Origin of the sequence: Curtobacterium sp. MCPF17_046 (assembly GCF_003224295.1) — a bacterium.
GTDB lineage: Bacteria > Actinomycetota > Actinomycetes > Actinomycetales > Microbacteriaceae > Curtobacterium.
In genome coordinates, this window is record NZ_QKLB01000001.1 from 1 (window position 1) to 230,686 (window position 230,686).

200 protein-coding genes, 3 tRNA genes, 1 other RNA gene, 2 pseudogenes and 1 riboswitch (1 of these 207 cut by a window edge) are annotated in these 230,686 nt (G+C 72.2%); of the genes and pseudogenes, 142 read left to right on the forward strand and 64 right to left on the reverse strand.

All coding sequences use genetic code 11. The annotated features are described in order from the left end of the window. Nucleotides 1–197: 197 nt before the first annotated feature. Nucleotides 198–845: an NADPH-dependent F420 reductase gene (locus tag DEJ32_RS00005; RefSeq protein ID WP_110899926.1), complete on the reverse strand. Its 648-nt coding sequence runs from the start codon at nt 843–845 to the stop codon at nt 198–200. Nucleotides 846–980: 135 nt separating this feature from the next. Between DEJ32_RS00005 and DEJ32_RS00010 the strand changes: the two genes are divergently transcribed. From DEJ32_RS00010 to DEJ32_RS00025, 4 genes are all read left to right on the forward strand, one after another. Next, nucleotides 981–1,277, forward strand: a complete 297-nt coding sequence (locus tag DEJ32_RS00010; protein ID WP_110825500.1) for a GNAT family N-acetyltransferase — start codon at nt 981–983, stop codon at nt 1,275–1,277. Between the two features lie 21 nt (nt 1,278–1,298). Further along, complete coding sequence (locus tag DEJ32_RS00015; RefSeq protein ID WP_110899927.1) at nt 1,299–1,757, forward strand: VOC family protein; 459 nt, start codon at nt 1,299–1,301, stop codon at nt 1,755–1,757. A 213-nt stretch (nt 1,758–1,970) separates the two neighbouring features. After that, nucleotides 1,971–2,447: a MarR family winged helix-turn-helix transcriptional regulator gene (locus DEJ32_RS00020; RefSeq protein WP_110825243.1), complete on the forward strand. Its 477-nt coding sequence runs from the start codon at nt 1,971–1,973 to the stop codon at nt 2,445–2,447. Continuing rightward, entirely contained in the window at nt 2,444–2,980 is a 537-nt protein-coding gene (locus DEJ32_RS00025; RefSeq protein ID WP_110899928.1) for a metallophosphoesterase, read from the forward strand. Before DEJ32_RS00020 ends, DEJ32_RS00025 begins: the two co-directional genes overlap by 4 nt. On the opposite strand, the gene thiD is transcribed toward DEJ32_RS00025, so the two are convergent. From thiD to thiM, 3 genes are all read right to left on the reverse strand, one after another. After that, nucleotides 2,966–4,531 carry a bifunctional hydroxymethylpyrimidine kinase/phosphomethylpyrimidine kinase gene (gene thiD, locus DEJ32_RS00030; protein ID WP_110900108.1) on the reverse strand — a complete coding sequence of 522 codons (1,566 nt, stop codon included), beginning with the start codon at nt 4,529–4,531 and terminating at the stop codon, nt 2,966–2,968. The two genes, DEJ32_RS00025 and thiD, sit on opposite strands and share 15 nt — an antisense overlap. After that, a complete protein-coding gene (thiE, locus tag DEJ32_RS00035; RefSeq protein WP_110899929.1) occupies nt 4,528–5,241 on the reverse strand; it encodes a thiamine phosphate synthase in 714 nt (237 codons plus the stop codon). Before thiE ends, thiD begins: the two co-directional genes overlap by 4 nt. Next, entirely contained in the window at nt 5,238–6,107 is an 870-nt protein-coding gene (gene thiM / locus DEJ32_RS00040; RefSeq protein WP_110899930.1) for a hydroxyethylthiazole kinase, read from the reverse strand. The genes thiE and thiM overlap by 4 nt, the downstream gene beginning before the upstream one ends. Then, nucleotides 6,096–6,192, reverse strand: a riboswitch (TPP riboswitch). (Overlaps the previous gene by 12 nt.) Before the next feature lie 67 nt (nt 6,193–6,259). On the opposite strand from thiM, the gene DEJ32_RS00045 reads away from it, so the two are divergent. From DEJ32_RS00045 to DEJ32_RS00055, 3 genes are all read left to right on the forward strand, one after another. Then, on the forward strand, nt 6,260–7,207 hold the full coding sequence (locus DEJ32_RS00045; protein ID WP_110899931.1) for an NUDIX domain-containing protein: 948 nt from the start codon (nt 6,260–6,262) through the stop codon (nt 7,205–7,207). A 169-nt stretch (nt 7,208–7,376) separates the two neighbouring features. Further along, nucleotides 7,377–8,123 carry a phosphotransferase enzyme family protein gene (locus DEJ32_RS00050; RefSeq protein WP_181420536.1) on the forward strand — a complete coding sequence of 249 codons (747 nt, stop codon included), beginning with the start codon at nt 7,377–7,379 and terminating at the stop codon, nt 8,121–8,123. A 95-nt stretch (nt 8,124–8,218) separates the two neighbouring features. Continuing rightward, nucleotides 8,219–9,160, forward strand: coding sequence for a DnaJ domain-containing protein (locus DEJ32_RS00055; RefSeq protein WP_110825248.1), 942 nt, complete (start codon nt 8,219–8,221; stop codon nt 9,158–9,160). Between the two features lie 88 nt (nt 9,161–9,248). On the opposite strand, the gene DEJ32_RS00060 is transcribed toward DEJ32_RS00055, so the two are convergent. Next, a complete protein-coding gene (locus DEJ32_RS00060; RefSeq protein ID WP_110825249.1) occupies nt 9,249–9,611 on the reverse strand; it encodes an RNA-binding S4 domain-containing protein in 363 nt (120 codons plus the stop codon). Nucleotides 9,612–9,712: 101 nt separating this feature from the next. Between DEJ32_RS00060 and DEJ32_RS00065 the strand changes: the two genes are divergently transcribed. Beyond that, entirely contained in the window at nt 9,713–10,018 is a 306-nt protein-coding gene (locus tag DEJ32_RS00065) for a hypothetical protein (protein WP_258368250.1), read from the forward strand. A 68-nt stretch (nt 10,019–10,086) separates the two neighbouring features. Next, the gene (locus DEJ32_RS00070) at nt 10,087–11,259 is read left to right on the forward strand and encodes a hypothetical protein (RefSeq protein WP_110899933.1); all 1,173 of its coding nucleotides are present in this window, start codon (nt 10,087–10,089) and stop codon (nt 11,257–11,259) included. 139 nt (nt 11,260–11,398) lie between these two features. Here DEJ32_RS00070 and DEJ32_RS00075 read toward each other — a convergent pair whose 3' ends face one another. Then, nucleotides 11,399–12,886 (reverse strand): trypsin-like peptidase domain-containing protein, encoded by a 1,488-nt coding sequence (locus DEJ32_RS00075; RefSeq protein WP_110899934.1) that lies wholly within the window; start codon nt 12,884–12,886, stop codon nt 11,399–11,401. Between the two features lie 174 nt (nt 12,887–13,060). Between DEJ32_RS00075 and DEJ32_RS00080 the strand changes: the two genes are divergently transcribed. The 7 genes from DEJ32_RS00080 (at nt 13,061) to DEJ32_RS00110 (ending at nt 21,445) form a co-directional block, all read left to right on the forward strand. Beyond that, nucleotides 13,061–14,095 carry an iron ABC transporter permease gene (locus DEJ32_RS00080; protein ID WP_110825252.1) on the forward strand — a complete coding sequence of 345 codons (1,035 nt, stop codon included), beginning with the start codon at nt 13,061–13,063 and terminating at the stop codon, nt 14,093–14,095. Then, nucleotides 14,092–15,129 carry an iron chelate uptake ABC transporter family permease subunit gene (locus DEJ32_RS00085; RefSeq protein ID WP_110899935.1) on the forward strand — a complete coding sequence of 346 codons (1,038 nt, stop codon included), beginning with the start codon at nt 14,092–14,094 and terminating at the stop codon, nt 15,127–15,129. Before DEJ32_RS00080 ends, DEJ32_RS00085 begins: the two co-directional genes overlap by 4 nt. 294 nt (nt 15,130–15,423) lie before the next feature. Further along, nucleotides 15,424–17,796: a glycosyltransferase family 2 protein gene (locus DEJ32_RS00090; RefSeq protein WP_110899936.1), complete on the forward strand. Its 2,373-nt coding sequence runs from the start codon at nt 15,424–15,426 to the stop codon at nt 17,794–17,796. A gap of 2 nt (nt 17,797–17,798) precedes the next feature. Beyond that, nucleotides 17,799–19,382: a chitinase gene (locus DEJ32_RS00095; RefSeq protein WP_220032802.1), complete on the forward strand. Its 1,584-nt coding sequence runs from the start codon at nt 17,799–17,801 to the stop codon at nt 19,380–19,382. A gap of 137 nt (nt 19,383–19,519) precedes the next feature. Further along, nucleotides 19,520–19,996 carry an FHA domain-containing protein gene (locus DEJ32_RS00100; RefSeq protein WP_110825255.1) on the forward strand — a complete coding sequence of 159 codons (477 nt, stop codon included), beginning with the start codon at nt 19,520–19,522 and terminating at the stop codon, nt 19,994–19,996. Continuing rightward, nucleotides 19,996–20,700, forward strand: a complete 705-nt coding sequence (locus DEJ32_RS00105) for a MerR family transcriptional regulator (RefSeq protein ID WP_110825256.1) — start codon at nt 19,996–19,998, stop codon at nt 20,698–20,700. Before DEJ32_RS00100 ends, DEJ32_RS00105 begins: the two co-directional genes overlap by 1 nt. 184 nt (nt 20,701–20,884) lie before the next feature. Then, nucleotides 20,885–21,445: a MerR family transcriptional regulator gene (locus DEJ32_RS00110; RefSeq protein WP_110825505.1), complete on the forward strand. Its 561-nt coding sequence runs from the start codon at nt 20,885–20,887 to the stop codon at nt 21,443–21,445. Between the two features lie 385 nt (nt 21,446–21,830). Here the strand turns inward: DEJ32_RS00110 and DEJ32_RS00120 are convergent, their stop codons facing one another. After that, the gene (locus DEJ32_RS00120) at nt 21,831–22,652 is read right to left on the reverse strand and encodes a ParA family protein (RefSeq protein ID WP_110825506.1); all 822 of its coding nucleotides are present in this window, start codon (nt 22,650–22,652) and stop codon (nt 21,831–21,833) included. A 60-nt stretch (nt 22,653–22,712) separates the two neighbouring features. Here DEJ32_RS00120 and DEJ32_RS00125 point away from each other — a divergent pair, with 60 nt between their 5' ends. The 4 genes from DEJ32_RS00125 to DEJ32_RS16435 all read left to right on the forward strand — a co-directional run bounded on the left by DEJ32_RS00125 (nt 22,713) and on the right by DEJ32_RS16435 (nt 28,528). Beyond that, nucleotides 22,713–26,123, forward strand: a complete 3,411-nt coding sequence (locus DEJ32_RS00125) for a pyruvate carboxylase (RefSeq protein ID WP_110899938.1) — start codon at nt 22,713–22,715, stop codon at nt 26,121–26,123. A 1-nt stretch (nt 26,124) separates the two neighbouring features. Continuing rightward, complete coding sequence (locus tag DEJ32_RS00130) at nt 26,125–26,619, forward strand: peptide deformylase (protein ID WP_110899939.1); 495 nt, start codon at nt 26,125–26,127, stop codon at nt 26,617–26,619. 133 nt (nt 26,620–26,752) lie between these two features. Next, nucleotides 26,753–28,261, forward strand: a complete 1,509-nt coding sequence (locus DEJ32_RS00135; RefSeq protein WP_110889601.1) for a hypothetical protein — start codon at nt 26,753–26,755, stop codon at nt 28,259–28,261. A 135-nt stretch (nt 28,262–28,396) separates the two neighbouring features. After that, nucleotides 28,397–28,528 carry a hypothetical protein gene (locus DEJ32_RS16435; RefSeq protein WP_258368247.1) on the forward strand — a complete coding sequence of 44 codons (132 nt, stop codon included), beginning with the start codon at nt 28,397–28,399 and terminating at the stop codon, nt 28,526–28,528. 132 nt (nt 28,529–28,660) lie between these two features. Here the strand turns inward: DEJ32_RS16435 and DEJ32_RS00140 are convergent, their stop codons facing one another. Further along, the gene (locus tag DEJ32_RS00140; RefSeq protein WP_375342304.1) at nt 28,661–30,475 is read right to left on the reverse strand and encodes an AMP-dependent synthetase/ligase; all 1,815 of its coding nucleotides are present in this window, start codon (nt 30,473–30,475) and stop codon (nt 28,661–28,663) included. Between the two features lie 213 nt (nt 30,476–30,688). On the opposite strand from DEJ32_RS00140, the gene DEJ32_RS00145 reads away from it, so the two are divergent. The 3 genes from DEJ32_RS00145 (at nt 30,689) to DEJ32_RS00155 (ending at nt 33,855) form a co-directional block, all read left to right on the forward strand. Further along, a complete protein-coding gene (locus DEJ32_RS00145) occupies nt 30,689–31,642 on the forward strand; it encodes an ROK family protein (RefSeq protein WP_110825507.1) in 954 nt (317 codons plus the stop codon). Between the two features lie 26 nt (nt 31,643–31,668). Further along, nucleotides 31,669–32,394: a 1-acyl-sn-glycerol-3-phosphate acyltransferase gene (locus tag DEJ32_RS00150; protein WP_110889603.1), complete on the forward strand. Its 726-nt coding sequence runs from the start codon at nt 31,669–31,671 to the stop codon at nt 32,392–32,394. A gap of 117 nt (nt 32,395–32,511) precedes the next feature. Beyond that, nucleotides 32,512–33,855 carry a class II 3-deoxy-7-phosphoheptulonate synthase gene (locus DEJ32_RS00155; protein WP_110900110.1) on the forward strand — a complete coding sequence of 448 codons (1,344 nt, stop codon included), beginning with the start codon at nt 32,512–32,514 and terminating at the stop codon, nt 33,853–33,855. Nucleotides 33,856–33,967: 112 nt separating this feature from the next. Here DEJ32_RS00155 and pknB read toward each other — a convergent pair whose 3' ends face one another. Then, nucleotides 33,968–36,007, reverse strand: coding sequence for a Stk1 family PASTA domain-containing Ser/Thr kinase (gene pknB / locus DEJ32_RS00160; protein WP_110900111.1), 2,040 nt, complete (start codon nt 36,005–36,007; stop codon nt 33,968–33,970). 112 nt (nt 36,008–36,119) lie between these two features. Further along, complete coding sequence (locus DEJ32_RS00165; protein WP_258365979.1) at nt 36,120–37,376, reverse strand: LysM peptidoglycan-binding domain-containing protein; 1,257 nt, start codon at nt 37,374–37,376, stop codon at nt 36,120–36,122. Nucleotides 37,377–37,600: 224 nt separating this feature from the next. Here DEJ32_RS00165 and DEJ32_RS00170 point away from each other — a divergent pair, with 224 nt between their 5' ends. Then, nucleotides 37,601–37,963 (forward strand): Rv2175c family DNA-binding protein, encoded by a 363-nt coding sequence (locus tag DEJ32_RS00170; RefSeq protein ID WP_110825263.1) that lies wholly within the window; start codon nt 37,601–37,603, stop codon nt 37,961–37,963. Nucleotides 37,964–38,046: 83 nt separating this feature from the next. On the opposite strand, the gene DEJ32_RS00175 is transcribed toward DEJ32_RS00170, so the two are convergent. Next, nucleotides 38,047–39,165 carry a polyprenyl synthetase family protein gene (locus tag DEJ32_RS00175; RefSeq protein ID WP_110889604.1) on the reverse strand — a complete coding sequence of 373 codons (1,119 nt, stop codon included), beginning with the start codon at nt 39,163–39,165 and terminating at the stop codon, nt 38,047–38,049. A gap of 84 nt (nt 39,166–39,249) precedes the next feature. On the opposite strand from DEJ32_RS00175, the gene DEJ32_RS00180 reads away from it, so the two are divergent. The 24 genes from DEJ32_RS00180 (at nt 39,250) to DEJ32_RS00295 (ending at nt 67,123) form a co-directional block, all read left to right on the forward strand. Beyond that, nucleotides 39,250–39,651 (forward strand): DUF3040 domain-containing protein, encoded by a 402-nt coding sequence (locus DEJ32_RS00180; RefSeq protein WP_110825265.1) that lies wholly within the window; start codon nt 39,250–39,252, stop codon nt 39,649–39,651. Between the two features lie 291 nt (nt 39,652–39,942). Then, on the forward strand, nt 39,943–40,374 hold the full coding sequence (gene mraZ, locus DEJ32_RS00185) for a division/cell wall cluster transcriptional repressor MraZ (protein ID WP_110825266.1): 432 nt from the start codon (nt 39,943–39,945) through the stop codon (nt 40,372–40,374). Between the two features lie 105 nt (nt 40,375–40,479). Continuing rightward, a complete protein-coding gene (rsmH, locus tag DEJ32_RS00190) occupies nt 40,480–41,433 on the forward strand; it encodes a 16S rRNA (cytosine(1402)-N(4))-methyltransferase RsmH (protein ID WP_110889605.1) in 954 nt (317 codons plus the stop codon). Nucleotide 41,434: 1 nt separating this feature from the next. Next, entirely contained in the window at nt 41,435–42,163 is a 729-nt protein-coding gene (locus tag DEJ32_RS00195; protein WP_110899941.1) for a hypothetical protein, read from the forward strand. 34 nt (nt 42,164–42,197) lie between these two features. After that, complete coding sequence (locus tag DEJ32_RS00200) at nt 42,198–43,967, forward strand: penicillin-binding protein 2 (RefSeq protein WP_110899942.1); 1,770 nt, start codon at nt 42,198–42,200, stop codon at nt 43,965–43,967. 34 nt (nt 43,968–44,001) lie between these two features. Beyond that, complete coding sequence (locus DEJ32_RS00205) at nt 44,002–45,624, forward strand: Mur ligase family protein (RefSeq protein WP_110825511.1); 1,623 nt, start codon at nt 44,002–44,004, stop codon at nt 45,622–45,624. Continuing rightward, the gene (gene murF, locus DEJ32_RS00210; protein ID WP_110899943.1) at nt 45,621–47,075 is read left to right on the forward strand and encodes a UDP-N-acetylmuramoyl-tripeptide--D-alanyl-D-alanine ligase; all 1,455 of its coding nucleotides are present in this window, start codon (nt 45,621–45,623) and stop codon (nt 47,073–47,075) included. The genes DEJ32_RS00205 and murF overlap by 4 nt, the downstream gene beginning before the upstream one ends. Next, complete coding sequence (gene mraY / locus DEJ32_RS00215; protein ID WP_110825271.1) at nt 47,072–48,175, forward strand: phospho-N-acetylmuramoyl-pentapeptide-transferase; 1,104 nt, start codon at nt 47,072–47,074, stop codon at nt 48,173–48,175. Before murF ends, mraY begins: the two co-directional genes overlap by 4 nt. Beyond that, entirely contained in the window at nt 48,172–49,701 is a 1,530-nt protein-coding gene (gene murD, locus DEJ32_RS00220; protein ID WP_110899944.1) for a UDP-N-acetylmuramoyl-L-alanine--D-glutamate ligase, read from the forward strand. Before mraY ends, murD begins: the two co-directional genes overlap by 4 nt. Beyond that, nucleotides 49,664–51,004, forward strand: a complete 1,341-nt coding sequence (gene ftsW / locus DEJ32_RS00225; protein ID WP_110899945.1) for a putative lipid II flippase FtsW — start codon at nt 49,664–49,666, stop codon at nt 51,002–51,004. Before murD ends, ftsW begins: the two co-directional genes overlap by 38 nt. Continuing rightward, entirely contained in the window at nt 51,001–52,137 is a 1,137-nt protein-coding gene (gene murG, locus DEJ32_RS00230) for an undecaprenyldiphospho-muramoylpentapeptide beta-N-acetylglucosaminyltransferase (protein WP_110825274.1), read from the forward strand. The genes ftsW and murG overlap by 4 nt, the downstream gene beginning before the upstream one ends. Continuing rightward, complete coding sequence (gene murC / locus DEJ32_RS00235) at nt 52,134–53,558, forward strand: UDP-N-acetylmuramate--L-alanine ligase (RefSeq protein ID WP_110899946.1); 1,425 nt, start codon at nt 52,134–52,136, stop codon at nt 53,556–53,558. The genes murG and murC overlap by 4 nt, the downstream gene beginning before the upstream one ends. Further along, the gene (locus DEJ32_RS00240) at nt 53,555–54,904 is read left to right on the forward strand and encodes an FtsQ-type POTRA domain-containing protein (protein WP_110899947.1); all 1,350 of its coding nucleotides are present in this window, start codon (nt 53,555–53,557) and stop codon (nt 54,902–54,904) included. Before murC ends, DEJ32_RS00240 begins: the two co-directional genes overlap by 4 nt. A gap of 159 nt (nt 54,905–55,063) precedes the next feature. Next, a complete protein-coding gene (ftsZ, locus tag DEJ32_RS00245; RefSeq protein ID WP_110825277.1) occupies nt 55,064–56,230 on the forward strand; it encodes a cell division protein FtsZ in 1,167 nt (388 codons plus the stop codon). Nucleotides 56,231–56,258: 28 nt separating this feature from the next. Then, nucleotides 56,259–56,984: a YggS family pyridoxal phosphate-dependent enzyme gene (locus DEJ32_RS00250; protein WP_110899948.1), complete on the forward strand. Its 726-nt coding sequence runs from the start codon at nt 56,259–56,261 to the stop codon at nt 56,982–56,984. A 44-nt stretch (nt 56,985–57,028) separates the two neighbouring features. Next, nucleotides 57,029–57,610, forward strand: a complete 582-nt coding sequence (locus DEJ32_RS00255; protein WP_110889614.1) for a cell division protein SepF — start codon at nt 57,029–57,031, stop codon at nt 57,608–57,610. 117 nt (nt 57,611–57,727) lie between these two features. Continuing rightward, a complete protein-coding gene (locus DEJ32_RS00260) occupies nt 57,728–58,024 on the forward strand; it encodes a YggT family protein (RefSeq protein ID WP_110825280.1) in 297 nt (98 codons plus the stop codon). 190 nt (nt 58,025–58,214) lie between these two features. After that, entirely contained in the window at nt 58,215–58,895 is a 681-nt protein-coding gene (locus DEJ32_RS00265; RefSeq protein ID WP_110825281.1) for a DivIVA domain-containing protein, read from the forward strand. Between the two features lie 2 nt (nt 58,896–58,897). After that, complete coding sequence (gene lspA / locus DEJ32_RS00270) at nt 58,898–59,569, forward strand: signal peptidase II (RefSeq protein WP_258368848.1); 672 nt, start codon at nt 58,898–58,900, stop codon at nt 59,567–59,569. 10 nt (nt 59,570–59,579) lie between these two features. Beyond that, complete coding sequence (locus DEJ32_RS00275) at nt 59,580–60,503, forward strand: RluA family pseudouridine synthase (protein WP_110825283.1); 924 nt, start codon at nt 59,580–59,582, stop codon at nt 60,501–60,503. 173 nt (nt 60,504–60,676) lie between these two features. Then, nucleotides 60,677–64,159, forward strand: coding sequence for a DNA polymerase III subunit alpha (gene dnaE, locus DEJ32_RS00280; RefSeq protein WP_375342305.1), 3,483 nt, complete (start codon nt 60,677–60,679; stop codon nt 64,157–64,159). A gap of 76 nt (nt 64,160–64,235) precedes the next feature. Then, nucleotides 64,236–65,543 (forward strand): histidinol dehydrogenase, encoded by a 1,308-nt coding sequence (gene hisD, locus DEJ32_RS00285; RefSeq protein ID WP_110899949.1) that lies wholly within the window; start codon nt 64,236–64,238, stop codon nt 65,541–65,543. A 12-nt stretch (nt 65,544–65,555) separates the two neighbouring features. Further along, complete coding sequence (gene nrdR / locus DEJ32_RS00290) at nt 65,556–66,059, forward strand: transcriptional regulator NrdR (protein WP_110825286.1); 504 nt, start codon at nt 65,556–65,558, stop codon at nt 66,057–66,059. Between the two features lie 62 nt (nt 66,060–66,121). After that, nucleotides 66,122–67,123 carry a quinone-dependent dihydroorotate dehydrogenase gene (locus DEJ32_RS00295; RefSeq protein ID WP_284180721.1) on the forward strand — a complete coding sequence of 334 codons (1,002 nt, stop codon included), beginning with the start codon at nt 66,122–66,124 and terminating at the stop codon, nt 67,121–67,123. A gap of 358 nt (nt 67,124–67,481) precedes the next feature. Here DEJ32_RS00295 and DEJ32_RS00300 read toward each other — a convergent pair whose 3' ends face one another. Next, nucleotides 67,482–68,057, reverse strand: a complete 576-nt coding sequence (locus DEJ32_RS00300) for a DUF3043 domain-containing protein (RefSeq protein ID WP_110825288.1) — start codon at nt 68,055–68,057, stop codon at nt 67,482–67,484. A 51-nt stretch (nt 68,058–68,108) separates the two neighbouring features. On the opposite strand from DEJ32_RS00300, the gene DEJ32_RS00305 reads away from it, so the two are divergent. From DEJ32_RS00305 to DEJ32_RS00330, 6 genes are all read left to right on the forward strand, one after another. Beyond that, the gene (locus tag DEJ32_RS00305; RefSeq protein ID WP_110899950.1) at nt 68,109–69,572 is read left to right on the forward strand and encodes a dipeptidase; all 1,464 of its coding nucleotides are present in this window, start codon (nt 68,109–68,111) and stop codon (nt 69,570–69,572) included. Nucleotides 69,573–69,676: 104 nt separating this feature from the next. Next, nucleotides 69,677–70,045, forward strand: coding sequence for an iron-sulfur cluster assembly accessory protein (locus DEJ32_RS00310; RefSeq protein WP_110825290.1), 369 nt, complete (start codon nt 69,677–69,679; stop codon nt 70,043–70,045). 307 nt (nt 70,046–70,352) lie between these two features. After that, nucleotides 70,353–71,255 carry a cytochrome c oxidase subunit II gene (coxB, locus tag DEJ32_RS00315; RefSeq protein WP_110825512.1) on the forward strand — a complete coding sequence of 301 codons (903 nt, stop codon included), beginning with the start codon at nt 70,353–70,355 and terminating at the stop codon, nt 71,253–71,255. 12 nt (nt 71,256–71,267) lie between these two features. Then, nucleotides 71,268–73,007 carry a cytochrome c oxidase subunit I gene (ctaD, locus tag DEJ32_RS00320; RefSeq protein ID WP_181419595.1) on the forward strand — a complete coding sequence of 580 codons (1,740 nt, stop codon included), beginning with the start codon at nt 71,268–71,270 and terminating at the stop codon, nt 73,005–73,007. A 6-nt stretch (nt 73,008–73,013) separates the two neighbouring features. Further along, nucleotides 73,014–73,430 (forward strand): cytochrome c oxidase subunit 4, encoded by a 417-nt coding sequence (locus tag DEJ32_RS00325; protein WP_110825291.1) that lies wholly within the window; start codon nt 73,014–73,016, stop codon nt 73,428–73,430. A 226-nt stretch (nt 73,431–73,656) separates the two neighbouring features. After that, nucleotides 73,657–75,030 (forward strand): glucose-6-phosphate dehydrogenase, encoded by a 1,374-nt coding sequence (locus DEJ32_RS00330; RefSeq protein WP_110899951.1) that lies wholly within the window; start codon nt 73,657–73,659, stop codon nt 75,028–75,030. 332 nt (nt 75,031–75,362) lie between these two features. Here DEJ32_RS00330 and DEJ32_RS00335 read toward each other — a convergent pair whose 3' ends face one another. Both DEJ32_RS00335 and DEJ32_RS00340 read right to left on the reverse strand, forming a co-directional pair. Next, complete coding sequence (locus DEJ32_RS00335; RefSeq protein WP_110899952.1) at nt 75,363–77,234, reverse strand: glycoside hydrolase family 15 protein; 1,872 nt, start codon at nt 77,232–77,234, stop codon at nt 75,363–75,365. A gap of 117 nt (nt 77,235–77,351) precedes the next feature. Continuing rightward, nucleotides 77,352–78,509, reverse strand: coding sequence for an App1 family protein (locus tag DEJ32_RS00340; RefSeq protein ID WP_110825294.1), 1,158 nt, complete (start codon nt 78,507–78,509; stop codon nt 77,352–77,354). 258 nt (nt 78,510–78,767) lie between these two features. Between DEJ32_RS00340 and DEJ32_RS16080 the strand changes: the two genes are divergently transcribed. The 14 genes and pseudogenes from DEJ32_RS16080 to holA all read left to right on the forward strand — a co-directional run bounded on the left by DEJ32_RS16080 (nt 78,768) and on the right by holA (nt 96,551). Beyond that, nucleotides 78,768–79,298 (forward strand): TetR/AcrR family transcriptional regulator, encoded by a 531-nt coding sequence (locus DEJ32_RS16080; protein WP_181420537.1) that lies wholly within the window; start codon nt 78,768–78,770, stop codon nt 79,296–79,298. 200 nt (nt 79,299–79,498) lie between these two features. Continuing rightward, a complete protein-coding gene (locus tag DEJ32_RS00350) occupies nt 79,499–80,407 on the forward strand; it encodes an ABC transporter ATP-binding protein (RefSeq protein ID WP_110899953.1) in 909 nt (302 codons plus the stop codon). Beyond that, the gene (locus DEJ32_RS00355; protein WP_110899954.1) at nt 80,404–81,120 is read left to right on the forward strand and encodes an ABC transporter permease; all 717 of its coding nucleotides are present in this window, start codon (nt 80,404–80,406) and stop codon (nt 81,118–81,120) included. The genes DEJ32_RS00350 and DEJ32_RS00355 overlap by 4 nt, the downstream gene beginning before the upstream one ends. Beyond that, entirely contained in the window at nt 81,117–81,845 is a 729-nt protein-coding gene (locus tag DEJ32_RS00360) for an ABC transporter permease (protein ID WP_110900113.1), read from the forward strand. Before DEJ32_RS00355 ends, DEJ32_RS00360 begins: the two co-directional genes overlap by 4 nt. Beyond that, the gene (locus tag DEJ32_RS00365; protein WP_110899955.1) at nt 81,842–82,765 is read left to right on the forward strand and encodes an ABC transporter substrate-binding protein; all 924 of its coding nucleotides are present in this window, start codon (nt 81,842–81,844) and stop codon (nt 82,763–82,765) included. The genes DEJ32_RS00360 and DEJ32_RS00365 overlap by 4 nt, the downstream gene beginning before the upstream one ends. Before the next feature lie 315 nt (nt 82,766–83,080). Continuing rightward, a complete protein-coding gene (locus DEJ32_RS00370) occupies nt 83,081–84,493 on the forward strand; it encodes a cytochrome ubiquinol oxidase subunit I (RefSeq protein WP_110825299.1) in 1,413 nt (470 codons plus the stop codon). Between the two features lies 1 nt (nt 84,494). Then, complete coding sequence (cydB, locus tag DEJ32_RS00375) at nt 84,495–85,499, forward strand: cytochrome d ubiquinol oxidase subunit II (RefSeq protein ID WP_110899956.1); 1,005 nt, start codon at nt 84,495–84,497, stop codon at nt 85,497–85,499. Between the two features lie 13 nt (nt 85,500–85,512). After that, a complete protein-coding gene (gene cydD / locus DEJ32_RS00380) occupies nt 85,513–87,246 on the forward strand; it encodes a thiol reductant ABC exporter subunit CydD (RefSeq protein WP_110899957.1) in 1,734 nt (577 codons plus the stop codon). Next, nucleotides 87,243–88,958 (forward strand): thiol reductant ABC exporter subunit CydC, encoded by a 1,716-nt coding sequence (cydC, locus tag DEJ32_RS00385; RefSeq protein WP_110899958.1) that lies wholly within the window; start codon nt 87,243–87,245, stop codon nt 88,956–88,958. The genes cydD and cydC overlap by 4 nt, the downstream gene beginning before the upstream one ends. 50 nt (nt 88,959–89,008) lie before the next feature. Then, on the forward strand, nt 89,009–91,564 hold the full coding sequence (leuS, locus tag DEJ32_RS00390; protein ID WP_110899959.1) for a leucine--tRNA ligase: 2,556 nt from the start codon (nt 89,009–89,011) through the stop codon (nt 91,562–91,564). A gap of 120 nt (nt 91,565–91,684) precedes the next feature. Beyond that, nucleotides 91,685–91,879 (forward strand): hypothetical protein, encoded by a 195-nt coding sequence (locus DEJ32_RS00395; protein ID WP_146234044.1) that lies wholly within the window; start codon nt 91,685–91,687, stop codon nt 91,877–91,879. Nucleotides 91,880–92,011: 132 nt separating this feature from the next. Beyond that, nucleotides 92,012–92,755 carry a ComEA family DNA-binding protein gene (locus DEJ32_RS00400; RefSeq protein ID WP_110899961.1) on the forward strand — a complete coding sequence of 248 codons (744 nt, stop codon included), beginning with the start codon at nt 92,012–92,014 and terminating at the stop codon, nt 92,753–92,755. 722 nt (nt 92,756–93,477) lie between these two features. After that, nucleotides 93,478–94,740: pseudogene (locus tag DEJ32_RS16630) on the forward strand (ComEC/Rec2 family competence protein); the annotation flags it as partial. 791 nt (nt 94,741–95,531) lie between these two features. Next, a complete protein-coding gene (gene holA / locus DEJ32_RS00415; protein WP_110825304.1) occupies nt 95,532–96,551 on the forward strand; it encodes a DNA polymerase III subunit delta in 1,020 nt (339 codons plus the stop codon). Nucleotides 96,552–96,819: 268 nt separating this feature from the next. On the opposite strand, the gene rpsT is transcribed toward holA, so the two are convergent. Then, the gene (gene rpsT, locus DEJ32_RS00420) at nt 96,820–97,080 is read right to left on the reverse strand and encodes a 30S ribosomal protein S20 (RefSeq protein ID WP_110889633.1); all 261 of its coding nucleotides are present in this window, start codon (nt 97,078–97,080) and stop codon (nt 96,820–96,822) included. Between the two features lie 191 nt (nt 97,081–97,271). Between rpsT and DEJ32_RS00425 the strand changes: the two genes are divergently transcribed. The 3 genes from DEJ32_RS00425 (at nt 97,272) to DEJ32_RS00435 (ending at nt 100,985) form a co-directional block, all read left to right on the forward strand. Beyond that, nucleotides 97,272–98,411, forward strand: coding sequence for a pyridoxal phosphate-dependent aminotransferase (locus tag DEJ32_RS00425; RefSeq protein ID WP_110899962.1), 1,140 nt, complete (start codon nt 97,272–97,274; stop codon nt 98,409–98,411). A gap of 85 nt (nt 98,412–98,496) precedes the next feature. Beyond that, on the forward strand, nt 98,497–100,344 hold the full coding sequence (gene lepA, locus DEJ32_RS00430; protein WP_110889635.1) for a translation elongation factor 4: 1,848 nt from the start codon (nt 98,497–98,499) through the stop codon (nt 100,342–100,344). Continuing rightward, nucleotides 100,341–100,985: a DUF1990 family protein gene (locus DEJ32_RS00435; RefSeq protein ID WP_258367534.1), complete on the forward strand. Its 645-nt coding sequence runs from the start codon at nt 100,341–100,343 to the stop codon at nt 100,983–100,985. The genes lepA and DEJ32_RS00435 overlap by 4 nt, the downstream gene beginning before the upstream one ends. A 98-nt stretch (nt 100,986–101,083) precedes the next feature. Here DEJ32_RS00435 and DEJ32_RS00440 read toward each other — a convergent pair whose 3' ends face one another. Then, entirely contained in the window at nt 101,084–101,794 is a 711-nt protein-coding gene (locus DEJ32_RS00440; protein ID WP_181419592.1) for an HAD family hydrolase, read from the reverse strand. 29 nt (nt 101,795–101,823) lie between these two features. Here DEJ32_RS00440 and hemW point away from each other — a divergent pair, with 29 nt between their 5' ends. Continuing rightward, the gene (gene hemW, locus DEJ32_RS00445) at nt 101,824–103,041 is read left to right on the forward strand and encodes a radical SAM family heme chaperone HemW (protein WP_110899963.1); all 1,218 of its coding nucleotides are present in this window, start codon (nt 101,824–101,826) and stop codon (nt 103,039–103,041) included. 13 nt (nt 103,042–103,054) lie between these two features. On the opposite strand, the gene DEJ32_RS16440 is transcribed toward hemW, so the two are convergent. Further along, entirely contained in the window at nt 103,055–103,588 is a 534-nt protein-coding gene (locus tag DEJ32_RS16440) for a DUF4870 domain-containing protein (protein ID WP_258368850.1), read from the reverse strand. Between the two features lie 123 nt (nt 103,589–103,711). Here DEJ32_RS16440 and hrcA point away from each other — a divergent pair, with 123 nt between their 5' ends. From hrcA to DEJ32_RS00525, 15 genes are all read left to right on the forward strand, one after another. Beyond that, nucleotides 103,712–104,734: a heat-inducible transcriptional repressor HrcA gene (hrcA, locus tag DEJ32_RS00455; protein WP_110825310.1), complete on the forward strand. Its 1,023-nt coding sequence runs from the start codon at nt 103,712–103,714 to the stop codon at nt 104,732–104,734. 51 nt (nt 104,735–104,785) lie between these two features. Continuing rightward, nucleotides 104,786–105,898 (forward strand): molecular chaperone DnaJ, encoded by a 1,113-nt coding sequence (gene dnaJ / locus DEJ32_RS00460; RefSeq protein WP_110825311.1) that lies wholly within the window; start codon nt 104,786–104,788, stop codon nt 105,896–105,898. Continuing rightward, nucleotides 105,898–106,662, forward strand: a complete 765-nt coding sequence (locus tag DEJ32_RS00465; RefSeq protein WP_110899964.1) for a 16S rRNA (uracil(1498)-N(3))-methyltransferase — start codon at nt 105,898–105,900, stop codon at nt 106,660–106,662. Before dnaJ ends, DEJ32_RS00465 begins: the two co-directional genes overlap by 1 nt. 76 nt (nt 106,663–106,738) lie before the next feature. Beyond that, nucleotides 106,739–107,092 (forward strand): histidine triad nucleotide-binding protein, encoded by a 354-nt coding sequence (locus DEJ32_RS00470; protein WP_110899965.1) that lies wholly within the window; start codon nt 106,739–106,741, stop codon nt 107,090–107,092. Then, on the forward strand, nt 107,043–108,137 hold the full coding sequence (locus tag DEJ32_RS00475) for a PhoH family protein (protein ID WP_110899966.1): 1,095 nt from the start codon (nt 107,043–107,045) through the stop codon (nt 108,135–108,137). Before DEJ32_RS00470 ends, DEJ32_RS00475 begins: the two co-directional genes overlap by 50 nt. Beyond that, nucleotides 108,134–108,595 (forward strand): rRNA maturation RNase YbeY, encoded by a 462-nt coding sequence (ybeY, locus tag DEJ32_RS00480; protein ID WP_110825315.1) that lies wholly within the window; start codon nt 108,134–108,136, stop codon nt 108,593–108,595. Before DEJ32_RS00475 ends, ybeY begins: the two co-directional genes overlap by 4 nt. 5 nt (nt 108,596–108,600) lie before the next feature. Continuing rightward, nucleotides 108,601–109,923, forward strand: coding sequence for a hemolysin family protein (locus tag DEJ32_RS00485; RefSeq protein WP_110899967.1), 1,323 nt, complete (start codon nt 108,601–108,603; stop codon nt 109,921–109,923). Beyond that, on the forward strand, nt 109,920–110,858 hold the full coding sequence (era, locus tag DEJ32_RS00490) for a GTPase Era (RefSeq protein ID WP_110899968.1): 939 nt from the start codon (nt 109,920–109,922) through the stop codon (nt 110,856–110,858). The genes DEJ32_RS00485 and era overlap by 4 nt, the downstream gene beginning before the upstream one ends. Nucleotides 110,859–110,944: 86 nt before the next feature. After that, a complete protein-coding gene (locus DEJ32_RS00495; RefSeq protein WP_110900115.1) occupies nt 110,945–112,186 on the forward strand; it encodes a sensor histidine kinase in 1,242 nt (413 codons plus the stop codon). Then, nucleotides 112,183–112,878, forward strand: a complete 696-nt coding sequence (locus DEJ32_RS00500; protein WP_110889640.1) for a response regulator transcription factor — start codon at nt 112,183–112,185, stop codon at nt 112,876–112,878. Before DEJ32_RS00495 ends, DEJ32_RS00500 begins: the two co-directional genes overlap by 4 nt. A 108-nt stretch (nt 112,879–112,986) precedes the next feature. Further along, the gene (locus DEJ32_RS00505; RefSeq protein ID WP_110899969.1) at nt 112,987–113,736 is read left to right on the forward strand and encodes an ABC transporter ATP-binding protein; all 750 of its coding nucleotides are present in this window, start codon (nt 112,987–112,989) and stop codon (nt 113,734–113,736) included. Continuing rightward, nucleotides 113,733–115,127 carry an ABC transporter permease gene (locus DEJ32_RS00510; RefSeq protein WP_110825319.1) on the forward strand — a complete coding sequence of 465 codons (1,395 nt, stop codon included), beginning with the start codon at nt 113,733–113,735 and terminating at the stop codon, nt 115,125–115,127. Before DEJ32_RS00505 ends, DEJ32_RS00510 begins: the two co-directional genes overlap by 4 nt. Nucleotides 115,128–115,389: 262 nt before the next feature. After that, nucleotides 115,390–117,159, forward strand: a complete 1,770-nt coding sequence (gene leuA, locus DEJ32_RS00515) for a 2-isopropylmalate synthase (RefSeq protein ID WP_110899970.1) — start codon at nt 115,390–115,392, stop codon at nt 117,157–117,159. Nucleotides 117,160–117,369: 210 nt separating this feature from the next. Beyond that, entirely contained in the window at nt 117,370–118,236 is an 867-nt protein-coding gene (gene recO, locus DEJ32_RS00520) for a DNA repair protein RecO (RefSeq protein ID WP_181420538.1), read from the forward strand. Beyond that, nucleotides 118,233–119,033 carry an isoprenyl transferase gene (locus DEJ32_RS00525; protein WP_110825322.1) on the forward strand — a complete coding sequence of 267 codons (801 nt, stop codon included), beginning with the start codon at nt 118,233–118,235 and terminating at the stop codon, nt 119,031–119,033. The genes recO and DEJ32_RS00525 overlap by 4 nt, the downstream gene beginning before the upstream one ends. Before the next feature lie 40 nt (nt 119,034–119,073). Here DEJ32_RS00525 and DEJ32_RS00530 read toward each other — a convergent pair whose 3' ends face one another. Beyond that, entirely contained in the window at nt 119,074–120,015 is a 942-nt protein-coding gene (locus DEJ32_RS00530; protein ID WP_110899971.1) for a LysR family transcriptional regulator, read from the reverse strand. 71 nt (nt 120,016–120,086) lie between these two features. Here DEJ32_RS00530 and DEJ32_RS00535 point away from each other — a divergent pair, with 71 nt between their 5' ends. The 3 genes from DEJ32_RS00535 (at nt 120,087) to DEJ32_RS00545 (ending at nt 123,541) form a co-directional block, all read left to right on the forward strand. Next, complete coding sequence (locus DEJ32_RS00535) at nt 120,087–121,175, forward strand: aminotransferase class V-fold PLP-dependent enzyme (protein ID WP_110899972.1); 1,089 nt, start codon at nt 120,087–120,089, stop codon at nt 121,173–121,175. Between the two features lie 98 nt (nt 121,176–121,273). Further along, entirely contained in the window at nt 121,274–122,659 is a 1,386-nt protein-coding gene (locus DEJ32_RS00540; protein ID WP_110899973.1) for a glycine--tRNA ligase, read from the forward strand. A 162-nt stretch (nt 122,660–122,821) separates the two neighbouring features. Then, complete coding sequence (locus DEJ32_RS00545) at nt 122,822–123,541, forward strand: DsbA family protein (RefSeq protein ID WP_110899974.1); 720 nt, start codon at nt 122,822–122,824, stop codon at nt 123,539–123,541. 235 nt (nt 123,542–123,776) lie between these two features. On the opposite strand, the gene DEJ32_RS00550 is transcribed toward DEJ32_RS00545, so the two are convergent. Beyond that, nucleotides 123,777–124,265 (reverse strand): aminoacyl-tRNA deacylase, encoded by a 489-nt coding sequence (locus DEJ32_RS00550; protein ID WP_110899975.1) that lies wholly within the window; start codon nt 124,263–124,265, stop codon nt 123,777–123,779. 47 nt (nt 124,266–124,312) lie between these two features. Between DEJ32_RS00550 and dusB the strand changes: the two genes are divergently transcribed. The 11 genes from dusB to DEJ32_RS00605 all read left to right on the forward strand — a co-directional run bounded on the left by dusB (nt 124,313) and on the right by DEJ32_RS00605 (nt 137,469). Then, nucleotides 124,313–125,464, forward strand: a complete 1,152-nt coding sequence (gene dusB / locus DEJ32_RS00555; RefSeq protein ID WP_110899976.1) for a tRNA dihydrouridine synthase DusB — start codon at nt 124,313–124,315, stop codon at nt 125,462–125,464. Then, nucleotides 125,461–126,741: a deoxyguanosinetriphosphate triphosphohydrolase gene (locus tag DEJ32_RS00560; RefSeq protein WP_110899977.1), complete on the forward strand. Its 1,281-nt coding sequence runs from the start codon at nt 125,461–125,463 to the stop codon at nt 126,739–126,741. The genes dusB and DEJ32_RS00560 overlap by 4 nt, the downstream gene beginning before the upstream one ends. 90 nt (nt 126,742–126,831) lie before the next feature. Further along, nucleotides 126,832–128,766 carry a DNA primase gene (gene dnaG, locus DEJ32_RS00565; protein ID WP_110899978.1) on the forward strand — a complete coding sequence of 645 codons (1,935 nt, stop codon included), beginning with the start codon at nt 126,832–126,834 and terminating at the stop codon, nt 128,764–128,766. Nucleotides 128,767–129,069: 303 nt separating this feature from the next. Beyond that, entirely contained in the window at nt 129,070–130,689 is a 1,620-nt protein-coding gene (locus tag DEJ32_RS00570; RefSeq protein ID WP_110899979.1) for an ABC transporter substrate-binding protein, read from the forward strand. 70 nt (nt 130,690–130,759) lie between these two features. Next, entirely contained in the window at nt 130,760–131,854 is a 1,095-nt protein-coding gene (locus DEJ32_RS00575) for an ABC transporter permease (RefSeq protein ID WP_110825332.1), read from the forward strand. Between the two features lie 2 nt (nt 131,855–131,856). Then, complete coding sequence (locus tag DEJ32_RS00580; RefSeq protein ID WP_110825333.1) at nt 131,857–132,855, forward strand: ABC transporter permease; 999 nt, start codon at nt 131,857–131,859, stop codon at nt 132,853–132,855. Next, the gene (locus DEJ32_RS00585; protein ID WP_375342303.1) at nt 132,852–134,558 is read left to right on the forward strand and encodes an ABC transporter ATP-binding protein; all 1,707 of its coding nucleotides are present in this window, start codon (nt 132,852–132,854) and stop codon (nt 134,556–134,558) included. Before DEJ32_RS00580 ends, DEJ32_RS00585 begins: the two co-directional genes overlap by 4 nt. Nucleotides 134,559–134,696: 138 nt before the next feature. Then, on the forward strand, nt 134,697–135,572 hold the full coding sequence (locus tag DEJ32_RS00590) for an ATP-binding cassette domain-containing protein (protein WP_110825334.1): 876 nt from the start codon (nt 134,697–134,699) through the stop codon (nt 135,570–135,572). Continuing rightward, on the forward strand, nt 135,569–136,576 hold the full coding sequence (locus DEJ32_RS00595) for a D-isomer specific 2-hydroxyacid dehydrogenase family protein (RefSeq protein ID WP_110899980.1): 1,008 nt from the start codon (nt 135,569–135,571) through the stop codon (nt 136,574–136,576). The genes DEJ32_RS00590 and DEJ32_RS00595 overlap by 4 nt, the downstream gene beginning before the upstream one ends. 128 nt (nt 136,577–136,704) lie before the next feature. Continuing rightward, a tRNA-Asn gene (locus DEJ32_RS00600) sits at nt 136,705–136,777 on the forward strand. 179 nt (nt 136,778–136,956) lie between these two features. Continuing rightward, nucleotides 136,957–137,469 carry a hypothetical protein gene (locus DEJ32_RS00605; protein WP_110899981.1) on the forward strand — a complete coding sequence of 171 codons (513 nt, stop codon included), beginning with the start codon at nt 136,957–136,959 and terminating at the stop codon, nt 137,467–137,469. A 36-nt stretch (nt 137,470–137,505) separates the two neighbouring features. Here the strand turns inward: DEJ32_RS00605 and def are convergent, their stop codons facing one another. Further along, the gene (def, locus tag DEJ32_RS00610; RefSeq protein WP_110825337.1) at nt 137,506–138,081 is read right to left on the reverse strand and encodes a peptide deformylase; all 576 of its coding nucleotides are present in this window, start codon (nt 138,079–138,081) and stop codon (nt 137,506–137,508) included. 39 nt (nt 138,082–138,120) lie between these two features. Here def and DEJ32_RS00615 point away from each other — a divergent pair, with 39 nt between their 5' ends. The 5 genes from DEJ32_RS00615 to DEJ32_RS00635 all read left to right on the forward strand — a co-directional run bounded on the left by DEJ32_RS00615 (nt 138,121) and on the right by DEJ32_RS00635 (nt 142,303). Then, nucleotides 138,121–139,035, forward strand: a complete 915-nt coding sequence (locus tag DEJ32_RS00615) for a multidrug DMT transporter permease (protein ID WP_181419591.1) — start codon at nt 138,121–138,123, stop codon at nt 139,033–139,035. Nucleotides 139,036–139,205: 170 nt separating this feature from the next. Next, a complete protein-coding gene (locus tag DEJ32_RS00620) occupies nt 139,206–140,438 on the forward strand; it encodes a glycosyltransferase (protein WP_258368851.1) in 1,233 nt (410 codons plus the stop codon). Beyond that, a tRNA-Ile gene (locus DEJ32_RS00625) sits at nt 140,429–140,503 on the forward strand. Before DEJ32_RS00620 ends, DEJ32_RS00625 begins: the two co-directional genes overlap by 10 nt. Nucleotides 140,504–140,567: 64 nt before the next feature. Next, nucleotides 140,568–141,638: an AI-2E family transporter gene (locus tag DEJ32_RS00630; protein ID WP_258365971.1), complete on the forward strand. Its 1,071-nt coding sequence runs from the start codon at nt 140,568–140,570 to the stop codon at nt 141,636–141,638. 131 nt (nt 141,639–141,769) lie between these two features. Next, complete coding sequence (locus DEJ32_RS00635) at nt 141,770–142,303, forward strand: DUF3145 domain-containing protein (protein ID WP_110899982.1); 534 nt, start codon at nt 141,770–141,772, stop codon at nt 142,301–142,303. 598 nt (nt 142,304–142,901) lie between these two features. Here the strand turns inward: DEJ32_RS00635 and DEJ32_RS00640 are convergent. The 6 genes from DEJ32_RS00640 to aceE form a co-directional block, all read right to left on the reverse strand. Continuing rightward, a complete protein-coding gene (locus DEJ32_RS00640) occupies nt 142,902–144,146 on the reverse strand; it encodes a beta-ketoacyl synthase (protein ID WP_110825339.1) in 1,245 nt (414 codons plus the stop codon). An 88-nt stretch (nt 144,147–144,234) separates the two neighbouring features. Continuing rightward, a complete protein-coding gene (locus tag DEJ32_RS00645) occupies nt 144,235–144,483 on the reverse strand; it encodes an acyl carrier protein (protein WP_058741348.1) in 249 nt (82 codons plus the stop codon). An 84-nt stretch (nt 144,484–144,567) separates the two neighbouring features. Continuing rightward, entirely contained in the window at nt 144,568–145,644 is a 1,077-nt protein-coding gene (locus tag DEJ32_RS00650) for a beta-ketoacyl-ACP synthase III (protein WP_258368852.1), read from the reverse strand. Continuing rightward, the gene (locus DEJ32_RS00655) at nt 145,641–146,603 is read right to left on the reverse strand and encodes an ACP S-malonyltransferase (protein WP_110899983.1); all 963 of its coding nucleotides are present in this window, start codon (nt 146,601–146,603) and stop codon (nt 145,641–145,643) included. Before DEJ32_RS00655 ends, DEJ32_RS00650 begins: the two co-directional genes overlap by 4 nt. 94 nt (nt 146,604–146,697) lie before the next feature. Further along, the gene (locus DEJ32_RS00660) at nt 146,698–147,924 is read right to left on the reverse strand and encodes a CdaR family transcriptional regulator (RefSeq protein WP_110825341.1); all 1,227 of its coding nucleotides are present in this window, start codon (nt 147,922–147,924) and stop codon (nt 146,698–146,700) included. Between the two features lie 7 nt (nt 147,925–147,931). Beyond that, on the reverse strand, nt 147,932–150,676 hold the full coding sequence (aceE, locus tag DEJ32_RS00665; protein ID WP_110899984.1) for a pyruvate dehydrogenase (acetyl-transferring), homodimeric type: 2,745 nt from the start codon (nt 150,674–150,676) through the stop codon (nt 147,932–147,934). Nucleotides 150,677–150,919: 243 nt separating this feature from the next. Between aceE and DEJ32_RS00670 the strand changes: the two genes are divergently transcribed. Further along, a complete protein-coding gene (locus tag DEJ32_RS00670; protein WP_110825343.1) occupies nt 150,920–151,408 on the forward strand; it encodes a peroxiredoxin in 489 nt (162 codons plus the stop codon). 110 nt (nt 151,409–151,518) lie between these two features. Beyond that, nucleotides 151,519–152,448 (forward strand): alpha/beta fold hydrolase, encoded by a 930-nt coding sequence (locus DEJ32_RS00675; protein WP_181420539.1) that lies wholly within the window; start codon nt 151,519–151,521, stop codon nt 152,446–152,448. On the opposite strand, the gene DEJ32_RS00680 is transcribed toward DEJ32_RS00675, so the two are convergent. After that, nucleotides 152,441–153,328 carry a L,D-transpeptidase gene (locus DEJ32_RS00680; RefSeq protein WP_110899986.1) on the reverse strand — a complete coding sequence of 296 codons (888 nt, stop codon included), beginning with the start codon at nt 153,326–153,328 and terminating at the stop codon, nt 152,441–152,443. The two genes, DEJ32_RS00675 and DEJ32_RS00680, sit on opposite strands and share 8 nt — an antisense overlap. Before the next feature lie 172 nt (nt 153,329–153,500). After that, a complete protein-coding gene (locus tag DEJ32_RS00685) occupies nt 153,501–154,070 on the reverse strand; it encodes a hypothetical protein (RefSeq protein ID WP_110899987.1) in 570 nt (189 codons plus the stop codon). Between the two features lie 78 nt (nt 154,071–154,148). On the opposite strand from DEJ32_RS00685, the gene DEJ32_RS00690 reads away from it, so the two are divergent. Next, a tRNA-Val gene (locus DEJ32_RS00690) sits at nt 154,149–154,221 on the forward strand. A gap of 35 nt (nt 154,222–154,256) precedes the next feature. Here DEJ32_RS00690 and DEJ32_RS00695 read toward each other — a convergent pair. From DEJ32_RS00695 to DEJ32_RS00715, 5 genes are all read right to left on the reverse strand, one after another. Next, nucleotides 154,257–154,694, reverse strand: coding sequence for a hypothetical protein (locus DEJ32_RS00695; RefSeq protein ID WP_110899988.1), 438 nt, complete (start codon nt 154,692–154,694; stop codon nt 154,257–154,259). A 286-nt stretch (nt 154,695–154,980) separates the two neighbouring features. Then, nucleotides 154,981–155,832, reverse strand: a complete 852-nt coding sequence (locus DEJ32_RS00700) for a hypothetical protein (RefSeq protein ID WP_110899989.1) — start codon at nt 155,830–155,832, stop codon at nt 154,981–154,983. 23 nt (nt 155,833–155,855) lie between these two features. Next, nucleotides 155,856–157,508: a long-chain fatty acid--CoA ligase gene (locus DEJ32_RS00705; RefSeq protein WP_110899990.1), complete on the reverse strand. Its 1,653-nt coding sequence runs from the start codon at nt 157,506–157,508 to the stop codon at nt 155,856–155,858. 75 nt (nt 157,509–157,583) lie between these two features. Then, the gene (locus DEJ32_RS00710) at nt 157,584–158,693 is read right to left on the reverse strand and encodes an acyl-CoA desaturase (RefSeq protein WP_110889663.1); all 1,110 of its coding nucleotides are present in this window, start codon (nt 158,691–158,693) and stop codon (nt 157,584–157,586) included. A 133-nt stretch (nt 158,694–158,826) separates the two neighbouring features. Beyond that, nucleotides 158,827–159,846, reverse strand: coding sequence for a hypothetical protein (locus DEJ32_RS00715; protein ID WP_146234045.1), 1,020 nt, complete (start codon nt 159,844–159,846; stop codon nt 158,827–158,829). A 24-nt stretch (nt 159,847–159,870) separates the two neighbouring features. Between DEJ32_RS00715 and DEJ32_RS00720 the strand changes: the two genes are divergently transcribed. After that, nucleotides 159,871–160,470: a TetR/AcrR family transcriptional regulator gene (locus DEJ32_RS00720; protein WP_220032801.1), complete on the forward strand. Its 600-nt coding sequence runs from the start codon at nt 159,871–159,873 to the stop codon at nt 160,468–160,470. A gap of 50 nt (nt 160,471–160,520) precedes the next feature. Here DEJ32_RS00720 and DEJ32_RS16085 read toward each other — a convergent pair whose 3' ends face one another. From DEJ32_RS16085 to DEJ32_RS00775, 11 genes and pseudogenes are all read right to left on the reverse strand, one after another. After that, complete coding sequence (locus tag DEJ32_RS16085) at nt 160,521–161,663, reverse strand: glycosyltransferase (RefSeq protein ID WP_181420540.1); 1,143 nt, start codon at nt 161,661–161,663, stop codon at nt 160,521–160,523. A 50-nt stretch (nt 161,664–161,713) separates the two neighbouring features. Beyond that, the gene (locus DEJ32_RS00730; RefSeq protein ID WP_146234046.1) at nt 161,714–163,081 is read right to left on the reverse strand and encodes an FtsX-like permease family protein; all 1,368 of its coding nucleotides are present in this window, start codon (nt 163,079–163,081) and stop codon (nt 161,714–161,716) included. A gap of 2 nt (nt 163,082–163,083) precedes the next feature. After that, the gene (locus DEJ32_RS00735) at nt 163,084–163,818 is read right to left on the reverse strand and encodes an ABC transporter ATP-binding protein (protein ID WP_110899994.1); all 735 of its coding nucleotides are present in this window, start codon (nt 163,816–163,818) and stop codon (nt 163,084–163,086) included. A gap of 186 nt (nt 163,819–164,004) precedes the next feature. Further along, nucleotides 164,005–166,797: a LuxR family transcriptional regulator gene (locus DEJ32_RS00740; protein WP_110899995.1), complete on the reverse strand. Its 2,793-nt coding sequence runs from the start codon at nt 166,795–166,797 to the stop codon at nt 164,005–164,007. An 80-nt stretch (nt 166,798–166,877) separates the two neighbouring features. Continuing rightward, entirely contained in the window at nt 166,878–167,393 is a 516-nt protein-coding gene (locus DEJ32_RS00745) for a MarR family winged helix-turn-helix transcriptional regulator (RefSeq protein WP_110825387.1), read from the reverse strand. A 78-nt stretch (nt 167,394–167,471) separates the two neighbouring features. After that, complete coding sequence (locus DEJ32_RS00750; RefSeq protein WP_258365965.1) at nt 167,472–167,840, reverse strand: nuclear transport factor 2 family protein; 369 nt, start codon at nt 167,838–167,840, stop codon at nt 167,472–167,474. 33 nt (nt 167,841–167,873) lie between these two features. Further along, nucleotides 167,874–168,335, reverse strand: coding sequence for a nuclear transport factor 2 family protein (locus tag DEJ32_RS16090; protein ID WP_181420541.1), 462 nt, complete (start codon nt 168,333–168,335; stop codon nt 167,874–167,876). A gap of 110 nt (nt 168,336–168,445) precedes the next feature. Beyond that, nucleotides 168,446–169,405, reverse strand: a complete 960-nt coding sequence (locus DEJ32_RS00760) for an alpha/beta hydrolase (protein ID WP_110889671.1) — start codon at nt 169,403–169,405, stop codon at nt 168,446–168,448. 98 nt (nt 169,406–169,503) lie between these two features. After that, nucleotides 169,504–170,463 (reverse strand): SDR family NAD(P)-dependent oxidoreductase, encoded by a 960-nt coding sequence (locus DEJ32_RS00765; protein WP_110899997.1) that lies wholly within the window; start codon nt 170,461–170,463, stop codon nt 169,504–169,506. An 18-nt stretch (nt 170,464–170,481) separates the two neighbouring features. Further along, nucleotides 170,482–171,210 (reverse strand): annotated as a pseudogene (locus DEJ32_RS00770) (NADPH-dependent F420 reductase); the annotation flags it as partial. Between the two features lie 90 nt (nt 171,211–171,300). Further along, nucleotides 171,301–176,775 carry a discoidin domain-containing protein gene (locus DEJ32_RS00775; protein WP_110899998.1) on the reverse strand — a complete coding sequence of 1,825 codons (5,475 nt, stop codon included), beginning with the start codon at nt 176,773–176,775 and terminating at the stop codon, nt 171,301–171,303. A gap of 255 nt (nt 176,776–177,030) precedes the next feature. Here DEJ32_RS00775 and DEJ32_RS00780 point away from each other — a divergent pair, with 255 nt between their 5' ends. From DEJ32_RS00780 to DEJ32_RS00790, 3 genes are read left to right on the forward strand one after another with little or no spacing between them, the layout of a single operon-like run. Further along, nucleotides 177,031–178,362, forward strand: a complete 1,332-nt coding sequence (locus DEJ32_RS00780) for a sensor histidine kinase (RefSeq protein WP_110899999.1) — start codon at nt 177,031–177,033, stop codon at nt 178,360–178,362. Further along, nucleotides 178,359–179,021, forward strand: coding sequence for a response regulator transcription factor (locus DEJ32_RS00785; protein ID WP_220032800.1), 663 nt, complete (start codon nt 178,359–178,361; stop codon nt 179,019–179,021). The genes DEJ32_RS00780 and DEJ32_RS00785 overlap by 4 nt, the downstream gene beginning before the upstream one ends. Before the next feature lie 26 nt (nt 179,022–179,047). Further along, nucleotides 179,048–180,229, forward strand: a complete 1,182-nt coding sequence (locus tag DEJ32_RS00790) for a low temperature requirement protein A (protein WP_258368853.1) — start codon at nt 179,048–179,050, stop codon at nt 180,227–180,229. Nucleotides 180,230–180,304: 75 nt separating this feature from the next. On the opposite strand, the gene DEJ32_RS00795 is transcribed toward DEJ32_RS00790, so the two are convergent. Continuing rightward, nucleotides 180,305–181,489, reverse strand: coding sequence for an APC family permease (locus tag DEJ32_RS00795; RefSeq protein WP_375342306.1), 1,185 nt, complete (start codon nt 181,487–181,489; stop codon nt 180,305–180,307). Nucleotides 181,490–181,612: 123 nt separating this feature from the next. After that, nucleotides 181,613–182,074: a BLUF domain-containing protein gene (locus DEJ32_RS00800; protein ID WP_110889676.1), complete on the reverse strand. Its 462-nt coding sequence runs from the start codon at nt 182,072–182,074 to the stop codon at nt 181,613–181,615. A 293-nt stretch (nt 182,075–182,367) separates the two neighbouring features. Between DEJ32_RS00800 and DEJ32_RS00805 the strand changes: the two genes are divergently transcribed. The 5 genes from DEJ32_RS00805 to DEJ32_RS00825 all read left to right on the forward strand — a co-directional run bounded on the left by DEJ32_RS00805 (nt 182,368) and on the right by DEJ32_RS00825 (nt 185,398). Then, nucleotides 182,368–182,772 carry a hypothetical protein gene (locus DEJ32_RS00805; RefSeq protein ID WP_110900002.1) on the forward strand — a complete coding sequence of 135 codons (405 nt, stop codon included), beginning with the start codon at nt 182,368–182,370 and terminating at the stop codon, nt 182,770–182,772. A gap of 21 nt (nt 182,773–182,793) precedes the next feature. After that, on the forward strand, nt 182,794–183,093 hold the full coding sequence (locus DEJ32_RS00810; RefSeq protein WP_110900003.1) for a hypothetical protein: 300 nt from the start codon (nt 182,794–182,796) through the stop codon (nt 183,091–183,093). 10 nt (nt 183,094–183,103) lie between these two features. Continuing rightward, complete coding sequence (locus DEJ32_RS00815) at nt 183,104–184,066, forward strand: SDR family NAD(P)-dependent oxidoreductase (protein ID WP_110900004.1); 963 nt, start codon at nt 183,104–183,106, stop codon at nt 184,064–184,066. Between the two features lie 95 nt (nt 184,067–184,161). Continuing rightward, nucleotides 184,162–184,809 (forward strand): copper resistance CopC family protein, encoded by a 648-nt coding sequence (locus DEJ32_RS00820; protein WP_110900005.1) that lies wholly within the window; start codon nt 184,162–184,164, stop codon nt 184,807–184,809. Nucleotides 184,810–184,861: 52 nt separating this feature from the next. Further along, complete coding sequence (locus DEJ32_RS00825) at nt 184,862–185,398, forward strand: phosphoribosyltransferase family protein (RefSeq protein WP_110900006.1); 537 nt, start codon at nt 184,862–184,864, stop codon at nt 185,396–185,398. A 22-nt stretch (nt 185,399–185,420) separates the two neighbouring features. Here the strand turns inward: DEJ32_RS00825 and DEJ32_RS00830 are convergent, their stop codons facing one another. Both DEJ32_RS00830 and DEJ32_RS00835 read right to left on the reverse strand, forming a co-directional pair. Next, the gene (locus DEJ32_RS00830) at nt 185,421–185,855 is read right to left on the reverse strand and encodes an HIT family protein (protein WP_110900007.1); all 435 of its coding nucleotides are present in this window, start codon (nt 185,853–185,855) and stop codon (nt 185,421–185,423) included. Next, nucleotides 185,852–186,376 carry a heme-degrading domain-containing protein gene (locus DEJ32_RS00835; protein ID WP_110889681.1) on the reverse strand — a complete coding sequence of 175 codons (525 nt, stop codon included), beginning with the start codon at nt 186,374–186,376 and terminating at the stop codon, nt 185,852–185,854. The genes DEJ32_RS00830 and DEJ32_RS00835 overlap by 4 nt, the downstream gene beginning before the upstream one ends. A 236-nt stretch (nt 186,377–186,612) precedes the next feature. On the opposite strand from DEJ32_RS00835, the gene DEJ32_RS00840 reads away from it, so the two are divergent. From DEJ32_RS00840 to DEJ32_RS00855, 4 genes are all read left to right on the forward strand, one after another. Then, nucleotides 186,613–187,926, forward strand: a complete 1,314-nt coding sequence (locus tag DEJ32_RS00840; protein WP_220032983.1) for a reverse transcriptase family protein — start codon at nt 186,613–186,615, stop codon at nt 187,924–187,926. A 144-nt stretch (nt 187,927–188,070) separates the two neighbouring features. Further along, on the forward strand, nt 188,071–189,339 hold the full coding sequence (locus DEJ32_RS00845; protein WP_258368855.1) for an LLM class flavin-dependent oxidoreductase: 1,269 nt from the start codon (nt 188,071–188,073) through the stop codon (nt 189,337–189,339). Then, on the forward strand, nt 189,336–190,700 hold the full coding sequence (locus DEJ32_RS00850) for an NtaA/DmoA family FMN-dependent monooxygenase (RefSeq protein ID WP_110900009.1): 1,365 nt from the start codon (nt 189,336–189,338) through the stop codon (nt 190,698–190,700). The genes DEJ32_RS00845 and DEJ32_RS00850 overlap by 4 nt, the downstream gene beginning before the upstream one ends. Further along, a complete protein-coding gene (locus tag DEJ32_RS00855; protein ID WP_110900010.1) occupies nt 190,697–191,848 on the forward strand; it encodes an LLM class flavin-dependent oxidoreductase in 1,152 nt (383 codons plus the stop codon). The genes DEJ32_RS00850 and DEJ32_RS00855 overlap by 4 nt, the downstream gene beginning before the upstream one ends. 279 nt (nt 191,849–192,127) lie before the next feature. Here DEJ32_RS00855 and DEJ32_RS00860 read toward each other — a convergent pair whose 3' ends face one another. The 4 genes from DEJ32_RS00860 to DEJ32_RS00875 form a co-directional block, all read right to left on the reverse strand. After that, on the reverse strand, nt 192,128–193,147 hold the full coding sequence (locus tag DEJ32_RS00860; protein ID WP_110900011.1) for an ABC transporter substrate-binding protein: 1,020 nt from the start codon (nt 193,145–193,147) through the stop codon (nt 192,128–192,130). A gap of 52 nt (nt 193,148–193,199) precedes the next feature. Then, nucleotides 193,200–193,973, reverse strand: a complete 774-nt coding sequence (locus tag DEJ32_RS00865) for an amino acid ABC transporter ATP-binding protein (protein ID WP_110900012.1) — start codon at nt 193,971–193,973, stop codon at nt 193,200–193,202. Continuing rightward, nucleotides 193,970–195,505: a GNAT family N-acetyltransferase gene (locus DEJ32_RS00870; protein WP_110900013.1), complete on the reverse strand. Its 1,536-nt coding sequence runs from the start codon at nt 195,503–195,505 to the stop codon at nt 193,970–193,972. The genes DEJ32_RS00865 and DEJ32_RS00870 overlap by 4 nt, the downstream gene beginning before the upstream one ends. A gap of 210 nt (nt 195,506–195,715) precedes the next feature. Beyond that, on the reverse strand, nt 195,716–196,684 hold the full coding sequence (locus DEJ32_RS00875; RefSeq protein WP_258368856.1) for an acetylxylan esterase: 969 nt from the start codon (nt 196,682–196,684) through the stop codon (nt 195,716–195,718). A gap of 127 nt (nt 196,685–196,811) precedes the next feature. On the opposite strand from DEJ32_RS00875, the gene DEJ32_RS00880 reads away from it, so the two are divergent. From DEJ32_RS00880 to DEJ32_RS00895, 4 genes are all read left to right on the forward strand, one after another. Next, a complete protein-coding gene (locus DEJ32_RS00880; protein ID WP_110900015.1) occupies nt 196,812–197,006 on the forward strand; it encodes a zinc transporter permease in 195 nt (64 codons plus the stop codon). A 159-nt stretch (nt 197,007–197,165) separates the two neighbouring features. After that, nucleotides 197,166–197,768: a hypothetical protein gene (locus DEJ32_RS00885; protein WP_110900016.1), complete on the forward strand. Its 603-nt coding sequence runs from the start codon at nt 197,166–197,168 to the stop codon at nt 197,766–197,768. A gap of 10 nt (nt 197,769–197,778) precedes the next feature. Beyond that, a complete protein-coding gene (locus DEJ32_RS00890; RefSeq protein ID WP_110825414.1) occupies nt 197,779–198,456 on the forward strand; it encodes an RES family NAD+ phosphorylase in 678 nt (225 codons plus the stop codon). A 73-nt stretch (nt 198,457–198,529) separates the two neighbouring features. Further along, a complete protein-coding gene (locus DEJ32_RS00895) occupies nt 198,530–199,531 on the forward strand; it encodes a hypothetical protein (RefSeq protein WP_110900017.1) in 1,002 nt (333 codons plus the stop codon). A gap of 161 nt (nt 199,532–199,692) precedes the next feature. Here DEJ32_RS00895 and DEJ32_RS00900 read toward each other — a convergent pair whose 3' ends face one another. Further along, entirely contained in the window at nt 199,693–200,268 is a 576-nt protein-coding gene (locus tag DEJ32_RS00900; protein WP_110900018.1) for a GIY-YIG nuclease family protein, read from the reverse strand. A gap of 68 nt (nt 200,269–200,336) precedes the next feature. Next, a complete protein-coding gene (locus DEJ32_RS00905) occupies nt 200,337–201,197 on the reverse strand; it encodes a siderophore-interacting protein (RefSeq protein ID WP_110900019.1) in 861 nt (286 codons plus the stop codon). Between the two features lie 75 nt (nt 201,198–201,272). Here DEJ32_RS00905 and DEJ32_RS00910 point away from each other — a divergent pair, with 75 nt between their 5' ends. The 8 genes from DEJ32_RS00910 to DEJ32_RS00945 all read left to right on the forward strand — a co-directional run bounded on the left by DEJ32_RS00910 (nt 201,273) and on the right by DEJ32_RS00945 (nt 209,521). Next, nucleotides 201,273–201,941, forward strand: coding sequence for a heme oxygenase (biliverdin-producing) (locus DEJ32_RS00910; protein ID WP_110889693.1), 669 nt, complete (start codon nt 201,273–201,275; stop codon nt 201,939–201,941). 141 nt (nt 201,942–202,082) lie between these two features. Further along, entirely contained in the window at nt 202,083–204,740 is a 2,658-nt protein-coding gene (locus DEJ32_RS00915) for a phosphoenolpyruvate carboxylase (RefSeq protein WP_110889694.1), read from the forward strand. A gap of 110 nt (nt 204,741–204,850) precedes the next feature. After that, nucleotides 204,851–205,189, forward strand: coding sequence for an STAS domain-containing protein (locus DEJ32_RS00920; RefSeq protein WP_110825419.1), 339 nt, complete (start codon nt 204,851–204,853; stop codon nt 205,187–205,189). Further along, a complete protein-coding gene (locus tag DEJ32_RS00925) occupies nt 205,180–205,608 on the forward strand; it encodes an ATP-binding protein (protein WP_110825420.1) in 429 nt (142 codons plus the stop codon). Before DEJ32_RS00920 ends, DEJ32_RS00925 begins: the two co-directional genes overlap by 10 nt. Before the next feature lie 72 nt (nt 205,609–205,680). Continuing rightward, nucleotides 205,681–206,634, forward strand: coding sequence for an AraC family transcriptional regulator (locus DEJ32_RS00930; protein ID WP_181420542.1), 954 nt, complete (start codon nt 205,681–205,683; stop codon nt 206,632–206,634). Between the two features lie 120 nt (nt 206,635–206,754). Continuing rightward, complete coding sequence (locus tag DEJ32_RS00935; protein WP_110900021.1) at nt 206,755–207,912, forward strand: hypothetical protein; 1,158 nt, start codon at nt 206,755–206,757, stop codon at nt 207,910–207,912. Between the two features lie 38 nt (nt 207,913–207,950). Then, entirely contained in the window at nt 207,951–208,784 is an 834-nt protein-coding gene (locus DEJ32_RS00940; RefSeq protein WP_110900022.1) for a Nif3-like dinuclear metal center hexameric protein, read from the forward strand. A gap of 2 nt (nt 208,785–208,786) precedes the next feature. Continuing rightward, nucleotides 208,787–209,521 carry a zinc ribbon domain-containing protein gene (locus tag DEJ32_RS00945; protein ID WP_110900023.1) on the forward strand — a complete coding sequence of 245 codons (735 nt, stop codon included), beginning with the start codon at nt 208,787–208,789 and terminating at the stop codon, nt 209,519–209,521. Nucleotides 209,522–209,580: 59 nt separating this feature from the next. Here DEJ32_RS00945 and rnpB read toward each other — a convergent pair. From rnpB to map, 3 genes are all read right to left on the reverse strand, one after another. Next, nucleotides 209,581–209,943, reverse strand: an RNA gene (gene rnpB / locus DEJ32_RS00950) — RNase P RNA component class A. A gap of 135 nt (nt 209,944–210,078) precedes the next feature. Next, nucleotides 210,079–210,831: a polyphosphate--glucose phosphotransferase gene (ppgK, locus tag DEJ32_RS00955; protein WP_110825424.1), complete on the reverse strand. Its 753-nt coding sequence runs from the start codon at nt 210,829–210,831 to the stop codon at nt 210,079–210,081. Between the two features lie 43 nt (nt 210,832–210,874). Beyond that, nucleotides 210,875–211,738 (reverse strand): type I methionyl aminopeptidase, encoded by an 864-nt coding sequence (gene map, locus DEJ32_RS00960; protein WP_110900024.1) that lies wholly within the window; start codon nt 211,736–211,738, stop codon nt 210,875–210,877. A gap of 69 nt (nt 211,739–211,807) precedes the next feature. Between map and DEJ32_RS00965 the strand changes: the two genes are divergently transcribed. Further along, nucleotides 211,808–211,993, forward strand: a complete 186-nt coding sequence (locus DEJ32_RS00965; protein WP_110825426.1) for an SPOR domain-containing protein — start codon at nt 211,808–211,810, stop codon at nt 211,991–211,993. A gap of 4 nt (nt 211,994–211,997) precedes the next feature. Here the strand turns inward: DEJ32_RS00965 and DEJ32_RS00970 are convergent, their stop codons facing one another. Together DEJ32_RS00970 and DEJ32_RS00975 are read right to left on the reverse strand one after the other, a co-directional pair. Further along, a complete protein-coding gene (locus tag DEJ32_RS00970) occupies nt 211,998–212,252 on the reverse strand; it encodes a CDGSH iron-sulfur domain-containing protein (RefSeq protein WP_258368858.1) in 255 nt (84 codons plus the stop codon). Then, the gene (locus DEJ32_RS00975; RefSeq protein ID WP_258368860.1) at nt 212,233–213,324 is read right to left on the reverse strand and encodes an iron-containing redox enzyme family protein; all 1,092 of its coding nucleotides are present in this window, start codon (nt 213,322–213,324) and stop codon (nt 212,233–212,235) included. Before DEJ32_RS00975 ends, DEJ32_RS00970 begins: the two co-directional genes overlap by 20 nt. A gap of 187 nt (nt 213,325–213,511) precedes the next feature. On the opposite strand from DEJ32_RS00975, the gene glnA (DEJ32_RS00980) reads away from it, so the two are divergent. From glnA (DEJ32_RS00980) to DEJ32_RS01000, 5 genes are all read left to right on the forward strand, one after another. Then, entirely contained in the window at nt 213,512–214,849 is a 1,338-nt protein-coding gene (gene glnA, locus DEJ32_RS00980) for a type I glutamate--ammonia ligase (RefSeq protein WP_110889700.1), read from the forward strand. Between the two features lie 34 nt (nt 214,850–214,883). Beyond that, nucleotides 214,884–217,859, forward strand: a complete 2,976-nt coding sequence (locus DEJ32_RS00985) for a bifunctional [glutamine synthetase] adenylyltransferase/[glutamine synthetase]-adenylyl-L-tyrosine phosphorylase (RefSeq protein WP_110900026.1) — start codon at nt 214,884–214,886, stop codon at nt 217,857–217,859. A 514-nt stretch (nt 217,860–218,373) separates the two neighbouring features. Beyond that, the gene (locus DEJ32_RS00990; RefSeq protein WP_110825430.1) at nt 218,374–219,948 is read left to right on the forward strand and encodes a glycosyltransferase family 2 protein; all 1,575 of its coding nucleotides are present in this window, start codon (nt 218,374–218,376) and stop codon (nt 219,946–219,948) included. Beyond that, nucleotides 219,941–221,485, forward strand: a complete 1,545-nt coding sequence (locus DEJ32_RS00995) for a glycoside hydrolase family 26 protein (protein ID WP_146234047.1) — start codon at nt 219,941–219,943, stop codon at nt 221,483–221,485. The genes DEJ32_RS00990 and DEJ32_RS00995 overlap by 8 nt, the downstream gene beginning before the upstream one ends. Next, complete coding sequence (locus DEJ32_RS01000; RefSeq protein WP_110900028.1) at nt 221,482–222,900, forward strand: UDP-glucose/GDP-mannose dehydrogenase family protein; 1,419 nt, start codon at nt 221,482–221,484, stop codon at nt 222,898–222,900. Before DEJ32_RS00995 ends, DEJ32_RS01000 begins: the two co-directional genes overlap by 4 nt. A gap of 246 nt (nt 222,901–223,146) precedes the next feature. Here the strand turns inward: DEJ32_RS01000 and glnA (DEJ32_RS01005) are convergent, their stop codons facing one another. Next, nucleotides 223,147–224,571 carry a type I glutamate--ammonia ligase gene (glnA, locus tag DEJ32_RS01005; RefSeq protein WP_110825433.1) on the reverse strand — a complete coding sequence of 475 codons (1,425 nt, stop codon included), beginning with the start codon at nt 224,569–224,571 and terminating at the stop codon, nt 223,147–223,149. Nucleotides 224,572–224,713: 142 nt separating this feature from the next. On the opposite strand from glnA (DEJ32_RS01005), the gene DEJ32_RS01010 reads away from it, so the two are divergent. After that, nucleotides 224,714–225,151 carry an RDD family protein gene (locus DEJ32_RS01010; RefSeq protein WP_110900029.1) on the forward strand — a complete coding sequence of 146 codons (438 nt, stop codon included), beginning with the start codon at nt 224,714–224,716 and terminating at the stop codon, nt 225,149–225,151. A 162-nt stretch (nt 225,152–225,313) separates the two neighbouring features. On the opposite strand, the gene DEJ32_RS01015 is transcribed toward DEJ32_RS01010, so the two are convergent. Further along, complete coding sequence (locus DEJ32_RS01015; protein WP_110825435.1) at nt 225,314–226,027, reverse strand: DUF4191 domain-containing protein; 714 nt, start codon at nt 226,025–226,027, stop codon at nt 225,314–225,316. A gap of 128 nt (nt 226,028–226,155) precedes the next feature. Between DEJ32_RS01015 and DEJ32_RS01020 the strand changes: the two genes are divergently transcribed. Next, nucleotides 226,156–226,980, forward strand: a complete 825-nt coding sequence (locus DEJ32_RS01020) for a hypothetical protein (RefSeq protein ID WP_146234048.1) — start codon at nt 226,156–226,158, stop codon at nt 226,978–226,980. An 80-nt stretch (nt 226,981–227,060) separates the two neighbouring features. Here the strand turns inward: DEJ32_RS01020 and sucB are convergent, their stop codons facing one another. The 3 genes from sucB to DEJ32_RS01035 form a co-directional block, all read right to left on the reverse strand. Beyond that, a complete protein-coding gene (gene sucB / locus DEJ32_RS01025; protein ID WP_110900031.1) occupies nt 227,061–228,593 on the reverse strand; it encodes a 2-oxoglutarate dehydrogenase, E2 component, dihydrolipoamide succinyltransferase in 1,533 nt (510 codons plus the stop codon). A gap of 67 nt (nt 228,594–228,660) precedes the next feature. After that, a complete protein-coding gene (gene lpdA / locus DEJ32_RS01030) occupies nt 228,661–230,034 on the reverse strand; it encodes a dihydrolipoyl dehydrogenase (RefSeq protein ID WP_110825438.1) in 1,374 nt (457 codons plus the stop codon). 168 nt (nt 230,035–230,202) lie between these two features. Then, nucleotides 230,203–230,686, reverse strand: the 3' end of a protein-coding gene (locus DEJ32_RS01035; protein WP_110900032.1) for a leucyl aminopeptidase. It continues 1,022 nt past the right edge of the window; the window shows 484 of its 1,506 coding nt (coding positions 1,023–1,506); its start codon lies beyond the right edge, outside the window; the stop codon is at nt 230,203–230,205.

Consider the following 230,686-nt stretch of genomic DNA (forward strand, 5'->3'; position numbering starts at 1 on the left):
GAGATGTCTCGTGGGCTCGGAGATGTGTATAAGAGACAGTGCGGGCACCGCCCGACGGGGTCGCTCGGACTCGGGCATGCGATGAGACGCCACGGCCGCTGTTCCTCTCCCTGGATTGATCCAGAGTCCGTTCTACCGGGCGGGAACAGCGGCCGAACGCCCCAGTCAGAGGGGGTGGAACGGTCGGTGCAGGACCGTCACATGTCGCGGTACCGCTTCGCGGCGGCGAGGGCGTCGCGTAGTTCGTCCGCGGTCATGCGCGGGCCGTAGCCCGGGGTGTCGCGCTGGATGCGCCATCCCTCGGCGAGCGGTCCGGCGTCGACCACGTCGAAGCCGAACTCGTCGATGAGGTCGGCGACGGTGCGCTTCGCCGTCTCGTCGTCGCCCGCGACGACCAGGGCGCGGCGTCCCTCGGTGCCGCTGGGGGTGGCGTGTCCGGTCAGGTCCGCGGCGCCGATGTGGTTGAAGGCCTTGACCACGTGCGCGCCGACCAGGTGGTCCTGCAGCATCTCGGCCGTGGTGGTCGTCTCGTCGTCGAGGGCCGCGATGTGCCCGTCGCGCTCCGGGTAGTAGTTGTCCGTGTCGATGACGACCTTGCCGACGAGCGGCTCGACGGGGATCGTCTCGACGGCGCCGAGCGGCACGGTCACGACGACGATGTCGCCCCGGGTGGCCGCGTCCTCGCGTGTACCGGCGGTGGCGTGTTCGCCGAGCTCCGCGACGAGGTCCGTCAGCGTCTCCGGCCCGCGCGAGTTCGCGATCACGACCTGGTGGCCGTGCTGCACCGCGAGGCGTGCGAGCTGTGATCCGATGTTGCCTGCTCCGATGATCCCGATGGTCGTCATGTGGGGTGCAACAACCGTGGCCGGTGGTCATTCCGGCCCGACGACCGGGACAGACAGACCGCCCGTCGGGGGCGGGGCCACGCGTTCGCCGGAGGACGTGTGACCGTCGTCCGCCGTGCGGTGCAGGATGGCGCCATGACACACGAGTTCCGCAACGAGGCCGACCGCGACCGCTACGCCATGTACGTCGACGGAGCCCTCGTGAGCGTGCTCGACTACCGCGTCAACGGTGACGCGATCGCCTTCCCGCACACGTACACGGTCCCGGCGCACCGCGGGCACGGGTACGCCGGGGAACTCGTGGAGCACGCCGTGGCCGACGTCGAGACGACGTCGACGAAGCGCATCGTCCCGATGTGCTGGTTCGTCAGCCAGTGGTTCGACGAACACCCCGACAAGGCAGACCTGCTCAGCCGCGGCGTCGCGGACTGAGCACCACCGAGAGGCGCCACCGTGCCCCGCATCGTCCCCTTCCTCTGGTTCGACGACCAGGCCCAGTCCGCGGCTGAGCACTACGTCGGGCTCTTCCCGGACGCACGTGTCGACGGGGTCGGCCGTGCCCCGGACGGGTCCGTGCTCGTGGTCGAGTTCACCCTGATGGGCCAGCCGTACCGTGCCATGAACGGCGGTCCCGGTCATCCCTTCACCGACGCCGTCTCGCTGCAGGTGGACGTCGACACGCAGGAGGAGCTCGACCGGATCTGGGACGGGCTCCTCGCCGACGGCGGCCACCCGGTGGCGTGCGGGTGGCTCGTCGACCGCTGGGGTCTGTCGTGGCAGGTGACCCCGTCGATGATGGGCGAGCTCATGGCCGCCGGTGGTGACCCGGCAGCGGGCGCGCGGGTGTTCCGGGCGATGCGGGACATGGTCAAGCTCGACATCGGGGCCCTCCGCGCGGCGGCCTCCGACTGATCACCGACACCGGGCACGTCCGGCCACGTCGCCGGACGGTCGCACCGGTCCCGACCCCGGGGACCGCCGGTCCCCGTTCCGGGGGACCCGCGGTTATCGTGGGGCCACACCGAGCGGCGCAGGGGACCACGGACGTGGGCGGCCGCCGGACCCGACGTCCCGACCAGGGGCGACCGACCACCGGCGCCACGCCGGACGACAGACTGGAACAGCATGGCCGACCCGAGGGGCCCCGGGATCCGCGAAGCGGACATCGGACGGGCGTACACCGAGCTCTCCCGCATCACCCGCCGCGCGAGCGTCCGGGCGCGGGGGACCGCCGACGTGTTGAGCGTCGTCGACCAGTCCCTGGTCGACTTCGTCGTGCAGCACCCGGGGTGCATGGCGATCGACATCGCCCGGTACCTCCGGCTGAACCGGTCGACCATCTCGCGGCAGCTGTCCGGACTCCTCGCCGCGGGACTCGTCCGGACGGTCGACGGCGGCACCGGCAACGCGAAACCGCTCGAGGCGACCGAGGCCGGCCGGCGTGCCCTCGATCGCTCGGTGCAGCTGCACCGCGATGCCCTGGTCGAGCGGCTGGCCGACTGGTCCGACGACGACGTCGCGCTGCTCGCCGGGCTGCTCGAACGGCTCGGAGCCGCGGACGAGGCCGAGCTGCCGATGCCGAGCAGGACGACCGAGCCGTGACCACCTCGCTCGTCCTGCTGTCGGACACGCACCTGCCGAAACGGGCGAAGGACCTGCCGCCGGAGCTGTGGGCGGACATCGACACGGCCGACCTCGTCGTGCACGCGGGCGACTGGGTGGACCTGGCGACCGTGGACCTGCTGGAGGCCCGGTCCCGCGACCTCCTCGCCGTGCGCGGGAACAACGACCCGGGGTTCGAGGACCGGTTGCCGCTCGTCGCCTCACGCCGCGTCGAGGGACTGCGGTTCGCGGTCGTGCACGAGACCGGCGCGGCGACCGGGCGGGAGCGTCGGGCCGTCGCCGACCACCCGGACGTCGACGTGCTCGTGTTCGGGCACTCGCACATCCCGTGGGACTCGCTGGCGCCGAACGGCATGCGCCTGCTCAACCCCGGTTCACCGACGGACCGTCGTCGGCAGCCGGACCACACGTGGATGCGCTGCACGGTCGACGGCGCCGACCTGCAGGTCACCCTGGTGCGGCGCGCCCCCGGTGCGGACGGGGTCCGCACCGCGCCCTCACACCCGGCCTGACTCCGCACCCGCGGTCGGGCCCGCGTCGGGCCCACCGGCCGGGAGGCCCGCTGCGGCTCCGCCCCGCCGGGGACCGGGCAACTGCTCCGGCATCCGGAAGAACGCGAGCTCCTGCGCGACCGACTCCCGGAACGCGCGGGCCATCCGGCCCCGCAGCTCCGGGTCGGCGCGCACGGCGAGCTCCTCGACGAGGTCGGTCGCCCGCGCGCTCGACGCCGCGAAGCCCGGGTCCCCGTACGCCGCGATCCAGTCCGCGAACGGGTGCCCGACCGGCGCCGTGCCGAGCCGCTCCCCGACCCAGGCGTACACCCGGAAGCAGGGCAGGACGGCGGCGGCGAGCACCGAGACGTCCCCGGTGGCGGCGGCATCGTCGGCCGCCGCGGCCAGGTGCGCGAGGTAGCCGGCGCAGACCGGGTGCACGGGGTCGTCGGCGTGCGACCCGGCGAGTCTGCGGTGGTGCAGGTCGCGGGCCTCGGCGGCGCAGCCCTCGCTCGCGGTCGTCCAGAACGCCGCGGCGTCGCCGATCGAGCCGGCCGCGATCGCCCGGAGGTGCTGCTCGTACGCGCGGAGGTAGTGCACGTCCTGCGCGAGGTACCCGGCGAAGACCTCCGCGTCGAGGGTGCCGTCGGCGAGGCCCTGCAGGAACGCGCACGCGAGGGTCTCGTCGAGCACCGCGGCCGCGTCCGTCCACCAGAGGTCGGTCAGGCGGGGGACCGGCAGGGCGGCCCGCACGGCGGCGTTGTGGTCGACCGGGCCGTGTCCGTGCCCGACCTGGAGGGCGTCGGCACCGCGGAGGGCCGCGGTGAGCCACGTCTTCGCGGCACCGACGGCGAGCTCCCAGTCGCCGTGTCGGGCCACGAGCGTGGCGATCGCGCTCGAGAGCGAACAGCCCGTCCCGTGGGTGTTCGTCGTCGCGACCCGTGGGCCGGGGAACACCCGCACCGAGCCGTCCGGCGTCACGAGGGCGTCGTCCGAGGTCGGGCCGCCGTCGTGTCCGCCCTTCGCGAGCACGCGGACGTCGAAGCGTCGTGCCACCGCCAGGGCCGCGTCGAGGGGGTCCGTCGCGTCGGAGCCGGCGAGGTCGGCGAGCACCCGCAGTTCGTCGCGGTTCGGGGTGACGAGGTCGGCGAGGGCGAACAGGTCGGTCATCGCCGCCTCGGCATCGGCGTCGAGCAGTCGGTCACCGCTCGTGGCGACCATCACGGGGTCGACGACCAGCCACCGCGGCCGGTGTGCCCGCAACGACTCCACGACGACCCGGACGACCTCGGCGGTGCCGAGCATGCCGGTCTTCACCGAGTCCACCGTGACGTCGTCCCAGACCGCGTCGAGCTGCTCGCGGAGGAAGTCCGTGTCGGGCACGTGCACCGAGCGCACGCCCCGGGTGTTCTGCGCGACCAGGGCCGTGACCACCGCCATGCCGTACCCGTCCTGGGCGGCGATCGACTTCAGGTCGGCCTGGATCCCCGCACCCCCGGTCGGGTCGGTCCCCGCGATGCTGAGCACCCTGGGCACCCGGCCGCTCGCAGCCGGCCCCGTCGTCGCGGTCACCGGCCCGCCCCGTTCCACGCCGCGACGAACGCGGCGGCCGCGGCACCCGGGTCGGGGGCCGCGCAGATGCCCGACACCACGGCGACCCCCGCCGCCCCGGCAGCCCGCAGCGGCCCGACGTCCGCCAGTCCGACGCCGCCGATGCCCACGCACGGCACGGTGGTCGTCGCCGCGATCCGGGCGAAGCCCGCGACGCCGAGCGCCGGCGGGTGGTCGGGCTTCGTGCTCGTCGGGTGCACGACGCCGACGCCGAGCAGGTCGACCGTGCCGTGCGGCATCGCGGCGACCTCGACCAGGTGCCGCGTCGTGTTCGCGGTCAGTCCGACGTGGGCGTCCGGGCCGAGCAGTGCACGCGCGGCGCTCCCCGGGACGTCCGACTGTCCGAGGTGCACGCCCGCCACCGCGTGCCCCTCGTGCCGTGCGGCCAGCGCCACGTCGAGCCGGTCGTCCACGACGACGAGTGCCCGGTCGCCGACCGCGTCCGCGACCGCGACCGTCAACGCGACCAGGTCCCGGGCGGACGCCGTCTTGTCCCGGACCTGCACGATGCGGACCCCGGCGCTCACCGCCGCCCGGACGACGCCGAGGACCCCGTGCCCGTGCCGAGCGGCCAGGGCGGTGTCGGTGACGAGGTAGACGCCGAGCTCCTGCGCTCCCGGTACGCGTCCGGCGGTCCCGGTGACTGCAGCGGCAGCGCCGTCCGTGGTCACGATCCCGCTCCGATCGTCGTCGAGGCGGCCCGGGCACCCGGACCGTCGGCGGTGATCCGGGCCTCCCGGATCACGTCCTCCGGCGTCAGCGACGCGAGCCGGTCGAGGAACAGCGGCTGGAACGTGCCGGGCCCGCCGGCGTCCCGTGCGGCGAGCTCCGCCGCGATGGTGTGGACCGCGGTCGCGGCGACGGCCGCGTCGAGCGCACGCCCCGGCGCCACGGCCGCGAAGGCGGCGACGACGGCCCCGAGGGCACAGCCGCCACCCGTGATCCGGGTGAGCAGCTCGGTCCCGTTCGCGACGCGGACCAGCCCCTCGGGCGCCACGAGCAGGTCCACCGCACCCGAGACCGCCACCGCCTGCGCGGTCCCGGCGTCCGCGGCGGCGACCGCGGCGTCGCGGGCGTCCTCCGTCCCGACCGTGCTGTCCACACCCCGACCGCCGGCCGAGGCGCCGAGGACCGCGAGCACCTCGGACGCGTTCCCGCGCAGCACCGTCGGCCGCATCGCGAGCAGGTCCCGCGCCAGGGCCGTCCGGACCGGCAGCGACCCGACCGCGACCGGGTCGAGCACCCACGGTGTCCCGGCTTCCGCCGCTGCGGCCGCGGCCTCGCGGGACGCGGTCGACGGCTCAGCGTGCGGGGTGCCGGTGTTGACGAGCAACCCGTCCGCGACGCCGGCGAACGGCCCCGCCTCGGTCGGCACGTCGACCATCGCGGCCGACGCCCCCAGCGCGAGCAGCACGTTGGCGGTGACGTTCTGCACCACCGTGTTCGTGATGCACTGCACCAGGGGCGCCCGGGTCCGGACGGCCTCCAGCAGGTCGGCGGTGCGTTCGGCCCAGTGGGCGGGCGCAGCGTTCTCCATGGACGATCCCTTCGCGAGTACGAGCTCGAGCAGGTTCGACGGGTGTGATCTCAGCCGCTCGGATGCGGCACCCCGTGTCTCGGACGACACCGTACACGCATCGCCGCCGTCGTCCAGCGACACGTCCGGGACCGGTGTGGAAGGGTGGACCCGTGGACGACGAACGACGGACCGCGACCCCGGCGGGACCGCCACCCGGCCCCCCGGCAGGACCGCGCGACCCCGGCGATGCCTGGGCGGTCGGCCCGGACGGCACCAAGGCGTGGGGCCGCTTCGGCGCCGCGGGCCTGCTCGTCGACGACGGACGCGGACGGGTCCTCCTGCAGCACCGCGTCGAGTGGAGCCACCACGGCGGCACCTGGGGGATCCCCGGCGGGGCGCGCCACCAGCACGAGGACCCGGTGACCGCCGCCCTCCGCGAGTCCGCCGAGGAGGCCGGCGTCCCCGAGGACGGCATCGACCTCCGGCACACCGCCGTCCTCGACCTCGGGTTCTGGACCTACACGACCGTCGTGGGACGCGCCTCCCGCCCGTTCGACCCCGTCGTCGCCGACCGTGAGAGCCTGGCCCTGGCCTGGGTCCCCGTCGCCGACGTGCCGGACCTGCCGCTCCACCCCGGGTTCGGCGCCTCGTGGCCCGCGCTCCGGGCCACGCTCGACCGGACACCGCACGTCGTCGTCGACGCGGCGAACGTCGTCGGGAGCGTCCCGGACGGCTGGTGGAAGGACCGCGCGGGAGCGGCCTCCCGACTCGTCGCCCGGGTGAGCGCGCTCGCCGCGTCCGGCGTCGACGCCGCCGCGCTGGACCTGCCGTCCGCCACCTGGTGGCCGCGGTGGACCGTGGTGCTCGAGGGGGAGGCCCGGGGTGCGACCCCGGTCGACGTCGTCGCCGACACCCGTCCCGGTCTCCCCGTGGTGACCGTCGAGCAGGCACCGGCCGCCGGGGACGACGCGATCGTCGCCGCCGTGCAGACCGCCGTCGCGGCCGGGGACGGCCCGGTCGTCGTCGTGACCGCGGACCGCGGCCTCCGTGACCGCGTGACCGCGGTCGGGGCGGACGTCCGCGGGCCGTCGTGGCTGCGGGAGCTCCTGCCCGACTGACGACCGGCTGCCGCCGCTGTGGTCGCCCCGGCGTCGCGTAGGTCCGTGCAGCGCGCCCTCCGAGTCCGTGCAGCGCGCCCTCCGGATGGTGAGGCGCGAAGCCGGGCGTCGACGGGACGGGAGCACTACAGTTGCGGACACGTCGACGACGACGTTCAGGAGGTTCCCGATGGAACGGATCACCAAGAGCGACGACCGGGTGCACCGCCCCGCCGGGCCGTGGACACCGACGGTCCACCGGCTGCTCACGCACCTGCACGAGCAGGGCTTCGTGGCGGCCCCGGCTCCGATCTCGCTCGGGGACGCGCTCGAGACGGTGACGTTCGTCCCGGGAGTGGCCGGCGAGTACCCCTGGACCGAGGACGTCGCGAGCGAGGCCGCCCTCGTCACGAGTGCCCGGCTGCTCCGACAGCTGCACGACGCCGCGGCGAGCTTCCCCCTGGACGACTCCGTCGACGTGTGGTCCCAGGCCGCGCGGGTGCCGGTCGAGACCGTCGTGCACGGCGACTTCGCCCCGTACAACGTCGTTTACGACGGCATCGCGGCGGTCGGCGTGATCGACTTCGACACCGCGCACCCCGGGCCCCGCGTCTGGGACGTCGCCAGTGCGGTCTACCGGTTCGCGCCCTTCACGACCGGAGCCGACGAGGGCCGTCCCGTCCCGGCGCTCGAGGACCGGCTCACCCGTGCCGCCGAGTTCTGCCGCGCCTACGGTCTCGACGACCGCTCGCGTGCCGTGCTCGTCGAGACGATCACCGCCGGCCTGGTGGCCCTGGTGACGACCCTCGAGACCGAGGCGGCCGCGGGCAACCCGAAGTTCGTGAGCGACCTCGCGCACGGGCACGCCGACCTGTACCGGGCCGACGTCGCGTGGCTCGAGGAGCACGGGGACCGGATCACCGCCGCGCTCCGCTGAGGGGGCGCGCCGGGGACGAGGTCGCCGACCGCCCAGCGCGTGCCCAGCGCCCTCGCGGCGGACCTCGATCCTGCGTCCGGTAGCGTTCCAGGGCCATGACCGACAGCCCGGCGGACGCCACCCCGTACGAGGTCCTCGGCGTCCCCGCGACCGCCGACGACGACACCCTCCGACGCGCCTACCGTCGGGCCGCGCGTGAGAGCCACCCCGACCTCGGCGGGGACGCCCAGCGCTTCCGCCGGGTGCAGGTCGCCTGGGAGCGCATCGGGACGCCCTCGGCCCGTCGAGCCTACGACGCCGGGACCCTGCGCGCGGGGTCCTCGTCAGCGCCGTCCGGATCGGCCGCGTGGCGGTCGGACACCGGGCGTGACGCCTACGCACCCCCGTCCGCCCGACGTGACTCCCGCCCGCGGGCTCGGTCGTACGGGCACCCCGGCGGGCGCTCCCGCGAGGTCTTCCTCGCCGCCGAACGCGAGTGGGTGGGCCTCGGCGACCCGATCGAGGACCCGTACGACCCGGCACTCGTCCGGTCGGCACCCCGGCACGTCCGGCGTCTCCTGGGCGAGGCGCTGGCCGAGGAGGCGACGGCTGCGATCATCGCGGAGATGGGCATCGGCGTCACGGTGTGGCACGACCTCGACGCCGGTGCCGAGGGCAAGCTCGACCACGCGGTGCTGACGCCCACCGGACTCTGGGCACTCGAGTCGATCGACTGGGGCGGCCCGGTCGCGGTGGAGCACGGCGAGGTCGTCGGCGAGACGCTCGGCCCGGGGGAGCAGCCGGTGAAGGAGCTCGTCCGCGCGGCCCGTGCCGTGCAGAAGCAGACGCGGGTCCGGTTCACCGGCCGTGTCCTGGTGGTGCCGGACTCCGCGGTCGACGAGGACGTCCGACTCGTCGGGACCCCCCGTAAGCCGACCGCGTTCATCGTCCGTCGGAGTGCGCTCGGGCAGGTGCTCTCCGGCGTCTGGTCGCCCGAGGGGTCCGTCGACGTCTTCGCGGTCCGCGACCGCCTGCAGCAGACCGTCCGGTTCGTCTGATCCGACCAGCAGCGCCGCCGGACCAGCAGCGCCGCCCGACCAGCAGCACCGCCCGTCACGCGCCGCCGGCCGTTGCGCACCGTCGGGGTCAGTACCCGCGGAGCTTCTCGAGGTCCCGGCGCTCCCGCTTGCTCGGCCGTCCGGCCCCGCGCTCCCGGATCGGGACGAAGCCGGCTTCCTCGCGGGGCAGGCGCGGCGGTGTGCGGTCCTCGAGGTGCTTCGCGGCCTCGGTCGCACCGACGCGCTTGAGGATGATGCTCTTCACGACGACGATCCGGTCGAAGCCGGCCTGGCGCACGCGGACCTCGTCCCCGGGACCGACCGGCTGGGACGGCTTCGCCCGCTCGCCGTTGACGCGGACGTGGCCGGCCTTGCACGCGGTCGTCGCCGCGGACCGGGTCTTGGTGATCCGGACCGCCCAGATCCAGCTGTCCACCCGGGCCTTGTCCATCCGGCCACCCTAGCCGCGCCGGTCCTGCGTCCCCTCGACGTCCCCTCGACGTCCGGTCGACCGGGCCCGCACGTCCGGTGCGAGCCCGTAGCCTCGGAGCCATGACCGACCCCGACCCGCCGACCACGGTCCCGTCCCAGGCGGCGATCGCCCGCACCCGGGCCCTCGTCGTGCTCGACGGCGCGGCACTCGGTGACCGGCTCGTCGTACGGGCGCACGACGGAGCCGGCGCGCGGGACGCGCTCGGCGAGCTGACCGACCGGACCGCCGAGACGGTGACGATCGCCACCCGTCGCGGACCCGTCACCGTGCTCCGGTCCGACGTCGTGGCCGCGAAGCCGGTGCCGCCGCCCCCGCCGCCCCGGGCACCCCGACGGCGTCCCGGCACGGACGAGCCGGCCGGCTGACCGGAGGATCCACCCCGTCCCGGCGAGCCGCCGACGGCACTCCGGGACCGCGCACGTAGCCTCGCTCCATGGCCGTCCCCGACCCACCCGCCGCCGCAGCCGGGACCACCGAGGACCGCACCGCCCGTGTCCGGTTCACCCGCCCGACCGGCTGGCGTGTCGAGGACGCCCCCGGTGCCGACCTCCGCGTCCGCGGTGACGACGTCGTGCTCACGGTCCGGTCGCGTCCCGGCGACCGGGCGATCGGGGACGAGAACGCCTCGCTGCTGGAACGGCTGCCGGGGTCGGTCGACGGCCTGCTCCTGCTCGGCTGCGACGTGTGGACGACGGCCGGTGCCCCCGCACGGCTCGTCGAGTACGTCCGCCCCGACGAAGAGGGCGACGTCGTCGGTGCGCACCTGCTGCTCGTCACGGGTCGGCACCGCGTGGACGTCACCGTGGAGCGTCCGCTGGCCCGGATGACCGCCACCGACGACCCGGTGTTCGCCGTCCTCGACTCCGTCCGGACGCTCGACCGCGTCACCGCCACCGAGTCCCGGACGCTCGAGGCGCTCCCGGTCCTGCTCGCCGGCTCGACGCTGACCGGGCCGTCCCTCGGCGCCGAGGCCGTCGCCACGCTGCAGGACCTCGCCGGCAAGCGCTGGAACCCGGCGCTGCTCCGCTCGGACGGCGGCCGGGAGCTGGTCGCCGCCGACCTCGTCGGTCGCTTCGGGACGGTGCCGCCGGACACCGCCGAGGTGCTCGCGCCCTGGGCGGACGGGGTGCCGCCCACCACGCTGGACCAGCACGACGACGACGGGCGCGTCACGCGTCTCCGGGCCTGGGCCGGCACCGTCGTCGACACGGGGGCCGACGGTCGGTCGGTCATCGCATCCGTCCGGCCGGACCGGGTGGTCGGGCTGATGGCCGGGAGGCTCGGAGTGCGCCCGACGTGGACCTGGCCGTTCCGCACGCCGGTCCTGTCGAGCGACCTGCTCGACCGTCGTCTGGCGGGCGGCCCGTCCGCCCCGGCCCTGCCGGACGCCCTCGCCGAAGCCGACCCGACGCTCGCGGCGTTCTGGGCGGCGCCGTGGACCGTGTCCTCGCTGCTGGCGCCCGGTCGGACCCGTCCCGTCGTGGTCGTGTCCGCGGCGGGGGTCGGCTTCGCGCGGGTCGGCCGCGCCGAGGGCGGGGCGACGGCGTTCAGGGCCGAGGCGTCCGCCAACGTCTACCGGTCGCTCGTCCGCGCCGTGCTCGGCTGACCTCCGCCCGGTTCACACCGGACGGCGGACGACGGCACGACCCCGCGCGGACGGAGCGCGAGCGTCGTGCCATAGGTGCGGGGCCGTCGGTGCGGGCCGTCGTTGCGGGGCCGTTGGTAGCGTGCCGGTGTGCGCCCGATCAGGCGGCCGGGCCGGCGGTCAGGGTGACGGTCGCCGTGGCCGCGGTGCCGTCGGCCGTCGTGTAGCCGACCGTGACCCGGTCGCCGACCGCGTGCCGAGCGACCGCCTCCGTCAGCTCGGACGCGCTCGTGACCGCGGTGCCGTCGATGCTCGTGATCGTGTCGCCGGCGGCGAGCCCGGCGGCCGCTGCCCCCGATCCCTCGACCGTCCCGGCGACGGGCACACCGGAGGTGGTCCCGGTCGCCGCGCTGCTGACCTGCACGCCCAGGAACGCCGGCAGCCCGATCGTGATGGTGTCCGAGGCCTCGCCCGCCAGGATGTGCGCGGCGATCGACTTCGCGGTGCTGATCGGGATCGCGTAGCCGGTGACGTCCGCCGAACCCGAGGACGCGGCGGTCGCCATGCCGACGACCTCGCCCTCGCTGTCCAGGACGGGACCGCCGGAGTCACCGGAAACGATCTGCGCTGCGACCTCGATGAGCCCGGTCAGGGACTCGGTCCCGGTACCGGACTCGCTCTGCACCTGGATGTCCTGGTCGCTCGCGGTCACGGTGCCCTCGGCGGCGACCAGGTCACCCGTGCCCTCGGCGTTGCCGACGTCGGTCACGGTGTCGCCGGTCTGGACGCCGTCGTCGTCGAGCGCGACGGTGGACAGGCCGGACGCGTCCCGCAGCTGCAGCACCGCGACGTCGTTCGTCGCGTCGGTGCCCACGACGTCGGCGGAGTACTGCTCGCCGGTCGTCTCGTCGGTCACCGTGATCGAGGTCGCGCCCTGGACCACGTGGTTGTTCGTCAGGACCGTCCCGTCCGCGGTGAGGACCATGCCGGTCCCGGCGGCCTGCTGCGCGTCGTCGTAGCCGATCACGGTGTCGATCGTCACGACGCCCGCGGTCTGCGCGGCGGTCGCGGGTGTGGCTGCCGCCTGCGAGGTCCCACTGCCGCCGGCTCCCGTGCCGCCGGTGCCCGTGCCGCCGTCGGTACCCGTGTCGCCGTCCGACAGGCCGTCCGTCCCGCCCTGGTCCTGGCCGGGGACGGTGAAGCCGTCGATGCCGCTGCCCGCTGATCCGGGACCGGGGACGGTCGTCGTGCCCTGTGACCGGCTCGAGGTGGCCGTCGTGCCGTGCGACGACAGGCCGAGTGCCGTCCCGCCGGCGGCGCCCACGATCGCGAGTGCGGCGATGCCCGACCCGATCGCAAGCCCGACACGGCGACGACGACCCGTGGTCCCCGGAGCGGCGCCGGGGGCGCCCGTCCAGCCCTGCGGCGCGGAGGTGGCCCCGAGCGCTGCGCTCCCGACGCGATACGGACCGCGACCGTCGGGGGAGTAGGCGTACGGACCGGACCCGTCGGGGGCAAAGAGGTACGGACCCGAGCCGTCGAAGGCGTGCGCTGCGCGGAGCGTCGACGGGTCCGCGTGCGGCGGCTCCCACGCCGGTGCCTGCTGCTGTCCGGCGTCGTCCGCGGCTGGGGTCGGGGTCTCGTTCATGGTGCTCTCCGGTCGTCCGCACGGCCCGGTCGGCCGTCGATGGGGACCAGTACAGGCCCGCTCCCCATGACCGTCCTATGAACCACCCGAGGCCCGGCCGAGCACCCGCTCGGGAGTCGCCGGACGCCGGTCTCCGCGGCACGCCGGCGATCGGTTAGGCTCGCCGCACCTCCCATGCGTCCCCGATCCGTCGTGCCTCCCGCACCCGCGCCCGCGTCCCGGCTCGTGCTGGCCGTCGTCCTCGCGGTCGTCGCGCTGGCCGTCGCCTGCGCCCTGAGCATCGCCGTCGGGAGCCGACCGATCCCGCTCGGCGTCGTCCTCGACACCCTCGCGCACCCGGGCCGCGACGACGAGACCGGCCTGATCGTGCTCGGCAACCGGCTGCCGCGGACCGTCGTCGGGCTCCTCGCCGGCGCCGCACTCGGGGTCGCCGGCGCCGTCATGCAGGGAGTCACCCGCAACCCGCTCGCCGACCCGAGCATCCTCGGCATCAACGCGGGGGCCGCCCTGGCCGTCGTCGTGGGCATCGCCGTGTTCGGTGTCAGCGGGACCGCCACGTACCTGCCGTTCGCGTTCGCCGGAGCCGCCCTCGCCGCGCTGCTCGTCTACGGCATCGCCGCGGTCGCCCGCGGTGGCCTCACCCCGGTCGGCCTCGCGCTGTCCGGCGCCGTCACCGCCGCCGCCCTCTCCTCGATCACCACCGCGGTGCTCGTGACGAACGCGTCCCTGCTCGACCAGCTGCGCTTCTGGCAGGTCGGCGCGCTCGCGGGCGGGGACCTCGGCACAGCGGGTGTGGTCGTCGCGCCGGTGGTCCTCGGGCTCGTCGTCGCGGTCGGGCTCGGCCGTTCGCTGAACACCCTCGCGCTCGGCGACGAACTCGCGGCCTCCCTGGGCCAACGCGTGGTGCTCGTGCGCGCGGTCGGGGCCATCGTCACGGTGCTGCTCGCCGGGTCCGCGGTCGCCGCAGCCGGACCGATCGCCTTCGTCGGCCTCGCCGTCCCGCACGCCGTCCGGCGCCTGTCCGGACCCGACCACCGCTGGACGATCCTCCTGTCCGCGGTCGTCGCGCCGGCCCTCCTGCTCGTCGCCGACGTCATCGGCAGGGTCGTCGCCTACCCGGGGGAGCTGCAGGTCGGCATCGTCACGGCGCTCATCGGTGCGCCGGTGTTCATCGCGCTGGTCCGGTCGCGGGTGGTGCGGGGCCTGTGAGCACCACGCCGACCGAGAGCGCACCGGCCACCGGTGACGCCGTCCGCCGTCGGGGCGGGACCGCGCGGCGGGAGCTCCTCGTGCTCGTCGGCGCGCTCGTCGTGCTGCTCGGCCTCGTGCTCGTCGGCCTCGGGGTCGGCGAGATCCCGCTGTCGCCCGTGCAGGTCCTCGACGGTCTGCTCGGACGGGGTGACGCGGTCTCGGACTTCGTGCTCGGACAGCTACGCGGGCCGCGGGTCCTCGCCGCGCTGCTCGTCGGGGCGAGCCTCGGCACCGCCGGCGCGATCGTGCAGAGCGTCGTCCGCAACCCCATCGCGAGTCCGGACATCATCGGCATCACGTCCGGGGCGAGCGCCTCGGGTCTCGTCGCGATCGTGCTGTTCGGCGCCTCCGGTGTCGCCCTGTTCGGCGTCGTGCTCGTCGGCGCGGTCGCGGTCGCGGTGCTCATCGCCGTGCTCGCCTGGCGCCGAGGGATCACCGGGAACCGGGTGGTCCTCGTCGGGGTCGGTGTCGGCGCGGTCGCCCTGAGCATCACCGGGTGGCTCCTGACGAGCGGGAGCGTGCAGCAGGCAGGGACGGCACTCCTGTGGCTCTCCGGCAGCCTCAACGCGGTCGACCGCACCGTCGTCAGCGCGCTGCTCGTCGGCTTCGTCGTCCTGATGGTGCTCGCGCTCCTGCAGTCGCCCCGTCTCGGTGTCCTCTCCCTCGGCGACGACGTCGCGGCCTCGCTCGGCCTCCGACCCGACCGGGGCAAGGTGCTGCTGCTCCTCACCGCCGTCCTCCTCACCGCGGCGGCGGTCGCCACCGCCGGTCCGGTGTCGTTCGTCGCGCTCATGGCAGCGCCGATCGCCAGGAGGCTCGTCGGTGGCGGACGCCCCGCCCTCGGTCCGGCCGCAGCCGTCGGTGCGGTCGTGACCCTCGGCTCCGACCTGGTCGCGCAGTTCGCCCTGCCCGGGGTCACGCTGCCGGTCGGGGTCGTCACCGGGGTCGTCGGAGCGCCGTACCTGCTCTGGCTGCTCGCCCGCGGGCGCTGAGCCAGCGCACCCCGCACAGCTCACTGGACAGGGGCGACCGCGCACGCACCGGGGCGCTCCCGACGGACGTGCACCGGGCCTCCAGGCGGGGCGCAGGCGACGGTCGGACTCGCCGGGACCACCCCCGGATGCGGGTCCGCGCGCACGCTTGCGGTATCCCGCAGAAGGGGGTCAGAACCCCCCGTCCGGGGGTCCGCTCCGAGCGCATCGTCGCCGTACCGTCGTCCACGAACACCGGACTCCCGACAGCGGCCACACCCGACGGCCACTGGTCCGGTACGAACGAAGGACAGCATGCCCGAACAGCTGGACGACGCCCCGATGCGCCGTCGACAGTGGGGGGCCGAGCGGCGGACCCGGCCGCTCGACACCATCCACGCTCGCCCCTCCGACCGGAAGCTCGTCTCCGGCCGTGTCGCCATCATCCTGACGATCGCCTTCTGGCTCGCCTACCTCGTCTACACGGTGATCCGACAGTTCCTGGACTACGGCACCGAGAGCTTCCGGTTCACCACCGAGGCCGTCTCGTACCTGGTCGTCGTCACCTTCCTCACCTTCTCCGCCCTCATGCACCTGGTCGCCCGCCAGGGAGCCCTCGAGCGCTTCGCGACCCACGTCCGGGTCCCGCGTGCGGAACTCGACCGGCACTTCGCCGAGGGACACGGGTCGCCGCTGACCGTCCTCGTGCCGAGCTACGCCGAGGAACCGGACGTCGTCGCGACCACCCTCTGGTCCGCCGCCCTGCAGGAGTACCCGTCCCTCCGCGTCGTCCTGCTCGTCGACGACGACCCGTTCCCCACCGACCCGGAGACCGCCGCGAAGCTCGAGCGCACCCGCGGCGTGGCGGCGTCCATCCAGGCGCAGCTCGCGGCCCCGTCCCACCGCTTCCGCGAAGCCCTGTTCTTCGCCGAGATCGAGGCCGAGCAGGCGCCGATGGCCTCCGTGGCGGCCCTCCGCACCCTGGTCGCGCACCACCGCTGGGCCGACGCCTGGCTCCGCCGGCATGCACGCGAGCACGGCATCGCCGACCACGTGGACCACTTCTTCCACGACCAGGTCCTCGTGGGCCTGGCCGACGAGTTCCGCCTGACCGCCGAAGCACTCGACGCCGCCATCACCGACGCCGGCGACCGCGAAGTCACCGACGTGACCTCGGCCCGTGCGGTCGAACTGCAGCGCCGACTCACCTGGACGTTCACCGCCGAGATCACCACCTTCGAGCGGAAGCGCTACGCGAACCTCTCGCACGAGGCGAACAAGGCGATGAACCTGAACTCCTACCTCGGCCTGCTCGGCGGCGCCTACCGGTACGAGGAGACCGCATCGGGCACGGTCCTCCGCACCGTCGCGGACCCCGCCGAGGCCGACCTGGTCGTCCCCGCCTCCGACTACGTCCTGACGCTCGACGCCGACTCGGTGCTCCTGCGCGACTACTGCCTGCGCCTGGTCTACTTCCTCGAGCAGCCCGAGAACGCGAACGTCGCCGTCACCCAGACCCCGTACTCGTCGTTCCGCGGTGCGGCGACCCGCATCGAGCGCCTGGCCGGTGCCACGACCGACATCCAGCACATCCTGCACCAGGGCATGTCGAAGTACGGCGCCACCTTCTGGGTCGGCGCGAACGCGGTCATCCGCACCCGGGCCCTCCGCGACATCGAGGAGACCGAGACCGTCGGCGGCTTCGAGGTCAAGCGCTACGTGCAGGACCGCACGGTCATCGAGGACACCGAGTCGAGCGTCGACCTCGGCATGCACAGCTGGACGCTCGTGAACTACCCAGAGCGACTGTCCTACAGCGCCACCCCGCCGGACTTCGGCTCGCTCATCGTGCAGCGCCGCCGCTGGGCCAACGGCGGGCTGCTCATCCTGCCGAAGTACATCCGCCAGGTCCGCGAGCGCAAGGCACGCGGGGAGCGCGTCAGCGTCGTCGAGATGGCGCTCCGCGTGAACTACATGGCGTCGATCGCGTGGGGCTCGCTCGGGCTCATCTTCCTGCTGGCCTACCCGTACGACTCCCGGCTGCTCAGCCCGATGGTGCTCCTCGCCGCGCTGCCGTACTTCTGGCTCTTCGCGAGCGACCTCAAGTACTGCGGGTACAAGCGCACCGACATCCTCCGCATCTACGGGTTCAACCTCATCCTCATGCCGGTGAACGTCGCCGGGGTGCTCAAGAGCATCCAGCAGGCGCTCACCGCGAAGAAGATCCCGTTCGCCCGCACGCCGAAGGTCCGGGACCGCACCGCCTCGCCCGCGCTCTACGTCCTCGCGCCGTACGCGATCGTCGCCTTCTCGGTGTTCACCTTCGTCCGCGACTTCGGCGCCGAGAACTGGGGCAACGCCACGTTCGCCGCGTTCAACGCCCTGCTCGCCACGTACGCGATCGTCGCCTACATCGGTGTCTGGAACTCCGTGGTCGACGTCTTCCTGTGGGCGACCGGGTGGATGTTCTACGACCCGTCCGCCCGCGCCGCACGCCGTGCGGCCCGCAAGGAGGCCCGTCTCTCCGCGAAGGCGGCCCGGCGCGGCCTGGTCCCCGAGCCCGAGCCCGTGCCCGCGACCGAGGACTGGCGCTCGGTGCTGTACTTCGGCCAGCGCGGCACCACCATGCCGGAACACCTGGCGACCCGGCACGACACCGTGCACCACGACGAGAAGACGGCGGCCTGACCATGAGCACCACACGACGACTGTCCCCGATCCGCGTGACCGTGGCCGCCGCGGTGGCCCTCGCGGTCGCCGCCGGAGGCTACGCCGGGCTGGACCGCTGGCAGAGCGCCCAGGCCGCCGAGACGGTGAAGCCCTGGTTCGCCGCCTACACCGACGTCACCGTCACCCCGACGTTCCCGTTCGAGGACGTCAAGTCGACCGCGGGCCGCGACGTCATGCTGTCCTTCGTGGTCGCCGACCACGACGAGGCGTGCACGCCGACGTGGGGCGCGGCGTACGGGCTGCAGGAAGCGGGCGACCAGCTCGACCTCGACCGGCGCATCGCCCGACTCGAGCAGCAGAAGGGCGCGGTCGCGGTGTCGTTCGGCGGGCTCGCCAACGACGAGCTCGCGACGACCTGCACCGACCGGAGCAAGCTCGTCTCGGCGTACCAGAGCGTCGTGAAGCGGTACGACGTCTCGACCGTCGACTTCGACATCGAGAGCGACGACCTGACGAAGGCCGACGCCGGCAAGCGCCGTGCGGCAGCGGTCGCCGACCTGCAGGAGCAGCGCCGCGCCGCCGGGCACCCCCTCGCGGTGTGGCTGACGCTGCCGGCCGCACCCGGCGGGCTCACCACGGACGGCACCCGGGCGGTCGCGCAGTTCCTGCGTGCCGGGGTCGACCTGGCCGGCGTCAACGCGATGACGATGGACTACGGCGCGAGCAAGGGCTCGAGCCAGAGCATGTACTCGGCATCGGTCGAGACGCTGCAGCAGGTCAAGCGCCAACTCGGCATCCTCTACACGCGGGCCGGGACGCCGCTCGGCGACCGGACCCTGTGGCACAAGGTCGGCGCCACCCCGATGATCGGGCAGAACGACGTGCAGGACGAGGTCTTCTCGCTCACCGACGCCCGGAAGCTCAACGCCTGGGCGAAGCAGCAGGGCCTCGGACGCATGTCGATGTGGTCCCTGAACCGCGACACCACGTGCGGCTCGAACTACGTCAACCTCTCCACCGTGTCGAACTCCTGCTCGGGCGTGGACCAGGACGGTGTGCTCTTCGCCGACGTGCTCGGCAAGGGCTTCGGCGGCGGCATCGTCGCGGCCTCGGGCGACGTCACGAAGGCCGAGCCGTCCTCGACCGTGCAGCCCACCGACGACCCGTCGACGAGCCCGTACCCGGTCTGGGACGACGAGGCCTCCTACCTCGAGGGCACGAAGATCGTCTGGCACCGCAACGTCTACGAGGCGAAGTGGTGGACCTCGGGCGACCTGCCCGACGACGCCGTGCTCAGCGCGTACGAGACGCCGTGGCAGCTCGTCGGCCCGGTGCTCGCGGGGGAGAAGCCGGTCGCACCGCTCACGCTGCCCAAGGGCACCTACGCGGGGTGGTCCGGGACCGCGGCGTACGACACGGGCGACCGGGTCCTGTTCGACGGCACGCCCTACCAGGCCAAGTGGTGGAACACCGGCGAGAGCCCCGAGGCGTCCACGAGCGACCCGGACGGCTCGCCGTGGACCCGCCTGAAGGACGCCGAGGTGAAGGAGATCCTGCAGGACGTCCGCGCCGGGAAGGCAGCCCCGGAGGGCGCGACGCGCTGACCGGTCGCGGTCCGACAGCCACCGGACAGGAGGCTCCCCGCCGGTCGGCGGGGAGCCTCCTGTGTCCCCTGTGGACGGGGCTCTCGCCGACCGGCTGGTTTCCGATACGCTGGGCGACCAAGAGGAGGAGGTCCACGATGCCAGATCCAGTGGTCCCGCAGCCGGGACGACGAACCCCGGAGCAGCGGCTGGTCGACACCACGCTGACCTTCAGCATGGAGAACGCCGCGGCGCTCACGCCCGAGGCCGGAGTCTCCGCGGAAGAACGCGACGCGATCTCGGCGCTGCCGTCGGGGTCGGCGCTGCTCGTCGTCCGACGCGGTCCGAACGTCGGAGCACGGTTCCTCCTCGACTCCGACGTCACGACGGCCGGGCGGCACCCCGACGCCGACATCTTCCTCGACGACGTGACGGTGTCCCGCAAACACGCGGACTTCATCCGCCGCGGGACGTCCTTCAGCGTGCAGGACCTCGGTTCCCTCAACGGGACGTACTTCGACGGTGTGCGCATCGACGAAGCGCTCCTCGTCGACGGGTCGGAAGTCCAGGTCGGCAAGTTCCGCCTGACGTTCTACGCCTCCCGGGTCGACCTGGCGCGCCTGGCGAACGCGTAGTGGCACCCCGCTCCGCTGCGGCGCGGGCGGTGTCGCCGGCACCGGACCTGCTCACGATCGGACAGGTGCTGGCGCGGCTGAAGCCGGACTTCCCGGACCTGTCCAGCTCGAAGCTGCGGTTCCTCGAGGAACGCGAGCTGGTCACCCCGGTCCGGACGCAGAGCGGGTACCGGAAGTTCTCGCCGGCCGACGTCGACCGACTCCGGATCGTGCTCGGCCTGCAGCGGGACCACTACCTCCCGCTCAAGGTCATCAAGGAGTACCTCGCCGACCTCGACGCCGGCCGCGAGCCGACGCTGCCGGGCGGTGGGGACGTGCCCCGTCCGTCCATGCTCGGGCGGGAACGGCGGTACTCGCGCGACGAACTCCAGCGCGTGGCCGGAGCGTCCCCGATGCTCGTGGGGGACGCGGTCTCGTCGTCCCTGCTCCCCGCGGCGGACTCCTACGGGGAAGAGTCCGTCGGCGTCCTCAAGGCCCTCGTCGAGCTCCAGCGCTCCGGGATCGAGCCGCGACACCTGCGCACCTTCCGCGCGACCGCCGAGCGGGAGGTCGGGCTCATCGAGTCCGCACTCATGCCGGTGTCGCGGCGGGGTGACGCCACCTCGCGCGCGAAGGCGCTCGAACTCGCCCGGGAGATCGCCGGACACCTCGAGGTCATCCGCTCGTCACTCATCCGAGCGGCCATCGGTCGGCTCGACTCGTGAGCACCCCGGAGCGGGTCGACCCTCGACGGCCGTCGGTGCCCGGGCATATCCTCGACACGCCGGACGCGCCGGAGCGGATGTCCCGCCTCCACGCCGCCCGACTCGCTACCGTGGACCTCGGAACAACTCTCAACCCGCTGTTGAAGCTTCGGGTGGGAGCTCGATCGTCGTGGAAGGCAAGCTGATGAGTGGGAACGATGTCCCCGGTACCCCGTCTGACATGACGCGGTACGACCTCGGGCTGCTGTTCACCGACGGCCTGCCCGAGCACGACGAACAGAACGGGTACCGCGGCACCGTCGCCGCCAAGGCAGCCGGCATCAGCTACCGTCAGCTCGACTACTGGGCCCGCACCGAACTCGTCCAGCCCACGATCCGCGGTGCTGCCGGTTCCGGGTCGCAGCGCCTGTACGGCTTCCGCGACATCCTCGTGCTCAAGCTCGTCAAGCGCCTGCTCGACACCGGCATCTCCCTGCAGCAGATCCGCACCGCCGTGAACCAGCTCCGCGAAGCCGGTGTGAGCGACCTGGCGCAGACCACCCTGATGTCGGACGGTGCCTCGGTGTACCTGTGCACCTCCGACGACGAGGTCATCGACCTCGTGTCGCGCGGCCAGGGCGTCTTCGGCATCGCGGTCGGCAAGGTCCTGCGCGAGGTCGAGTCCTCGCTGGTCGAACTCGACGCCACCCCGGCCGAGGACCCGAGCGACGAGCTCGCCGCCCGCCGGGCGACGCGCGCCTCCTGACGCGCGGGGCGCTCGCGCCTTCGCCGCCTCGGGGCCGCGCGGCGGGATGCGCAGTCCGCCCCAGGTTCCGCAATTGTGGCATCCCGACGCTCCGGATGCCGGGATCCCGGAACCGCGACGAACGCAGGCGGCACGTCGTGGAACCTCGACACCACCGACCGCAGCCAGCGGGGGCGCAGACCGCGTCCCGCAGACTCGTCGGCGTCCCGCGGGCTCGCCGAGCGGTCGCGGTCGAGCGCTTCGGCACGCTCGACCCGACGATCCGAGGCCGCTCGGCGACCTGAGCAGGCTGTCGTGACCGCTCGGCGACCTGACCGAGCTGGCGTCCCGTCCCGGAACGACGAAGGGCCGCCCACCGGCGGCCCTCCACGATGTCCGACGCGGACTACTCGGCGCTGGCGCTCGCGCCGTCGGCGTACGGACCGATCTTGCCCGTGCGCATGATCCGCTCGAGCAGCTGGTCGAAGTTCCGCGCCATCTCCTGCGCGGACTCACCCGGCCACACGTGCAGGGGCTTCGCCGCACCCTGCGCCTGCTGGAGCGAGGTGCGCTCGGGCAGCTGCGGGGAGAGCACGAGCGGCCCGAACATGTCACGGAGTTCCTTGATGCGGAACTGGTGCTCGAGCGACTGCACGCGGGCGCGGTTGACGATGATGCCGAGGGGCTGGAGGCGCGGCGAGAGTCCGCGACGGATCTCCTCGATCGCGCGGAGGGCACGGTCGGCGGCGGCGACGGAGAACAGGCCGGGTTCGGTGACGACGGAGACGCGGTCCGACGCGGCCCAGGCGGTACGGGTCAGGGCGTTGAGCGACGGCGCGCAGTCGATGAGGACGAGGTCGTAGTCGGCCTCGACGTTCGCCAGGGCCTCCTCGAGCTTCCAGATGTCGCGGATCGACGGGTGCGGGCCGTCGAAGTTGATGGCCGAGGGCGATCCGACCATGACGTCGATCTTGCCCTGGGACCCCTTCGTCCAGCCGGAGGGGGCGATCGCCTGACGGACGATCTTCTCCTTGGGGTTCTCGAGGACGTCGGCCACGTTGAGGTGGCCCGTCAGGTCGATGTCGAGTCCCGTCGACACGTCCGACTGGGGATCGAGGTCCACCACGAGGGTGCGCAGACCCTTGGCGAACGCTGCCGAGGTCAGGCCGAGTGTCACGGTCGTCTTGCCGACACCGCCCTTGAGCGAGCTCACGCTGAGTACATGCACGATGAGCAACGTTACCGCCAGTAGGGTTGTGAGACCTCAACCCGGGCTGAAAGGGACCTCGTGTTCGACAAGATCCTGGTCGCGAACCGTGGCGAGATCGCCATCCGGGCCTTCCGCGCGGCGTACGAGCTCGGTGCCCGCACCGTGGCGGTCTACCCGTACGAGGACCGCAACTCCCTGCACCGGCTGAAGGCCGACGAGGCGTACCTCATCGGGGAGCGGGGTCACCCGGTCCGTGCCTACCTGGACGTCTCCGAGATCATCCGCGTCGCCCGCGAGTCCGGTGCCGACGCGATCTACCCGGGCTACGGCTTCCTGTCCGAGAACCCCGAGCTCGCCGCGGCGGCCGCCGCTGCGGGCATCACCTTCATCGGTCCGGGTGAGCACGTGCTGGAGATGGCCGGCAACAAGGTCACCGCGAAGGAGCACGCGATCGCCGCGGGGGTCCCGGTCCTCGCGAGCACGCCGGCCAGCCGCGACGTCGACGAACTCGTCGCCGGCGCCGAGGCGATCGGGTTCCCGGTGTTCGCGAAGGCGGTCGCCGGTGGTGGCGGACGCGGCATGCGGCGGGTCGAGACGCCCGCGGAGCTCCGTCCGGCGCTCGAGGAGGCGATGCGCGAAGCCGACAGCGCCTTCGGAGACCCGACGATGTTCCTCGAGCAGGCGGTCCTGCGTCCACGGCACATCGAGGTGCAGATCCTCGCCGACGCGACCGGCGACGATGCTGGCACCATCCACCTGTTCGAGCGGGACTGCTCGGTGCAGCGGCGGAACCAGAAGGTCGTCGAGATCGCACCGGCGCCGAACCTCGACCCGTCGATCGCGGCGGCACTGCACCGCGACGCCGTGGCCTTCGCGCGCTCGATCGGCTACGTGAACGCGGGGACGGTCGAGTTCCTCCTCGACACCGTGGGGGAGCGCGCCGGCCAGCACGTCTTCATCGAGATGAACCCGCGCATCCAGGTCGAGCACACCGTGACGGAAGAGGTCACCGACGTCGACCTCGTGCAGTCGCAGATGCGGATCGCCGCGGGGGAGACGCTCGCCGACCTCGGCCTGTCGCAGGACGGCGTCGCGGTCCACGGCGCCGCGCTGCAGACCCGCATCACGACCGAGGACCCGGCGCAGGGGTTCCGACCCGACACCGGCCGGATCACGACGTACCGCAGCCCGGGTGGCGCCGGCGTGCGGCTCGACGGCGGCACCGTCGCGACCGGCGCGCAGATCAGCCCGCACTTCGACTCGATGCTCGCGAAGATGACCTGCCGCGGTCGCGACTTCCCGGCGGCGGTCGCCCGCGCCCGTCGTGCCCTCGCCGAGTTCCGCATCCGCGGCGTCAGCACGAACATCCCCTTCCTGCAGGCCGTCCTCGAGGACCCGGACTTCGCCCGCGGGGACGTCTCGACCGCCTTCATCGGGGAACGCCCGCAGCTGTTCGACGGCCACGTGTCGAAGGACCGCGGCACGAAGGTGCTCAACTGGCTCGCGGACGTCACGGTCAACCGGCCGAACGGTTCGCCGGCCGCCCACGTGGTGGACCCGGCGCTGAAGCTCCCGGCCACGGACCTCGCTGCGCCGGTGCCGGCGGGGCAGCGCGACCTGCTGCTCCGGGTCGGCCCGGCCGCGTGGGCCGAGGCGCTGCGTGCGCAGACCGCCCTCGCCGTGACCGAGACGACGATGCGCGACGCGCACCAGTCGCTCCTCGCCACCCGCGTCCGCACGAAGGACCTCGTCGCGGTCGCCCCGCACGTCGCCAGGCTGACCCCGCAGCTGCTCAGCATGGAGGCGTGGGGCGGCGCGACCTACGACGTCGCGCTCCGGTTCCTCGGGGAGGACCCGTGGGAGCGCCTGACGGCGCTGCGCACGGCGATGCCGAACATCCCGATCCAGATGCTGCTGCGTGGTCGCAACACCGTCGGGTACACGCCGTACCCGACGGAAGTGACCGACGCGTTCGTCGCCGAGGCCGCCGCGACCGGCGTCGACGTCTTCCGCGTGTTCGACGCGCTGAACGACGTGAGCCAGCTCCGCCCCGCCCTGGAGGCCGTGCTCGCCACCGGCACGGCGGTCGCCGAGGCGGCGCTCTGCTACACCGGCGACCTCCTGGACCCGGCGGAGGACCTGTACACGCTCGACTACTACCTCCGGTTGGCCGAGCAGATGGTCGAGGCCGGCGCGCACGTCATCGGGATCAAGGACATGGCGGGCCTCCTCCGCGCCGGGGCGGCCGAGCGGCTCGTCACCGCCCTGCGTGCGCGCTTCGACCAGCCCGTGCACGTGCACACGCACGACACCGCGGGCGGGCAGCTCGCGACCCTGATGGCGGCGTCCCGGGCCGGAGCGGACGCGGTCGACGTGGCCGCGGCCCCGATGGCCGGCACGACGAGCCAGCCGAGCATGTCGGCCCTGGTGGCGGCGCTCGCGCACACCGAGCGGGACACGGGCATCGACCTCGGCGCCGTCGGCGACCTCGAGCCGTACTGGGAGGCGGTCCGTCGGGTGTACGCGCCCTTCGAGTCCGGGCTCGCCGGCCCCACCGGCCGGGTCTACAAGCACGAGATCCCGGGCGGACAGCTGTCGAACCTCCGCCAGCAGGCCATCGCCCTCGGGCTCGGCGACCGGTTCGAGCAGGTCGAGGACTGGTACGCCGAGGCGAACCGGATCCTCGGCCGTCCGACGAAGGTCACGCCGTCCTCGAAGGTGGTCGGTGACCTCGCGCTGCAGCTCGCCGCGGTCGACGCCGACCCCGCGGACTTCGAGCAGCACCCGGAGAAGTACGACGTGCCGGACTCCGTGATCGGCTTCATGGCGGGGGAGCTCGGTGACCTGCCCGGGGGGTGGCCCGAGCCGTTCCGGTCGAAGGTCCTGGCCGGACGCGACGTCCGGATCGCCGTCACCCCGGTGCCGGAGCACGAGCGCGCCGCACTGGACACCCCGGGCACCGTACGGCAGCAGGCCCTGAACCGCCTGCTGTTCGAGCAGCCGACGCGCCGGTTCCAGGAGGTGCGGGACGAGTACGGCGACCTCTCCGTCGTGCCCACCGTCGACTACCTCTACGGCCTGCGCCAGGGGGAGGAGCACGTGGTGCCGCTCGGCAAGGGCGTGAACCTGCTCGTCGGGCTCGAGGCGATCGGCGAGGTCGACGCCCAGGGCGTCCGGACCGTCATGGCGACCATGAACGGGCAGCTGCGGCCGGTGGCCGTGCGGGACCGCTCGGTCGTCGTCGAGACCAAGGCCGCCGAGCAGGCGGACCGGTCCGACCCGAAGCACGTCGCCGCCCCGTTCTCCGGGGTCGTGACGCTCAAGGTCGCCGTCGGTGACGTCGTCGAGGCCGGACAGGCCGTGGCGAGCATCGAGGCGATGAAGATGGAAGCGGCCATCACGGCCCCCGTCGCGGGGACCGTCGGCCGTCTCGCGATCCCGGTGACCCAGCAGGTGGACGCCGGCGACCTCTTGGTGGTGCTGCAGTAACGTGACCGTCCGTCCCATCCGCCTGTTCGGCGACCCCGTCCTCCGCTCACCGGCCGATCCCGTCCGGATCGGTTCCGAGGGGGTCCGCGAACTCGTCCAGGACCTCCTCGACACCGTCAAGGAGCCCGGTCGTGCCGGCGTCGCGGCGCCGCAGATCGGTGTCGGACTCCGTGCGTTCTCCTACAACGTCGACGGCGAGGTCGGGTACGTCCTCAACCCGGAGCTCGTCGAGACCGCGGGCGAGCCCGAGCTCATGGACGAGGGGTGCCTGTCGGTGCCGGGTCTGGCGTACCCGACGCGACGGTTCCCCTACGCCAAGGTGCGCGGCGTCGACGTCGACGGTGCCGAGGTCGTGCTCGAGGGCACCGGCCTGATGGCGGAGGCCCTGCAACACGAGTGCGACCACCTCGACGGCACGGTGTACGTGATGACGCTCGACCCGGAGACCCGGCGGCAGGCGCTGCGGGACATCCGCGCGCAGGACTGGTTCCACTGACCGCCGAACGCTGACCACCCCCCCCGAACTGGAGCGGGTTTGTCCGCTCAACGGCGGACAGACCCAGGCGCCGGCGTTGTGTACGGTCACCTGGTACCGCCGCCGTGGCGGTCCAGGTCAGGGGATCAGCAGCATGCAGCAGCGCCGCCCGGCGACACGTCGTCGTACCGCAGCAGTCATCGTCACCGCCGCCCTCGCGGCACTCGTGGGCACCACCGTCAGCGTCGTGCCCGATGCCGCACCCGCGGCCGCCGCCACGCGGGAGGTCGAGTCGCCGGACTTCGCCTCGGAGGTCTACGGCGACCCGTGGAACTACTCGAACACCGCCGACCAGAACACCGACTCGGTCGGGACCCCCACGTCCGTGAAGGCGGGGAAGCTCCAGGTCGCGCTCCGTTCGGGCGACGCGGTGTCGCTGGTCGACACCATCAGCGGGAGCCTGCCGTACGGCCGTGACGGTGCCGCGAAGCCCGTCGACGCTTCCCGGTACAAGCGGCTGTCGTTCAAGATGGACCAGCCGTTCGACCGCCAGATCGGCGCGGTGTGGTGGTGGACCTGCCGCGAGAAGACCTCCGAGTGCGGCGGCGGCATCACGTTCCCGGTCACTCCCGGCAACAAGGTCTACGACCTGTCCCTGGCCTCCTCGACCCTGCAGTCCAAGCGGGCCTGGTCCGGCAAGATCGTCGCGCTCCGTCTCGACCCGGTCGTCCTGCCCGCCGGCAAGACCGGGACCGCGCGCATCGACTGGACCCGCCTGCACGGCACCGGCGGGGCGCACGCCGCCTACCCGGCCGGCACCTACGGCACCACCACCGTCGTGCGCCGGCCGCGCCCGGTGGTCGACTCGCCCAACGTCCGCCAGGGCGTCGACCTGGCGACGCGACAGCGCGGGAAGCCCTGGGTCTTCACCACCGCCGACAACGCGAGCGGTGTCGGCGTCAAGTACGCCACCGTGCTCGGGTACGGCGGACGGGGCATGACCGCGCGGAACTCCGGTCAGTACCCCGGCGACTCGCAGTTGACCCTGCCGGTGTCGAAGTTCGCCGCGGACACGTACCACAACCTGTCGGTGGAGTACTCGTACGACGGGTCGTTCTCGCTCGCGGGCACACCGGGCGGCGGGAAGATGGCACGGCTCATCTGGTGGGACCAGTCGTCGACCGTGCCGCAGATCGGCAACGACATGCTCACCTGGTCGGGCGTGAACGCCAAGCGGATCGACATCGACCTCAGCGCGCAGAACGACCTGGACGAGGACGCCCTCGCCCCGGAACTCGGCTGGAACGGCAGGTCGATCACGCAGCTCCGCTACGACCCGAACGAGGACCCGGGAGCCCTCACCTGGCACCTCAAGGCGATCCACCTGCGGGCCGACCCCAGTTCGACCGGCCCGACGACCGTCACGTTCCACGACGCGGCCTGGGAACCGGGCGCGACGGCGGCCGTGTCGGTCGCACGGAAGGGCACCGGGGACTGGCACACGATCGCGAAGGACATCGCGGTGAAGGACGGCACGAACTCGGTCCGCTTCGCCCTGGGCTCCCTGCCCCAGGCCAAGTACCGGGTCCGTGTCGCGATCACCCACCCCGGTGTCTCGACCGTCCGGGCCGTGTCGTCCGCCGTGGTGATGATGCGCCGCTGAGCAGCCATGACCGGCGTCCCTCCGACGCCGGTCATGACACCCGGACGCGGGATTGTCAGGACAGCCAGATCACGCGGTAGCGTGTGCGGGTCGGTCTCCCGCCGACCTCACATCCCACGCACGAGGACGAGCACGATGGCACCTCAGAACGACGAGCTCAGCTCGCACCGCACCCGCACCAACCGACTCCCGGAGCCGACCTCGTCCGGCCCCGCCGCGACCGCGGTGCTCGATCCGATCGACTCCCCGGAGGTCCCGCAGGCCTGAGTCGTGTGGGGCCGGCCAGCAGCGCTTGCGGCGCCTCGGTCCCCCCACAGACGACGCACTGGAGGCCCGTCACCCGTCTCGCAGACGGGTGACGGGCCTCCAGGCGGTCGAGCCGCGGGACCGTCAGCGCTGTCAGGGCCGCCGACGCGACGGCACGACCGGCGTCGACGTCGTCTGCACGGCCGACCCCGAGTAGATGTGCTCGACGTCGGCTGAGAAGTCCCGGAGGACGACCGCCCGCTTGATCGTCAGCTTCGGTGTGAGGTGACCGGAGGCCTCGGTGAGGTCCGCGTCGACGACGGAGAAGGACCGGACCGACTCGGCGCGGGAGACCCGGCTGTTCGCGGCGTCCACCGCCTCCTGGACGGCCTGCTGCACCCGCTCGTCGTGAGCGGCCTGCTGCGGGCTCAGTGCCGGTGCGATCCCGCGCGCCTCGCACCAACCGGGGAGCATCTCGCGGTCGAGCGTGACGAGCGCCGCGACGAACGGCTTGCCCTCGCCGACCACGACGACCTGCCCGACGAGCGGGTGCTCGCGGATGGCGTCCTCGAGCGGCGCCGGCGCGACGTTCTTGCCGCTCGCGGTGACGATGAGCTCCTTCGCGCGCCCGGTCACGGTGAGGACCCCGTCGGCGTCCAGCCGGCCGAGGTCGCCGGTGCGGAACCAGCCGTCGCGGAACGCCGCCGCCGTCGCCTCCGGGTTCCGCCAGTAGCGGTCGAAGACGTCGACCCCGCGGATCAGGATCTCCTGGTCGTCCGCGATCCGGACCTCCACGCCCGGCAGGGCACGACCGACGGTGCCGATCCGCAGCTCCGTCGCACGGTTCACCGTCGCGGGCGCGGTCGTCTCCGTGAGGCCGTAGCCCTCGAGGATGACGACGCCGATCGAGCGGAAGAAGTGGGACAGGCGCGGGGAGAGCGGCGCGGACCCGCTGATCGCGTAGCGGACCCGACCGCCGAGTGCGTCCCGGAGCTTCGCGTACACGAGCTTGTCGAAGAGCCGGAAGCGCAGCGTGAGGCCGAGCGGCACCCGACCGGCCGCGACGGCCTCGGAGTGCGCCACGGCGGTCGCGGCTGCCGCGCGGAAGACCCTGCCCTTGCCCCCGAGGTCGGCCTTCTGCTCGGACGAGTTGTAGATCTTCTCGAACACCCGGGGGACCGCGAGCAGGAAGGTCGGCTTGAAGGTCGACACCGCCCTCAGCAGGTCCTTCGTGTCCGGTTCGTGGCCGACGAGCACGCCGGCGGAGACCGACATCGCGGCGATGAACCGGGCGAACACGTGGGCCATCGGGATGAAGAGCAGGGTGGAAGCATCCCCGGCCACCACCTCCGACATCGCCTCGGTGGCGTTCTCCACGGTGGCGGTGAAGTTGTCGTGTCGGAGCACGCAGCCCTTCGGCCGCCCGGTCGTCCCCGAGGTGTAGATGATCGTGGCGTCGTCGCGCCCGGACACCGTGGCCGTCCGGCCGTCGAGCTCCTCGTCGCTGACGTCCTCACCGAGGCGGGTCAGGTCGTCGAGACCGCCGCCGTCGATCGTCCAGTGCTGGCCGAGGTGCGGCAGGTCCGCGGCGATGCCGGCGACCCGTCGGGCGTGCTCCTCCTGCTCGACGACGATCGCGACGGACTCGGAGTCGGCCAGGACGTGCCGGATCTGGTCCGGCGCGCTCGTCTCGTACACCGGGACGGACACGAGACCCGCGGTCCACACCGCGAAGTCGACGAGTGTCCACTCCATCCGCGTGCGCGAGAGGATCGCCACGTGGGCGCCGGGCTGCAGCCCCGCTGCGACGAAGCCCTTCGCGATGCCGCGGACGCGCGCGAGGACGTCGGCGGCGCTGATGCCGGACCAGGTGTCGCCGGTGCGCTCGGCGAGGATCGGACGGTCGGGCGTGAGCGTCGCCCGGTCGGAGAGCAGGCGGGCCGCTGAACCGTGGTCCGGTGCGACCAGGCCGGCGCCGTGTTCGGCAGGGGACCCGCCCCTGCTGGTGGACGTGGTGCGGTCGGCACGCTGATCGGTCACGGCAACTCCCTCGTCGGCCGGTTCGATGTGAGTCCGCTCATCGTCGAGACGGCTCACACTCAGCATAGGACGACTCCTCCGGAGTTCGGTGAGCGTCCACCCGTTCGGTGCGCCGCCACCGAACCGGTAGGCTGCGTCTTCGTGCATGCCATCGGAATCGACATCGGGGGCACCAAGATCGCGGGAGCGGTCGTCACGGAGCTCGGCGAGATCCTCGCCGAGGACCGCGTCGCCACGAACGCTGCGGACCCGATCGCCATGCTCGACGACGTCGTGTCGATGGTCGAGCGCCTCAGCCTCCAGCACCAGGTCGGTGCGGTGGGGGTCGCGGCGCCGGGCTTCATCGACGCATCGCAGTCGATCGTCTACTACACGCCGAACATCCGCTGGCGGAACGAACCCCTGCGCCAGAAGCTGCAGGAGCGTCTCGGCGACCTGCACATCACCGTCGACAACGACGCGAACGCCGCCGGATGGGCCGAGTTCCGCTTCGGTGCCGGTCGCCTGGTGTCGGACATGACCATGCTGACGATCGGCACCGGTGTCGGGGGCGCGATCGTCACCGAGGACCGCCTGTTCCGTGGCGGGTTCGGCACCGGCGGCGAGATCGGGCACCTCCGCATCGTCCCGAACGGCCTGCCCTGTGGGTGCGGCGCGCGCGGGTGCATCGAGCAGTACGGCTCGGGCCGCGCCCTCCAGCGGATGGCGAACGACGTCGCGGACGCCGGTGGCATCGGCGTGGCACTGGCCGAGGCCCGTGACGCGAACGGCGGCCACCTGGACGGCGCGGTCGTCGGGGACCTCATCCTGGCCGACGACCCCGGCGCCCTCGCCGCGCTGCGTCGGCTCGGACGGCACCTGGGCGAGGCGTGCGCGTCGTTGTCCGCGGTGCTCGACCCGCAGCTGTTCGTGTTCGGCGGCGGGGTCGCCAGCGCCGGGGACCGGCTGCTCGAGCCGATCAAGCAGGCGTACCTCAACAACCTCCCGGCCCGCGGCTACCACCCGGAGCCGGACTTCGTGATCGCCGAGCTCGTCAACGACGCGGGGGTGGTCGGTGCCGCCGACCTCGCCCGCATCCACGCCCGCACGGCCTGACCACACCCCACCCGACGGAGTCGACGATGCTCTACTGGCTGCTGAAGAACTTCGTGCTCGGCCCGCTCATCCTGACGCTGTTCCGGCCGTGGGTGATCGGCCGCGAGAACGTCCCGCGGTCCGGGCCGGTCATCTTCGCGTCGAACCACGTGTCGTTCATCGACTCCGTGATCCTGCCCGCCGTGCTCGACCGGCGGATGTCGTTCCTCGCGAAGAGCGACTACTTCACCGGCCGCGGGCTGAAGGGCTGGGCGACGAAGACGTTCTTCAACGCGATCGGGCAGCTCCCCATCGACCGCTCCGGCGGCAAGGCATCGGAGGCCTCGCTCCGCACCGGGCTGCAGGTCCTGGCCCGCGGCGAGCAGCTCGGCATCTACCCGGAGGGCACGCGCAGCCCGGACGGCAAGCTCTACCGCGGCCGGACCGGCATCGCCCGGATGGTCCTGGAGGGCCGGGTCGTCGTCGTGCCCGTCGCGATGGTCGGCACCCGCGAGGTCCAGCAGATCGGCCAGAAGTTCCCGAAGTTCAAGCGCGTCGGCGTCGTCTTCGGCAAGCCGCTCGACTTCTCCCGCTTCGAGGGACTCGAGACCGACCGGTTCATCCTCCGCAGCGTGACGGACGAGATCATGCACGAGCTCCGCGGGCTGAGCCGGCAGGAGTACGAGGACGTCTACGCGACGAGCGTCAAGGAGCGCGCGACGACCGCCCGCGAGACCGTCATGCGGGAGCGTCGGGTCACACCCGGACGGTAGGCTCGGACAGTCCCGCAACCGTCGGGACGCCGTCCCGGCGACGGCCGCGTGCGACCAGAACACCGAGGTGCAGCCTTGTCCGAGTCGATCGACTCCCTCACCCTGCAGGACCCTGACGTGATCGCGGGGCTCGACCACTGGCGCACGCTCCCGATCAAGCAGCAGCCGAGCTGGCCGGACCCCGCCGCTGCCGAGGCCGCCTCCGCGGAGATCGCCACGCTGCCGCCGCTCGTCTTCGCGGGCGAGGTCGACCAGCTGCGCGACCGCCTTGCCGCCGCCGCCCAGGGCAAGGCGTTCCTGCTGCAGGGCGGCGACTGCGCCGAGACCTTCGCCGGCGCCACCGCGGACTCGATCCGCGACCGCGTGAAGACCATCCTGCAGATGGCCGTCGTGCTCACCTACGGTGCGTCGACCCCGGTCATCAAGATGGGCCGCATGGCCGGGCAGTTCGCGAAGCCCCGGTCGAGCGACCTCGAGACCCGGGGGGACGTCACCCTGCCGGCCTACCGCGGTGACATCGTGAACGGGTACGACTTCACCCCGGAGTCACGCCAGGCCGACCCGCGTCGGCTCGTGCAGGGCTACCACACGGCGGCGTCCACGCTGAACCTCGTCCGCGCCTTCACGCAGGGCGGGTTCGCCGACCTGCGCCAGGTGCACTCGTGGAACAAGGGCTTCGCGGCGAACCCGGCGAACGCCCGGTACGAGAACCTGGCGGCCGAGATCGACCGTGCGATCCAGTTCATGGCCGCGTGCGGCGCCGACTTCGAGGCGCTCAAGCACGTCGAGTTCTACGCCTCGCACGAGGGCCTGCTCATGGACTACGAGCGCCCGATGACCCGGATCGACTCCCGGTCGGGTCAGGCGTACGACACGTCCGGCCACTTCATCTGGATCGGGGAGCGCACCCGCGACCTCGACGGGGCGCACGTCGACTTCCTGTCCCGCGTGCGGAACCCGATCGGCGTCAAGCTCGGGCCGACCACGAGCGTCGACGACATGCGGGCCCTCATCGAGAAGCTCGACCCGGAGCGCGAGCCGGGCCGCCTGACCTTCATCACCCGGATGGGCGCCGGCAGGATCCGCGACGAGCTCCCGAAGCTGCTCGAAGCGGTCAAGGGCATGGACGCGAACCCGCTCTGGGTGACCGACCCGATGCACGGCAACGGGCTCACCACGCCGAACGGGTACAAGACCCGCCGGTTCGACGACGTCGTGGACGAGGTCCTCGGGTTCTTCGAGGTGCACCGCGCGGTCGGCACGTACCCGGGCGGCATGCACGTCGAGCTCACGGGCGACGACGTCACCGAGTGCCTGGGCGGCTCGGAGCACATCGACGAGGCGACCCTCGCCACCCGGTACGAGTCGCTGTGCGACCCGCGCCTCAACCACATGCAGTCGCTCGAGCTCGCCTTCCTGGTGGCCGAGGAGCTCCGCGCGCACCCGTCCGTGGCGCGCTGATCGACGCCGCCACCAGCGGCGGTCGCCCCGGCGCACCCCGCTGACGGACGGGAGGCCCGACACCGGACCGGTGTCGGGCCTCCCGTGCGTCCGGCCTCCGGTCCGACGGGGGCTACTGGTCGTAGGCCAGGGTGACGGTGTCGCCCTTGTGCACGGTGGTGCCCGGCGCCGGGTCGGTCGAGCGCACGGGGAGCTTGCTCTCCCAGTCGTAGAACCCGCAGAGGATGTTCGTGCAGTCGGGGTAGGTGACCTCGAGGCCGAGCGCCTCGAGCCTCGCGCGCGCCTCGTCGACGGTGTCGCCGGAGACGTCGGGGAGGGCGATCGGCGCCGGTCCCTGCGAGACGACGACGTCCACGGCCGAGCCCTTCTCCGCCGGGTCGTCGGTCACCGTCGCGGACATGACCTGACCGGTCGGGACGTCCTCGCTGTACTGCTGCGTCTGGGCACCGAGTTCGAGGCCGACGGCGGCGAGGGCGGCTCTGGCGTCGTCGACGGTCTTCCCGGTGACGTCCGGGACGGCTCCGAGTGAGACGGTCAGGGTCACGGGTCCGCGTTCGGGGTAGCGCTCGACCGTGGTCAGGTCGACGGCGCCGGAGCCGTCCCGGCCGGTCGCGGCGATCACGGTGTCGGCGGGCACGTCGGCGGAGAACTCGTACCGCGGGTCCTGCAGCCGGAAGTCGTCGTCCAGGGCGGCCTGCGCGGTGGAGACGGACTGACCGACGATCGCCGGGAGGGCGATCATGCGGGGGCCGCTCGAGACGACGATGCGGACCGCCGTGCCCTTCCGGACCTCGCGGTCCGTGGGCGGCTGGGTCGCGGTGACCAGGCCGGCCTCGACGGACAGGTCGGGACGGCTGGTCGTCGCGGCCGCGGCACGCAGGCCGGTCGACTCGAGGCTCTGGCGCACCTGCTGGACGGTCTTGCCGGCGACCGCAGGGATCCGGACGTTGCCGCCGGGGCCGGGGCCGTACCACGCGGCGATGCCCGCGCCGACGAGCGCGAGGACGACCACGACCACGAGGGCGATCCACCCGCGCTTCCGCCGCTTGACGGACTTGTCCGCGAGTCGCTGCCCGGCGGGGGAGAGCGCGGCGGTGACGGCGCCGGTCCGTCGCGGCCCGGGTGCCGATCGGCCGCCGGGCCGACGCGGCGGGGTTTCCTGCGTCCCGCGGCGGTCGAGCACCGTGGTGTCGTGTTCGCTCGCGTCCTCGACGTCGTCGCCGGAGGTCGCTGCGCCGGCGCTGCCACCCGACGGGAGGATCGCGGTCGCGTTCTCGGGGCGGAGGACGGCCGTCCGGTACTGACCGGTGGCGCGCTGCTGCCCGCCGGCCATGTGGTCGAGCATCTCGCGGGCGTCACGGGGTCGGTCGCGGGGGTCCCGCGCGGTGGCCCAGGCGACGAGGTCGTCGAGCTCCGCCGGGACGCCGGGCAGCGCGGCGCTCGGCGCCGGGACGGTGCCGTTGGCGTGCTGGTAGGCGATCTGCATCGGCTGCTCGCCCTTGTAGGGCTGCTCGCCGGTGAGCATCTCGTAGAGCATGATGCCGAGCGCGTAGATGTCGCTCCGCGAGTCAGCGGCGCCACGGGTGACGAGTTCGGGGGAGAGGTACGCGATGGTCCCGAGCAGGGCCGCACCCGTGGCCGTGTTCGCGGTGGTGGCGCGGGCGAGCCCGAAGTCACCGAGCTTGATCCGGCCGTCGTCGGCGAGCAGCACGTTCTCGGGCTTCAGGTCGCGGTGCACGATCCCGGCGCGGTGCGCGGACGCCAGCCCGGCCAGGACGGCCCGGAGGATGTCGGTCGCCTGCTCCGGCGTGAGGGCGCGGTGCTCCTGCAGGAGGTCGCGGAGCGTGATGCCCGGGATGTACTCCATGACGATGTAGACGCAGTCGTCCTCGGCACCCTGGTCGTAGACGCCGACGAGGTTGGGGTGGGAGAGGCGGGCGGCCGAACGGGCCTCCTGGATGAACCGCTCCCGGAACGCCTGGTCGTCCGCGAGGTGGCCGTGCATGATCTTGACGGCGACGCGGCGCTCGAGGCGGACGTCGGTGGCGAGGTACACGGTCGCCATGCCGCCCCGCGCGATGCGGGAGCGGACGCGGTACCGCTGATCGATCATGCGACCGATCATCGGGTCCGTGGCGGCGTTCGTGGTCATCTGCGGCATTCTACGAAGCGGTGCACCGGACGAGCACACCGGCGCACCGGTCGTTACACGATCTCGACCGGAGGGATGACCCGGGGATCGGAGTCAGGCCGGGACGACCGGCTCAGAGCGAGCGGAGCCAGGCGGCCGCCGACTGCTCCCACTGGGCGTAGGCCTTCGGGTACGCGGACAGCTGGACGGCCTGGGCGGCCTCGGTGACGCTCATCGACGACCAGCCGGGGACGTCGAGGAGCCCCCGGGTGACACCCGGGTTGGGGTTCCGCGAGCCGCCGAAGAACAGCTCCGAGGCGTACACGGTGTCCTGGAGCTGCGCGGGCGTCCCCCAGCCCTGGCTCGGCCGCTGCTGGAACAGCCCGACCGAGTCGCGGTCGCCGTGCGCGAGGTTGCGGAGGCTCGACTCCTGCATCGCCGTCGCCAGCGCGATGACGAGCCCGCGGTCGGGCACCCCGAGCGACCGGCCGACGCGGACGATGGTCGCCGCGTTCGCGCGCTGTTCGCTGGACAGGGACGCCCCGCTCGTCGGGAGGACCAGGGTGCCGCCGGCGTAGATCGTGCTCGTGTAGGTCAGACCGTTCGCGGCGAGCAGGGACGCGACGGACACGCCGTGGGTCGTCGCGACCGATGCGATGGTGTCGCCGTCACCGATCGTGACCGAGCCGCCGCGGACGACGGCCGACGACGTGGTCGGGCCGGCGGACGGTGCCACGGGCCCGGCGGTGGTCGCGGTCTTCGTCGCGCTCGCGGTGCCGGCGGGGACGCGGAGGGTCTGGCCCGGGTAGATGACGCTGCGCTGGGACAGCTCGTTCGCGGTGAGGAGCGCGGCGGTCGAGACGCCGACCTTGGCGGCGATCCCCGAGACGGTGTCGCCCTGCTTGACGTGGTAGCTCGCGGTGCCGGACGCCGTGGACTGCGCGGCGCCGACCGGGGTCGATGCGAGGCGGAGCGTCTGCCCGGCGTGGATGATCGTGTTCCAGCCGAGGCCGTTGCGGACGAGGATCTCCTGCGCGGAGAGGCCGTACCGGGCCGCGATGCCGGAGACGGTGTCGCCCTGCTGCACCGTGTACGTCGTCGGCGCGGCGGTGCGCGTCGCGGCGACGGTGGTGGCGACCGGCGTCGCGGGGCGCGCCACGGCCGTGGCGAACACCGGGCGTGACCCGAGGTCCCGGTCCACGTGGACGTCCCGGTCCGCGTCGACGTGACGCTTCCCGGTGTCGTCGTCGTGGCGCTGCTCGGCGTGCGCGATCGGTCCGGTCAGCCCGGCGGTCACGGCGATCGTGCCGGCCAGGACGATCGGCATGGTGGCGAAGCGGGCGGAGCGGATGCGGCGCGCTGCCTCGTCTGCGGTCGTGTCCCTGTCCACGGTCGTTCTCCTGTCTCCGCACGTCGTCGGCACGGGGTGGCTCTGGCGGCCGTGCGCGCACGTCACGCACAGGTGACCACACGCTGACACGCCGGTGATCCCAAGTCAACCAGAGAGTCGGGTGATGCGGGTGTGACTGCTGTGACTCAGCGAGGAATCGGCCGCCCGACACGACGCTGTTCACCGCCGTGGTGTGCTGCGCGAGCCCGCCCGGCTCTGGCACGATGGTCCCCGTGAGTGCCCTTCCCGGAGACGACGCCCTGTCCGAACGCTGGTTGACCGTGCCCGACCTGGTCGACCTGCTGGGGGTGAGCCCCGGCCGTGTCCACCGTCTGTTCGAGGAGCGCACGCTGCTCCCCGCCCGCGTCGACGGCGTGCTCCGCGTCCCCGTCGAGTTCCTCGACGGCACCGAGCCGCTGCCCGCGTTGCGCGGCACCCTCATCGTCCTCGGCGACAACGGGCTCACCGACGACGAGGCCGTGCGGTGGATGCTGACGCACGACGACGCGATGGGGACGACGCCCGTCGCCGCCCTGCGCGCCAACCGCAAGGCGGAAGTGCGCCGCGCGGCCCAGGCACTGCTCTAGACGCGACCGCCCGACGGACGGGAGGCCCGGGTACCAGCTGGTACCCGGGCCTCCCGTCGGTCTGTGGTGCCGCGCGCGCCCGGTCAGGCGGAGCGGTTGCTGACGGTGTCGGCGAGGGCCGCGAGCTGGTCGCGCGCCGAGGGGGTGAGCGGTGCGGCGTCGAGGGCGGCCTTGGCACGCTGGACGTGCCGGTCGATCGAGCGTTCGACCGCGCTGACCGCACCGGACTCGGTGAGCGTCGCGCGGAGCATCTGCACCTGGTCGTCGTCGAGGTCCGGGTCACCGAGGAGCTCGTCGAGCAGCTGCCGTGCACCGACCGGCAGGGCCTTGCGGGCGGTGGCGACGAGGACGGTGCGCTTGCCCTCGCGGAGGTCGTCGCCGGCGGGCTTGCCGGTCACCTCGGGGTCGCCGAAGACCCCGAGCATGTCGTCGCGCAGCTGGTAGGCCACGCCGAGGGGGAGACCGAAGGACCGCAGGCCGTCGAGCTGGTTCGCACTCGCGCCGGCGATGAGCGCTCCGATGAGCAGCGGTGCCTCCACCGAGTACTTGGCGGACTTGAAGACGATCACCCGCTGCGCGCGGACGAGCTGTTCGGCGTCGTCCACGGTCGGCCAGGCGGTCTCCTCGTGGATGTCGAGGTACTGCCCGGCGGTGACCTCGAGCCGCATCGCGTGGAACTCCTGCCGCACGATGCGCGCCCGGACGGGGTCGAGGAGGGCGAGGGCCTCGTCGAACACGGCGTCGCTCAGCGAGAGCAGCAGGTCCCCGAGCAGCAGGGCCGCGTTCGTGCCGTAGAGCGCGCGGTCTCCGACCCAGCCGGACTCGGCGTGGAGCGACTCGTACCGGCGGTGGGCGGCGGGACGACCGCGACGGGTGTCCGACCGGTCCATGATGTCGTCGTGCACGAGGGCCGCGGCGTGGAAGACCTCGAGCGCGGCGGCGGCGGTGACGACGGCCTCGGCGGTCGTCTGGCGGGAGCCCTCGGACAGCGGGTCGAACGAGCCGGAGCGTCCGGCGACGGACTGCCAGCCCCAGTAGCAGAACAGGGCGCGGAAGCGCTTGCCGCCGCCGAGTAGGTCACGCGCGAACGTGTCGAAGGGGAGCAGGTCCGGACTGATCGCCGCGAGGCGGTCGCGCTGCTCGTCGAGAGCCCGATCGATCCGCGCCGAGACGAGGTCCACTAATCGCGTACTCTCAGCCACGGTCCTTACCTTAGTGGGTGGCCCGGTCGTAAGATCGATCCACCCCTTCCACCGCGTCGATCCCAGGAACAAGAGGGAACCAAGATGCCGCTCTCGGAGCAAGAGCAACGACTCCTCGAAGAGATGGAGCGGAGCCTCTACCAGAACGACTCCGACTTCGTGGCGCGCGTCAGTCGCCGCCAGGGCCGTCCGACGTACACCGCGATCACGATCGGCGTCCTGATCGGCCTCGTCGGCGTCGGGGTGATCGTGCTGGGCCTGGTCATCAAGCAGCCCCTGATCGGCGTGCTGGGCTTCGTCGTCATGCTCGGCGGGGTCCTCTTCGCCCTGCGCCCCGGTGGTCGTACCCCGACCGCTCGCCCGACCCGGACCGCGTCGTCCGGACCAGGAGCCCGCGGTGGGGCCCGTCCCGCACGGGGTTCATCCGGCGGCTCCTTCATCGACCGGATGAACGAGCGCTGGGACAAGCGCAACCAGCAGGACTAGCTCCTCCACATCCCTCCACGGGGTCGGCCTTCCGAGGCCGGCCCCGTTTTTCTGTGCCCTCCGGGCGGTCTCGGCGCCCTCGGCCCGCGGATTCCCCTCCACTCCGCTCCACCGGCGGCCGTCACGCCACGATCCGCGCAGATCCGGGGTCGTGGGCGTGGTCGGCGCACGCTGGAGACCCCCAGTAGGGGTGCCGGGGCATCTCAGTGGGGCGTTTGCACAGCGGAGTGGAGGGAAGTGGAGTACCGTGGGGGATGACGACGACGAGTGGAGCTGAGGGGAGGCCCCGACGTGCTGCTCGGTACCCATGCCCCGAAGCTCGACGAGAAGGGTCGCGTGATCCTCCCCGCCAAGTTCCGGGACGAACTGTCCGGGGGACTCGTCATGACCCGCGGCCAGGAGCGGTGCGTGGTCGTCTTCAGTGCCAGGACCTTCGAGGAACTCCACGAACGGATCCGCCAGGCACCGATGACGTCGAAGCGCACCCGTGACTACATGCGCCTGTTCCTCTCCGGAGCGAGCGCGGAGCAGCCCGACAAGCAGAACCGCGTCACGATCCCGCAGAACCTCCGCGAGTACGCGGGGCTCGAGCGGGACCTGACGGTCATCGGCAGCGGTGACCGTGCCGAGATCTGGTCGACCAGCGCATGGGAGGCCTACTACGCCGAGGCCGAAGAGGCCTTCGCCGAGAACGACGAGGAGGTGATCCCGGGCATCTTCTGATCCGTGGATCGGGACTCCCAGCCGTGAAGCCCTGACACACCTTCCCCGGTGTCAGGTCGCATGGATGGGGATCCGGACCCGCGGCCCAGGAGGGCAGGGGCGCAGATGAGCACACCCGAACGGTTCCCGCACACCCCCGTCATGCTCGAGCGCATCGTCGACCTCTTCACCCCGACCCTCGAGGGTCCGGGCAAGGTCGTCGTCGACGCCACGCTCGGCATGGGCGGACACTCGGCGGGCCTCCTCGAGCGGTTCCCCGATCTGACCCTGGTCGGCCTCGACCGCGACACCGACGCACTCGGCATCGCGGGGGAGCGGTTGGCTCGCTTCGGCGACCGTGTGCACCTGGTGCACACCGTGTACGACGAACTCCCGGCCGCCCTCGACGGGCTCGGCATCGCGGAGGTCGACGGGGTCCTGTTCGACCTCGGCGTCTCGTCACTCCAGCTCGACCGGGCCGAGCGTGGCTTCGCCTACAGCCAGGACGCGCCGCTCGACATGCGGATGGACCGGACGCAGGGCATCACCGCGGCCGAGGTCCTCGCCGAGTACGACGAGCGCGAACTCCGGCGGATCTTCCAGCGCTACGGCGAGGAGAAGCTCGCCGGCCGCTACGCCAAGGCGATCGTCGAACGCCGGGCGACCACGCCCTTCACGATGTCCGGCGACCTCGTGCAGGTGCTCCACGACGCCACCCCCGTCGCGATCCAGCGCCAGGGGCACCCGGCCAAGCGCGTCTTCCAGGCGCTGCGGATCGAGGTCAACACCGAACTGAGCGTCCTCGAGCGCGCGATCCCCGCCGCGCTCGACCGCATCCGGGTCGGCGGCCGCCTGGTCGTCGAGTCCTACCAGTCCCTCGAGGACCGCATCGTGAAGCGGGCCCTCGTCGAGCGCACGACCTCGAGCGCACCGGCCGACCTGCCGGTGGAGCTCCCCGAGCACGCGCCGACCTTCACCCTCGTCGTCAAGGGCGCGGAACAGGCCGACGAGGCGGAACGCGCCGCCAACCCCCGAGCCACCCCCGTGCGCCTGCGCGCGGCCGAGCGGATCCGGAAGTGACATGAGCACGAACCTCGCACTCGTCGACCCTGTCGTCGCCCCGTCGCGTGCCCCGCGCCCGGACCGCGACCGCCGCCCGGAGCTCGTCGAGGTCGCCCCGACGAAGGCACAGCGGCGTGCCCGCCCCCGGGTGGCCTACGCCGTGGTGGCCATCGCGGCGCTCGGCGTCCTGCTCCTCGCGCAGCTCGGGATCAGCATGGCGCTCAGCCAGGGCGCCTACACGCTCAGCTCCCTGAAGAGCGAGCAGACCGGGCTGACGCGGACCCAGGCGTCCCTGTCCGAGGACCTCAAGGTGCTCGAGTCGCCGCAGAACCTGGCCCGGAACGCGCAGGCCCTCGGGATGATCGCGAACTCGACGCCGGTCTACCTCGACCCGAAGACGGGGACGGTGTACGGCACGCCGAAGCCCGCGACCCCGGAGGAAGCGACGGGGAACACCGCGAACCAGGTCCCGAACGCCCTGCTCGGTGACGTCCCCCTCGCAGCCCAGGCCGGGGACACCGCCACGAGCAAGGAGACCGGCGCCTCGGACACGGCACCGGCGGCCAGCAGCCAGGCCCCTGCCGCTCCGGCGCCTGCCGCTCCGGCCGCCGCCGCTCCGGCCCCCGCAGCTCCGGCACCGGCCGCCGACGCTGGGAACACCGGCGCGGCCAGCGCGTCGGACGAGGGTTCCGCGGGGTCCTCCGTAGAGTCCGACCCGAACCAGCTCCAGGCACCCACGACCCGGTGACCCGGGGCGCAGCTCCATCCCGGAAAGGCCGCTCGTGACGAAGACCCTCCGCTCCCGCCGCCTCCGCTACAGCGTCGTGATGCTCGCCGTCATCGCGCTCGTGGCGGTGTTCGTGGTCCGCCTCGTCGACATCCAGGTCGTGCAGGCCGCGGAACTCACGAAGGCCGCCGAGTCGAAGCGCAGCATCCCCGTGACCCTGTACGGCACGCGGGGCTCGATCGTCGACCGTGACGGCACCGCACTCGCCGAGAGCGTCGTCCGGTACAACATCACGACCTCGCCCCGGTTGGTCAAGGGGTTCGAGGGGAAGCTCGGCGGCAGCCGCGTCAAGGACGTCACCGTCGAGCAGGCACTCGCCGCCGTCGCGCAGGCGTCGGGCGGCGACGTCGCCGAGATGCAGGCGGCCATCGCGGCCGACCCGGGGTCGGACTTCGCCTACCTGGTCAAGGGCATCGACGTGAAGCACTACGAGGCGGTCACCGCGCTCGGCATCCCCTGGGTCTACAAGGAGCAGCAGGCTTCGCGCACGTACCCGACCGCCGCGGCGACGGGCAACATCGCCGGCTTCATGGGGACGGACGGCGCCCAGGCCGGCCTCGAGCTCGCGTACCAGAAGTGCCTCGCCGGCACGAACGGCTCCGAGACGTACGAGCGCGGCGAGGACGGGGTGCAGCTCCCAGGCAGCACCGTGACGAAGAAGCGCGCCAAGGACGGCGGCACGCTCGTCACCACCATCGACAGCGACCTGCAGTACATGGCGTCACAGGACATCGCCGACGCCGCGCAGCAGCTCAAGGCGGAGTCGGCGACCGCCACCGTCGTCAACGCGAAGACGGGCGAGGTGCTCGCCGTCGCGGACTACCCGACGGTCGACCCGAACGACGTCGACGCGACGACCGACCCCGGTGCGTACGGCTCGCGCGCCCTCACCGCGGCCTACGAGCCCGGCTCCACGATCAAGGCCGCGATCGCCGCCGCGCTCATCGACAAGGGGCTCGCGACCCCGACGACGCAGGCCGTGGTGCCGTACTCCAGGACGTTCCCGTGGGGTGGCACCATCCACGACTCCGAGTTCCACCCGACCGAGAACCTGACGCTCACCGGCATCCTCCGCGACTCCTCGAACGTCGGGATCACCGACCTCGGCGCGAAGCTGTCGACCCAGCAGCGGTACGACGTCATGCGCGACTTCGGCCTCTTCGAGCCTGAGCCCGCCATCGACTACCCGGGCCAGCCGACGATGGACTACGGCGCGAGCCCGCAGTGGGACCAGCAGACCGACATCAACTCCATGTTCGGACAGGGCATCGTCACGACCGCCATGCAGGTGTCGAGCGTCTACCAGACCCTCGCCAACGACGGCGTCCGGATCCCGCTCCACATGGTGAAGGGCTGCGAGACCGCGGACGGCAGGACGATCGACGCGCCCGACGTGCAGGAGAAGCGGGTCGTCTCCGAGCAGGCGGCGTCGCAGACGGTCGACATGCTGCAGAGCGTCGTCACCGGCGGCACACTCGTCGGCATGAAGCCGATCTCCGGCTACAACATCGCCGCGAAGACCGGCACGGCCGAGGTCGCGGACGGCGCGAAGGGCTACGGCGCGGAGCGTGTGATCTCGGTGGCCGGAATGGCACCCGCCGAGGACCCCCAGTATGTTGTCACGGTGACGTTCACGAAGCCGCAGACCACCAAGTGGTCGAGCGGAGCGGCTCCGGCGTTCCGCACACTCATGTCCCAGGTGCTCGAGAAGTACCGAGTCGCCCCCTCCACGACAGAGGCGCGGACCTACCCGTCCACCTGGTAGCCGCACTGTCCACGTGGTGAGGAAGAAGGAGCACTTGTCAGCACGGATCCCCCCGGTCCTCCGGCCCGAACACCCGACCCCGCGGCCGGTCGCCGAACTCGCGAACGCCTTCGGGCTCCGCGTCGTCGGATCGCTCGACGGCGTCGAGACGACCGGCGTCACCCTGAGCGCTGCCGAGGTGCAGCCCGGTGACCTGTTCGTCGGCGTGCACGGGGCGAACCGCCACGGTGCCGAGTTCGCCACGGACGCCGCCGAGCGCGGCGCCGTCGCCGTGCTCACCGACGCCGCCGGTGTCGCGATCGCCGAGGCCTCCGGGCTGCCGGTGCTCGAGGTCGAGGACCCCCGGGCCGCGCTCGGCGACGTGTCGGCGTGGGTCTACCGCACGAACCCCGACGAGGCCGAGTTGCCGCAGCTCTTCGCCGTCACCGGGACGAACGGCAAGACGAGCACGTCGTACATCCTCGAAGGCGTCCTCAAGCAGCTCGGTCTGGTCACCGGGCTGAGCTCCACCGCCGAGCGCCACATCGGGTCGCTCAGCGTGACGAGCCGGCTCACCACGCCGGAGGCCAGCGAGATGCACGCCCTCCTCGCCCGGATGCGGGAGAGCGAGGTGCGCGCGGTGGCCGTCGAGGTCAGTGCTCAGGCCCTCAGCCGCCACCGGGTGGACGGCATCGTGTTCGACGTCGTCGCCTTCACGAACCTCAGCCACGACCACCTCGACGACTACGCCGACATGGAGGAGTACTTCCAGGCGAAGCTGCCGCTGTTCCAGCCGGAGCACGGCCGTCGCGGTGTCGTCTCACTCGACACCGACTGGGGCCACCGGGTCGTGCAGGACTCCCGCATCCCCGTGACGACCATCACGGTGCACCCGGACGTCGAGGCCGAGTGGCACGTCGACATCGTCGAGGCGCACGCGGCCTACACCGAGTTCCGCCTGACCGGACCGGAGGGCCGCGAGCTCACCACGCGCGTGCCGCTCATCGGCTGGCACATGGCCGCGAACGCCGCACTGGCGATCGTCATGCTCGTGGAGGGCGGGTTCGAGCTCGGTGCGATCGCGCAGGCGCTCGAGACGAACCACCGCCGCTACCCGGACGAGACCGACGGCACCGTGGTGAGCGCCATCGAGTGCTACCTGCCCGGCCGGACCGAGCGCGTCTCGGGCGACACCGGTCCGAGCGTCTACGTCGACTTCGGGCACAGCCCGGACGCGTTCCTCAACACCCTGGCGGCGGTCCGGCAGTTCACCCCCGGCAAGGTCGTCATGCTCTTCGGCGCCGACGGGGACCGCGACACCACGAAGCGCGCCGACATGGCCCGCGTCGCGGCGGAGGGTTCCGACGTCCTCGTCGTCACCGACCACCACCCGCGCTTCGAGGACGCCGCGTCGATCCGGAAGACCCTGGTCGACGCCGCCCGTGCCGCCTACCCGGACCACGAGATCCACGAGGTCAGCCCGCCCGAGGCGGCGATCCGTGCCGCGGTCGCGCTCGTCGGCGAGGGCGACTCGATCCTCTGGGCCGGCCCCGGCCACCAGGACTACCGCGACATCCAGGGTGTCCGCACGCCGTACTCGGCCCGTGATGAAGCCCGCGCCGCGCTCCGCGAAGCCGGTTGGGAACCGAACGCCGGTCCGACGGAGGACGCTCGATGATCGCGCTGACCCTCGCCGAGATCGCCGCAGCGGTCGACGGCGAGCTCGTCCGCGGTGCCGCCGACACGACCGTCACCGGTTCCGTCGAGACGGACTCGCGTCTGGTCGCGTCCGGCAGCGTCTTCTTCGCCCTGCTCGGCGAGGAGACCGACGGGCACCGCTTCGTCCCGGCCGCCGCCGACGCCGGCGCAGCGCTCGTCGTCACCGAACGCGCCGTCGACCTGCCGGACGACGCCCCGACCGCGCAGATCGTCGTCGCCGACGGCTACGCCGCCCTGGCGGCCCTCGCCCACGAGGTCGTCGCCCGCGTCCGTGCCGCCGGTGCCCTGCGCGTCGTCGGCATCACGGGTTCGAACGGCAAGACGAGCACGAAGAACATGCTCCGCACGATCCTGTCGCGCGTCGGCGAGACGGTCGCGCCCGAGGGCTCGTTCAACAACCACGTCGGCGCACCGGTCTCGATGCTCCGCATCACCGCCGACACCCGGTTCCTCGTGGTGGAGATGGGCGCGAGCGGCATCGGCCACATCGCGAAGCTCGTCCGCATCGCGGAGCCGGACGTCGGTGTCGTCCTCAAGGTCGGCCTCGCGCACGCCGGCGAGTTCGGCGGGATCGACGCGACCGAGCGCGCCAAGTCGGAGATGGTCACCGACCTGCCCGCCACGGCCACGGCCCTCCTCAACGTCGACGACGACCGCGTCGCACGGATGCGCGGGCGCACCGCCGCCCGCGTCGTCGGCTTCGGCACCTCCGCCGGTGCCGACTACCGCATCGGTGGTGTCACGACGGACCGCGACGGCACCCGGTTCACACTCACCGCGCCTCCCGTCGAGTCGGCGGACGCCGTGCCGGGAGGCCCGTCCGGGGCCCCCGAGACCGTCGACGTCCGTCTCGCCATCCTCGGCGAGCACCACGCCATGAACGCCGCCGCGGCGCTGTCCGTCGCGCACCTGTGGGGCGTGCCGCTGGCCGAGGGCGCCGCCGCGCTCGCGTCGATGACGCGCGCCGAGCGGTGGCGCATGGAGCTCCTGCAGGGGCCGGACGGCGTCACCGTGATCAACGACGCCTACAACGCGTCGCCCGACTCCACGGCAGCCGCGCTCCGCACGCTCGCGCAGGTCGCCCGTCCGGGCGAGCGCACCGTCGCCGTCCTCGGCGAGATGGCCGAACTCGGCGAGTACTCCGTCGAGGAGCACGACCGGATCGGTCGTCTCGTGGTGCGGCTCGGCATCGGACAGCTCGTGGTCGTCGGCCGCGGCGCGATGGCCCTGCACCAGGCCGCCACCCTCGAGGGGTCGTGGGACGGCGAGTCCGTGTTCATCGAGGACGTCGACGACGCCGTCCGTGCCCTCCAGGAGATCGTGCGTCCGGGTGACGTCGTCCTGGTCAAGTCCTCGAAGTCGGCCGGGCTGCGGTTCGTCGGCGACCGCCTCGGAGGTGTCCCCGAATGATCGCGCTCCTCGTCGCCGGCGCCGTGTCGCTGGTGTTCACACTGCTGCTCACGCCGCTGTTCATCAAGCTGTTCCACCGGCTCGGGTGGGGGCAGTTCATCCGTGACGACGGTCCGCAGTCGCACCACACCAAGCGCGGCACCGCGACCATGGGCGGCATCGTCCTCATCCTGGGCGCCGTGATCGGGTACTTCGTCGGGCACCTCGCCGGGCGCGACCCGGTGACGCTGTCCGGGCTGCTCGTGCTGTTCCTCATGGTGGGGCTCGGCGTGGTCGGCTTCGTCGACGACTTCCTCAAGGTGCGCCGACAGCGCAGCCTGGGGCTCGGCGGCTGGGCCAAGGTCCTCGGCCAGGTCATCGTCGGGGTCGTCTTCGCGACGATCGCCCTCGTGGTCCCGACCGGCAACGGGAAGCCGCCGGCTTCGACGATGATCTCCGCGATCCGCGACGTCCCGTGGCTCGACTTCATGGCGCTCGGCACGGTCATCGGGACCGTCCTGTTCCTGGCCTGGATCGTGCTGCTCACCGTGTCGACCTCGAACGGCGTCAACGTCGCGGACGGGCTCGACGGGCTCGCGACCGGGTCGAGCATCCTCGCCATCGGCTCGTACGTCATCATCGGCTTCTGGCAGTCGAACCAGATCTGCGGCGGTGCCCGGATCGACGAGAGCACCCGGCACGCCTGCTACACGGTGACGGACCCGCTCGACCTCGCCGTCGTCGCGGCGGCGGTCTGCGGCGGCCTCATCGGCTTCCTCTGGTACAACACCTCGCCGGCGCAGATCTTCCTCGGTGACACCGGGTCGCTCGGCCTCGGCGGTGCCCTCGCCGGGCTCGCGATCCTCAGCCGCACCGAGCTCCTGCTCATCCTCATCGGCGGCCTGTTCTTCATCGTCACCGGGTCCGTCATCCTGCAGCGCGCGTACTTCAAGATCACGCACGGCAAGCGCATCTTCCGGATGAGCCCCCTGCACCACCACTTCGAGCTCAAGGGCTGGGCCGAGGTGACCGTCGTCGTCCGGTTCTGGATCATCGCGGGGCTCTGCGTCGCGGCCGGGGTCGGACTGTTCTACCTGGAATGGATCGCACGAGTCCAATGAGCGAACGCCTGAACGGTCTCGACAGCTGGTACGCCGGAGGCTGGAAGGGCCTGCGGGTGGCGGTGCTCGGCCTCGGCTCGACGGGGTTCTCGGTCGCCGACACGCTCGCGGAGCTCGGCAGCGAGGTCGTCGTCTACTCGACCGACGCTCCCGCCGACAGCGTCGAGCTGCTCGACGTCATCGGGGCGCGGTTCGTGCAGACGCCGCTCGACACCGTGCCCGCGGCGCTCGTCGAGCACGCCCCGGACCTGGTCGTCGTGTCGCCCGGGCTTCCGCCGCACAACCCCACCGTCGCCTGGGCTGTGGCGAACAGCACCGTGTGGGGCGACATCGAGCTCGCCTGGCGCGTGCGCGACAAGGTCGTGACGGGGCCGGTCGCCGCGCCCTGGGTGACGATCACCGGCACGAACGGCAAGACCACGACGACGCAGCTCGCGACGGCGATGTACGCCGCCGGGGGACTCCGTGCCGTCGCCTGCGGGAACATCGGGGTGCCGGTGCTCGACGTCGTGCGGGACCCGGAGGGCTTCGACGTGCTCGTCGTAGAGCTCTCCAGCCACCAGCTCCACTACATGCCGACCACCGGGCCCGGTGCCGTGGTCCCGCTCGCGTCGGCGTGCCTGAACATCGCCGACGACCACCTGGAGTGGCACGGGTCGGCGGAGGCCTACCGGGCCGCGAAGGCCAAGGTCTACGAGCGCACCGTGATGGCGTGCGTGTACAACACGGCGGACGAGGTCACCCGGCACATGGTCGAGGAGGCCGACGTGGTCGAGGGGTGCCGCGCCGTCGGGTTCTCGCTCGGCGTCCCCGCGCCCGGGGACGTCGGCGTCGTGGACGACGTGCTCTGCGACCGCGCCTTCACCGAGGACCGCCGCAACAGCGCGCTCGAGCTCGCGACCGTCGCGGACCTGGAGCTCGCCGGCCTGGACAGCCCGCACATGACCGCGAACGTGCTCGCGGCGGCCGCCCTGGCGCGTGCCGCGGCCGTGCAGCCGAGTGCCGTCCGTGCCGCCGTGCAGGCCTTCCGCGCCGACCACCACCGCACCGAGTCGGTCGCGACCGCGGACGGCATCGCCTGGGTCGACGACTCGAAGGCGACGAACCCGCACGCGGCGACGGCGTCCCTGTCCGCCTTCGACCCGGTCGTGTGGATCGTGGGCGGCCTGTTCAAGGGCGTGGACATCGACGGGCTCGTCGAGCGGTTCGGCCCCGGGGTGCGCGCCGTCGTCGTCATCGGGACCGACCGGGCTCCGGTGCTCGAGGCATTCGCACGACACGCGCCCACGGTCCCGGTGCTGCAGGTGGAAGCGACGGACACTGAGCAGGTCATGCCCGAGGCGGTCCGGCATGCCGCTTCGGTCGCGCGACCGGGCGACACGGTCCTCCTCGCCCCGGCGGCGGCGTCGTTCGACCAGTTCGGTTCCTACGCAGACCGGGGCGAGCGTTTCGCGGCTGCGGTCCACGAGCACCTGGGAGGCGACGCCGATGGCGACACCGACGGATCTTCCGACGAACGGCCGTAGCGCCCGAGCACGCGCCGGCGCGGCGGGCGCGGCCGCCTCCGCGCGCGTGGGTGCCGGGGTGGACGGTGCGCGTCGCCGGTCGAACGGGGCCGTCGTCGCGGTGAAGAACGTGTTCGTGGCCGAGTCCACGACGTTCTACACGATCCTCGGCGTCACGCTCTTCCTCGTCGTCTTCGGCGTGGTGATGGTGCTGTCGTCGTCGAGCGTCGAGGAGTACCGCTACAAGCACGGCTTCTTCGGCGCCTTCGCGAAGCAGGGCCTGTACGCGCTCATCGGCGTCCCGCTCATGCTCGTCGTGAGCCGGTTCCCCGGCGAGTTCTGGCGGCGGTGGGCGATGCGCATCCTCGGTGCCGGGCTCGTCCTGCAGCTCCTCGTGTTCACCCCGATGGGCATCGACATCCAGGGCAACCGGAACTGGATCGGCCTCGGTGCGTTCACCGCGCAGCCGTCCGAACTCCTCAAGCTCGCGCTCGTGCTCGGCATCGGCGCCGTGCTCTTCCGGAAGCGCGAGAAGCTGCACGACTGGCGCGAGGTCTTCATCCCGGTCGGGCTCGCGACCGCGGTGTCCATCGGCCTGGTGCTCCTCGGCGGGGACCAGGGGACCGCGATGATCATGATGATCCTGGTCTTCGGCAGTCTCTTCGTCGGTGGGGTGCGACTGCGACACCTCGCGGTCGGCGTCGTCGCGATCGCGGTGATGCTGCCGGTCGTCACGATGGCCTCGAGCTCACGCCAGACGCGTATCAGTGCGTGGCTGTCCGGCTGCACCGACTCGAACCAGGCCCAGGACCTGTGCTGGCAGCCCGTGCACGGCATGTGGGCGCTGGCGTCCGGCGGGGTGTTCGGCGTGGGACTCGGCAACTCGAAGCTGAAGTGGTCGTGGCTGCCCGAGGCGGACAACGACTACATCTTCGCGATCGTCGGCGAGGAGCTCGGCCTGATCGGCGCCGTCGTCGTCCTCGCGCTGTTCGTGGTGCTCGCGATCGGCATGATCCGGGTCATCCGGCTCTCGCCGGACCCGTTCGTGCGGACCGTCACCGGTGGTGTGCTGGCGTGGGTGATCGGGCAGGCGCTCGTGAACATCGCCGTCGTCCTGGGGCTGCTCCCGGTGCTCGGCGTCCCGCTCCCGCTCATCTCGGCCGGTGGATCGGCCCTCATCATGACCCTCGTCGCGATCGGCGTCGTGCTGTCCTTCGCCCGTGACCTGCCGGCCCGCACCGGGTCGGGCGGTCCCGGTCGGAGCGGTGCGCCCGGACGCACCACCGCCCCGGCACCCGGGACGCAGAACGGAGCCCTGCGGTGAGCCGCTTCCTCTTCGCCGGCGGCGGGACCGCCGGCCACGTCAACCCGCTGCTCGCGGTGGCCGACCGGCTGACCCAGCGGTCGCCGGAGGACGAGGTCCTGGTGCTCGGCACCGCCGAGGGCCTGGAGTCCCGGCTCGTGCCGATGCGCGGGTACGAGCTCGTCACGATCCCGCGGCTGCCCTTCCCGCGGAAGCCGAACGCCGCCGCACTCCGGTTCCCGGGCGCGTTCTGGTCCGCCGTCCGCCGGACCGAGCGCATCATCCGCGAGCGCGAGATCGCCGTGGTCCTCGGTGTCGGCGGGTACGCGGCCGCCCCGGCGTACGTGGCGGCGAAGCGCACCGGGACGCCCGTCGTCGTGCACGAGCAGAACGCCAAGCCCGGGCTCGCGAACCGGATGGCGGCGGTGCTGACCACGCACGTCGGCGTGACGTTCTCGAACACCCGGCTGCCACACTCGCAGGTCGTCGGCATGCCCCTGCGCCGGGAGATCGAGCGTCTGGACCGTCGTGCCGAGCGTGCCGCCGGGTTCGCGGAGTTCGGACTCGACCCGGACCGTCCCGTGCTGCTCGTCACCGGCGGGTCCTCGGGTGCCCGGAGCATCAACCGCACGGTGCACCGGGCCGCGGCGACGATCCTCGGCGCCGGCTGGCAGATCCTGCACGTGGTGGGCGCGGCGTCCGACATCGGGCCGAGCGACCTGGACGGCTACCACGTGCTGCCGTACTGCGACCGGATGGACCTGGCGTACGCCGCGGCCGACTTCGTGGTCTCGCGCTCCGGTGCCGGCATGGTCTGCGAGCTGACGGCGGTCGGCCTGCCGAGCGTGCTCGTGCCGTACCCGGTCGGCAACGGCGAGCAGCGGCACAACGCGCGAGACGTCGTCGCCGCCGGGGGAGCGCTGCTGGTCGACGACGCGGAATTCACGCCCGACTGGGTGACGTTGCAGCTCCTGACCGTCCTGGAGGACCGTGCCGGCATCGCCGACATGGCCGTCCGCGCCGGCAGCGTCGGACACCGCGACGGCGCGGACCGCATGACGGGACTCGTGCTCGCCGCCGCGGCCGGACGTCGCGGGAGCAGCACCGGCCGACCGACCGGCACCAGCACCACCAGCACCACGGAGGAACCATGACCATCAAGCCGGACCTCACCCAGCCGATCCCGGACGACCTCGGCACGGTGCACTTCGTCGGCATCGGCGGGTCCGGCATGAGCGGCATCGCCCGGATGTTCCTGGCCGCGGGCCACCGGGTCTCGGGGAGCGACTCCCGCGAGACCGCGACGACGGGCCGGATGCGCGAACTCGGCGCGGACGTCCGGATCGGGCACGACGCCGCCAACCTGGGCGACGCCGACACCGTGGTCGTCACGAGCGCGCTGTGGCCGGACAACCCGGAACTGCTCGAGGCGAAGCGCCGCGGGCTCCCGGTCCTGCACCGCTCGCAGGCCCTCGCCGCCCTGATCTCCTCGCACCGCCTCGTGGCGGTCGCCGGCGCGCACGGCAAGACGACCTCGACGGGCATGGTCGTGACGGCGCTCGTCGAACTCGGGCTCGACCCGAGCTTCGTGAACGGCGGTGTGATCCAGTCCCTCGGCACGAGTTCGGCGCCGGGCAGCAGCGACCTGTTCGTCGTCGAGGCGGACGAGTCCGACGGCTCCTTCCTGCTCTACGACGTCGCCGTCGCGCTCATCACGAACGTCGACCCCGACCACCTGGACCACTACGGCAGCGAGCAGGCCTTCATCGACGCGTTCGTCGAGTTCGCGGCGAAGGCGCGGGAGCGGGTCGTCGTGTCGAGCGACGACGCCGGAGCGGTGCGGGTCACGGCGGGCCTCCGGGAGCGCGAGGACGCTCCCGAGATCGTCACCTTCGGGGAGGCCGAGGACGCCGACGTCCGGATCGAGCGCGTCGACGAGGGTGCCGGTGTCGGCGTGGACCTCCGCTGGGGCGGCGCCTCGTACCACCTGGCACTCCGGGTCCCCGGTCGCCACAACGCGGTGAACGCGGTCGGCGCGTTCGCCGTGCTCGTCGGCCTCGGCGTCGACCCGGCGGACGCGGTGCGCGGCATCGAGGCGTTCGGCGGCACCGAGCGTCGCTTCGAGCTGCACGGCGTCGAGCGCGGCGTGTCCGTGTACGACGACTACGCGCACCACCCGACCGAGGTCGCCGCGGCGCTCCGCGCCGCGCGCGACGTCGTGGGCGACGGTCGGATCATCGCGATCCACCAGCCGCACCTGTACTCGCGCACCCGGATGATGGCCGGGGAGTTCGCCAGCGTGTACGAGGAGCTCGCCGACCACACCGTCGTCCTCGACGTGTACGGCGCCCGCGAGGACCCGGAGCCCGGTGTCACGGGCGCGCTGGTGCAGGAGCGCTTCGCGGACCAGAGCCGTGTGGACTACCTGCCGGACTGGGCCGAGGCGTCGGCACGGGCGGCCGCCGTGGCACGGGACGGCGACATCGTGATGACCCTGAGCTGCGGGGACGTCTACCGCATCATCCCGCAGGTGCTCACCGCACTGCAGACCGGACCCGGGGCCGCGGGCCGGTGAAGCGACCCGAGGGCTTCGACGAGCACGCCGGGCTCGACGACCGCCACGCCGGGTCCGCCGCTCCTGCCGACGGCGCGCGGGAAGCCCGGCGTCCGTCCCGGACAGCGGGTCTCCGAGCCGCGTTGGACGGCGCCCGGGAGGCCCGACGCGCGTCCCGCACGCCGGCTGCGGACGAGCGCGCCGAACGTGGTGTGGGTCGCGACGCGGGCGGCACCGCCGGACGCGTGACCGGCCTGCCGGACCTGCCGGAGGTCGACCTCACCGAGGACGAGCGGTCGACCGGGCCGGCCGATACGGGCACCACCCGACCGGGTCGGGCCTCCCGTCCGCGCGTCCGGGTGGCGACGGACGCCGACCGGGCCCCGTCCGCCGGCACGACCCCGGACAGTGGCACGACCCCGGACAGCGGCACGACCCCGGACAGCGGCACGGACCGGGCCGGCAGGTCGGCCGCGCTCGGCGGGACCGACGACGACCGTCACCTCGGACACGACGGCCCCGGCGCGCCGGACGTCGCGCCGCACGTCCCCTCGACGACCCCGATCGGCGCGCGCGTCCGTGCGGCGGAGACCGCACGGGAGGCCCGCGTCGCCCGCAAGCGCCGTCGGCTGCTCGAGCGGGCCGAGGTCCGGCGCTTCACGCGGCGGAGCCGACACCGACGTGCAGCGTGGCTCGCGGCGGGCGGTGTCGTCGTCGTCCTCGTCGCGTCCGTGCTCGTCGCCGTGTACTCGCCGCTCATGGCCCTCCGGACCATCGAGGTGAAGGGCACCGACCGCGTCGACGCCGCCGAGGTCCGGGCCGCGCTGTCGGGGCAGATCGGCACACCCCTGGCCCGGATCGACCTGGACGAGGTGCAGGAGCGGATCGCCGGCTTCCCGCTCATCGAGCGCTACGTGACCGAGGAGGAACCACCGCACACCCTCGTGGTCACGGTCACCGAGCGGACCCCGGTCGTCGCGGTGCAGTCCGGGAAGGGCTTCGACCTCGTCGACCCCGCCGGGATCGTCGTGCAGTCGTCGACGAAGCGGCCGGACGACATGCCACTGGCGGACATCGGTCGGGCGAAGCTCGGCTCGATGGTGTTCCGGACGATGACGGAGGTCGTCCTGGCGATGCCGACGGACGTCCGGAAGCAGGTCTCGGGCATCGCCGCCTCGACGTCGGACGACGTCACCCTGAGCATGCGGGACGGGTCCAGCGTGGTGTGGGGGAGCCCGGACGAGTCTGCGGCGAAGGCCGACCTGCTCGCGGCACTCGTGGCGGACCACGCGCAGCGGTCGCCGGACACCGAGGTCGAGTTCGACGTGTCGGCTCCCGACAACGGGATCATCCGACCGCGGTCCTGACGGCGGCGGACAATTGCCGGGCGGCATCGACGACACGCGGCGTGGCGGGTCGTCACCGAGCGGACGGCACCCGTAGCGTCGGGACCAGCACCATTCGTAGCAGCTAGAACTCTGAACTTCAAGCACAGGTTGAGGGTTTTGACCGGAGGCCGGACAGACGTGACCACGAACCACAACTACCTCGCCGTCATCAAGGTGGTCGGTGTCGGCGGCGGCGGTGTCAACGCCGTCAACCGCATGATCGAACTCGGCCTCCGCGGCGTCGAGTTCATCGCCATCAACACCGACGCGCAGGCCCTGCTCCTGAGCGACGCCGACGTCAAGCTCGACGTGGGTCGCGAGATCACCCGCGGTCTCGGCGCCGGCGCCGACCCCGAGGTGGGCCGACGTGCCGCCGAGGACCACGCCGAGGAGATCGAGGAAGCCCTCGCCGGTGCGGACATGGTCTTCGTCACCGCCGGTGAGGGTGGTGGCACCGGGACCGGTGGCGCCCCCGTCGTCGCCCGCATCGCGAAGTCCATCGGCGCCCTCACCATCGGTGTCGTCACGAAGCCGTTCGGCTTCGAGGGCAAGCGTCGCCAGTCCCAGGCCGAGAACGGCGTCGCGAGCCTCAAGGACGAGGTCGACACGCTCATCGTCGTGCCGAACGACCGTCTGCTCGAGATCTCCGACCGCGGCATCTCCATGGTCGAGGCGTTCGCCACGGCCGACCAGGTGCTCCTCGCCGGTGTCCAGGGCATCACGGACCTCATCACGACCCCGGGTCTCATCAACCTCGACTTCGCGGACGTCAAGAGCGTCATGCAGGGTGCCGGCTCGGCCCTGATGGGCATCGGGTCGTCCCGCGGGGCGGACCGGGCGATCAAGGCGGCCGAGCTCGCCGTCGCGTCGCCGCTGCTCGAGGCCTCGATCGACGGCGCACACGGTGTGCTGCTCTCGATCCAGGGTGGCTCGAACCTCGGCATCTTCGAGATCAACGACGCCGCCCGCCTGGTGCAGGAGGCCGTCCACCCCGAGGCGAACATCATCTTCGGTGCGGTCATCGACGACACCCTCGGCGACGAGGTCCGCGTGACCGTCATCGCCGCCGGCTTCGACGGCGGCGAGCCGTCGCAGCAGCAGCACCAGGAGCGCCGCTCGAGCTACGTCGACCCGGACGCCGGTGCCACCGTGCCCGTCGCCACCGGTTCGTCCAACCGCATCGAGGACTCCGGCCACACGACCCCGTCCTGGGCGTCGCAGGAGCACGAGCCGCCGGCGCAGCGCGCCGCCGACCCGGCCTTCGACGACGACGACGAACTCGACGTCCCCGACTTCCTGAAGTGAGTCGGCCCCGCGTGAGCACGAGCGCATCGTGACCGCTGGGCACCAGAGCGAGCCGAGCCTCCCACCCGACACCGGACTGGAGGCTCGGCTCGCGTCCGTCCGCGGCAGCATCGCCGAGGCGGCCCGGACCGCCGGGCGCTCGGACGACGAGCTGACGCTCGTCGTCGTCACGAAGTACCACCCGGCGTCCCTGGTGCGCGAGCTCGCCGCGCTCGGCGTCACCGACGTGGGGGAGAACCGGCACCAGGAGGCCCAGGCGAAGGCGGCCGAGCTCGCCGACCTCGGCCTGACCTGGCACTTCATCGGACAGCTGCAGTCGAAGAAGGCCCGGCAGGCGCGACGGTACGCCGACGTCGTGCAGTCGCTCGACCGGGCGAGCGTCGTCGACGCCTTCGCGCCGACGGACGCCGAACCGGACCCCCGCGTGCTCGACGGTTTCGTCCAGGTGAACCTGACCGACGATCCCGGACGCGGCGGTGTCGCACCCGAGGACGTCGACGCCCTGGCGGAACGGGTCCTGGCGACGGGGACCCTGCGGCTGCGCGGCGTGATGGCGGTCGCCCCGCTCGACGAGGAGCCCCGCGCCGCGTTCGCCCGGCTCCGGGCGGTCTCCGAGCGGGTCCGCGCGATCGAGCCCACCGCGACCGACATCTCGGCCGGCATGAGCGGCGACCACGCCGAGGCGATCGCCGAGGGCGCGACACACCTGCGGATCGGGACCGCAATCACCGGGAAACGGCCGGACGCGCCCTAGCCTCGACACAGGGCACCAACGAGCACGGACTTCCCGGAGGAACCATGGCCAACCCCCTGAAGAAGACGATGGTCTACCTCGGCCTCGCCGATGAGGAACTCGAGTACGAGGACGAGCAGCAGGCTGCGCCGACGCAGGCGCGCCAGCCGTCCTCCACCCCCGCGGCGCAGCAGGACGCCCCCGCTGCCGCTGCCCCCGCGGTCGCGACGGCCGCAGCCCCGGCCGCGTCGGCTCCGGCCGCCGTCGCCGTGAAGCCCACGCACACCTCCCAGCGCGGCGCGCAGGTCACCCCGCTCCGCCGCTCGCACACGACCGCACAGAAGGCGACCCCGGTCCAGGAAATGAACGAGATCCTCACCGTCCACCCGCGCGAGTACAAGGACGCCCAGTCCATCGCCGAGAGCTTCCGCGACGGCATCCCCGTGATCATCAACCTCTCGCAGATGACCGAGACGGACGCCCGTCGCATGATCGACTTCGCGAGCGGCCTGTCGCTCGGTCTCTACGGCAAGATCGAGCGCGTCACGAACAAGGTCTTCCTGCTGTCGCCCGCGCACATCGCAGTGAGCGGCGAGCCAGCTGAGGTAGAGTCCGACATCGAGGCGAACTTCTTCGCCCAGTCCTGAGCCGCCCGTGCGGTACCGGGGTCCGACGGGTCCCGGGACACCGCGCGGCACCCAGGCCCACCCGCCCCGTGACCGGCCCGTCCCGGTACCGGTCACACGAGACGAGCGAGCCGAAACGTGTTCATCTTCACGATCCTCTCCCTGGTCCTGACGCTCTACTTCTTCATCATGTGGGGGCGTTTCATCCTCGACCTGGTCCAGTCGTTCAACCGCGGCTGGCGGCCGCAGCGCGTGCTGCTCGTCATCGCGGAGTTCGTCTACACGGTGACCGATCCGCCGATCAAGGCCGTTCGCCGCGTGCTGCCGCCGCTCCGACTCGGTCCGGTGATGCTCGACTTCGGGTGGACGATCGTGATGCTCGTCGTCATCATCCTGCGCGTCGTGGTCCAGTCCCTGGCCTACCGATTCGTCTGATCCCGATCCGTCCGACACGCGCCACGCGGCGATCCGACACGGTTCGGCCCCGCCCTCGGTGTACGGTGGTCGGGATCGATGCCCCGCCCCGGCGGGACATCCGCACCGGGAGTCCCGCTGGTAGGTTCAGCACGGACGGCCAGCAGGGCCCCGGTTCCACACGTTCAGCAGTTCTATTGAGGTGACGGCAATGGCTTTGACGCCGGAAGACGTAGTCAACAAGCGGTTCCAGCCGACCAAGTTCCGCGAGGGCTACGACCAGGACGAGGTCGACGACTTCCTCGACGAGATCGTGGCCGAGCTGCGTCGCCTGAACCAGGAGAACGAGGAGCTGCGCCAGCGCCTCGAGTCCGCCGGCTCCGCGCCGTCGCTCGCCAAGGACGACGAGCCCGCGCCGGCACCGACGCCCGAGCCGGCCCCGGTCGCCGCTGCTCCGGAGCCCGCCCCGGTCGCCGCCGCCGCACCGAGCACCACGGTCAACCCGGACGAGGACACCGAGGGCACCACGAACCTCCTGACGCTCGCTCGTCGTCTGCACGAGGAGCACGTGCGTGAAGGTGTCGAGAAGCGTGACGCCCTCATCGCCGAGGGCCAGGCGCAGGCCGCCCGCCTCGTCTCCGAGGCCGAAGCGAAGCAGCGCCAGATCATCGCCGAGACCGAGAACCAGAACCGTCAGCGTGTCGCGGTCCTCGACCAGGAGCGCACGCAGCTCGAGGGCAAGATCGACGAGCTCCGCACGTTCGAGCGCGACTACCGTGCGCAGCTCAAGAGCTACATCCAGGGCCAGCTCGCCGAGCTCGACTCGTCGGCCAGCACCGAGCAGTCCGGCTTCGCGCCGGCCCCGGCCTCGGCGCAGGGCTTCGGCAACTGACGTTGGACCGACCCGTCCCACGAGCGAAGGTCAGTGCACGCGCGATCGCGGCACTGGCCTTCGCCGCTGTCGTGGTGCTGGCCGCCGACCAGGTCACGAAGGCGCTCGTCGTCGCGGAGCTGCCGGAAGGCGTCGTCGTCCCGGTGCTCGGGGACGCCCTGCAGTTCCTCTCGGTCCGCAACCCGGGTGCCGCGTTCTCCTTCGCGGTCAACATGACGTGGGTGTTCTCGCTCATCTCGGCCGCGGTGGTCGTCGCGATCGTCGTGTACGCGCGTCGGATCCGGTCGATGTGGTGGGCACTCGTCCTCGGCATGCTCCTGGGCGGCGCACTCGGCAACCTGACCGACCGGCTCTTCCGGGAGCCCGGCTTCGGACGCGGGCACGTCGTCGACTTCATCTCGACGCCGTGGATGATGCCCGCGATCTACAACGTCGCGGACTCGTTCATCTGCATCAGCATGGTGGTGTTCGTGCTGCTCGTGGTGTTCGGGGTGAACCTCGACGGGACGCGGTCGGTGTCGGACAAGCAGGCGCGCCGGACGGCCGCGGCACAGGCCGACGCCACCGACACGACGGACGCGGGGCACGCGCCGGACGCGGGTCGGGCCTCCCGGCCCGACGGCAGCCGGCACGACGGTCGCACGCACGACGCCCTCGGGCACGACGCGACGTGACGCGGACAGCATGAGCGAGTCCCGCAGTCTGCCCGTGCCCGACGGGCTCGCCGGTGAGCGTGTCGACACCGCCATCGCGAAGCTCCTCGGCTTCAGCCGGTCCTTCGCCGCGGACGTCGTCGCGGCCGGCGGTGTCCGGGTCGACGGCGTCGTCGTCGACAAGTCCGACCGGTTGCACGCCGACACGTGGCTCGAGGTGGAGTGGCACCCGAAGGAACCGCCGCGCATCGTCCCCGCCGTCGTCCCGGGCATGACCGTCGTGCACGACGACGAGGACATCGTCGTCGTCGACAAGCCGATCGGGGTGGCAGCACATCCGTCCCCGGGCTGGGACGGTCCGACGGTGCCCGGTGGGCTCGCCGCCGCGGGCTTCACGATCGCGACCTCCGGCGCCGCCGAACGTGCGGGCATCGTGCACCGCCTCGACGTCGGCACGTCGGGCCTGATGGTCGTCGCGAAGACCGAACTCGCCTACACGCACCTGAAGCGGGCGTTCAAGGAGCGGACCGTCGAGAAGGTGTACCACGCGCTCGCGCAGGGCCACCCGGACCCGACGTCCGGCACGATCGACGCCCCGATCGGTCGGCACCCGTCGAGCGACTGGAAGTTCGCCGTCACCGCCGACGGCAAGCCGAGCGTCACGCACTACGAGACGCTCGAGGCGTTCCGGTCCGCGACCCTGCTCGAGGTGCACCTGGAGACCGGGCGCACCCACCAGATCCGCGTGCACATGGCCGCGACACGCCACCCGCTGGTCGGCGACACCATGTACGGCGCCGACCCGGTGCTGGCGGGCGAGCTCGGCCTCACCCGGCAGTGGCTCGACGCCGTCCGGCTCGGCTTTGCGCACCCGCGGACCGGGGAGTGGGTGGAGTTCCAGGCGTCCTACCCGGACGACCTGCAGCAGGCGCTCGACCGGATCCGCGCGGCCTGACCGGGAACACGACCAGCAGAACCGGTCGACCGCACGGCGTCCTCCGCGACACGCTCGGGATCGTCACCGGTCGCGGTTAGGCTGTCCCCACCCCGCAGCAGACCGTACGAACCGGAGGTTCCGTGTCGGATTCCGACTCCTTCGTCCACCTGCACGTGCACAGCGAGTACTCGATGCTCGACGGTGCCGCCAGGCTCTCCGACCTCGTGGCGGAGACCGCCGCGCAGGGCATGCCGGCCGTGGCGGTGACCGACCACGGCAACATGTTCGGGGCGTTCGAGTTCTGGAAGACCGCGAAGGCGGGCGGCGTCAAGCCGATCATCGGGACCGAGGCCTACATCACGCCGCGCACCCACCGGTCGGACAAGACCCGTGTGCGCTGGGGCGACGGTGGCGGTGACGACGTCTCGGGTGCCGGCTCGTACACGCACATGACGATGTTCGCCGAGAACACCACGGGCATGCACAACCTGTTCCGGTTGTCGTCGAAGGCGTCGCTCGAGGGGTACTACTTCAAGCCCCGCATGGACATCGAGCTCCTGCAGGAACACCACGAGGGCATCATCGCGACGACGGGATGCCCATCGGGCGAGATCCAGACGCGTCTGCGGCTCGGGCAGTACGACGAGGCCGTCCAGGCCGCCGCGGACTACCGCGACATCTTCGGCAAGGAGAACTACTTCGCCGAGGTCATGGACCACGGACTCGAGATCGAGCGCCGGATCATGAGCGACCTCATCCGCCTGGCGAAGGACCTCGACATCCCGCTGGTCGGCACGAACGACCTGCACTACACGCACGCGCACGACGCCACCTCGCACGCGGCGCTGCTCTGCGTGCAGTCGGGGTCGACGCTCAACGACCCGAACCGCTTCAAGTTCGACGCCGACGAGTTCTACCTGAAGACGCCGGCGCAGATGCGGCACGTCTTCCGCGACAACCTCGAGGCGTGCGACAACACGCTCCTCATCGCCGAGCGCTGCGACGTCGAGTTCGACACCTCCGCCAACTACATGCCGAAGTTCCCCGTGCCGGAGGGGGAGACCGAGCACTCCTGGTTCGAGAAGGAGGTGGCGAAGGGGCTGCAGTACCGCTACCCCGGCGGCATCCCGGCCGACGTCCAGGAGCGTGCCGACTACGAGGTCGGCATCATCAACCAGATGGGCTTCCCGGGGTACTTCCTGGTGGTCGCCGACTTCATCAACTGGTCGAAGAACAACGGCATCCGGGTCGGCCCGGGTCGCGGGTCCGGCGCCGGCTCGATGGTCGCCTACGCGATGCGCATCACCGACCTCGACCCCATCCGGCACGGTCTCATCTTCGAGCGGTTCCTCAACCCGGACCGCGTCTCGATGCCCGACTTCGACGTCGACTTCGACGACCGGCGCCGCGGTGAGGCGATCAAGTACGTCACCGAGAAGTACGGGTCGGAGCGCGTCGCGCAGATCGTCACGTACGGCACGATCAAGGCGAAGCAGGCCCTCAAGGACTCTTCGCGCGTGCTCGGGTTCCCCTTCGGGATGGGCGAGAAGCTCACGAAGGCGATGCCGCCGCCCGTGATGGGCAAGGACATCCCGCTCACCGGCATCTTCGACAAGGACCACCCGCGGTACAAGGAAGCCGTGGACGTCCGGACCGTCGTCGAGACCGACCCGGAGGCCAAGACGGTGTTCGACACCGCGCTGGGGCTCGAGGGGCTGAAGCGGCAGTGGGGCGTGCACGCCGCCGGCGTCATCATGTCGAGCGACCCGCTGATCGACATCATCCCGATCATGAAGCGGGAGCAGGACGGCCAGATCGTCACGCAGTTCGACTACCCGGCAGCGGAGTCGCTCGGCCTGATCAAGATGGACTTCCTGGGCCTCCGGAACCTCACGATCATCAGCGACGCCCTCGACAACATCAAGAGCAACCGCGGGATCGACCTCGACCTCGAGACCATGGGCCTCGAGGACCCCGAGGCCTACGCGCTCCTGCAGCGCGGCGACACGCTCGGCGTGTTCCAGCTCGACGGCGGCCCGATGCGCGGGCTCCTCCGCCTCATGAAGCCGGACAACTTCGAGGACATCTCCGCGCTCATCGCCCTGTACCGACCGGGGCCGATGGGTGCGAACTCGCACACGAACTACGCGCTGCGCAAGAACGGTGAGCAGGCGATCACCCCGATCCACCCCGAGCTCGAGGAGCCCCTGGCGGAGATCCTCGGCGGGACCTACGGCCTGATCATCTACCAGGAGCAGGTCATGGCCATCGCGCAGAAGGTCGCCGGGTTCTCCCTCGGCCAGGCGGACATCCTCCGCCGCGCGATGGGCAAGAAGAAGAAGTCCGAGCTGGACAAGCAGTACGCCGGGTTCCAGCAGGGCATGAAGGACAACGGGTACTCCGACGCGGCGATCGGGACGTTGTGGGACATCCTGCTGCCGTTCTCCGACTACGCCTTCAACAAGGCGCACTCGGCCGCGTACGGCGTCGTGTCGTTCTGGACCGCGTACCTCAAGGCGCACTACCCGGCCGAGTACATGGCGGCGCTGCTGACGAGCGTCGGCGACGCCCGTGACAAGCTCGCGCTCTACCTGAACGAGTGCCGCCGGATGGGCATCCGGGTCATGCCGCCGGACGTGAACGAGTCGATCGGGTTCTTCGCCGCCGTCGGGGACGACATCCGTTTCGGCATGGGAGCCATCCGCAACGTCGGGTTCAACGTCGTCGACGACATCGTCGCGGCGCGCACCGAGAAGGGCGCCTTCGAGTCCTTCCACGACTTCCTCCGCAAGATCCCGATCTCGTCGGCGAACAAGCGGACGGTCGAGTCGCTCATCAAGGCGGGCGCGTTCGACGGGTTCGGCGACAGCCGCCGTGCCCTGGTCGAGATCCACGAGGGCGCGGTCGAGGCCGCGGTGAAGGTCAAGCGCGACGAGGCCAACGGCAACGTCGGGTTCGACTTCGACTCCCTGTTCGCCGAGGTCGCGGAAGAGCAGCCGGCATCGCTCACGGTGTCCCAGGTGCCGGAGCGGCCGGAGTGGTCCAAGCGCGACAAGCTGGCGTTCGAGCGGGACATGCTCGGGCTCTACGTGTCGGACCACCCGCTCGCCGGGCTCGAGATCGAACTCGCGAAGCACCAGTCGATCACCATCGCCGACCTGCTCGGAGCGGACGACTCGGTGGAGGGCGAGACCGTCACGGTCGCCGGGCTCCTGACGAGCGTGCAGCACCGCGTGGCGAAGACGAGCGGCAACCCGTACGGGATCGTCGACATCGAGGACTTCGGCGGCCAGATCGGCGTGATGTTCCTCGGCAAGACGTACCAGGAGTTCGGGCCGTCGCTCGTCCCGGACTCGATCGTGGTCCTGCGCGGCCGCGTCAACGTCCGCGACGACGGCAAGGCCCTGCACGCCGTGAGCATGTTCCAGCCGAACGTCGGCGACGCGATGGGGTCCGGGCCGCTCACGCTGTCCCTGCCGGAGCGCCAGGCCACCACACAGACGGTGACCGAACTGGCGGCCGTGCTCGGTCGGCACCAGGGCGACACCGAGGTGCGGTTGAAGCTCCTCAAGGACGACGTCGCCCGGACGTTCGAGCTGCCGTTCCCGGTCGCGCTGACACCGGACCTGTTCGGAGAGTTGAAGAGCCTGCTCGGACCGCGCTGCCTGGTCTGACGGCTCCGGTACCAACCGCGACCGAGCACCCCCGTCGTCCCCGGTCGACGGTGGTGCTCGGTACGCTGGGGGCCTCATGATGCAGCGAATCGACCTCCGCGGGGGGCTCCCGCCCCGCGCCGAACTCCTCCGTCTCATGCCGCGTGCCGCCGGTGACGTCAGCAGCGCCACGGCCGCGGCCCGGGACCTCGTGGACGCCGTCCGCGAGCACGGCGCGGCCGCGCTGCACGAGCAGGCGGAACGCTTCGACGGTGGAGCGCCGGAGCACGTGCGGGTCCCGGCCGCCGAGATCGACGCGGCCGTCGCGGGCCTCGCGCCCGAGCTCCGGGTCGCCCTCGACGAGGCGATCCGCCGGGTCCGGGCCGCCAGCGCGGCGCAGGTGCCCACCGGGTCCGTGACCACGCTCGCCGACGGAGCCGAGGTGCACCAGCGGTGGCAGCCCATGCGTCGCGTCGGCCTCTACGTGCCCGGCGGCAAGGCCGTCTACCCGTCGAGCGTCGTCATGAACGTCGTCCCCGCGCAGGTCGCCGGCGTCAACTCCATCGCCCTCGTCTCCCCGCCACAGCGCGACCACGGGGGACGCGTGCACCCGACGATCCTCGCCGCGGCCGGACTGCTCGGCGTGGACGAGGTCTACGCGATGGGTGGCGCCGGCGCGGTCGGCGCGCTGGCGTACGGCGTGCCCGAGATCGGTCTCGACCCGGTCGACCTGGTCACCGGCCCGGGGAACAACTACGTCGCCGCCGCGAAGCGCCTCGTCCGGGGCGTCGTCGGCATCGACTCCGAGGCCGGTGCCTCCGAGATCCTCGTGATCGCCGACGACACGGCGGACCCCGGGTACGTCGCCGCCGACCTCATCAGCCAGGCGGAGCACGACGAGCAGGCCGGCAGCGTGCTCGTGACGACCTCGGCCGCGTTCGCCGACGCGGTGGAGGCGGTGATCCCGGAGCGCACGGCGGTGCTCGGGACGGCCACGCGCCTCCAGGCCGCGCTCGACGGACCGCAGTCCGCGATCGTCCTGGTGGACTCGCTCACCGACGCCGCGACCGTGAGCAACGCGTACGGGCCGGAGCACCTCGAGATCCAGACCGCGGACGACGACGCCGTGCTCGCGGACATCGACGCCGCCGGCGCGGTGTTCGTCGGGCCGCACGCGCCCGTCAGCCTCGGTGACTACCTGGCCGGGTCGAACCACGTCCTGCCGACCGGCGGCCAGGCACGGTTCGGCTCCGGGCTGTCCGCGTCCACCTTCCTCCGGCCGCAGCAGGTGGTGCGGTACACCGCGCAGGCACTCGCCGAGGTGGTCCCGCACATCGTGGCGCTCTCGACCGAGGAACAGCTGCCGGCGCACGGTGCGGCCGTGTCGGAACGCACGAACCGCTAGCCTGGGGGCGCCATGTTCTGCCCCTTCTGCCGCCACCCGGACTCCCGCGTCGTCGACTCCCGGACGAGCGACGACGGAACCTCCATCCGACGCCGCCGCCAGTGTCCGAACTGCGGGCGGCGGTTCTCGACGACCGAGACCGCGTCGCTCAGCGTCGTCAAGCGCAACGGCGTCCTCGAACCATTCAGTCGCGAGAAGATCATCTCCGGCGTACGGAAGGCCTGCCAGGGGCGCCCGGTGACGGACTCCGACCTCGCGGTGCTCGCGCAGCGGGTGGAGGAGATCGTGCGGTCCTCCGGCGCGAGCCAGATCGAGGCGAACGACATCGGCCTGGCCATCCTCAGCCCGCTCCGCGAGCTCGACGAGGTCGCGTACCTCCGCTACGCGAGCGTGTACCAGGCGTTCGACTCGCTCGAGGACTTCGAGGACGCGATCGGGCAGCTGCGGATCGACCACCACGCCGGCCCCCGGGAGCTCCGCGCCCCCGACCGCAGCACGGACGGCGCCAGCGCGTGAGCGGCGTCGAGACGCTCGTCCGCGCCGGCTACGGCGTGGTGTTCCGCACGGTCTTCGCGAAGATGGACCCCGAACGGGCGCACCACCTCGCGTTCGCCGTCATCCGGTGGCTGCCGAAGGTGCCCGTCGTCGCCGGCGCCGTCGAGCGCTCGGCGCGGCCGTCCGCCGAGGACGGGATCACCACGATGGGCATCCACTTCCCGTCCCGGTTCGGGATGGCCGCCGGGTTCGACAAGGACGCCCGCGCGATCGCCGGACTCGGCGTGCTCGGGTTCGGGCACGTCGAGGTCGGCACCGTCACGGCGCGACCCCAGCCGGGCAACGAGCGTCCGCGGCTCTTCCGACTGATCGCCGACCGTGCGCTCATCAACCGGATGGGCTTCAACAACCACGGCGCCGTCAAGGCCGCCGGACGCCTCGAGCGTGCCCGCCGGAACCCGGGGCGCCCGGTCATCGGCGTGAACATCGGGAAGAGCCGGGTGGTCTCGGTCGAGGACGCCGTCGAGGACTACCTCGAGTCGACGCGCCTGCTGGCGCCCTTCGCCGACTACCTGGCCGTGAACGTCAGCTCGCCGAACACGCCGGGCCTCCGCGGACTGCAGGAACTCGACCACCTCCGCCCGCTGCTCGCCGCCGTACACGAGGCCGCCGGTCGCACCCCGGTCCTCGTCAAGATCGCGCCGGACCTGACGGACGAGCAGATCGACGCCATCGCCGGACTCGCGGTCGACCTGGGCCTGGCCGGGGTCATCGCGACGAACACCACCGTCGAGCGCGGCGGACTGACCACCCCGGACGCCGACGTCCGGGCGATGGGTGCGGGCGGGCTGTCCGGCGCACCGCTCGGGGAGCGCTCGCTCGCCGTGCTGCGACGCGTCCGTGCCGCCGTGCCCGCGGGGTTCTGCGTCATCGCGGTGGGCGGCGTCACGTCGGAGGCGGACGTCCAGGCGCGGATCGAGGCCGGTGCGACGCTCGTGCAGGGCTACACCGCGTTCCTCTACGAGGGGCCGACCTGGGCGATGCGGATCAACCGGCTCCGGCGGCGGCGACTGCGCCACAGCTGACGCGTCAACGGCTCCGCGGACGACGCAGTGCGTCGTGCTGCTCCGCTGACGACCCGTCCCGTGCCGGACCGCGACCTGCGTCCCGCGTTGCGCACCGTCGGCCGGGAGGCGCGCGCCGGGCTGGTACCGGGCCTCCCGTCAGCGGGAGGTGCGCGTCGGGCTGGAACCGAGCCGCCCGTCAGCGGGAGGTGCGCGTCGGGCTGGCGCCGCGCCTCCCGGCCGATCGCTCGACGCGATCGGCGCCCCCGGACGACGAGAGCGCCGCCGACCCGGAGGTCGACGGCGCTCTCGTCCGCCGGCTGCCGGCGGAAGGCCCTGTTTCAGAGCAATGGGTCTGTGCCAGAGCGTCGAATCTGTGTCAGAGCGTCGGGTACTGCCCGCGCTTGACCTGCGGCTTGGGCAGGCGGAGGAACCGCAGCTGCCACCCGCGCGTGAGGATGTAGAGGAAGTTCCCGCGCTGGAAGGTCCGGCCGGCGGCGGCGAAGCGTCGACGCAGCATGAACCAGATGACCGTGCAGTCGAGCACGAAGAGCAGCACGAACGCCCAGATGAACAGCAGCGAGTACGAGGCCGCGGGCGTCTGCGCGGCGACGAAGCCGACGATCAGGAAGAGCACGAGGACGGGCATCATGACCTCGCCGACGTTCCAGCGGGCGTCGATGAAGTCGCGGATGAAGCGACGCTCCTCGCCCCGGTCCTTCGCCGGGAGGTAGCGCTCCTCGCCGTTCGCCATGCCGACCCGCGCACGCTCGCGCTCGGTGTTCAGACGCGCCCGGGCGGCCTTCTTGTCCGCGGGGGAGTTGCCGACGATCGGACGCCGGTTCGCGGCTTCCCGCTCGCGTCGCGAGGGCGTCGGGCGACCCTTGCCGTGTGCGACGAGGTCGTCGTCACCGGGGTTCACGGTCACGTTGGTCTTGGGGGCTGCCTTCGCCACGGTGGTTCCTAACGGCGTTGTGCGGGCTGGACGTCCTCTAGATTACCGGCCATGACCGACTCCGAGAAGCACAGCCCCGACGCCGGATCCCAGGCACCCGCGACCGAACCCGCCCTGCTCGAGGCGCTGCGCGAGCACGTGCACGGTGCACTGCCCACGACGATCGCCGACCTGTCCGCCCTGGTCCGCATCCCGTCGGTGTCGTGGTCCGCGTTCGACCCCGCCCAGGTGCAGCGCAGCGCGGAGGCGGTGGCCGATCTGGTGCGGTCGACCGGTGTGTTCGACGAGGTCCGCATCGTCCGCTCCGCCGTCGAGGGCGACACCCCGACCGACACTGCCGACACGGACACCGAACTCGGCCAGCCGGCGGTGCTCGCGGTGCGCCCTGCCCGCAACGGCAAGCCGACCGTCATGCTGTACGCGCACCACGACGTGCAGCCGCAGGGCGACGACGCGCTCTGGGAGACCCCGCCGTTCGAGCCGACGCTCCGCGGTGACCGCCTGTACGGGCGCGGCGCCTCGGACGACAAGGCCGGCGTGATGACCCACGTCGCGGCGCTCCGTGCCGTGCACGCCCAGTTCGGCGACGACCTGGACGTCGGCATCGTGCTGTTCGTCGAGGGCGAGGAGGAGTTCGGCTCCCGCTCGTTCCGCACCTTCCTGCGGGAGCAGCGTGACCACCTCGCCGCCGACGTCATCGTCGTCGCGGACAGCGACAACTGGTCGACCGAGGTGCCGGCGATCACGGTGTCCCTGCGCGGCAACACCACCTTCAAGCTCACCGTGACGACCCTCGAACACGCGAGCCACAGCGGCATGTACGGGGGAGCGGCGCCGGACGCCATGATGCCGATGGTGCGTCTGCTCGCCTCGCTGCACGACGACGATGGAGCGGTCGCGGTCGCGGGGCTGACCGCGCACGACGCGCCCGTGCCGGAGCGCTCCGAGGCGGACTTCGCGGCCGAGGCCGCCCTGGTCGACGGTGCGCGTCCCGTGGGCAACGGTCCCGTGCTGTCCCGGATGTGGTTCCAGCCGTCGATCACCGTGACCGGTCTCGACGTCCCGAGCGTCGCGAACGCGTCGAACACGCTCCTGCCCACCGTCTCGGCGCGGGTGTCGGTGCGGGTCGCGCCCGGCCAGGCCGCCGCCGAGGCGTTCGCCGCCGTGGAGGCCCACCTCCGCGATCGCGTCCCCTTCGGCGCCCGGATGGAGATCACGGAGGTCGACACCGGTGACGGTTTCCTGGTGGACGCGTCCGGCTGGGCGGTCCGCGAGGCCCGCACCGCGATGTCCGAGGGCTGGGGCACCGACCCGGTGGAGCAGGGCATCGGCGGGTCCATCCCGTTCGTCTCGGACCTGGCCGCGGAGTTCCCGGAGGCGCAGATCCTCGTGACCGGCGTCGAGGACCCGGACACCCGGGCGCACAGCCCGAACGAGTCGCAGCACCTCGGCGTGCTGCACCGTGCCGTCCTGTCCGAGGCCGTCCTGCTCGCCCGCCTGCAGGGCCGCGCGTGAGGTGTCTCCTCCACAGGTGCTGGACCGGGGTCCCGGAGGTCGGTGCGCGTGCTTAGAATCGACGCGACGGCCGGTGAACGTCACCGCCAACGAGGGAGACGCCGATGAGCGACACCATCACGACCGAAGCAGCGACCGACGCCCCGTCGCACGGTGTGCTGCTGAGCGACGCGGCTTCGGCGAAGGTCGCCAGCCTGCTCGAGCAGGAAGGCCGCGACGACCTCCGCCTGCGCCTCGCCGTCCAGCCCGGCGGCTGCTCGGGCCTGATCTACCAGCTGTACTTCGACGAGCGGCTCCTCGACGGTGACGCCACCGCGGAGTTCGACGGGGTGGAGGTCGTCGTCGACAAGATGAGCGTGCCCTACCTCGACGGCGCCACGATCGACTTCGAGGACACCATCCAGAAGCAGGGCTTCACGATCGACAACCCGAACGCGCAGGGTAGCTGCGCGTGTGGCGACAGCTTCCACTGATCGTCCGACGATCCGACACGCGAACGGGGAGCGACCGACACGGTCGCTCCCCGTTCGCGTCCCCGGACCGGTTCCCCGACGTCGATGACCAGGGGAAACCGGCTTCCGCAGCCCTCGTTCCGTCCACAACGCGTGTCGGTTGTGCGCTCGGTGTCGACGGCTGCGAGTAAGCTAGGAGTGTTCCAACCAAGCTGGGAGCCACCCATGTGCCGGCCTCGTGCCGACCGCGGAGCTCGTCGACGGGATCCTCGTCGTCAGCCAGTCGACCACCGACTGGATCCGGCCCACGTCTTTCCGAGAGGTAACAGTGCGTTCGAATCGCCGTATACGTTGGGCGGCCGTCCCGGTGGCCGTCGGTCTGGTCATCGCACTGGCTGGTTGCTCGCAGCAGCAGCTGAACGGATGGCTCCCCGGCACGGAGGAGACGAAGGACGTCACCAACCACACGAGCCGCATCGTCGGCCTGTGGACGACGAGCTGGATCGTCCTGCTGGCGGTCGGTCTGATCGTGTGGGGCCTCGTCATCTGGGCCGCGATCGTCTACCGCCGCCGGAAGGGCCAGACCGGCCTGCCCGTGCAGATGCGGTACAACATGCCGCTCGAGATCTTCTACACGCTCGTGCCGCTCATCCTCGTGCTCGGCTTCTTCGCCTTCACCGCGAAGGACCAGGAAGCGATCGAGAAGCCCTTCGCGCAGCCGGACGCCACCGTGCACGTCTACGGCAAGCGCTGGGGCTGGGACTTCAACTACATCGACCAGAAGAACCCGAACGACAGCGTCTACTACCAGGGCATCCAGGCCCAGGAAGAAGAGAACGGCGGCGGGGCGGTCGACGAGTCGCTGCTCCCGACGCTGTACCTGCCGGTCGGCAAGAAGGTCGAGATCGAGCTCAGCTCGCGCGACGTCAACCACTCCTTCTGGGTCATCGACTTCCTCTACAAGAAGGACATGCTCCCGGGGAAGACGAACTACGAGTACTTCATCCCGGAGAAGGAAGGCACGTACCAGGGCAAGTGTGCCGAGCTCTGCGGTGAGTACCACTCGCTGATGCTCTTCCAGGTGAAGGTCGTGTCGCAGGCGGAGTACGACGACTACCTCCAGTCCCTCGCGGACGAGGGCAACGTCGGTCTGCTCGGCAACGAGTACGACACCAACACGAACCAGCCGAACAACGAGGCGCCTGCCGAGGCGTCGAGCGACAAGAAGTAAGGGCGCGTCTCAATGACAACGTCATTCGTCGGCCAGGCGACCACCAGGCCCTCGACGCCGGACTTCCAGGCATCGAAGGTCGGTCGCAAGGGCAACATCATCGTGCGGTGGGCGACGTCCACCGACCACAAGACGATCGGGTACATGTACCTGATCACCTCGTTCCTCTACTTCCTGCTCGCGGGCATCATGGCGCTCGTCATCCGCGCGCAGCTGTTCGAGCCGGGTCTCCAGGTCGTGCCGACCAAGGAGCAGTACAACCAGCTCTTCACGATGCACGGCACGATCATGCTGCTGATGTTCGCGACGCCGCTCTTCTCGGGCTTCGCGAACGCGATCATGCCGCTGCAGATCGGCGCGCCGGACGTGGCGTTCCCGCGTCTGAACGGCCTGGCCTTCTGGATGTACTTCTTCGGCAGCGCCATCGCCGTCGGCGGCTTCCTCACCCCGCAGGGTGCAGCTTCGTTCGGGTGGTTCGCCTATGCGCCACTGAGTGACACGACGTTCACACCAGGGTTGGGCGGCACGTTGTGGGTGTTCGGTCTCGGCATGACCGGCTTCTCCACGATCCTCGGTGCGGTCAACTTCATCACCACGATCATCACGATGCGTGCCCCGGGCATGACGATGTTCCGCATGTCGATCTTCACCTGGAACGTCCTCGTGACGAGCCTCCTCGTGCTGATGGCCTTCCCGGTCCTCGCGGCAGCGCTGTTCGGCCTCGGTCTCGACCGCGTGTTCGACGCCCAGATCTTCAACCCGGCCAACGGTGGGGCACTGCTCTGGCAGCACCTGTTCTGGTTCTTCGGACACCCCGAGGTGTACATCATCGCGCTGCCGTTCTTCGGCATCGTCTCCGAGGTCTTCCCGGTCTTCAGCCGCAAGCCGATCTTCGGGTACAAGACCCTCGTCTACGCGACCATCACCATCGCGGCCCTGTCGATCACGGTGTGGGCACACCACATGTACGTCACCGGCGGCGTGCTGCTGCCGTGGTTCTCGCTCATGACGATGCTCATCGCGGTCCCGACCGGCGTGAAGATCTTCAACTGGGTCGGCACCATGTGGCGCGGCTCGGTGACGTTCGAGACCCCGATCCTCTGGGCGATCGGCTTCCTCGTCACCTTCACGTTCGGTGGCCTGACCGGCGTGATCCTCGCCTCGCCGCCGCTCGACTTCCACGTGTCCGACTCGTACTTCGTCGTCGCGCACTTCCACTACGTGGTCTTCGGCACCGTCGTGTTCGCGATGTTCTCCGGCTTCTACTTCTGGTGGCCGAAGTTCACGGGCAAGATGCTCAACGAGCGTCTCGGCAAGATCCACTTCTGGCTGCTCTTCGTCGGGTTCCACACGACGTTCCTCATCCAGCACTGGCTCGGTGTCGTGGGCATGCCCCGTCGGTACGCGACCTACCTGCCGGACGACAACTTCACGTGGATGAACCAGGTCTCAACGGTCGGCTCGATGATCCTCGGCATCTCGTTCCTGCCGTTCATCTTCAACGTCTACGTAACGGCTCGGAACGCGCCGAAGGTGGCCGTGAACGACCCGTGGGGCTACGGCCGCTCGCTCGAGTGGGCGACCTCCTGCCCGCCGCCGCGGCACAACTTCACGTCGATCCCGCGGATCCGTTCGGAGTCCCCGGCGTTCGACCTGAACCACCCGGAGGCCGGCGTGCCGGTCGGTGTGGGACCCGCGAAGGACGCTCCCGACGCTCCGACCTACGACGCCGCGAAGGGCGAGGTGAAGTAACACGCCATGCGCGCCAACACCAATCTGTTCTGGATCCTGTTCATCTTCTTCGTGATCGCGGACGCCGCGTACACGATCTGGTCGGTCATCTACTACGGCAACATCGAGTGGGTCGGTACCCTCTCGATCGGCCTGACCGGGATCATGTCCGCGTTCATCGCCTTCTACCTGGGCCGCGTCATGTCGGCACAGGGCGGGGTGCTGCCGGAGGACCGCCAGGACGCGAACATCGAGGACGGCGACGCCGAGCTCGGGCACTTCAGCCCGTGGTCGTGGTGGCCGATCTTCCTGGCCGCGGCCATCGCGGTCTGCTTCCTCGGCGTCGCCGCCGGTCTGTGGATCGTGCCGATCGGTCTCGCGCTCGTCGCGATCACCCTGGTCGGCTGGGTCTACGAGTACTACCGCGGCAACTTCGGGCACTGACCTCCACTCCACGCGCTTCGGGCGGCACCATCTCGGTGCCGCCCGAACTGCGTCCGGGGTGATCCGGGCCTCCACAGAAGAGCTCGACGCCCCGGTCATCCACATCACCCACTTCTCGACAACGGCCCGGGAACAACCCGGGCACGATGGGCCTTGGGTCCTGAGGACCGCATGCTCGCGGCCTGAGGTCCAGCGGACCGTCCACAAGCGAAAGGAGTCACCTCAGGTGACCGACAAGCGCACCCTCATCATCTTCGGCGCGACGGGCGACCTCGCCTCCCGCCTCCTCCTGCCCGGTCTCGGCACGTTCCTCCAGAGCGGCCGGTCGGTCCCGGTGCAGCTCATCGGCACGGGTCGCAGCGCCCGCAGCGAGGAGCAGTGGAAGGACATCGTCACGAAGTCGTTCGCGTCGCAGGACGTGACGGGCCCGGAGGTCAACGCGACCATCGAGTCGACGCAGTTCATCCAGGGCGACCCGACCGACCCGGAGCACCTGAAGGCGCTGCTCGCCGCGGCCGATGCCGAGCCGATCCTGTACTTCGCCCTCCCGCCGCAGATCGCCTCGGACATCTGCGAGGCCCTGCAGGGCGTCGAGCTCCCCGAGGGCACGACCCTGGCGTTCGAGAAGCCGTTCGGCACCGACGTCGCGTCGGCCGAGGCACTCAACAAGACCGTGCTCGAGCTGGTGCCGGAGGAGCGGGTCCACCGCACCGACCACTTCCTCGGTCGCACGACGGTGCTCAACATCATCGGCCTGCGCTTCGCGAACCGCCTGTTCGAGCCGATCTGGAACGCCGAGAACATCGAGAAGGTCGACGTCTTCTACGACGAGACCCTCGGCCTCGAGAACCGCGCCCAGTACTACGACGAGGCAGGCGCCCTCGTCGACATGATCCAGTCGCACCTGCTGCAGATCCTGGCCCTCGTGACCATGGACGCACCGGCCGCGATCGACTCGGTCGAGTTCCGGTCCTCGTTGGCCCGTGTGCTCCGCTCCACCCGCCTCAAGGGCGACGACGCCACCATCGCCTCGCGCCGGGCGGTCTACACCGCCGGCACGATCGACGGCAAAGAGCTCCCCTCGTACCAGGAGGAGGACGGCGTCGACGCGTCGCGCGCGACCGAGACGCTCGCCGAGATCGAGGTCGAGGTCGACACCGCCCGCTGGGCCGGCGTCCCCTTCACCCTCCGCTCGGGCAAGGCGCTCGGCGCGAGCCGCAAGGAGGTGCTCATCACCTTCAAGCCGGTCACCCGCCTGCCGTCCGGCCTGACCGGTCGCGCGAAGGCCGACACGCTGCGCATCGTCCTCAACCCGGACGAGATCGAGCTGTCGGTCTCGGCGAACGGCGGCGGCAACCCGTTCGAGATGGGGCAGGTCACCCTGTCGTCGTCCTTCGACGACGGCGAGCTGACGCCCTACGGCGAGGTGCTCAACGGCATCTTCCACGACGACCCGCTGCTCTCCATCCGCGGTGACGTGGCGGAGCGCTGCTGGGAGATCGTCGAGCCGGTCGTCACGGCGTGGAAGTCCGGAGCGGTCCCGCTCGGAGAGTACCGCGCCGGTTCCCGTGGGCCGGCCGAGTGGGTCAGCTCGTCCTGACGCACGGCACGACGTCCTGACAGGAGGCCCGGTACCAGTTGGTACCGGGCCTCCCGTCCGTTCCAGGCACGAGCCGGGCGCTGGTTACGGAGCGGACCGCTGGTTGCCGAGCGGGCCGCTGTTGCCGGGCCGGTGGGCTGGGGGTGTGCTCGTCGAGGTTCCAGGACACGCCGTGTGCGCGCGGCGGGGTTCCGCAGTTCCGGAACCTGGCCGCGCGGGGTCCCGACATCGCGGAACCTCGCCGAGCGGGGTTCCGACGTTGTCGAACCTCGCGGAGCGGGTCCCGCAGTTCCCGAACCTCGAGGGCCGCCGCGGAGCAGCCCGCCCGCGGGTCAGGCGGTGTTCCCCGCTCGCGCGCCGGCGCCGGTGACGCTCGCCGTGCCGCCGCTGTGCTGCGCCGCGCGCGTCCGGTGACCCGCGGCCGCGCCCTGCGCCCGCGCGATCGCGTCGGCCGCCGTGACGAGGGTGAGGTGCGACAGCGCCTGCGGGGTGTTGCCGATGTGGTGCCCCGTGGCGACGTCGACCTCCTCGGAGAGCATGCCGACGTCGTTCGCGTAGCCGACGAGCACGTCCATGAGCCGCTCGGCGTCGGCCAGGCGCCCGGAACCGGCGTACTGCTCGACGAGCCAGAACGAGCAGGCGAGGAACGGGTGCTCCGTCCCGCTCAGTCCGTCGAAGCCGGAGGACGTCCGGTACCGCAGCACGAGGCCGTCGTCGCCGACGCGCAGGTCCTCCTCGATCGCCGCGACGGTCCCGAGCATCCGCGGGTCGTCCGGCCGGCAGTACCCGATCTGCGGCAGGACGAGCAGGCTGGCGTCGACCTCGTCGGTGTCGTAGTGCTGCCGGTAGGAGCCACGCTCGGCGTTCCAGCCGTGCTCCTCGATCTCGGCGCGCACCTGGTCGCGCAGGGACCGCCACCGTTCGACCGGTCCCTCGAGCCCGAACTCCTCGCAGGCGGCGACCCCGCGGTCGAAGGCGGCCCAGATCATCGCCCGCGAGTGTGTGAAGTGCCGCCTCGGCCCACGCATCTCCCAGATCCCGTTGTCCGCGTCCTGCCAGTGCTCCTCGACGTGCGCGAGCAGGGCGCGTTGCAGCGACCACGAGGCCCCGCTCTCCTCGACGCCGAGCTCGCGGGCGTCGTGCAGCGCCGACAGCACCTCACCGAACACGTCGCCCTGGTACTGCGTGTAGGCGCCGTTGCCGACGCGGACCGGCGTCGAGTCGGCGTAGCCGGTCAGGTGTTCCAGGGTCCGTTCCGGCAGCTCGCGTTCGCCGGCGATGCCGTACATGATCTGCACGTCGTCCGGGTCCCCGGCGATCGCACGGAGCAACCACCCGCGCCAGTCGGCGGCTTCGTCGCGGTACCCGTGGGCGATGAGGGACGCGAGCGCCATGGACGCGTCGCGGAGCCACACGAAGCGGTAGTCCCAGTTGCGTTCGCCGCCGGGGTCCTCCGGGAGGCTCGTGGTCGCGGCCGCCACGACGCCGCCGGTCTCGGCGTGGGTCATCGCCCGCAGGTACATGAGCGAACTCCGGACGGCGGGCGCGTACGTGCCCTCGGCCCGCGTCCGGGACGTCCAGTCGTGCCACCAGTCGCGGGTCCGGTGGAGTGCATCGTCGACGTCGAACGGCTCCGGGGGTTCGCGGTGCGACGGGAACCAGGTGAGCGTGGTGTCGAGGACGTCACCGTCGTGGATGGTCGTCGTCACGACGTGCCGGTGGTCGTCCGCGCGGAACCGGGGTCCGCGGACGACGACGGCGTCCGGGCCGGCCGTGGCGACGAGCACGGGCTCGTCGTCGTCCCCGACCTGGCGGATCCAGGGGAGGACGTCGCCGTAGCCGAACCGGATGCGGAGCACCTGTCGCACCTCGACGGAGCCGGTGAGGCCGCGCACCCGCCGGACGATCGAGGCGCGGTGCTCGTCGACCGGCATGAAGTCGGTGACCTCGACGACGCCGGTCGGGGTCGTCCACACCGTCGACAGCACGAGGGAGTCGCCGTCGTGTCGGCGGACGGGGGTCGCGGTGCCGTCGGTCGGGCGGAGCGACCACTGCCCGTCGTGCTCGTCGCCGAGCAGCGCGGCGAAGGTGGAGGCACTGTCGAACCGGGGTAGGCACGCCCAGTCGACGTCGCCGTCCCGCGTCACGAGAGCAGCGGTGTGGCAGTCCCCGATGAGGGCGTGGTCCTCGATGCGCTGAGCCATGTCCTCGATCGAACCACCCGGTCCCCGTGGGCACCTGCGCTGAGGGTGCGTTCAGATCACACCCGGCATGACCTCGGGCGAAGCGGCGCGGTCCGGACGAGCAGGGCGGGCGGTCGGTCAGTCGACGTCGGCGATCCCGACCCGGCCGAGCTCCGTCCAGAGCCCGGCACCGTCGGGTGCGTAGACCCAGGGCTTCGTCGAGTCCCTCGTCCGCTCCTGCGCCCGGGAACGGCCACCGGCGAGCACGGCCTCGCTCGTGGAGAGCTGCCGGATGGCGACCGCGGCGACGTTGTCGGGGTGCTCGCGGACGAACTCGCCGTACAGGTGCTCGTCGTGCTGGCCGTCGTCGCCGACGAGGAGCCACTGCACGTCCGGGAAGTCCCGGGCGAGGCGCCGCAGGTTGTCCTGCTTGTGCTGCTGCCCGCTGCGGAAGAAGCGGTCGTGCGTCGGGCCCCAGTCGGTGAGCAGGAGCGTGCCGGACGGGTACATGTTGCGGGAGAGGAACCGCCCGAGGGTGGGCGCGACGTTCCAGGCACCGGTGGACAGGTAGACCGTCGGCGCGCCCGGGTGCTGCGCGAGGACGCGTTCGTAGAGGACCGACATGCCGGGCACCGGACGGCGGGCGTGCTCGGTCAGCACGAAGGAGTTCCACGCCGCCAGCATCGGACGGGGGAGGCTCGTGACCATCACGGTGTCGTCGATGTCGGAGAGCAGGCCGAAGCGGGTGTCCGGGTGCACCACGAAGACGTCGGCGTCGACGTCGCGCATGCCGCCGGCGGACAGCCGGATCTTCTGCCAGCCCGGTTCGAGGTCGATCGGGACGATCGTGTCGACCACGCCGCCGCGGTCGCTCGTCACGGTGTGCGTCGAGCCCCCCGCCGTGATCGTGACCTCGGCGTGGTCGACGGCGACGCTCGTGAAGCTGCGCCAGCCGCGGACCCCGGAGTACGACACGTCCGACGCCAGGCCGCGGCGGGTCAGGAGCACCCGGCAGAGCACGCGGACCCACCCCGGCGCGCCGTACCCCGTGTACGGGATCACGGTCGGGACCTGGCCGCGCTTCCGGGCGTGCTGCTCGCGGAACTCCTGCACGGCGTCCTCGATCCGGGCCGCGCGGTGCAGGATCGGCTCGGGGATCGCCGTCTCCCACTGCTGGATGCCCCACGGCGCCTGCTCACGACGGTCGTGTTCCCGTTCGACGGACCGGGCGTCGCGCTGCGGGGGAGTGCTGGTGTCCCGGGGCGCAGCAGGGTCCGGAGGCGTCGTCTCGGGCATCGCACCATCATCCCATGCGGGGGTGACGAGGAGCCCGGTCAGCGCCCGACACCCCGGGAATCGCAGCCAAGACCAAGGCGGTCTCTGTCAGAGTTGCCGTCTCAGTCATTCAGCCCGCGGTCACCGCGAGAAGGAGAACACGTGCTCGTCACCGAGGTTCCGAACGCTCTGCCAGGGGGATCATCACTGCTCAGGAACGAGCCGGTCCAGGCACGGAGCTCGGCCCGCCTCGCAGGTCTGCTCGACGCCGCCGCGGCGGTGATCGACGAGATCGGGTTCGAGCGCCTGACGACCGCCATGGTCGCCGAACGTGCCGGAGCGTCCATCGGCACGGTCTACCGGTACTTCCCGGATCGGATCGCCGTCGTCGAGGCGCTCGCGATCCGCTGCACCCAGCGCCTCGCCGCTCGGTTCGTCGAGACGCTCGACGCGTCCGGCGCCACCACCTGGCAGGAGGGCTGCGACGCCCTCATCGAGATGACCGCCGAGATGTACCGCACCGAGCCCGGCTTCCGGGCGATCCGCTTCGCCGACATCGACACCACCTCCGGGGACGAGGACGCCGACCGGCTGGCGGCCCTGGGCGGTGCCGTCGGCGTCGTCATGCGGGAGCGCTTCGACCTGCCGCAGTCGGAGGCGCTGAGCCGCGCCTGGGTCGTGCTCGCCGAGTCGGCACACGCCGTCCTCGCCCGCGCGCACGTCGACCGCGAGAACCCGGACCACGCGCTCATCGACGCGTACCGCGCCATGAGCCGGCCCTACCTGGAGTCGGTGATCCGAGCCTCCTGACCGGTCGTCCGCTGCACCGAACCGCGACGCCCGTCCCTCCGAACACGAGGGGCGGGCGTCCGTGCGTCCGGACCCTGTCCGGACTGCGCGGGAACCGCACCGATGTCCGCCAGGCGTCATGCGACGACACGACCGGACCGGTATGGGCCCGGACCTGTACTGTCTCCGGAGTCGGGCTACCTCCACCAAGAAGGGCACCCATGATCGAGTTCCGCTCGGTGCGCAAGACCTACCCGGACGGCACGACCGCCGTCGAGTCGTTCGACCTCGTGATCCCCTCGCGGACCACGACGGTGTTCGTCGGATCGAGTGGATGCGGCAAGACCACGCTGCTCCGGATGATCAACCGGATGATCGACCCCACGGCGGGTTCCGTCCAGATCGACGGCGAGGACATCGCCGGCGTCGACCCCGTGCAGCTCCGCCGCCGGATCGGCTACGTCATGCAGAACGCCGGCCTGCTGCCGCACCGGAAGGTCGCGGACAACATCGCCACGGTGCCGGTGCTGACCGGGGTCCCGAAGGCGGACGCGCGGGCGCGTGCCCTCGAGCTCATGGACACCGTCGGCCTCGACCGCTCCCTCGCGGACCGGTACCCCTCCCAGCTCTCCGGCGGCCAGCAGCAGCGGGTCGGTGTGGCCCGCGGGCTCGCCGTCGACCCGAACATCCTCCTGATGGACGAACCGTTCGGTGCCGTCGACCCCCTCGTGCGCAACGACCTGCAGGACGAGCTGATCCGGCTCCAGCGCGAGCTCGGCAAGACCGTCGTCTTCGTGACGCACGACATCGACGAGGCGTTCAAGCTCGGCGACCAGGTCGTCATCCTCAAGAAGGGCGGCGAGATCGCCCAGCTCGGCACCCCGGCGGGGATCCTGTCCGCGCCGGCCGACGACTTCGTCGCGAACTTCATCGGAGCCGGGCGGGGGCGCCGCGCGCTCCGGGTCGAACAGACCCCGACCGGTCCGATCGTCGTCGACGGGGACGGCCGCGCCGCCGGCGTCCTGACCGGTCCCACAGGCGTCGTCGACGCCGCTGCCGCTGTCCGCTCCGAGGCCGGGACGCCCGCACGCGTCCCGGGTGCTGCGGCGCAGGGTGGGAGCACCCGGTGAAGTGGGTGCTGTCGAACCTCGACACGATCGGGGACGACACGCTGGCGCACCTGGCCGTCGCCCTGCCGCCAATCGTCATCGCGTTCCTGGTGTCGATCCCGATCGGGTGGTTGGTCGTCCGACTCCGTCGTCCCGGCGCCGCGCGACTCAGCAGCGGGTTCGGCGGCGGCATCGTCACCGTCGCCGGGCTGCTCTACGCCGTGCCGTCACTCCCGCTCTTCATCGCGCTGCCCGGCATCATCGGCACCGGGCTGCAGGACCCCGTCAACGTCGTCGTCGGGTTGACGCTGTACGGCCTCGCGCTCATGGTGCGGTCGACCGTGGACGGGCTCGGGTCGGTCGACCCGGCCACCACGTCGGCGGCGACGGCGATGGGCTACTCCGGCGTGCAGCGCTTCTTCCGCGTCGACCTGCCGCTCGCCGGTCCGGTCCTGCTCGCCGGTCTCCGGGTCGTGTCGGTGTCGACCATCTCGCTCACCACGGTCGGCGCGGTGCTCGGCATCCGGAGTCTCGGGTCGCTGTTCACCGACGGCATCGGGCGGAACATCCCGGAGGAGATCGTGGCGGGCATCGTCATGGTCCTCGTCCTCGCGTTCGCGATCGACGGGCTGCTCGTGCTGATCGGCCGGATGGTGATGCCGTGGACGCGCGCGTCGACCGGGTCGAAGCGGGCCGCGCGGCGCGTGCTGCAGACCGCGGAGGTGTCCTCGTGATCATCGGACAGGCCTTCGCGTGGGTGCTCGACCCCGCCAACTACCCGGGCCCGAACGGCATCCCGGTCCGGCTGTGGGAGCACGTCTGGATCTCTCTGGTCGCCGTCGTCATCGCCGCGGTGATCGCCGTGCCGATCGGGTACCTCATCGGCCACACCGGCAGGGCGCGCGGCGTCGCGATCGCGCTCTCCGGCGGCGTCCGCGCGCTGCCGACCCTCGGCGTGCTGACACTGTTCGGCCTCCTGCTCGGCGTGAACCTGCAGGCGCCGCTGCTCGCGCTCGTCATCCTGGCGATCCCGTCGGTGCTCGCCGGTGCCTACGCCGGGATCGAGTCCGTCGACCCGGTCACCGTCGACGCCGCACGCGCACAGGGCATGACCGGGTGGCAGATCCTGACCAAGGTCGAGATCCCCCTCGGGCTCCCACTGCTCGTCGGCGGCATCCGTGCCGCCGTGCTGCAGGTCGTCGCGACCGCCACCCTCGCCGCGTACGTCGGATCCGGTGGCCTCGGCGGCTACGTGTTCCTCGGGCTCAAGACCCAGGACTACGCCATGATGCTCGGCGCCTCCGTCCTCGTGATCGTCCTGGCGATCGCGTTCGAAGTCGTCTTCGCCGTGCTCCAGCGGGCGGTGGTGCCCGCGGGCGTCGCCGAGCGCGGGTCACGACGACGCTCGGGATCGCGTGAGCGGCCCCGCAAACCCATCCCGGAAGGAACCCCCTCGTGATCACAGCACCCAAGCTCCGCGCCGGCCTCGCCGCAGCGGTCGCCCTGGGCGCGGCAGCGGCACTCGCCGGCTGCTCGTCCAGCAGCCCGCTCGACAGCGGCTCCAGCGCCCCGTCCGACTCGAAGACCATCGTCGTCGGGTCGCAGGCCTACTACTCGAACGAGATCATCGCCGAGCTCTACGCGCAGGTCCTCGAGAAGGACGGCTTCACGGTCGAGCGCAACTACCAGATCGGTCAGCGCGAGGTCTACCTGCCCCAGCTGCAGAAGGGCGCGGTCGACGTGATGCCGGAGTACAGCGGCAACCTGCTGCAGTACTACGACAAGGACTCGACCGCGAAGAGCGAGTCGGACATCGCCGACGAGCTCGAGTCGGCGCTGCCGGAGGGCATCCGTGCCCTGGACGCCGCCGAGGCCACCGACCAGGACAGCTACACCGTCACGAAGGAGTTCTCCGAGGAGAACGACGTGACGAGCCTGGCCGACCTGAAGAACGTGAAGGAGAAGCTGACCGTCGGGGCGAACTCCGAGAACCAGACGCGGCCGTACGGCCCGAAGGGCCTCAAGTCCGTGTACGGCGTCGACGTCGAGTCGAAGGCGATCGAGGACTCGGGCGGCGCGCTCACGGTCAAGGCGCTCAAGGACGGCACCGTCCAGCTCGCCGACATCTACACCGCGGACCCGAGCATCAAGGCGAACGGCTTCGTCACGCTGAAGGACCCGGAGAACCTCATCGTGCCGCAGAACGTCACGCCGGTCGTGTCCGACAAGGTCGACGAGAAGGCCGCCGACGCGATCGACGAGGTCAGCGAGGTCCTGACGACCGAAGCGCTCATCGACCTGAACACGAAGAGCACGGTCGACAAGGAGAAGTCCGCGGACATCGCCAAGGAGTTCCTGACGGAGAAGGGTCTCCTCTAGGAGGCGGATCCTCGTTCTCGAAGACAGGCGTCGGGCCTCCAGCCCGGCGCCTGTCGCCGTTCCCGGGAGGGGTGTCGACGGGCACAGCTGTTCCGCACGGATGTGCCCCCGGAGTGACATGTGTTCCGCACGGTTGTGCCGTGCAATAGCCGTGCACGTATGTGCAGGAGGGGTCTCTACAACTTGTCGAAGTGGGGTGTCCAGCAGTACCGTCGAAGGGTCCCGACGACGTGACGGCAACGAGCAGAACCCCTTCCACAGGAAGCATCTCAACGTGCACGAACAGCGCGCGGCGATCCCGACGGGCCCGGCCGCATGAACGACCTCCTCGATCCGCTCCTCCTGTCGCGGTGGCAGTTCGGTCTGACGACGATCTACCACTTCCTCTTCGTCCCGCTGACGATCGGCATGGCGGTCGTCGTCGCGGTGTTCCAGACGGCCTGGGTCCGCACCGGTCGCGCGCACTACCTGCAGCTGACCCGCTTCTTCGGGCGCATCTTCCTCATCAACTTCGCGATGGGTGTCGTCACCGGCATCGTGCAGGAGTTCCAGTTCGGGATGAACTGGTCGGACTACTCGCGGTTCGTCGGCGACGTCTTCGGTGCCCCGCTCGCGCTCGAGGGCATCCTGGCGTTCTTCTTCGAGGCGGCCTTCATCGGCGTCTGGATCTTCGGCTGGGACCGCCTGCCGAAGAAGCTCCACCTGGCGAGCATCTGGTGCGTCAGCGCGGGCACGATCATGTCGGCGTACTTCATCATCGCCGCCAACGCCTTCATGCAGCACCCGGTCGGGTACGCGCTGAACGAGGCCAAGGGCCGCGCGGAGCTCACCGACATCTGGGCCGTCCTCGGCAACAAGGTCGCCCTCGCCGCGTTCCCGCACACCGTCTTCGCGTGCTTCATGGTCGCGGCCGGCGTGATCATCTCGGTCGCCGCGTTCCACCTCTCGCGCAACCAGAACCTCGAGACGATGATGCCGGCGCTCAAGTTCGGGCTGTGGACGATGGTCGCGGCCGGGGCGCTCACCGTCCTCACCGGGGATCAGCTCGGCCTGACCATGGTCGAGACGCAGCCGATGAAGATGGCCGCGGCCGAGGCACTCTACGGCACCGCGACCGGCAAGGACGCCTCGTTCTCGGTCTTCACCCTCGGCACCCCCGACGGTGTCCGCGAGCTGTTCTCGATCCGCATCCCGTACCTGCTCTCCTTCCTGTCGACCCACACGTTCACCGGCACGGTCGAGGGCATCAACGACCTGCAGGCGCAGTACACGCAGGTGTACGGCCCCGGGGACTACAAGCCGGTCATCTGGGTGACCTACTGGTCCTTCCGCTGGATGATCGCCCTCGGCGTCGGCGCCGTGATGGTGTCGCTCGCCGGGCTGTGGCTCACCCGCAAGGGCCGCTTCCCGCAGCAGCGCTGGATGTGGCGCATCGCGATCTGGGCGGTCCCGCTGCCGATGGCCGCGATGATCGTCGGCTGGGTCTTCACCGAGATGGGCCGCCAGCCGTGGCTCGTGTTCGGACTGCTGAAGACCGCCGACGGCGTCTCCCCGAACGTGACCGGCCTCGAGGTGCTCATCTCGCTCGTCGTGTTCACGCTCATCTACGGATCCCTCGCGGTGGTCGAGTTCCGACTCATCAAGAAGGTCGCCCAGGAGGGCCCGGCCGCTCCGGCCGCGGTCGACGAGGAGACCGGCGAGGTCGAGCACGAAGTGACGGTGTACTGAGATGGACCTGCCTGTTCTCTGGTTCGCGATCGTCGGACTGTTCTTCGTCGGGTACTTCGTGCTCGACGGGTTCGACTTCGGTGTCGGGATGTCCCTGCCGTTCCTCGGCAAGGACGACACCGACCGACGCGTGCTCATCAACACCATCGGCCCCGTCTGGGACCTCAACGAGACCTGGGTCATCGTCGCCGGAGCGTGCCTGTTCGCGGCGTTCCCGGAGTGGTACGCGACGATGTTCTCCGGCTTCTACCTGGCGCTGCTGCTCATCCTGGCCGCGCTCATCGCCCGCGGGGTGTCGTTCGAGTACCGCCACCAGGACAAGCGCCTCGAGTGGAAGCGCCGCTTCGACCTCATGATCATCGTCGGCAGCGCGGTGCCGTCGTTCCTGTGGGGCGTCGCGTTCGGCAACGTCGTGCGGGGGATCCCGATGGACGCTGGGCACGATTACACCGGCACCCTGTTCAACCTGCTCAACCCCTTCGCCCTGCTCACCGGCGTGACGACGCTCCTGGTGTTCTTCACGCACGGCGTCGTCTTCGTCGCGCTGAAGACCGAGGGGGAGATGCGTGAGCGGGCCATCCGGCTGGCGAAGCGCTCCGGTGTCCTCACCATCGCGGTGGCCGCCGCGTTCCTCGTCACGATGGCGTCCGTCCGCGCCACCCCGGCGTCGCTCGTGCTGTCCGCCGTCGCCGCGGTCGCGCTGGTGGTCGCGGTCCTCTGCGCCGCCCGCGGGCGGGAGGGGCGAGCGTTCACGCTCATGGCCGTCACGATCGGCGCGGTCGTCCTGGCCATGTTCACCGCCGTGTTCCCCGACGTCATGCCGGCGTCGAACGACCCGGCGAACAGCCTCACCGTCGCGAACGCCTCCTCCGGCGACTACACGTTGACCGTGATGAGCTGGGTCGCGGTGGTGTTCCTGCCGCTCGTGCTCGCGTACCAGGCGTGGACGTACTGGGTCTTCCGCAAGCGGGTCTCGCGCGCGACCGTCGCGCAGGCCGCGCACTGACCAGGAGGCCCGGATGAAGCCGCTCGACCCCCGTCTGCTCCGGCTGTCCCGGACCGCGCGCGGGTTCGTCCTCGCCGCCGCCGGGACGGGCGTGGTGCGGACGACCGCCACCATCGGGATCGCCTGGGGCATCGCCGCGGCGGTGACCCAGGTCGTCGACGCGGTCCGGGACGGGCAGGTGCCCGGGACGTTCCCGGCCACACTCGCGCTCCTCGGCGCGGCGTTCCTGCTCCGCGCGCTCGCGGCATGGGCCACCGACGACCTGGCGGCGCGCGCGGGGGCCCGCGTGAAGAGCGAACTCCGCGCCGCCGTGCTCCGGCGCGCGGCCGACCGGGGCCCCGGGTGGCTCGCCGGTCGGTCGAGCGCCGGGTTCGCCACGACGCTCGGTCCGGGTCTCGACGCCCTCGACGCGTACTTCGGCCGCTACCTGCCGCAGCTCGCGCTCACGGCGGTCGCGACCCCGGTCCTCGTGGTCGCGATCGCGCTCGGGGACCTGACGAGCGCCGTCGTCATCGTGTGCGCGATGCCGGTCATCCCGGTCTTCATGGTCCTCATCGGTCTGGCCACGCAGACACTGCAGCGCCGTCAGGCGGACGCGCTCGCCCGACTCGGCGGGGCGTTCACGGAGGCGGTCGAGGGCCTGGCGACCCTCAAGGTGTTCGGACGGGCCCGGCGGCAGGTCGGTCGGATCGACCGGGTCACCGACGAGTACCGCCGCGGCACCCTGGGCGTGCTCCGACTGTCGTTCGTCAGCGGGTTCGCGCTCGAACTCGCCGCGAGCCTGTCCGTCGCCCTGGTCGCGGTGTCGATCGGCATCCGGCTCGTGGACGGGTCGCTCGGCCTCGGCGCGGCGATGTTCGTGCTCGTCCTCGCACCCGAGGCGTTCGCCCCGATCCGGCAGGTCGGCGCCGACTTCCACGCGGCCCAGGACGGGGTCGAGGCCTCGCAGGCCGTCCTCGACGTGCTCGACGACCCGCAGCCGACCGACCCGCAGCAGGTCGGCCCGCAGCAGACCGACCGGCAGCAGGACGTCCCGCAGCAGGACGCACCGAAGACGACGGCGGCGCCCGACCCGGCAGCGGGGACCGCTGACGCCGGCGCGCTGGTCCTCAGCGGCGTGACCGTGCACCGGCCGGACGTCGTCATCGGCCCGGTCGACCTGACCGCTCCCGCCGGGACCGTCGTCGCGCTCGCCGGACCGAGCGGATCCGGCAAGTCGAGCCTCCTCGCCGCACTCCGCGGTGTGCTCCCGCACGAGGGCACGGTCGTCGTCCCCGGTCCGGCCGACGTGTCCGTGGCGGACCGGACCACCTGGGTGGACCAGCGGGCGCGGCTCGTCCGCGGCACCGTCGCCGAGAACGTGACCCTGTCCGCCGCCGGAGGCGACGCCGCACAGGTGCGGAGCGCGCTCGGTGCGGTCGGGCTGGGCGCGGACCCGGGCCTGGCGGTCGGCTCCGGCGGGGCCGGACTGTCGGGCGGTGAGGCGCAACGCGTCGCCGTGGCGCGCGGGCTGTACCGGGCCGCGACCGCCAGCACGCCGCTGGTGCTCCTCGACGAGCCGACGTCGGCGCTCGATGCCGAGTCCGAGGCACTCGTGGTCGCCGCCGTGCGGCGGCTCGCGGACGGTGGCGCGGTCGTGGTCGTCGCCAGCCACCGTCCGGCCGTCGTCGCCGCGGCCGACGTCGTCGTGTCGACCACCCCCGACGGCTCGGTCGCCGTCCGGACCGCGCAGGCGGTGTCCGCATGAGCGCGCCTGACGGCACGACCGGGACCGCCCGGGAGGCCCGTCCTCCGTCGGTCCTCCGGCTCGCGATGCCCCGTGGTCGCGGATGGGCGAAGGCGGTCGCCGCCGGCGTGCTCAGCGCGCTGTGCGCCGTCGCGCTCCTCGCCGCGAGCGGGTACCTCATCACCCGGGCCGCCGAGCACCCGCCGATCCTGTACCTCACCCTCGTCATGGTCGGCGTCCGCGCCTTCGCGCTCGGCCGCGCCGTCCTCCGGTACGTCGACCGCCTGTCCGGCCACGATGCATCGTTCCGGCAACTCGCCGTCGTGCGCACCGAGATGTACCGGCGACTCGCCTCCGTCGCGCCGGCCGGACTCGGGTCGTCCGGTCGCGGCGACCTCCTGACGCGGCTGGTCACCGACACCGACCGCCTGCAGGACCTGCCCATCCGGGTGGTCGGCCCCCTCGTCTCGGCCGGGGTCACGGCCCTGCTCTCCGTGGTCGCGGTCGCGTTCGTGTCCCCGCCGGCCGCCCTCGTGCTACTGCTGGCGCTCGGCGTCGCCGCGCTCGTCGGCACTGTCGTCACGAGCGTCGTCGCGACCCGGTCGGACCGGGAGACCGCTGCGGACCGCGGGCACGTCGCCGACCTCGTGCTCGACACCGTGCGGACGCTCGACGTCTTCGCCGCGTACGGCACCCTCGAGGAACGGCTCGCGCACATCGCACGGCTGGACGACCGCGTCACGCGTGCCGTCCGTCGCCGCGGGGCGGTGGAGTCCCTCGTCGGCGCGCTCGTCGGGCTCGTCGGCGGTGCCGCCGTCCTCGGGGTCCTCGCCGTCGGTGCGCCCGCGGTGGTGTCGGGTGCCCTCGACGGTCCGCTCTGGGCGCTGGCGGTGTTCGTCCCGCTCGCCCTGTTCGAGGTCGTCGGCGTCGTGCCGCTGGCGGTCCTGACCCTGCGCCGGGTGCGCGCGGCCGCGGAGCGTGTCGAGCAGGTCGTTTCCCCCGAGCTGCCCGCCGGCCTGGTACCGGAGCCGGACGCCGCGGCCCCCGCCGAGGAACTCGCCGCGCCCGCGACCGTGGCCGTCCGCGTGCGTGACCTCTCCGTCCGGTGGCCCGGTGCCGCGGCACCTGCGGTGGACGGGGTGTCGTTCGACCTCGAGCCCGGCGAGGTCGTCGTGCTGCGCGGGCCGAGCGGGTCGGGCAAGTCGTCCCTCGTCGACGCACTCGTCCGGTTCGTCGAGCACACGGGCAGCTACACGCTGGACGGCGTGGAGGCGCGGACGCTGCACCCCGACGCCGTCCGCGCCCGGGTGGGGCTCATCGAGCAGGACCCGTTCGTGTTCGACCAGTCGGTCCGCCAGAACCTGCTGTTCGCCAGGGACAGTGCGACGGACGAGGACCTGCTCGCGGTGCTCGACCGCGTCGGTCTCGGCGCGTGGGTGGCCCGACGCGGTGGACTCGACGCGGGCGTGGGGGAGCGCGGGGCGCTCGTGTCCGGCGGGCAGGCCCACCGACTGGCGCTCGCGCGAGCGCTCCTGCACGCGTTCCCGGTCCTCGTGCTCGACGAACCGACCGCCGACATCGACCCCGACCTCGGCGACGCCGTCCTGCGCGACCTGGTGTCGACGGCCCGCGCAGCGGGGCGCACGCTCCTCGTCGTCTCCCACGTGCCGGTGCCGGCCGACCTCGTCGACCGGACCCTCCGGATGGCGGACGGACGCCTGCTCGCGGCGTGAGCCGACCGGAGGACGCAGGAGGAGCCTCCCGGCTTGTATCGTTGTGGACCGTGACCATCGAGCAGCACGTCGAGGACCCGCACACCTACGACTTCCGGCGCATTCAGGAGAAGTGGCAGGCACGGTGGGAAGAGCTCGGCCTCTTCACTGCCGACCCCGACGACAAGCGCCCGCGCAAGTACATCCTCGAGATGTTCCCGTACCCGTCCGGTGACCTGCACATGGGGCACGCCGAGAACTGGGCGCTCGGCGACTTCGTGGCGCGGTACTGGCGGCAGCAGGGCTTCAACGTGCTCCACCCCATCGGCTGGGACTCGTTCGGGCTGCCCGCCGAGAACGCGGCGATCAAGCGGGGCGTCGACCCGAAGGACTGGACCTACGCGAACATCGCGCAGCAGAAGGCGTCCTTCAAGCGCTACGCGCCGTCGTTCGACTGGTCGACCGAGATCCACACCTCGGACCCCGAGTACTACAAGTGGAACCAGTGGCTGTTCCTCAAGATGTACGAGAAGGGCCTGGCGTACCGGAAGGACAGCTGGGTCAACTGGGACCCGGTGGACCAGACCGTCCTGGCCAACGAGCAGGTCCTGCCCGACGGCACCTCGGACCGTTCCGGCGCCGTCGTCGTCAAGAAGAAGCTCACGCAGTGGTACTTCAAGATCACGGACTACGCGGACCGGCTGCTCGACGACCTCAACCAGCTCGAGGGACGGTGGCCGTCGAAGGTCATCGCGATGCAGCGCAACTGGATCGGCCGCTCGGTCGGCGCCGACGTCGACTTCGTCATCGAGGGTCGGGACGAGCCCGTCACGGTCTTCACCACCCGTCCGGACACCATCCACGGTGTGACCTTCCTGGTCGTGGCGCCCGACTCGGACCTGGCCGCGGAACTCGTCGCCGACCCGTCCGTCGACGACGCCACCCGCGCCGCCTTCCAGGAGTACCTGGTCGCCACGCAGAAGGCGTCGGACATCGACCGGCAGAACGCCGACCGCCCGAAGACCGGTGTGCCGCTCGGCCGCTCGGCGATCCACCCGCTCACCGGGGAGCGCCTGCCGCTCTGGGCTGCCGACTACGTCCTCGCCGACTACGGGCACGGAGCCGTCATGGCCGTCCCCGCCCACGACCAGCGCGACCTCGACTTCGCCCGCGCCTTCGACCTGCCCGTCAAGGTGGTCGTCGACACGAACCAGGCCGTCACCGGCGCGATCCCGGTCATCCCCGAGGGCGCGACGCTCGAGGACCTGCCGGCGCTCGACCCGGTCTCCACGGGGGAGGCACTCACCGGGCAGGGCCGGATGATCAACTCCGGACCGCTCGACGGCATGAGCAAGCAGCACGCCATCACCGCGGCGATCGGCCTGCTCGAGGAGCGCGGCACCGGGCGCGCCGCCAAGACGTACCGCCTGCGTGACTGGCTCATCTCCCGCCAGCGCTTCTGGGGCACCCCGATCCCGATCATCCACGGCGAGGACGGCACCCAGTACCCGGTGCCCGAGGACCAGCTGCCCGTGGTCCTGCCGGACACCGAGGGCCTCGACCTCAAGCCGAAGGGCACGTCGCCCCTCGGTGGCGCGACCGAGTGGGTCAACGTGCCGAACCCGGTGGACGGCAGCCCCGCCCGCCGCGACCCGGACACGATGGACACCTTCGTCGACTCGTCGTGGTACTTCCTGCGCTTCCTGTCCCCGCAGGACGAGACGCAGGCGTTCGACCCGGCGCTCGTCAACAAGTGGGCCCCGGTCGACCAGTACATCGGCGGCGTCGAGCACGCGATCCTGCACCTGCTCTACGCACGCTTCGTCACGAAGGTGCTCTTCGACCTCGGCTACCTCGACTTCACCGAGCCCTTCTCGGCGCTGCTCAACCAGGGCATGGTGCTCTCCGGTGGCTCGAAGATGTCGAAGTCGAAGGGCGGCGTCTCGCTCGGCGACGAGCTCGACACACACGGCGTCGACGCGATCCGTCTCGTGATGGGCTTCGCGGGACCGCCCGAGGACGACATCAACTGGGAGGACGTCTCGCCGGCGGCCTCCGCACGCTTCCTGGCCCGCGCGTACCGCATCGCCGTCGACGTCACCTCGACGCCCGACGCGGTGTGGTCCACCGGGGACCGTGGTGTCCGCCAGGCCACCCACCGTTTCCTGTCCGACGCCCCGGGCCTGATGGAGTCGTTCAAGTTCAACGTCGTGATCGCGCGGCTCATGGACCTGGTCAACGTCACCCGCAAGGCGATCGACAGCGGCCCCGGCGCCGCCGACCCCGCCGTGCGCGAGGCCGCGGAGACGATCGCCCTGGGCCTGAGCGTCTTCGCGCCGTACACCGGCGAGGAGATGTGGCAGACGCTCGGCTACGACTCGCCGGTCGCGACGTTCGGGTGGCGGAAGGCCGACCCGACGTTGCTCGTGCAGGAGACCCTGACCGCGGTCGTGCAGGTCAACGGCAAGGTGCGCGACTCGTTCGAGGTGTCGAAGTCGATCGAGGCGGACGAGCTCGAGCAGCTCGCCCGGGACTCGGCGGCTGTGCAGCGGTACATCGGGGACCGGGAGATCGTGAAGGTCATCGTGCGGGCGCCGAAGCTCGTGAACATCGCGATCAAGGGGTAGCGGTCGGGGCATGCCGTACGCCAGGCGTGCGCCCACCGCCTCCGGCGTCGTCGCCGTGTGCCGGCCGAGACCGAAGTCCCGGCCGGGACCGACCAGCGCAGGGACCGGTGCGGTACCGACGTGGAGCCACAGCGACCGTGGCCGCGGTGGTTCGCCCTGACCACGATGGTCTCGTCGAGCCTGCTGCTGCTCGTGGGCATCGTGAACGCGGTCCTCAACACGGCGAACATCAGCTCGTGGCTGTTGGTGGTCCTCGTGATGCCCATCACCCTGCGCCGAGCCGTGTGGAGCCTGCGGAACCAGGACGAGCGTTGAGACCGCAGGTCCGTCCCAGCGTGTCAGGCGTCGAGCAGAGGGCGTCCCTCCACTTCTGACCGGGGAGCGGCGGTCGTCCACAGGCGCACCGTTCGGGCCGGATCCGGGAACCGGGCTCCGTAGCGTTCCGGCATGTCCCGCTTCGCGCTCTCGCCCCGTGCCGCCCTGGTGCTCGTCGGCGTCGTGGTGCTGGTCGCGGTCGGCGTGGTCTGGCTGGGCGGGGGCGCCGACGGCGACGGCAGCGTCGGCACGGGCGTGACGGTGGTGTCGGGCGCGCCGACGGTGGCCGCGTCCGACGACGGAGCTGCCGCTGCGCGGTCGACCGGGACACCGGTCGAGCCGAGCCTGCCGGCCTCGAGCGGTGCCGCGGGTGCGGGAGCGTCCGTGCCGGACACCGTCGCCGTCGTGTACGTGGTCGGGGCGGTGGCGCATCCCGGTGTGGTGCGGGTGGCCGCGAGCGACCGGGTCGCCGATGCACTCGACGCGGCCGGGGGAGCCGCGGCGGACGCCGACCTCACCCGACTGAACCTGGCGCGGCCCGTCGTCGACGGTGAGCGGCTGTACGTCCCCCGCGTCGGGGAGACCGAGGTGCCCGCCGAACTCCCGGCAGGCGGTGGCGGCGGAGGTGCGACCGGGCCCGGATCCGGAGCTGGAGCCGGGGCGGACGGGGGATCGCCAGCGGGCGCGGTCGTGGACCTCAACACCGCCGATGCCACGACGCTCGAGACGCTCCCCGGGATCGGTCCGGCCATGGCCCAGCGCATCCTGACGTGGCGGGAGGAGCACGGCGGCTTCCAGGCCGTCGAGGACCTGCTCGAGGTCAGCGGCATCGGCGACGCGCGCTTCGCCGAGCTCCGGGACCGGGTGCGGGTGTGAACACGAAGACGACGGGTGCGAGCACGGGGTCGACGGGTGCGAGCACGGTATCGACGGGGGTGCAGACGCCTCGGACGGCGCCGCACGAACCGCGCGCACGCGACCTCGACGTCCACGGTGCCGTCCCGGTCGGGGCTGGCCGGGGGCAGCGCGCCTCCGTGGCCGACCTCCGGCTCGCCGGGCCGGCCGCAGGCACGTGGGTCGTCGTCGCGCTCGTGGTCGGCGCTCCCCATGCAGCTGCCTGGGTCGGTGCGGTGGCGGCCGCCGTGGCAGTGGTGGCGCTCGTGACGGTCGTGCTCCGACGCCGGGAGAGACCGGCGCGGTCGGGCAGCCTCGCCGTCGACCGACGACCCTCCGGACCGGGTGTGACCGCCTCGGTGCGGGCAGTGGCGGCCCTGGTGCTCACGGCCGCGCTCCTCGTCGCTCTGGTGTCCGTGGCGGTCGCGGTGGGCCAGGGACGACGAGAGCCAGCGGCGGTCCGCGCCGTGTCTGGCCGGACCGTCCACGCGCAGGTGCGCCTCGACCGTGACCTCCCGCCCGCGGACCGGTCCGTGGTCGGGACGCTCCTGGCGGTCGGAGCGCGCACCCCGCGGCACGACGGCCTGCGCGTCCCGGTCCGGATCGTGCCCGCGCTCGACGAACCGCGTCGGGAGGCGCTCGCGGCCGGGTCGGTCGTCCAGGTGCGCGGTCAGCTCGAGGCCGACGAGCCCGGAGCGCCGACGGTGTTCGTCCTCTTCGTCCGTGGTGACCTCGGTCCGGCCGCACCGCCGCACGGCCTGCTCGGCGGCACCGCAGTCGCCCGGTCCGCCTTCGTCGCCGTCACCGCCGACCTGCCGGAACCCGGTGCCGCACTGCTCCGCGGGTTGGCCATCGGCGACCGGTCCGGACTCGACGCGGACACCGAGCGGGCCATGGAAGCCGCTGCCCTGACCCACCTCACTGCCGTCTCCGGGTCGAACTGCGCCGTCATCGTCGCGTTGGTGGTGCTGCTCGGACGGGCGTTCGGTGCTCCTCGTGCGGTGCGTGCCGGCGCTGCCGTCGTGGTGTTGCTCGGGTTCGTGGTGCTCGTGCGGCCGGACCCGTCCATCACCCGGGCATCAGTGATGGCCATCGTGGCGCTCGTCGTGCACGTGACCGGGCGCCCGGTACGCGGTGTACCGCTCATCGCGCTCGCTGCCATCGGGATGCTCGTCGCCGACCCGTGGGTGGCGCGGTCACCCGCGTTCGCGCTCTCGGTCCTGGCGACCTCCGGGATCGTGGTGCTCGGCCCACCGCTGACGGAGCTGCTCACGCGGCGGTTCTGGCCCCCGGTGGCCGCCGCGGTCGCCGTACCCGTCGCCGCACAGATCGCGTGCTGGCCAGTCACGGTCGCGCTGTCTCCCACGCTGCCGACCTACGCCGTGCCGGCCAACCTGCTCGCCGAGGTGCTCGCACCGGTCGCGACCGTCGTGGGGCTCGTGGCGTGCCTCCTCGCCCCGCTGTGGCCGTCCGGAGCGCAGCTCCTCGCGACCGTCGGGTGGGTCCCCGCTGCCGGCATCGGGGAGATCGCGGACCGCGCCGCGGCACTGCCGGCGGCCTCGGCCCCGTGGCCGGCTGCCCCGGTCGGGGTCTTCCTCGCGACCGTGGTTTGCGCCGTGCTGGTGGTCGCGGTGCTCCGTCCAGGGCGGGTCCGACGGCTGGCCTGCGTCGGAGCGGCGGTGACGGTCGTCCTCGGTGTCGGTGCGGTCACCGTGCCCGACGTGCTCGTCCGCAGTACGGTGCCGACGGGCTGGACCACCGCGATGTGCGACGTCGGCCAGGGCGACGCGACCCTGCTCAGGAGCGACGGGCAGACGGCACTGGTCGACACCGGCGACGACCCCGAGCGACTCCGGGCATGCCTCACCCTGCTCGGCGTCGAGCACATCGACCTGCTCGTCCTGACGCACTTCGACCGTGACCACGTCGGTGCGGTCGACGAGGTCGCGGGTGAGGTGGACATCGCCCTCGTCGGACCGGTCGGCCGGCCCGCGGACGTGCGCGTGGTGTCCGAGCTCCAGACGGCCGGTGTCGACGTCCGCCGTACCGCCGACGGGACCGGGGGCGTGCTCGGCGACCTGCGATGGCGGGTGATCTGGCCACCAGCGGGCGACGACCGTTCGGGCAACGCGGCGAGCATCGTCCTACGGATCGACCCGGCACCGGGCCGGCGTTGCCCGGGGTGCACGACGGCGCTGTTGCTCGGGGACCTGGGGGAGGACGCGCAACGGCGGCTCCTGCGGACGGCCCCACCGGAGACCCTGTCCCCGGTGGACGTCGTCAAGGTCGCGCACCACGGATCCGCCGACCAAGACCCGGACCTCTACCGCGTGCTCGCCGCCCGTGTCGGATTGATCGGCGTCGGGGCGGACAACGACTACGGGCACCCGACGGAGCGGGCGCTGGAGATGCTCGTCGATGCCGGTACCACCCCGTACCGGACGGACCGGTCGGGCACGATCGTCATCCGGGGCGGAGAACCGACGGACGGGGGCGACGGTGCCGATGACGGTGCTGCCGGAGGAAGCGACGGTCCGGCCGGTCCTCGCCCGCTCGAGGTGTGGACCGAGCGCCACGATGACGACGACGGTCCGGACCAGGGCATCCGCCGCACGGGCAGCAGGCCCGCAGCCCCGGTCTCCGTCGTCGGCCCGGGCCGTCGGCTGACGCCCGTAGGATCGAGGCGACCCCGACCGCTCCTGCCGACCGTGCAGCGGGAGGGCCGGCGTCGCCGCCCAGCACCACCGGAAGGACCCGCATGCCCGCCAAGAAGCCCGCGCGCGCCGCAGCGAAGATCGACCAGGTCCCGTGGTCGGCGATCCGTCCCGCCCCGGTCGTCCTGGTCACCGGTGCCGAGACCTTCCTGGCCGAGCGCTCGATCGGCATGCTGCGCGACCTGCTCGTCGGTGAGGACCCGGCACTCGAGGTCCACGACCTCGAGGCCGACCAGTACGCCCCGGGCCTGCTGGCGACCCTGGCGAGCCCGTCCCTGTTCGGCGAACCCCGTCTCGTGCGCGTCACGAACGTCGAGAAGTGCACGGACGCCTTCATCACCGAGAGCATCTCGTACCTCCAGGGTCCCGCCGACGACGTCACCCTGGTGCTCCGACACGGTGGGGGAGTGCGGGGCAAGAAGCTCCTCGACACCATCCGCAGCGGGGTCGGCGGCGGCATCGAGGTCCAGTGCGACGAGATCAAGCGCGACACCGACCGGATCGACTTCGTCAACGCGGAGTTCCGTGCCGCCCGTCGGAAGATCGCGCCGTCGGCGGTGCGGACGCTCGTCGCCGCGTTCGCCGACGACCTCGCCGAACTCGCCGCCGCGTGCCGGCAGCTCCTCGCCGACGAAGCCGACGAGATCACCGACCGCACCGTCGACAAGTACTACGGCGGCCGGGTCGAAACGAACGCCTTCAAGGTGGCGGACATCGCCCTCGCCGGTCGGTCCGCCCCGGCGATCGTCGAACTGCGGCACGCCCTCGCGACCGGTGAGGCCCCGGTCCCGATCGTCGCCGCCTTCGCGAGCAAGATCCGCACGATGGCGAAGGTGAGCTCCTTCCGCGGCTCGAGCGGACAGGCTGCTTCCGCGCTCGGCCTCGCGCCGTGGCAGGTGCAGCGCGCGCAACGGGACGTCGCCGGGTGGAGCGAAGCCGGCCTCGCGAACGCGATCACGAGCATCGCCGAGGCGGACGCCGCCGTGAAGGGCGGCTCCCGTGACGCGCACTTCGCCCTCGAGCTCATGGTCCGCACCATCGCCCGGCGCGGCGAGGCCCGCTGACGCCTCCGGGCCTCCCGGCCGAGCGCTGGCGCCGCCCGCACGCCGCCGCGCCCAGCCGCGGTTCCGTCCGGCAGCGCACAACGACTTCCCGTTCGAACCGCTGATCCCCGTGGTGTGGACCGGATGCGGCGGGCGGAAACCAGTTGACGCCGCGCGGCCGCACCGCACCGCACCGCACCGCACCGCGGCCGCACCGCACCGCAGCACCCCGGGAACGACGAAGGCCCCGCACCACCGGTGCAGGGCCTTCGGTCGTCAGCGACTCAGATCAGAGCGCGGAGACCTTCTTCGCGATGGCCGACTTGCGGTTCGCGGCCTGGTTCTTGTGGATGACACCCTTGCTCACGGCCTTGTCGAGCTTCTTCGCGGCGAGCGACAGGGCGGCGACGGCCTTGTCCTTGTCGCCCGAGGCGATGGCCTCGTTGGTGTGACGGATGTACGTCTTCAGCTCCGACTTGTACGCCTTGTTGCGGTCGGTGGCCTTCTGGTTGGTCTTGATGCGCTTGAGCTGCGACTTGATGTTCGCCATGCGTGTTGCTCCTGGTTTCGTCTCGGACGGGTGGTTGCGATCCCGGGTAGAGGGGCCCTTCGTCGCATCGCGTTCCACCCGTGGGCGACGGAACGCGTAAGCCAGCCAGCAACGTTACCAGGCCGACCCCGCGTCACCAAAGCGCAACACGTCGGACACGCGGCGGGATCGTGACGGGTTACGGTGACGGGATGCCGTCCCTCGCGCCCCGCATCGACACCGTCCCGCCCTCGGGCATCCGCCGGGTCTTCGAGCAGGCGTCACTCCTCGACGACGTGACGATGCTCGTGATCGGCGAGCCGGACGTCCCGGTCGCGAAGCACATCGGTGACGCCGCCCGCCGCGCATGGGCCGAGGACCGCACCGACTACGGCCCGAACGGCGGCATCCCGCAGCTGCGCCAGGCGATCCAGGAGAAGCTCCGGCGCGAGAACCGGGTGGACGTCGACCTCGAGCAGGTGTGGGTGACGGTCGGGGCGACGCAGGCGCTGTTCACCGCGATGACGCTCGTGCTCTCGCCCGGGGACGAGGTCCTCGTGCCGGATCCCGGGTACACGACCTTCACGATGAACGCGCACATCATCGGTGCCGACCCGGTGCCGTACCAGTTGTCGCCGGCGCACGGTTTCGAGCCCGACCTGGCCGCCCTGGAGGCGCGGATCACCGACCGCACGCGCGCCATCGTCGTCAACTCGCCGTCCAACCCCCTCGGCTCCGTCTTCGGCGAGCAGACGCTGCGGGACCTGCTGGCCCTCGCGAAGCGCCACGACCTGTGGGTGATCAGCGACGAGGTGTACGAGTACTTCACCTACGGCACCCGGCACGTCAGCCTGGCGTCGCTCGACGAGGACGACCGGGTGTTCTCGGCCTTCTCGCTGAGCAAGACGTACGCGATGACCGGCGTCCGGGTCGGGTACCTCGTGACCCCGAAGGGCCTCGGTCCGACGATGCGGACCGTGCAGGAGTCGATCATCAGCTGCGTGGCCGAACCCGACCAGTGGGCCGCCCTCGCGGCGATCGTCGGCGACCACTCGCCCGTGCAGGACGCCCGCGAGCACTACCGCCGGAACCTGGAGGTCGCCACCGGCGTACTCGACGCCGCCGGCATCCGGTACAACGACCCGAAGGGCGCGTTCTACCTCTGGATCGACGTGTCGCACGCGACGGACGGGGACGTCGCCGAGTGGGCGCTCGCGTTCCTGCAGCGTGAGCGGGTCGCCGTCGCACCGGGCAGCGCGTTCGGTCGGACCGGCGAGGGCTGGATCCGCGTCTGTCTCGCGGCGACGCCGGAGGACCTCCGTCGCGGTCTCGGGGCCCTGCCGACGCCCTGACCGTCCACGGACACCCGCACACTGCGCGCCGCCGAGGCGCGAGCATGGGACAATCGTCGGACCGTCCGACCCACCCCGAGGAACCGTGAGCCCACAAGCATCTGCGCCGCTCGAGCCCGCCTCGACGCCGGCCGCCGCGATCCGCAACTTCTGCATCATCGCGCACATCGACCACGGCAAGTCCACGCTGGCCGACCGCATGCTGTCGATCACCGGCATCGTCGAGGACCGGGCGATGCGTGCGCAGTACCTCGACCGGATGGACATCGAGCGCGAGCGCGGCATCACGATCAAGTCCCAGGCCGTCCGCATGCCGTGGGAGCTCGACGGCGAGACCTTCGCGCTGAACATGATCGACACGCCGGGCCACGTCGACTTCTCGTACGAGGTGTCCCGCTCCCTGGCCGCGTGCGAGGGCGCGATCCTGCTCGTCGACGCCGCACAGGGCATCGAGGCCCAGACGCTCGCGAACCTGTACCTGGCGCTCGAGAACGACCTCGAGATCATCCCGGTCCTCAACAAGATCGACCTGCCGGCCGCCGAGCCGGAGAAGTACGCCGCCGAACTCGCGCAGCTCATCGGCGGGGAGCCGGAGGACGTGCTGCGGGTCTCCGGCAAGACCGGACAGGGCGTCGCGGAGCTGCTCGACCGCGTGGTGCGGACCGTCCCGGCGCCCGTCGGCACGGTCGACGCCGCACCCCGCGCGATGATCTTCGACTCCGTGTACGACAGCTACCGCGGTGTCGTGACGTACGTGCGCATGATCGACGGTTCGATCAAGCCGCGCGAGAAGGTCCAGATGATGTCGACCAAGTCGACGCACGAGATCCTCGAGATCGGGGTGTCGAGCCCGGAGCCGACGCCGACCAAGGGGCTCTCCGTCGGCGAGGTCGGGTACCTCATCACCGGCGTGAAGGACGTCCGCCAGTCCAAGGTCGGTGACACGGTCACGAGCGCGCAGCGTCCGGCGACCGAGGCACTGTCCGGGTACACGGACCCGAAGCCGATGGTGTTCTCGGGCCTCTACCCGATCGACGGCAGCGACTACCCGGTGCTCCGTGAGGCGCTCGACAAGCTGAAGCTGTCCGACGCTGCGCTGGTCTACGAGCCGGAGACGTCGGTGGCGCTCGGCTTCGGCTTCCGCTGCGGCTTCCTCGGCCTGCTGCACCTCGAGATCATCACCGAGCGGCTGCGGCGCGAGTTCGACCTCGACCTCATCACGACCGCGCCGAGCGTGGTCTACGAGGTCACGACCGAGGACAACACCGTCACCGAGGTCACGAACCCGTCGGAGTTCCCGACCGGCCGCATCGTCGAGGTCCGCGAACCGATGGTCCGGGCGGCCATCCTCGCCCCGAAGGACTACGTCGGCGCGATCATGGACCTCTGCCAGCAGCGGCGCGGGTCGCTGCTCGGCATGGAGTACCTCGGCGAGGACCGGGTCGAGATCCGCTACGAGATCCCGCTCGGCGAGATCGTGTTCGACTTCTTCGACCAGCTGAAGAGCAAGACGCAGGGCTACGCCAGCCTCGACTACGAGCCCACCGGCGACCAAGCGGCCGACCTCGTGAAGGTCGACATCCTGCTGCAGGGCGACCAGGTCGACGCCTTCAGCGCGATCGTGCACCGTGAGAAGGCCTACGCGTACGGCACGCTGATGACCGAGCGTCTGCGGAAGCTCATCCCGCGTCAGCAGTTCGAGGTCCCGATCCAGGCCGCGATCGGCGCCCGCATCATCGCCCGCGAGAGCATCCGCGCCATGCGCAAGGACGTCCTGGCGAAGTGCTACGGCGGTGACATCACCCGGAAGCGCAAGCTCCTCGAGAAGCAGAAGGAGGGCAAGAAGCGCATGAAGACCATCGGTCGGGTCGAGGTCCCGCAGGAGGCCTTCATCGCGGCGCTCTCCGGTGACGTGGAAGAGAAGAAGAAGTGAGCCGCGGGCAGCACCGGACCGCCCTGACGTACGGCGCGGTCGGCGCGACCCAGGCCTCGGACCTGATGACCTACCCGCCGGAGGGCTTCACGCCCGCCGAGTCCCGCGCCCGCATCGGGCACGGTGACCAGCGCTTCGAGACCGCCGTCATGCAGGCGCTGACGTGGCAGATCCAGGAGCGCAGCGGCATGGGCGTGCGGGTCGAGGACGCGCCCGAGGACGACGAGGTGCGGTACAACCCGGTCACGTTCGACGAGCACGGCGTCCCGATCGCCCCGGCCTCCATCGGGTCGGCCCGGGTCGAGCGGACCACGCCGGACGGCACCCCGCTCGTGACGGCGGGCACGACGGCGACGCTGACGATGCACGCGTTCGGGCAGACGGTGCACGCGCCGGTGCGGGTCGTGGCGATCATCGACGAGCGCGACCGGAAGGGCTTCGCCTACGGCACCCTCGAGGGGCACCCGCTGTCGGGCGAGGAGTCCTTCGTCGTCGAGCGCACGCCGGACGGGTCGGTGTGGCTGCAGGTCCGGCAGTTCTCGCAGCCGGCGAGCCGGAAGTGGCGTTTCGTGGCCCCCCTGGTGCGCCGCCAGCAGCGCGTGATGGCCGAGAAGTACCTCGCCGCCCTGCGCGGCGACTGACCAGGCCGTCACCCACCCGGGCGACCCACCTGACGGACCGACGTCGGGCCTCCCGGCCTGGAGGCCCGCAGCGGGTCCGACGCTCCGGTCACCCCTCCCTACGCCAGCGGCGCGAGACGCGCGATCGCGTCCTCGATGAGGCGTGCGTCCGCGACGCAGTCGCGGGCGACCGCCACAGCGCTCGTCGCCCGGAGTGCGTCGACGTCGTAGACGCCGGTCGCGACCGCGAGGAACGGGATCCCGACGGCGTCCGCGGCCTCGCCGTCGCGGGGCGTGTCGCCGACGATCACCGCCCGGGTCCCGCTGAGTGCGGCGGCCGCGAGGGCCGTCACCCCGGACCGCTCGACCTGCTCGTCCCCGAAGTACGAGTGGTCCCAGTCGAAGGCGTCGACGTCGAAGCCCGCGCCGAGCAGCTTGATCCGGGCACGGTGGGCGGAGTTGCCGGTGAGCAGGCCGTTCCGCCAGCCGATCGCGGCGAAGTGCCGGACGAGGTCGATCGCGCCCGGGGCGGGTGTGCGGCGGTCCCCGGACCGGTGACGCTCCTCCGACAGGTCGCGCAGGTGGCCGCTCACCGTCGGCACGAGCTCGTCCTCCAGATGGTGCGCTCGGACGTGCTCGACGATGATGCCGGCGTCGGTCCGGCCGTGCTGGTGGCCGACGAGCAGCGGCAGGTCGCGGCCGAGCGCCCGCTCGAGCGCCAGGTGGTACAGGTTGCCCGGTGACGCGGCGTTGCGCACGAGCGTGCCGTCGATGTCCCACAACACCGTGGTGGGGACGGGGGCCGGGGGAGTGACGGGCTGGTGCTCCATGCCGTCCATGATGACGGAGAATGGACCCCATGCCGAGTGCTCTCCCGATCGCCGACCCCGCTCCCGCGGACGGACTGGTCGAACCGGCCCCCGGCACCGGCGAGGTCCCCTTCGGCGTCTACGTCCACGTGCCGTTCTGCCGGGTGCGCTGCGGGTACTGCGACTTCAACACCTACACCGCGTCCGAGCTCCGCGGGGTGCGGCGTGACGACTACGCGGGGCACGCGCTGCGGGAGATCGCCTTCGCCGACCAGGTGCTCGAGCGCTCCGGCGTTCCGCGCCGCCCGGTCTCGACGGTCTTCTTCGGCGGTGGCACCCCGACGATGCTCCCGGCGTCCGACCTGGCGATGATCCTCAGGGCGATCGACGACACGTGGGGCATCGTCCCCGGGGCCGAGGTCACGACCGAGGCGAACCCGGACTCCGTCGACGCCGACTCGATCGCGACCCTGCAGCGGGCTGGCTTCACGCGGATGAGCTACGGCATGCAGTCCGCGGTCCCGCACGTGCTGGCGACCCTCGACCGCACGCACGACCCCGAGCGGGTGCCGGTCGTCGTTGACCTGGCGAAGCAGCAGGGCCTCGACGTCAGCCTCGACCTCATCTACTCGACGCCGGGGGAGTCCCTCGACGACTGGCGGACGTCGCTCGACGCCGCGATCGCCTGCGCGCCGGACCACGTCTCGGCGTACTCGCTCATCGTCGAGGACGGCACCGCGATGGGCCGCGCGGTCTCGCGGGGGGAACTCCCCGCACCGGACGACGACCTCGCCGCGGACATGTACGAGCTCGCGGACCGGGTGCTCCGGGACGCCGGGTACGACTGGTACGAGGTCTCGAACTGGGCGCGCGGCCCGCAGCACGCGAGCCGGCACAACCTGTCCTACTGGAAGGGCCACGACTGGTGGGGCGTCGGCCCCGGTGCGCACTCGGCGGTCGCCGGGACGCGCTGGTGGAACGTCAAGCACCCGGCCGCGTACGCGAACCGGGTGCTGCAGGACGTGTCGCCGGCGGCCGGTCGCGAGACGCTGGACGCCGAGACACGGTACGTGGAGCGCGTGCTGCTCGCCGCGCGGGTGCGCGGTGAGCTGCGCATCGACGAACTCCGCCAGGAGGCCCGGAGCCGCGTCGCCGGGCTCATCGCACGTGGGCTCGTGGACGGTCGGGCTGCCCTCGGCGGCTCCCTGGAGCTGACGTTGCAAGGCCGCCTGCTGGCGGACGCCGTCGTGCGCGACCTGCTCGACTAGCTCCCGGACGAGGTCAGGGCTTGATGAACTCGATCGAGAGCGGGTACTTGTAGAACTGGCCCTGGTTCGCAGCGATGGCGGCCATGATGCCGAACACGATCGACACGATCGCGGCGGCCGCGATGACGAGGAACCCGACGCCGAGCACGGACGTCAGGCCGCCGGCGAAGTAGGCGATGGCCATCGTGATGTGGAAGTTCAGTGCCACCCGGGTGTGCTCGCGGACGAACTGTCCGCGGTCCCGCAGGACGAGGTAGGCGACGAGCGGGACCAGGATGTTGAAGAAGATGCCGCCGACGTGCGTCAGGGTCGCCCAGAGGCGCTGGTCCTCGGGGGTCATCGGCTGCGGCGGCTGGTACCCGGCCGGGTACTGCTGCCCGGGGCGCTCCCACCCGCCGTACTGCTGACCGTTGCCGGGCTGTTGCCCACCGGGGTACTGCCCACCGGGCTGCTGCCCTCCGGGGTACTGGCCACCGGGGTACTGCCGTCCGTCGGGCTTGCCGTCCCGGTGCTGCTCGGGGCCGCCGGGCTCCTGTCCGTAGCTCATGCCCGCAGCGTACCGAGCCACCTGTGCAGAAGTCCCGCGACGTCGGCGGTCAGGCGTAAGATCAGCACTCGACCGGTGAGAGTGCCAGCCGGTCGCAGGTCAGCACGAGCGGAAGGGGAACCGATGGTCAGCGAACGCAGTCTCGAGGTCCTCAAGGCCATCGTGCGCGACTACGTCGCCTCCCGTGAGCCCGTCGGCTCGAAGACGATCGTCGAGCGGCACGCGTTCGGCGTGAGCGCGGCCACGATCCGGAACGACATGGCGCAGCTCGAGGACGAGCAACTCATCATCGCGCCGCACACCTCGTCGGGGCGGGTGCCCACCGACAAGGGCTACCGGGTGTTCGTCGACCACCTCGCGGCCGCACGACCGCTCTCGGGTGCCCAGCGCCAGGCGATCGAGACCTTCCTCGGTGCGTCGAACGACCTCGACGACGTCCTCACCCGGACGGTCCGGCTGCTGAGCCAGTTGACGAACCAGGTCGCGCTCGTGCAGTACCCCACGATGGGTCACGCCCGCGTGCAGCACGTCGAACTGGTCCGTCTCGCCGACACCCGGCTCATGGTGGTCCTCATCACCGACACCGCCCGGGTCGAGCAGCGCGTGATCGAGACCGACGTCCCGTTCGACGAGTCCGCCCTGACCGAGGTGCGGTCCGTCGTGAACGGCGCCACGGTGGGCCTGCCGCTGCAGGATGCACCGCACGCGCTCCGCGCCATCCCCGGTCAGCTCCGTCCGGAGGTCCAGCCGCTCGCCGGTGTGGTCGTGGCGAGCCTGGTCGAGCAGGTCGCGGCGAACCGTCAGGACCGCCTGCTGATGGCCGGCGCGGCGAACCTGGCCAAGAGCGAACAGGACTTCTCCGGCGGACTCTTCCCGGTGCTCGAGGCGATCGAGGAACAGGTCACCCTGCTCCGCTTGTTCGGGGAGATGCAGGTCGACGACATCGCGGTCGCGGCGAGCATCGGTGCCGAGAACGCGGAGTACGGTCTCGACGCGACGAGCATCGTCGCGGGCGGCTACCTCGCCGCGCGCGGCGAGATCGCCAGACTCGGCGTCCTCGGTCCGACCAGGATGGACTACGGCACGAACATGGCCGCTGTCCGAGCGGTCGCCCGCTACCTGTCGCGGCTGCTCGGCGAGAACTGACCGCCGCGTCCGTCACCACCCCCGCCCACCCACGGACCCCCTGAGGAACACTTGGCAGACCACTACGACGTCCTCGGCGTCCCGCGCGACGCCTCCGATGCCGACATCAAGAAGGCGTACCGGCGGCTCGCGCGGGAACTCCACCCCGACGTGAACCCGAGCCCCGACGCGGCAGAGCGCTTCAAGGACGTCACGCACGCGTACGACGTCCTGAGCGACCCGGAACAGCGTCGTCGCTACGACGCCGGTGGGCAGGACAGCCCCTTCGGCGGTGGGGGCGCCGGCTTCAGCGACATCTTCGACGCCTTCTTCGGGGGCGGCGGCGGCGGTGGCGGCCGGGGGACCGGTCCGCGCAGTCGTGCCGAGCGCGGCGGCGACGCCCTGCTCCGGCTGGAGGTCGACCTCGACGAGGTCGTCTTCGGCACGCACAAGGACCTCGAGGTCGACACGGCGGTCCTCTGCGACACGTGCGGTGGCTCGTGCTGCGCGCCCGGGACGAGTCCGCAGACGTGTGACATCTGCGGCGGCTCCGGACACATCCAGCGCCAGGTCCGCTCGCTCCTCGGCAACGTCGTGACGAGCGCCCCCTGCGGCACCTGCCGCGGCTACGGCACCGTGATCCCGAACCCCTGCCCGACCTGCCAGGGCCAGGGCCGTGTCCGGGCCCGTCGGACGGTCCCGGTGGACGTCCCCGCCGGCGTCGACACCGGTCTCCGACTGCAGATGCCCGGCCAGGGCGAGGTCGGTCCCGCCGGTGGTCCCGCCGGCGACCTGTACCTCGAGGTCCGGGTGCGCCACCACGACGTGTTCAGCCGCGACGGCGACGACCTCCTCGCCACGCTCGAGGTGCCCATGACGGACGCGATCCTCGGCGCCACGACGACCATCGACGGGCTGGACGGTCCGGTGGAGCTCGAACTCCGTCCGGGCGTGCAGAGCGCCGACGTCCTGGTGATCAAGGACCGCGGCGTCACGAAGCTGCGCGGCTCGGGCCGTGGCGACCTGAAGGTCGGCGTGCACGTGGTCACCCCGACCAAGCTCTCGCACAAGGAGCGGCAGCTCGTCGAACAGTTGGCGAAGACGCACAAGGCCGGCGCCCCGCAGCTGTCCCGCTTCCAGCAGGGCATGTTCGGCAAGCTCCGCGACCGGTTCTTCAACTTCTGATGGCCTCGCTGTACCTCGTCGACGCGCTCGACGACGTCGCCGTGGGCGCCCGGGTGTCGCTCGACGGCGCCGAGGGCCGGCACGCGGTGACGGTGTCGCGGGTCCGCGTCGGCGAGGAGCTCCGGCTGTCGGACGGCCAGGGCACGGTCGTCACGGGACCGGTGGCCTCGGTCGGCAAGGACTCGTTGGTCCTGACGGTCGAGGCAGTGGAGGTCGACGAGGCCCCGCGGCCGTCGCTGACCCTCGTGCAGGCCCTCGCGAAGGGCGGACGGGACGAGATGGCCGTGCAGGCCGCGACCGAGATCGGCGTCGACCGCGTCGTGCCGTGGGCGGCCGCCCGCAGCGTCTCGCGCTGGGACGGCCCGAAGGTCGAGAAGGGCCGTGCCCGCTGGGCGGCCATCGCGCAGGAGGCGTCGAAGCAGGCGATCCGGTCACGGGTCCCGCAGGTGCTCGCTCCGGTGACGACGGCGCAGCTCGCCGGAGGGGCAGGAGCCGGTCCGGCGGCACCCGGACGGGAGGCGCGGCGCACGCTGGTCCTGCTGGAACCGAACGCGACGGTCCGGTTGGCCACCTGGGAACCACCGGCGGAGACGGACGAGATCGCGCTCGTCGTCGGCCCGGAGGGCGGCATCGACCCGTCCGAACTCGAACGGCTCGAGACGGCCGGCGCCGTCCGGGTGCGCCTGGGCGACACCGTGCTGCGGACCTCCACCGCCGGACCGGCCGCCCTCGCGGTGCTGCAGGCACGGCTCGGACGCTGGTGAGCGGCCACCGCGTTGATCGGACCCGGCTCGGACGGCGGGAAGGCGTGGCGTCGGTCGCGCGTTCTACGATGGTGCCATGACCAGCACCGAGCCCAGCGTCTTCACGAAGATCGTCGCGCGTGAGATCCCGGCCACGATCGTCGCCGAGGACGACCGTGTCATCGCCTTCGAGGACATCGCGCCGAAGGCCCCGGTCCACGTGCTCGTCGTCCCGAAGACCCAGGAGTACGCGACCGTGAGCGAGCTCGCGAGCGCGGACCCCGGACTGCTCGCCCACGTCGTGGCGACCGCCCAGCGCATCGCCGACGAGCGTGCGGGCGGTCAGTTCCGACTCGTGTTCAACTCCGGCGAAGCCGCCGGTCAGACCGTGTTCCACGTGCATGCGCACGTACTCGCAGGAGACCTGCAGGAAGGCACCCTTGCCAGCTGACGAACCAGCCACCACCGAGCCGGAGTCCGTCTCCGAGCCCGTGTCCGTCTCAGAGCTCACCGTCGACGGCATCGCCATGGTGCAGTTGCTCGGGCCGCAGGACCGCCTGCTGAAGACCGTCGAGCGCCAGTACCCGAACGTGACGGTGCTCGTGCGCGGCAACCAGGTCTCGCTGTCCGGTCCGGAGCGTGACGTCACCCGCGCGCGGGCGCTCGTCGACGAACTCGTCGGCATGGTCCGGCGCGGGCAGGACATCGGCCAGTCGGACATCCCGAACTCGGCTCGGATCATCGACGCGGACCGCAGCCCGTCCGACGTGTTCGGCACGCCGATCGTGTCGAGCCGCGGCAAGTCGGTCCGTCCGAAGACGGACGGACAGCGGGCGTACGTCGACGCGATCGACGAGAACACCATCACGTTCGGCATCGGGCCGGCCGGTACCGGCAAGACGTACTTGGCGATGGCGAAGGCCGTCCAGGCCCTGCAGCGCCGCGAGGTCTCCCGGATCATCCTCACCCGCCCCGCGGTCGAGGCCGGTGAGCGGCTCGGGTTCCTGCCGGGGACGCTGACCGACAAGATCGACCCGTACCTCCGCCCGCTGTACGACGCGCTCAACGAGATGATGGACCCGGAGCTCGTCCCGAAGCTCCTCGCCGCCGGCACGGTGGAGGTCGCACCGCTCGCCTACATGCGCGGGCGGACGCTCAACGACTCCTTCGTGGTGCTCGACGAGGCGCAGAACACCACGCCCGAGCAGATGAAGATGTTCCTCACCCGTCTGGGCTTCGGCTCGAAGATGGTGATCACGGGCGACATCACGCAGGTCGACCTGCCGGGCAACGTCTCGGGGCTGCGTCTCGTGACGCGGATCCTGCGGGACGTCGAGGACATCCACTTCGCCCGTCTCGGCAGCGAGGACGTGGTCCGCCACACCCTGGTCGGGAAGATCGTCGACGCCTACACGGTCCACGACGAGGAACGGCTCGCCGAGCAGGCCGCGAAGCGCTCCGAGCACCAGGACGACCGCCGAGGAGGCACCCGGTGAGCATCGAGCTCAACAACGAGTCCGGCGTCGCGGTGGACGAGGACACCGTGCAGCGCCTCGCCGCCTTCGCGCTCGACGCCATGCACGTGCACGCCGACGCCGAGCTCGCGATCGTCTTCGTCGACGAGGGCGCGATGGAGCAGCTGCACATCCGGTGGATGGACGAGCCCGGCCCCACCGACGTCCTGAGCTTCCCGATGGACGAGTTGCGTCCCGGCACCGAGGACGAGCCGACGCCGGCCGGGCTCCTCGGTGACATCGTCGTCTGTCCGCAGGTGGCCGAGGAGCAGGCGCGGACCGCGGGGCACTCCACCCTCGACGAGATCCTCCTGCTCACCTGCCACGGCATCCTCCACCTGCTCGGGTTCGACCACGCCGAGCCGGACGAGAAGGCCGAGATGTTCGGCCTGCAGGGCGAGATCCTCCGCGGTTTCGCCGCCCAGCGTCGGGGGCGGTGACCGCAGTGCTCCTCGTCACCGGTCTGCTCGCGGTGGCGTTCGTGCTGGTGGTCCTCGGTGGACTGCTCGCGGCCGCCGACTCCGCGCTCTCCGTGCTGTCCCGCGCGGACCTCGAGGAGATCGCCCGCGGGAGCAAGCGCCGCCGTGCCGTCGAGGCGCTGGCGGACGACCCCGGCGCGCACGTCAACGCCCTCAACTTCTTCCGCGTGCTCGCCGAGACGGCCGCCGCGGTCCTCGTGACGATCGCCCTCGTCCGGGTGACCGACACGTGGTGGGTCGCGCTGATCCTGTCCGCGGCGATCATGACCGCGGTGTCCTTCGTGCTCGTCGGCTCGAGCCCGCGCAGTGTCGGTCGCGCGCACGCCGGGGGCATCATCGCCGCGACGGGCGGACTCGTCCGCGGTGTCCGCATCGTGCTCGGTCCGCTCGCCGGGCTCCTCGTGGCGATCGGCGACCGGGTGACGCCGGGCCGGGTCCGGAGCGCCTCCAGTGTCTCGAGCGAGGAGCAGCTGCTGTCGCTCGTCGACGAGGCCACGGAGAGCAACGTGCTCGAGGCCGACGACCGCGAACTCATCCACTCGGTCTTCGCGTTCAGCGACACCCTGGTCCGCGAGGTGATGGTGCCGCGCACCGACATGGTGACGGCCGACGCGCACGACACGGTCGCCGCCGTCATGGAGCAGTTCCTCGCCACGGGCGTGTCCCGCATGCCGGTGACCGGTCGCGACAGCGACGACGTGCTCGGCGTGGCGTACCTCCGCGACCTCGCCCGCGCTCTGTACGAACGACCCGAGGTCGGGTCGCGGTCGGTCCGCACGATGCTCCGACCGGCGGAGTTCCTGCCGGAGTCGAAGCCCGCGGACGACACCCTCCGCCACATGCAGCTCGCGAAGAACCACCTCGTGCTCGTGGTCGACGAGTACGGCGGGGTCGCCGGCCTGGTGACGATGGAGGACCTCATCGAGGAGCTCGTCGGGGACATCTCGGACGAGTACGACCGTGCCGTGGTCGACCGCGCCGAGGTCGAGCCGGGGCGCTGGCGCATCTCGGCGCGGCTCCCGATCGACGAGCTCGGCGACCTGTTCGGCATCGAGCTCTACGACGACGACGTCGACACGGCCGGCGGTCTGCTCACGAAGGAGCTCGGCCACCTGCCGTCCGCGGGGGACACCGTCACCGTGTCCGGCGTCGTGCTCACCGCCGACCGCGTCGAGGGCAAGCGGCGCCACCTCATCACGGTGCTCGCCGAGCGCACCACCGACCTCGCGTCGGCCGAGCAGGCCTTCGGCGACACCGACACCACCACGACGGGAACACGAACCACATGACGGACCCCGGAACCGACGCCGCCCCCGAGACGACCACCCCCTACCGTGCGGGGTTCGTCTCCTTCGTCGGCCGTCCGAACGTCGGCAAGTCCACGCTGACGAACGCCCTGGTCGGGCAGAAGGTCGCGATCACGTCCTCGAAGCCGCAGACGACGCGCCGCGCCATCCGCGGGATCGTGCACCGGCCGAACGGACAGGTCATCGTCGTCGACACCCCCGGGGTGCACCGGCCGCGCACGCTGCTCGGTGAGCGGCTCAACGACCTCGTGCAGTCGACGCTCGGCGACGTCGACGTCATCGGCTTCTGCGTGCCGGCGAACGAGCCGATCGGCCCGGGCGACCGCTTCATCAACGACACCCTCGACCAGTACCCGCGCGCTCGGAAGGTCGCGATCGTCACGAAGATCGACCGTGCCGGCAAGGAGAAGGTCGCCGAGCAGCTGCTCGCGGTCTCGCGACTGCGCGAGTGGGACGCGATCATCCCCACGTCGGGCACCGAGGGCCTGCAGCTCGAGGACCTCCTCGACGAGGTCGTGTCGCTGCTGCCGGAGTCGCCGCAGCTGTACGACGACCAGGCCGTGACCGAGGAGACCGACGAGGAGCGCATCGGCGAGCTCATCCGGGAAGCCGCGCTCGAGGGCGTGCGGGACGAACTCCCGCACTCGCTCGCGGTCGTCATCGAGGACGTCGTCGAGCCGGAGGCGGACGACGACCCGGACGGCCCGCTGCGGGTCTTCGCGAACCTGTTCGTCGAGCGGGACAGCCAGAAGGCCATCGTGATCGGTCACAAGGGCGGTCGGCTCAAGGACGTCGGCACTCGTGCGCGCGTCGAGATCGAGGGGCTCCTGGGGCGGCACGTCTACCTCAACATCCGCGTGAAGGTCGCCAAGGAGTGGCAGCGGGACCCGAAGCAGCTCGGACGCCTCGGGTTCTGACCCGGACCAGGCCGATGCGGACCGCGGAGCAGGGGTCATCCCGTCGTCGGACGCGCGCGACGCATCCCGCCGCCTACCGTGGTCAGGTGTTCCGTCCGATGCTCCGCAACCAGGTCGTGGTCGACGTCCTGATCGCCCTCTTCGCCGGCGGGGTCTTCGCCGTGCTGTCGGTCGGCGGGGTCGACCAGGTCGTCATCCTCGCGGCCATCGGCGGCTTCGTCGTCGCGCTCGCGCTGCGGCGGTCCGCTCCCGGTCTGGCGCTCGCGCTCGCGTGGCTGACCGCGGTGTTCCAGATGGTGACGGCGCAGCGCGGCAACCTCTTCGACATCATGATCGCGGGCGTCATGTACACGACGAGCGCGTACGGCGGTCGGAAGACCCGCGTCGCCGGGCTCGTGTCGGCCGTCCTCGGGAGCGTGGTCGCGGCGGTCTACTCGGCGGCCCAGGAGTGGGCCCGGCAGGTCGACTACGGGTCCTCGCAGGCCGACGCGTGGGACCAGACGCTGAAGACGCTGCTGGCGTACCTCGTCATCGTCCTCGCCGTCCTCCTCCTGCCGTGGCTCGGTGGTGTCGTCGCCCGCGCCCGGCGTGCCGCGGGCATGAGCCGGGAGGCGCAGCTGCTCGCCGAGCGTGACGCCGCCCGGGCCGACCGCGCCGTGGCGATCGAGCAGGAACGGGTCCGCATCGCCCGCGACATGCACGACATCGTGGCGCACTCACTCGCGGTGGTGATCGCCCAGGCCGACGGCGCACGGTACGCCCTGCGCGCCGACCCGTCCCTCGCCGACGAAGCACTCGGCACGATCGGGTCGACCGCACGTCGGGCCCTCGGGGACGTCCGCGAGCTGCTCGGAGCACTCCGCCACGAGCAGGGCACCGCGCCCACGCCGGACGTCGACGACATCGAACAGCTCGTCGGCCAGATGCGGGAGGTCGGCCTCGACGTGCAGGTCGAGCGCGAGGGCGACCCGTCCGCGCTGCCGACGACCACGCAGCTCGCCGTGTACCGCATCGTGCAGGAGAGCCTGACGAACGCGTACAAGCACGGCGCGCGCGGTGCACCCGTCCGGGCCAGACTGACCTACCGCCCGGACACGGTCGAGATCGCCGTCGTGAACCGCCGCGCCGAGGACGACCGACCGGGACCCGGTACCGGACACGGACTCGTCGGCATGCGCGAGCGTGCCACCATGTCCGGCGGGAGCATGACCGCGGGACCCCGAGGCGACGACTTCGCCGTCGAGGTCCGGATGCCCGCCCAACCCGCCACCGGGCAGATGCCCCGGGCCACGATCCCGTCCACCGATCAGGAGCGCAGCACGAGATGACCACCGCGGACAGCACGAGCAGCACCGAGCCGGCACGGATCCGCGTCGCCCTCGTCGACGACCAGGCACTCTTCCGCACCGGGATCCGGATGCTCATCGGGTCGCAGCCCGACCTGCAGTTCGTCGGCGAAGCGGGTGACGGCGCGGAGGGCGTGGAACTCGTCCGGCAGAGCCGCCCGGACGTCGTGCTCATGGACGTCCGCATGCCGGTCATGGACGGCATCACCGCCACGGCCAGGATCGTCGACAGCGGTGCGTCCGCCAAGGTGCTCGTCCTCACCACCTTCGACTTCGACGAAGCCGCCGCGAAGGCCATCCGGGCCGGTGCGAGCGGCTTCGTGCTGAAGGACGCCGACCCCGAGTTCCTGCTCGCGGCGATCCGCACGGTGCACGCGGGCACGACGGTGTTCGCGGCCTCGGCGACCCGCGAGCTCCTGCGTCGCTACGAGGACCCGGCAGAGCAGCGGCAGAGCGTGCCGCCCGCCTTCGCGGACCTGACGCCCCGCGAGCGCGAGATCTTCGACCTCGCGGCCCGGGGGTTCAGCAACGCCGAGATCGCGAAGCACGAGTACGTCAGCGAGGCGACCGTGAAGACCCACATCTCGCGGGTCCTGACGAAGCTCGAACTGCGGGACCGCGTCCGCCTGGTCGTCTTCGCCCACGAGTACGGGCTCGTCACCAAGGGCGACTGAAACATCATCCGTCAGGCGGACCCGGACGGGGGAACCGAGCCGAACGGATGACGGACGCGAGCCAGGCGACGGACGCGGGACGGTCCTCCCGGACGCGATCGTGGAGCCATGACCAACCACGCTCCGATCATCCGTCTCGACCACGTGTCCAAGCACTACGGTGACGCCTCGCGCCGGGTGACGGCGCTCGACGACGTCAGCGTCGACATCGGCGCGGGCGAGTTCACCGCCGTCATGGGCCCGTCCGGCTCCGGCAAGTCCACCCTCATGCACGTCGCCGCCGGACTCGACCAGGTGTCGTCCGGTCGCATCACCATCGACGGCACGGACATCACCGGCCTCGGCGACCGGGAACTCACCGAACTCCGTCGTCGCCGTCTCGGCTTCGTGTTCCAGTCCTTCAATCTCGTGCCGACGCTCGACGTCAGCGAGAACATCCGGCTGCCGTTCCTGCTCGGCGGCCACAAGCCGGACCGCGAGGAGTCGGTGTGGATCGACCGCCTCGTCGAGATGCTCGGCCTCGGCAACCGTCTCACACACCGACCCCACCAGCTCTCCGGCGGGCAGCAGCAGCGCGTCGCCATCGCCCGCGCGCTGGCCTCCCGACCCGCCGTCGTGGTCGCCGACGAGCCGACCGGCGCGCTCGACTCCCGCACCGGCCGTGACGTGCTCGCCATCCTGCGCGGTGCGGTCGCCGACTGGGGGCAGAGCGTCGTGATGGTCACGCACGACCCCGTGGCGGCGGCGAACGCGGACCGGATCCTGTTCCTGGCCGACGGCCGGATCGTCGCCGACCGCCCCGCGATGGCAGCAGCGGACATCTCCGCCACGATGCTCGGGATGGAGGCCGCCGCGTGAACGGGCTCCGACAGTTCGCTCCGACCGTCCTCGTCGCGGCGCTCGGCACGACGTTCGGCTCCGCGCTCGTCATCGCACCCGGCATCGTCACCGAGGCGATGGCGATGAGCCCGCTGGACGACGTCGCCACCGTCAAGGCGATCCTCTCGGTGATCGGGTGGCTCTTCCTCGGCATCGCCCTGTACGTCGGGGCGATCGTCACCGCCAACACGTGCGCGACCCTCATCGCCGGGCAGACCCGCGTCATCGCCCTGCAGCGGCTCGTCGGCGCCACGGGGGCGTCCATCCGGTCCCGCATCACCCGCACCGGGCTGCTCGTCGGGCTGGTCGGCGGGGTCGTCGGCGCCCTGGTCGGCACGGGGCTGTCGGCGGTGTTCGTGACCGTCCTCCGCGGGAACGGCTTCCTGCCGGACCGCTCGTACACCCTCGTGCCGTGGGAGCTCGTCCTGCCGGTGGTCGCGGTGGTCCTCGCGACCTGGGGCGCCTTCGCCGCGGGGTCGCGCCGCGTGCTCACGGTCACCCCGCTCGAGGCCCTGTCGTCGAGCGTCGAGCCGAGCCACGACGACGTCCGGTCCGGCACAGCGCGCAAGGTCTGGGCGATCGTCCTCATGTCCGGCGGCGCGCTCCTCGCCGTCCTCGGGCTCGCGCTGAGCGCCGTCACCCCGCTCGCCGTCCTGCCGGCGGCGCTCGGCGGCTTCGTCTCCTTCGCCGGGGTCGCCGTCGGCGCGACGATCGTCATGCCCCCGGTGCTGCAGGCGATCGGCCGGATCGGCGCGCACGACCCGGTGGTCCTGCTCGCCGGGCGCAACGCCATGCGTGCTCCGGCGCGGTCCGCCCGTGCCACCATCGGGCTCGTCATCGGCGTCACGCTGCTCGTGACCTTCGCCGTGGCGCTCGGCATCATGCAGCACGTCACCGAGTCGACCCTGTCCGGCGTGGACGGCATGACGCCCGCGATGCTCGAGGAGCAGCGGAGCTTCTTCGAGCAGCTCAACGCCGTCGTGAGCGTGATCGTCGGGTTCTCGGCCGTGATCGCCGCCGTCGGGGTCGTCAACGCCCTCGCGCTCGGCGTCCTGCAGCGCCGTCGGGAGCTCGGGCTGCTCCGCGTGCTCGGACTGACCGGTGTGCAGGTCCGTCGGATGATCGTCACCGAGGCCGTGCAGATGGTGGTCGCCGCCGTCGTCACCGGGCTCGTGCTCGGCACGTTCTACGGGTGGCTCGGCGGGCAGACGCTGCTCGGCGTGCTCGGCTCGGTCGTCACGCCCGTCCTGCCGCCGCTGACGATCGCGATCGTCGTGGTCGGGGCGCTCGTCCTCGCGGTCGTCGCGACGGTCGCGCCGGTGCGACGCGCGATGCGTGTGCCACCGACGGAGGCGCTCGCGGTCGACTGAGCGGCCGCCGGTCCGGTGCGACGCGCCAGCGGCGGCTCGGCCGTGCCGGACGGGAGGCCCACCACCGGACCGGTGGTGGGCCTCCCGTCCGTGCGCCTCCCGTCACACAGTGCGCCGGCGGCCACCTCCGGTGCTAGCGTGAACCCGATGTCCTCGGCACTCCTCCTCCTCCTTCGTCGCCGCGACGAGGCCTGACAACCGGCCCACCTCGTCGCGGAGTCCGTCGTGGCCGCTCCTGAACCACACCGACGAAAGCGAACCGATGCAGAACGCACAGCGCCCCTCCGGGATGCCGATCCACAAGTACGTCCCCTTCTCCGAGCAGATCACCGTCGACCTGCCCGACCGGACCTGGCCGACCAAGCGCATCGACCGCGCGCCGCGCTGGTGCGCCGTCGACCTGCGTGACGGCAACCAGGCCCTCATCGACCCGATGGACGCCGAACGCAAGCGGGCGATGTTCGACCTGCTCGTGCAGATGGGCTACAAGGAGATCGAGGTCGGGTTCCCGAGCGCCTCGCAGACCGACTTCGACTTCGTCCGGTCGCTCATCGACGAGGGCGCCATCCCCGAGGATGTCACGATCCAGGTCCTGACGCAGGCGCGCGAGCACCTCATCGACCGCACGTACGAGGCGATCGACGGCGCGAAGCAGGCCATCGTGCACCTGTACAACTCGACGAGCATCGTGCAGCGCGAGGTCGTCTTCCGCACCGACGTGCAGGGCGTCATCGACATCGCCGTCGCCGGGGCGCACATGTGCAAGGCAGCGGAGGCCCGGCTGCAGCACGGCACGACGGTCTACTACGAGTACTCGCCGGAGTCCTACACGGGCACCGAGCTCGAGGTCGCGGTGCAGATCTGCAACGCCGTGCTCGAGGTCTTCGAGCCGACCCCCGAGCGCAAGGTCATCGTCAACCTGCCCGCGACCGTCGAGATGGCGACGCCGAACGTCTACGCCGACTCGATCGAGTGGATGTCACGCCACCTCGCCCACCGCGAGGACGTCATCCTGTCGCTGCACCCGCACAACGACCGCGGCACCGCCGTCGCCGCCGCCGAGCTCGGCTACATGGCCGGTGCCGACCGCATCGAGGGCTGCCTGTTCGGCAACGGGGAGCGCACCGGCAACGTCGACCTGGTCGCCCTCGGGATGAACCTGTTCACGCAGGGCATCGACCCGGAGGTGGACCTGTCGGACATCGACCAGGTCAAGCGCACGGTCGAGTACTGCAACCAGCTGCCGGTGCCGGAGCGCCAGCCGTGGGCGGGCGACCTCGTCTACACCGCGTTCAGCGGGTCGCACCAGGACGCGATCAAGAAGGGCCTCGAGGCGCTCGAGGCCCGTGCGGCCGCCGAGGGCGTCGGTGTCGACGACGTCGTCTGGGCCGTCCCGTACCTGCCGGTCGACCCGAAGGACATCGGCCGCTCGTACGAGGCCGTCATCCGGGTGAACTCGCAGTCCGGCAAGGGCGGTGTCGCGTACCTGCTGAAGACCGACCACGCGCTCGACCTGCCCCGCAAGCTGCAGATCGAGTTCTCCGGGGTCGTGCAGCGGCGGACCGACGCCGAGGGCGGCGAGTTCACGTCCGAGCGGATCTGGGAGCTGTTCTCCGACGAGTACCTGCCCGCGCACGTCGACGACGACAAGTGGGGCCGCTACGAGATCACGAAGACCGCGACCTCGAGCGACTTCGACGGAACCACGAAGCTGTCCGTCGCGATGCGCGTCGACGAGGGCTCGGTCACGTCCGAAGCGGTCGGCACGGGTCCGATCGACGCCTTCCTCTCCGTGATGGCGGAGCAGGGCGTCGCCGTCACGCTGTACGACTACTCCGAGCACACGATGAGCGCCTCCGGGGACGCGAAGGCGGCGTCGTACGTGGAACTCGACGTCGACGGCGTCCGGCTCTGGGGCGTCGGGATCGACGCCGACATCGCCACCGCGTCGCTCAAGGCGATCGTGTCCGCGGTGAACCGTGCCGTGCGCGCCGGTGCGGCCTCCGGTGCGCCGGAGCTCGTCTCCGCGTAGCACCGCGGCGGACGGGAGGCGCGGTGCGGGTCCGCCCTGCGCCTCCCGTCCGTGCGCCGGTCCCGTCCGTGCGTTGAAGTCGCACGACCTGCCGCCCGGAGCGCGCCGGGCCGACACGTCCTGCGACCTGGGCGACCTGCGCGCGGCGCGTCGTGCGACCGCGGCGACCAGCGGGCAGGTCGTGTCGGTCGGGCGGGGGATACTGGGGTCATGCCGCTGTACCGGGACGAGTGCGTCGTGTTGCGCACCCACAAGCTCGGTGAGGCCGACCGCATCGTCACCATGCTGAGCCGGCAGCACGGCAAGATCCGGGCCGTCGCGAAGGGCGTCCGGCGCACCGCGTCGAAGTTCGGCTCGCGGCTCGAACCGTTCATGGTCGTCGACGCCCAGTTCTACGAGGGCCGGTCGCTCGACATCGTCACGCAGGCCGAGTCCCTGGGCGCGTACGGGGCCCGCATCGTCGCCGACTACGGCGCGTACACGGCGGCGAGTGCGATGGTCGAGACCGCCGACCGACTGAGCGAGGCGGACGCCGGGCTCCAGCAGTACCTGCTGCTCGTCGGTGCCCTGCGGTCGCTGTCGCGCGGGGAACACCAGCCGAGCGCGACCCTCGACTCGTACCTGCTCCGCGCGATGAGCATCGCGGGGTGGGCGCCGTCGTTCAGCGACTGTGCCGTCACCGGGGAGCCCGGGCCGCACTCGGCGTTCGTCGTGCAGCTCGGCGGGGTCGTGGCGGACTCGGCCGCGCCTCCCGGCACACCGCGCCTGGACCCCGCGACGCTCGACGTCCTCGGGTCGCTGCTCGCCGGTGACTGGGGGACCGTCGACGCGACGGACGAGCGGACGAGATCCCGGGCCTCCGGCGTGGTCGCGGCGTACGCGCAGTGGCACCTGGAACGATCGCTCCGGTCGTTGCCGCACGTCGACCGCACCGAGCACCCGTCGCCCCTGGCCCCGCACCCGGGCGGGGTGCCGGCGGCGGTGGCAGCGGTGCCGGCGCCGCCGGTGCCGACGCCCTACCCGGCGGACCCCGGCGCCGTACCCGCACCGCCCGAACCCGAAGGAACCCGCGCATGAGCCCTCGCCGTCCCGCTGCCGAGCCGGAGTCCTTCCTGCCGGTCGACTGGACGGGCGAGCAGCCGCCCGCCATCCCGGGGCGCTTCGTCCCCGAGCACGTTGCGATCGTCATGGACGGCAACGGTCGGTGGGCGAACCAGCGCGGACTCACCCGCATCGAGGGACACAAGGCCGGCGAGGCCTCGCTGCTCGACGTGGTGGCCGGCGCGATCCAGATCGGCGTCACGCACGTGTCGGCGTACGCGTTCTCGACCGAGAACTGGAAGCGCTCACCGGAGGAGGTCCGGTTCCTCATGGGCTTCAACCGGGACGTCATCCGCCGTCGGCGCGACCAGCTGCACGAGTGGGGCGTGCGCGTCCGGTGGGCGGGTCGCACGCCGAGGCTGTGGCGGAGCGTCATCGACGAGCTGCAGACCGCCGAGGAGCTGACCGCGGGCAACGACGTCCTCACGCTCACGATGTGCGTCAACTACGGCGGACGCAACGAGATCGCCGACGCCGTGCGCTCGATCGCGGACGACGTCGCCGCCGGACGCCTCAAGCCGAGCCAGGTGACGGAGAAGACCCTGGCGAAGCGGCTGTACGTCCCCGAGCTGCCCGACGTGGACCTCTTCCTCCGGAGCTCGGGGGAGCAGCGGACGAGCAACTTCCTGCTCTGGCAGTCGGCCTACGCCGAGATGGTGTTCCTCGACCGGCTGTGGCCCGACTTCCGTCGCTCCGACCTGTGGGGCGCGATCGAGGAGTACGCCCGCCGCGACCGTCGGTACGGCGGCGCGGTGGACACCCCGACGGCCTAGGCCGCCCGCGCAGCCGAGGCCGGTGCGTGTGACCGCCCGGTCAGGCGAGGAGGTGTGCCGCCGACCGCGCGGCGTCGAGGGCGGCGCGGACGCTCGGCACGCGCTCGGCGCCGCGGGCGACGACGACCTCGACGCGTCGGGCCAGGTCGTCGTCGACGGGGTCGATCGCGACACCGGCGGGGATGACCGTCGTCGCGAGCGCCAGCCGGGGGAGCAGCGCCACTCCGAGCCCGGCGGCGACGAGCCCCACCACCGCGGCCGCGTTGTCGGTCTCGAGGACGATGTCCGGCGTGAACCCCGCCGTCGCGCACGAGGCGAGCAGGTGGCCACGGCAGCGCGGGCAGCCGCCGATCCACCGGTCGTCCCGATGGGCCGCGAGGTCGACGACGGCGGCGCCGGCGACGCGGGCGGTGTCCGGGCCTCCCGGCCGACCCGCGTCGACCGGCGTCACCAGCGCGAGCGGGTCGCGTCCGAGCGCCCGGGTGACGAGCCCGGGGTCGGGGACGGCGCCGACCTCGTCCCCGACGTAGGTGAACGTGAGGGCGACGTCGACCTCGCCACTGCGGACCAGGTCGAGCGCCTCGGGCGGCTCGACCTCGACGTACGAGGTCCGTACGCCCGGCGCCGTCACCGCCAGCCGCGCGAGCACCGTGGGCACGAGGCCCGAGGAGGCGCTCGGGAACCCGGCCAGCCGGACGCGACCGCGGGTGAGGCCGCCGACGGCGTCCAGGTCCTCGCGCGCGGCGGTCAGCGCTGCCTGCACGTGCAGGGCGTGGTCGGCGAGCACCTGCCCGGCGTGCGTGAGCGTGGCACCGCGGCCGCCACGGAGGACGAGCGCGTGCCCGAGCCGCTGCTCCGCGCGGGTCAGCAGCTGGCTGACGGCGGGTTGGCTCGAGCCCAGGGAGGTCGCCGCACGCGTGATCGAACCGTGGTCCGCGACGGCGCGGAGGACCCGGAGCAGCTGCGGATCGATCTCGTCCATTACGTCATGTTACCGGTGGCACAAGCAGGATGCTCTGGCGTGATGGGTCGGTCGGGAGGACCCTGTCGGACATGGACTCGTTCCCCGACGGCCGCGGCTACCTCGCGGCGTGCACCGCAGGCCTCCCGACGCTCGGCACCCTCACCGCCCAGCGCGCCGACCTCGACGCGTGGTCGCGCGCCGAGACCTCCCCGGCCCGCTACGGCGCCCTCGTGGAGGAGGGGCGCGCCCTGTTCGCGTCCCTCGTCGGCGTCCCGGCGGCGCAGGTCGCGACCGGCTCCCAGACGTCCGTGATGGCTGCCGTCGTCGCCGACGCCCTGCCCGACGGTGCCGAGGTCGTCGTCCCCGACGGTGACTTCAGCTCGGTCGTGTTCCCCTTCCTGGCGCAGGCCCACCGCGGTGTCCGCGTGCGCAGCGTCCCGCTCGACCGACTCGCGGCGTCCGTCGGACCGGACACCGCGCTCGTCGTCTGGTCCGCCGTGCAGTCCGCGAGCGGCGTCGTCACCGACCCGGACCCGGTCGTCGCCGTGGCCCGGCGGGTTGGTGCGCTCACGCTCTGCGACCTGACGCAGGCGGCCGGGGTGCTGCCCGTCTCCGCCGCGCCCTTCGACGTGACGCTCACGCACGCCTACAAGTGGTTGTGCGCCCCGCGCGGCGTCGCGTTCATGACGCTCTCGGACGAGGCACTCGGTCGGCTGCGCCCCGTGCAGGCCGGGTGGTACGCGGGCGAGGACGTGTGGTCGTCCTGCTACGGCCCCGCCATGCGCCTGGCCGACGACGCACGCCGGTTCGACGTCTCCCCGGCCTGGCAGGCGTGGCCCGGCGCGGTGGCGGCGCTCCGGCACGCCGTGGCCCTCGACCAGCGCTCGACCTGGAGGCACGCCACCGGTCTCGCGGACCGGCTCTGCGACGCGCTCGGGTCGCCGCGGCAGGGGCGCGGTGTCGGTGCTGCGGCCGGCGGCGGTGTCGAGGGGCAGGCGATCGTCACGTTCCCGGACGCCGACGGGACGGCACTCCGGGCGGTGACCGCTGCGGGGCTCACCGCCTCGGGTCGGGCCGGCCGCCTCCGCATCGCGTTCCACCACTGGAACGACGAGGACGACGTGTCCGCCGTGGTCGCGGCGCTGGCAGGGGAGGAGCCGGCCACGTCGGAACCGTGACGAGCCGAGGAGGAGCCTGGGCGGGCCTCCCGGGCCGCTAGCATTGCCGGGTCCGCCCGCACACCGAGCACCCAGCTCGGCGAACACAGGAGCTCTCCGTGGCACAGCCCTCCCGTCTCGACAGCGTCATCGCCCTGGCCAAGCGCCGTGGCTTCGTCTTCCAGTCGGGGGAGATCTACGGCGGATCCCGCTCCGCGTGGGACTACGGGCCCCTCGGCGTGGAGCTCAAGGAGAACATCAAGCGCCAGTGGTGGCAGCGGTTCGTCCGCGGCCGCGGTGACATGGTCGGCCTCGACTCCGCCGTCATCCTGCCCCGCAAGGTGTGGGAGGCCTCCGGGCACGTCGCGACGTTCACCGACCCGCTCGTCGAGTGCCTGCACTGCCACCACCGCTTCCGCGAGGACCACCTGCTCGAGGCGTTCGAGGCGAAGAAGGGCCGCGCCCCCGAGGGCGGCATGGCCGAGGTCGCGTGCCCGAACTGCGGCACCCGCGGCGAGTGGACCGAGCCCCGCGAGTTCTCCGGCATGCTCAAGACGTACCTCGGCCCGGTCGAGTCCGAGGAGGGCCTGAACTTCCTCCGTCCCGAGACCGCGCAGGGCATCTTCGTCGACTTCGCGCAGGTCGTCACGACCAGCCGCATGAAGCCCCCGTTCGGCATCGGCCAGGTCGGCAAGGCGTTCCGCAACGAGATCACGCCGGGCAACTTCATCTTCCGCACCCGCGAGTTCGAGCAGATGGAGATCGAGTACTTCGTGCCGCCGGCCTCGGCCGAGGAGCACTACGAGCAGTGGATCGCGGACGCCGTCGCGTTCTACACCGACCTCGGCATCGACCCGGAGAACCTCCGCCGCTTCGACGTGCCGGACGGCGAGCGGGCGCACTACTCCGACGCCACCGCCGACATCGAGTACCGCTTCGGCTTCGCCGGCACCGAATGGGGCGAGCTCATGGGCGTGGCCAACCGCACCGACTTCGACCTGAAGAACCACATCGAGGCGTCGGGCCAGGACCTCCGCTACTTCGACCAGGCCGCGAACGAGAAGTACGTCCCGTACGTCATCGAGCCGTCCTTCGGCCTGACCCGTGCCCTCATGGCGTTCCTGCTCGACTCGTACTCCGAGGACGAGGCCCCGAACGCGAAGGGCGGCGTCGACAAGCGCACGGTCCTGCGCCTCGACCCGCGCCTGGCACCCGTCAAGGCCGCGGTGCTCCCGCTGTCCCGCAACGAGCAGCTCTCGCCGGTCGCCCGCGGCCTGGCGGACGACCTCCGCAAGAACTGGAACGTCGACTTCGACGACGCCGGTGCGATCGGCCGCCGCTACCGTCGCCACGACGAGATCGGCACGCCGTTCTGCATCACGGTCGACTTCGACACGCTCGAGGACAAGGCCGTGACGGTGCGCGAGCGCGACACGATGGGCCAGGAGCGCGTCGGCCTCGACCGCTTGCAGGGGTACCTGGCGGAGCGGCTGCTCGGCGCGTAGCACGCGGCCGGTGCCGTTCCGTCGGCCGGCGCCGATCGGACTCGCACGACCAAGACCGCCTCGAACCACGGGATCCGTCGGTTCGGGGCGGTCCTGGTCGTGCGGTGCCGAACGACGCCGGCGGGGCGGGAATGGGGAACGCCGGCGCGCGTTGGGGTGAGCATGAGCGACACTGTGAAGGTCGATGTCTGGTCGGACATCGCCTGCCCCTGGTGCTACATCGGCAAGCGCAAGTTCGAGGCGGGCGTCTCCGCGTTCGGCGGCCCGGTCGAGGTCGAGTACCACTCCTTCGAACTGAGCCCGGACACCCCCGTCGACTTCGAGGGCACCGAGGCCGAGTTCCTCTCGCAGCACAAGGGCCTGCCGGTGCAGCAGGCGCAGCAGATGATCGACCAGGTCGCCGGCATCGCCGCCCAGGTCGACCTGCACTACGACTACGACGCCCTGCGGCACACGAACACCGTCAAGGCGCACCAGGTCATCCACGTGGCCAAGCAGCACGGCAAGCAGCTCGAGATGGTCGAGCGCCTCTTCACCGCCTACTTCGAGCGCGGCGAACACGTCGGGCAGGACGAGTCGCTGGCCGACCTGGCCGCCGAGGTCGGACTCGACCGTGACGAGGTGCTCGCCACCCTCCGCGACGACACCCAGCTCGCCGCGGTCCGTGCCGACCAGGCGCAGGCCCAGGCGTACGGCATCAACGGCGTCCCGTTCTTCGTCATCGACGGCAAGTACGGCGTCTCGGGTGCCCAGGACCCGGCGGCGTTCGAGCAGGTCCTCCGCCAGGTGGTCGCCCTCCGGGAGTCGACCCCCGCCGAGGTGGCCGAGGCCGCCCAGCGCGCCGAGGACGACGCGGCAGCGGACGCCGAGGTGACCCGATGACGGGCGCGACGGGCCCGATGGGTGCCGCGTCGGGCCTCCCGGCCGGTCTGGGCCCACGCGAGCCGGTACCGACGCGTCGCGAAGCGGCGGGGCGGCCGAGCTCGTGGGGAGAGGGACGACCCGCCATCCTGACGTTGGTCACGGCCGGCGGCGCCCCCGTCTGCGAGGGCGACTCGTGCTTCGTGCCGGGCGCCGAGGGGGACTGGTCCGAGGTCCCGGACTGACGCGGGCTCCGTCAGGGGCGGGCGGGCTCCTCGTCGGTGATGTCCGCGATCGTCGCGCCGTAGGCGGCGACGAGTGCGTCGCCGTCGACGAACGCGCTCGCACCCTGGCGACCCGCTCCCAGTGCGATCCGTCGGCCGAGCACCCGCTCGTCGGCGTACACCGGCAGGTCGCCGGTCGCGCCGATCGGGGTGATGGTGCCGCGCTCGTAGCCGCTGGCCTCGAGGGCCGTGGCCGCGTCGGGCATCGACAGCTTGTTCACGCCGACGACGGTGCGGAGCTTCTTCCAGGCGATGCTCCGGCCGCCGGGGACGAGGGCGAGCAGGAAGCCACCGTCGTGCCGCTTCACCACGAGGGTCTTCACGATGTCGCCGGGGTCGATGCCGAGCAGGGCGGCGGCGCCCTCGAGCGAATCGGCCGCGGGACGCTCGACGACCTGGACGTCGAGGCCCCGGGCGGCAGCGTCGGCGTCGAAGCGGGAGACGGCATCGGGATCGGTCATGTGGAGAACGCTACCGGCGGCAGCCGACGTGGGAGAATGGGCGAGGTATGACGATCACACAAGCAGCAGCACCCCTGCGCATCGGCCCGATCCAGGTCGATGCGCCCGTCGTGCTCGCCCCGATGGCCGGCATCACGAACATGGCGTACCGCCGCCTCTGCCGCGAGTACGGCGCCGGGCTGTACGTGTGCGAGATGATCACCTCCCGTGCCCTGGTGGAGCGGACGCCCGAGTCGATGCGGCTGATCCGGCACCACGAGTCCGAGACCCCGCGGTCGATCCAGCTGTACGGCGTCGAACCGAACACCGTCGCCGAGGCCGCCACGATCCTGGTCGGCGAGGACCGCGCGGACCACATCGACCTCAACTTCGGGTGCCCGGTGCCGAAGGTCACGCGCAAGGGCGGCGGTGCGGCCCTGCCGTGGAAGCTCGACCTGTTCCGGGACCTCGTGACGAAGACCGTCGCGGCCGCGGGCGACGTGCCGGTCACCGTGAAGATGCGCAAGGGCATCGACGGCGACCACCTCACCTACCTCGACGCGGCGAAGATCGCGCGGGACGCCGGTGTCGCGAGCGTCGCCCTGCACGCCCGCACCGCCAACGAGCACTACTCGGGCCAGGCCGATTGGTCGGCGATCGCGACCCTCAAGGAGACGATCACCGACATCCCGGTGCTCGGCAACGGGGACATCTGGTCCGCGGCCGACGCCCTCCGGATGGTCGACGAGACCGGTTGCGACGGCGTCGTCGTCGGACGCGGGTGCCTCGGCCGACCGTGGCTGTTCGGCGACCTCGCCGCGGCGTTCCGGGGCGAGGACCTCCGTGCGGCACCGAGCCTCGGTGACGTCGCGGTCGCCTTCCGTCGGCACGCCGAGCTGCTCGTCGAGTTCTTCGAGTCCGAGGAGCACGGCTGCCGGGACATCCGGAAGCACGTGGCGTGGTACTTCAAGGGGTACCCGATCGGCGGAGAGGTCCGTTCCGGTCTCGCGATGGCGTCGAGCCTGCAGGAGATCGACGACCTGCTCGGCAAGCTCGACTGGAGCGCCCCCTACCCGGGCGCCGACGTCGAGGGCCCGCGGGGCCGTGCCGGCCACGCCAAGCGCACCGCACTGCCCGACCGGTGGCTCGAGAGCCGCGACGTGGACGCGGAGTTCCGCAAGGTCCTCGCCGCCGCCGAGATGCACCACAGCGGCGGATGAGCGCCACCTCGTCGTACGGTCCGGCCGACGCCGACCGGTGGTTCCCCGAGCAGCACAGCAGCCGGCGGAGCGACTTCGCGCGTGACCGCGCCCGCCTGCTGCACTCCAGCGCGCTGCGCCGCCTCGCCGCGAAGACGCAGGTCCTCAGCCCGACCACCGGGCTCGACTTCGCCCGGAACCGCCTGACGCACTCGCTCGAGGTGGCGCAGGTCGGTCGCGAGCTCGCCGACAGCCTGGGCCTCGACCCGGACGTCGTCGACACGGCCTGCCTCGCGCACGACATCGGGCACCCGCCGTTCGGCCACAACGGCGAGACCGCGGTCAACGCCTGGGCCGCCGGCATCGGCGGGTTCGAGGGCAACGCGCAGACGCTGCGGTTGCTCACCCGGCTCGAGCCGAAGGTCTACGGCGACGACGGCCGGGCCTACGGGCTCAACCTGACCCGGGCCTCCCTCGACGCCAGCTGCAAGTACCCCTGGCCGGCGTCGCAGGGCGTCGGCGAGGCGTCGTCGGGACGGACCAAGTTCGGCTTCTACGACGACGACCACGAGGCCTTCGCCTGGCTCCGCGCCGGCGCACCGCGACGACAGCGGTGCATCGAGGCCCAGGTGATGGACCTGTCCGACGACATCGCGTACTCGGTGCACGACTTCGAGGACGCCGTCGTCGCGGGCTTCATCGACGTCGCTGCGCTCGGCGACCGCGTCGGTGAGAACGACATCGTCACCGCCATGCACGCCTGGGTCGGCGACGACCTGAGCCGCGACGAACTCCTCGAGGCGTTCGACCGCCTGCGCGGGATGTCGCTGTGGATGACCTCGTACGACGGCTCGCGGCAGGACCAGGCACGCCTGAAGAACCTGACGAGTCAGCTCATCGGCCGCTTCGCCCGGACCGCGACCACGGCGACGCGGGAGTCCTACGCCTCCGGCTCGCTCGTGCGGTTCGCCGCGAGCGTCGTCACGCCGCCGGAGATCATCGGCGAGATCGCGGTGCTCAAGGGCATCGTCGCGGCCTTCGTGATGACGCACGGCGACCGGCAGCCCGTGTACGAGGACCAGCGGCGCGTGTTGACCGAACTGCTCGACGCGATCGCCGCGCGCGAGGACTCCGCACTCGAGCCCGGGTTCGCCGCCGACTGGCGGGCCGCCGGGGACGACGCCGGACGGCTCCGGGCCGTGGTGGACCAGGTGGCGAGCCTCACCGACCAGGGGGCGCTCGCCTGGCACAAGCGGCTGGTGGTCGGGGAGCGCGAGACGGTCTCCATCGCCGTCTGACCGGAGCGGGTCCGTTGCCCGCGCGGACCGGTGTCCCGACGCGGGTGCACACGGTCCGCCGGCGTCGGCCCGCCGAACTAGAATCGTCGGGTGGCAGGCCTGATCGCGCGGAACGACATCGACGAGGTCCGCGCGCGCGTGGACATCGCCGACGTCGTGGGCGACTACGTCACGCTGAAGTCGGCGGGCGTCGGGTCGCTGAAGGGCCTCTGCCCCTTCCACGACGAGCGGACACCCTCGTTCCACGTCCGCCCCCAGGTCGGTCGCTACCACTGCTTCGGGTGCGGTGAGGACGGCGACGTCTTCAGCTTCCTGATGTCGCAGGACCACACGACGTTCCAGGAAGCCGTCGAGCGGATGGCCGCCAAGATCGGTTTCACACTCCACTACGAGGAGGGCGACGGGCCGCGGACCGACTACAACGCGCGCGCCCGGCTCATCGCGGCGAACGAGGCCGCGCAGGCGTTCTTCACCGCGCAGCTCACGACGGCCGCGGCCGAGCCGGCCCGCCGGTTCCTGGGCGAGCGCGGCTTCGACCCGGCGGCGGCGCAGCACTTCGGCGTCGGCTTCGCACCGAAGTCGTTCGACGCGCTCAAGGACCACCTGCGCGGCCTCCGGTTCAGCATCGACGAGATCGTCGCCGCCGGACTGGCCAGCCAGGGTGACCGGTCCCCGTACGACCGGTTCCGCGGACGCCTGATGTGGCCGATCCGGGACGTCACCGGGGCCACCATCGGCTTCGGCGCACGACGGCTGCTCGAGGACGACAAGGGGCCGAAGTACCTCAACACGCCGGAGACGCCGATCTACCACAAGAGCCAGGTGCTCTACGGGATCGACCTCGCCCGCAAGGAGATCGCGAAGGGCAAGCAGGTCGTCATCGTCGAGGGCTACACGGACGTCATGGCGTGCCACCTCGCCGGGATCACGACCGCGGTGGCCACGTGCGGGACGTCGTTCGGGGTCGACCACATCAAGGTCCTCCGACCGATGCTCGGCGACTCCGCCGCACAGCACGTCTCCCAACTCGGGCAGATCGTCTTCACCTTCGACCCCGACGAGGCCGGGCAGCGCGCCGCCTCCCGTGCCTTCACCGAGGAGCAGCGGTTCGCGTCGCAGACCTACGTCGCGGTCGCGCCGGGCGGGCTCGACCCCTGCGACCTGCGCCTGGCCCGCGGCGACGACGCCGTCCGCCGGCTCGTCGAGAACCGTCGACCGATGTTCGAGTTCATGATCCGCCGTCGGTTGGACGGCCACGACCTCGACACGGTGGAGGGGCGCGTCGCGGGACTCCGTGAGTCGGCGCCGGTCATCTCCGAGATCCGTGACCGCGCGCTGGCCGACGGGTACATCCGGAACACCGCCGGCTGGCTCGGCATGGACATCGACGACGTCCGTCGCGCCGTCTCTGCGGCGCGGCGACGCCCGGCCGACAGCGGCGCGGAGACCCGGTCGCCAGGCCCGTCCGGCGCCGGTCACACCGGCTCGGGGAACGGCCACCCCGGTCACGGCGACGGACCGAGCGTGCCCGAGGAGCCGCAGGCGAGCCTCCGGTCCCTGCCGGACGACCCGATCGCGCGGATGGAGCGCGACGCGGTGATGGCGATGGTGCAGCAGCCGCAGTCCGTCGGTGTGCCGCTGCTCGGCCTGGCGGCGTCCGCCACGTTCTCGGCACGGATGCTCTCGGTCGTCCGCGACGCCGTCGTCGCCAACATCGATGCCGTGGGGGACCGGTCCTGGCTCGACAAGCTGCTCGCGGACGTGCCAGCGCCGTTCCGCTCGCTCGTGCAGGAACTCGCCCTGGCGCCGATCCCGGCGCGCTCCGACGAGGACCTGGCGATCTACTGCCGCGGCATCGTGGTGGCCCTGGTCGAGCGCGACCTGCTCGCCCGCAAGGCGTCGCTGCTCGGACAGCTGCAGCGCACCGACCCGTCCGACCAGGAGCGTCGGGCGGATGTGCAGCGGCAACTCGTCGACCTCGACGCCCAGCGGATGCGCCTCCGCGCGGACACCCCCGGAGCCTGAGGCCGGGCACTCCCGACCGGTCGTCGCGGTCCGTCGCCAGGTCCTGACTCCCGCGGAGTACTGCGGAATTGCCGGACGCAACAAGGCGTCCCGAGCGCAACGAAGATGCGCGCCGCGCCGGGCACACCGACTCCGATGTTGCCCCCGAAGCTGCGATCGTGCGTTACAGCGGTGTAAACAATCCGTTCCCGGAGCGCTCCGTTGTCTGGCAGGGTGTGACCATTGAACGTCCCTGCGACCGGTCACAGCCCGTTCCACCTCGGTCCCAGGACTCCTGCAACCACACCAGAGAGGCAATCGGACATGGCATCCGTTCCCACATGGGGCAAGCGCACCCTCGCGCTGGGCGCCGGCGCGGCAGTGACCGCGCTCGTGCTCACCGGCTGCGCAGGCGGCACCAGCGGCGGCACCGGCGACCTGGACGGCCTGATCATCGGCACGACCGACAAGATCACGTCGCTCGACCCGGCCGGCTCGTACGACAACGGCTCGTTCGCCGTGCAGAACCAGGTCTTCCCGTTCCTCATGAACACCCCGACGGGCAGCCCGGACGTCGAGCCGGACATCGCCACGAAGGCCGAGTTCACCGACCCGACCACGTACGAGGTGACCCTGAAGAAGGGCCTCCAGTTCGCGAACGGCAACGACCTCACCTCGAGCGACGTCAAGTTCTCGTTCGAGCGTGACCTGAAGATCAAGAACGACAACGGCCCGTGGTCGCTGCTCGCGAACCTCAAGAGCATAGAGACCCCGGACGACACCACGGTCGTGTTCCACCTCGACCACGCCGACCAGACCTGGCCCCAGGTGCTCTCGAGCCCCGCCGGTCCGATCGTCGACGAGGACGTCTTCTCGGCGACCGAGCTCACCAGCGCCGAGGACATCGTCAAGGGCAAGGCCTTCGCCGGCCAGTACACGATCACCTCCTACAAGGAGAACGACCTCATCGCCTACAAGGCGAACCCGAAGTACGACGGTGTCCTCGACAAGGCGAAGACCAAGGACGTCACCGCGCAGTACTTCACCAAGGAGACCGACCTCAAGCTCGCCGTCCAGCAGGGTGACGTCGACGTGGCGTACCGCTCCCTGACGCCGACCGACATCTCGTCGCTCCGCAAGGACGACGCGCTGCAGGTCATCGACGGCCCCGGCGGTGAGATCCGCTACGTGGTCTTCAACTTCGCGACCCAGCCGTTCGGGACCGACCAGGACGGTGCGGACGAGGCGAAGGCCCTCGCCGTGCGCCAGGCCGTGGCGGACGTCGTCGACCGTGACGAGCTCGCGAAGGAGGTCTACAACGACACCTACACGCCGGTCTACTCGATGGTGCCGGACGGACTGACGGGCGCCGCGACGCCGTTCAAGTCGCTCTACGGTGACGGCAACGGCGCCCCGGACGTCGACAAGGCGAAGAAGACCCTCGCCGACGCGGGTGTCACGGGCAAGGTCGAGCTCGACATCCAGTACTCGCCGGACCACTACGGCTCGGCTTCGGACGACGAGTACGCGACGCTCAAGACGCAGCTCGAGGACTCGGGGCTGTTCACCGTCAACATCCAGTCGACGGTCTACACGACCTACGCGGTCGAGCGCACGAAGGACGCCTACCCGCTGTACCAGCTCGGGTGGTTCCCGGACTTCTCCGACGCCGACAACTACCTGTCGCCGTTCTTCACGAAGGACAACTTCGTGCAGAACCACTACGACGACCCGACCATCCAGGGTCTGATCGCCGACGAGCAGGAGGAGTCGGACGCGGACAAGCGCGCCGCGGTCATCGAGAAGGCCCAGCAGCGTGAGGCCGAGCAGATCTCGACCCTCCCGCTCCTGCAGGGCAAGTCGGTCGCCGTGGCCGGCAAGGACGTCAAGGGCGTCACGCTCGACGCGTCGTTCAAGTTCCGCTACGGGACCATCACCAAGTAACCAGACGGACGACCGGGGGTGCTCCCACGAGGGGCACCCCCGGTCGCGTCATGCGAAAGGCACCCACCCCGTGACCCTCACGAACCCCGAGGCGATCGACACGGAGCCGACGAAGCCACAGGCACAGCGACGTGCCAGTGGCGGCGGCGGACTCGGTCGGTACGTCCTCGTCCGCTTCCTCCTGATCTTCCCGACGGTCTTCATCCTGGTGACGCTCGTCTTCTTCCTGATGCGCGTCGTCGGGAACCCGATCACCGCCTCCGTCGGTGGTCGCCTCACGCCGACCCAGCTGCAGGAACGCCTGCACGCCGCCGGCTACGACCGACCGGTGATCGTCCAGTACCTCGAGTACCTCGGCCAGATCGTGCGCGGCGACTTCGGCACGACGTCGACCGACAACCGGCCGGTCACCGAGATCATCCTGCAGTACGGCGGCGCGACCGCCGAGCTCGTCTTCTACGCGCTCATCGTCGCCCTCGTGCTCGGCATCCCGCTCGGCATGCTCGCCGCCTACCTGCGCGACAAGTGGCCCGACGTGCTCCTCCGCGCGCTCGCGATCCTGACCTACGCGACGCCGGTGTTCTTCGGCGGCCTGCTGCTCAAGCTCGTGTTCTCCGTGTGGCTCGGCTGGCTGCCCCTCGGCGACCGCGCGTCGACCCGCGCGCAGCTCATCCTCGACCGGATCGAGAACCCGACCGGCATCTACATCATCGACGCCCTGCGGACGGGCAACGGTCAGATCATCAGCGACGTGCTGCAGCACGCCGTCCTGCCGGCGCTGACCCTCGGCCTGCTCACCGCGGGGATCTTCCTGCGCCTGGTGCGCGCGAACATGATCGGGTCGCTCGGGTCCGAGTACGTCGACGCGGCCCGATCGCGCGGTGTCCGGGAGTCCCGCCTGGTCCGGACGCACGCGTTCCGACCAGCACTCGTGCCGATCATCACCGTGATGGGCCTGCAGATCGCCATGCTGCTCGGCGGCTCGGTGCTCACCGAGACGACCTTCGGTTGGCGGGGCCTGGGCTTCGAGCTCAACCAGTACCTGTCCGCCCGTGACTTCGTCGCCGTGCAGGGCATCGTCGCGATGCTGGCGGTGATCGTCGCCGTCACGAACTTCGTCGTCGACGTCATCGCGGCGCTCATCGACCCGAGAGTGAGGTTCTGACGATGTCCGACATCACCCTCGTCGACCGCCACGAGCCGCTGTGGAAGCGGCTCCCCGTCGTCGTCCAACTCCGTCGGAGCACCGGATGGCAGCGCGCCATGCTCATCGTCGGCGTCGTCATCTGCGCGCTGTTCCTGCTCGTCGCGCTCTTCGCCCCGCTCATCGCCCCGTACGGCTTCGGCCAGCAGCAGGGCGCGGACGGCGTGAACTTCCCGCGCACGGCGGCGCCGAGTGCCGAGCACATCTGGGGCACGACCGTCGGCGGGCTCGACGTCTTCAGCCGCGTCCTCTTCGGCACGCGCACCGCGGTGCTCGTCGTCATCGTCGCCGTGATCGTCTCGATCACCATCGGCGTCCTGCTCGGCATGGTCTCCGGTTACATCGGTGGCTGGCTCGATCGGATCCTCGTGGTCGTGGCGGACGCGATCTACGCGTTCCCGTCGCTGCTGCTCGCGATCGTCGTCTCGATCGTCGTCTCCGGCGGCCGGTCGACCTACTGGGGCGGCATCATCGCCGCGGCGATCTCGATCACGGTCGTCTACATCCCGCAGTACTTCCGCGTGGTGCGTGCCGAGGCCGTCCGTCTGAAGAACGACGCGTTCGTCGAGTCGGCGCGCGTGATCGGCACGAACCCGTGGCGCATCATGACCCGGCACGTGCTCCGGAACTCCACCCGGTCGCTGCCGCTCATCCTCACCCTGAACGCGAGCGACGCCGTGCTGACCCTGGCCGGTCTCGGCTTCCTCGGGTTCGGCATCGGACCGACGCAGGGTGCGGAGTGGGGCTACGACCTCAGCCGTGCACTGTCCGACGTCGCCAGCGGCGTCTGGTGGACGGGCGTCTTCCCGGGTGTCGCCATCGTGCTGCTCGTCCTCGGTGTCACGTTCATCGGTGAGAGCCTCAACGACATCTCCGACCCGCGTCTCCGTGCGCGTCGTCGGCTGAAGCAGCTGGTCTCCACGCGTCGCGCGGCGGCCACGACGGAAGGAGCGGGCTCGTGAGCGACGTCCCCTCGGGCCTCCGGTCCGACACCGGCCGGACGGCAGCCGACCCGGTGGTCGTCGTCGACGACCTGACCGTCACCTTCGCGACCGACGGCGGCGCCGTCGACGCGGTGAAGGGCGTCAGCCTCGACGTCCGCCCGGGTGAGGTGCTCGCCCTGGTCGGCGAGTCGGGCTCCGGCAAGTCCGTGACGGCGCGGAGCATGCTCCGGCTCATGCCGGAGACCGCGACGCTCGGCGGCGCGGTGCTGCTCGACGGCACCGACGTCGTGTCGGTGGGCGCGCAGAAGCTCCGCGACCTGCGGGGCACGGCCGGCGCGATGGTGTTCCAGGAGCCCTCCACGGCCCTCAACCCGGTCTTCACGGTCGGCTGGCAGATCGCCGAGGGCCTCCGGGCGCACGGCGGGGTGTCGAAGAAGGAGGCGCGCGCCAAGGCGATCGACTACCTCGGCCGCGTCGGCATCCCCGACCCGGAGACCCGCGTCGACCACTACCCGCACCAGTTCTCCGGCGGACAGAAGCAGCGCGTCGTCATCGCGAGCGCGCTGGCCCTCGAGCCGAGCGTCATCATCGCCGACGAGCCGACCACCGCGCTCGACGTCACCGTGCAGGCCGAGATCCTCGACCTGCTCCGCCGGTGCCGTGACGAGTTCGGTGCGGCGATCGTCGTCATCACGCACAACATGGGCGTCGTGGCCGACCTGGCCGACCGGGTCGCCGTCATGTACCAGGGCGAGATCGTCGAGGAGGCGCCGGTGCACCAGCTATTCGCGGCGCCCCAGGCCGACTACACGAAGCGCCTGCTCGCCGCGGTGCCCCGGCTCGAGGCGTCGACCGGCGTCGCCCGGCGTGCGGCGATCACCGAGGACGTGGAGCCCGTCGTGTCCGCGAAGGGCCTGGAGATCGTCTACCCGGGCCGGCTCGGCGCCGCGCCGTTCCGTGCTGTCAAGGGCGTCGACCTGTCGATCCGTCCCGGCGAGGTGCTCGGTCTGGTGGGGGAGTCCGGATCGGGCAAGACCACCATCGGCCGCGCGATCGCCGGTCTGACGAAGATCACCGGCGGCTCGCTCGAGGTGCTCGGGACCGAGATGCTCGGGTACAAGGAGCGCGACTTCAAGCGGCTGCGGAAGGACATCGGGTTCGTCTTCCAGGACCCGGCGACGTCCTTCAACCCGCTGCTGACGATAGCCGAGGCCGTCGCCGAGCCGCTCGTCGTGCACGGAGTGGCCTCGTCGCCGCGCGCGGCCCGCAAGCAGGTCGACGAGCTCATGGAGGCCGTGCAGCTGCCCGCGGCGTACGGCGACCGGTACCCGCACGAGCTCTCCGGCGGACAGCGGCAGCGTGCGTCGCTCGCCCGGTCGCTCGCGCTCCGGCCGAAGCTGCTCATCGCCGACGAGCCCACCAGTGCGCTCGACGTGTCGGTGCAGGCCCGCGTGCTGGAACTGTTCCTCGAGTTGCAGCAGGACTTCGGCTTCGCGTCGCTGTTCATCAGCCACGACCTCGCCGTCGTCGGCGCGCTGTCCGACCGGATCGCGGTGCTGTACCGCGGCGACCTGGTCGAGACCGGCACCACCGCGCAGGTCCTCGGCGCGCCGCAGCACCCCTACACGCAGCGGCTGCTGGCCTCGCTGCCGGTGCCGGACCCGGAGGAGCAGGCCGAGCGACGGCGTACGCTGGAGCGACTGGAGCAGGCCGGAGCCTGACCGCTCGGTCAGGACCGACGGCAGCACGACCAGCCTGGAGGCCCGGCCCCCGTCCGCGACGCACGTCGCGTCGGCGGGGCGGCCGGGCCTCCCGACACGGTGCCGCAGCAGGGTGCGCGCGGCACGAGAAGGGGTTGCATGACCGGGGAGAACGGGCCGGCCGTCGTCGCGGACGACGTCAGCATCGAGTACCGGGGCGGTGCGGTCACCAGCCCGATCCGGGCCGTCGACGGCGTGAGCCTGTCACTCGGCTGGGGTGAGGTGCTCGCGGTCCTCGGTGCGTCCGGTTCCGGCAAGTCGACCTTCGCGGCGGCGGTCGCGGGTCAGCTCGGCACGAACGGCGAGGGCGAGGGTGCGCACCGGCGTCGGGTCATCGGCGGGGAGCTCACCGTCCTCGGCGAGCGGATGCGCCGGATCCGGCCGTCCTCGCGACGCCACGCACGGCTGACCGGACAGATCGGCTACCTGCCGCAGGACGGCGCGGACCGCCTCCGCCCCGACCTGCTCGTCGGCGAGGCCATCGCCGAACCGATCTACGCGCGCGACCGCCGGTTCGACCGGAAGGAGGCCGGGCTCATCGTGGCGCGGCTCGTCGACGCCGTGCACCTGCCGCTCGGGGTCCTGCGGTTGAACACGTGGGAGCTCTCCAGCGGCCAGCGGCAGCGCGTGGCCCTGGCCCGTGCGCTCGTGCTCGAACCGCAGCTGCTCGTCGCCGACGAACCCGCGCGCGGTGTCGACGTCCTCGTCCGCCAGTCCGTGCTCGAGGCCCTGGTCGGCCTGCAGCGGAAGCGCGCGTTCTCGGCGATCGTGGTGTCGAGCGACCTGCGCGAGGCCCGGGCACTCGCGGACCGGGTGGCCGTCATGAACGAGGGCCGGCTCGTCGGGCTCGGGACCTTCGACGAGGTGCTCGACAACCCGCTCGACCCGTACGTCCGGACGCTCGCCGCGACGGCGTCGCGCCCGGTGAAGCGCAAGCCGGTCGCGGCCGGCCGAGGAGGGGTACGACAAGCATGAGCGAGCAGCACCAGCACCGCGGACACCGGGCGGTCGTCACCGACGGCGGGCGTCCCCTGCCGGTCGGGCCGCCCACCCCGGGTGCCGTGACGATCCTGCCGACGCCCACCGATCTGCACGAGGACGCCGTGCGGCAGGCGGGCGGGACGCTCGCCGACCTCGGCAGTGACACGCGGGGCATCGTCTGGCTCGACGCGAGTGACCCCGACGGCCTGCAGCAGGCGCTGACGACCGCCCCGGGGGTGACGTGGGTGCAGCTGCCGTTCGCCGGCGTGGACGCGTTCGCCCACCTCATCGCGGAGCACGGCGACCGCGTGCTCTTCACCTCGGCCAAGGGCGCCTACGCCGAGCCGGTCGCCGAGCACGCCCTCGCGTTGACGCTCGCGACCCTGCGGGTGCTGCAGAAGCGCGCCCGCACGACGACCTGGGGCCGCGAACCGGAGGGCCTGTCGCTCTACGGCCGGCACGTCGTCCTCATCGGCGCCGGCGGGATCGCGCTCGAGTACCTGCGCCTCGTCGCGCCCTTCGACGTCCGGGTCACCGTCGTCCGCCGTTCCGCCGACGACGTCCCCGGCGCCGACCGCACCGTCACGACCGACCAGCTCGACGACGTGCTGCCGGACGCCGACGTCGTCGTGGTCGCCGCCGCGATGACGGCGGGGACGTCCGGCCTGCTCGGCGCGCACCAGTTCGCGCTCATGCCCGACCACGCCCGACTGGTGAACATCGCCCGTGGCGGGCTGGTCGACACCGACGCACTCGTGGACGCCCTGCGGTCCGGGAGCATCGCCGCCGCCGGACTCGACGTCACCGACCCGGAGCCGCTGCCCGACGGGCACCCGCTGTGGAGCGAGCCGGGCGCCCTCGTCACGCCGCACCAGGCGGACACCCCGGACATGGTCGCGCCGCTGCTGGCGGAGCGGGTCGGCACCAACGTGGCGGCGTTCCTCCGCGCCGACGGCACCGGCTTCATCGGCGTGGTCGACCCGGCCGCGGGGTACTGACGATCCGCCCCTGACCAGGGCTTCCCGTGCGGCACGCCCGGGATGCGCGACCGATGCGCGGGACGCTGGACGTTTGCTGCTATGCTGTTACCCGCTGTTCAACCGCTCTCCGGCGGAGGACACAGTGATCCTCGATAGCTCAATTGGCAGAGCAGCCGGCTGTTAACCGGCAGGTTGTTGGTTCGAGTCCAACTCGGGGAGCGACAGGCCCTCACCCTCCGGGGTGGGGGCCTCTTGCGTTCCGGCCCGGCTCGCCCGTCCTTGCGCGACTCGCCCGTTCCGGCGCGACCCGTGTGCCGCACGGCGCGGGCCTGCCGTTCCCGGGCGCCGTGGTGCGCATCCTCAGCCGATCGTCCGCCCGATGCTGTTAACGTCCACAGGTGCCCCGTCGTCCCCGCCGCTCCGCGACCACCGTCGCCGTGCTGGCGCTCGGGCTCGCCGTGGCGGCGCTCACCGGGTGCTCCTCGGCCGATGACATCACGGACCGCGCGGTGGCGGAGGAACCGACGTCGTCCGCGAGCACCGGGGCGTCGGGCCCGAGCGGGTCGGCACCGATCGTGTTCGCCTTCACCTGCGCCGTCGGCGACGGACCGGAGACCGAGACCTACACGACCGCCGCGGCCGTCTGGGAGGACGGCAGGACCTCGTGCACGGCGGCACCGATCACGGGCACCGAGCCGTCGGAGCAGCAGCGGTCCGCCCTGGCCGCCACGGAGGGCGACGCGACGCTCGAACAGCTCGCGGCAGCGTGCGCCGTCAGCGGGACGGCGCCGTGGACGGGTGCCGTGACGAGCCGGTCGCAGGCGCACCTGGCGGCCGGGCTCGAGCGCTACTGCCCGGGGCACCCCGAGATCGACCGGCTCCGGGACGCCCTGGACACGTACCGGGGCTGACGCCCGGCTGCCGGACGCGGTGTGCCGGTGGAGCGTTCAGCCCTCGGGGTGGTCCCGACCCGGCAGCCACGACTTCCCCGGACCGCCCCAGCTGTTCTTCCGCACGGCCTTCTGCGCCTGCTTCGCGTACGGGTGCACCAGCCGGTCCGCGTACAGCAGGCCGTCCAGGTGGTCGTACTCGTGTTGGAACACCCGAGCGAGCCACCCGTGCGCCTCGATCTCGAAGGGTTCGCCGTACTCGTCGACCGCGCGGAGGAGGGCGCCCTCCGACCGGCGCAGCGGGAAGCGCTCCCCGGGGATCGACAGGCACCCCTCGGACTCCTCGTCCTCGTCGAGCTCCTCCACCGACTCCGGCAGCGGGGGAGTCGTCCACAGCACCGGGTTGACCGCGACACCGCGCCACAGCACGCCGTCGTCGTCCGTCCACGAGTAGACGAACAGCCGCTTGCCGACACCGACCTGAGGACCGGCGAGGCCGACACCGGGAGCGAGGTCCATCGTCTCGACCATGTCGGCCACGAGTGCGCGGAGGGCGTCGTCGAAGACGGTCACCTCGGTCGCGGGGGTGTGCAGGACGGGGTCACCGGTGATCCGGATCGGCAGGACGGGCATGCTCCCAGGGTATCCGCGCGGGTCGGATAGCCTCGACCCGTGACACCGGACCTGCCGATCCCCGACGTGGTGCAGAACCTGACCCCGTTCCAGGCCCTGATGATCCCCGTGGCACTGGTCGGTGCGGTGTTCCTGTCGCTCGGTGCGCAGTTCCAGAGCCGCGGCGTCCAGCGCGTCGAGGCCCGGCTGGGGCAGCAGTCGAAGGGCCTGTCCGTCCGACACGTCCTGGCCCTGCTCGGCAGCGGCAACTGGGTGCTCGGCACGCTCATGCTCGGTGCCGCCATCGTGCTGCAGCTCGTCAGCATCACCTACGCGCCGCTCATCGTCGTCCAGCCCCTCGGTGCGGTCGCCCTGGTGGTGACGACGTGGTTCTCGTCCCGCAGCAGCGGCGTCCCGCTCGGCACCCGGGCACGTCGGGCGGTGTGGACGTGCATCGGCGGCGTCGGCCTGTTCGTGCTCATCGCCGCGCTGTACGGCCGGGAGAGCCCGATCGGGCGCGGGCAGCTCATCACCGTCCTCGTGGTCCTGGCGGTCGTGCTGGGGCTCGTCGTGGTGTCGTTCCGGCTCGTGGCCAAGCGGCGGAACGCGCTGTACTACATCATCGGCGCCGGGGTCCTGTACGGCTTCGTCGCGACGCTCGCCAAGGTCACGCTGAACCGCATCGTGAACGGCACGTTCGACTGGGTGACGGTGTTCGCGATCGTGGGGGTCGTCGTCGCCTCGGCCGTCGGGGCGTACTTCGTGCAGAACGCGTACTCCAGCGGGTCGGCCGACCTGGTCATCGCCGGCCTCACGGTCGTCGACCCGATCGTCGCCGTCGGCATCGGCGTGATCGTCCTCGACGAGGCCGCCGGGGCGCCGGTCGGCGCCGGCATCGGCTTCCTCGTCGCCGGGGCGATCGCGATCACGGGCGTGTTCCTGCTCGCGAAGCACCATCCCGACACCCGCCGCTAGCGGGCGGACGGGAGGCGTGCCTCCCGTCCGGCACGACCCCGGGGGATGACCCGGGTCAGCCGCGCGGCGGAGGCGGGCGGCCAGAGGGGTGCGGTAGCGTTCCGAACCGACCAGACCGGCCGTCCGTCAGGACGCGCGCCGGTGACCGCGACGAGAGGACGACCCCCGCCGTGCCAGCAGACGCCAGGACCGAGACGACCGACACCACGGCCGCCACCGGGGGGCGACGGCCGCTGCGGGTGCTCATCGCCGCCGACACCTTCGCGCCCGACGTGAACGGTGCGGCGACCTTCACCGAGGAACTCGCGGTCGGGCTCGCGCAGCGCGGGCACGAGGTGCACGTCATCGCCCCGTCCTGGAACCGGACGCACCACGGCTCCTTCGACGAGGAGTACCGCGGCGTCACGCTGACCGTCCACCGGCTGGCCTCGTACCGCTGGCCGGCACACGCCTGGTACCGGTTCGCGTGGCCGTGGACGGTCCGCAAGCACACGGCCCCGGTCATCGACGCACTGCAGCCCGACGTCGTGCACATCCAGTCCCACATCGTGGTCGGCCGCGGCGTCGCCCGCGAGGCACACGACCGGGGCATCCGGATCATCGGCACGAACCACTTCATGCCCGAGAACCTGCTCGAGTACACGCCCTTCGGCAAGCGGACGACGCCCATCGCGCTCAAGATCGCCTGGCGGGACGCGGCGAAGACCTACCGGCTCGCCGAGGCGATCACGACGCCCACCGAGCTCGCCGCCGACTACCTGCGCGACGCGATCGCCGGGCAGCCGGTGCTCGCCATCTCGTGCGGGATCGACGCCACCCGGTACACGCCGGCGACCGGACGGCCCGCCGGCAACGACATCGTGTTCGTCGGCCGGGTCGCGCCCGAGAAGAACCTCGACGTCGTCATCCGTGCGCTGCCGCTCCTGCCCGCCGCGCTCGACGCCCACTTCACGATCGTCGGCGACGGCGACATGATCCCGAAGCTCACCGCGCTCGCGCAGGAGCTCGGTGTCGAGGACCGGGTGCGCTTCCTCGGGTTCGTCCCCGACGAGGTCAAGCTCCGCACCCTGACCGAGGGCACCGTGTTCGTGATGCCGTCGACGGCCGAGCTGCAGAGCATCTCCTCGCTCGAGGCGATGGCCTCCGGGCTGCCCGTCGTCGCGGCCGACGCGATGGCGCTCCCGCACCTCATCGACGGCAACGGCGCCCTGTTCGCGCCGGGCGACGAGCACGACCTCGCCGCGAAGCTCGCCTCGGTGCTCACCGCACCCGACGACGAGTACGCCCGCATGCGCGCACGCAGCCTGACGATGATCGAGGCACACGACATCAACCGCACCCTCTCCACGTTCGAGGCGCTGTATCGTGGGGAGCCGGTGGCCGCTGGCCCCGAGGGGCGGTAGCCAAGCTGGTCAAGGCAGTCGGCTCATAACCGAACGATTCGCGGGTTCAAGTCCCGCCCGCCCTACGTGCACCTGCCGTCCAAGAAGCGCCCTCCCGAAGACACGAGTCACGCGCCCACCCCGAACGTGATGTTCGAGGTGAGCCGGGCCGGCACCGGTGTGCGCGTCAACGCCTTCCGCATCGGGTTCATGGGTGCGATCGGGGTGCTCGTCGCACTGTTGGCCGGCACGCTCATCCACGAGCTGAGCACCGTCCTCGTCTACATCGGCGTCGCGCTGTTCATCGCGCTCGGCCTCGACCCGCTCGTGACCCTGCTCGAGCGGTACATCCCGCGGTGGTCGGCGATCCTCGTCGTCGTCGTCGCGGTGCTCGGCGCGTTCGTCGGGGTCGTCTTCGCGATCGTGCCGCTGCTGGTGGAACAGGCCACGAACCTCGTCCAGAACTTCCCCGAGATCGTGGACGACATCTCGCGACAGGGCTGGGTGCAGGACCTCTCGCGACAGTTCGAGGGGTCGTTCGACGTCGACCACGCACTGGAGTCCGCGCAGAAGTTCGTCGAGAACCCGGGCAACCTGCTTTCCCTCGGCGGCGGCATCCTCGCCGTCGGCAGTGGCATCCTCTCCGGCCTGACCGGTGCCCTCATCGTCATCATCCTGATGCTGTACTTCCTGGCGTCGATGCGCGGCCTCAAGACGATGGCGTACCGGTTCGTGCCGGCGTCCCGTCGGGAGAACTTCGTCGCGGTGAGCGAGGAGGTCACGTCGTCGGTGGGCCGCTACGTCGTCGGCCAGATCACCCAGGCCGGCATCAACGGTGTGCTGAGCATCATCTGGTTGCTCATCATCGGAGCGCCCCTGCCCGTGCTGCTGGCGACGTTCGCGTTCCTCGGGTCGCTCATCCCGCTCGTCGGCACGATCGGCGCCGCGGTGCTCATCTCGTTGCTCTGCCTGTTCGCCTCGCCGGCGACGGCACTGGCTGCGGCGATCTACTACCTCGTGTACATGCAGGTCGAGGCGTACATCATCTCGCCGCGCATCATGTCGCGGGCCGTGCAGGTCCCCGGGGCCCTCGTGGTCATCGCCGCGGTCGCCGGAGCGACGGTGGGCGGGGTGCTCGGCGCGCTCGTGGCCGTGCCGGCAGCAGCGTCGGTGATCATCATCGTGCAGAAGGTCATCTACCCGCGTCAGGAACTGGCGTAGGGGATCCGGCTCCACGGTCTTCGTCCGGGTGCTTGCCGTTCCCGGTCGGCAGCTGGCATGATGAGCGTGTCCTGCGGGACATCACAATCGCATACCGATGGTCCCGAACGGGTCCTCCGCAGTCCAGGTCGATGGGGAAGTCGCACCTGACGATCGGAGGAATCGTGACTGGGACAACGTCAGGAGTGCTCTACGTGCACTCCTCACCACGCGCGCTCTGCCCGCACGTCGAATGGGCGGCAGGTCGCGCGATGGACCGCGCCGTGAACTTCTCGTGGCTCGACCAGCCCGCGCTCGACGGCTCACGTCGCACCGAGTTCACCTGGTCCGGCCCCGTCGGGTCCGGCGCGGCGATCGCCTCCGCCCTGCGCGGTTGGGAGCACCTGCGGTTCGAGGTCACCGAGGACGCCACGGCGCATTCCGACGGCGGCCGGTGGATGCACACGCCGGACCTCGGCGTCTTCTACGCCCAGACCGACGTCACCGGGAACATGGTCGTCCCCGAGGACCGGGTCCGCTACGCCATGGAGGTCGCCGGCAGCAACGCCCTCGACCTGCACCGCGAACTGCGACTCGCGCTCGGTCAGGCATGGGACGACGAGCTCGAGCCTTTCCGGCACGCGGCCGAGGGCAACCCGGTCGTCTGGCTCCACCGCGTGGGGTAGTCCCGGGCCTGCTTCCTCCGATCGACGGCGTCGCCTCTGCCGAGGCGGCGCCGTCGTCTGCGTCGTGGGGCAGGGGTCCGACGCGCGCGGGCCCCTGCGCCGAGGTTCCGGAATCCGCCCATCTCGCGCGCCGAGAGCGGCACATCGTGGAACCACGACGGACGTGAGCGGCACGTCGTGCGACCGCGGGCGACCGCGGGCGACCGCGGGCGCCCTCGGGCGACCTCGGGCAGCGGGGGGCCGACGGGCAGCCGGGAGGCCCGGCGCGCCCGGGCGCAGACGTCCAGGTTCCGGGATCCGCGGACTTCGCGCGTCGAGAGCCGCACATCGTGGGACCTGGGCGGACGTGAGCGGCACGTCGTGCGACCGCGGGCGACCTCGGGCAGCCGGGAGGCCCGGCGCGCCCGGGTGCAGACGTCCAGGTTCCGACATGCGCGGACCTCGCGCGTCGAGAGCCGCACATCGTGGGACCTGGGCGGACGTGAGCGGCACGTCGTGCCACCGCGGAGGGGGCCCGGGAGCGCGTTGACCGGCGGCGCACGCAGGACGACGGAGGCCCGCCCCGCGACGCGGGACGGGCCTCCAGGCCGACGGCGGATCAGACCGAGCGGAACGCGACCACGGCGTTGTGCCCACCGAAGCCGAACGAGTTGCTCACCGCGAGCAGGTCGCCCGCCGGCAGCTCCCGCGGAGCGGTCGCGACGTCCATCACGATCTCCGGGTCCTGCTCGGTGAGGTTGATCGTCGGCGGTGCGAGACGGTTCTCGAGTGCGAGGACGGTGAAGACCGCCTCGATCGCGCCGGCGCCGCCGAGCAGGTGCCCGGTCGATGCCTTCGTGGCGGACACGACGACCTGGTCGAGGTGGTCGCCGAAGACCCGACGCATCGCGTGGTACTCGGCCACGTCGCCGACCGGGGTCGACGTCGCGTGGGCGTTGACGTGCGCGACGTCCGAACGGCTGGCGTCCGCGTGCTCGAGCGCCATGATGACCGCACGGGCGGCGGCGGAGCCCTCGGGGTCCGGAGCGGTGATGTGGAAGGCGTCGGACGTGATGCCGGAACCGGCGACCTCGGCGTAGATGTGTGCGCCGCGGGCCTCGGCGTGCTCCTTCGTCTCGAGGATGAGCGCGGCGGCGCCGTCGGCGAGCACGAAGCCGTCACGGGTGACGTCGTACGGACGTGACGCGGTCGCGGGGGAGTCGTTCCGACGCGAGAGCGCCTGCATCGCGGCGAACGCCGCGAGCGGCAGCGGGTGCAGCGCGGCCTCGGCACCACCGGCGATGACGATGTCGGCGTCGCCGAAGGCGACGTGACGGTAGGCCTCGGCCAGGGACTCCGTGGAGGATGCGCAGGCGGAGAGGTAGGTGCGGGCGCCACCACGGGCGCCGAACTCCATCTCGATGGCGGCGGCCGGGCCGTTCGCCATGAGCATCGGGACGGTCATGGGCAGGACGCGTCGGGGACCGCGCTCCCGCAGGGTGTCCCATGCGTCGAGCAGCGTGTTGACGCCGCCGATGCCGGTCGCCCAGTCGACGATGAGCCGCTCCGGCACGACGGACTCGGCGTCGATGCCGGCGTCGGCCCAGGCTTCACGAGCCGCGATGAGCGACAGCTGCGAGGACGGGTCGAGACGCTTCGCCTCCGGGCGGGTGAGCTGGTCGGTGACGAATCGACGCGCCTGACCGGCGAACTCCACGGGGAGCTCGAGCTCGGCGTAGCGCGTGTCCTCGATGCGGGTGATGCCGGACTCGCCGGCGAGCAGGGCCGCCCAGGATTCCTTGGCGGTCGCAGCGAGGGGACTGATCGCACCGATCCCGGTGACGACGACGGTTCTCTTGGTCATGGACGACGGTTCTTTCTGCGAGGGACAAGACGAGCGCCGCGGGCCACGACTCGAGGGTCAGCGGCCCGCGGCGCTCAGGAAGCTCGTTTCAGGCCTGGGCCTTGACGATGAAGTCGACGGCGTCGCCGACGGTCTTGAGGTTCTTGACCTCTTCGTCGGGGATCTTGACGTCGAACTTCTCTTCGGCGTTCACGACGATGGTCATCATCGAGATGGAGTCGATGTCCAGGTCGTCGGTGAACGACTTGTCAGCGGCGACGGTGTCGGTGGCGATACCGGTCTCGTCGTTGATCAGCTCGGCCAGGCCGGCGAGGACTTCTTCGTTGGACAGGGCCATGAGTGTTCTCCTTGAGGGGGGTGTCGTTTGACCGTGGGACAGCCTAGGGCACGGGCACTGCCCGCGCCCGGAGGCGCGAGGGGACTAGGGGAGGACGACCACCTGCGCGCCGAACACGAGTCCGGCGCCGAAGCCGATCTGCAGGGCGAGTCCGCCCGACAGTTCCGGGTGCTCGGAGAGCAGGCGGTGCGTGGCGAGCGGGATGCTCGCGGCCGAGGTGTTGCCCGTCGTGGTGATGTCACGGGCGATGGCGACGGTGTCCGGGATCCCGAGCTGCTTGGCGAACTCGTCGATGATCCGGATGTTTGCCTGGTGCGGCACGAACGCCGCGAGCTGGTCGGCGCGGACACCGGCGGCCTCGAGCGCCTGGCGTGCGACCTTGACCATCTCCCAGACGGCCCAGCGGAACACGGTCTGCCCGGCCTGACGCATCGTCGGGCGGGGGGCTCCCGCCTCCCACTCGTTGTAGGTCGCGGTCATGCCGATCGCGTCCCACTTCGAGCCGTCGGAGCCCCAGATGCTCGGCCCGATGCCGGCGGTGTCGCTCGGACCGACGACGGCCGCGCCCGCCCCGTCCCCGAGGAGGAACGAGATGGAGCGGTCGGTCGGGTCGACGACGTCGCTGAGCTTCTCGGCGCCGATGACGAGCACGTGGTCGGCGATGCCGGACTTGATGAACGAGTCCGCCTGCGCGATCCCGTACGCGTATCCGGCACACGCGGCGCTGATGTCGTACGCCGCGGCCGGTGTGGCACCGATCCGCTCGGCGAGCAGGGACGCCATCGACGGCGTCGCCACGGTGTGGGTGACGGTCGCGACGAGCACGACGCCGATCTGGTCGGGGGTGAGCCCGGCCTTCTCGATCGCCTCGCGCGCGGCGGCCTCGGCGAGGTCGACTGCTTCGACGTCGCGGCCGGCGCGCATGCGGGTCACGATGCCGGTGCGCTGGCGGATCCACTCGTCGGAGGAGTCGATCGGACCGACGAGGTCGTCGTTCGGGACGACGTTCTCGCCGCGCGCGGCTCCGAAGGCGAGGATGCGGGTGAACTCGTGGCCGCGTCGCTGGGACAGGACCGGTCGGTCGCCGGCCTGGAGGCCCGTGCCCGCGTCCGTTCCGCCGGTGGCGTCCGTCTCGACGGCGGTGGTGCTGGCGTCGGTCATCGGGCGGCCTCCGTGGACTGGTCTGCCTCCGGGGACTCGTCGGTGGCGCTCTGCAGCAGCTCGACGGCGGCGGGCAGGTCGTCCGGGGTCTTGATCGCGACCGTCGGCGTGCCGCGGAGACCGCGCTTGGCGAGGCCGACCAGGGCCCCGGCCGGTGCGAGCTCGATGATGCCGGTGACGCCGGCCTGCTGGAAGGAGGTCATGACGGCGTCCCAGTGCACCGGGCTGGCGATCTGCCGGACCATGAGGTCGACGAAGCGGCGGCCGTCCCGCACCTGCGACCCGTCGGCGTTCGTCCAGAGTGGGAGGGTCGGGTCCTGCACGGTCGCGGCCGCGGCGACGGGGGCGACCCGCTCGACGGCCGGCGCCATGAAGCGCGTGTGGAAGGCGCCGGCGACGGCGAGGGGGACCACGCGGGCCTTCGCGGGCGGCTGTTCCGCGAGGCGGGCGATCGCGTCCGCCGGACCGGCGACGACGGTCTGACCGCCGCCGTTGTGGTTCGCGGCCGTCAGCCCGAGGGAGTCGAGCAGGGCGGCGAGCTCGTCGGCGTCACCACCGAGGACCGCGGCCATCGAGGTCGGCTCGAGTGCGGCGGCGTCGGCCATCGCCCGGCCCCGTTCGGCGACGAGCGACACGGCGTCGGTCGGGGTGAGGACCCCGGCGACGGCGGCGGCGGTGAACTCGCCGACCGAGTGGCCGGCGACACCACCGACGAGGGCGCGGCGGTCGTCGGCCAGCAGGGCGTCGGCCGTGACGAGCCCGGCGGCGACGATGAGCGGCTGCGCGAGGGCGGTGTCCTTGATGGTGTCCGCGTCGGAGTTCGTCCCGTGTTCGGCGAGGTCCACGCCGATCGCGTCGGACCACTGCCCGACGCGGTCACGGACGGCGGCGTCCTCGAGCCAGGGGGCGAGGAAGCCGGGGGTCTGGGAGCCCTGTCCGGGCGCGACGACGACGATCACCGCTCAATGATGCCGGGCGGTCACCGTCGGGCACGTGTGGACTCCCCACACGGATTGCCGGGATGCCTTGTAGGAACCCCACCCGGTGGGGTCGTCAGCGGCGCGTGGGGCGACGGCGCGTGGACGCCGCTTCGGACATCGCGCCGAGGATGAGCGCGGACTGCACGATGAGGGCGTCCCGCGCGTGCGTGGCGTCCCACCCGATGATGTCCGCGACGCGGCGGAGGCGGTAGCGGACGGTGTTCGGGTGCACGAAGAGTTCACGCGCCGTCGCCTCGAGCGACCGACCGGTGTCGAGGTAGCACCACAGGGTCTGCAGGAGCTCGGTGGACTGGTCCTTGAGCGGCGTGTAGATCCGCTGCACCAGGGCCGAGCGGGCGAGGGGGTCGCCCGCGAGCGCACGTTCGGGCAGCAGGTCGTCGGCGAGGGCCGGTCGTGGTGCGCCCCGCCAGGCCCGGGCAACGGCGAACCCGGCCAGGGCGGCCTTCGCGCTGGTCGAGGCGTCGACGACCCCGGGGACCTCGTTGCCGAGCACGAGGTGGCCCTCGCCGAACAGCGGTTCGAGCTCCTGCGCGATCGACATGAACGACACGGGTTCCTCGCCCTCGGGCACGTCGTCCCGCGGGGTCGCCCGGCCGATGACGACCACGAGCCGCGAGCCCTGCACGCCGATGAGCACGTCGGCGTCCTGGTGGCGGGCCGTCCGGCGGACCTGGTCGACCTCGAGCTGTTTCGGCGCCGTCCCGACCAGGACCGCGACCTCGCCGTGCCCGTGCCAGCCGAGGGCGGCGATGCGCGACGGCAGCTCGTCGTCGTACTCGCCCGACAGGATCGAGTCGACGACGAGGGCCTCGAGCCGGGCGTCCCACAGCCCGCGGGCCTCCGCCGCACGGGCGTAGACGTCGGCCGCCGCGAACGCGATGTCGCGCGAGTACTTGAGGATCGCCTCCTGCAGCATCTCGTCGTCGGCGGCGCGCTCCTCGACCACGGTCACCACGACACGGATGAGCTGCAGGGTCTGCTGCAGGCTCACCGAGCGGAGGAGTTCACGCGGAGCCGAGCCGAACACGTCGGCGGCGGCGATCCACGGGGTGGAGGCGCTGCCCTCGAGCCACGAGATGAACGACGTGATGCCGGCCTGGGCCACCATGCCGACGGCCGAGCGACGGCCCGGGGGCATCTCGCTGTACCAGGGCAGGGTGTCCTCGAGCCGCTTGATCGTCGCGGTCGAGAGTTCGCCCGACACCTGCCGGAGCCAGGAGAGCGCCCGTTGCCGGTCGTCCTCCCGGCCCGCGGCGGTGGCGGTGCGGGGTGTGGTCACGCGGAGATCAGCTCTCGCCGCCCGCGCTGCCGGTCGTGCCGGCGGTCACGTCGTGCAGGCGGTACTTGTCGATCGCCTGCTGGAGGACCGACGCGTCGAGCTTGCCCTGCCGGACGAGCTGCTGCAGCGTCCGCACGACGACCGAGGGACCGTCGATGTGGAAGAAGCGGCGCGCTGCCGGACGGGTGTCCGAGAAGCCGAAGCCGTCGGCACCGAGCGTGGCGTAGTCGGACGGGACGAACGGACGGATCTGCTCCTGCACGGCGTGCATGAAGTCGCTCACCGCGACGACCGGGCCCTCGGTCCCGAGCAGGCGCTCGGTGACGTACGGGGTGCGCGGCTCGTCGTTCGGGTTGAGGAACGCGTGCTGCTCGGCGTCCACCCCGTCGCGGTACAGCTCGCCCCAGCTCGTGACGCTCCAGACGTCGGCGGACACGCCCCAGTCCTCGGCCAGGAGCTGCTGCGCCTCGAGGATCCACGGCACGGCGACACCGGACGCGAGCAGCTGGGCCTTCGGGCCGTCGTGCTCGCTCGGCTTGAGCAGGTACATGCCCTTGACGATCCCCTCGACGTCGACGCCCTCGGGCTCGGCCGGCTGCACGAGCGGCTCGTTGTAGACCGTGAGGTAGTACATGACGTTCGGGTCGTCGTGCGACGGGGAGCCGTCCTCGTTCGTGCCGTACATGCGCTCGAGGCCGGTGCGCACGATGTGCCCGATCTCGTAGCCGTAGGCGGGGTCGTACGAGACGACGGCCGGGTTCGTCGCGGCCAGCAGCGGCGAGTGGCCGTCGGCGTGCTGCAGGCCCTCCCCGGTCAGGGTGGTGCGACCGGCGGTTGCGCCGATCATGAACCCGCGGGTCATCTGGTCGCCGGCGGCCCAGATCGCGTCGCCGGTGCGCTGGAACCCGAACTGCGAGTAGAAGACGTAGACCGGGATGAGCGGCTCGCCCTGCGTCGAGTACGAGGTGCCGACGGCGGTGAACGCCGCGAGGGCGCCCGCCTCGTTGATGCCGACGTGGATGATCTGGCCCTGCGGGCTCTCCTTGTACGCCAGGAGCAGCTCGCGGTCGACCGACGTGTAGTGCTGGCCGTTCGGGTTGTAGATCTTCGCCGTCGGGAAGTACGCGTCCATGCCGAACGTGCGGGCCTCGTCCGGGATGATCGGCACGACGCGGTTGCCGAAGTCGGGCGAGCGGAGCAGGTCCTTCAGCAGACGGGCGAACGCCATCGTCGTGGCGACCTCCTGCTTGCCGGAGCCCTTCTTGACGATCTGGTACTTCGACTCGTCCGGCAGGTTGACCTGCGTGTACTTCGTGCGACGCTCCGGCACGTAGCCACCGAGTTCACGGCGGCGCTCGTGCATGTACTGGATCGCCTCGTCGTCGTTGCCCGGGTGGTAGTACGGCGGCGTGTAGGGGTTCTCCTCGAGCTGCGCGTCCGAGATCGGGATGCGCATCTCGTCGCGGAACTGCTTGAGGTTGTCGAGCGTGAGCTTCTTCATCTGGTGGGTCGCGTTGCGGCCCTCGAAGCTCGGGCCGAGGCCGTAGCCCTTGACCGTCTTCGCGAGGATGACGGTCGGCTGGCCCTTGTGCTCGGTCGCCGCCTTGAACGCCGCGTAGACCTTGCGGTAGTCGTGGCCGCCGCGCTTGAGGTTCCAGATCTGGTCGTCGGTGTAGTCCTTGACGAGCTCGAGCGCCTTCGGGTCGCGCCCGAAGAAGTTCTCGCGGACGTAGGCACCGTTCTCGGCCTTGTACGTCTGGTAGTCGCCGTCCGGCGTCGCGTTCATCAGGTTGAGGAGCGCACCCTCGGTGTCGCGGGCGAGCAGGTCGTCCCACTCGCGGCCCCAGACGACCTTGATGACGTTCCAACCCGCGCCGCGGAAGAACGCCTCGAGCTCCTGGATGATCTTGCCGTTGCCGCGCACCGGGCCGTCGAGGCGCTGGAGGTTGCAGTTGATGACGAAGTTCAGGTTGTCGAGGCCGTCGTTCGCCGCGACCTGGAGTTGACCGCGGGACTCGACCTCGTCCATCTCACCGTCGCCGAGGAAGGCCCAGACCTGCTGCTCGGAGGCGTCCTTGATGCCGCGGTTCGACAGGTACTTGGCCTGCTGCGCCTGGTAGATCGCGTTGATCGGGCCGATGCCCATCGACACGGTCGGGAACTGCCAGAAGTGCGGCATGAGGCGCGGGTGCGGGTACGAGGACAGTCCGCCGCCGGCGTGGGACTTCTCCTGGCGGAAGCCGTCGAGCTGGTCCTCGCTCAGGCGGCCTTCCATGTAGGCGCGGGCGTACATGCCGGGGGAGGCGTGGCCCTGGAAGAAGACCTGGTCCCCGCCCGACGGGTGGTCCTGCGCGCGGAAGAAGTGGTTGTAGCCGACCTCGTACATGGCGGCGCTCGACGCGTACGTCGAGATGTGGCCGCCGACGGCGATGCCGGGGCGCTGCGCGCGGTGCACCGTGATGGCCGCGTTCCAGCGGATCCAGCGGCGGTAGCGGCGCTCGAGTTCCTCGTCGCCGGGGAACGTCGGCTCGTCCTCCGGGGCGATCGTGTTGACGTAGTCCGTCGTCGGGACCATCGGCACGCCGAGGTGCAGCTCGTTCGAGCGCTTCAGCAGGCTCTGCATGATCTCGCGGGCCCGCTGGTGCCCGTGCGTCGCGACGAGACCGTCGAGGGACTCACGCCACTCGGCGGTCTCCTCCGGGTCCTGGTCCTGCCCTGCGGTGCTGCGCGGGTCCTGGTCGTTCACCGTCACCGTTGACCTCGTTCGTTCTCGTGGTGGTGGACATGTCGAGCCGTCGGTGGTCGGATCACGACCGGGGACGGGCCGCGTCCACTCTAGGCCCACGCACCGACGGCGATGCTGATGACGACGCGGTCCGGACGGCACTTGCGTTCGCGGGCCGTCGGCGTAGCATGGCCGACCGTGCGTCCGCGACCGGTGGATGCGTGGAACCGACGGGCACACCCAACGCCCGGGGAGAGAAGCACCACCACGATGGCACTGGAGATCGGCTCACTCGCGCCGGACTTCGAGCTCCCGAACCAGTTCGGTGAGCACGTCCGACTCAGCGACCACCGCGGCCACCGCCCGGTCGCCCTCGTCTTCTTCCCGCTCGCGTTCTCGTCCACCTGCACCGACGAGCTCTGCACGCTGCAGGACAACATCGCGATGTTCCAGGACCAGCGCATCGAGCTGATCGGCATCTCGGTCGACTCGAAGGCGACGCTCCGGTCCTTCGCGCAGGCGAACGGCTACGACTTCGAGCTGCTCGCCGACTTCTGGCCGCACGGTGCCGTGTCCAAGGAGTACGGCGTCTTCCTCGAGAAGAAGGGCTTCGCCACCCGCGCGACCTTCGTGATCGACGTGCAGGGCCGCATCAAGGCGTCGATCATCACCGAGCCGGGCGTCGCCCGCGACGTGACCGAGTACCGGGCCGCCCTGGACCGCCTCGCCGCGTGCTCCGCGCCGGTCCCGGTCAGCTGACCCGGGCCTCCCGGCCGCTGCGCGCCCGCTGACGGACGCCCACCTGCCCTCCCCGGCACGGTCTGCTCCGAACCCCTGACGGTGCCCGAGCGCACTGGACTGGAGGCACGGTGACCGCCACCGACACCGGCTCGGCCCCGCAGGTCGGCGGGGTCCCGGACGGCCGCTACGCGCCGTACCCCGTGGTCGACGACCCGGCCCGCTGGGGGCTGACCACGACGACGACCGCGACGGACGCCGGTCCGGCCGTCGTCCACCACCGCCGCGGTGTGCGGCCGCTGCTGTTCCTGCACGGCGTCGCCGGGTCGTGGTCGACGTGGACGCCGCTCCTGGCGGCAGCGGACGGGCTGCCGGGCCGCGGCCTCGTGTTCGTCGACCTGCCCGGGTGGGGGTCGTCGCCCGCGCCGGAGGTCCCGCTCGACGTGGACGACTCCGCCCGGGTGCTCGTCGCGGTGCTCGACGCGCTCGGCCTCGACGACGTCGACGTGGTCGGGCACTCGATGGGGGCCTTCGTCGGCCTGCACCTCGCCGTCGAGCGACCCGCTCGGGTGCGGTCCCTCGGGCTCGTCTCGGGGACGACGTTCGCGACCGCGGCGGCATCGCGACACCCCGTGCAGGCGCTGCGGTCCCTGCCGGCGTTCACCCTGTTGCGCGCCGGGCTCGCCGTGACCCGCGGGTCCGCGCACACCGTCCTGCGGGCGCTCGCCCGGGTCGGGCTGCTCCCGCTCCTCGCGGCACCCGTGTTCGCGGCCGTGCGCCGACTCGACCACAGCGTCCTCGACGCCTTCGTCGAGGAGTTCCGGCCGGCCGGGTTCCTCGGCGCAGCCCGCTCCGCGGCACACTACGACACCCGTCGCTGGTCCGCCGTGCGGTGTCCGGTGGTGGCGGTCGCCGGGCGGCAGGACGTGTTCGCCCGGACCGACGACCTCGACCGGTTGCGGCGGGCGCTGCCGGACGTGCGGACCGTGCTGCTCGAGGACTGCGGGCACTTCGCGCACGTGGAGCGGCCGGACGCGGTCGTCCGGGAGCTGCTCAGCTGAACTCGATCGGCGTCCCGATCGGCAGCCCGGCCAGGGCCTCGGTCATCGCCGCCGAGATGCGGACGCACCCGTGCGACGACCCGTTCGGGTCCGGGTAGTAGTGCAGGGCGGTGAGGGCGGCGTTCCCGCCGTAGCCGGCGAGCGTCGCGGAGTGCGCGCCGGTCAGCGAGATCGGGTGCCCCTGCGTGTACGTCACCTGCGGGTCGACGTAGTTCGCCTCCATGTACGTCTTCGTGTCCGTCGGCGTCGGGTCCTGCGGGGTGCCGAGGCGCGCGGCCTCGCTCGTCTGCACCGAGCCGTCGCGACGGACGATCGCGATGGTCGACGCCTGGTTGTCCACACGTACGACGCGGTCGATGCCGGTCAGGGTGAAGTCCGCGGCGCGGGCCCACGCGAACGTCGCACTCGGGGCGGTGGCGACCCCGCCGTCGCCCGGTGTCCGGTTCCGCGAGGGCGTCGAGACGAGCACCATCCCGCCGTCCTGTCCGGGCGAGCGGTCCCAGACGGCGGTGACCGTCGGGGTGTCCAGCGTGGACACCGAGGACGACAGCGTGGCGACGGGAGCGGCGTCGGCGTCGGGCGAGGCGTACAGGGGGACGAGCGCGGTCTTCGGGGTCGCCGTCGTCCACCGGTTCTCCGCCTCGACCTGCGACCCGTCGACGAGCCCGCCGATCACGGCGTCGTGGAACGCGAGCGGCAGGGCGGCCAGGGCGGCGTCCGACGGCCGTGCGGGGACGGCCGGCAACGGCGTGCGCGACGGCGTCGGGGTGGGCGTGGCGGACGGCGCGGCCGCGACGGGCGTGGGGCGGGCCTCCTGGCCGGTGCCGGAGAGCGCCCAGGCGGTCGTCCCGGCCACGACGACGACGGCGAGTGCGCCCACGCCGACGATCCACCGTCGTCGCGTCCCGTTCTCTGGTGCGTCCGGTCGCGTCCCGTCCGCTGGTGCGTCCGGTCCCGGTCTGCTGGACGGTTCCGACATGTGCGCCACCCCCTCAGGTACAGCTTCCCAGACCGCGGCTGGGGCCGACCGTGGATGCGCGGGTGCCGCCCGCTCAGCGGTACTGCGGCGGCCAGTCGAACGGCGCCGGGCGGTGCGGGACCTCGCCGATCGTCGTGACGGCCAGGGCGATCTCGCGCCGGTTCGTCAGTGCGATCGAGCGGGGGTTGCCGAGGAAGCGCTTCCCGTCCACCCACACGGTGAGGTCGCCACGGAGCCCGCCGACGTGGGCGGGACCGAGGGAGACGCCCCACTCGTCGAAGAACTGGCCGAGCGTGAAGGTCTCGCGGGTCGGTGACTCGACGTGCAGGATCCCCGAGGTGTCGTGCGTGTGGAGCTGTGCGGCGAAGTGCTCGGACGCCGAGTGGCCGACGTTCCCCGGCACGACGACCGGGGAGTCGCCGTCCGTGATCGACAGGTGGGTGTGGACGTGTTCGGCCAGCCGCTCACCCCAGACGTCCTGGAGCCCGGCCTGGTCGGCGCGGTGCTCCAGGTCCGTCGGTCGGGGCCACGGGGGAGCCGCCGTGCTCGTGTCGGAGCCGGGCACCGAGCAGCCGGCGAGCAGGGTGCCGAGCAGGGTCACGAGCGCGGTGGCCGTGACGACGGTGGAGGAGCGGCGGTGCATGAGCGCGAGCGTAGTCAGCGGCGCGGCACCCTTCTCGGCGCACCCGTAGGATGTGGGGTGCGCCCGGCAGCGGCGCGAGGGCCTTTAGCTCAGCTGGTAGAGCGCCACGTTTACACCGTGGATGTCGTCGGTTCGATCCCGGCAGGGCCCACCGAGAGCACCCGGCCGGCCATCGTGCCGCCGATCTCAGGTCGCCGGGGGTGTGGTGATCGTGATCGGCAGTTCGGCGTCGATCACATCGCCGCTGTGGGTGTGCAGTGCGAGCACCGCGGGACCGACCGGGAGGTCCGCGGGGAGGTCGAAGGACTCGTCGATAGTGGACAGCGGCCCCTGCGGTGTCGGCCGACCGAGCAGGACCTCCTCGCCGCTCGCGGAGGGTGTGACGACGACGGTGACGTCGGACGCCGCGCGGCTCGTGCCTCCGGTGTCCTCACACGTCTCCCAGACCGCGTCGGAGTGGAGCCGGAGGACTCCTCCGGGGTGCAGGGACGAGTCCTGGAGCTCGATCGACTTCAGAGCGCAGGATCCAGAACTCGAACGCACTCCCGCGCACCCGTTCACGCCGATCGCGATGCTCACCGCGAGGACGATCGCGATCGACCCTCGTGTCCGTGTCTGCCCCATGCCGGCCAGTGAAGCACCGCGAGCAGTCGCCGACGTCGTGCGGGCGAGGAACGTGACCCGACCGTTGTCGTGCTGTCAGCGGCGACGTGCCCGGGCGAGCGCGGCTACGGCCGCGAGTCCGCCGACGACCGCTGCGATCCAGACCAGTGCTGTCATGGTTCCCCCTCTTCAGTACGTGCTCCAGGCAAACCTACCCGCCGTGGCACAGAACGGGAGCTGTACGAGGCGCTGCGGGCCTCCGCAGCGGGCGCTGTGACCTGCTCGCGTCAGGACCGTTCGACGGACGTCATCGAAGGGCGCTGAGCGGGTCCACCTCGTACGCCTCGAACCGATGGTCCCTGACGATCGCGTCCACGAGTCGTCGCGTCCCCGCGACCAGCGTCGAGTCGCAGTCGATCTCCGTCGCGAGGACCCACGCGTGGTCCTCCGGCCACAACAGCTGCGGCGTGTGCGCGAGCGGCACACCGTCCGCGATCTCCGCCCGCTCGGTCCACGCCGGGTCGGCCCAGTCCGCGACCGTCGTGCGCACCAGGAGGTGCTCGCGGTGGGTGAGGTGCAGTCGCGGCACGGCGAGTGCGCGGCGGACGGCGGCGAGTGCCGCCTGGTGTGCTGTGCGGAGGCGGGCGACCTCCGCCTCGGCGCGGGCACGCTCCGTCGCTTCGGGCGTCCCGTCCTGCCACCCGGACACGAGGGTGGAGCCGCCGCTCAGGTCCCCCCATCCGTCCCACACCGCCGCCACCAGGTCGAGCGGGGTCGTTGTCGAGGCACTGAGGTGCGAGGTGAGTGCGGCCAGCAGGCGCGGATCGAGCCAGCCTTCGGCAGGCGGTTCGACCCGCCACCCGTCGTCGAACAGCACGTCCTCGTCGCGGCTGGCGCTGAGCGCGCTCCAGGAGACCCCGGCGTCCAGCGTCCGCCCGGTCCTCGCTGCGACGTCGGACCACCGCCACGTGCTCGTCTCGAGGACCGGCGCGTCGCCGTGCTCGTCGAGGACCGAGCGGTCCTCCCGGAAGGCCGCGAGCGGGTGCAGGACGCGGGCGTACCCGTCGAACCCGCCGCCGACGGTGCCGGCGACGGTCCCGGAGGCCTGGAGGCGTCGCACGAGCCAGTCGGCTCGACGCACGTCCGTGATCAGCTCCACCCGGCCGAGCGTACCGACGTCGGTCAGGCGCCGGCGTGCTCCTCCGGTCCGGGCGCCGGCTCCGAGCCGAACCGCTCGACGAGGGCACGCTTGAGCACCTTGCCGCTCGGACCGAGGGGGAGCGCGTCGACGACGTGGACGACCCGCGGGTACTTGTACGCGGCGATGGCGTCCGCGACGTACCGGACGAGCTCGTCCGAGCTGGTCGTGGCGCCGTCGGCGAGGACGACCGCCGCCGCGATCTCCTGGCCGTGCACGTCGTGCGGCACCCCGAACACCGCGGCCATCGTGACGTCCTCGTGCGCGGCGAGCACCTCCTCGACCTCGCGCGGGTACACGTTGTAGCCGTTGCGGATGATCATGTCCTTCGTGCGGTCGACGATCGTCAGGAAGCCCTCGTCGTCCTTCGTCCCGAGGTCGCCCGTCCGGAACCACCCGTCGACCACGGCCGCGGCGGTCGCGTCGGGTCGGTTGCGGTAACCGTTCATCAGGTTGTGGCCCCGGATGACGAGTTCGCCGATCGTGCCGCGCGGCAGCATGTCGATGCGGTCCTGCACGGCGGGGTCCGCGATCTCGACCTCGACGCCCCAGACAGGTGTGCCGATGGTGCCGGGACGGGGCGTCCGTCCGACGTGGTTGAAGCTCGCGACGGGTGAGGTCTCGGTGAGGCCGTAGCCCTCGTGGATCGGCGCCCCGTACACGGCCTCGAATCGTTCGAGCACCGCGAGCGGCAACGAGGCCCCGCCGGAGATCGCGTACCGGAGCTCGGGACGGGCGTCGGTCCGGGTCGCGGCGTCGAGCAGCGCCATGTACATCGTCGGCACGCCCATGAAGATGCCGCAGCCGTGCTCGACCATCGCGGCGAGTGCGGCGTCGCCGTCGAACTTCGGCAGCATGACGATGGTCGCGCCGGCGCGGAAGCCGGTGTTCATGGTGCAGGTCTGGCCGAAGGTGTGGAACAGCGGCAGCGCACCGAGCAGCACGTCACCACGTCGCATGTCGAAGGTGCTCATGAGGAGCGTGTTGACCTGCTCGAGCAGGGCGAAGTGCGATCCCTCGGCGCCCTTGGGCTGCCCGGTGGTGCCGCTCGTGTACAGGATCGTCGCGGTGTCGAACGGGTCGCGGGGCGTGAGGGTGGTGAGGGGCGCGCTCGACGCGGCCAGGGCCTCCAGGCGGGGTGCGGCCGATCCGTCCCCGTCCCCGGCAGGCGCGAGGACGGTGACGACGTCGACCCCGGCGAGTGCGGCCCCCGCCGCACCCTCCGCGATGAGCGGTGCGGCGCAGACGAGCAGCGCCGCTCCGCTGTCGCGGAGCACGTACTCGATCTCGTGCCGCTTGAGGAGTGCGTGCACGGGCACGACGACGGCGCCGAGCGCGAGGGTCGCGTAGTACACGCGGGGGAAGTCGGGCACGTTCGGGATGAGCATCGCGACACGGCTGCCCGCGGTGACACCGCGGGCGCGGAGAGCGCCCGCGTACGCGAGCGTCTGGTCCCACAGCTCGGCGTAGGTGATGCGCTGCTCGCCGACGACGACGGCGACGTCGTCCGGGTACCGGGCCGCTGACTCGGCGAGGATCGTGGCGACGGACGCGGTCGCGTGGTGGTGCGGATGGCCGGCAGCGGGCCGTCCGGCGCTCGCTGCGTCCGCCGGTGCGGCGAGGTCAGTGGTGGTCATGCCGGGCTCCGTCTCCGTCGACGATGGGTGTCCGTCGATCGTACGGGTGGGAGCGCGGCGCGGTTCGCCGACCCGTCAGTGGATGCGGAGCTCCGAGACCATCGGGCAGGTGAACGGGTCGCGGGCGGCCAGGCCGACCCGGTTGAGGTAGCGGACGACGATGCCGTACGAGCGCAGGAGCGTCGTCTCCGTGTAGGGGACGTCGAGCGTCTCGCAGTGCTGACGGACGAGCAGCCGGGCCTTCTTCAGGGCCGGTCGCGGCATCGACGGGAACAGGTGGTGCTCGACCTGGTAGTTCAGACCGCCCATGAGGAACGACACCCACCAACCGCCGCGGATGTTGCGCGAGGTGCGCACCTGGCGCGAGAAGAAGTCGACCTTGGCGTCGTGCGCGATGGTCGGCATGCCCTTGTGGTTCGGCGCGAACGAGGCACCCATCATGACGCCGAAGACGGCGAGCTGCACGCCGAGGAACGCACACGCCATGCCGAACGGCAGGAACCAGAAGAGGACGGTCAGGTAGATGCCGAAGCGCAGGACGAGGAGCGTCGCCTCGAGCACGCGTGCCCGGACGTCGGCCTTGGTGTCGGCGCCGGTCAGCACGGTGTGCACGGCGGACCAGTGCAGGTTGATGCCCTCGAGCGTCAGGAGCGGGAAGAACAGCCACCCCTGGAACCGGGTGAAGACGCTCCGCGCACCCCGGGTCACCGCTGCGTCCTCGGGCGTGAACCGGATGACGCCGGCGGCGATGTCCGGGTCCTTCCCGATCGTGTTCGGGTTGCCGTGGTGGCGGGTGTGCTTGGTCATCCACCACGAGTAGCTCAGGCCGACCAGGAACGTGCCGACGTAGCGGCCGGCGCGGTCGTTCCAGCGCTGTGAGGCGAACACCTGACGGTGCGCGGCCTCGTGCGACAGGAAGGCGAACTGGGTGAAGACGACGCCGAGCGCGCCGGCGACGATGAGCTGGAACCACGACTCGCCCAGCACGGCGAAGGCGATCCACGCGAGTGCGAGCGTGCCGACGAGCGAGCCGAACAGCGACCAGTAGAACCCGGTGCGGCGGCGGAGCAGGTCGTGCTCCTTGACCTGCGCGAGGACGGCCGAGTAGGTGGACGTGCTCGAGCCCCTGGGGCCCGCGGCGGGCCTCGTGCGGGTGTAGCCGGGCTGGATCGGGGTGGTGGTCAACGCAGACCGACCTTCCGTCGCCGCCGGTCTGCACCGGCGTGGGGTGTTCGCGCGATCGCGCTGGTCGCCACGATAGGCGATGGAGATGCGGAGTCCTGTGAGTGCTCAGGAAGGACGGAGCATGTCGCTCGGCTCAGGCCGACGGCGAGCGGCGGTCATGCCGGACGGCACGGCGACGGGCGGCGGCGGACAACGCGATCGCGGCTCCGGTGATCCACAGGCCGAGCGTCAGGAGTGCGCGGCCGACGCCGGCGCCGTCGAAGTAGCTGGCCGCCGTCACCGCCCCGAACGCCGCTCCAGGCGGCAGGGCGCCACCGACGACGGACAGGAACGGCGGCAGGAGGTGTGTGCTCACCGTCGCGCCGCTGGTCGCGTTGCCGAGGGTGGTGAACACGAGCGTGGACACGACGACGCCCATCGGGCCGAGGAGGGCGGTGATGGCCAGGGTCGACAGCGAGACGGCCACCGCGAGCAGCGCCAGCACGCCGACGACGACAGCGGGGGCCGCGGGGACGGCGCCGGCGACCGGTCCGGCGATGACGGCCACGACGACGGCCGCGGCGATGCTCCCGATGACGGTGACCGCGACGCGCACCCACAGGCCGGCCAGGGCGCCGAGGGAGTTCATGATCTGGGCGAGGACGAAGGCGGCGAGCGTGGTGCCGAACACGAGGTAGAAGCCCGCGATGCCCTGCCCGTCCCCGGTCACGAGCGGGACGAGGTCCTGGGTGCGGGTCACCGGGACGCCGCCGGCCCGGGCGACACCGCTCAGCAGGGCCGTCGCCGCACCGGTCGCGCTCCGCCCGTCCGCGCCGGCGACGGCGAGCATCGATCCGTCGGCAGCGGGGACGAGCGCGGCGACGACGTCGTGTGAGCGGACGAGGGCGCGAGCGGCGGCTGCGGAGTCGACCGGACGGACGTCGGCGGAGTCACCGAGCGCCGTCGAGGCCGCGTCGGCGAGCTGTGCGCCGACGACCGCGACCGGCAGGTGGTGCGGCACGGGGGCCTTCTGCAGTCCGATGTAGAGGCCGGCGAACGCACCGGCGATGGCCATCGCGACGAGCACCTGCACGACGAGGACCGGGAGGACCCGGCGGAGCGGCGGGAGCGAGGGACCGGAGGAGCCGTGGTTAGTAATCGATTCATTACTCATGGAATCGAATGATACCCTCGGGGTATGACGACGGCAAGGGGTCCGGTCCCCAGGGCAGCGGAGCGCATGGCGGGCAGTCAGCGGCGGGAGGCGACCCTGGCCGCCGCGGCCGCCGTGTTCGCCCGCGAGGGGTACCACGGGGCGACCACCGAGCGGATCGCGAAGGCCGCCGGGATCAGCCAGCCCTACGTCGTCCGCATGTTCGGGTCGAAGGAGAACCTGTTCCTCGCGGTCATCGACGGCTGTCTCGAAGCGGTCCTCGACACGTTCCGTGCGGCGCTGGACGACGGGCAACCGGGCACGGTCGAGTCCCGGCTCGGCGAGGCCTACCGGACGCTCGCGACCGAGGACGGCGTCCACCTCATCGTGATGCAGTCGTACATGCTCGGTGCGGACCCCGTGATCGGGCCGGTCGCACGGGAGGGGTTCACGCGGATCCTCCGGTTCCTCGTCGAGGACGCGCACCTCACGCCGTCGGCCGCCGAGACGTTCCTCGCCAAGGGGATGCTCATCAACACGTTGCTCGGCATGCGGCTGCACGAGCACGACGACGAGGACGCCCGTCGCTTCGTGGCGTCGGTCATCGGTCCGGGTCCCGGAGGACCCGGACCGACCGAGGCCTGACGCCGCCCGCCGCGGGCCCCGGGCCTGTCGGCGGCCCAGGGCCCGCCGGGTCACCGCCCGGCGGCGCTCGTGGCGCGGGTCACGCGGTCCACGAGCACGGCGATCGCGTCCCCGGCGCTCGGACGCTGCTCGTTCTCCTCGCGGAGCCGCCGGGCCGCGGCGGCATGGCGCGACCCGGCGAGCACCGCGTGCACCGCCGGCCCGACGGCAGCGGGCTCGTCGACCACCACGGCGACGTCGGCCGCGGCAGCACGCTCGGCGTTGATGAACTGGTCGGCGCCCTGGGGGAGCAGCACCATCGGGACGCCGACACTCGCGGCCGCGAGCACCGTACCCGCTCCCGCAGCGCTCACCACGACGTCGACGCCGTCCAGCAGCTCCCGCATCGGCCGGAACGGCACGTGGTGGACGTGGTCGGTGTCCTCGAGGTGGTCCCCGATCACGCCGACCGTCGCGAGGACGTCCGCCTGGTCAGGGTGGAGGCCGTCGATGATCGCCGTCAGGAGTGCGGCGTCCCCGAACACCGTCCCGAGCGTGACGAGCACGCGCGGCCGCTCGGACGCCGGGAACGGCGGCAGCGGAGTGGTGTCGCCCGGACGGCTGTGCGGCTCCGCCCGGAACGGGACGGTCAGGGGGTGCTGCGTCCACCCGGACGCCTGCAGGGACGCCGGCGTCGGGTCGAGCAGCGCCACCGGGGGTGACGGCACCAGGCCCCGGCCCGCGTACCGGGGGAGCACGAGCTCCGTCATCGGACGTCGGAACGCATCGGGCACCTCCGGTCCGAACGCGACGACGGCGTACGGGACGTCGAGCGTCGCCGCGACGAGCGGACCCACCAGGTCGACCGCGTCGGCCACGACGACGTCCGGGCCCCACGTCCTCGCTTCGCGGACGGCGTCGTCGACGGTGAGGTCGACCCGCGTCCCGGCGAAGAACTCGGCGACGGCCGCCGGTTCCGGTCGGTTCGCCGGGTCGCTGCCGGGGATGCGCCGGGCCACCTCCGCGAACAGCTCGGGAGGCATGGGACCCGCTGCCAGGACCGGTACCCCGGGCAGTTCGGCGGCGAGGGCGTCCCGCATGCCGCCGCTGGTGAGGACGGCGACGTCGTGCCCCGCCGATGCGGCGGCGCGGACGAGCGGGACGAGGGGGAGCAGGTGTCCGAGTGCGGGGACACCGGAGAAGAGGATGCGCATGGTGGGTCCTTCCAGGGTTCGTGGGTTCGTGGTGATCGGGAGGACCAGGTTCAGTCCGCGGCGAGGACGAGCGGGATGCTGCGGCGGCGCCCGACGACGAGCGGGAGCGTGCTGGCGGCCACCATCAGGACGAGGCTCACCAGCGTGGCCGGGCCGGCCACACCCAGTCCGACGTCGGGCGACGTGCCGGGGACGGTGACCCCGAGGGCGATCGCCTGCGCGACGCCGCTCACCACCAGGACGGCGGCCGACACGAGCACCGCGGTCCCGACGAGGACGACCGACTCCCAGGCGGCCCGTGCCAGGACGACCGACCGGGACCCGCCCGCGGCCTCGACGAGCGCGGCCTCCTGCTCACGGGTCCGCCCGGCCATGAGCACGGTCGCGGCGGCTCCGGACAGCGAGACGAGCAGCGGTCCGCCGAGCATGAGGAGGAGGCTCTGCGGATCGAGTCCGGGTCCGTCCCCGCCGGTGGACCGCCGGACGGCGTCGGCGGTGGTCGCGAACCCGCCCGTGATGCTGGCCGGGAGCGCGATCGTGAGGACGAGGGCACCGACCGTCGCGCTGCTCCGGCCGACCGCGGAGGCCGCGGCGTTCCGGGCCAGGAACCACGACGCCGACCAGTGCGCCGGCAGGACGGCGGTCCAGGCGCGCAGCACGACCGGGAACAGCGTCGGCCCGACGGCGACGGCGGCCGCGGTGAGGAACGGCCCGATGAGCAGGACCGAGGTGGACGCACGCACTCCACCGGCTGCGAGGCTCGACGTCAGCAGGACGGCGAGCACGACGGCGACGCCCGCGAGCGTCCACCGTCCCCAGCTCGTCCGACCCGCCGCTGCGTCGGGGTCGCGGAGGACCTCGACGGGGCGCACCCGACCGGCGCGACGGGACGACCGGAGACTGCTGAGGACGACGACGGCCGTCACGGCGACGACGACGGCGACCCCGCCGACGACGTCGAAGCGCTCGTCGAGGTCGCGGAGCCCGTCCGAGGCCGAGAGCCCGAGGTGCAGGACGGCCGGCGCGACGGGCGCGACGACGAGGCACCCGAGGGTGCTCCCGACGAGGGCGACCACGCCGAGCTGGAGCCGGACGACGACGGTGACGGTCCGGGACGGGACGCCCACGAGCTGCCAGAGCGCGTACCCCCGGCGCTGCAGGTCGATCGTCAGTCGGGTCACGCTGCCGAGCACCGCGGCCACCGCGACGACCGTGAGCACCACGACCAGCGTCGCCAGGGTGCCCAGGCCGGCTGCACGCAGCAGGTCGAGTTCGTCGCCCGAGGCGATCAGCGCGATCCCGGTCTCGACCATGGCCGCCGCGACCGCCAGGGCCACGGCCGTCGCCGCGCTGACGACCAGCGCCCCGACCCAGATCCCGGCGTTGTGCCGGAGGTCGCTGAGGACGAGTCGGAGCATCGTCACGCCTTCTGGGCAGCGGCGGTGAGCGCGTCGAGGACCTGCCCCGCGCTCGGACGGACGAGTTCCCGGTGGATCGAGCCGTCCCGCAGCACGAGCACCCGGTCCGCGCGGGCGGCGGCCTCGAGGTCGTGCGTCACCATCACGACCGCGCGGTCGCCGGACGCCACCTGCCGCAGGAGCCCGAGCACCGCGTCACCGGCCGTGGTGTCGAGCGCGCCGGTGGGCTCGTCGGCGAAGACGACCTCCGGACGGGACGCCAGCACCCGGGCGATCGCGACCCGCTGCTGCTGCCCGCCCGACAGGCTGCCCGGACGGTGGTCCCCGCGGTCGGCGAGCCCGACCGATGCCAGTGCCGCGTCGACCTCGGCGGTGGAGACCGGGCGGTGCGCGAGGCTCGCGGGGAGCGCGATGTTCTGCCGGGCCGTCAGCGAGGGGATGAGGTTGAACGACTGGAAGACGAAGCCGACGGTGGAGCGGCGCAGGGCCTGCAGCTGCTTCGGTCGCAGGGTCTCGAGCCGCTGCCCCGTGATGGACACCGACCCGCTGTCGTAGGGCTCGAGGGCGGACAGGCAGTAGAGGAGCGTCGACTTGCCGGAGCCGCTCGGCCCGACGATCGCGACGAACTCGCCCGGCTGCACGGCGAGCGAGACACCGCGCAACACCTCGACCCGACCCTGGTCCGGGCCGGGGAACGACTTGATGAGGTCCTCTGCATGGAGGAGTGGTTCGGTCATGGCGTCAGTCCACCTCGGTCTGGTCGTCCGGTCACGGGTGCAGGCACGAGACGGAGGGTGGAGCGCGCTCCACCTCCACGGGCAGCTCCGTGTCCTTCGCCCCGGGCCGTCCGACGAGCGTCGCGGGCGCACCGCCCTGTGGGCATCCGTCGACTGACGTAGGCGAGCCGGTCGGGCCCGCCGGGCCTAGTCGGCGTGTCCGGTCGCGGCGAGCGCCTCCGCGAGTCCGGCGCGGCTGCTGACGCCGAGCTTCGGGAAGACCTTGTAGAGGTGGGTGCTCACCGTGCGGTGCGACAGGTAGATCCGGTCCGCGATCTCGCGGTTCGACATCCCCGCTGCCGCCAGCCGGGCGATCTGCAGTTCCTGTGGGGTGAGCGGAGCGCTCGCCGACGGCGCGCCGGAGGTGCCGTTGGGCGGGGCCTCACCGGCGGCGCGGAGCTCCGCGGCGGCCCGTGCGGCGAACCCGGCGGTGCCCGCGGCGACGAACTCGGCGAGCGCCTCCCGGAGGTGGGTGCGGGCCTCCACGACGCGGCGTTCCCGTCGGAGCCACTCGCCGAAGAGCAGGCGTGTGCGCGCGAGCTCGACGGGGGACTCGCTCAGCTGGCCCGCCTCGACGGCCCGGACGAACCAGGACTCGGCTCGGTCCGCCGGAGCGAGCAGCGCCCGGCTGCGGAGCACGAGGGCGGTGAGGTGCGCGGACCGGAAGGTGCTCGCCACGGCCTCGGCCTCGGCGAGGGTCTCGGTCACCGACTCCGGCCGACCGCCGTGCACGGCGGCCTCGGTGCGGTCCGCGATGGCCCAGAGCGAGCGTGTCGGGTGCACCGTCATGTGCGTGAACTCGATCTGCGCGTCTCGGTACCGGTGCTGCCCGAGCGCGACGAGGCCCGCCGCCCAGCGTGCGTCGGCACTGGCGAGTGCGAGCCGTCCGCCCAGGGAGCGGGCCGAGCCGTCCCGGAGCGCCTGCGCGGCGGCCTCGGCGTCGCCGAGCAGGGCGTGCGCCCGCGCGAGCGTTCCGTACGCCATCCCGGCGACGAGGGGGAGGTGGCTCTCGCTGGCCATCCGGACGGCGTACTCGGCGTCGGCGACGGCGTCGCGGATCCGCCCGCGGAGCAGGAGGACCGTGGCACGCCCGCGGAGGGCCTGGGCCTCGTCGGCCACCGCGCCGAGCTCGTGCGCGCGCTCGTAGGCGAGTTCCCAGCACGTCAGCGCGGTCTCGAGGTCCTGCAGTGACTCGGCGGCGATCGCGAGGGAGGCCATGCCGAGGGGTGAGTCGGTGAGCTGCGGGACGAGGTGCGGGAGGTCCGCCCGGGCCGCGGGAGCCGTCCCGAACGGGTTGAGCAGGGCGAGTGCGACCGGCTTCAGCGGACTCGAGGAGGACAGGCTGCGCAGCTGTGTCTCGATCGCGTGCCACTCCGCGCGGGGCAGGTTCCGCCCGCGGACGCTCAGTGCCCAGACCCAGAGGACCTCCACGAGCCGGTCGGTGTGCTCGGCGCCGCCCAGCACGGACCGGACGCGGTCCGTCTCGATGCGGCCGGCGACGGGTGACCCCGTGGTGAGGCTGAGGACGGTGCGGGTCACGGCGGTGGCGGTCACGGTGTCCGGTTCGCCGGCCAGGGCGTCCACCTGCTCGAGGAGCTCGATCGCCTCGTTCGTCATGCCGGCGGCCCGCGCGGTCTCCGCCGCACGTCCGAGCCGACGGGCCCGCCCGACGTCCCCCTGCGACAGGGTGGCCGCGCGTTCGTAGGCGCGGACCGCCTCCGGCCGTGCGCCGCGCTGCTCGGCGCGTCGGGCGACCGTCTCGAGGTCGGCGGCGATCGTCTCGTCGCGCTCGAACGTGGCGGAGGCGCGGTGCCATGCGGCTCGGGTCTCGTCGCGGGCGACCGACGCGAGCGCGCGGTGCGCGGCGGCGAGTTCCGCGGCGGTCGCGCTCCCGAGGACGGCGGACCGGAGGAGCGGGTGCCGGAAGTGCAGGGCGGCCAGGTCCGTCCGGAGGAGTCCGCGGACCTCGAGCGGCCCGAGGTCGGCCAGCCCGAGGTCCATGGTCCGCGCCGCCGCCATGACGTCCTGGAGCGCGGCGTCGTCGGCGGCCGCCGCGAGGACCAACAGTGCCCGGCTGCCGGCCGGGACGGCGGAGAGCTGGTCGAGGAACGCCTGCTCGAGCCGACGGGTGGTCGGGAGCCGGGTGGCGAGGGAGGTGCCGGCGGCGCCGGTGGCGGCGAGCGCGGCCGGGAGCTCGCGGAGGGCCAGCGGGTTGCCGCCGGCCTCGGCGAGGATGCGCCGACGCGCGGCCTCGGACAGTCCGCCGGCGCGCTCGGCGAGGAGGGCCTCCGCGGCGTCCTCCGGCAGGGGGCCGAGCTCGAGGCGGGCCGCGGAGCAGGGGAGGGAACCGGTGGGTTCGTGCCCGGTGCGTGCGGTCGCGATGACCACGATCGGCGCGTTCGAGAGCCGCAGCCCGATGAAGTCGAGCACCTCGGCGCTCGAGCGGTCCACCCAGTGCAGGTCCTCGACGCGGACGAGGACCGGTCGGTGCGCCGCGGCCTCCTCGAGCAGGCCGAGGGCCGCGGTGCTCACGAGGAGGCGGTCCGGCACGGGGCCGTCCTCGACGGCGAGGGCGGTGAGCAGGGCGGCGCGCTGCCGTCCCGGCAGGGCGTCGGCGTACGGGAGCAGGGGGTGGAGCAACTCGTGCAGACCGTCGAACCCGACGGCGTTCGACCCCTGGACGCCCGTGCACCGGAGGACGCGGTGTCCGGCACGGCGGGCGTGTGCCTCGACCGCGGCGACGAGGGCGGTCTTGCCCACGCCGGCTTCGCCCTCGACGAGCACGGCGGCGCCGCCTCCGCCCGACCGGTCGAGCAGGGCGGTCAGGGCGGCGAGCTCCTCGTCGCGGCCGAGGAGCGGGCGCTGGTCGTCCGTGCGGAGGCGCAGGACGCCGTCGTCCGTCCCGCCCTGGAGGCTCGCAGCGAGTCCGTCTGCACCCATCGTCGGTCCTCCCCGCCGGTTTGCGTGATCTTTCACTCAAACGTACGGGGTCCGGTCCCGGTGGGCAAGCCGAGCGGTCGCTACGGGTGGTCCGCCGGCCGCGGGAGGGTGCCGTGGTCGATGACGGTCTCGTACACCCGCTCGAGGACGTCGGCGAAGCCCGGCAACTCCGCGCTGTCGAGCCCGCTGAAGAACATCTGCTTGACGAGTTCCGTGTGGGCGGGCGTCGCGTCGCGCAGGGCCTGCCAGCCGTCGTCCGTCAGCGCGACCGCGGTGCTCCGTCGGTCCTGTTCCCAGCGGCGGAGCTCGAGGAGGCCGCGCTCGGCGAGGCGCTTCGTGTGGTGGGAGGCACGGCTCCGCTCCCAGCCGATGCGCGTCGCGAGGGCGGTCATCGTCATCTCACCGCCGGGCTCGCTCGTGAGGGCGACCAGGACGTCGTAGTCGGCGAGCGAGATGTCGCTGTCCGCGCGGAGCTGCCGGTTCATCTCGTACCGGAGCCGGAGTTGCAGCTTCATCCAGGCGTACCAGACCCGGATCTGCTCGTCGGTGAGGAACGCGTACGGCGACTCCGGGGGCACCTCGCCGTGGGCTGCCATCGTCCGTCACCTCCCGTCGCCCGACCGCCGGACGCCCGACCATCATGGCAGGGCGTCCGACGGGGACTGGTCCGACCGTCAGGCGGGCGGTGCGCTCGTCAGCAGGGTGTACACCTTCGCGATGACGTCGCCCTCGATGAAGCAGATGTCCATCCCGGACACGACCGGCGGTTGGCCGTCGGGGCCGAAGTGCCAGGCGAGGTACCCCATGCCGTGGTTCTCGTACACCGGGCCGGCAGGCGAGAAGACGAAGCCGGGGGCCTCGTCGAGCAGCCGCTGGGCCTTGGCGTGCAGGGCCTCGTGCCCGACGACGACCTCGTCGGGGTCGAGGAAGGCGACGTCGGGTGCGTAGGTGCGCGCGATCGCCTGCCGTCGGCGCTCGGGGTCGCGTTCGCCGAACACGTCGAACAGGTTGGCGTGCATGAGGGACTCGAGGGGTTGGGACACAGCGGGCTCCGGACGGGTCGTGGTGGTCGGGGATCAGGGGTGGGACGGTGCGCGGTCGGTCCAGTCGAACACCAGGTGTCGGACCGCGATCGCCCAGGCGCCGTCCACGCGGACGAAGCGGTCGAGGTAGCGGATCGACATCGTCAGGAGGGTCCGCTGCTCGCCCTCGTGCAGGACGTGGAAGGCGACGCAGTACGTCTCGCCCTCGGCCTCGTCGTCACCCGTGAAGCGGATGATCGACTGGCCGGTGAGGTAGGTGGTCACGTCGTACTGCTCGACGAGGCCGGCGAACGTCTCCTCGAGGCGTTCCCGCCCACGGATCGTGTCGACCGGCTCGGACGTCGACGGGTCGCCCTGGAAGAGGACGACGACGCCGTCCTCGGTGAACACCGACGCCTCCAGGCGGGCGTCGCGGCGGTCGGCACCGCGGGCGTAGGTCGCCAGGAGGGTGCGGATCTCCTCGCGGGCGACGAGGGTCTCGAGGGTCTCGGTCACGGCTGCTCCTCGGTGGTCGTGGTCGTGCTCGCTGATGGACGGTCGGACGGACGCCCTGACGGACGGGCGGGAGGGCGCGGTGGGTCGGGTCACCACCGCGCCCGTCGCCGTCAGGCCAGGGCCGCGCGCAGGGAGGCGGTGGCCAGCAGGAGCGCGTGCTTCGCGGCCTCGGTGTCGTGCAGCGAGTTCACCATCACGAAGTCGTGGGTGATGCCGCCGAAGCGGGCGTTCGTCGCCTTGACCCCGGCCTCGCGCAGCCGCGCGGCGAAGGCCTCGCCCTCGTCCCGGAGGACGTCGGCCTCGGCCGTGATGACGAGCGTCTCGGGCAGCGTCGCGAGCGTCTCGAGCGGCGCGCGCAGGGGCGACACCGTCGGGAGCGCGCGGACCGTCTCGTCGGTCGTGTACTGGTCCCAGTACCACTGCATGCCGGCGCGGGTGAGGAAGTATCCCTCGGCGAACTCCTGGTACGAGCCGGTGTCGAACGCGGCGTCGGTCACCGGGTAGAAGGCCACGAGCTTGACGAACTCGACGTCCCCGCGCTCGGCGGCGAGCAGCGACAGTGCGATCGCCATGTTGCCGCCGACGGAGTCGCCGGAGACGGCGAAGCGGGACGCGTCGAGGCCCTTGTCGCGGCCCTCGCGGACGACCCACTGCGCCGCCGCGTACGACTGCTCGAGGGCGACCGGGTGGCCGGCCTCCGGCGATCGGTCGTACTCGGGGAAGACGACGGCGGCGTTCGACCCGATCGCCAGGTCACGGACGAGCCGGTCGTGGGTGTGGGCGTCACCGAACACCCAGCCGGCGCCGTGCACGTACAGGATGACGGGCAGGTTCGCCGTCGTGCCGGCCGGCTTCACGAGGCGGATCTTCACGGTGCCGGTGGGGCCGCCCTCGATCTCGAGCCACTCCTCGTCGACGTCGGGCTTGAAGATCGGGGTGTCCTGGACCGCGTCGACGGCCTTCCGGCCCTCCGCTGGCGGCAGCTCGTTGAGGAAGGGCGGGGTGGACGTCGCGTCGACGAACTCCTGCGCGGCGGGCTCGAGGGCGATGCCCTTCGGGTTTCCGGCCATGGTGTTGCTCCTTGTCGGGGTGTCGGTGGGATGGGTGGGGCGGTCCCCACGTTCGCAGCAGGGCCGACGGTGCGGCATCCGTCAGCTGACGTATCCGCTCAGAGCACGCTCGTGCCGAGCTCCCAGAGGCGGTCGGCGTTCCCCCGGTCGAGGGCGTACCGGGCGACACCGCGGTCGTGACCCGTGCCGTCGTCGAGCACCGGGGCCTCCTGGTTGTCCTCGAAGTACCGCCCGGTCACGCCGGACACGGTCGGCGAGGCGACGAGCAGCGTCGAGGTCGCGGCCCCCTGCGCCGGGGTCTTGTAGAACGGTTGCTCGATGCGGTTGCCCGCCTCGTCCATCGCGCCCATGGCGCGCAGGGTTTCGTCGTCGAGGTGCCGTTGCAGCCCGGTCGTGATCCACCCCGGCATCAGGCTGTTCGCGACGACGCCGTCCGCCGCCCACCGTTCGGCGACGCCCACGGCGAGCAGGACGTCGGCCGTCTTCGACTGCGCGTACGCCGCCCACCGGTCGTAGGGACGCTCGTCGAACTGGGGGTCCTCGAAGTGGAACGGCGACCGCAGATGGGCTGTGGAACTCACCGTGACGACCCGTCCGTCGCCGGCCTCGACGACGGCGTCGCGGAGCCCGAGGAGGAGCGCGAGGTGTCCGAGGTGGTTCGTCGCGAGCTGCAGCTCCCACCCGACGGCGGAGAGCTGTCGATCGGGCAGCGCCATCACGCCAGCGTTCGCGACGACCCCGTGGAGCGCACCGACCGCGTCGTCGGCCCAGGCGTCCGTGAACCGGCGGACCGAGGCGAGGTCGGCGAGGTCGAGCGGGCGCGCGTGGACCCGGTCCGCCGTCCGACCCGTGCGCTCGAGCGTGGCGGTGGCCCGGACGGGGTCGCGGACGCCCACGACGACCTCGGCGCCGGCACCCGCGAGGGCGAGCGCGGTCTCGGCGCCGATGCCGGACCCGCCGCCCGTGACGAGGTACCGCCGGCCGTGCAGGTCGACGTCGGCGAGGACGTCGGCTGCGGTGGCCGACGCCGGGAAGGGGGTGCTGACCAGCTCGGTCACGATGGTCGTCCCTCCCCGTCAGGACCGACGTGCCGCAGCGAGCGCCGCGGTCATGCCGTCGCGGTCGTGTCGGACGCCGTACGCGGGCTGGTCGCGTTCGTACCGCCACCCCTCGCTGAGGGGCCCGACGTCGACGACGTCGAACCCGAAGCGGTCGAGCAGACCGGCCACGACCGCCTTGGCGTCGGCGTCGTCGCCCGCGACCGTCAGCGCCCGACGGCCCGGGGTGCCGGCCGGGGAACCGTCGGTGGTGACGTCGGCGGCGCCGAGGTTGTTGAGCGCTTTGACGACGGAGGCGCCGGGGAGCGCGCGTTGCAGCAGCTCGGAGGTCGTGGGGTGCGGGTCCTGCTCGAGCTCGGCGATCCTGCCGGAGTACTCGGGGTAGTAGTTGCCGGTGTCGACGACGACCTTGCCCGCGAAGGCGTCCGCGGGCAGCGCCGCGTAGCCGGTGACCGGGATCGCGACGACGACCACGTCGCCGGCCCTCGCCGCGTCGGCCACCGACGCGGCGCCGGCGAGCGGGGCGAGCTCGGCGATGAGCGTCTCGAGCGTCTCAGGACCGCGCGAGTTCGCGATGACGACGTCCAGGCCGGTCTCGGTGGCGCGTCGGGCGATGTGCGAGCCGACGTTGCCGGCGCCGACGATGCCGAGGGTCTGGACGGGGGTGGGGCTGGCCATGCGGGTGCTCCTGACGTGGTGGGTGCCGTGGTCCCTCCAGGTTCCGCGGTCCTGCCCGGCCGGGGCATCCGTCGGACGACGTAACCGCGCCGCGGTCGGACCGTCGCGACACGACTGCCCGACCGCGGCACGGCGTGCGCCCTGCGATCCGGTCCTGGCCTACCGGATCTCGAGGTCGTACACCGAGTAGCCGTACGGCGTCGCGCGCTCGACGCCGTGCAGGCGGACGTACCGCCACGAGCCGTGCAGGTCGAGCCGGTCGGTCCCGCCGTCACCGTCCGTCTCGGTCGCGAGCGTCGTCCACCCGTCGTCCGTCGCGTTCCGCGCTTCGATGCGGTAGGCGCGGCCGAACGCGTCCTCCCACCGCACGACGGCTCCGTGCAGCTCGTGCTCCGCGCCGAGGTCGACCGCGAGCCACTGGTCGTCGGTGTGCCCGCTCGCCCAGCGGGAGCCGGCGTCCCCGTCGACGGCGTTGCGGGCGGGGACGCCGTCACCTTCGTCGGCCGAGGACGACACGGCCGCACGGTGTGCGAGGTCGGGGGTCGGGGCGCCCTCGGTCGAGAACACGCGGAGGGCCCACAGGGAGACGCCGTACGCCGTGTGGCGGCGGTCGGCGAGCAGGCGGACGTACCGCGCGGACACGTCCTCGAACGGGTGGGTCGCCGTGCCGCCGCTGCCGTGCTGCTCGCCGGCGACCGTCCGCCACTCGTCGTGCGGGTCGTCCCGGACCTGGATGCGGTAGGCCTCGGCCGAGGCGGCCTCCCAGTCGACCTGGACCTGGTCGACGGGCACGACGGCGCCGAGGTCGACGGCGATCCACTGGTCGTCACGGGCGGCGCTGGACCACCGCGTGGCCCCGTCCCCGTCCACCGCGTTGCGGCCGGCGAGGTCTCCGCGCTCGTCGGAGGACGTGGTCACCGGCTTGCCGACCGCGACGTCCCGCGACGGGCCGGGCAGGACCGCTCCGTCGTCGTCGGCGTGCTCGTCGAGGGTGGTCACCGCCGCCTGTGCGGAGGCCCGTCCGACGGTGGCGGTGACGGTCGCGGTGGCACCGCCGTCACGTCCGGCGGTCACGACGCCGTCGCCGTCGACGCTGCCCGTGCCGACGTCGTCCCCGCCCGCGACGGACCACGCCGGTCGGTCCGTGGCGAGGAGGCCGCCGTACCCGTCACGGTCGAAGCCGTACGCCCGGAGCCGGACGGTGTCGGCGGGGCGGACGGTCGCCGACCGCGGTGCCAGGAGCACGTCCTCGACCTCGACGGCGGAGGCAGCCGGGGTGCCGGACACGTGCACCTCCCAGATCGAGTAGCCGTACCCGGTCAGCCGCTGCGTCATGTGCAGGCGGACGAACCGGGCACTCGTGCCGACCGCGACGGTGTCGGCGTCCGCGGTGGTCTTCTCGACCGTGCGGACGTCCCGCCAGTCGTCGTCCGCGGCGTCCTTCACCTGGACGACGTACTGCTCGGCGGCGGCGGCCTCCCAGTCGACCCGCACGGTGGTGACGTCGGTCATGCGCCCGAGGTCGATCGTGTAGTCGACGTCGTCGACCCCGTGCGCGCTCTCCCAGCGGGTGCTGCGGTCGCCGTCGACGGCCTTGCCGGCGGTGTTGCCGCCGTCCGACGAACTCGCGGTGACGTCGGCTCCGGCTGCGGCGTCCGGGATCGTCGTGACGGACGCCACGACGGCGGCGCCCTCGACGCCTGCGCCGGTGGCGACGACGTACCCGGAGCCGGCGGCGGTCGTCGTCACGGTGCCGTCGGCGGCGACCGTGCCGGACCCGGTGTAGGTCCAGCTGACGTCACCGGGCAGCGCGGCGGGGTCGCCGTACTGGTCGTGGCCGGCGGCGCGGAACCGCTGCGGCGTGCCGACGACGAGCCGCTCGGTGCCGGGGGTGACGTCGATCCCGGTGAGGACCGGTGCCGGGGCGACGCGGAAGGCGACCGATCCGTGCACGTCGCCGACGGTCGCGGTGACGGTCGCCCGGTCCGACCGCTCGCCGGCGCGGAGGACGCCGGAGTCGCTGATCGTGCCGGCGTCGGTGGACCAGGTGACGTCGCCGAGGTCGACGGTCGCGCCGTACTGGTCGCGGCCGGTCGCCGTGAACGTGGTGGTCGTCCCCGGGACGACGGTCTTCGGGTCGCCGTCGGCGTGCACCTCGATCTCGGCCAGGTGGGCGTCGAGGTGCGAGGTGATCTGCGTCTGCGCGGGGACAGCGATCTGCCCGATGACCTCGGTGCCGTCGTACACGTCGTACGTGTGCTGCACGGTGTCGGGGTTGTCGAGCACGTAGCTGATCGTCCCGTCGGCCGCGCGGAACACCTGGCTGAGCGGGTCGGAGGTGTGCCGGTCGGTGACCTCGGTGCCGACGGTGCGGTTCGACATGGCCTGGTGGTAGACGAGTCCGGCCATCGACTGTCCGGTCACGGCCGGGTCCTCGGCGTCCCACAGTGCGGCATGGACGTCCGCGTAGGTGTCCGGGTCGTACTGGCCGAGGAAGCCGAGGACGACGTTGCCGAGCGCGTCACCCATGCCGCTGAAGACCCGCGCGGCGTGCGCGGTGTCCGGCCCGGGGGTGTGGTCGGTCAGGTCGACGCCGTACAACCCGTCGATGGTGGCGGTGTCGGCGCGGAAGTCGTCGACGAGGAACGGCATGAGCGGCGACGGCACCGGCCAGTCCTCCGGCAGACGGTCGGCGGTGCGTCCGTCGAGCTGGGCGGGGACGAGCGACGCCGGGAGCGTCTCCGGGGTCCAGTACCGGTCCGGGAACACCACCCGTCCGTCGTCGTCGACCGAGACCAGCAGCGTGTCGGTGGCCTGGACGTACAGGGGGTTCGCGGCGGTGCGCTGGGTGACGTACCCGGGGTGGTTCGTCTCGACGCTGCGGATCGCCTCCTGCAGTTCACCGATCGCAGCCGGGCGGTCGCGGCTGATCGTCGCGTCCCCGTAGGTCCCGACACCCCACCACTTCTTCGTGAGCATCTGGATCCGGCCGGCGTTGCCGTCGGTGACCCCGGCCTGGCCGAGCGCCCGGGGTCGGGCCGCCATCATCTCCCGCATCAGCGCCTTCGAGAAGTCGGGGTCCCACCCGAAGTAGTCGAACCAGGGTGCGGTCGGCATCCACTGGATCCCGGAGATCCAGGCCGGGTCGCCGGAGAAGTACGTGGCGTGGGCCTGGCCGGAGTCGAACAGGATCCCGGCCTGTCCGTGCCGGTACGCGTCAGGGAACGCGCCGTTGCCGTCGTACGAGGCCGAGGCGGGGTTGCCGCGGACGTTCTGCCAGTAGTCGCGGACGGCGGCCCGTTCGGTGACGTACTGCATCGCGCCGGTGGCCTGCATGTCCTCGTCGCCGAGGACGCTGCCGAGCAGGAACAGGCCGGCTTCGGACTGGATCGCCTCGGAGGACGACTCCTGGTTGTTGCCGCCCGGGGAGGACACGCCGCCCGCGTTGGACCGGCCCTCCCAGACGCCGAAGGTGCGCAGGTGCGGGAAGCGGGCGTCGTCACGGTCCCAGTTCGCGTACTGCTTGACCACGAGGGTCGCCATGCCCTCGTACCGGTCCGCCCAGGCGGGGTCGACGCGGCCGAGGAGGGCCGTCGCGACGGCGAAGTAGCCGTAGTGGAAGTGGTTGTCGTTGAACTGCGCGGAGCCGTACGAGTCGGCGAACCCGATGAGGGCCTTCCACGTCGGGTACATGGCGAAGAAGTGCTCCTTCTCGCCGTCCGTGTACGTGTACCAGTCGGTCAGGGCCGTCTCGAGCGTGTCCTGCAGCTTCCGGGCGTCCTCGGTGGCGCCGATCTGCCGGGCGATGGTCATGTACTCGGCGAGTTGCAGGACGTCCTTGCCGCCCCAGTACGTGTCGCCGCCGTAGGTGGTCTTCGCGGCGTAGTCGTGCAGGTACCGCCGCATGACGTCCTCGGAGTACGGGTCGTCCCCGACGGTTTCCGGGGTGGCGCCGATCGGCGTGATGCCCGTGAACCGGTAGTCGAGCGTCCACCCGTCGTGCCCGACCGTCGTCTTCATCGTGCCGCGCGGGGTCGCGTAGGTGGCGCCGGTGAAGCGCAGGTTCGTGGTGGCGTCGGCGTACTGGTGCTGCAGCCAGCCCTGCACGGTGTCGTGGTCGTCGCCCTGGAGGGTCTCGGTGTCGACGGACCACTGCTGCCGGACGTTCGCGGCAGCGGGGTCGTAGGAGTACGTCATGGTCGTGTCGCGCGGCACGGCGAACGCGGTCCGGTGCAGGTCGTCCAGCGTGAGCCCGGCCTCGGGGACCGCGCTGAGGACCAGGTACGGCGTGCCGGAGGAGGCCTCGAGCGCGTTGCCGGTCCGGGTGAAGGTCGTGCGGTCGGGAGCGTGCACGCCGAAGACGTGCCCGTCCTGGCGGATCTCGAAGCGGTCCGTCGTCACCGGCAGCGTGAGGGGCCGTCCGTCGCCGTCGGTGACCTCGGCTCCGTCCTGCAGGGTGATGCGCGGCGTCATGCCGTGGAACTCGAACCACTCGTACGGCGAGCCCTGCATGCTCGTGACGTCCATGTACTGGCCGCCGGGGCCGTCCTGCGGCATGCGCCAGCTGACGTTCCAGTCGCCCCAGCGGAGCGCGTCGGCCTGCTCCGCGGAGAACGTCGTGGAGAACCGCTCGGCCAGGCCCTCCGGCGCGTCGGTGAGCAGGACCTGGTCGACGAGGACGTGGGCCCACCCGGCACGGAGGTCGTCGACGACGCGCACCTGCGCGGAGCGGCCCTGGAAGCGGGAGACGTCCCAGCTGTCCCACCGCAGCTGCTCGCTGTCGGTCCCGGTGCTGCTCGCCACGACGTCGCCGTCGACGAGCAGCTGCACGGCCTCGTGGTCGGGGTGGTTCCCGCCGCCGACGAGGAACGCGAGCGTGGACCGGTCGATCGTGAAGGACGGGGAGGTGAGCGTCCCGGTCGCGCCGTCACCGTCGGCGTCGGTGAACGAGTCGAGGAACCGGTCACCGAGCCACCCGGCGACCTCGCTCTGCCCGGTGGCCGTGCCCGACGCGGTCCGGTCGAACGCGTCGCCCGTGGCGGTCCAGCCCTCGGGCAGGCCGTCCTCGAAGTCGGCGAGCACCCGGTCGGAGGTGTCCGGGGTCGGCTCGACGGTCCCGCCGACCGTGACCGGCGCCTCGAGGCGCATCGCCGTGCCGTCGCTGTTCCAGCGCGTCGGGATGGTGACCTTCGTCCCGGCGGCGCTGTTCGACGAGACGAACGGGTACGCCCACATGTCGCCGGAGTACCTGCTGACGAGCAGGTCGGTCCACCACTGGTTCGTCGGGACCGGCTTGCCCGCCTGCGACGGGTCGATGTACAGCCGCTGGTCGAGCGTCTTCTGCACGTCGGCGCTGTCCGTGATGCTCGCCGGCGGGGTCGGGGCGTAGGACCCGTCACCGACCCGCACACCGTCGGCGGCCGGACCGACCGCCCGGGTCCCGGCGTCCTGCTCACCGACGGCCGCGGTCGCCTCGGCCGCGATCGCCTCGGCCGGGGACCGCGGGACGTCTGCGGTGGCGGTGGCGGCCGCAGCGGGCGGGCCGACGAGCGCGAGCAGGGTGGCCGCGGTCAGGGCGGAGGCGGTGACGGCGAGGACGGACCTCGTGCGGACGGCGGGACGCGGTGAGCTCACCGGGGACTCCTGTCGGAGGGGCGGGCCGGACACGGCGGACTCCGCGGTGCTCGGCTGGGGCTGTGGTGCGGGACCTGTACCCGGACTGATCGGCAGGGCTCGACGATCCGTCAGCGGTCCCACGTCCTGGATCCTGACGGTGTCCGGGGTCACGCACACGGGTGGAGACCGGACTCCCGTGGTGGAGCCGACTCCACCGTCGACCGGTCGCCGTCACCCTGGTGGTGGTGCGCCTCCGCGCCCTACCGTGGGCGGGTGACGAGCACGGACCGGACCGATCCACCGACGCGCACGGGCGCCCCGCCCCGTCGGACCGGGCCGTCGACCGGGCCGGCGTGGACCGTCCCGCCGTGGACGTTCCTCCTGTCGGGCACGCCGTGGCGAGCGCTGCTCGACGTCACCCTCACCGCGGCGCTCGGACTCGTCGTCGTCGCACCCGTCGTGGCCACCTGGTTCCTCGCCCCCGTCTGGGCCGTCGCGGTCGCCCGGGTCGGTCGCCGCCTGCCGGTCGTGCTCGGACTGCCCCGCGTCCCGGACCCCCGGTCGTCCGGACGAGTCCGCCACACCACCCTGCGTGGACGGTTCCGCGACCCGCTCGCCTGGTCCGAACTCGGCTACCTGCCCGTGTTCCTCCTGGTCGCCGGGATCGGCTTCGCACTGGTCGTCCTGACCCTCGTCAGCGTCAGCGTCGCCGTGGGGGCCGCCACCGGGGCGCGCCCGCAGGACGACGACGTCGTCCGGACCTGGCTCGACGGCCTCCGGCTCAGCCCACCCGTGGAGCTCGCGGGCGCCCTCGTCGTGCTCGTCGTCCTGCTGTACGCGGTCACCGCCCTCGCGACCGCACACGACCTGGTCGCCCGGGCACTCCTCGGCGACCGGACCGGGGAACTCGAACACCGCGTCGAGGAACTCACCGACTCGCGGCGGGCACTCCTCGACGGGTTCGACGCCGAGCGGCGACGCATCGAACGCGACCTGCACGACGGCGCACAGCAGCAGCTCACGATCCTGTCGATGAACATCGGTCTGCTCGCGGTCGACCTCGACGCCGCCGAGCGGGACGGCCGGGACCTCGGCGCCCTGCGGCAGGCCCTCGACCGCATCAGCGGCAACGTCGACGACGCCGTCGACGCCCTGCGCGCGACCATCCGCGGGATCCACCCCCGCGTCCTCGTCGACCACGGACTCGGCGCCGCCGTCGACGAACTCGCCGCGCGCTCCCCGCTGGCCGTGCGCGTGGCCGTCGACCTGCCGGTCCGACCGCCCGCACGGGTCGAGACCGCGGCCTACTTCGTGGTGAGCGAGGCACTGACGAACGCCGGTCGACACGGCGCGGCGGCCACCGTGCAGGTGACCGCCGGGACCACCGACGACCGGTTCTGGCTCGAGGTCGCGGACGACGGCGTCGGGGGAGCCGTGTCCTCGCCGGGTGGCGGCCTGGACGGACTCCGGGAACGCGCGGCCGTCCTCGGCGGGTCGTTCCACGTCGAGAGCCCCATCGGCGGCCCGACCGTGCTGCGGTTCAGCGTGCCGACGCACGGCGAGCACCTGCGGGACCGTCCCGACGTGGTTCGATGGCGCTCGTGAAGATCTTCGTGGCGGAGGACGCCGTGCTCCTCCGGGAGGGCCTGGTCAGTCTGCTGGAGCGCTCCGGTCACACCGTGGTCGGCACCGCGGCGGACGCCGGCGCCCTGGTCCGGGGTGTCTCGGCGCTCGCCGCGGCGGGGGAGCGGCCGGACCTCGTGCTCACCGACGTCCGGATGCCGCCGTCCGGGACCGACGACGGCCTCCGCGCCGCGATCGCGCTCCGCCGCGAGCACCCCGACCTGCCCGTCGTCGTGCTGTCGCAGGTCGTCGCGGGCGCGTACGTGCAGGACCTGCTCGACGACGGACGCGGCGGGGTCGGGTACCTGCTCAAGGACCGCGTCGGGAAGGTCGCCGCCTTCCTCCGGTCGCTCGAGACGGTGGCGGACGGCGGCGTGGTCGTCGATCCGGACGTCGTGCGCCACCTCGCCCGTGGTCGGACGACCGACAGCCCGCTGGCCCGGTTGACGGCGCGCGAGACCACGGTCCTGACGCTCATGGCCGAGGGAGCCGCGAACGCCGACATCGCCCGCGAGTTGCACCTGTCGGACGCCGCGGTCGCGAAGCACGTCGGCAACGTCTTCACCAAGCTCGACCTCGCACCGGACGACGCGAACCGTCGGGTCCGTGCGGTGCTCACCTACCTGCGCGAGACGCGCTGACGTGCCCACGACCGAGGAGGCGTGACGTGACGACGATCGGCCTGCGGCGGATGGTCCCCCGCGACCCGACCCAGCGGCACCGTGCCGCGAGCCCCCTGGAGCTGCTGTTCGACCTGGTGTTCGTGGTCGCGGTCGGTCTCGCGGCGACGGACCTGCACGAGATCGAGGCGGAGGGCGAGGTGACGTCGGCGGTCCTGTCGTACGGCCTGGTGTTCTTCTCGATCTGGTGGGCGTGGATGAACTTCACGTGGTTCGCCACCTCGTTCGACACCGACGACTGGCTGTACCGGGTGATGACGGTGGTCCAGATGGCGGGCGTGCTCGTCCTCGCCGCCGGGGTGCACGCCGTCATGGTCGACGGCGACTTCACGGTCGGGATCACCGGGTACGTGGTCATGCGGCTGGCGCTCGTCGGCCAGTGGGTCCGGGCCGCGGTGTCGTCGGCGCGCTACCGACCGAGCGCAGTCCGCTACGCCGTGGGCGTCACCGGCGTCCAGGTCCTCTGGGTCGCGTCGCTCGCCCTGCCGCACGACCTGCGGCCGTTCGCGGCGCCGTTGCTCATCCTCGGCGAACTGCTCGTGCCGGTCTGGGTCGAGTCGCGGTCGGAGACGACGCCGTGGCACACCCACCACCTGGCGGAGCGGTACTCGCTGTTCACGCTCATCGTCCTCGGCGAGGGGCTGCTCGCATCGGCGAACGCCGTGATCGACGCCCTCGAGCACACCGAGCACCTCGGCTCCCTGCTCACCCTCGCGGGCTGCGGACTGGTCATCACCGTCGGGATGTGGTGGATCTACTTCTCGCGCGAGCAGCACGACCACATCCGTGACCTGCGGTCGGCGCTCGTGTTCGGCTACGGGCACTACCTCGTCTTCGCGGCCGCGGGTGCGTTGCCGGCGGGGATCGAGGTCGCGGTGCTCGCCGACGACGGTCGGGTGCACCTGAGCTCCGTCGCCGTCGCCGCGACCGTCGCCGTCCCGGTCGCGCTGTTCGTGCTGTCCATCTGGGCGCTCGCCATCCGACCGTCACTGCCGCAGCGGGCGAACACGGCCGTCGTCGTGCTGTCGGTCGCGGTGCTCGCCTCGATCGCGGTCCCGGCGGTGTCGCTGCCGGTCACCGCCCTGCTCGTCGCGGCCGTGGTGGTGACGCTCGAGGTCGCCTCTCCGCGGGGTGCCCGGGCGCAGAGCGTCCCCGTCGCCGCGCACTGACACGTCGACCGATCGGCGGCGGCCGCCAGGCGGCAGCGCGTGGGAGGAGGCCGCAGCCGCCCGGAGTGGCGGTGCTCAGCGCACCCGCCGTCGCGCCAGCGCGAGCCGCCCGGCCCGGTACGCCAGGCCGACCGCCGTCACGGCCACACCGCCGACGATCGAGGTGAGCGGCAGCGCGGCGACGAGGACGACGCACCCCACCACGCCGACGACGGCCAGGAGGCGCGGGTACCGCCGGTCCTGCCGCTCCTGCGTCCACGCGGCCACGTTCGCGACGGCGTAGTACAGCAGGACGCCGAAGGACGAGAAGCCGATCGCCCCGCGCAGGTCCGTGACGGCGACGAGCACGCACACGGCGACGCCGATGGCGAGTTCCGCCCGTGCCGGCACCTGCCAGCGCGGGTGCACGGCGGCGAACCAGCCGGGCAGGTCCCGGTTCCGCGCCATCGCCAGGCTGGTCCGGCCGACGCCGGCGATCATCGCGAGGAGCGCGCCGAGCGACGCGGCCGCCGCCCCGACCTGCACGACGACGCCCGGCCACGGCAGTCCGGCCGTGTCGACGACGGACCGCAGGGGCGCGGCGGAGGAGGCCGTGCCTCCCGGCCCGAGCGCGTGCACGGTCGCGACCGCGACGAGCGCGTAGACGACGAGCGTGATCGTCAACGCGGTCACCACGGCCCGCGGGATGGTCCGGGCGGGGTCGACGACCTCTTCCCCGAGCGTGGCGATGCGGGCGTAGCCGGCGAAGGCGAAGAACAGGAACCCGGCGGCCTGCAGGACGCCGAGCGGTGCCGCGGGCGTACCCGGGTCGGCCGCGGTCGACCCGGTCGAGGTCGTGCCGATCACGACCACGACGGTCAGCGCGACGAGCGAGACGACGACGAGCACGCGCGTGAGCAGCGCCGTCCGCGTGATGCCCAACGTGTTCACGACCGTGAGCAGCACGACCGCGGCGATCGCGACGGGCTTCTGCCACGGCTCCGGTACGACGTAGGCGGCGAAGGTGATCGCCATCGCCGCCGAACTCGCGGTCTTGCCGATCACGAAGCCCCACCCCGCGGCGAACCCCGTCCACGGTCCGAGCCGCTCCCGCCCGGACACGTACGCACCACCGGACGTCGGGTACCGGGCTGCCAGCTGCGCCGACGAGGTGGCGTTGCAGAAGGCGACGACGCCCGCCAGGACGAGGGCGGGGAACAGCCCCGTCCCGGCAGCGGCGGCCGCGGGGGCGAACGCCGCGAACACGCCGGCGCCGATCATCGAGCCGAGACCGATCGTGACGGCGTCGGACAACCGGAGACGACGGGCCAGGGGGCCGGTCACGGGAGCGTGGTGCACGTCCGTCACCGTGCCACAGCCGGGTGAACGGGGCGTTGCCGGGTGTCAGGCGGCGTGGCGTCCCAGCGAGACGGCCTCGAGCGGGGTGTCCTGCAACTGCCGACCGCGGAACCACCGGAGGAGCCAGTCCGCCGGTGACCCCGAGAGCCCGGTCGGCAGACCACCGCGTCGCTGCAGGAAGTCGCTGAAGCCGGGCTCGTCGCGGACCTCGACGTCGGAAGGGGTGCCGAAGGCCATCGACCAGCCGTCGAAGCGGCGCGTGTCGATCTCCTCGCGGCTGAGCGAACGGACGTCGGTGTGGCGGGGGTCGCGCTGGATCGCGCCGAAGCGGTCCTCGACGCTCCACGCCGGCCCCTCGAGGACCTGCATGAAGCGTCCCTCCTTGGCGACGAGGAGCCCGGAGACGCCGAGCGCGTCGTTCTTCAGGCGGGCGTCCCGCAGCAGGTCGACGAGCTGCGCGTCGGTGAGGTCGTCGACGGCGACGGACATGTAGACGAGGGAGAGCATCGCTTCACTCTCGTGCACGACCTCCGGAGGGGTCAACCGAGCGTCCACCGGATCGCCGGATCCCGCACCGAGCCGTCCGCCGCGACCGCACCGACGGTCGCACGGTCCTGACCGGCGCGGCGCGGACGCCGACCGCGTCGCCTGCCGCTCACCCGTTCTCCCATGTATGCCGAGCGCGCTCGGTGTGGGGACGCAGCCCTCCGCGACCACGCCTGACCTGCCACGGGTACGGGACACGGACTCCGCCGGCAGCCTCGGCGGACCCCGACCGTCCCCGCTGCCAAGCTGGGCCCGTGGAACACGACGGGGACCGATGGGTGCAGCGACTGCGGGACGGCGAGGTCCCTCCGACCTGGCGGATCGTCCTCGTCACGGTGCTCGTCTCGGCGCTCGGCGCGTTCCTGCTCGTCGAGATGTTCGTGCAGCCGGACGTCACGCGCCGCATCGCGGACGCGACGCCGCGCAGCGGGGTGTTCCTGCTCGTCCCACCGATCCTCCTCCTGACGGGACCGGGCGTCGCGCTCGCCGCATGGTCGTCCGGCCGACGCGACCGTCGCACCCTCGCCCGGATCCGCGCCACCGGTGGCCGGCCGGTGTTCCACCTGCCCGTCGAGACGGCCGCCCTGGTCGCGGGCGAGGAGTTCGCCGACCCGAAGCCGGAGGTCTGGACCGTCGACGACACCGGGCTGCACGGCTGAACACCCGACCACGCCCGGCCGGTGCATGCGCTGCCGTGGGAACGCATCCGCGCCTTCGGCCTCGCGAACACCGTGGTCAAGGGGGTGCGACAGGACTGGGGCATCTGGGTGAGCACCGCGAACGGACACGTTGTGCTCGCTCCCCGGACGACGCTCGGTCGGCCCTTCGCCGCCGGTGGGCTGAAGCGACCCGTGCTGGTGCGGGTTCTGCGCTCGCTCCGCGCGGAGCTCGATCCCGCCGGCGCCACCCGGACCACCGAGCGCCCGGGTGCGCGGCCGGGGGACACGCCGCTCGGCTCCCCAGCAGCCCCGACCGGGTAGGGAAGAGCCCATGGGTTCACGATTCCGCGGCAAGGTCGTCGTCATCACCGGAGCATCGAGCGGCATCGGCCGGGCTGCTGCGCACGAGTTCGCGAAGCAGGGCGCCACGCTCGTCCTCGCGGCGCGCGGCGAGCAGAGCCTGGAGGAAGCCGCCGCCGAGTGCCGCAAGCTCGGCGCCGAGGCCGTCGCCATCCCCACCGACGTCGCCGACGAGCGACAGGTGAACGACCTCGTCGGCACCGTCACCAGCCGCTTCGGCCGCATCGACGTCTTCGTCGGCAACGCCGCGCTGTTCGTCTACGGCCTGTTCGAGCAGACCCCGACCGAGGCGTTCAAGCGCGTCGTCGACACGAACCTGCACGGTCACGTCCACGCTGTGAAGGCGCTCCTGCCGCACTGGAAGCAGCGTGGTGAGGGCACGTACGTCCTCGTCGGCTCGATCCAGTCGCTGCTGTCCGCGCCGTACCAGTCGGCCTACGTGACGAGCAAGCACGCGGCCCTCGGGCTCATGGACGTGCTCGCCGACGAGCACCTGGGCACGCGCATCCGCTTCGGCACCGTCCTGCCGTCGACGATCGACACCCCGATCTACCAGAACGGCGCGAACTACACCGAGAAGGCGTCGCACCCGCTGCCCCCGACCGTCTCCGTGCAGCGCGCGGCGAAGGCCGTCGTCGCCGAGGCCCTGCACCCGAAGCGCAACCGCTACGTCGGGCGCATCCAGGCCGCGCTCGTGCCGGCCGAGTTCATCGTGCCGTGGCTGTTCCACCGCATCACTCGTCCGGCCGTCGAGGTCTTCGCTCTCCGCGGGAAGCAGGCGCCCACCGACGGGAACCTCTACGCACCGACCGACGCGGGCAACGCCACCGACGGTGGCTGGGTCGCGAAGCGGCGTCGCGTGACGCGGCCGCTGGTCTGGCTCGGCGTCGCCGGTGCCGCCGTGCTCTTCCTCCGCAGCGGCTCGCGCCGCTGACGCGGGCGTCCGTCGGACGGGAGGCCCGGTGCCGGTCGGCTCCGGGCCTCCCGTCCGTCCGCCGGGCGCACACCTCGGACCCGTAGAGTCCGTCTGTGCCACGGACCGGACGCAGCAGCTCTTCCTCCCGTCGCGTCGGAGGCTCCGCCCTCGCGCTGGCGGTCGTCCTCGCGGCGGTCGTCGCCGGTCCGGGCGGTGCTGCGCCCGCCGCGGCGCACTCGGCGCTCATCGGCAGCAACCCTGCGGACGGGGCCACGGTGACGACGGCCGTGCGGCAGGTCGACCTGACGTTCAGCGAGGCCCCGCTCGCGGGTCTCGACGCCGGACTCCGCATCGAGGTGCGGGACCAGACCGGCCAGGACGAGTCGACGGGCGAGGTCCGCGTCGAGGGGACGACGATGTCGAAGCGCGTCGACCTGTCGGCCGGCCCGCACACGGTGCTGTGGCGGTACGTCTCACCGGACGGTCACCCGGTCGACGGCCAGGTCGCGTTCACCGTCGAGGCCGCTCCGGCTGCGTCGAGCGCCCCCACTCCGCTCTCCTCGCCGTCCGCCACCGCGAGCCGGGAGGCCCGGTCGGACACGTCCGCCACGGCGACGCCGACCCCTGCTGCTGCCGCTGACCCGACCGCGACCGGTACCGGAGCACCCGTGCTGCCGTGGGTGCTCGGCGGGGTGCTGCTCGTCGTCGCCGGCGGCGTCGTCCTCGCCGTCCGGCGGCGATCCTCCCGGGCCGGCGGGTGATCCAGAGCATGGGCCGGGTCCTCCGCAGGACCGCCCCGGACACCGTGACGTCATGACCGACGAGGACGCCGTCGACCGCGCTCGCCGGGCGGTGGTGCGCCGGTTCCGGTGGCTCGACGGCGACGCGGACACCTGGGCGGTGCTCGCTGACCCGGACGCCCTCGCAACGGTCGTCGCGGGGCTCGCGGCGCTCGTCGCGGAGGACCGTGCTGACCTGGTCCTCGGCATCGAAGCGCGCGGATTCGTGCTCGGACCGGCCGTGGCCCTGGCGCTCGGCGTCGGGTTCGTCCCGGTCCGGAAGGACGGTGCCCTGTTCCCGGGTCCGCTCGTGCGTCACGTCACGAACCCCGATTACCGCGGACGCCGCTGGACGCTCGCCACCAGACGGGACCTCGTCCGCCCGGGACAGCGGGTCGTGCTCGTCGACGACTGGATCGAGACGGGCAGGCAGGCTGGGGCTGCCGCCGCGCTCGTGGACGAGTGCGGCGGGACGCTCGTCAGCGTCGCGGTCGTCGTCGACGAGGCGTCAGCGGCCGCGCGGGACGCGCTACCGCCGATCCGGCACCTGGTCCGGGCCGCCGACCTCTGAGCGGCCCGACCGGGCTGTCCGCTCACTCGAACATCTCCGCGAGCAGCGCCGACGGGTCCCCGTCCACGACGTGCGCGGAGCGCTGTTCCGGCCAGCGGAGGACACCGTCGTCGGGCCAGCACGGCACGACGTGGAGGTGCAGGTGCGGCACGCTCTGGCCCGCGTCCGCTCCGGTCGCACTGAGCACGACGACCCCGGTCGCACCGAGCGCGGCCCGCATGGCGCGCCCCACCCGCTGCGCGAGCAGTGCCGTCGCTCGCAGGGCGTCCGGGGCGACGTCCAGGAGGCCCGTGGCGTGCTCCCGCGGGACGACCAGCGTGTGCCCGGGCGCGAGTTCCGACTCCGGCAGCGGCCGGAACGCGACCGCGTCCGGCTCCCGCTCGATCCAGACGGTGTCCGGGTCGTCCGTCGCGATGACCCGGCAGAAGACGCAGTCGTCGGGGTCCACCGTCGTCACGGGCGCGACGCCCGATGTGCCCGGAGTGCCTCGACCACGAGCGCGTGGTCGTCGTGCATCTCGAGGCCGCTGACGCCGACGGCGCCGATGAGCGACCCGCGCACCACGAGCGGGAAGCCCCCGCCCGCGGCCTGGTACTGCCGGGGGTCGAGTGCCGCGGCCTCGTCGAACGTCGAACCGCCGACCTCGTACTGCGTCCGCACCGCGAGGGTGGAGTGGGCGAAGTGCCGCACCACCCGGAACTTCCGTTCCAACCAGGCGTCGTTCACCGCGCCGGAGCCCGGGGTCGCCGCGTGGAACACGCGCTGCTCGCCGAAGGACACCGCGAACCCGACGCCGAGCCCACGCTCCAGGGCGGTCGCCCGCAACCAGGAGCCCACCGCCCAGGCGTCGTCGAGGTCGAACGAGTCGTGGTCGAGTTCGCGTTCCTCCGCGAGCAGGACGGCGAGCTTCTGCTCGGTCCCGAGTTCGCGGTACCGGGCTCCGGTGGTGGTGTCGGTGGTTCCGGTGGTGTCGGGCATGGTGCTCCTCACAGGGACGGCGGTGTCGCTCGTCACGGTAGCGCGATCCTCCGTATGGTGAGCACGTGGAGTTCCCGGGGGAGGCGGACGGCGCGCGTGACGCGTCGACCTCTCCGGGGTCACCCCGGGGTACGCAGGACCAGCAGCACCACACGCCCCGAGAGGCTCGGCGCGCTCCGCGCGCGCGACCTCACGGAGGCACCGACAGGTCTCCCGGGAACCCCACGCCCGTCGAGGTGGTCGCGACCGCCCTCGCGGACGCCTTCCTCGCCGCCGACGCCTGGGACACCGGACCGCTCACGGCCGCGGGCTTCGACGTCCTCGGACCGGAGCGCGCGTACGTGGGCCACGCCGTCCGCACCGCGCTCGAGACGTACCCACGGCCTCCCGTCGACGCACCCCGGCAGCTCGCGGCGGTGATCGCGGCGTCACCGCAGCTGGTGCGACTGCACCGCACACGGTCCACTCGCCGACCGGTCCGGGTGCTGCTGCGGCGGGCGGTCCCCGTGCGCGCGGTGCCGCGGGTGTCGAGCCGCCTGCTCGTCGACACCCTGCCCGAGCTCGCCCGCGAACTGGACCTGACGGTCGGCCGGCTCCTGTGGCTCGCCGACACGCGCGGGTGGAACCGCCGACCCGGCTCCGCCAGCCCGCTGCACCACCACCGGCACGAGTGGGTCCGCCGCCCGGGGCGCACGCCGCGCCTGCTCGAGAAACCGTTGGACATGCTCCGCCGGACCCAACGGACGGTCCTCGACGAACTCCTGGCGGTCCTGCCGGTGCACGATGCGGCACACGGCTTCGTCCCCGGCCGCAGCGTGGTCTCCGGCGCCACGCTGCACGTCGGGCAACGCGTCGTCATCACAGCCGACCTCACCAGCTTCTTCGCGAGCGTCCGCGCACGGTCCGTGTACGGGGTGTTCCGGGCGGCCGGGTTCGCGGAACCCCTCGCCCACGTCCTCACCGGTCTCTGCACCCACCGGGTCCCGACCCACGTGCTCACCGCGATGCCGCCCGGCGGGGACGTCGACGAGCGGGCTGCCCTCCGCCGCGCCCTCGCCGACGCGCACCTGCCCCAGGGAGCGCCGACCTCCCCGGCGCTCGCGAACACCGTGCTGCGGCACCTCGATGCGCGCCTCGCCGGGTGGGCGGACGCCGCCGGTGCCGTCTACACCCGGTACGCCGACGACCTCACCTTCAGCGGCGACGACCGTCTCGCGCGGCGCGCCGACGCCTTCCTCCGGGGTGTCGACCGCATCGTCACCGACCAGGGCCTCCGGCTCAACGCCCGCAAGACCCGGGTCCGACCCGCGAGCGTCCGCCAGAGCGTCACCGGCGTCGTCGTCAACGACCGCACCGCTCCCGGCCGCCGCGAGGTCGACCGCCTCCACGCCGTCCTCCACAACTGCGCCGAGCACGGACCGGAGTCGCAGAACCGGTCAGGTCATCCGGACTTCCGGGCGCACCTGCTCGGCCGCATCGGCTGGGTCGAGCAGACCAACCCCGGACGAGCCGACCGCCTCCGCCGGGAGTTCGTCCGCATCACCTGGTGATCGAGCCCCGTCACCACCCGCGTGACGGACGGACGCCGGACGTCATCTGACGCAACACCCCGTCACGGACCGCAACCCACGCCCCGGTCCGGCGTCCGTCGCCGTAGCGTCGACGCACGCCCGATGCCCCGCATCCCGCATGCCGTGACCACCGACAGAGCCGAGGAACCCGTGCCCGACCGCATCACCCTCGTCACCGCCCTGCAGGGCGCCGGATGGCACCCGGCAGCCTGGCGGACCGACCCGGTCGCCGCGCGACGCCTGCCGACCCTGCAGCACTGGCGCGACGTCGTCGGGGAGCAGGACCGCCTCGGCGTCGACGCCGTCACGCTCGAGGACTCCTTCACCGCCGGCCCGGTGGACGCGACCGGTGACCTGGACACCAGCACGGTCGTCGGGCGCCTCGACGCACTGCTCGTCGCCGCCGCCGTCGCACCGGCCACCCGCCAGATCGGCCTCGTCCCGACCGTCTCGGTGACGCACACCGAACCGTTCCACGTCGCAACGGCCCTCCAGACCCTCGACCACGTGTCGACCGGCCGGGCCGGGTGGCGACTGCAGGTGAGTCCCACCGCCCGCGAGGCCGCGCTCTTCGGCCGCCGGACCCTGCCCGACGGAGCACCGGGACCGGGCACGGTCGAGCCGCTGCTCGACGAGGCGCGCGAGGTGGCCGAGGTCGTTGCGCGTCTCTGGGACAGCTGGGACGACGACGCCGTCATCCGCGACGTCGCCACCGGCCGCTTCATCGACCGCGACCGCATCCACGACGCCCGGTTCCGGGGCTCGTACCTGTCGGTGCACGGCGCGTCGATCGTCCCGCGGTCCCCGCAGGGTCGGCCGCCGGTCCTCGCACTGGCGCACCGCGAGGACACGGCCCGGTTCGCGGTCGACGCCGCGGACGTCGTGCTCGTCACGCCCGGCGCGGGCGGCCTGGAGGACCGGGGCGCGCTGGCCGTGGTGCGGGACGCCGAGCAGGCGGCCGGATCGGACCGGGAGCGCCCGGTGCTCGCGGACCTCGCGGTGCTCATCGGGTCGTCGTCGGCGGAGGCGGCGGACGCGCTGGCGGCGCTCGACGCGGCGGCGGGAACCGTGGCGGCGGGAACCGTGGCGGCGGGGCCTGCGGCAGCGGGTCCCTCCTGGTCGGACGCCGCCGTGCTCGCGACCACCGTGCCGGAACTCGTGTCCCGCATCGGCGACCTCCGTGCCCTCGGGTACGCCGGCGTCCGACTGCGCCCGCTGCGGATCCCGCTCGACAGCACCGCCGTCGCCCGACAGCTCGTCCCCGCGCTCGTCACCGCCGGGCTCCGCGCGGACGTCGCCTCGCGCCCCGTCGCCGACCTGCGGACGCGGTTCGGGCTGCGCCCCGCGGTCAGCCGGTACGCCACCACCACACCCGAGGGGGTCCCCGCATGAGCACGAAGCGACAGGTGCACCTGGCCGCCCACTTCCCGGGCGTCAACAACACCACGGTCTGGAGCGACGACCGCGCGGAGAGCCAGATCGCGTTCTCGTCGTTCGAGCACTTCGCGCGGAACGCCGAGCGGGGCCGGTTCGACTTCCTGTTCCTCGCCGAGGGGCTGCGGCTCCGCGAGCAGAAGGGCCGCGTGCACGACCTCGACGTCGTCGGTCGTCCGAACACGCTCGCCGTCCTGGCCGCCCTCGCCGGGGTGACGTCCCACATCGGGCTCGTCGGCACGCTGTCGGCGACGTTCAACGAGCCGGTCGAGCTCGCGAAGCAGCTCGCCACGCTCGATCACCTCACCGAGGGCCGCGCCGGGTGGAACGTCGTGACGAGCTCGGACGCCTTCCACGGTGCCAACTTCCGACGCGGGGGCTTCCTCGACCACGCGGACCGGTACACGCGCGCCGCCGAGTTCGTCGAGCTCGCCCGCGAGCTGTGGGACTCGTGGCAGCAGGACGCCGTCGTCGCCGACGTGACCTCTGGCGTGTACGCGGAGCGCTCCCGCATCCGGGACGTCGACCACCACGGCCCGCAGTTCGACGTCACCGGCACGTTCCCGGTGCCGCGCAGCCCGCAGCGTCACCCCGTGCTCGTGCAGGCCGGCGACTCCGACGAGGGCCGCGACCTCGCCGCCGCGCAGGCCGAGGTCGTCTTCTCGCTGCACACCGAGTTCGAGGACGCCCGCCGGTTCTCCGACGACCTGGCGGCACGGCTGGAACGGGTCGGACGTTCCCGGGACGAGCTGCTCGTCCTGCCCGGCGCGACCTTCACGCTCGGCGACACCCGGGCCGACGCCGAGGAACGCTCCCGGGCGATCCGTCGCGCGCAGGTCAGCCCGGCGACCGCGATCGCGTTCCTCGAGCAGGTCTGGAACCGGGACCTGTCGTCCTACGACGTCGACGGACCGCTGCCCGACGTCGAACCCGACGTCGACGCGGACACGATCACCCGCGGCAGGGTCCGGCACGTCCGGGACCCCCGGGCGGTCGTGCAGACGTGGCGCGAGCAGGCCGCGGCGGACCGGCTGTCCATCCGCGAGCTCGTCATCCGGGTGTCGACACGGGGCGGCTTCGTCGGCACGCCGTCGAGCATCGCCGCCGAGATCGACCGGTACGTGCAGGAACGGGCGACCGACGGGTTCGTCGTCGTCCCGCACACGAACCCGTACGGCCTGGACGAGTTCGTCGACAGCGTCGTCCCACTGCTGCAGGAGCGCGGTGTGTACCGGGAGCAGTACGAGGACGGGGCGACCCTGCGCGAGACCCTCGGGCTCTCCGGGCGGGTCCGTGACCGCCAGGGGGTGCTCGCGTGAGCGGCGTCGACCGCGGGGCGCCGGTGCCGCTCTCGGTGCTCGACCTCGTCCCCGTGCGCAGCGGTTCGTCCGCCACGGCGGCCCTGCACGAGACGGTCGACCTCGCCGTCGTCACCGAGCGCGCCGGCTACGCCCGGTACTGGCTCGCCGAGCACCACCTCAACCCGGGCGTCGCGGGCAGTGCGCCGACCGTCGTCATGGGTGCCGTCGCCGGTGCCACCACGTCGATCCGGGTCGGCAGCGCAGCGACCCTGGTCGGGAACGTCCGCGGACTGCAGATCGCCGAGACCTTCGGCACCCTCACCGGGCTGTACGGGCCGCGGTTCGACCTCGGTCTCGGCCGCTCGGGCGCACCCGCTCCGGGCACCCCGAAGCCGCCCGCGCTCGCCCCGCGCGCCGACACCGAGGTGGACGGGCTGCTCCTGCCCGCGCCCTTCGACCTCCGCATCGCCCCCGGGAGCCGGTTCGCCCTGCAGGGGGAGCTCCTCGGCCGCGTACCCGGTGACGTCGACCGGTTCGAGGACGAACTCGCCCTGGTCCGTGCCCTCTTCGCCGGCACCTGGGAGCGTGACGGCGCCGTCGTCGAGGCGCCACCGGCGACCGGTGCGGACGTCGAGCTCTGGGTCCACGGTTCGACCGGCGGCGAGAGCGCCCGGATCGCGGGGGCGCTCGGTCTGCCCTACGGCGCGAACTACCACTCCACCCCCGGCACCGTCCTGGCGTCCGTCGGGGCGTACCGCGCGGCCTTCCGCCCCGGCGTGCTCGACGAGCCGTACGTCATCGTGTCCGCGGACGTCGTCGTCGGCCGCTCGACCGCCGAGGCCGAGGAACTCGCGCACGGCTACGGGCAGTGGGTGCACTCGATCCGGTCCGGCATCGGCGCGATCGCGTACCCGACGCCGGACGAGGCCCGCGCGGCCCCGCTCGACGCAGCCGCCGCCGCGTCCGTCCGCGACCGCATCGCCGCCCGCTTCGTCGGGGACGCCGGGCACGTCGCGGACCGGCTCGAGGTGCTCCGCCGGGTCACCGGGGCGGACGAGCTCCTCGTCACCACGATCACGCACGAGCACGCCGCACGGGTGCGTTCCTACGAGCTGCTCGCCGCCGAGTGGGCCCGCCGCACCGCCGAGGCGGTCGTCGTCGCCTGAGGCCAGGCGTCGCTGAGGCCAGGCGTCGCTGAGGCCTGGCGTCGCCTGGAGCCCGGCGCGCCGCGCCGCGCGACCCGGGTCGCGCCCGCTCGCGCGGGGTGCGGTCCTGCCGCCGGACGGGAGGCTCGGTGCCGGCGCACACCGCGCCTCCCGTCCGACGGCGTGCGCCCCGGCGGGGACCGCCGGCCCGTCACCGCTGCGCGGACGACGGCGGCAACGCACGACGCGCCGCCCACCGGGGAGGTGAGCGGCGCGTCGTGCCAGCGCGGGAGCCGCGCGTCAACTGTTGTCGAGCGGCAGTCCCTCGGGGTTGACCTCCGAGTGCTCGACGGCCTCGTTCGACAGGCCGTACGCCCGCAGCCACTCCGCGTAGGTGCCGTCCTCGATGAGCTCGTCGAGGGCGTCCGCGATCGGATCCGCGAGACCGCTGCCCTTCTTCGTCGTCGCCGCGATGAGCCCCTGCAGGTCCGCCCCGGCTCCGGAGTACGTGCCCGCCGTCTTCGTGGGGTGCGCCCCACCCGCGCTCTGCCTGTTCTGGTAGGCGATCGTCGGGTTCGGGCCGAAGTACCCGTCGATCTTCCCCGAGTCGAGGGCCAGCTTCACCGCGTTGCCGTCCGGGTAGTACTTGACCGTGACGGTCTTCCCGTCGGCCGCGAGCTGCTCCTGCCACTCGAGCAGGATCTTCTCCTGGTTCGTGCCCGAGCTCACGGCGATCGTCTCCCCGGCGAGGACGGACGGGTCGCCGTCGAAGGACAGGTCGCTGTCGGCCGGTACCTGCAGGGCGAGTTCGTCCTGCCGGTAGGACGCGAAGTCGTACTTCTCCTTGCGCTGCTCGGTCACGGTGATGTTCGAGAACCCGGCGTCGAACTTGCCGCCGTCGATGCCGACGAAGAGGTTGTCCCAGGTCGCGTTCGACACCTCCGCCCGGAGCCCGAGCTTCGCGGCGACGAGGCGGCCGAGGTCCGGCTCCGAGCCGGTGAGCGTCTTCTGGTCGTCCCCGGTGAAGGCGAGCGGCGGGAACCCGGCGGGCAGGGCCCCGACGCCGATGACGAGCTTCCCCGAGGCCTTCACATCGGCGGGGAGGGCATCGTGCAGAGCGGGGTCGGCCGCGACGTCGAGCGTGGTCTCGGTCGCGGCACCGTTCGCGGCGGCGCCGATCGTGACTGAGCCGTCGAACGCGCCGGCGGATTCGGCCGCGGCGTTCGCTGAGCAGCCGGCGAGTGCGACGACGACGCCGGCCGCGAGGACGAGGACGCCGGCACGGTGCCGCTGGCGGAGGGAGACGGGGTTCGAGGACATGGTGCTCCAGACGAGGGGATCGGGTGGGACGGGGTGTGGGAGAGCCGCGCGGTCAGCGCACGCGGGCGAGGAAGTCGCGGGTGCGCGGGTGCGCCGGCGCATCGATGACCTGCGACGGCGGTCCCTGTTCGACGACGCGGCCGCGGTCGAGGAACACGACGTGGTCGGCGACCTCGCGGGCGAAGGCGACCTCGTGCGTGACGACGACGAGCGTGGTGCCGGACCGGGCGAGGTCCGCGATGACGGACAACACCTCGCCGACGAGCTCCGGATCGAGCGCCGACGTCGGCTCGTCGAGCAGCACCACCGAGGGCTCGAGCGCGAGCGCCCGGGCGATGGCGACGCGCTGCTGCTGGCCGCCGGACAGCTGCCGTGGTCGGCTGTCCGCGCGGTCACCGAGCCCGACCCGGTCGAGGAGCTGTCTGCCGCGTGCCCGGGCAGCGTCGGCGGGGACCCCGGCGGCGACCGGCCCCTCGACGACGTTCTCGAGCACGGTGAGGTGCGGGAACAGGTTGAAGTGCTGGAACACGAACCCGATCCGGGAGCGCTGCCGCAGGATGATCCGTTCGGGTAGCTCCTCGAGGCGTTCACGGCCGTCGCGGCCGCGACGGACGCGGACCCCGACCGGCTCGCCGCCGATGGTGACGACGCCGCGGTCGAGCGGCTCCAGGTGGTTGATCGCGCGGAGGAGCGTCGACTTCCCCGACCCGGAGGGTCCGAGCACCGCCGTCACGCTCCCGGCGGGCAGGTCGAGGTCGACGCCGTCGACGACGACGTGGTCGCCGAACGCCTTCACGGCACTCCGGACGGAGACGGCGGCGGTCATCGGGTGCTCCTGACGGCGGTCGTCGCGACAGACGGGTCGGACGCCGTGGTCGTGGAACGGGTGGCGGCGGTGCGGCGGGCAGCCCGCAGCGCGGTACGGATCCGCTGCCAGGGGGTTGGCGGCAGCTCGCGCACCGAGCCGCGGGCCGTCCACCGCTCGACGTGGTACTGCACGACCGACACGGCGCTGGTGAGTGCGAGGTACCAGAGCGTCGCGACGACGAGCAGCGGGATGACGTCCGTCGGGTAGGTGCTCGACAGGTTCTGCACCACCCCGAACAGGTCGAGCAGCGAGACGTAGAACAGCAGCGAGGACGCCTTGAGCAGCCCGATCAGCTGGTTGACGAACGCCGGCACGATCGAGCGGAGGGCCTGGGGCAGCACGATCCGCAGGAACTGTCGGTGACGGGGGAGTCCGAGCGCCTGCGCCGCCTCACGCTGCCCGGTGTCGACGGCGAGGACCCCGGCGCGGACGATCTCCGACGCGTAGGCGATCTCGCTGAGGCTCAGCGCGAGCACCCCGATCGCCAGGTCGCCGAGCAGGTCGGTCGTCGGCACGGTGAACTGCGGCCCGAAGGGGATCCCGACGCCGATCGACGGGTACAGCGAGCCGAGGTTGTAGAGGAAGACGAGCACGAGGATGAGCGGCACCGACCGGAACAGCCAGACGTAGCCCCAGGCGAGCCCGGACAACACCGGGTTCGGCGACATCCGGGCGACCGCGACGAGGACTCCACCGGCGAAGCTGATCACCGCGCTCAACGCGGTCGCGACGAGGGTCAGCTGCAGTCCGGTGAGGATCGCCGGGCTGAACAGCCACGTCCCGACACGGGGCCACCCCCAGGACGGGTTGGTGAACAGCGTCTGCACCAGGTTCAGCACGAGCACGAGGACGACCGCGGCGGCGAGCCACCGCAGCGGGTGCCGGAGCGGCACGACGGGCCGGTCGAGCGCGGCGCGCCCCGCCAGGACGACGTCCGGGTCGGTCCCGGGACGGGAGGCCCGCTCCGCCTCCGCCTCGTCGAGCACCTTCTCGAAGGGGTGGATCCCGATCTCCTCCGGCGGCCGTCCGCGGTCGAACCGGGGGGTGTACCCGGAGCGGAGGTAGAGCCGGACCGCCTCGGGCTGCCGCGGCCCGGTGGTCAGGTGGACGCGGCGGAACCCACGGCGGCGGGCTTCTGCCTCGAGTTCTGCGACGACGAGCCCGGCGAGCCCCCGCCCGCGTGCGGCCGGTGCGGTCCAGATGCGCTTGAGCTCGACGGTCTCCGCGTCGTACGGCTTGAACGCGCCGCCGGCGACGAGCTGGTCGTCCTCGAACAGCAGGACGAAGGCACCGCGGGGGGCGACGAAGTCCTCCGCCGGCCAACGCCGGAGCTCGACCGAAGCCGGCTCGTCGGAGGAGTCGCCGTACCGGGTGTCGTACTCGTGTTCCAGGTCGGCGAGCAGCGGGGCGACGGCAGGGTCGTCGGGGTGCACCGTGCGGAACACGAGCGTGCGGGAGGAGGCGGTGTGCGCCGGGGCCGTGTCGGTCATCGGTGTCCCTCACGTCGGTGACCCGGCCGGCGGGTGCCGGTCGGTGGCCCGACGGTACGAGGGCTCCGCCCCGCTCACAACGGAGGACGAAACACGGCGGCACACTCCGCAACACGGCGCTACACGGCGCAACGCAGCGTCACATCGTGGCCCTCCCCGGTGACCGGACCGGTGCTCGCCCGCTGGCCGGTCGCCGCGGTCGCACCGGTGTCAGCCGAACAACGCTCGGAGCCGCGGCAGCGTGTCGGCGTCCTCGTGCGCCCCGCCGCCCTCGTGGCCGTTGTACTCCCAGACGGTGATCTCCTTCGGGCCACCCCAGGCGTTGTATGCCGCGTAGACGGTCGAGGGCGGGCAGATCGGGTCCATCAGCGCGACCGAGAACCACGCCGGTGCGGTCGCGCGGGCCGCGTGCAGGACGCCGTCGAAGTACGCGAGCGTGCCGAACACCTGCTCCGTGGCGGTGCGGTGCGTCGCCAGGTAGTCGACGACCTCGTGGTACGGGTACGCGTCGGTGATCTGCGTGGCGTGCCGGTGGTCGCAGAGGAACGGCACGCGGGGGAACACCCCGGCCAGTCCCTCCACCAGGCCGGCGACGGCGATCGCCATCCCGCCGCCCTGGCTGCCGCCGAGCACCGCGACCCGCCGGCCGTCCACCAGGTCGATGTCGCGGACGGCGTCGACGGCGCGGACCGCGTCGGTGGTCAGGCGCCGGTAGTAGTACGTGTCGGGCGACTCGATGCCGCGGGTCATCACGCCGGGGATCGCCGGTCCGCTGCCGTCGGGGTCCGGGGTGTCGCCGGTCGCCCACCCGGAGCCCTGGCCGCGGGTGTCCATGAGCAGGTGCGCGACGCCCGACGACGCCCAGAGCAGGCGTTCGGTCGGCAGGCCGCGTCCACCGCCGTAGCCGAGGTACTCCACGACGGCGGGGAGCGGAGCGTCGGCGCTGCTGCCCGCGGGGACCGTCAGCCACGCGGCGACGCGCTGCCCGTCCCAGCCGGCGAACGAGACGTCGTAGGTGTCGACCGTCGTGAGGCCGGTGTCGACCCGCGCGGTCCGTACGGCGACGGGGTGTTCCCGCGCTGCCGCGAGGGTGCGTCGCCAGAAGTCGTCGAAGTCGTCCGGTTCGGCGACGCTGCCGCGGTACGAGGTGAGGTCCGGTCCGGTGATGTCGGTGTACACGGTCCGACCCTGGCACGGCACGGCGTCCCGGGGAAGGTCCGACGGGTCTGCCGGTCCGCCGGCGGACATCGGGGGGGACGAGCCCGTACGGTGGCCATGAGAACCGATCTCACGAAAGGACGGCACCATGACCGACACGACCGACCCCACCGTCGACGGACCCGCGGAGGGCGAGCACCGCGTCGCCGAACACGGGGTCGAGGAGCACGACCACGAGCGCGACGGCGGCGAGCACGAGACCGTCGAGCACGACGACCACGTCGACTTCGTCCACGACGGGCACCGTCACGCCCGTCACGAGGAACACTACGACGAGCACTGACACCCGCTGACGCGGGGTCGCCGGACGGGAGGCGCGGTGCCGGACGCGCACCGCGCCTCCCGTCCGGCGGTCGGGGGAGCGGAACCGGCAGGACGGGTTGACACGGTTGTCGCCCCGCGCGTAGCGTGTGGTTGACACGGTTGACGACAGGAGTCCGGCTTGGAATCGACACTGCACCGCTCGACCACCCGCGGTGCGAGCGCTCAGCGCTCCGGCGCCACGGCCGACGCGGACCGCCGCGCGGGCCGGGGGCTCTCCGCCACCGAGACCGCACTGGTCGAGGCGGTCACCGACCTCGTCCGGCAGGGCCGGGCGGACGGCGCGCTCTCCGACTCTGCGGACGTCGACGCGCTGGCCGAACGCATGCTCGCCGCCCTGCCCGCGGTGAAGCACGAGGCGGACGCCCTCATCGGGCCGTTCTACGACACGACCTCGCTCGCGACCTGGCGTGGTGTGAGCCGGCAGGCGATCCACAAGGCGAGCCAGAAGCGCGACCTGCTCGGCCTGAAGATCGGGGACGGCACCCGCATCTTCCCGTCGTTCCAGTTCGGTGCCTCCGGCGCCCCGCTCCCGCACCTGCGGGAGGTCCTCGACCTGCTCGACCGCGACGGCATCGACCCGTGGGGCAGCGCGCTCTGGTTGAACACCGTCGCCGACGAGTTCGGCGGGACGACCGCCGCCCAGGCGCTCCGGGACGGTCGCGTGCAGCCCGTGCTCACTGCCGCCCGTCGCGCGGCGAACGCCTGGCACGCGGACGCCTGAGCCGCGCGCGATGACCCCGGCACACGAGCCCCGGCGCAGCGACGTCGCCCAGCAGCCCCCGGACGCGGGCGTCGACCTGTCGGCCTTCCCCGCGGCGGAGTCGCGCGGCACCACCTTCTACCGGGCGAAGCGGCACGACCGCGGTGCCTGGTGGTTCGCCTCGACCCCGGCGGACGCGGACGGGATCGACGGCGGCCGCTTCGACCTCGCCGCTCCGCGGGGCACCTGCTACTGGGCGGACTCGGTGGAGGTCGCCGTGCGGGAGCGTCTCGCACACCACACCCTGACCACGAACACCGTGTTCGCGGCACGGGCTCGGGAGATGGTCGTCGTGGCCGCGCGCGCCTCCCGCGGCCGGCGTTTCGCCGACGTCACCGACCCGCTCGCGGTCCGGTCCGGCGTGGGGGCGGAGCTGCAGACGATGGGCGACTACCGGGTGCCGCAGGCGTGGGCCCGGGCCTTCGACGCAGCGGGTTTCGCCGGTGTCCGGTACAGCACCCGCTTCACGAGCGCCGCGGCGGCGAACGCGTGGGCCGTCTTCGGCAGCGCCGGCGTACCGAAGCGGCCTCGGCCGGAGCGCGTGCACCGCGACGGCATCACCGCCTGCCGTGAATCCGGCATCCGCGTGCTCGACGACGGGTCCGACGCCGGTCCCGAGCGGTTCACGTTCGTCACCCCGCCGACCTGAGCGAAGCGGTCCCGGTCGGTGTCGGCAATGGCCGATCCGGTCGGTGTCGGTGGCTCGTCCTACCGTGCCGCTCGTGGCCGAACCAGTCGATGCGTGGTGGCGCCGCCGACAGTGGTCGCGCGGCGTCCCGGTGCCCTACGCCGTGGGGGAGTTCCGAGCCGAGTGGGCGTCGTGGCCGGTCCTCGTGCGGCAGTACCACCCGGAGTGGAACGCCGGTGTCGTCCTCACGCAGGTGCCGCCGGCCGCCGACGTCCTGCTGACGTGGGAGTGCGACGTCGGCCACGTGTTCGTCGCGACACCGTCCGAGCAGCGGTCCCGGCCGGGCCGTGAGCGCCGAAGGTCCGTGTGGTGCCCGGAGTGTGCGGTGCTCGCCCAGCCGCAGCGCTGGCCGGTCCTGCCGGAGGACTGGCCGAGCGGGGTCCCCGTCCCGCAGCGCGCCGTGCGGACGACCGGTCGGCAGACGCTGCCGGCCGCGCCCGCGCGCGGTGGTGCCCGCGCCGTCGCCACCGGGGCCTCCTCGTCCGCGGTGCCGAGCGGCGCGGTGGCGTCGACGCGCCGGGGGAGCCGCCGCACCGGACGGACCGGCGGTGCCCGCTCGGCCGCACCCCGGACCATCTGCCCGAAGACCCCGCGCCTGCCGTCGGGGGAGTCCTTCGTCAGTCGGTGTGCCCCGGCGCCGGCCTCGGCGGTCGAGGCGGAGCTCCGCGCAGCGCTGCACGACCGGCTCGACCTGACGTTCGACCACACCGCGATCCGCCTGGACCGGCCGTTCCACGAGCACGTCGAGGTCTGGCCGGACATCGTGCTGCCCGAGCTCCGCGTCGCGATCGAGTACGACTCGACCGGGCGGCACGGGCTCGAGCACGTGGGCTCCCGCGAGGACTCCGACCGCCGGAAGGACCGCGCCGCCCGCGCCGTCGGGTGGGAGGTCGTGCGCATCCGCACCGGGCGGCTGCCGGCACTCGGTCCGTGGGACCTCCAGGTGTCCGGCGTGTCCGGCCGGACGGTCGACCGGCTCGTCGACGTCCTGCGGGAGATCCGCGGCCCGCTCTTCGTCGACGCCTACGCCCGCTGACCGCGGTCGCCGCCGACCGCGTGCCAGGCGCGGGACGCCGGTCGCTGCCTCGGGTCCGGAACGCCGCTCGCTGCCTCGGACCCCTCGCTGCCTCGGACCCCTCGCTGCCTCGGGACCAGAGCGCCGCTCGCTGCCTCAGGCCCGGAGCGCCGCTCGCTGCCTCAGACCCGGAGCGCCAGCGCCTCGCTGACCCACCGCGTGTGCAGCGCCCACGGGTCCGGGGCGCCCGCGGCGACCGTGCCCACGTGCGCCAGGAGCTCCGGCGTCACGCGGAACCACTCGGTGCCCGGGTAGCGCGAAGCCGCGAACTCGGCGTGTCGCCGTCGTTCGAGCGTCCGGTCGCCCCGCTCGAACCCGAGCAGGTCCTGGTGCGCGATCCGCCCGAGCCGTTGCCGCGGGTTCGCGGTCGTGCCGATCTTGACCCGGTCCCCGCTCTCGTCGCGCATCCGCAGGTAGTAGACGACGTCGACCCGCGGCGCACCGAGTTCGCCGTCCGGCACGTCGCCGAACCGCCACTCGCACACGGCACAGAGGGTCCCGGTCGGGAAGCGCACGCCGATGCGTCCGCCGCACACGATGCACGGGCCGGGCAGCAGGTCCTCGACGCCGACGTGCTCCGCGGCGAAGTCGCCGACCAGGGTGACGTGTCCGAGGCACAGCGGCACGGGCACGCCGTCCGTGGTCGTGCGGTCGCAGCCGGGCACGCAGCAGCGCGGGACGTCTCGGGGCCGGACCATGCGCGGGACGCTACCGGCGACCACCGACGCGCGGCGGGCCTCCCGTCCGACCGGCCGGTGGCGGCAGCTCAGTCGGGGAAGACCACCCCGACGGGTTCGCGCTTCTCCTCCTGGAACCGGTCCTCGGCGCGCCCGAGCGCCCAGTAGGCCGACAGTGACATGTCCGTTTTCTCGAGTCCCCAGTCGTCCTGCAGGACCCGACGGATCGCCTTGATCGCGGCACGCTCGCCGTGCGCGAAGACCCGGACCGGCCGGGAGGCCCTGGGCAGCTCCCGGGTCGCCGCCAGCAGCAGCGTGCCGGGCTCGGCCCCGACCGCGTCGCGGTGCAGCCACCGCAGCGTGACGCCCGTCGGGTGCACGAGCGGCTGTTCGTCGGCGGGGCCGGCCACCTCGAGCAGGGCGACACCCGTGGCGGTGGGGTGCATCGCCTCCAGGGCGGCACCGATCGCGGGCAGGGCGCTGTCGTCGCCGAGCAGCACGTGCGTGACGGTCGGGTCGGTCGGGGGTGCGTACCCGCCGCCGGGACCGGACAGTGCGATGCGGTCCCCGGGCTGCGCGGCGACCGCCCAGGGTCCGGCGAGTCCGTCGTCGCCGTGCCCGGCCGTCGAGTGCACGACGAAGTCGATCGCGATGGTCCGTGCGAGCGGGTCCACGGCGCGCACCGTGTACGTGCGGCGGGCGGGCAGGTCCGACTTCGGCATCGTCGCGCGGAGGGCCTCCAGGTCGTACGGCGGTCGCAGCCCGGAGCCCGGTTGCGGGAGCAGCAGCTTCACGTACTTGTCCGTCATCGCCAGGCGTTCCGGGTCGGCGTCGCCGACGAAGGCGTCGTACCCGGGTCCTCCGAGGTGCACGCGCACCATGTGCGGGGTGAGTCGTTCGGTCCGGACGACGACCAGGACGTGCTGCGGGCGGTTCGGCTTCGGGCTCATCGGGGACGAGCCTCCTTTCCTGGGTCTTCCCGTCGGTGCGTGACGACGGGCATCAAGTGAGGTTAGCCTCACCTCATGAGCACGAACGTCGTCCCGTTCTCCGAGGCGCTGCGGGCCCGGACCCGGCGCTCGCACGGCGTCTCGGCCGGGCACGGCTTCATGCACGACCTCGTCGAGGGGCGATGCGACGTCGCCGACTACGCGGCACTGCTCGGGCAGTACGCGTTCGTGTACGACGCCCTCGAACGCGCGGCGGACCGGATGGCGGACCACCCCGTCGCGGCCCCGTTCGTGACGAGCCGACTGACCAGGATGCCGGGCATCCGTGCGGACCTCGAGTACCTGGTCGGGCCCGACTGGGACGAGCTGCTCACGCCGCTCCCGGCGACGACGGCGTACGTGCGACGGCTCAACGAGGTCGCGGCGACGTGGCCGGGCGGGTTCGTCGCACACCACTACACGCGCTACCTCGGCGACCTGACCGGCGGCCACGCGATCGGCCGGTTGCTCGCCGACCAGTTCGGGTTCGAGACGAACGGCGTCCTGCTGTGGATCTTCGACCAGGTGGCAGACCCGGCCGCGTTCACGGACACCTACCGGGCGGAACTCGACGCGGCCCCGTGGACGGAGGACGAGCGGGAGCGCGTCATCGCCGAGGTCGAACTCGCGTACCGGCTCGACGCCGGGCTGCTCGCGGCGGTCGACGGCACGCGGCTGCCGTCCGTCCTCGCCGACCCGGCCTGACCCACCCAGCGGACCGCCGTTGGTCCGCCCGTCCGGACGGTCGTCGTCACGAGGCTGCGCTGCCCGGTACGCTGCTGCCACGCCGGGACAGCCCGGACCGACCCGGGCGGGACAGCCCGGACCGACCCGGGAAGGACCTCCATGACGACGATCGACGGCTCGACGCGCCACGGACGGGCGCGTGACGACGTCAGCGGAGCGGTCGACAGCGACCTCCGCGCCGACGTCCGGTACCTCGGCAACCTGCTCGGCCGGGTGCTCAGCGAGACCGGCGGGCCCGACCTGCTGCGCGACGTCGAGGCGCTGCGCCAGGCGGTCATCCACGCGTACGAGAACACCGACGCCGACGGAGCCGCGCGGGCCGAGGCGGTCGTCGCGGGGTTCTCGGCGGAACGCGCCGAAGAGGTCGCCCGCGCCTTCACCTCGTACTTCCACCTCGTCAACCTCGCCGAGGAGCACCACCGTGTCCGCGTGCTCCGCTCCCGCGGCGACGACGGCGGCCTGCCGGGCGACTCCTTCCCGGCCACGTTCGTCGAGCTCGTGGAGCAGGTCGGCGCCGACGAGGCCGCCGCCCGGCTCGAGGGGCTCCGGTTCCACCCGGTCCTCACCGCGCACCCGACCGAGGCCCGCCGTCGCGCGGTGACCACGGGCGTCCGTCGCATCACGGACCTCATCGACGAACGCGACCGCACGAAGAACGCCACCGCCCGCGCCGAGAACGAGCGACGCCTGCTCGAGGAGATCGCCACGCTGCTGCGCACCTCGCCGCTGCGGACGACCCGGCCCACCCCGTTGGACGAGGTCCGGACCGCGATGAGCGTGTTCGACCAGACGCTCTTCGAGATCGTGCCCCAGGTCTACCGACTGCTCGACGACCGGCTGCAGGGCGACGACGCCGGCCGCGCCCCGGTGCAGGCCCCGGCGTTCGTGCGCTTCGGCACGTGGATCGGCGGGGACCGCGACGGCAACCCGCACGTCACCGCCGACGTCACGCGCCAGGCCGCCGAGATCGCCGCCGAACACATCCTGCTCGGTCTCACCCGCGCCGCCACCCGCATCGGCAGCGCCCTGACGCTCGACGCCGACCACACCCCCGCGGACGCCGGCCTCACCGCCCTCGTCGCGGCGCAGGAGTCGCTCGACCCGGAGGTCGCCGAGCGCATCGGCATCCGCGCGCCGAACGAGACGCACCGTCGGGCACTGCTCTTCATCGCCGCCCGCATCGACGCCACCCGCCGCGACGACCGTCCGCTCGCGTACAGCGGTCCCGACGAGCTCCTCACGGACCTCCGCGTCGTGCAGGCCTCCCTGACCGCCGCTGGTGCCGTCCGGGCAGCGAACGGCGAGCTGCAGAACCTCGTGTGGCAGGTCGAGACCTTCGGCTTCCACCTCGCCGAACTCGAGGTCCGTCAGCACTCGCAGGTCCACCGCACCGCCCTCGCGGAGATCCGGGCCGGGGGAGCACGCAGCGAGATGACGGAGGAGGTCCTCGCCGTCTTCCGGACCATCGCGGACCTGCAGCGTCGGTACGGCGTCCGTTCGGCGAGCCGGTACATCGTCTCGTTCACGCAGTCCGCGGCGGACCTGGCGAACGTGCACGAGCTCGCGGTCGCCGCGCTCGGCTCGGTCGAGGCCGCCCCGGTGCTCGACGTGATCCCGCTGTTCGAGACCTTCGCCGACCTGCACGCCAGTGTCGACATCCTCGACGAGGCCGTCCGGACCGAGCCGTTCCAGCGACGCCTGGCCGCGACCGGTCGGCGGCTCGAGGTCATGCTCGGCTACTCCGACTCGTCGAAGGACGTCGGCCCCGTGTCGGCGAACCTCGCACTGTACGACGCGCAGGCGCGCATCGCGACGTGGGCCGCGGCGAACGACGTCGAACTGACGCTGTTCCACGGCCGCGGCGGCTCGCTCGGTCGCGGCGGCGGTCCTGCCAACGAGGCCGTGCTCGCGCAGCCGCCGGGGTCGATCGACGGCCGGCTCAAGCTCACCGAGCAGGGCGAGGTCATCTTCGCCCAGTACGGCGACCAGGACATCGCCGCCCGGCACCTCGAGCAGATGGCCTCCGCGACCCTGTTCGCGTCCTCGCCGTCGAACGAGTCCCGCACGGCGGTCGCAGCCGAGCGGTTCGCCGACCTGGCGCAGCAGCTCGACGACGTCTCCCGCGCCGCGTTCTACGACCTGGTCAAGGCGGACGGGTTCGCGCCGTGGTTCGCCCGGGTCACGCCGATGGAGGAACTCGGGCTCCTGCCGCTCGGATCACGTCCGGCTCGCCGCGGCCTGAGCGTCGAGTCCCTCGAGGACCTGCGGGCGATCCCGTGGGTGTTCTCGTGGACGCAGGCGCGCATCAACCTCGCCGGGTGGTACGGCCTCGGGTCCGCGCTCGAGGCGGTCGGCGACCTCGAGCTGCTGCGCACCGCTGCTGCCGAGTGGCCGCTCTTCGCCGCCCTGCTGAAGAACGTCGAGATGTCGCTCGCGAAGACCGACGTCCAGATCGCCCGCCGCTACCTCGAACTCGCGGACCGCGGTGACCTCGGACAGAAGGTCCTCGCCGAGATGGACCGCACCCGCTCGTGGGTCCTGCGGATCAGCGGTGCCGAGGACGTCCTGCAGGACCGTCCGGTGCTCGCGCGCGCGGTGCGGCTCCGCTCCCCGTACGTCGACGCCCTGTCGCACCTGCAGCTCCGGGCGCTCCGCTCGATCCGCACCTCGGGCAGCACCGACACGACCGACGCGGACCACCGCCTGCTGCTGTTGACGGTCAACGGGATCGCCGCCGGACTGCAGAACACGGGCTGATCCCCCCGGACCGGGGTCGCGGGAGTCAGCGCGTCCTGTTCCCCCGGTCGTCGACAATCGGTAGCCTCGCTGGAAGGCACGCGCACGTTCTCGAGGAGGACCCGGAGACAATGGACATCGTCGTACACGAAGCCGGCACGGAAGCGGCGGTGCTCGAGTGCTCGGGCCGCCTCAACATGGTGTCGGCCCCCGCATTCCGCGAGACGGTCGCGTCCGTCATCGAGGGCGGTCGCCCCCGCGTCGCCGTGGAACTGTCGAAGGTCGAGTTCCTCGACTCGTCGGGTCTGGGCGCACTCGTGGGCGCACTGAAGACCGCGCGCCAGGCCGGCGGCGACCTCCGGATCGCCGCTCCCTCCGAGCAGGTCGCGATGGTCCTGAAGCTCTCGAACATCGACAAGATCCTCCGCAGCTACGCGGACGGCGACGAAGCCGTCAGCGAATGGGTCTGACCGGGGCCGTCGTGGGGGAACACCGGCTCGACTTCGCGTCACCGCCCGACGACGTCTCGTCCGTGCACGACTTCCTCGCCGACGTCTGGACGTCGGAGCCCGCGATCAGTGTCGAGGACCGCATGGCCCTCGAGCTCGCGATCATCGAACTCGCGTCGAACGTCATCGAGCACGCCACCGCCGGCGTCCCGTTGACGTGCTCGCTGACGTTGGCCGTCGCGTCCGACGGGCTGGAGGCCCGGATCACCGACGACGGTCGTCCCGCCGCGGTCGACGTGGCCGGAGCGACCCTGCCCGACGAGTTCGCGGAGAGCGGCCGTGGGCTGGCCCTCGTGCAGATGGTCGTCGACGAGCTCCGCTACGACCGTCACGGCGACGAGAACCGGTGGACGGTGCGGAAGGCCACCCGCGCGGCGTGAGCCGTTTCCCGCACCTGGTCGATCCGGATTCATAGACTCGGTCCAAGCCGTGTCAGCATGCCCGTGATGTGCGTGCCACCCGACCCTCGGAACGTCGTCGAGATGACCGGGATCGACCTCGACGCCGCTCGGACGATGTTCGAGGACGCGTACGACGCCTCGGGCTTCCTCCCCGAGCGATCGGAGCGACCGTTCGGGTACCGCTTCCGCACCGTCGGCGACGCGACGATGTCCTTCCGCTCGACCCGGTACGACGCACGGATGGTCGGCGAGGTCGCGTCCCCGGACGAGTTCGTCGTGACGTGGGTGAGCGACGGCGGCGGCGTGGTCGACGTCGGCCGCGACGAGGTCGCCCTCGTCCCGGGCCGTCCCGTCGTGTTCCCCTCGGACCGTCCGTTCCGCTTCGACCTGATGGACGTCCGGCAGAACCTCGTGCAGGTGGACCGTGCCGTCGTCGAGCGTGTCGCCGCCGAGGTCCACGGCGCCGAGCCCGGCACGGTCGTGCTCGACCACGCGGTGGCACCCGGGGTCGAGGCGGCCCGCGCCTGGAACCTGCACGTGCAGGAGTGGGCGCCGGTCGTCCTCGGGGCCGCTCCGATGTCCGTGCTCGCCCTCGCCGAGGTCGCACGGCGCACCGCCCTCGCCCTGCTCAGCACGTTCCCGCACCACGTCCTGACCCGCCAGGTCCCGGTCCCCGTCGGCGCCTCCGGACGCGTCCGTGCGGCCGTGGAGTACATGCACGCGGTCGCCCACACCCCGATCACCACCACGGACGTCGCCGAGCAGGTCGGTCTGAGCGTCCGCGGGCTGCAGCAGGCCTTCCAACGGCAGATCGGTGTCGCCCCGAACGCGATGCTGCGCGGCATCCGACTGGACCGGGTCCGGGACGAACTCCGGGCAGCGTCGCCCCTCGACACCACCGTCGCGACCGTCGCCCTGCGGTGGGGGTTCGCGCACCTCGGCCGGTTCTCCGCTGCGTACGCGCGTCGCTTCGGCGAATACCCCCGCGACACGCTGCACGGCTGACCCCGCGGATCGCCCCGAGCGACCGACACGCCGCTCACGTCCAGTGCGACATGCCACCCGATCGCGCGACACTCCGCGGATGTCCGCCGATCCGCACCGCGCGATATTCATACTCCTCACATGGAGACGCAGTCCGGTGCACGCACCCCCCTCGTCGACCCCTTCGGTCGGGAACTCGAGGAGTGGTTGCGCGACGCCCCGGCGACGCGCTCCCCGTACGTCGCCGACCTCGTCGTGCCCCCGGTCACCGGTCCCGTCCGCCGCCCGGTGCTCCCCGCCGTCGACGCTCCGGACGTCGACGATCCCGCTGCGCATGCCTCGGTCGCCGACGCTCCGGTGGTGGACGCTCCCGTCGCGGACGCTCCGGTCGCCGACGAAGGTGCCGTCGTGGAGCAGCGCGACGACCGCGCCTTCCGCCGTGACCGCGCGCGCCACGTCGCGGTCTGCGCCCCCTCCTTCCCGGAACCGCCCGAGCGTCTCGCCCTCCGCCTCGACGACCTGGCTGTCGCCCTGAGCGCGACCAGCGGCCGCACCACGATCGAGCGCATCGACCTGCTCGAGGACGAGGTCCGTGTCCGCGACGAGGACCTCGCCCGTCTCGCTGCCTGGGAGGCCGTCGTCGCCGGACTGGCCGGTACCGAGGTCTCGGCCGCCGAGATCGACGGGGCACGCGCCTTCGCCCGCGAGGTCTTCGCCGACCTCCTCGCCGACGCCGCCCTCGAGGCCGACCGCCGCGAGCGGGCCGCGCTCCGCCGTGCCGCGACCGCGCCGGTCCTGGTCGGTGCCGTCCGCCCGCTGCTGCCGGCACCGCACCGCGCGGTGGCCGAGCCCGTCGCACTCGACCTGCCCGCCGACCTCGACGGAGCCGAGGACGCGGACGCACCCGCGCCGAGCACTGCCACCGTGACCGCCGTCGGGCCGCGCACGGCCGTCCGCCCCGTGTCGGGCCTCCTGTCCGGTGCCCCGGTCTCACCGCCGCTGTCGGCGTCGGGCCGCCCCACCCCGCTGGTCCAGCCGGCCACCGGCCCGACCGTCGTCGACCGCGAGGCGTTCGCCGCGGTGCTGCGTGCCCACACGGGCGAGACGCCCGTGGTCTCGGTCGCCGTCCCGGCCGCACCGCCCGTCGTCACCGACGACACGGTCGATGGGCCGACGGACTCCGCGACCGACGTGGACGGGTCCGACCGGGAGGCCCGGGACGCCGCCGACACGACCGCCCGCCCCGGCTGGTGGTCGCGTCTCGTCGCTCGCGTGCTGCGCCTCGTCGGCCGCCGCTGACACCCGGAGCGGGCCCCGCGCCTCGGTACACTGACGGGATGCCGACGCTCCGAGAACTGCAGTCCGTCGTCGAGTCCCTGTGGCCGACCGCCGGAGCGGAGTCCTGGGACTCCGTCGGCCTCGTCTCCGGCGATCCGGACGCGGTGGTCGAGCACGTCCACCTCGCCGTCGACGCCGTCCCCGACACCGCGCGGGAAGCGGTCGCGGCCGGCGCGGACCTGCTCCTCACCCACCACCCGCTCCTGCTGCGTGGTGTGACGACGATCGACGAGTCCACGGTCAAGGGGTCCGTGCTCGCCACGCTGGTCCGTGGCGGCTGCGCGTTGCTCGCGGCCCACACGAACGCCGACGTCGTCACCACCGGGACGTCGGCGGTGCTCGCGGAGCGGATCGGGCTCGTCGACCAGCGCCCCATCGACCCGGCGGCGGACGGCATCACCGGGATCGGCCGCGTCGGCGTGCTGCCCGAGCCGATGCCCCTCGGCGCACTGGCCCGACGGATCGTCGACGTGTTGCCCGCCACCGCGACGGGCGTCCGCGTCTCCGGGGAGTACGACCACCCGGTCCGGACGGTCGCGCTCTGCGCCGGGGCGGGGGACTCGTACCTCGGGCACCCGGCCGTGCGGGCCGCCGACGTCTACGTGACGAGCGACCTCCGGCACCACCCCGCGTCCGAGTTCCGCGAACAGGCTCTGCTCGCCGACGGACCGGCGCTCGTCGACACGTCCCACTGGGCGACCGAGTGGCTCTGGCTGAACGTCGCCGCCGAGCAGCTGCGTGTGGCCGCCGGTGTGCACGTGACCGTGAGCGACCTCCGTACCGACCCGTGGGACTTCGCCGTCCTGCCATCCGCACCCAACGAAGGAGCCTGACCATGAAGGCAGCACCCGAGGACCAGGCCACCCTGCTCGACCTGCAGCGACTCGACAACGACATCACGCGTCTGGCGCACCGGATCAGCTCCCTGCAGAAGGGCGAGCACCTCACCGAACTCGGCACCCGCGCCGCGGCCCTCCGCGCGCAGCTCGTCGTCGCCGTCGGCGAGGTCGAGGACGCCGAACGCGACCTCGCCCGGCTCGAGTCCGACACCGCGACCGCACAGGCCCGTGTCGAGCGGGACACGACCCTGCTCCAGAACGTCGGCAACGCGAAGGACGCCGCCGGGCTGCAGAACGAACTCGACTCGCTGACCCGGCGCATCGGTGACCTCGAGACGCAGGAGCTCGAGGTCATGGAGACGCTCGACCGCCTCCGCGCACGGGTCGGCGACGTCGAAGCGCAACTCGCTGAGCTCGACGGCGAGCGTGGACGGCTCATGGGCGTCCGCGACGACGGCATCGCCCGGTTCGAGAAGGACCGCGTCGCGGCCGTGCAGGCGCGGGCGGACGTGGCTGCTGCGGTCCCGGCAGACCTCCTCGCCCTCTACGAGCGGCAGCGTGCGCGGTACGGGTTCGGCGCGTCGCTCCTGCAGGGCGGCGTCTCGACGGCGTCCGGGGTGACGCTGACGAACTCCGACCTGGCGGCGATCCGAGCAGCGGCACCGGACGACGTCGTGCTCTGCCCGGACAGCGACGCGATCCTCGTGCGGACGGCGGAGTCCGGCCTCTGAGTCGACGACGACGGCCCCCGACACCTCGCGGTGTCGGGGGCCGTGCTGTGTGGATCGAGGCGAACGGGCCGGCCGTACGCCGGGTTCTGTCCCGCGACTTCCGCCGCGGTGACGGCCATCTCTCTCGGACCGACGTTGCCGTCGGCCTCCAGCGGTCCACCCGAGGACTCGGCGAGCAGCCTCGACGTCCTCTGTCTGACCTTGCTCCGGGCGAGGTTTACCGAGCGGATCCGGTCACCCGGACCCCTGGTGGTCTCTTACACCACCGTTTCACCCTTACCGACGTCGCCGCCGGCGGTCTGCTTTCTGTGGCACTGTCTCGCGGATTGCTCCGGGTGGGTGTTACCCACCGCCCTGCTCTGTGGAGCCCGGACGTTCCTCGGCACTCCCGGGGGAGTGACGCGACCGTCTCACCGACCCGTTCGCTCATCCCATCCTACGGGCAGACGCGACCGTGCAGTGCAGGACGATCGGCGACCCGTTCGCTGGTCGCGTCCGACGGGGCAGACGCGACCGTGCAGTGCAGGACGATCGGCGACCCGTCCGCTCCGACGAGTTCAGCCGTTGCTGCGCGCGGCCAGGGTCGCGGCGCCGATGATGCCGGCGTTGTTCCGGAGCGTCGCCGGGATGATCTCGGCCTGCAGGTCGAGCAACGGCAGGAACTCCTCGTGCTGCTTCGACACCCCGCCGCCGACGACGAACAGCTCGGGGGAGAGCAGGGCCTCGAGGCGCGAGTAGTACTTCTGCAGCCGCTTCGCCCAGTGCTTCCACGACAGGTCGTCGCGCTCCTTGGCGGCGAACGACGCCTTCGTCTCGTAGTCGACGCCGTCGATCTCGAGGTGCCCGAGTTCGGCGTTGACGATGAGCACGCCGTCGTTGATGAGGGCGGTGCCGATGCCGGTGCCGAGGGTGGTCACGATGACGAGGCCGTCACGGCCCTTCGCGGCACCGAACTGCTGCTCGGCGAACCCGGCGGCGTCGGCGTCGTTGACGAAGTGGATCGAGCGACCGAGTTCCTTCTCGAAGAGCGCCTCGGCCTCGAAGCCGATCCACTTCTTCGACACGTTCGCCGCCGACATGGTCTTGCCGCCGCGCACGATCGCCGGGAAGCAGACACCGACGGCCACGTCCGACGCCGGCGACAGGTCGTCGAGGATCGACTTGGCCACGTCGACGATGTCCTGCGGCTTCCCGCCCTCGGGCGTCGCCTTCTTGATGCGGTCGGTCGTGAGCTGGCCGGACTCGGTGTCGACGATCGCGCCCTTGATGCCTGTACCGCCGATGTCGACGCCGACTGCGAGTGAGGTCATGAGGAACGGTGCCTTCCGTTAGACGTGCTGAGGGGTGGTGCGGTCAGGAGACGGTGAGGAGCTCGGCGCCGCGTTCGGTGACGACGAGCGTGTGCTCGAACTGCGCGGTCCACGACCGATCCCGCGTGGTCACGGTCCAGTCGTCGTCCCAGATGTCGGCGTCGATCGCGCCCAGCGTCAGCATGGGTTCGATCGTGAAGACCATGCCGGGCTTGATGACGGTGTCGTACCGGACGTCGTCGACGTGCGGGATGATCAGCCCGGAGTGGAACGCCCGGCCGACGCCGTGACCGGTGTAGTCGCGGACGACGCCGTAGCCGAAGCGCTTGGCGTACGACTCGATGGCGCGGCCGATGACGTTCACCTGCCGGCCGGGGGCGACGGCGCGGATGCCGCGGCGCAGGGCCTCCTCGGTCCGGGTGACGAGGTCCTGGACCTCCTGCGACGCCGAGCCGACCACGAAGGTGCGGTTCGTGTCGCCGTGCATGCCGTCCTTGTACGCCGTGATGTCGATGTTCACGATGTCGCCGTCCTGCAGCACCGTGTCGTCCGGGATGCCGTGGCAGATGACCTCGTTGAGGGACGAGCAGAGCGACTTCGGGAAGCCGCGGTAGCCGAGCGTGGAGGGGTAGGCACCGTGGCCGACGACGAACTCGTGCCCGATCCGGTCGAGCTCGTCCGTCGTCACACCCGGGCGGATGGCGGCACCCACCGCGTCGATGGCCTGCGAGGCGATGCGCCCGGCGGTGCGGATGCGGTCGACCTCGTCGGGCGTGTACGTGTCGCCGAGGCCGTGCTCGTGCGGTTCCACCTTGCCGACGTACTCGGGACGCTCGATGTCCTTCGGGACCGGCCGCTGCGGGGAGATCCGGCCGGCGGTCAGGTGTCCGTGTTCGTCCCGGGGCATGCGCTCCACTCTAGCGGCGGGCCGGAGCGGCCTGCCCGCGCCGTGCGGTCGGCGGGTACGGTCGGGCTCATGAGCGACGAACGCATCGAGTCCCAGTGGTGGTACAACGACAAGACCGGCGAGGTCGAACAGGGCCTCAAGTCGACGAACCGACACCACATCGGTCCGTTCGCCACCCGCGACGAGGCCGCGCACGCCCTCGACCGCATCCGCGCGAACAACGAGCGCGCGGACGCGGCCGACGCCGAGGGCTGACCCGCTACTCGGCGGAGCTGTCGCTGCCGTCCGCCGGGAGCTCGGGTTCGGTGCGGAAGCCGATGAGCTTGTGCGTGCCGTCGCAGTACGGCTTCAGCACCGACTTGCCGCACCGGCAGAGCGCCACGGTGCGGCGGCGCCGGGGCAGTTCCTGCCCGTCCGGCCCGAGCACCGCGACGTCCCCGCGGAGCAGGAACGGCCCGTCCGGGTAGGCGACGATCGACGGCTCGTCGGCCTGCTCACGCGACAACCGTGACACCGCCCGACGTGACGGCGGTGTCGTCGAGCGGACGGCGGAGCGAGCTGCGCCCGGCCTCCCAGCTCGAGAGCAGCTGGGCGCCGGCCATCCCCTCGACCGTCAGGCACGCCGCCGCGCCGAACATGACGTCGTCCAGGAGGGTCGGGTCGGCCTCCACGAGCCCGCCGGCGAGGTCGCGACCGGCGATCTGCTCGTGCACGGCGTCGGCCTCGACGTGCTCGTCGAAGTACCAGGTCGCGTCCTCGTCGAACCCGTTCCGGCGGAACCCGTCCCCGTAGAGCTTGCTCGGGATCGAGGACGTCATCTCGAACGCGGCGAGGTGTCCGACGATCGCGCCGCGCAGGCGCCGGTGCAGCCCGAACATGGTCATCATGTTGAGCGCGCCGAGCGTGATCGCCGGCAGGTGGTCGACGTAGGCACCGTACGAGTCGTCGAGCCCGGCGGCCCGGAGCGTCCGGGCGAAGATCGCCGAGTGCATGCGCTTGGGCCGTCCACCGCCGTACTCGTCCGACTGGATCTCGACGAGCGCGGCCTTCGCGCGTCCGGAGAGACGGGGGATGGCCCAGCTGTGCGGGTCGGCCTCCTTCAGCGTGTACGCGGTCTTCTGCACGAGGAACTCGCGGATCTGCTCACGGTCGGCCTTGCGTGCCACCCATCGGGAGACACTCGGTCCGCTGTCGGCGGCGGTGAGGGCGAAGAGGGCTGCCGACACCGCCTCGGCCGTGGCCTCCGGCCGTTCCGGTACCGGGACGACGGCGCGCACGGCGGACTCGAGCGCCGTCTCGAGCACGGCGCGCGTCGCGAGCAGCGTCGTGTCCCACTCCAGCCGGTCGTCGACCCCGTGGACCCCGCCGTGGTGGAGTTCGTACAGGACGAAGAGCGCGAGCTGGACGTCGTCGTCGTGCAGGACGTCGGACGCGGCGGCGACGGCGGCGGCCGCGGTGGTCGGCAGCGATTCCCCGGGCGCACCGGAGAGCAGGGCGTCGAGGACGGCCGCGCTCAACGGGCCGCGCGGCTCCGGCGCAGGCATGGGGGTCTGGGTGAGGACTTCGGTGGCGTCGAGGACGGCCATGACGGTGCTCCTTCGCGGATCGGTACCACTCCGATACTGGTCGGTACCCCTGACAACCGGCCGCGCGGGACGTCGACCGCGCGCGTCCCGCCCACGACCAGCGGCCTGGGCACTAGCCTGTGTGCACGGTCGCGATGCGGCCTCCGGCGAGCCGCGACGCGGCCCGGCGAACACGGAAAGGTCGTGCATGGACAAGCAGACGGACTTCGTGCTCCGCACCATCGAGGAGCGCGGGATCAAGTTCATCCGACTCTGGTTCACCGACGTGATCGGCACGCTCAAGTCGGTCGCCATCGCACCGGCCGAGGTCGAGGGTGCGTTCGCCGAGGGCATCGGGTTCGACGGTTCGGCGATCGAGGGGCTCACCCGGTCGTACGAGGCCGACGTGCTCGCGCACCCGGACCCCTCGACCTTCCAGATCCTGCCGTGGCGCGGTGAGGTCGACCCCACCGCGCGGATGTTCTGCGACATCACGACGCCGGACGGGCAGCCCGCCGTGGCCGACCCGCGCAACGTCCTGAAGCGGACCCTCGCGAAGGCGAGCGACCGCGGCTTCACCTTCTACACGCACCCCGAGATCGAGTTCTACCTGCTGAAGAGCCGTGACTGGAAGGACGGCGGCCCGCAGCCTGTCGACCAGGCGGGTTACTTCGACAACGTCCCCGGCGGCAGCGCACACGACTTCCGTCGGCGCTCGGTCCGCATGCTCGAGGACCTCGGCATCTCGGTGGAGTTCTCCCACCACGAGGCCGGTCCCGGGCAGAACGAGATCGACCTCCGCTACGCCGACGCGCTGACCATGGCGGACAACATCATGACCTTCCGCACCGTGGTCAAGGAGGTGGCGATCGAGCAGGGCGTGTACGCGACCTTCATGCCGAAGCCCCTGTCCGGTCAGCCCGGGTCCGGCATGCACACGCACGTCTCGCTCTTCGAGGGCGACCAGAACGCGTTCTACGAGCCCGGCGGCGAGTACCAGCTCTCGCCGACGGCCAAGCAGTTCATCGCCGGTGTGCTCCGGCACGCGCCGGAGATCACCGCGGTGACGAACCAGTTCGTGAACTCGTACAAGCGGCTCTGGGGCGGTGACGAGGCCCCGTCCTTCGTCACCTGGGGCCACAACAACCGCTCGGCGCTCGTCCGGGTGCCGCTGTACAAGCCGAACAAGGGTCAGTCCGCCCGTGTCGAGTACCGCGGCATCGACTCCGCCGCGAACCCCTACCTGGCGTACTCGCTGCTGCTCGCCGCCGGCCTGAAGGGCATCGAGGAGGGCTACGAGCTCCCCGCCGAGGCCGAGGACAACGTCTGGAGCCTGTCCGACTCCGAGCGGAAGGCCCTCGGCTACAGCCAGCTGCCGGCGAGCCTCGACCACGCACTGTCGCTCATGGAGGACTCCGAGCTCGTCGCCGAGACCCTCGGTGAGCAGGTCTTCAACTTCGTCCTGCTGAACAAGCGCCAGGAGTGGAAGCGGTACCGCGACCAGGTGACGCCGTTCGAGCTGGACACGAACCTCGGCATGCTCTGATCCACCGGCAGCGCACCACGGGAGCACTCGCGAGATGACGGGCAGGACGGCGACGTCGCGGTCACAGCTGGCGCGGCTCGGCTTCGCCGACCTGTCCGGCACGCTCGAGCGGATCGCCGCCCTGGAGGCCCGCCCCGCGTCGGACCCCCGTGTCCCGATCGCGGAGGCCGAGTCCGTCTGGGCCGCCACCGCGGACCCGGACGGTGCCCTGCTCGCGATCGAGCGTCTGGTCGAGGCGGTTCCGGACCGGCTGCGTCCCGTCCTCGCCGACCCGGCCGCCACCGAGCGTCTGGTCCGGCTGCTCGGCTCCTCGATCGGCCTCGCCGAGTTCCTGCAGCGACGCCCGGAGGAACTGACGCTGCTGCTCGACCCGGTCACCCCGCCGCAGTCCCAGGAGCGCTACACGGCCTCCCTGACCGAGGCCGTCGACGGCAGCTCGGGCGAGACCGCGCGCCGCCGCCTCCGGGTCCGCTACCGCCGGCACCTCGCCCAGATCGCCCTGTTCGACGTCCTGCACCCGGTGCCGACCGAGGCGTTCCCGGCCGTGGCAGCCGGGCTCGCCGACCTGGCCGGCGCCGCGCTCGACGTCGCGGTCGCCGTGGCCCGTCGCGAGGTCCCGTTCCCCGCCGCCGAGGTCGCCGCGACCCCCCTCGCGGTCATCGCGATGGGCAAGGCGGGCGCCCGCGAGCTGAACTACGTCAGCGACGTGGACGTCATCTACGTCACCGAACCGACCGAGCCGGCGGAGGGCGACGACGCGCCGTCGATCGGGACCGACCGCGCGGTCCTCATCGCGACCCGCCTCGCGATCGCGGCCACGCACGTCATCACCGACCTCGCCGCGGAGCCCGCGCTGTGGGAGGTCGACGCGAACCTCCGCCCGGAGGGCAAGGACGGCGCGCTCGTCCGGACGCTGGAGTCCCACGTGGCCTACTACGAGCGGTGGGCGAAGGGGTGGGAGTTCCAGGCGCTGCTCAAGGCGCGGGCGATCGCCGGGTCGATCGACCTGGGGGAGCGGTACGTCGCCGCGGTGGCGCCCTTCGTGTGGGAGTCGTCGAAGCGCCCCGGGTTCGTCGAGTCCGTTCAGCGGATGCGGGAGCGGGTCACCGCGCACATCCCGGACGGTCAGGTGGACCGCCAGCTGAAGCTCGGCCCGGGTGGCCTGCGCGACGTCGAGTTCACGGTGCAGCTGCTCCAGCTCGTGCACGGCCGGGACGACGAGTCCGTGCGGGTCCGGTCGACGCTCGAGGCCATGGACGCCCTGGCGGCCGCGGGCTACGTCGGACGTCCCGAAGCGGCCCGGTTCGGGCCGGACTACGCCCTGCTCCGGGTGCTCGAGCACCACATCCAGCTCCGACGGCTGCAGCGGACGCACCTCATGCCGAGCGACGAGGACGAACTCCGCGTGCTCGCCCGGTCGACGCGACTGGCGTCCTCGGCGTCGGCGCTGCAGGACCGCTGGCGATCGGTGAAGCTCGAGGTGCGGGGGCTGCACGAGCGGCTCTTCTACCGGCCGATGCTCTCGGCGGTGGCGGCGACCGACGGTGAGATCGTCCTGACGAGCGGACAGGTCCGCGACCGCCTGACCGCGATCGGGTTCCTCGACCCGGACGGCGCCGTCGCACACATCCGTGCCCTGACGCAGGGGACCTCGCGCCGTGCGGCCATCCAACGAAACCTGCTGCCGGTGCTCCTGCGGTGGATGGCGGAGGGACCGGCACCGGACCGCGCCCTCCTGGCCTTCCGGCGACTGAGCGACACCCTGGGGGAGTCGAGCTGGTTCCTCCGGATGCTCCGCGACTCCTCGGGCGCCGCGCACAGCCTCACGACGGTGCTGTCGGAGTCGGCGTTCCTGTCGGGACTGCTCGAGCGCTTCCCGGAGGCCGTCGCCTGGCTCGACGAACCGGAGACCCTGCTGCGCCCCCGACCGCTGCCGGCCCTGCTCGCGGAGACCGGAGCGACGACCGCCCGTCACGGCGACGCCGTGGACACGGCGGCGGCCCTCCTGCGCAGCGTCCGTCGGCGGGAGACGCTGCGCCTGGGCATGGCGGCGGTGCTCGGGCACCTCGACGTCGACGGGCTCGGTCCTGCGCTGAGCGACGTGACGGAGGCGACGCTGAGCGGCGCACTCGACCTGGCCCGTCGGGACGCCCCGGAGGGCCTGGAGTTCGGCGTCATCGCGATGGGGCGGTACGGCGGCCGCGAGCTCGGGTTCGGGTCCGACGCGGACGTCCTGTTCGTGTACCGGTCCGAGACGGTGCCGAACGAGGTCGCGTCGCGGGCGGCGCAGGTGGTCGTGCGCGAACTGAACCGGTTGACCGAGGACGCCCTGCACCCCTTCGAGCTCGACATCGGGCTGCGGCCGGAGGGCGGGAACGGCCCGGTCGTGCGCTCGTTCGACTCCTACGCCGCGTACTACGCCCGCTGGTCGCTCACATGGGAGGCCCAGGCCCTGCTGCGGGCCCGCGGTGCCGTGGGGGACCCGCAGCTCCTCCGGGACTTCGAGCACCTCGCCGACCGCACGCGGTACCCGGAGTCGATCGAGGAGCGCGAGGTCCGTGAGGTCCGGCGCATCAAGGCCCGCGTCGAGTCGGAGCGGCTGCCGCGCGGAGCCGACCCCGCACGGCACCTCAAGCTCGGACGTGGTTCCCTCAGCGACGTCGAGTGGTTCGTGCAGCTCCTGCAGCTGCAGCACGGGCGCGCGCAGCCGTCGCTCCGGACCACCTCGACGCTCGAGGCCCTCGACGCTGCGACGGAAGCCGGCTGGGTCACCGCGGAGGACGCCGAGAAGCTCGCGGCCGCCTGGCGGTTCGCCTCGCGCACGAGGAGCGCGCTCGTGCTCTGGTCCGGTCGCACGACCGACGTCCTGCCGGTCGAACGCACGCAGCTCGAGGGGATCGCGCGTCTGCTGGAGTACCCGCCGGGCTCGGCGTCGCAGCTCGAGGAGGACTACCTCGCCGTGACGCGTCGCGCGCGACAGGTGTTCGAACGCGAGTTCTACGGCACCTGAACACTCGACGGGCCGCGCGACACGCCCGGGGTGCTCCGTTCGGGCGGAGGAGCGCGAGTTGTCTTCCGCAATTTCCACGACGCCGCCGCCGTACCCCGAGTGATGGAATACCGTACCCCGTTCGGTTCAGCCGCGGTCCCGCTGTCAGCGCGTGACCAGGGTTTCGGAACACGCGCGGCCCACGCCGGAACGGCTGTCGGCGGTCACTGCCGATGTGCCTGCTGACCGGGGGTTCCTCGTCTGCTGGTGCAAAGCCTCCCGGCCGGACTCCCCGTCGACGGCCGGGCCGCGAGCCGTGGGACCGGTCCACGGAACTGCTGTCAGCACCAGTGCGGACACGGCCCTGTCCGGCGTGCAGTGGACGCCGGTGTACCCCGGGGCACAACGCCGTCACCCCCGGCCGAGGGGCACGTTGCGCGGCGCGTCTGCGTTCTGTCTGAATGAGGACACCCGAACCGACCCCCGATTTCCCGATGGCGCGGAATCTCCCCTTCGAACGTTGCAGCAGGGATCGATGTTCACCTTCATCCTCCAGATCCGGCAGATGGTCGACGGCCACCCCGAGTTCTACCTCTTCACCGTGTACTCACTGGTGATCTGGTTGCTCTGGTTGCTCAAGGTCGTCCTCTCCGCCCGGTACCGCCCCTTCACCGGCACGTACACCGGGACGACCAGCGTGGTCGTCCCCGTCGTGGACGAGCCGCTCGACCTGTTCCGTGACGTCATCGGCCGCATGGTCGAGCAGCGTCCCGGCGAGATCATCGTCGTCATCAACGGCGCCCGGAACGAGGCACTCGAAGCGGTCTGCGACGAGTTCGCGCCGCTGGTCCGCTGGACCCACACGCCGATCCCCGGCAAGCGCAACGCCGTCAAGGTCGGCACCGAGATGTCCACCGGCGACATCACGGTGCTCGTCGACTCCGACACCGTCTGGACGCCCGGCACCCTCGTCGAACTCCTCCGGCCGTTCGCGGACGAGTCGGTCGGCGGCGTCACCACCCGCCAGCGCATCCTCGAGCCGACCCGCTCGTGGATCACCCGCTGGGCGGACTGGCTCGAGAACTCCCGCGCGCTGTACTCGATGCCCGCGCAGAGCGTGCTCGGGCAGATCGGCTGCCTGCCCGGTCGCACGATCGCGTTCCGCCGCAGCATCCTCGTCCGTGTCATGGACAAGTTCATGCACGAGGAGTTCATGGGCGTCTTCCTCGAGGTGTCCGACGACCGGACGCTCACGAACCTGACGCTCAAGGAGGGCTACCGGACCGTCTACCAGTACACGTCGCTCGTGTACACGGACGCCCCGCTGCAGGTGAAGAAGCTGTTCAAGCAGCAGCTCCGCTGGGCCCGTGGGTCGCAGTACAACACGCTGCGGATGCTGCCCTGGATGCTCGGCCACGCGCCGGTCCTCGCCCTGTTCTTCCTGACGGACATCATCCTGCCGTTCATGCTCTTCGGCGTGATCGCCGGCTGGGTCTACCGGGCGCTCACCGGGCAGGGTCAGAACCTGTACGAGGGGATCCTGCACCAGTACGGCTTCTCGACGGGGTTCGTCTACGTGGCGGGGCTCATGGTCGTCTCGAGCGTGCTGAGCATGGCGATCCGGCAGATGCGGCACCTGGCCGAGAAGCCCTCCGACTTCTTCCGCCTGCCGATGTTCATCATCGTCTCGACGTTCTTCCTCATGCCGATCCGCCTCATCGGGTTCTTCCGCCTCGCTCACGCGAGCGGTTGGGGGACCCGTGCCGGTGCCTACGCCGGCGGTCCGGTCGAGGAGGACCCGGCGCAGCCGCAGCCCCGGGCCGCGGCCGTCCCGGGAAGTCCGGTCGACCACGACCCGTCCGCCCCGGTCGGCGGGACGGACGAGCAGGCCGCCGTCGACCGCGCGTTCGACGAGATCTTCGGTCCGGACGCCACCACGGCCTCCACCACGACCGTCCTCGCCACCCGCCGCGACGTCGCGACCGCGACGGAGCGACAGGCACAGCGCGCCCCGAAGCCCTCCCGTCCCCGTCGTCTCAACCCCTACGCGTCGATCCCCTACGTGATCGGGATCGCGGTCTTCGCTCTGGAGGCGTTCCTCATTGTCTGATCTCCCTCGCTCCACCGGCACCTGGTGGGCACCCTCGTCCCGACACGCCAAGCGCACCGCCGTCGGCATGGCGGCCATCGTCGCCGTCCTCTCGCTCATCACCTGGTCGGTGTGGATCTCGCCCTCCGGGCCGGTCTCCTCGGCAGTCAGCCGAGCGCTCGGCGTCCCGACCAAGCAGGAGCAACCGGCGGACGCCGAGGCGCTCGAAGCGAAGCTCACCGCAGCCCAGGAGCGGATCTGGAAGCTCGAGGGCAAGCTGCAGAGCACCACGGCGCAGGCCGGCTCCCGCGGCGACCAGCTCACGCAGCTCAAGGGCCAGATCGCGGACCTGCGGTCGCAGCTCGCGCACGCCCGGTCGGCGTCCGGAGCGGACCACTCCTCGGGAGGCTCGTCCTCCTCCGGCACGTCGGCCTCCGGCGGCCACGCCGGCAGCTCCGGGTCCGGGTCCGGGTCGGGGTCCGGCTCCGGAGCGTCCGGGCAGGGCGGCGGTCCGACCGTCGTGCCCGGGAAGGACGGCCCGTCGACGGACCCGGACCCCGCGGTCCCCGTCGACGTCCCGACCAAGGCCGAGGTGCTCGCACAGCAGTCCCGCTGGTACGGCCTGTACACGGCGCAGTCGCCCTTCAACTGGGCGGAGTACGACCAGGTGTCCCAGCAGGTCGGTACCGCCACGAACATGGTCGGCTACTTCCAGGGCTTCGACCAGGACTTCAACGCCGACGCCGTCCAGCGCTCCTGGACGAACGGTCGCGTCCCGATGCTCACCTGGGAGAGCCGTCCGTTGAAGACCGGCAACGACCAGAAGTACGTGCCCGGCTACACGAACGCCGACGTCACCGGCGGGGCGTTCGACCGCTACCTGACGCAGTACGCGGAGGCCCTCGTGGCGAACGGCCAGCCCGTCGTCATCCGGCTCGACCACGAGATGAACGGCAGCTGGTACAACTGGGCCGACGGCACCGTCCAGCAGAACGCACCGGGTTCGTTCGTCGCGATGTGGCAGCACGTGCACGACGTCTTCGACCGTGCCGGCGCGAACGACTACGTCATCTGGAACTGGTCGCCGACGCGGATCGACGCCCTGGGCAACCCGAAGTACCAGACGCTCGACTACCTGAAGGCGTACTACCCGGGTGACGACTACGTCGACTGGGTCGGCATGAGCGGCTACTACCGGAAGGCGGCCGAGGCGCCGACGTTCGACACCACCTTCGCGAAGACCATCGAGCAGCTCCGGCAGATCGCGCCCGAGAAGCGAATCCTGCTCAGCGAGATCGGCGCGACCGAGACCGGTGCCACGGTCACGGACGGCCAGAAGGCGCGCTGGATCACCTCGCTCTTCGACGCCCTCGCCGACCCGGCGAACGCCGACGTCATCGGCTTCGCGTACTTCAGCGAGACCGCCACCACCATCGTCGACGGTGCCCGCACGACGAACGACTGGCGACTCAACTCCCGGGCCGACAGCATGGCGGCCTTCGCGGCCGGCATCGCCCGGAACGACATCGACTACGACCTGCAGGAGGTCAAGAAGTGACCACATCGCCATCCCGGGACCACGCCCGCCCCGCTCCCGTCATCAGCGTCATCGGCACCGGCTACCTCGGTGCCACGCACGCCGCCGCCATGGCCGAGATGGGCTTCGAGACCATCGGCGTGGACGTCGACCCGGCGAAGCTCGCGGCCCTGTCGGCCGGGCAGGTGCCGTTCTACGAGCCCGGACTGCCCGAACTCATCACGAAGCACGTCGCCACCGGGCGGCTCCGCTTCACCTCCTCGATCTCGGAAGCGGTCGCTGCGGCCGACGTGCACTTCGTCTGCGTCGGGACACCGCAGAAGGCCGGGTCGCACGCCGCGAACCTGTCCTACGTGGAGGCCGCCACCCGCGGTGTCGCCGAGCACCTCACCCACCCGGGGCTCATCGTCGGCAAGTCCACGGTCCCGGTCGGGACGGCAGCGCGCCTCCGCGGCATCGTCAGCGAGTTCACGCCCGCCGGCATCGACGCCGAACTCGTCTGGAACCCCGAGTTCCTGCGCGAGGGCAAGGCCGTCGAGGACACGCTCCACCCGGACCGCTTGGTCTGGGGCGGTGCGTCGGAGGCGGCGGACGCGGTGATCCGCGAGGTGTACGCCGCCCCGATCAGCGAGGGGACCCCGGTCATCACGACCGACCTCGCCACCGCCGAGCTCGTGAAGGTGAGCGCGAACGCGTTCCTCGCGACGAAGATCTCGTTCATCAACGCGATCTCCGAGATGTGCGCGATCACGGGCGCGGACGTCTCGACGCTCGCGGACGCCCTCGGGCACGACGCCCGCATCGGCCGGAAGTTCCTCAACGCCGGTCTCGGATTCGGGGGCGGGTGCCTGCCGAAGGACATCCGGGCGCTCATGCACCGCGCGGCCGAACTCGGCGCCGGGCGGGTCGTCGGGCTCATGCAGCAGGTCGACGAGATCAACATGGGCCAGCGCCAGCGGGTCATCGACATGGCGATCGAGTCCGCCGGGGGATCGGTGCTCAACCGCCGGATCGCCGTCGTCGGAGCGGCCTTCAAGCCGATGACCGACGACGTCCGGGACTCGCCGGCGCTCAACGTCGCGGCGGCGCTGCACCTCCGCGGCGCCCAGGTGACGCTGTGGGACCCCGAGGCGATGGAGACGGCGCGGCGCTCGTTCCCGACCCTCACGTACGCCGGATCGATGACGGAGGCGATCGAGGGCGCCGACCTCGTGCTCGTCCTCACGGAGTGGGACGAGGTCGTCGAGGCCGACCCGGTCGCCCTCGCCGCCCTCGTCGGTCAGCGGGTCGTGATCGACGCGCGCAACTGCCTCCCGGCCGCACGGTGGGTCGGGGCGGGCTGGACCGTCCGCTCCCTCGGCCGACCGAGCCCGGCCGCTGCACCGGCCACGAGCGTCGCGGCCGGTGTGACGGACGCGCTGGTGACCGCGCGCTGAACAGACCGCGGTCGAGCGGGGCCCGTGCCGGCGACGGCGCGGGCCCCGCTCTCGTCTGCCGTGGTGCGGTGCGGTGCGGTGCGGAGCGGTGCGCGGCCCGGTGCCGGTCCGCAGGGCCGCCACCGCGCCTCCAGGCGGACGCGCACGGCGGTCCCGCCGCGCAGGGACGGCTCCCTGCTCTGCGGACGCGCACGCGAGGAAGGGCCCCACACCTGACGGTGCGGGGCCCTTCCTCGTGTGCGGAACTCAGACGCCGAAGTACAGCTCGTACTCGAACGGGTGGGGACGCTGCGCGAGGGGGAGGATCTCCTTCTCACGCTTGTAGTCGATCCAGGTCTGGATGAGGTCCTCGGTGAAGACGTTGCCCTTCGTGAGGAACTCGTGGTCCGCCTCGAGCGCGTCGAGCGCCTGCGACAGGCCGGCCGGGACCTGGGGGATGTTCTTGGCTTCCTCGGGCGGCAGCTCGTAGAGGTCCTTGTCGACCGGCTCGTGCGGCTCGATGCGGTTCTGGATGCCGTCGAGGCCGGCCATGAGCTGCGCGGCGAAGGCGAGGTACGGGTTGCCGGACGCGTCGGGCGCGCGGAACTCGATGCGCTTGGCCTTCGGGTTCGTGCCCGTGATCGGGATGCGGATCGCAGCCGAACGGTTGCCCGCCGAGTAGACGAGGTTGACGGGGGCCTCGAAGCCCGGGACCAGGCGGTGGTACGAGTTCACCGTCGGGTTCGTGAAGGCGAGCAGGGCCGGGGCGTGCCGCAGGATGCCGCCGATGTACCAGCGCGCGACGTCGGACAGGCCGCCGTAACCGTTCTCGTCGTAGAACAGCGGGGTGCCGTCCGACCAGAGCGACTGGTGGGTGTGCATGCCCGAACCGTTGTCACCGAACAGGGGCTTCGGCATGAACGTGGCGACCTTGCCCCACTGCTCGGCCGTGTTCTTGACGATGTACTTGAACTTGAGGATGTCGTCCGCGGCGTGGACCAGCGTGTCGAACTTGTAGTTGATCTCCTGCTGGCCGCCGGTGCCCACCTCGTGGTGCGCGCGCTCGAGCTCGAGGCCGGCGTCGATGAGCTTCAGCGAGATGTCGTCGCGCAGGTCCGCCGTCTTGTCGACCGGCGAGACGGGGAAGTAGCCGCCCTTGTACGGGGTCTTGTTGGCGAGGTTGCCGCCCTCTTCCTCGCGGCCGGTGTTCCACGCGCCCTCTTCCGAGTCGACGGAGAAGAACGACTCGTTCTGCGTGACCGAGTAGCGGACGTCGTCGAAGATGTAGAACTCGGCCTCGGGGGCGAAGAACGCCGTGTCCGCGATGCCGGTCGAAGCGAGGTACTTCTCGGCCTTCTTGGCGACCTGGCGCGGGTCACGGCCGTAGATCTCGCCGTTGCGCGGGTTGTAGATGTCGAACACCATGATCAGCGTGCGCTCCGCGCGGAACGGGTCCACGTAGGCGGTCGTCACGTCGGGGATGAGCTGCATGTCCGACTCGTGGATCGACGCGAAGCCGCGGATCGAGGAGCCGTCGAAGAGCTGACCGACGGCGAAGAAGTCCTCGTCGACCGTTGATGCGGGGATGTTGAAGTGCTGCTGGACCCCGGGGAGGTCCGTGAACCGGATGTCGAGGAACTTGACGTCCGTGTCCTTGATGAACGCGAGCACCTCGGAGGAATCACTGAACATGCGAGTCGGTCTCCTGTGGCGTTGGGTGGTGTCGAGGGAACCAGGAGGCACCCTCCGACGAGGCTAGAGACACCGGGTTTCCCGGACGTGACTGCGTTGTTTCCAGCGTGTTACGCACCCGGCGACCGCCTACGCTGGGGACATGGCCCGCTCCACTCCGTCCACCCCGCCCGCAGCCGGCTCCGGTCGGACCGAGTGGCCGGGCAAGGTCCTGGGGCTGCCGGAGTCGGGCCCGCGGAGCATGGGCGGCTTCGGCCGACGGTTCCTCGGGCTGGTGATCGACTGGGCGTTGGCCTCGCTCGTCTCCCTCGTCATCGGCACGTACGGCGCGGCGGGCAACTTCATCACGCTGGGCATCTTCGCCGTGCTGCAGGTCCTGTTCATCGCGCTCGCGTCGGGGTCGTTCGGGCACCTCTGTGTCGGGCTGCGCGTGGTGCCGATCCGCGGGGGCTACGTCGGTGTCTGGCGCCCGGCGGTCCGCACCGTGCTGCTGTGCATCGTCGTCCCGGCGCTCATCCACGCGAAGGACGGCCGTCCGCTCCACGACGGCGCTGCCGGTACGGTGCTCGTCCGCCGCTGACGACGCGGGTCCTCGTCGGCCGGTGCCGTCCGAGCCGGCCGGTGCCATCCGAGCCTGCCAGTGCCGTCCGGGCCGGCCAGTGCCGTCCGGGCCGGCCGGTGCCGGAGGACGACGATGCCCCCGACCAGGACGGCCGGGGGCATCGGGACGCGGCGGTGACGGTCAGCGCGGGCGACCCGCTCGGACACGCGTGGGGTCGATGCCCTTCGGGATGGACGCGGCAGGACCGTGCGTCAGCGAGTCGAGTCGGTTCGACACCGCCAGCACCTCGTTCCGGTTCAGGGCCTTCTTGTGCTTGTTCATGGCCTTCGGCAGCTTGTGCAGCGTGACCTGGCCGTCACCGTCGCCGACGTTGACGACGTGGATCGGCACGTTCGGGACGATGCGGGCCACCTTGCGGCGCTCCTCCTCGACCTGGCGCGTGAGGTTGCCGACCTGACCCTCGGTGATGAGGATGACGCCCGGCGTCCCGACCGCGCGGTAGACCGCAGCCTGGGAGCGACCGTGGACGGCGACCGGCATCTCGCTCGACCGCCACTGACGCCGCAGCGAGTTCGTCAGCACGGCGCCGACGGCACCGGGCTGCCCCTCGATCTGCGAGTACGCGGCCCGCTCGGCCAGACGCCCGAGCACGATGAGGAACAGCAGCACGCCGAGCAGGACGCCGGCGAGGATCCAGAGGACGATCGCGAGCCAGTTCTGACCCGGCAGGAGCAGCGCCAACAGGACGCCCGCCACGACCGGACCGAGGAACGCGAGGGCGAACCACCAGACGGACGACGGGTCGGCCCGGCGCGTCATGGTGAAGACCTGGTACATCTGCTTGAGACGACCGGGCTCCTTCGCCGGGGTGCTTGAGGAACTGCTGCGTGCCATGCCGTCAAGGATACGGCCTGGCACGCGGATCGGAGACCGCCCGCCCTCAGGCTGTGGGCGAACGGGACGTGTCCACCGGTCCTGGTCGCGGACGGGAGGCCCGCCTCACCGCCGGCACGCTGGTCACCGTGGACCTGGAACAACCGACCGACCGCTGTTGGCGGACCGCGACGCCCTCGGACGCCTTCTGTGAGTGGGTCGCGGACCGCAGTTGCCTGGCGCACGACCACCTCGTCGCCGTCGCGCAGGTGGGTCGTGACGAGACCGGGGCGCTCGTCGTGCGGACGGCCGGACCGTCCGGGCTGGCGCTGCCGACGGCACTGGACCGCATCGGGTCGCCGACACCGGGCGTCGCCGTGACGCTCACGCTCCCGCTGCTCGAGGTCGCGCTGCTGGCGGACGCCGGCGCGCTGCTGCTCGGCTCCGCCCGCGTGGAGGACGTCGTCGTCGACGACGCGGGCGCGGTCGTGCTCGTCGACCGCCCTCCGGGCGCGGACGGGCAGCAGCCCGCGGGGTCACTCCCCGGGGTCGAGGCGCTCGTGCTCGCGGTCCGTGCCGTCTGGGACCGTGTCGACGCCCGGGACGCCGGGATCGCGGGCCCGGGTGCGGACGGGATCGACGAACGGTGCTCCCTGGCGCGGACGCACGGCGGCGCGGCCCTCGTGGAGCTCGACCGCGCGGTCCGGGCGGCGGCACCACCGCGTCCCGTGCGGTGGGACCCGCCGCCGCTGCCCTACGCCTTCGAGACCGCAGACCGCCACGGCACGGCGACGGGCGGGCGTCCGGGAACGCAGGGAACGCTGCCGGTCGGCCGCCTGCTCGTGGCGTGTCGGGACGTCCTGACATCGGGCGTGCCGCTCGCCGGCCGACGGGTCGGTGTCCGTGCGGTCGTGACCGTGCTGGTGGTCGTGGCGGGTCTCGTCGTCGCCGTCACGCAGGGTCGGGGCCGATGACCGGGCCGGGGACGCGGAACGGCCCCGCCTCCCGGGTGGGAGACGGGGCCGTCGGCGTGGTATCCGTCCGACCTGGGTGGTCAGTACCCGAGGTTCGGAGCGAAGTTGCCCTCTTCGAGGCGGTTCTTCACGGCCACCAGGTACCGGGACGCGTCCGCGCCGTCGATGATCCGGTGGTCGTAGGAGAGCGCCAGGTAGACGAACGAACGGATCGCGATGGCCTCCTGGCCGTCGACCTTCACCACGGCCGGACGCTTCGTCACGATGCCCGTGCCGAGGATCGCCGACTGCGGCAGGAAGACGACCGGGGTGTCGAACAGCGCGCCGCGCGAACCGGTGTTGGTCAGCGTGAACGTGCCGCCGGCGAGCTCGTCCGGCTTGAGCTGGTTGTTGCGCGTGCGCTCCGCGAGGTCCGCGATCGCCGTCGAGAACTGCGCGAGGTCGAGCGACGCCGCGTCCTTGATGACCGGGGTGAGCAGTCCGCGCTCGGTGTCGACCGCGATGGAGACGTTCTCGGTTTCCGGGTAGACGATCTCCTCGCCGTCGACGGTCGAGTTGATCTTCGGGTGCGCCTTGAGCGCCTCCGAGGCCGCGAGGGCGAAGAACGGCATGAAGGAGAGCTTCGAACCGGTCTTCTCGAGGAACTCGGCCTTGTGCGCGTCACGGAACTGCGCGACCTTCGTCACGTCGACCTCGACGACACTGGTGAGCTGCGCGGTCGAGGTCATCGACTGCACGGCCCGCTCGGCCACGACCTTGCGCAGGCGGGTCATCTTCTCCCGAGTCCCACGCAGCGGCGAGACCTCGGCGACGAAGGGACCGGACTGGGCCGGAGCGCTGGTCGACGCCGACGCTGCCGGGGCGGCCGCCGCTGCCGAGGCCGCGGCGAGCACGTCCTCCTTGCGGATGCGGCCACCGACACCGGTGCCGGCGACGGTCGACAGGTCGACGCCCTGCTCGTTCGCGAGCTTGCGGACGAGCGGGGTGACGTACCCGGATGCCGCACCGTTGGTGGTGGGGTTCGGGACCTCGGCCGAGGGCGTCGACGCCGGGGCGGCCGCGGCGGGGACGGCCGCGGGAGCCGGGGCTGCCTTCGCCGGAGCGGGGACCGCGGCCGGCGGGGCGGCGGCGGGCGGCGGGACCGGAGCGGCCTGCGGCACGGGCGAGGCCGCCGGCGGCGCGGACGGAGCCTGCGGGGCCGCGGGCTGCGTCTGACCGGCCGGTGCGGGCTCGGGCTCGGTGGGCTCCGGGGCCTTGGCCTCGGTGTCCTGCTCCGTGCTCGGCGCGGTCTCCGGCTCGGACTCCTGTGCAACCGCCTCGGTCGCGTCGTCGGTGGACTCGGAACCGCCCTGGTCGGAGGAGTCGGCACCACCGGAACCGTCTCCGATCTTCACGAGCGGGGTGCCGACCTCGACGGTCTCGTCCTCCTGGACGAGGATCTCCTCGATGACGCCGGCGACCGGCGACGGGATCTCGGTGTCGACCTTGTCGGTGGAGACCTCGAGCAGCGGCTCGTCGACCTCGATCCGGTCACCGACGTTCTTCAGCCATCGGGTGACCGTACCCTCGGTGACGCTCTCCCCGAGCGCCGGGAGGTTGACGGATTCGCTCATCGGGTGGACTCCTCTTCGCAGGCGTGGTTCGTGGTTGTGGTGTTCGTCGTGCGCACGTGCGTGTCGATCACAGCGCGTGCAGCGGCTTGCCCGCGAGGTGCAGGAAGGCCTCGCCGAGGGCTTCGTTCTGCGTGGGGTGGGCGTGCACGAGGGGAGCGACGTCCTCCGGGTGCGCTTCCCAGTTCACGGCGAGCTGGGCTTCACCGATGAGCTCGCCGACGCGCGCGCCGATCATGCTGACGCCGACGACCGGGCCGTCGATGACGCGGACGACCTTCACCGCACCGGCCGTACCGATGATGTGGCTGCGGCCGTTGCCGGCGAGGTTGTACTCGTAGGTGTCGACCTTGTCGGCGCCGTACTGCTCCTCGGCCTTCGCCTGGGAGAGCCCGACCGAGGCGACCTCGGGGTCGGAGTAGGTGACCTTCGGGATGTTCGTGTCGGAGATGACGACCGGGTTGAGACCGGCGATCTCCTCGGCGACGAAGATGCCCTGCTGGAAGCCGCGGTGAGCGAGCTGCAGGCCCGGGACGATGTCGCCGACGGCGTAGACGTTCGGCAGGTTTGTGAGGAGGCGCTCGTTCGTCGTGACGAACCCGCGCTCCATGGCCACGCCGACCTCGTCGTAGCCGACGTTCTGCGTGACCGGGCCACGGCCGACGGCGACCAGGAGGACGTCGCCCTCGTAGGTCGCGCCGTTCTCGAGCGTGACGACGACGCCGTTCTCGTGCTGGTCGACGTGGTCGAACCGGACGCCGAGCGAGAACTCGATGCCGCGCTTGCGGAACGCGCGTTCGAGCTGCTTGGACATCGACTCGTCCTCGGCGGGGATGAGGTGCGGCAGGCCCTCGACGATCGTGACCTCGGCGCCGAACGACTTCCACACGCTGGCGAACTCGACACCGATCACGCCGCCACCCAGGATGACGACCTTGTTCGGGACGTAGTCCATGCGGAGCGCGGTCTCGGAGGTGATGACCCGGCCGCCGATCTCGAGGCCCGGCAGCGACTTCGAGTAGGAGCCGGTGGCGAGGACGACGTTGCGACCGGTGACCGTCTGGTCGCCGACCTGCACCGTGTTCTGCGAGGTCAGCCGGCCCCACCCCTCGACGACGGTGATGCCGCGGGCCTTGATGAGCCCCTGCAGGCCCTTGTACTTCGAGTTGATGACGCCCTGCTGGTACTCGATGACCTTCGGCACGTCGACGCCGGTGAACTCGGCGATGACACCGTACTTCTCCGCGTCACGGGTACCGTCGGCGATCTCGGCCGAGTGCAGCAGTGCCTTCGTCGGGATGCAGCCGCGGTGCAGACACGTCCCTCCGAGCTTGTCTCCCTCGATGAGCGCGACGCTCATGCCGAGCTCGGCGGCCCGGAGCGCTGCGGCGTAGCCGCCGCTGCCGCCACCGAGGACCACGACGTCGTAAGTCTGTTCCGTCACCTGGTGCAACTCCCTCGTGCGTGTCAGGGGCGGCTTGGTGTCTCTTGGACGCCGTCCCGGTGGACACCGCGCGGCGGCGTCCGGCGGTCGGACCGTCTGTACCGGTCCCGTCCCGTCAGTTCCGGCGGGGAGCACGCTGACGCGGCGGCCCCGCCGGAACCAAACCTACTACTTGCCCTGCAGGTCTTCTGCGAGTGCGACCAGGGTCCGGACCATCACGCCGGTCGCGCCCTTGCCGAGCCAGCCGTACCCGGCACCGCGGTTCTCGGACGGGCCGGCGATGTCGAGGTGCGCCCACGGGATGGTCGCGCCGTCGGCGGTCGTGCCGACGAAGCGCTCGAGGAACTTGGCGGCGAGGAGCATGCCGCCCGCGGTCTGGCCGACGGTGGCGTTGACCATGTCGGCGACGTCGCTCGCGAGCCGGCCGTCGAGCTCCTCCGGCATCGGCATCGGCCAGACCGGTTCGGCGACGGCGTCGGCGACCGCGCGGACCTGCGCGACGAACGCGTCGCTGCCCATGAGACCGGTCGTCCGGTCGCCGAGGGCGACCATCTGCGCGCCGGTGAGCGTCGCGACGTCGACGATCGCGTCGGGCTGCTCGAGCGAGGCCGCCGCGATCCCGTCACCGAGGACGAGGCGTCCTTCGGCGTCG

Bases quoted from the DNA above. Each gene is read 5' to 3' on its own strand.
- DEJ32_RS00005 (WP_110899926.1), bottom strand. From the start codon at position 845: ATGACGACCATCGGGATCATCGGAGCAGGCAACATCGGATCACAGCTC.
- DEJ32_RS00010 (WP_110825500.1), top strand. From the start codon at position 981: ATGACACACGAGTTCCGCAACGAGGCCGACCGCGACCGCTACGCCATG.
- DEJ32_RS00020 (WP_110825243.1), top strand. From the start codon at position 1,971: ATGGCCGACCCGAGGGGCCCCGGGATCCGCGAAGCGGACATCGGACGG.
- thiM (WP_110899930.1), bottom strand. From the start codon at position 6,107: ATGGAGAACGCTGCGCCCGCCCACTGGGCCGAACGCACCGCCGACCTG.
- DEJ32_RS00050 (WP_181420536.1), top strand. From the start codon at position 7,377: ATGGAACGGATCACCAAGAGCGACGACCGGGTGCACCGCCCCGCCGGG.
- DEJ32_RS00055 (WP_110825248.1), top strand. From the start codon at position 8,219: ATGACCGACAGCCCGGCGGACGCCACCCCGTACGAGGTCCTCGGCGTC.
- DEJ32_RS00060 (WP_110825249.1), bottom strand. From the start codon at position 9,611: ATGGACAAGGCCCGGGTGGACAGCTGGATCTGGGCGGTCCGGATCACC.
- DEJ32_RS00065 (WP_258368250.1), top strand. From the start codon at position 9,713: ATGACCGACCCCGACCCGCCGACCACGGTCCCGTCCCAGGCGGCGATC.
- DEJ32_RS00070 (WP_110899933.1), top strand. From the start codon at position 10,087: ATGGCCGTCCCCGACCCACCCGCCGCCGCAGCCGGGACCACCGAGGAC.
- DEJ32_RS00075 (WP_110899934.1), bottom strand. From the start codon at position 12,886: ATGAACGAGACCCCGACCCCAGCCGCGGACGACGCCGGACAGCAGCAG.
- DEJ32_RS00080 (WP_110825252.1), top strand. From the start codon at position 13,061: ATGCGTCCCCGATCCGTCGTGCCTCCCGCACCCGCGCCCGCGTCCCGG.
- DEJ32_RS00090 (WP_110899936.1), top strand. From the start codon at position 15,424: ATGCCCGAACAGCTGGACGACGCCCCGATGCGCCGTCGACAGTGGGGG.
- DEJ32_RS00095 (WP_220032802.1), top strand. From the start codon at position 17,799: ATGAGCACCACACGACGACTGTCCCCGATCCGCGTGACCGTGGCCGCC.
- DEJ32_RS00100 (WP_110825255.1), top strand. From the start codon at position 19,520: ATGCCAGATCCAGTGGTCCCGCAGCCGGGACGACGAACCCCGGAGCAG.
- DEJ32_RS00110 (WP_110825505.1), top strand. From the start codon at position 20,885: ATGAGTGGGAACGATGTCCCCGGTACCCCGTCTGACATGACGCGGTAC.
- DEJ32_RS00135 (WP_110889601.1), top strand. From the start codon at position 26,753: ATGCAGCAGCGCCGCCCGGCGACACGTCGTCGTACCGCAGCAGTCATC.
- DEJ32_RS16435 (WP_258368247.1), top strand. From the start codon at position 28,397: ATGGCACCTCAGAACGACGAGCTCAGCTCGCACCGCACCCGCACCAAC.
- DEJ32_RS00150 (WP_110889603.1), top strand. From the start codon at position 31,669: ATGCTCTACTGGCTGCTGAAGAACTTCGTGCTCGGCCCGCTCATCCTG.
- pknB (WP_110900111.1), bottom strand. From the start codon at position 36,007: ATGACCACGAACGCCGCCACGGACCCGATGATCGGTCGCATGATCGAT.
- DEJ32_RS00170 (WP_110825263.1), top strand. From the start codon at position 37,601: ATGGTCCCCGTGAGTGCCCTTCCCGGAGACGACGCCCTGTCCGAACGC.
- DEJ32_RS00180 (WP_110825265.1), top strand. From the start codon at position 39,250: ATGCCGCTCTCGGAGCAAGAGCAACGACTCCTCGAAGAGATGGAGCGG.
- rsmH (WP_110889605.1), top strand. From the start codon at position 40,480: ATGAGCACACCCGAACGGTTCCCGCACACCCCCGTCATGCTCGAGCGC.
- DEJ32_RS00195 (WP_110899941.1), top strand. From the start codon at position 41,435: ATGAGCACGAACCTCGCACTCGTCGACCCTGTCGTCGCCCCGTCGCGT.
- murF (WP_110899943.1), top strand. From the start codon at position 45,621: ATGATCGCGCTGACCCTCGCCGAGATCGCCGCAGCGGTCGACGGCGAG.
- mraY (WP_110825271.1), top strand. From the start codon at position 47,072: ATGATCGCGCTCCTCGTCGCCGGCGCCGTGTCGCTGGTGTTCACACTG.
- murD (WP_110899944.1), top strand. From the start codon at position 48,172: ATGAGCGAACGCCTGAACGGTCTCGACAGCTGGTACGCCGGAGGCTGG.
- ftsW (WP_110899945.1), top strand. From the start codon at position 49,664: ATGGCGACACCGACGGATCTTCCGACGAACGGCCGTAGCGCCCGAGCA.
- murC (WP_110899946.1), top strand. From the start codon at position 52,134: ATGACCATCAAGCCGGACCTCACCCAGCCGATCCCGGACGACCTCGGC.
- DEJ32_RS00255 (WP_110889614.1), top strand. From the start codon at position 57,029: ATGGCCAACCCCCTGAAGAAGACGATGGTCTACCTCGGCCTCGCCGAT.
- DEJ32_RS00265 (WP_110825281.1), top strand. From the start codon at position 58,215: ATGGCTTTGACGCCGGAAGACGTAGTCAACAAGCGGTTCCAGCCGACC.
- DEJ32_RS00275 (WP_110825283.1), top strand. From the start codon at position 59,580: ATGAGCGAGTCCCGCAGTCTGCCCGTGCCCGACGGGCTCGCCGGTGAG.
- dnaE (WP_375342305.1), top strand. From the start codon at position 60,677: ATGCTCGACGGTGCCGCCAGGCTCTCCGACCTCGTGGCGGAGACCGCC.
- hisD (WP_110899949.1), top strand. From the start codon at position 64,236: ATGATGCAGCGAATCGACCTCCGCGGGGGGCTCCCGCCCCGCGCCGAA.
- nrdR (WP_110825286.1), top strand. From the start codon at position 65,556: ATGTTCTGCCCCTTCTGCCGCCACCCGGACTCCCGCGTCGTCGACTCC.
- DEJ32_RS00295 (WP_284180721.1), top strand. From the start codon at position 66,122: ATGGACCCCGAACGGGCGCACCACCTCGCGTTCGCCGTCATCCGGTGG.
- DEJ32_RS00305 (WP_110899950.1), top strand. From the start codon at position 68,109: ATGACCGACTCCGAGAAGCACAGCCCCGACGCCGGATCCCAGGCACCC.
- DEJ32_RS00310 (WP_110825290.1), top strand. From the start codon at position 69,677: ATGAGCGACACCATCACGACCGAAGCAGCGACCGACGCCCCGTCGCAC.
- ctaD (WP_181419595.1), top strand. From the start codon at position 71,268: ATGACAACGTCATTCGTCGGCCAGGCGACCACCAGGCCCTCGACGCCG.
- DEJ32_RS00325 (WP_110825291.1), top strand. From the start codon at position 73,014: ATGCGCGCCAACACCAATCTGTTCTGGATCCTGTTCATCTTCTTCGTG.
- DEJ32_RS00335 (WP_110899952.1), bottom strand. From the start codon at position 77,234: ATGGCTCAGCGCATCGAGGACCACGCCCTCATCGGGGACTGCCACACC.
- DEJ32_RS00340 (WP_110825294.1), bottom strand. From the start codon at position 78,509: ATGCCCGAGACGACGCCTCCGGACCCTGCTGCGCCCCGGGACACCAGC.
- DEJ32_RS00350 (WP_110899953.1), top strand. From the start codon at position 79,499: ATGATCGAGTTCCGCTCGGTGCGCAAGACCTACCCGGACGGCACGACC.
- DEJ32_RS00370 (WP_110825299.1), top strand. From the start codon at position 83,081: ATGAACGACCTCCTCGATCCGCTCCTCCTGTCGCGGTGGCAGTTCGGT.
- cydB (WP_110899956.1), top strand. From the start codon at position 84,495: ATGGACCTGCCTGTTCTCTGGTTCGCGATCGTCGGACTGTTCTTCGTC.
- cydD (WP_110899957.1), top strand. From the start codon at position 85,513: ATGAAGCCGCTCGACCCCCGTCTGCTCCGGCTGTCCCGGACCGCGCGC.
- cydC (WP_110899958.1), top strand. From the start codon at position 87,243: ATGAGCGCGCCTGACGGCACGACCGGGACCGCCCGGGAGGCCCGTCCT.
- DEJ32_RS00400 (WP_110899961.1), top strand. From the start codon at position 92,012: ATGTCCCGCTTCGCGCTCTCGCCCCGTGCCGCCCTGGTGCTCGTCGGC.
- holA (WP_110825304.1), top strand. From the start codon at position 95,532: ATGCCCGCCAAGAAGCCCGCGCGCGCCGCAGCGAAGATCGACCAGGTC.
- rpsT (WP_110889633.1), bottom strand. From the start codon at position 97,080: ATGGCGAACATCAAGTCGCAGCTCAAGCGCATCAAGACCAACCAGAAG.
- DEJ32_RS00425 (WP_110899962.1), top strand. From the start codon at position 97,272: ATGCCGTCCCTCGCGCCCCGCATCGACACCGTCCCGCCCTCGGGCATC.
- DEJ32_RS00440 (WP_181419592.1), bottom strand. From the start codon at position 101,794: ATGGAGCACCAGCCCGTCACTCCCCCGGCCCCCGTCCCCACCACGGTG.
- hemW (WP_110899963.1), top strand. From the start codon at position 101,824: ATGCCGAGTGCTCTCCCGATCGCCGACCCCGCTCCCGCGGACGGACTG.
- DEJ32_RS16440 (WP_258368850.1), bottom strand. From the start codon at position 103,588: ATGAGCTACGGACAGGAGCCCGGCGGCCCCGAGCAGCACCGGGACGGC.
- hrcA (WP_110825310.1), top strand. From the start codon at position 103,712: ATGGTCAGCGAACGCAGTCTCGAGGTCCTCAAGGCCATCGTGCGCGAC.
- DEJ32_RS00465 (WP_110899964.1), top strand. From the start codon at position 105,898: ATGGCCTCGCTGTACCTCGTCGACGCGCTCGACGACGTCGCCGTGGGC.
- DEJ32_RS00470 (WP_110899965.1), top strand. From the start codon at position 106,739: ATGACCAGCACCGAGCCCAGCGTCTTCACGAAGATCGTCGCGCGTGAG.
- DEJ32_RS00475 (WP_110899966.1), top strand. From the start codon at position 107,043: ATGCGCACGTACTCGCAGGAGACCTGCAGGAAGGCACCCTTGCCAGCT.
- era (WP_110899968.1), top strand. From the start codon at position 109,920: ATGACGGACCCCGGAACCGACGCCGCCCCCGAGACGACCACCCCCTAC.
- DEJ32_RS00500 (WP_110889640.1), top strand. From the start codon at position 112,183: ATGACCACCGCGGACAGCACGAGCAGCACCGAGCCGGCACGGATCCGC.
- DEJ32_RS00505 (WP_110899969.1), top strand. From the start codon at position 112,987: ATGACCAACCACGCTCCGATCATCCGTCTCGACCACGTGTCCAAGCAC.
- leuA (WP_110899970.1), top strand. From the start codon at position 115,390: ATGCAGAACGCACAGCGCCCCTCCGGGATGCCGATCCACAAGTACGTC.
- recO (WP_181420538.1), top strand. From the start codon at position 117,370: ATGCCGCTGTACCGGGACGAGTGCGTCGTGTTGCGCACCCACAAGCTC.
- DEJ32_RS00525 (WP_110825322.1), top strand. From the start codon at position 118,233: ATGAGCCCTCGCCGTCCCGCTGCCGAGCCGGAGTCCTTCCTGCCGGTC.
- DEJ32_RS00530 (WP_110899971.1), bottom strand. From the start codon at position 120,015: ATGGACGAGATCGATCCGCAGCTGCTCCGGGTCCTCCGCGCCGTCGCG.
- DEJ32_RS00535 (WP_110899972.1), top strand. From the start codon at position 120,087: ATGGACTCGTTCCCCGACGGCCGCGGCTACCTCGCGGCGTGCACCGCA.
- DEJ32_RS00545 (WP_110899974.1), top strand. From the start codon at position 122,822: ATGAGCGACACTGTGAAGGTCGATGTCTGGTCGGACATCGCCTGCCCC.
- DEJ32_RS00550 (WP_110899975.1), bottom strand. From the start codon at position 124,265: ATGACCGATCCCGATGCCGTCTCCCGCTTCGACGCCGACGCTGCCGCC.
- dusB (WP_110899976.1), top strand. From the start codon at position 124,313: ATGACGATCACACAAGCAGCAGCACCCCTGCGCATCGGCCCGATCCAG.
- DEJ32_RS00560 (WP_110899977.1), top strand. From the start codon at position 125,461: ATGAGCGCCACCTCGTCGTACGGTCCGGCCGACGCCGACCGGTGGTTC.
- DEJ32_RS00570 (WP_110899979.1), top strand. From the start codon at position 129,070: ATGGCATCCGTTCCCACATGGGGCAAGCGCACCCTCGCGCTGGGCGCC.
- DEJ32_RS00580 (WP_110825333.1), top strand. From the start codon at position 131,857: ATGTCCGACATCACCCTCGTCGACCGCCACGAGCCGCTGTGGAAGCGG.
- DEJ32_RS00590 (WP_110825334.1), top strand. From the start codon at position 134,697: ATGACCGGGGAGAACGGGCCGGCCGTCGTCGCGGACGACGTCAGCATC.
- DEJ32_RS00595 (WP_110899980.1), top strand. From the start codon at position 135,569: ATGAGCGAGCAGCACCAGCACCGCGGACACCGGGCGGTCGTCACCGAC.
- def (WP_110825337.1), bottom strand. From the start codon at position 138,081: ATGCCCGTCCTGCCGATCCGGATCACCGGTGACCCCGTCCTGCACACC.
- DEJ32_RS00630 (WP_258365971.1), top strand. From the start codon at position 140,568: ATGTTCGAGGTGAGCCGGGCCGGCACCGGTGTGCGCGTCAACGCCTTC.
- DEJ32_RS00635 (WP_110899982.1), top strand. From the start codon at position 141,770: ATGGGGAAGTCGCACCTGACGATCGGAGGAATCGTGACTGGGACAACG.
- DEJ32_RS00640 (WP_110825339.1), bottom strand. From the start codon at position 144,146: ATGACCAAGAGAACCGTCGTCGTCACCGGGATCGGTGCGATCAGTCCC.
- DEJ32_RS00645 (WP_058741348.1), bottom strand. From the start codon at position 144,483: ATGGCCCTGTCCAACGAAGAAGTCCTCGCCGGCCTGGCCGAGCTGATC.
- DEJ32_RS00650 (WP_258368852.1), bottom strand. From the start codon at position 145,644: ATGACCGACGCCAGCACCACCGCCGTCGAGACGGACGCCACCGGCGGA.
- DEJ32_RS00670 (WP_110825343.1), top strand. From the start codon at position 150,920: ATGGCACTGGAGATCGGCTCACTCGCGCCGGACTTCGAGCTCCCGAAC.
- DEJ32_RS00685 (WP_110899987.1), bottom strand. From the start codon at position 154,070: ATGCACCGCCGCTCCTCCACCGTCGTCACGGCCACCGCGCTCGTGACC.
- DEJ32_RS00695 (WP_110899988.1), bottom strand. From the start codon at position 154,694: ATGGGGCAGACACGGACACGAGGGTCGATCGCGATCGTCCTCGCGGTG.
- DEJ32_RS00705 (WP_110899990.1), bottom strand. From the start codon at position 157,508: ATGACCACCACTGACCTCGCCGCACCGGCGGACGCAGCGAGCGCCGGA.
- DEJ32_RS00715 (WP_146234045.1), bottom strand. From the start codon at position 159,846: ATGAGTAATGAATCGATTACTAACCACGGCTCCTCCGGTCCCTCGCTC.
- DEJ32_RS00720 (WP_220032801.1), top strand. From the start codon at position 159,871: ATGACGACGGCAAGGGGTCCGGTCCCCAGGGCAGCGGAGCGCATGGCG.
- DEJ32_RS16085 (WP_181420540.1), bottom strand. From the start codon at position 161,663: ATGCGCATCCTCTTCTCCGGTGTCCCCGCACTCGGACACCTGCTCCCC.
- DEJ32_RS00730 (WP_146234046.1), bottom strand. From the start codon at position 163,081: ATGCTCCGACTCGTCCTCAGCGACCTCCGGCACAACGCCGGGATCTGG.
- DEJ32_RS00735 (WP_110899994.1), bottom strand. From the start codon at position 163,818: ATGACCGAACCACTCCTCCATGCAGAGGACCTCATCAAGTCGTTCCCC.
- DEJ32_RS00740 (WP_110899995.1), bottom strand. From the start codon at position 166,797: ATGGGTGCAGACGGACTCGCTGCGAGCCTCCAGGGCGGGACGGACGAC.
- DEJ32_RS00745 (WP_110825387.1), bottom strand. From the start codon at position 167,393: ATGGCAGCCCACGGCGAGGTGCCCCCGGAGTCGCCGTACGCGTTCCTC.
- DEJ32_RS00760 (WP_110889671.1), bottom strand. From the start codon at position 169,405: ATGGCCGGAAACCCGAAGGGCATCGCCCTCGAGCCCGCCGCGCAGGAG.
- DEJ32_RS00795 (WP_375342306.1), bottom strand. From the start codon at position 181,489: ATGATCGGCGCCGGCGTGTTCGCGGCGTTCGCCCCCGCGGCCGCCGCT.
- DEJ32_RS00800 (WP_110889676.1), bottom strand. From the start codon at position 182,074: ATGCTCTCCCTCGTCTACATGTCCGTCGCCGTCGACGACCTCACCGAC.
- DEJ32_RS00815 (WP_110900004.1), top strand. From the start codon at position 183,104: ATGGGTTCACGATTCCGCGGCAAGGTCGTCGTCATCACCGGAGCATCG.
- DEJ32_RS00825 (WP_110900006.1), top strand. From the start codon at position 184,862: ATGACCGACGAGGACGCCGTCGACCGCGCTCGCCGGGCGGTGGTGCGC.
- DEJ32_RS00835 (WP_110889681.1), bottom strand. From the start codon at position 186,376: ATGCCCGACACCACCGGAACCACCGACACCACCACCGGAGCCCGGTAC.
- DEJ32_RS00850 (WP_110900009.1), top strand. From the start codon at position 189,336: ATGAGCACGAAGCGACAGGTGCACCTGGCCGCCCACTTCCCGGGCGTC.
- DEJ32_RS00860 (WP_110900011.1), bottom strand. From the start codon at position 193,147: ATGTCCTCGAACCCCGTCTCCCTCCGCCAGCGGCACCGTGCCGGCGTC.
- DEJ32_RS00865 (WP_110900012.1), bottom strand. From the start codon at position 193,973: ATGACCGCCGCCGTCTCCGTCCGGAGTGCCGTGAAGGCGTTCGGCGAC.
- DEJ32_RS00870 (WP_110900013.1), bottom strand. From the start codon at position 195,505: ATGACCGACACGGCCCCGGCGCACACCGCCTCCTCCCGCACGCTCGTG.
- DEJ32_RS00880 (WP_110900015.1), top strand. From the start codon at position 196,812: ATGACCGACACGACCGACCCCACCGTCGACGGACCCGCGGAGGGCGAG.
- DEJ32_RS00890 (WP_110825414.1), top strand. From the start codon at position 197,779: ATGACCCCGGCACACGAGCCCCGGCGCAGCGACGTCGCCCAGCAGCCC.
- DEJ32_RS00900 (WP_110900018.1), bottom strand. From the start codon at position 200,268: ATGGTCCGGCCCCGAGACGTCCCGCGCTGCTGCGTGCCCGGCTGCGAC.
- DEJ32_RS00905 (WP_110900019.1), bottom strand. From the start codon at position 201,197: ATGAGCCCGAAGCCGAACCGCCCGCAGCACGTCCTGGTCGTCGTCCGG.
- DEJ32_RS00910 (WP_110889693.1), top strand. From the start codon at position 201,273: ATGAGCACGAACGTCGTCCCGTTCTCCGAGGCGCTGCGGGCCCGGACC.
- DEJ32_RS00915 (WP_110889694.1), top strand. From the start codon at position 202,083: ATGACGACGATCGACGGCTCGACGCGCCACGGACGGGCGCGTGACGAC.
- DEJ32_RS00920 (WP_110825419.1), top strand. From the start codon at position 204,851: ATGGACATCGTCGTACACGAAGCCGGCACGGAAGCGGCGGTGCTCGAG.
- DEJ32_RS00925 (WP_110825420.1), top strand. From the start codon at position 205,180: ATGGGTCTGACCGGGGCCGTCGTGGGGGAACACCGGCTCGACTTCGCG.
- DEJ32_RS00935 (WP_110900021.1), top strand. From the start codon at position 206,755: ATGGAGACGCAGTCCGGTGCACGCACCCCCCTCGTCGACCCCTTCGGT.
- DEJ32_RS00940 (WP_110900022.1), top strand. From the start codon at position 207,951: ATGCCGACGCTCCGAGAACTGCAGTCCGTCGTCGAGTCCCTGTGGCCG.
- DEJ32_RS00945 (WP_110900023.1), top strand. From the start codon at position 208,787: ATGAAGGCAGCACCCGAGGACCAGGCCACCCTGCTCGACCTGCAGCGA.
- ppgK (WP_110825424.1), bottom strand. From the start codon at position 210,831: ATGACCTCACTCGCAGTCGGCGTCGACATCGGCGGTACAGGCATCAAG.
- map (WP_110900024.1), bottom strand. From the start codon at position 211,738: ATGCCCCGGGACGAACACGGACACCTGACCGCCGGCCGGATCTCCCCG.
- DEJ32_RS00965 (WP_110825426.1), top strand. From the start codon at position 211,808: ATGAGCGACGAACGCATCGAGTCCCAGTGGTGGTACAACGACAAGACC.
- DEJ32_RS00975 (WP_258368860.1), bottom strand. From the start codon at position 213,324: ATGGCCGTCCTCGACGCCACCGAAGTCCTCACCCAGACCCCCATGCCT.
- glnA (WP_110889700.1), top strand. From the start codon at position 213,512: ATGGACAAGCAGACGGACTTCGTGCTCCGCACCATCGAGGAGCGCGGG.
- DEJ32_RS00985 (WP_110900026.1), top strand. From the start codon at position 214,884: ATGACGGGCAGGACGGCGACGTCGCGGTCACAGCTGGCGCGGCTCGGC.
- DEJ32_RS00990 (WP_110825430.1), top strand. From the start codon at position 218,374: ATGTTCACCTTCATCCTCCAGATCCGGCAGATGGTCGACGGCCACCCC.
- glnA (WP_110825433.1), bottom strand. From the start codon at position 224,571: ATGTTCAGTGATTCCTCCGAGGTGCTCGCGTTCATCAAGGACACGGAC.
- DEJ32_RS01010 (WP_110900029.1), top strand. From the start codon at position 224,714: ATGGCCCGCTCCACTCCGTCCACCCCGCCCGCAGCCGGCTCCGGTCGG.
- DEJ32_RS01015 (WP_110825435.1), bottom strand. From the start codon at position 226,027: ATGGCACGCAGCAGTTCCTCAAGCACCCCGGCGAAGGAGCCCGGTCGT.
- sucB (WP_110900031.1), bottom strand. From the start codon at position 228,593: ATGAGCGAATCCGTCAACCTCCCGGCGCTCGGGGAGAGCGTCACCGAG.